The 182,453-nt window shown below is 47.4% G+C and carries 149 protein-coding genes, 1 tRNA gene and 2 rRNA genes; 56 read left to right on the forward strand and 96 right to left on the reverse strand.

The window, feature by feature from the left end; all coding sequences use genetic code 11:
- Window positions 1-59: 59 nt before the first annotated feature.
- Entirely contained in the window at window positions 60-1,433 is a 1,374-nt protein-coding gene (gene ffh, locus CBX96_RS01700) for a signal recognition particle protein (RefSeq protein ID WP_109285495.1), read from the reverse strand.
- A 333-nt stretch (window positions 1,434-1,766) separates the two neighbouring features.
- Between ffh and CBX96_RS01705 the strand changes: the two genes are divergently transcribed.
- The gene (locus tag CBX96_RS01705; protein WP_011623590.1) at window positions 1,767-2,555 is read left to right on the forward strand and encodes an inner membrane protein YpjD; all 789 of its coding nucleotides are present in this window, start codon (window positions 1,767-1,769) and stop codon (window positions 2,553-2,555) included.
- 101 nt (window positions 2,556-2,656) lie between these two features.
- Complete coding sequence (locus CBX96_RS01710; protein ID WP_109285496.1) at window positions 2,657-3,928, forward strand: HlyC/CorC family transporter; 1,272 nt, start codon at window positions 2,657-2,659, stop codon at window positions 3,926-3,928.
- Between the two features lie 65 nt (window positions 3,929-3,993).
- On the opposite strand, the gene CBX96_RS01715 is transcribed toward CBX96_RS01710, so the two are convergent.
- The 12 genes from CBX96_RS01715 to rpoE form a co-directional block, all read right to left on the reverse strand.
- Window positions 3,994-4,530, reverse strand: coding sequence for a DUF962 domain-containing protein (locus tag CBX96_RS01715; RefSeq protein ID WP_109285497.1), 537 nt, complete (start codon window positions 4,528-4,530; stop codon window positions 3,994-3,996).
- Between the two features lie 169 nt (window positions 4,531-4,699).
- On the reverse strand, window positions 4,700-5,083 hold the full coding sequence (gene acpS / locus CBX96_RS01720) for a holo-ACP synthase (protein ID WP_109285498.1): 384 nt from the start codon (window positions 5,081-5,083) through the stop codon (window positions 4,700-4,702).
- Window positions 5,083-5,820, reverse strand: a complete 738-nt coding sequence (pdxJ, locus tag CBX96_RS01725; RefSeq protein WP_109285499.1) for a pyridoxine 5'-phosphate synthase — start codon at window positions 5,818-5,820, stop codon at window positions 5,083-5,085. Before pdxJ ends, acpS begins: the two co-directional genes overlap by 1 nt.
- An 89-nt stretch (window positions 5,821-5,909) precedes the next feature.
- Window positions 5,910-6,611 (reverse strand): DNA repair protein RecO, encoded by a 702-nt coding sequence (gene recO, locus CBX96_RS01730; RefSeq protein WP_037427573.1) that lies wholly within the window; start codon window positions 6,609-6,611, stop codon window positions 5,910-5,912.
- A 49-nt stretch (window positions 6,612-6,660) separates the two neighbouring features.
- The gene (gene era, locus CBX96_RS01735; RefSeq protein WP_011623597.1) at window positions 6,661-7,680 is read right to left on the reverse strand and encodes a GTPase Era; all 1,020 of its coding nucleotides are present in this window, start codon (window positions 7,678-7,680) and stop codon (window positions 6,661-6,663) included.
- A complete protein-coding gene (gene rnc / locus CBX96_RS01740; RefSeq protein WP_011623598.1) occupies window positions 7,677-8,357 on the reverse strand; it encodes a ribonuclease III in 681 nt (226 codons plus the stop codon). Before rnc ends, era begins: the two co-directional genes overlap by 4 nt.
- Before the next feature lies 1 nt (window position 8,358).
- Window positions 8,359-9,276, reverse strand: coding sequence for a signal peptidase I (gene lepB / locus CBX96_RS01745; RefSeq protein ID WP_109285500.1), 918 nt, complete (start codon window positions 9,274-9,276; stop codon window positions 8,359-8,361).
- Window positions 9,277-9,455: 179 nt separating this feature from the next.
- Window positions 9,456-11,246, reverse strand: a complete 1,791-nt coding sequence (lepA, locus tag CBX96_RS01750) for a translation elongation factor 4 (protein ID WP_088210501.1) — start codon at window positions 11,244-11,246, stop codon at window positions 9,456-9,458.
- Between the two features lie 167 nt (window positions 11,247-11,413).
- The gene (locus tag CBX96_RS01755; protein WP_109285501.1) at window positions 11,414-11,887 is read right to left on the reverse strand and encodes a SoxR reducing system RseC family protein; all 474 of its coding nucleotides are present in this window, start codon (window positions 11,885-11,887) and stop codon (window positions 11,414-11,416) included.
- Window positions 11,888-11,898: 11 nt separating this feature from the next.
- Complete coding sequence (locus CBX96_RS01760; protein WP_011626884.1) at window positions 11,899-12,831, reverse strand: MucB/RseB C-terminal domain-containing protein; 933 nt, start codon at window positions 12,829-12,831, stop codon at window positions 11,899-11,901.
- Window positions 12,832-12,843: 12 nt separating this feature from the next.
- On the reverse strand, window positions 12,844-13,467 hold the full coding sequence (locus CBX96_RS01765; RefSeq protein WP_011626885.1) for a sigma-E factor negative regulatory protein: 624 nt from the start codon (window positions 13,465-13,467) through the stop codon (window positions 12,844-12,846).
- 26 nt (window positions 13,468-13,493) lie between these two features.
- Window positions 13,494-14,072 (reverse strand): RNA polymerase sigma factor RpoE, encoded by a 579-nt coding sequence (gene rpoE / locus CBX96_RS01770; RefSeq protein ID WP_011626886.1) that lies wholly within the window; start codon window positions 14,070-14,072, stop codon window positions 13,494-13,496.
- Between the two features lie 189 nt (window positions 14,073-14,261).
- On the opposite strand from rpoE, the gene nadB reads away from it, so the two are divergent.
- Complete coding sequence (gene nadB / locus CBX96_RS01775; RefSeq protein ID WP_086903302.1) at window positions 14,262-15,875, forward strand: L-aspartate oxidase; 1,614 nt, start codon at window positions 14,262-14,264, stop codon at window positions 15,873-15,875.
- A gap of 89 nt (window positions 15,876-15,964) precedes the next feature.
- Here the strand turns inward: nadB and CBX96_RS21625 are convergent, their stop codons facing one another.
- The 10 genes from CBX96_RS21625 to rppH all read right to left on the reverse strand — a co-directional run bounded on the left by CBX96_RS21625 (window position 15,965) and on the right by rppH (window position 24,684).
- On the reverse strand, window positions 15,965-16,405 hold the full coding sequence (locus tag CBX96_RS21625) for a protein YgfX (protein WP_109285502.1): 441 nt from the start codon (window positions 16,403-16,405) through the stop codon (window positions 15,965-15,967).
- Window positions 16,386-16,634, reverse strand: a complete 249-nt coding sequence (locus CBX96_RS01785) for a succinate dehydrogenase assembly factor 2 (protein ID WP_109285503.1) — start codon at window positions 16,632-16,634, stop codon at window positions 16,386-16,388. The genes CBX96_RS21625 and CBX96_RS01785 overlap by 20 nt, the downstream gene beginning before the upstream one ends.
- A gap of 82 nt (window positions 16,635-16,716) precedes the next feature.
- Complete coding sequence (gene nhaR / locus CBX96_RS01790) at window positions 16,717-17,625, reverse strand: transcriptional activator NhaR (RefSeq protein WP_086903346.1); 909 nt, start codon at window positions 17,623-17,625, stop codon at window positions 16,717-16,719.
- Between the two features lie 95 nt (window positions 17,626-17,720).
- The gene (locus tag CBX96_RS01795; protein WP_011717882.1) at window positions 17,721-18,107 is read right to left on the reverse strand and encodes a hypothetical protein; all 387 of its coding nucleotides are present in this window, start codon (window positions 18,105-18,107) and stop codon (window positions 17,721-17,723) included.
- A 2-nt stretch (window positions 18,108-18,109) separates the two neighbouring features.
- Window positions 18,110-19,279 carry a Na+/H+ antiporter NhaA gene (gene nhaA, locus CBX96_RS01800; protein ID WP_089067264.1) on the reverse strand — a complete coding sequence of 390 codons (1,170 nt, stop codon included), beginning with the start codon at window positions 19,277-19,279 and terminating at the stop codon, window positions 18,110-18,112.
- Between the two features lie 117 nt (window positions 19,280-19,396).
- Window positions 19,397-20,191 (reverse strand): thymidylate synthase, encoded by a 795-nt coding sequence (gene thyA / locus CBX96_RS01805; protein ID WP_109285504.1) that lies wholly within the window; start codon window positions 20,189-20,191, stop codon window positions 19,397-19,399.
- The gene (gene lgt / locus CBX96_RS01810; protein ID WP_089067262.1) at window positions 20,191-20,997 is read right to left on the reverse strand and encodes a prolipoprotein diacylglyceryl transferase; all 807 of its coding nucleotides are present in this window, start codon (window positions 20,995-20,997) and stop codon (window positions 20,191-20,193) included. The genes thyA and lgt overlap by 1 nt, the downstream gene beginning before the upstream one ends.
- Window positions 20,998-21,042: 45 nt before the next feature.
- On the reverse strand, window positions 21,043-21,843 hold the full coding sequence (locus CBX96_RS01815) for a sulfite exporter TauE/SafE family protein (RefSeq protein WP_086903298.1): 801 nt from the start codon (window positions 21,841-21,843) through the stop codon (window positions 21,043-21,045).
- A 58-nt stretch (window positions 21,844-21,901) separates the two neighbouring features.
- Window positions 21,902-24,136, reverse strand: a complete 2,235-nt coding sequence (gene ptsP, locus CBX96_RS01820; RefSeq protein WP_109285505.1) for a phosphoenolpyruvate--protein phosphotransferase — start codon at window positions 24,134-24,136, stop codon at window positions 21,902-21,904.
- 23 nt (window positions 24,137-24,159) lie between these two features.
- Window positions 24,160-24,684 (reverse strand): RNA pyrophosphohydrolase, encoded by a 525-nt coding sequence (gene rppH, locus CBX96_RS01825; protein WP_011623615.1) that lies wholly within the window; start codon window positions 24,682-24,684, stop codon window positions 24,160-24,162.
- 691 nt (window positions 24,685-25,375) lie between these two features.
- Here rppH and mutH point away from each other — a divergent pair.
- Together mutH and CBX96_RS01835 are read left to right on the forward strand one after the other, a co-directional pair.
- On the forward strand, window positions 25,376-26,047 hold the full coding sequence (gene mutH, locus CBX96_RS01830; RefSeq protein WP_109285506.1) for a DNA mismatch repair endonuclease MutH: 672 nt from the start codon (window positions 25,376-25,378) through the stop codon (window positions 26,045-26,047).
- 123 nt (window positions 26,048-26,170) lie between these two features.
- Window positions 26,171-27,238 carry an adenylate/guanylate cyclase domain-containing protein gene (locus CBX96_RS01835; protein WP_041412723.1) on the forward strand — a complete coding sequence of 356 codons (1,068 nt, stop codon included), beginning with the start codon at window positions 26,171-26,173 and terminating at the stop codon, window positions 27,236-27,238.
- A 29-nt stretch (window positions 27,239-27,267) separates the two neighbouring features.
- Here the strand turns inward: CBX96_RS01835 and oxyR are convergent, their stop codons facing one another.
- The 3 genes from oxyR to CBX96_RS01850 all read right to left on the reverse strand — a co-directional run bounded on the left by oxyR (window position 27,268) and on the right by CBX96_RS01850 (window position 29,877).
- Window positions 27,268-28,179 (reverse strand): hydrogen peroxide-inducible genes transcriptional activator OxyR, encoded by a 912-nt coding sequence (gene oxyR / locus CBX96_RS01840; RefSeq protein WP_086903133.1) that lies wholly within the window; start codon window positions 28,177-28,179, stop codon window positions 27,268-27,270.
- Window positions 28,180-28,396: 217 nt separating this feature from the next.
- Complete coding sequence (locus CBX96_RS01845; protein ID WP_086903132.1) at window positions 28,397-28,762, reverse strand: Hpt domain-containing protein; 366 nt, start codon at window positions 28,760-28,762, stop codon at window positions 28,397-28,399.
- Window positions 28,763-28,947: 185 nt separating this feature from the next.
- Entirely contained in the window at window positions 28,948-29,877 is a 930-nt protein-coding gene (locus CBX96_RS01850) for a TIGR01212 family radical SAM protein (protein WP_086903131.1), read from the reverse strand.
- 586 nt (window positions 29,878-30,463) lie between these two features.
- Here CBX96_RS01850 and gltB point away from each other — a divergent pair.
- The 8 genes from gltB (at window position 30,464) to CBX96_RS01900 (ending at window position 40,404) form a co-directional block, all read left to right on the forward strand.
- Window positions 30,464-34,912, forward strand: coding sequence for a glutamate synthase large subunit (gene gltB, locus CBX96_RS01860; RefSeq protein ID WP_109285507.1), 4,449 nt, complete (start codon window positions 30,464-30,466; stop codon window positions 34,910-34,912).
- Window positions 34,913-34,918: 6 nt separating this feature from the next.
- Complete coding sequence (locus CBX96_RS01865) at window positions 34,919-36,325, forward strand: FAD-dependent oxidoreductase (RefSeq protein ID WP_109285508.1); 1,407 nt, start codon at window positions 34,919-34,921, stop codon at window positions 36,323-36,325.
- A gap of 247 nt (window positions 36,326-36,572) precedes the next feature.
- Window positions 36,573-37,283, forward strand: coding sequence for a 5'-methylthioadenosine/adenosylhomocysteine nucleosidase (locus tag CBX96_RS01875; protein WP_023266772.1), 711 nt, complete (start codon window positions 36,573-36,575; stop codon window positions 37,281-37,283).
- A 31-nt stretch (window positions 37,284-37,314) separates the two neighbouring features.
- A complete protein-coding gene (locus tag CBX96_RS01880; RefSeq protein ID WP_109285509.1) occupies window positions 37,315-38,304 on the forward strand; it encodes a cobalamin biosynthesis protein in 990 nt (329 codons plus the stop codon).
- Window positions 38,305-38,359: 55 nt separating this feature from the next.
- Window positions 38,360-38,737 (forward strand): DUF2721 domain-containing protein, encoded by a 378-nt coding sequence (locus CBX96_RS01885; protein ID WP_011623626.1) that lies wholly within the window; start codon window positions 38,360-38,362, stop codon window positions 38,735-38,737.
- Window positions 38,734-39,360: a trimeric intracellular cation channel family protein gene (locus CBX96_RS01890; RefSeq protein WP_109285510.1), complete on the forward strand. Its 627-nt coding sequence runs from the start codon at window positions 38,734-38,736 to the stop codon at window positions 39,358-39,360. Before CBX96_RS01885 ends, CBX96_RS01890 begins: the two co-directional genes overlap by 4 nt.
- A gap of 1 nt (window position 39,361) precedes the next feature.
- Window positions 39,362-39,853, forward strand: a complete 492-nt coding sequence (locus CBX96_RS01895; protein WP_086903126.1) for a nuclear transport factor 2 family protein — start codon at window positions 39,362-39,364, stop codon at window positions 39,851-39,853.
- A 122-nt stretch (window positions 39,854-39,975) separates the two neighbouring features.
- Window positions 39,976-40,404, forward strand: coding sequence for a hypothetical protein (locus tag CBX96_RS01900; RefSeq protein ID WP_109285511.1), 429 nt, complete (start codon window positions 39,976-39,978; stop codon window positions 40,402-40,404).
- Between the two features lie 152 nt (window positions 40,405-40,556).
- On the opposite strand, the gene tyrS is transcribed toward CBX96_RS01900, so the two are convergent.
- Window positions 40,557-41,753, reverse strand: a complete 1,197-nt coding sequence (gene tyrS / locus CBX96_RS01905) for a tyrosine--tRNA ligase (RefSeq protein ID WP_011626902.1) — start codon at window positions 41,751-41,753, stop codon at window positions 40,557-40,559.
- Window positions 41,754-41,880: 127 nt separating this feature from the next.
- Between tyrS and CBX96_RS01910 the strand changes: the two genes are divergently transcribed.
- Complete coding sequence (locus tag CBX96_RS01910; RefSeq protein ID WP_109285589.1) at window positions 41,881-43,281, forward strand: peptidoglycan DD-metalloendopeptidase family protein; 1,401 nt, start codon at window positions 41,881-41,883, stop codon at window positions 43,279-43,281.
- A gap of 19 nt (window positions 43,282-43,300) precedes the next feature.
- On the forward strand, window positions 43,301-44,410 hold the full coding sequence (locus tag CBX96_RS01915; RefSeq protein ID WP_109285512.1) for an anhydro-N-acetylmuramic acid kinase: 1,110 nt from the start codon (window positions 43,301-43,303) through the stop codon (window positions 44,408-44,410).
- A gap of 9 nt (window positions 44,411-44,419) precedes the next feature.
- Here the strand turns inward: CBX96_RS01915 and CBX96_RS01920 are convergent, their stop codons facing one another.
- A complete protein-coding gene (locus CBX96_RS01920; RefSeq protein WP_109285513.1) occupies window positions 44,420-46,570 on the reverse strand; it encodes a winged helix-turn-helix domain-containing protein in 2,151 nt (716 codons plus the stop codon).
- Between the two features lie 308 nt (window positions 46,571-46,878).
- On the opposite strand from CBX96_RS01920, the gene CBX96_RS01925 reads away from it, so the two are divergent.
- Window positions 46,879-49,287: a prolyl oligopeptidase family serine peptidase gene (locus CBX96_RS01925; RefSeq protein WP_109285514.1), complete on the forward strand. Its 2,409-nt coding sequence runs from the start codon at window positions 46,879-46,881 to the stop codon at window positions 49,285-49,287.
- A gap of 616 nt (window positions 49,288-49,903) precedes the next feature.
- On the opposite strand, the gene CBX96_RS01930 is transcribed toward CBX96_RS01925, so the two are convergent.
- Window positions 49,904-52,927 carry a TonB-dependent receptor domain-containing protein gene (locus CBX96_RS01930; protein WP_109285515.1) on the reverse strand — a complete coding sequence of 1,008 codons (3,024 nt, stop codon included), beginning with the start codon at window positions 52,925-52,927 and terminating at the stop codon, window positions 49,904-49,906.
- A 690-nt stretch (window positions 52,928-53,617) separates the two neighbouring features.
- Here CBX96_RS01930 and aqpZ point away from each other — a divergent pair.
- The 3 genes from aqpZ (at window position 53,618) to CBX96_RS01945 (ending at window position 55,325) form a co-directional block, all read left to right on the forward strand.
- Entirely contained in the window at window positions 53,618-54,313 is a 696-nt protein-coding gene (aqpZ, locus tag CBX96_RS01935) for an aquaporin Z (protein WP_089067249.1), read from the forward strand.
- A gap of 156 nt (window positions 54,314-54,469) precedes the next feature.
- A complete protein-coding gene (locus CBX96_RS01940) occupies window positions 54,470-54,850 on the forward strand; it encodes a DUF2750 domain-containing protein (RefSeq protein ID WP_011626909.1) in 381 nt (126 codons plus the stop codon).
- A gap of 19 nt (window positions 54,851-54,869) precedes the next feature.
- Window positions 54,870-55,325 (forward strand): hypothetical protein, encoded by a 456-nt coding sequence (locus CBX96_RS01945; protein WP_109285516.1) that lies wholly within the window; start codon window positions 54,870-54,872, stop codon window positions 55,323-55,325.
- A gap of 126 nt (window positions 55,326-55,451) precedes the next feature.
- On the opposite strand, the gene erpA is transcribed toward CBX96_RS01945, so the two are convergent.
- Together erpA and CBX96_RS01955 are read right to left on the reverse strand one after the other, a co-directional pair.
- Window positions 55,452-55,802, reverse strand: coding sequence for an iron-sulfur cluster insertion protein ErpA (erpA, locus tag CBX96_RS01950; protein ID WP_011623639.1), 351 nt, complete (start codon window positions 55,800-55,802; stop codon window positions 55,452-55,454).
- The gene (locus tag CBX96_RS01955) at window positions 55,795-56,601 is read right to left on the reverse strand and encodes a DUF6776 family protein (protein WP_109285517.1); all 807 of its coding nucleotides are present in this window, start codon (window positions 56,599-56,601) and stop codon (window positions 55,795-55,797) included. Before CBX96_RS01955 ends, erpA begins: the two co-directional genes overlap by 8 nt.
- 74 nt (window positions 56,602-56,675) lie before the next feature.
- On the opposite strand from CBX96_RS01955, the gene CBX96_RS01960 reads away from it, so the two are divergent.
- The 3 genes from CBX96_RS01960 (at window position 56,676) to hemL (ending at window position 60,930) form a co-directional block, all read left to right on the forward strand.
- Window positions 56,676-58,400 carry a chloride channel protein gene (locus CBX96_RS01960; RefSeq protein WP_109285590.1) on the forward strand — a complete coding sequence of 575 codons (1,725 nt, stop codon included), beginning with the start codon at window positions 56,676-56,678 and terminating at the stop codon, window positions 58,398-58,400.
- Window positions 58,401-58,591: 191 nt separating this feature from the next.
- Window positions 58,592-59,611: an aspartate carbamoyltransferase gene (locus CBX96_RS01965; RefSeq protein WP_088210475.1), complete on the forward strand. Its 1,020-nt coding sequence runs from the start codon at window positions 58,592-58,594 to the stop codon at window positions 59,609-59,611.
- 26 nt (window positions 59,612-59,637) lie between these two features.
- Entirely contained in the window at window positions 59,638-60,930 is a 1,293-nt protein-coding gene (hemL, locus tag CBX96_RS01970) for a glutamate-1-semialdehyde 2,1-aminomutase (RefSeq protein WP_109285518.1), read from the forward strand.
- Window positions 60,931-61,017: 87 nt separating this feature from the next.
- Here hemL and CBX96_RS01975 read toward each other — a convergent pair whose 3' ends face one another.
- Complete coding sequence (locus CBX96_RS01975; protein ID WP_011717913.1) at window positions 61,018-61,215, reverse strand: hypothetical protein; 198 nt, start codon at window positions 61,213-61,215, stop codon at window positions 61,018-61,020.
- A 533-nt stretch (window positions 61,216-61,748) separates the two neighbouring features.
- Here CBX96_RS01975 and nhaD point away from each other — a divergent pair.
- A complete protein-coding gene (nhaD, locus tag CBX96_RS01980; protein WP_041408837.1) occupies window positions 61,749-62,996 on the forward strand; it encodes a sodium:proton antiporter NhaD in 1,248 nt (415 codons plus the stop codon).
- Window positions 62,997-63,069: 73 nt separating this feature from the next.
- On the opposite strand, the gene CBX96_RS01985 is transcribed toward nhaD, so the two are convergent.
- The gene (locus tag CBX96_RS01985; protein WP_109285519.1) at window positions 63,070-64,170 is read right to left on the reverse strand and encodes a general secretion pathway protein GspB; all 1,101 of its coding nucleotides are present in this window, start codon (window positions 64,168-64,170) and stop codon (window positions 63,070-63,072) included.
- A complete protein-coding gene (locus tag CBX96_RS01990) occupies window positions 64,170-65,858 on the reverse strand; it encodes an ExeA family protein (RefSeq protein WP_109285520.1) in 1,689 nt (562 codons plus the stop codon). Before CBX96_RS01990 ends, CBX96_RS01985 begins: the two co-directional genes overlap by 1 nt.
- Before the next feature lie 174 nt (window positions 65,859-66,032).
- On the opposite strand from CBX96_RS01990, the gene CBX96_RS01995 reads away from it, so the two are divergent.
- Together CBX96_RS01995 and CBX96_RS02000 are read left to right on the forward strand one after the other, a co-directional pair.
- Window positions 66,033-67,283 carry a multifunctional CCA addition/repair protein gene (locus tag CBX96_RS01995; RefSeq protein ID WP_109285521.1) on the forward strand — a complete coding sequence of 417 codons (1,251 nt, stop codon included), beginning with the start codon at window positions 66,033-66,035 and terminating at the stop codon, window positions 67,281-67,283.
- A 234-nt stretch (window positions 67,284-67,517) separates the two neighbouring features.
- Window positions 67,518-67,784, forward strand: coding sequence for an Lpp/OprI family alanine-zipper lipoprotein (locus tag CBX96_RS02000; RefSeq protein ID WP_011623648.1), 267 nt, complete (start codon window positions 67,518-67,520; stop codon window positions 67,782-67,784).
- 623 nt (window positions 67,785-68,407) lie between these two features.
- Here CBX96_RS02000 and CBX96_RS02005 read toward each other — a convergent pair.
- The 4 genes from CBX96_RS02005 to folB all read right to left on the reverse strand — a co-directional run bounded on the left by CBX96_RS02005 (window position 68,408) and on the right by folB (window position 71,060).
- A complete protein-coding gene (locus CBX96_RS02005) occupies window positions 68,408-69,247 on the reverse strand; it encodes a putative RNA methyltransferase (protein ID WP_109285522.1) in 840 nt (279 codons plus the stop codon).
- 84 nt (window positions 69,248-69,331) lie between these two features.
- Entirely contained in the window at window positions 69,332-70,132 is an 801-nt protein-coding gene (locus CBX96_RS02010) for an undecaprenyl-diphosphate phosphatase (protein WP_011626919.1), read from the reverse strand.
- A gap of 18 nt (window positions 70,133-70,150) precedes the next feature.
- Window positions 70,151-70,654 (reverse strand): 2-amino-4-hydroxy-6-hydroxymethyldihydropteridine diphosphokinase, encoded by a 504-nt coding sequence (gene folK / locus CBX96_RS02015; RefSeq protein WP_109285523.1) that lies wholly within the window; start codon window positions 70,652-70,654, stop codon window positions 70,151-70,153.
- Between the two features lie 55 nt (window positions 70,655-70,709).
- Window positions 70,710-71,060: a dihydroneopterin aldolase gene (gene folB, locus CBX96_RS02020; protein WP_109285524.1), complete on the reverse strand. Its 351-nt coding sequence runs from the start codon at window positions 71,058-71,060 to the stop codon at window positions 70,710-70,712.
- Window positions 71,061-71,321: 261 nt separating this feature from the next.
- Here folB and plsY point away from each other — a divergent pair, with 261 nt between their 5' ends.
- Window positions 71,322-71,933, forward strand: a complete 612-nt coding sequence (plsY, locus tag CBX96_RS02025) for a glycerol-3-phosphate 1-O-acyltransferase PlsY (RefSeq protein ID WP_086903110.1) — start codon at window positions 71,322-71,324, stop codon at window positions 71,931-71,933.
- Between the two features lie 172 nt (window positions 71,934-72,105).
- On the opposite strand, the gene tsaD is transcribed toward plsY, so the two are convergent.
- Window positions 72,106-73,122: a tRNA (adenosine(37)-N6)-threonylcarbamoyltransferase complex transferase subunit TsaD gene (gene tsaD, locus CBX96_RS02030; protein ID WP_011623654.1), complete on the reverse strand. Its 1,017-nt coding sequence runs from the start codon at window positions 73,120-73,122 to the stop codon at window positions 72,106-72,108.
- A 214-nt stretch (window positions 73,123-73,336) separates the two neighbouring features.
- Between tsaD and rpsU the strand changes: the two genes are divergently transcribed.
- The 6 genes from rpsU to CBX96_RS02065 all read left to right on the forward strand — a co-directional run bounded on the left by rpsU (window position 73,337) and on the right by CBX96_RS02065 (window position 80,918).
- Window positions 73,337-73,552 (forward strand): 30S ribosomal protein S21, encoded by a 216-nt coding sequence (gene rpsU / locus CBX96_RS02035; RefSeq protein ID WP_006080725.1) that lies wholly within the window; start codon window positions 73,337-73,339, stop codon window positions 73,550-73,552.
- Window positions 73,553-73,558: 6 nt separating this feature from the next.
- Window positions 73,559-74,002, forward strand: coding sequence for a GatB/YqeY domain-containing protein (locus CBX96_RS02040; protein WP_109285525.1), 444 nt, complete (start codon window positions 73,559-73,561; stop codon window positions 74,000-74,002).
- A gap of 83 nt (window positions 74,003-74,085) precedes the next feature.
- Window positions 74,086-75,810 (forward strand): DNA primase, encoded by a 1,725-nt coding sequence (gene dnaG / locus CBX96_RS02045; protein WP_109285526.1) that lies wholly within the window; start codon window positions 74,086-74,088, stop codon window positions 75,808-75,810.
- Window positions 75,811-75,945: 135 nt separating this feature from the next.
- The gene (gene rpoD / locus CBX96_RS02050; protein WP_089067238.1) at window positions 75,946-77,796 is read left to right on the forward strand and encodes an RNA polymerase sigma factor RpoD; all 1,851 of its coding nucleotides are present in this window, start codon (window positions 75,946-75,948) and stop codon (window positions 77,794-77,796) included.
- 290 nt (window positions 77,797-78,086) lie between these two features.
- Window positions 78,087-78,163, forward strand: a tRNA-Ile gene (locus CBX96_RS02055).
- Between the two features lie 769 nt (window positions 78,164-78,932).
- On the forward strand, window positions 78,933-80,918 hold the full coding sequence (locus tag CBX96_RS02065; RefSeq protein WP_109285527.1) for an acyltransferase family protein: 1,986 nt from the start codon (window positions 78,933-78,935) through the stop codon (window positions 80,916-80,918).
- 491 nt (window positions 80,919-81,409) lie between these two features.
- Here the strand turns inward: CBX96_RS02065 and CBX96_RS02070 are convergent, their stop codons facing one another.
- Entirely contained in the window at window positions 81,410-83,530 is a 2,121-nt protein-coding gene (locus CBX96_RS02070; protein ID WP_109285528.1) for a methyl-accepting chemotaxis protein, read from the reverse strand.
- 418 nt (window positions 83,531-83,948) lie between these two features.
- Here CBX96_RS02070 and CBX96_RS02075 point away from each other — a divergent pair, with 418 nt between their 5' ends.
- A complete protein-coding gene (locus CBX96_RS02075) occupies window positions 83,949-85,499 on the forward strand; it encodes a peptide MFS transporter (RefSeq protein ID WP_011717927.1) in 1,551 nt (516 codons plus the stop codon).
- Window positions 85,500-85,868: 369 nt separating this feature from the next.
- Window positions 85,869-86,927 (forward strand): LLM class flavin-dependent oxidoreductase, encoded by a 1,059-nt coding sequence (locus CBX96_RS02080; RefSeq protein WP_258293916.1) that lies wholly within the window; start codon window positions 85,869-85,871, stop codon window positions 86,925-86,927.
- 51 nt (window positions 86,928-86,978) lie between these two features.
- Here CBX96_RS02080 and gabT read toward each other — a convergent pair whose 3' ends face one another.
- The 10 genes from gabT to CBX96_RS02130 all read right to left on the reverse strand — a co-directional run bounded on the left by gabT (window position 86,979) and on the right by CBX96_RS02130 (window position 99,218).
- Complete coding sequence (gabT, locus tag CBX96_RS02085) at window positions 86,979-88,256, reverse strand: 4-aminobutyrate--2-oxoglutarate transaminase (RefSeq protein ID WP_011623661.1); 1,278 nt, start codon at window positions 88,254-88,256, stop codon at window positions 86,979-86,981.
- Window positions 88,257-88,358: 102 nt separating this feature from the next.
- Window positions 88,359-89,807 carry an NADP-dependent succinate-semialdehyde dehydrogenase gene (gene gabD / locus CBX96_RS02090; protein WP_109285529.1) on the reverse strand — a complete coding sequence of 483 codons (1,449 nt, stop codon included), beginning with the start codon at window positions 89,805-89,807 and terminating at the stop codon, window positions 88,359-88,361.
- A 56-nt stretch (window positions 89,808-89,863) separates the two neighbouring features.
- Window positions 89,864-91,150: an FAD-binding oxidoreductase gene (locus tag CBX96_RS02095; RefSeq protein ID WP_109285530.1), complete on the reverse strand. Its 1,287-nt coding sequence runs from the start codon at window positions 91,148-91,150 to the stop codon at window positions 89,864-89,866.
- A gap of 294 nt (window positions 91,151-91,444) precedes the next feature.
- The gene (locus CBX96_RS02100; protein ID WP_011623664.1) at window positions 91,445-92,260 is read right to left on the reverse strand and encodes an ABC transporter permease subunit; all 816 of its coding nucleotides are present in this window, start codon (window positions 92,258-92,260) and stop codon (window positions 91,445-91,447) included.
- Window positions 92,257-93,162: an ABC transporter permease subunit gene (locus CBX96_RS02105; RefSeq protein ID WP_109285531.1), complete on the reverse strand. Its 906-nt coding sequence runs from the start codon at window positions 93,160-93,162 to the stop codon at window positions 92,257-92,259. The genes CBX96_RS02100 and CBX96_RS02105 overlap by 4 nt, the downstream gene beginning before the upstream one ends.
- Window positions 93,159-94,295, reverse strand: a complete 1,137-nt coding sequence (gene potA / locus CBX96_RS02110; protein WP_011623666.1) for a polyamine ABC transporter ATP-binding protein — start codon at window positions 94,293-94,295, stop codon at window positions 93,159-93,161. The genes CBX96_RS02105 and potA overlap by 4 nt, the downstream gene beginning before the upstream one ends.
- 159 nt (window positions 94,296-94,454) lie before the next feature.
- Complete coding sequence (locus CBX96_RS02115; protein ID WP_041408839.1) at window positions 94,455-95,555, reverse strand: polyamine ABC transporter substrate-binding protein; 1,101 nt, start codon at window positions 95,553-95,555, stop codon at window positions 94,455-94,457.
- Window positions 95,556-96,171: 616 nt separating this feature from the next.
- On the reverse strand, window positions 96,172-97,527 hold the full coding sequence (locus CBX96_RS02120; RefSeq protein WP_011623668.1) for a glutamine synthetase family protein: 1,356 nt from the start codon (window positions 97,525-97,527) through the stop codon (window positions 96,172-96,174).
- Window position 97,528: 1 nt separating this feature from the next.
- A complete protein-coding gene (locus CBX96_RS02125) occupies window positions 97,529-98,290 on the reverse strand; it encodes a gamma-glutamyl-gamma-aminobutyrate hydrolase family protein (RefSeq protein WP_011623669.1) in 762 nt (253 codons plus the stop codon).
- Window positions 98,291-98,669: 379 nt separating this feature from the next.
- Window positions 98,670-99,218, reverse strand: a complete 549-nt coding sequence (locus CBX96_RS02130; protein ID WP_039977919.1) for a cupin domain-containing protein — start codon at window positions 99,216-99,218, stop codon at window positions 98,670-98,672.
- A 233-nt stretch (window positions 99,219-99,451) separates the two neighbouring features.
- On the opposite strand from CBX96_RS02130, the gene CBX96_RS02135 reads away from it, so the two are divergent.
- Window positions 99,452-100,759: an FAD-binding oxidoreductase gene (locus tag CBX96_RS02135; protein WP_109285532.1), complete on the forward strand. Its 1,308-nt coding sequence runs from the start codon at window positions 99,452-99,454 to the stop codon at window positions 100,757-100,759.
- 44 nt (window positions 100,760-100,803) lie between these two features.
- Here CBX96_RS02135 and CBX96_RS02140 read toward each other — a convergent pair whose 3' ends face one another.
- The 4 genes from CBX96_RS02140 to CBX96_RS02155 all read right to left on the reverse strand — a co-directional run bounded on the left by CBX96_RS02140 (window position 100,804) and on the right by CBX96_RS02155 (window position 104,457).
- The gene (locus CBX96_RS02140) at window positions 100,804-101,316 is read right to left on the reverse strand and encodes a DUF2937 family protein (RefSeq protein WP_109285533.1); all 513 of its coding nucleotides are present in this window, start codon (window positions 101,314-101,316) and stop codon (window positions 100,804-100,806) included.
- An 84-nt stretch (window positions 101,317-101,400) separates the two neighbouring features.
- Window positions 101,401-102,258 (reverse strand): sulfurtransferase, encoded by an 858-nt coding sequence (locus CBX96_RS02145; protein ID WP_109285534.1) that lies wholly within the window; start codon window positions 102,256-102,258, stop codon window positions 101,401-101,403.
- Window positions 102,259-102,402: 144 nt separating this feature from the next.
- Entirely contained in the window at window positions 102,403-102,768 is a 366-nt protein-coding gene (locus tag CBX96_RS02150) for a septal ring lytic transglycosylase RlpA family protein (protein ID WP_374916760.1), read from the reverse strand.
- Between the two features lie 192 nt (window positions 102,769-102,960).
- Window positions 102,961-104,457, reverse strand: coding sequence for an aldehyde dehydrogenase (locus CBX96_RS02155; RefSeq protein WP_109285535.1), 1,497 nt, complete (start codon window positions 104,455-104,457; stop codon window positions 102,961-102,963).
- Window positions 104,458-104,737: 280 nt separating this feature from the next.
- Here CBX96_RS02155 and CBX96_RS02160 point away from each other — a divergent pair, with 280 nt between their 5' ends.
- From CBX96_RS02160 to CBX96_RS02175, 4 genes are all read left to right on the forward strand, one after another.
- Complete coding sequence (locus CBX96_RS02160) at window positions 104,738-106,078, forward strand: aspartate aminotransferase family protein (protein WP_089067227.1); 1,341 nt, start codon at window positions 104,738-104,740, stop codon at window positions 106,076-106,078.
- A gap of 51 nt (window positions 106,079-106,129) precedes the next feature.
- Entirely contained in the window at window positions 106,130-107,620 is a 1,491-nt protein-coding gene (locus CBX96_RS02165; protein ID WP_109285536.1) for a CoA-acylating methylmalonate-semialdehyde dehydrogenase, read from the forward strand.
- 17 nt (window positions 107,621-107,637) lie between these two features.
- Window positions 107,638-108,003, forward strand: a complete 366-nt coding sequence (locus CBX96_RS02170; RefSeq protein WP_109285537.1) for a cupin domain-containing protein — start codon at window positions 107,638-107,640, stop codon at window positions 108,001-108,003.
- A gap of 185 nt (window positions 108,004-108,188) precedes the next feature.
- The gene (locus CBX96_RS02175) at window positions 108,189-108,911 is read left to right on the forward strand and encodes a TorF family putative porin (protein WP_109285538.1); all 723 of its coding nucleotides are present in this window, start codon (window positions 108,189-108,191) and stop codon (window positions 108,909-108,911) included.
- A gap of 64 nt (window positions 108,912-108,975) precedes the next feature.
- Here the strand turns inward: CBX96_RS02175 and nagP are convergent, their stop codons facing one another.
- The 8 genes from nagP to CBX96_RS02215 form a co-directional block, all read right to left on the reverse strand.
- Window positions 108,976-110,274, reverse strand: coding sequence for an N-acetylglucosamine MFS transporter NagP (gene nagP / locus CBX96_RS02180; protein WP_109285592.1), 1,299 nt, complete (start codon window positions 110,272-110,274; stop codon window positions 108,976-108,978).
- Window positions 110,275-110,613: 339 nt separating this feature from the next.
- Complete coding sequence (nagX, locus tag CBX96_RS02185) at window positions 110,614-111,801, reverse strand: transmembrane glucosamine N-acetyltransferase NagX (protein ID WP_109285539.1); 1,188 nt, start codon at window positions 111,799-111,801, stop codon at window positions 110,614-110,616.
- Window positions 111,802-111,939: 138 nt separating this feature from the next.
- Entirely contained in the window at window positions 111,940-113,076 is a 1,137-nt protein-coding gene (gene nagA, locus CBX96_RS02190; protein ID WP_099457652.1) for an N-acetylglucosamine-6-phosphate deacetylase, read from the reverse strand.
- 43 nt (window positions 113,077-113,119) lie between these two features.
- Window positions 113,120-114,118 (reverse strand): glucosamine-6-phosphate deaminase NagB-II, encoded by a 999-nt coding sequence (nagB-II, locus tag CBX96_RS02195; protein WP_109285540.1) that lies wholly within the window; start codon window positions 114,116-114,118, stop codon window positions 113,120-113,122.
- 57 nt (window positions 114,119-114,175) lie between these two features.
- Window positions 114,176-115,084, reverse strand: coding sequence for an N-acetylglucosamine kinase (nagK, locus tag CBX96_RS02200; protein WP_109285541.1), 909 nt, complete (start codon window positions 115,082-115,084; stop codon window positions 114,176-114,178).
- A 222-nt stretch (window positions 115,085-115,306) separates the two neighbouring features.
- Window positions 115,307-118,114 (reverse strand): family 20 glycosylhydrolase, encoded by a 2,808-nt coding sequence (locus CBX96_RS02205; RefSeq protein ID WP_109285542.1) that lies wholly within the window; start codon window positions 118,112-118,114, stop codon window positions 115,307-115,309.
- A gap of 28 nt (window positions 118,115-118,142) precedes the next feature.
- The gene (locus tag CBX96_RS02210; protein WP_109285543.1) at window positions 118,143-119,630 is read right to left on the reverse strand and encodes a methyl-accepting chemotaxis protein; all 1,488 of its coding nucleotides are present in this window, start codon (window positions 119,628-119,630) and stop codon (window positions 118,143-118,145) included.
- The gene (locus tag CBX96_RS02215; protein ID WP_109285544.1) at window positions 119,630-120,616 is read right to left on the reverse strand and encodes an ABC transporter substrate-binding protein; all 987 of its coding nucleotides are present in this window, start codon (window positions 120,614-120,616) and stop codon (window positions 119,630-119,632) included. Before CBX96_RS02215 ends, CBX96_RS02210 begins: the two co-directional genes overlap by 1 nt.
- A 490-nt stretch (window positions 120,617-121,106) precedes the next feature.
- Between CBX96_RS02215 and CBX96_RS02225 the strand changes: the two genes are divergently transcribed.
- Window positions 121,107-122,009, forward strand: a complete 903-nt coding sequence (locus CBX96_RS02225; protein ID WP_109285545.1) for a sulfite exporter TauE/SafE family protein — start codon at window positions 121,107-121,109, stop codon at window positions 122,007-122,009.
- A gap of 37 nt (window positions 122,010-122,046) precedes the next feature.
- Here CBX96_RS02225 and CBX96_RS02230 read toward each other — a convergent pair whose 3' ends face one another.
- The 3 genes from CBX96_RS02230 to CBX96_RS02240 all read right to left on the reverse strand — a co-directional run bounded on the left by CBX96_RS02230 (window position 122,047) and on the right by CBX96_RS02240 (window position 126,979).
- Window positions 122,047-122,700 carry a putative 2OG-Fe(II) oxygenase gene (locus CBX96_RS02230; protein WP_258293925.1) on the reverse strand — a complete coding sequence of 218 codons (654 nt, stop codon included), beginning with the start codon at window positions 122,698-122,700 and terminating at the stop codon, window positions 122,047-122,049.
- Between the two features lie 17 nt (window positions 122,701-122,717).
- Complete coding sequence (locus CBX96_RS02235; RefSeq protein WP_109285547.1) at window positions 122,718-124,253, reverse strand: tryptophan halogenase family protein; 1,536 nt, start codon at window positions 124,251-124,253, stop codon at window positions 122,718-122,720.
- Between the two features lie 62 nt (window positions 124,254-124,315).
- A complete protein-coding gene (locus CBX96_RS02240; protein WP_089067214.1) occupies window positions 124,316-126,979 on the reverse strand; it encodes a TonB-dependent receptor in 2,664 nt (887 codons plus the stop codon).
- Window positions 126,980-127,405: 426 nt separating this feature from the next.
- Here CBX96_RS02240 and CBX96_RS02245 point away from each other — a divergent pair, with 426 nt between their 5' ends.
- A complete protein-coding gene (locus tag CBX96_RS02245) occupies window positions 127,406-128,422 on the forward strand; it encodes a LacI family DNA-binding transcriptional regulator (RefSeq protein ID WP_011623692.1) in 1,017 nt (338 codons plus the stop codon).
- A 60-nt stretch (window positions 128,423-128,482) separates the two neighbouring features.
- Here the strand turns inward: CBX96_RS02245 and CBX96_RS02250 are convergent, their stop codons facing one another.
- Both CBX96_RS02250 and glnB read right to left on the reverse strand, forming a co-directional pair.
- Window positions 128,483-129,772 carry an NAD(P)/FAD-dependent oxidoreductase gene (locus CBX96_RS02250; RefSeq protein WP_011717954.1) on the reverse strand — a complete coding sequence of 430 codons (1,290 nt, stop codon included), beginning with the start codon at window positions 129,770-129,772 and terminating at the stop codon, window positions 128,483-128,485.
- Window positions 129,773-129,964: 192 nt separating this feature from the next.
- Window positions 129,965-130,303, reverse strand: a complete 339-nt coding sequence (glnB, locus tag CBX96_RS02255; RefSeq protein WP_011073353.1) for a nitrogen regulatory protein P-II — start codon at window positions 130,301-130,303, stop codon at window positions 129,965-129,967.
- Between the two features lie 238 nt (window positions 130,304-130,541).
- On the opposite strand from glnB, the gene CBX96_RS02260 reads away from it, so the two are divergent.
- Window positions 130,542-131,054, forward strand: a complete 513-nt coding sequence (locus tag CBX96_RS02260) for a GspH/FimT family pseudopilin (protein ID WP_109285548.1) — start codon at window positions 130,542-130,544, stop codon at window positions 131,052-131,054.
- A 153-nt stretch (window positions 131,055-131,207) separates the two neighbouring features.
- Complete coding sequence (locus tag CBX96_RS02265; RefSeq protein ID WP_109285549.1) at window positions 131,208-131,690, forward strand: GspH/FimT family pseudopilin; 483 nt, start codon at window positions 131,208-131,210, stop codon at window positions 131,688-131,690.
- Window positions 131,691-131,718: 28 nt separating this feature from the next.
- Here CBX96_RS02265 and CBX96_RS02270 read toward each other — a convergent pair whose 3' ends face one another.
- From CBX96_RS02270 to murJ, 12 genes are all read right to left on the reverse strand, one after another.
- Window positions 131,719-132,018 carry a TapY2 family type IVa secretion system protein gene (locus tag CBX96_RS02270; protein WP_109285550.1) on the reverse strand — a complete coding sequence of 100 codons (300 nt, stop codon included), beginning with the start codon at window positions 132,016-132,018 and terminating at the stop codon, window positions 131,719-131,721.
- On the reverse strand, window positions 132,015-132,413 hold the full coding sequence (locus CBX96_RS02275; protein ID WP_011717958.1) for a type IV pilin protein: 399 nt from the start codon (window positions 132,411-132,413) through the stop codon (window positions 132,015-132,017). Before CBX96_RS02275 ends, CBX96_RS02270 begins: the two co-directional genes overlap by 4 nt.
- Window positions 132,414-132,421: 8 nt before the next feature.
- Window positions 132,422-135,997 carry a pilus assembly protein gene (locus CBX96_RS02280; protein WP_109285551.1) on the reverse strand — a complete coding sequence of 1,192 codons (3,576 nt, stop codon included), beginning with the start codon at window positions 135,995-135,997 and terminating at the stop codon, window positions 132,422-132,424.
- Window positions 135,998-136,001: 4 nt separating this feature from the next.
- Window positions 136,002-136,436 (reverse strand): PilX N-terminal domain-containing pilus assembly protein, encoded by a 435-nt coding sequence (locus tag CBX96_RS02285; RefSeq protein ID WP_089067208.1) that lies wholly within the window; start codon window positions 136,434-136,436, stop codon window positions 136,002-136,004.
- Window positions 136,437-136,451: 15 nt separating this feature from the next.
- Window positions 136,452-137,429, reverse strand: coding sequence for a PilW family protein (locus CBX96_RS02290; protein WP_181382128.1), 978 nt, complete (start codon window positions 137,427-137,429; stop codon window positions 136,452-136,454).
- An 18-nt stretch (window positions 137,430-137,447) separates the two neighbouring features.
- A complete protein-coding gene (pilV, locus tag CBX96_RS02295) occupies window positions 137,448-138,032 on the reverse strand; it encodes a type IV pilus modification protein PilV (RefSeq protein WP_167373569.1) in 585 nt (194 codons plus the stop codon).
- A gap of 191 nt (window positions 138,033-138,223) precedes the next feature.
- On the reverse strand, window positions 138,224-139,180 hold the full coding sequence (ispH, locus tag CBX96_RS02300) for a 4-hydroxy-3-methylbut-2-enyl diphosphate reductase (protein WP_011623702.1): 957 nt from the start codon (window positions 139,178-139,180) through the stop codon (window positions 138,224-138,226).
- A 1-nt stretch (window position 139,181) separates the two neighbouring features.
- The gene (gene fkpB / locus CBX96_RS02305; RefSeq protein ID WP_011626961.1) at window positions 139,182-139,604 is read right to left on the reverse strand and encodes an FKBP-type peptidyl-prolyl cis-trans isomerase; all 423 of its coding nucleotides are present in this window, start codon (window positions 139,602-139,604) and stop codon (window positions 139,182-139,184) included.
- Window positions 139,604-140,116, reverse strand: a complete 513-nt coding sequence (lspA, locus tag CBX96_RS02310) for a signal peptidase II (protein ID WP_011623704.1) — start codon at window positions 140,114-140,116, stop codon at window positions 139,604-139,606. Before lspA ends, fkpB begins: the two co-directional genes overlap by 1 nt.
- Window positions 140,117-140,125: 9 nt before the next feature.
- Window positions 140,126-142,948: an isoleucine--tRNA ligase gene (ileS, locus tag CBX96_RS02315; RefSeq protein WP_109285553.1), complete on the reverse strand. Its 2,823-nt coding sequence runs from the start codon at window positions 142,946-142,948 to the stop codon at window positions 140,126-140,128.
- Window positions 142,949-142,980: 32 nt separating this feature from the next.
- The gene (gene ribF, locus CBX96_RS02320) at window positions 142,981-143,916 is read right to left on the reverse strand and encodes a bifunctional riboflavin kinase/FAD synthetase (protein ID WP_109285554.1); all 936 of its coding nucleotides are present in this window, start codon (window positions 143,914-143,916) and stop codon (window positions 142,981-142,983) included.
- A gap of 65 nt (window positions 143,917-143,981) precedes the next feature.
- A complete protein-coding gene (gene murJ / locus CBX96_RS02325; RefSeq protein WP_109285555.1) occupies window positions 143,982-145,541 on the reverse strand; it encodes a murein biosynthesis integral membrane protein MurJ in 1,560 nt (519 codons plus the stop codon).
- A 252-nt stretch (window positions 145,542-145,793) separates the two neighbouring features.
- On the opposite strand from murJ, the gene rpsT reads away from it, so the two are divergent.
- On the forward strand, window positions 145,794-146,060 hold the full coding sequence (rpsT, locus tag CBX96_RS02330) for a 30S ribosomal protein S20 (RefSeq protein WP_011623708.1): 267 nt from the start codon (window positions 145,794-145,796) through the stop codon (window positions 146,058-146,060).
- A 60-nt stretch (window positions 146,061-146,120) separates the two neighbouring features.
- Here rpsT and CBX96_RS02335 read toward each other — a convergent pair whose 3' ends face one another.
- The gene (locus CBX96_RS02335; RefSeq protein WP_006084975.1) at window positions 146,121-146,417 is read right to left on the reverse strand and encodes a metalloregulator ArsR/SmtB family transcription factor; all 297 of its coding nucleotides are present in this window, start codon (window positions 146,415-146,417) and stop codon (window positions 146,121-146,123) included.
- Window positions 146,418-146,552: 135 nt separating this feature from the next.
- Here CBX96_RS02335 and CBX96_RS02340 point away from each other — a divergent pair, with 135 nt between their 5' ends.
- On the forward strand, window positions 146,553-147,959 hold the full coding sequence (locus CBX96_RS02340; protein WP_109285556.1) for a M28 family metallopeptidase: 1,407 nt from the start codon (window positions 146,553-146,555) through the stop codon (window positions 147,957-147,959).
- Window positions 147,960-148,030: 71 nt separating this feature from the next.
- Here the strand turns inward: CBX96_RS02340 and yaaA are convergent, their stop codons facing one another.
- Both yaaA and CBX96_RS02350 read right to left on the reverse strand, forming a co-directional pair.
- Window positions 148,031-148,804 (reverse strand): peroxide stress protein YaaA, encoded by a 774-nt coding sequence (gene yaaA / locus CBX96_RS02345; RefSeq protein ID WP_109285557.1) that lies wholly within the window; start codon window positions 148,802-148,804, stop codon window positions 148,031-148,033.
- Window positions 148,805-148,912: 108 nt separating this feature from the next.
- On the reverse strand, window positions 148,913-150,379 hold the full coding sequence (locus CBX96_RS02350) for a sodium:alanine symporter family protein (RefSeq protein ID WP_109285558.1): 1,467 nt from the start codon (window positions 150,377-150,379) through the stop codon (window positions 148,913-148,915).
- Between the two features lie 433 nt (window positions 150,380-150,812).
- Here CBX96_RS02350 and CBX96_RS02355 point away from each other — a divergent pair, with 433 nt between their 5' ends.
- The 5 genes from CBX96_RS02355 to CBX96_RS02375 all read left to right on the forward strand — a co-directional run bounded on the left by CBX96_RS02355 (window position 150,813) and on the right by CBX96_RS02375 (window position 157,799).
- A complete protein-coding gene (locus CBX96_RS02355; protein ID WP_109285559.1) occupies window positions 150,813-153,182 on the forward strand; it encodes a phosphoketolase family protein in 2,370 nt (789 codons plus the stop codon).
- 239 nt (window positions 153,183-153,421) lie between these two features.
- Window positions 153,422-154,534 carry an OmpA family protein gene (locus tag CBX96_RS02360; protein WP_181382122.1) on the forward strand — a complete coding sequence of 371 codons (1,113 nt, stop codon included), beginning with the start codon at window positions 153,422-153,424 and terminating at the stop codon, window positions 154,532-154,534.
- Between the two features lie 248 nt (window positions 154,535-154,782).
- Complete coding sequence (gene tal / locus CBX96_RS02365; protein WP_109285560.1) at window positions 154,783-155,739, forward strand: transaldolase; 957 nt, start codon at window positions 154,783-154,785, stop codon at window positions 155,737-155,739.
- Window positions 155,740-155,759: 20 nt separating this feature from the next.
- Window positions 155,760-157,397, forward strand: a complete 1,638-nt coding sequence (pgi, locus tag CBX96_RS02370) for a glucose-6-phosphate isomerase (RefSeq protein WP_109285561.1) — start codon at window positions 155,760-155,762, stop codon at window positions 157,395-157,397.
- A 216-nt stretch (window positions 157,398-157,613) separates the two neighbouring features.
- Entirely contained in the window at window positions 157,614-157,799 is a 186-nt protein-coding gene (locus CBX96_RS02375; RefSeq protein ID WP_007650190.1) for a DUF3545 family protein, read from the forward strand.
- Between the two features lie 67 nt (window positions 157,800-157,866).
- Here the strand turns inward: CBX96_RS02375 and CBX96_RS02380 are convergent, their stop codons facing one another.
- From CBX96_RS02380 to CBX96_RS02395, 4 genes are all read right to left on the reverse strand, one after another.
- Window positions 157,867-158,403: a hemerythrin domain-containing protein gene (locus CBX96_RS02380; protein WP_109285562.1), complete on the reverse strand. Its 537-nt coding sequence runs from the start codon at window positions 158,401-158,403 to the stop codon at window positions 157,867-157,869.
- 220 nt (window positions 158,404-158,623) lie between these two features.
- Window positions 158,624-159,346 carry a hypothetical protein gene (locus CBX96_RS02385; protein ID WP_109285563.1) on the reverse strand — a complete coding sequence of 241 codons (723 nt, stop codon included), beginning with the start codon at window positions 159,344-159,346 and terminating at the stop codon, window positions 158,624-158,626.
- Window positions 159,339-159,941 (reverse strand): sigma-70 family RNA polymerase sigma factor, encoded by a 603-nt coding sequence (locus CBX96_RS02390; RefSeq protein WP_109285564.1) that lies wholly within the window; start codon window positions 159,939-159,941, stop codon window positions 159,339-159,341. The genes CBX96_RS02385 and CBX96_RS02390 overlap by 8 nt, the downstream gene beginning before the upstream one ends.
- Before the next feature lie 44 nt (window positions 159,942-159,985).
- Complete coding sequence (locus CBX96_RS02395; RefSeq protein ID WP_109285565.1) at window positions 159,986-161,860, reverse strand: VWA domain-containing protein; 1,875 nt, start codon at window positions 161,858-161,860, stop codon at window positions 159,986-159,988.
- A gap of 225 nt (window positions 161,861-162,085) precedes the next feature.
- Between CBX96_RS02395 and dauA the strand changes: the two genes are divergently transcribed.
- From dauA to CBX96_RS02415, 4 genes are all read left to right on the forward strand, one after another.
- The gene (dauA, locus tag CBX96_RS02400) at window positions 162,086-163,858 is read left to right on the forward strand and encodes a C4-dicarboxylic acid transporter DauA (RefSeq protein WP_181382123.1); all 1,773 of its coding nucleotides are present in this window, start codon (window positions 162,086-162,088) and stop codon (window positions 163,856-163,858) included.
- Between the two features lie 243 nt (window positions 163,859-164,101).
- Window positions 164,102-164,593, forward strand: coding sequence for a 5-(carboxyamino)imidazole ribonucleotide mutase (purE, locus tag CBX96_RS02405; RefSeq protein WP_109285567.1), 492 nt, complete (start codon window positions 164,102-164,104; stop codon window positions 164,591-164,593).
- A complete protein-coding gene (gene purK / locus CBX96_RS02410) occupies window positions 164,593-165,690 on the forward strand; it encodes a 5-(carboxyamino)imidazole ribonucleotide synthase (RefSeq protein ID WP_109285568.1) in 1,098 nt (365 codons plus the stop codon). Before purE ends, purK begins: the two co-directional genes overlap by 1 nt.
- A 154-nt stretch (window positions 165,691-165,844) precedes the next feature.
- On the forward strand, window positions 165,845-167,107 hold the full coding sequence (locus CBX96_RS02415; protein WP_109285569.1) for a diguanylate cyclase: 1,263 nt from the start codon (window positions 165,845-165,847) through the stop codon (window positions 167,105-167,107).
- A gap of 47 nt (window positions 167,108-167,154) precedes the next feature.
- Here the strand turns inward: CBX96_RS02415 and CBX96_RS02420 are convergent, their stop codons facing one another.
- The 5 genes from CBX96_RS02420 to CBX96_RS02440 form a co-directional block, all read right to left on the reverse strand.
- The gene (locus CBX96_RS02420; protein ID WP_109285570.1) at window positions 167,155-167,772 is read right to left on the reverse strand and encodes a hypothetical protein; all 618 of its coding nucleotides are present in this window, start codon (window positions 167,770-167,772) and stop codon (window positions 167,155-167,157) included.
- Window positions 167,773-167,928: 156 nt separating this feature from the next.
- Window positions 167,929-168,390, reverse strand: a complete 462-nt coding sequence (locus CBX96_RS02425) for a hypothetical protein (RefSeq protein ID WP_109285571.1) — start codon at window positions 168,388-168,390, stop codon at window positions 167,929-167,931.
- Complete coding sequence (gene gshA / locus CBX96_RS02430; protein ID WP_109285572.1) at window positions 168,390-170,039, reverse strand: glutamate--cysteine ligase; 1,650 nt, start codon at window positions 170,037-170,039, stop codon at window positions 168,390-168,392. Before gshA ends, CBX96_RS02425 begins: the two co-directional genes overlap by 1 nt.
- A 183-nt stretch (window positions 170,040-170,222) precedes the next feature.
- Window positions 170,223-173,072, reverse strand: a complete 2,850-nt coding sequence (locus CBX96_RS02435; protein WP_109285573.1) for a pitrilysin family protein — start codon at window positions 173,070-173,072, stop codon at window positions 170,223-170,225.
- A gap of 141 nt (window positions 173,073-173,213) precedes the next feature.
- The gene (locus CBX96_RS02440) at window positions 173,214-173,639 is read right to left on the reverse strand and encodes a YqaA family protein (protein WP_109285574.1); all 426 of its coding nucleotides are present in this window, start codon (window positions 173,637-173,639) and stop codon (window positions 173,214-173,216) included.
- A gap of 287 nt (window positions 173,640-173,926) precedes the next feature.
- On the opposite strand from CBX96_RS02440, the gene CBX96_RS02445 reads away from it, so the two are divergent.
- Together CBX96_RS02445 and CBX96_RS21520 are read left to right on the forward strand one after the other, a co-directional pair.
- Entirely contained in the window at window positions 173,927-175,180 is a 1,254-nt protein-coding gene (locus CBX96_RS02445; RefSeq protein ID WP_109285575.1) for a dicarboxylate/amino acid:cation symporter, read from the forward strand.
- A gap of 158 nt (window positions 175,181-175,338) precedes the next feature.
- Complete coding sequence (locus tag CBX96_RS21520) at window positions 175,339-175,506, forward strand: hypothetical protein (RefSeq protein WP_011623730.1); 168 nt, start codon at window positions 175,339-175,341, stop codon at window positions 175,504-175,506.
- 50 nt (window positions 175,507-175,556) lie between these two features.
- Here CBX96_RS21520 and CBX96_RS02450 read toward each other — a convergent pair whose 3' ends face one another.
- The 5 genes from CBX96_RS02450 to CBX96_RS02470 form a co-directional block, all read right to left on the reverse strand.
- A complete protein-coding gene (locus CBX96_RS02450) occupies window positions 175,557-176,687 on the reverse strand; it encodes a sodium ion-translocating decarboxylase subunit beta (RefSeq protein WP_109285576.1) in 1,131 nt (376 codons plus the stop codon).
- An 8-nt stretch (window positions 176,688-176,695) separates the two neighbouring features.
- The gene (gene oadA / locus CBX96_RS02455; RefSeq protein ID WP_109285577.1) at window positions 176,696-178,531 is read right to left on the reverse strand and encodes a sodium-extruding oxaloacetate decarboxylase subunit alpha; all 1,836 of its coding nucleotides are present in this window, start codon (window positions 178,529-178,531) and stop codon (window positions 176,696-176,698) included.
- An 11-nt stretch (window positions 178,532-178,542) separates the two neighbouring features.
- Window positions 178,543-178,755, reverse strand: a complete 213-nt coding sequence (locus CBX96_RS02460) for an OadG family protein (RefSeq protein ID WP_258293951.1) — start codon at window positions 178,753-178,755, stop codon at window positions 178,543-178,545.
- Window positions 178,756-179,394: 639 nt separating this feature from the next.
- Window positions 179,395-179,510 (reverse strand): 5S ribosomal RNA (gene rrf, locus CBX96_RS02465).
- A gap of 221 nt (window positions 179,511-179,731) precedes the next feature.
- Window positions 179,732-182,453, reverse strand: a 23S ribosomal RNA gene (locus CBX96_RS02470); the annotation flags it as partial.

Raw genomic sequence — 182,453 nt, forward strand, 5'->3', positions numbered from 1 at the left:
TCATTCCAAATAGAATCAACCAACTGATAAAACATCAACTTTGATAAAAATCGCTGGAATTAACGGCCAGGAAATTTCATCCCGCCAGGCATCATGCCACGCATTCCGCGCATCATTTTCTGGATGCCGCCCTTGGCCGACATCTTCTTCATCATCTTTTGCATTTGGGTAAACTGTTTCAATAAACGGTTTACGTCTTGAATTTGTGTACCAGAACCCGCAGCGATACGGCGCTTACGTGAGCCCTTGATTAAATCGGGGTTTTTACGCTCTTTCGCCGTCATTGAGTTAATGATGGCTTCCATTTGACGGGTCATTTTTCCGTCTTGGATTTGCGCTAAGGCATCCGGTGGCAATTGACCCACACCGGGCAGCTTTTCAATCATGCTCATCATGCCGCCCATGTTTTTCATCTGCTGTAACTGTTCACGGAAATCTTCGAGATCAAAACTGCCGCCCTGCTTCACTTTAGAAGCCAGCTTAATCGCCTTGTCTTTATCTACACCGCGCTCAACTTCTTCGATAAGCGATAATACGTCGCCCATGCCGAGAATACGTGAGGCGATACGGTCTGGATGGAAAGGCTCTAGAGCATCGGTCTTTTCACCGACACCGAGGAATTTAATCGGCTTGCCAGTTATGTGGCGAATCGATAATGCCGCACCGCCGCGCGCATCACCGTCGACCTTAGTTAAAATCACACCGGTGAGGGGCAGCGCTTCGTTAAAGGCTTTGGCCGTGTTTGCAGCGTCTTGACCCGTCATGGCATCGACTACGAACAGTGTCTCAATAGGCTTAACCGCCGCGTGCAGCGCCTTGATCTCATCCATCATGGCTTCATCGACGTGCAGACGACCCGCGGTATCGAGGATCACCACATCGATAAATTTGAGTTTGGCGTGGGCAATGGCCGCCTTGGCGATATCGATTGGCTTTTGGCTCACATCCGATGGGAAGAACTCCACATCGACTTCGGTCGCTAAAGTTTCAAGCTGTTTAATCGCCGCAGGACGATAAACGTCAGCACTGACAACTAATACCGATTTTTTATGGCGCGTACGCAGCAGCTTACCCAGTTTGGCAACACTGGTCGTTTTACCCGCACCTTGAAGACCCGCCATCATCACCACGGCTGGCGGCTGAGTCGCTAAATCCAGCGCTTGGTTTGCCTCGCCCATGGATTTTTCAAGTTCACTTTGAACAATTTTAATAAAGGCTTGACCAGGACTTAAGCTCTTCGCCACTTCCTGACCAACGGCACGCTCTTTTACATTGTTAACGAATTCGCGCACCACAGGCAGGGCAACATCGGCCTCCAGCAGCGCCATACGCACTTCGCGCAGGGTTTCCTTAACGTTTTCTTCGGTTAAGCGACCACGGCCACTGATATTTTTCAGCGTGCGTGACAGTCTGTCGGTTAGATTCTCAAACATCGTCCTGCTCTATACCTTTAGGATCTCGATTAATGGGCTGTATTATAACGATGCGGGCGCATTATGCTACTGCTATGCCCTACTTGCGTTAACTTCGGCATTTAACCTGCGTTGGGTCATATTTTGCGATTCGCCTACGACTATTTACGTCTAACAATAAGAATCTGCTAAATTTTGCAACTTATGTCACTGCCCATTTGCCGACGGCTCATGTTATTCTAGGCAAAATATTGATCTGTATGCCAAGTTAAAACCCAAACCAAATGAAGATCTACGCTTTAGCGAGCTTGGGAATAAAAGGCACCATTAACAACACGAATAGGTTAATTACCCATGGTCATTTTTTCTGCCTCAGCCATGTTTTTTTATTGCATTGCATTGGTATTAGTGACAAGTCGACTGTTCCACCCTGAAGGTCCTAATCGTAAGGCCGTTGCCGGTGTCGCCGCCATCGCCGTGATTTTGCACGCTGCCGCCCTTTCTCAAGCGATGTTTACAACCGATGGACAAAACTTCAGCCTCACTAATGTGATCTCGTTAGTAAACTGGATCATCGCCTTCACCTTTACCGTGATGATGTTCAGGCTAAAAGTGATTGTGGTTGTGCCCGTGGTTTACGCCTGCTCTGTGCTCTCTGTAGCCCTACTCTGGTTATTGCCGCCTAAGTTTATTACTCACTTTGAGCTGTACCCTGAGGTTTTGGCCCACGTTGTGCTCTCTCTCATGGCATACAGCGCCCTGATGATCGCCGCTCTGTACGCGATTCAGCTGGCGATGATCCAAAATAAACTCAAAAAGAAACAATTAATGTTAAGTCCAGGCATTCCGCCGCTGATGACGGTTGAAAAGCAGCTTTACCATCTTGTGATTATTGGGGTCATTTTACTGAGTTTATCCCTCGCCACTGGCTTTATCTTCCTCGATGATATGTTTGCCGATGGCAAAGGCCATAAGGCGATTCTGTCTATCATCGCGTGGTTTGTGTATATCGCCATGCTATGGCAGCAGTATTGGGTCGGTTGTAAAATTCGCACCGCGGTCATTTACACCTTAACCGGCGCGACCTTGTTATCCTTAGCTTATTTCGGCGCTCGCATTGTCAAAGAGTTAATTCTTAGTTAATAATTTCAAGTCAGCTTAGGCGCTTATTCCCTAAGCTGACTTGACACTCCGTGTATTTCTCGGTATCAACTTAAACTTATCGGCCTGATTGGAGCCTATTTTTGGACGCTATATCGACAAGCGCACTCCTCATTTTCTTACTAGTGCTTATTCTTTGTTCTGCCTACTTTTCAGGTTCTGAAACCGCCATGATGACCCTTAACCGCTATCGGTTAAGACATCTCGCCTCAAACGGCCATAAAGGTGCCATTCGTGCCCTCAAGTTGCTCGAACGTCCAGACCGCTTAATTGGCTTAATTCTGATTGGCAATAACCTGGTTAATATTCTCGCCTCAGCCATTGCGACCATTATTGGTATGCGCCTTTGGGGCGATTTAGGCGTCGCGATAGCCACAGGTGTGCTGACCTTGGTCGTATTGGTCTTTGCCGAAGTCACACCCAAAACCATCGCCGCCTTGAACCCTGAGCGAATTGCCTTCCCATCGAGTATTTTACTCATTGGTTTATCAACAATTTTTGCCTATGTGGTTACCAGCGTTAACTGGATAACCACAGGTATGCTGCGTCTCTTTGGCATCAAAACCATCAGCAGCAGTGATGCACTCAGCCAAGAAGAATTAAGGACGGTAGTCCATGAGGCTGGCGCCTTGATCCCCCAACGCCACCAAGAGATGTTGTTATCAATCTTGGATTTAGAGAAAGTCACCGTAGAGGACATCATGGTGCCGCGCTCGGATATTTACGCCATTAACGTCAACGATGATTTTAAGTATATCAATCGTCAAGTGATCCAAAGTCCACATACTCGTGTACTGGTTTACCGCGATACTATTGACGATGCCGTCGGCTTTATTCATCTGCGTGACGCGCTGCGCCTGCAATCGAAAGAGCAGTTCAGTAAGTCCTCATTGCTACGCGCGGTCAAAGAGCTCTACTTTATTCCCGAAGGCACGCCGCTCAATGTGCAATTAGCCAACTTTCAGCACAATAAAGAGCGTATCGGCCTAGTGGTCGATGAATACGGTGATATTCAAGGATTGGTGACACTCGAAGATATTCTCGAAGAAATTGTCGGCGACTTCACCACCTCTATGCTGGCCACACCGAGTGAAGACATTACCGCCCAACAGGATGGAAGCTACTTAGTCGATGCCAGTATCACCATCCGTGATTTGAATAAAGAAATGAAATGGGACTTCCCAACCGATGGCCCCAAAACCCTCAATGGCTTGATCTTAGAATACTTGGAGGATATCCCAGCCGAAAACACTAGCCTTCGCCTAGCCGGTTATCCATTGGAAGTCATTGAAGTTGCTGACAATATGGTCAAAACCGTACGTATCATTCCACAGCATTATCAGTCTCCACGCTAACGTCCCCATATAAAAAATCGGCTGAATCCAAATGGAATCAGCCGATTTCCTTCTCCCCCAAGAAATTATTTAACGCTTCGCGTCTTGAGACGTGCTTCGAGCGCCCGGCGCTTCTCTATAGCGATAGGTGTAATCTCGGCATCTAACGCCTTTTCTAACCCCAAGATAAAATACACTTCGGCCATTAAGAAGAACGGACCTATTAACAGTTGGTTTAAATCGTCCACAAAAGCGGGTTTGGCCTTCTCGTATTGATGGCCAATTAACTGGAAAATCCATCCCACGATAAATACCGATATAGCCAACCAGAAGGCGTTGGGAGAGCCTGCCATTAGTTCAGTGGTATATACGACGGGGGCGATAAATAAAGCCAGGCCAATCGCTAACTTTGCATGTAAGCGAAAGTAATAAACCAGCACACCAGCCCCTAAAACCACACCTAAACTCACATCGCCCGCACTACCAAGTGGAATACGGATAGTCGCCAGCAATAGGAAAGCAGACCATATAATCAATGGAATACCTACGAAATGGGTAAGTATGTTGCGCTGATTTAAATGCACACTCTTATAGGTTGATAGCTGCTCTACGGCGGATTTCATCTGGGGCTCCTTTTGCTGTGTCCCTGCACATTAGTGTCTAGATACCACTTTTGACCTAACCTAGCCCAAAAATGCGAAACTGAACAGAAAAAAGTAACAAAAATGTTGCCACGCATTTTACGCAATAAAAAAGAGAGCTAAGGCTCCCTTTGTGCTAATGGGTTAGAAACTAGCGAGATTCGAGGATAACCGTCGCAATGGCGTAGGATTTTTCATCGGCGATTGAAATGTGTCCAACCACGCCGTTGAGCAAAGCTAAACGCTGCTGTGCCCCTTGTGTAAAATCAATCGTCGGCGCACCATCGGGCGTATTCCCAATATGGATATGCTGAAAAGATACCCCTCGACCAATCCCCGTCCCTAGGGCTTTTGCTGCAGCCTCTTTGGCGGCAAAGCGCTTAGCCAAATAACGGTTCGGTTGGCTATGCTGTTGATAGATATCGAACTCAGCTTCCGTGAGTACACGTTTAGCCAGCTTATCGCCGGAACGCGTCACATGAGCCGTGATGCGCTCGATTTCAACTATATCAGTGCCAAGCCCAACGATTGCCATTATTCGCCTCGACGACCTTCTAACATCAGCGCTTTCATGTCTTTAACCGCTGTCGCTAAGCCATCAATGGCCGCACGCGCGACAATGGCATGGCCAATATTGAGTTCATACAGCTCAGGGATCGCCGCAATCGGCTTAACATTGTGATAATGCAGCCCATGGCCCGCATTCACGACTAGGCCTTTGCCGTGGGCGTATTTCGCCATTTCGCTGATACGCGCAAGTTCTTTGGCCTCTTCCTCAGCTGTTTTAGCGTCGGCATAACAACCGGTATGGATTTCGATAAGTGGCGCGCCAGAGGCGACTGCGGCATCGATTTGCGTCTTATCGGCATCAATAAACAGTGACACTTGAATACCGTTGGCGGCTAAACAGCTTACCGCGGCAGTGATTTTATCTAATTGGCCAGCCACATCTAAACCGCCTTCAGTCGTCACTTCTTGGCGTTTTTCAGGGACTAGGCAAACGTAGGTTGGTTTGACTTCGCAGGCGATGTTGAGCATTTCTTCAGTCACTGCACACTCAAAGTTCATCCGCGTCTTTAAGGTTTTTGCCAGCAGATACACATCGCGGTCGATAATATGACGTCTGTCTTCCCGTAAATGAATCGTGATACCGTCGGCACCCGCATGCTCGGCAACCGCCGCCGCATGGACAGGATCGGGATAACTGGTGCCACGAGCCTGGCGCAGGGTCGCAATATGGTCGATATTAACACCCAATAAGATACGGCTCATCGGGAACTCCTTTATGTTTGTAAGGCTAGAATTAACGCTGATTTGCGCCCTATTGTACTGGGACAGCCAGTAAAAAACAGGAGCTAGGGCTAATTATTCCCATCTCTGTTAGAGGCTGTCGCTTGAATAAACAACTGCCTGCTCACCAGCGGCTTGTTTCCGAGCAGGGGTTGCAGCATAGAGCGCATCAACCGTTTAGCCTCTAAAAACTGCTCCTGCAACAATTGATTATCGTTAAGCGCGGTTAACATCGCGCCTTGATAGGTATGCTTTGCCCTGCTGTTCAACACAAATTGAAAACCCAGTTCTGGCACAAGCTGATAGTAATGTTCAGGGATCAGCGGTTCGCCTTGGGTATCGCGAATAAGGGATGGCATGGCCCCAAGCTCCCGCAAGAGCGCCAGCTCAAGGTACCGCAGCTTCGACTCACAAAACTGCGCCGCAAGCCCTACTAAGGCTTGGTGGTAGATGAGAAATAACGCCTCGGCATTATGGTGAACCGACAGAGTGCGCATCAGCAATTCATTGATATACATGCCGGCATACAGGCTATAACCCGATAAAGGCACGGCTGGCGCGGCCGCTTCAATTTGGCTGATATTCTTGAGTTCAGACTTACCGCTAAATTCAAAAATCAGCGGCTGAAAGGGCTGGAGGATACTTTTGATGGAGCGTTTACCGCTCCCGACTCGCGCGACGGCATCGACACGACCAATACCGTCAACCAAGAGATTGACCAGCGCGCTAGACTCCCGGTAAGGGCGATGATGCAAAACATAACCCCGTTTCATCGGTCTGCGCGCTCGTTCATGATCAGGCTCGGCCTATTATCAGTAACGATTAATCGTCACCGTAACCTAAGCTTCGCAGGGCGCGCTCATCATCGGCCCAACCGGATTTGACCTTCACCCACACCTCGAGGAACACTTTGTTATCAAACAAGGTTTCCATATCGAGGCGCGCTTGCGTGGCGATGGTACGAATGCGCTCACCTTTGCTACCAATCACCATCCGCTTTTGGCCTTCGCGCTCGACCAAGATCAGGGCGTTGATTTGATAAACGCCGTTTTCCATCATCTTAAACTGCTCTATTTCAACCGTCGCATCATAGGGCAATTCATCCCCTAAAAAGCGCATCAGTTTTTCGCGGACAATTTCAGAAGCCATAAAACGTTGCGAACGGTCGGTCACATAATCTTCTGGGAAGAAGAAGGGATTCTCGGGCAGAGACTCTGCCGCCATCTCTAAAATGCGCTTAACGTTGGTGCCCTTACTGGCCGAAATCGGCAAGATCTCATCGAAGGGATACTTCTTGGCCACTTCTTCCAAATAAGGGAAAAGGGCTTCTTTATCTTTGATATTATCGACTTTATTGATGGCTAAAACGGTTTTACGCTCTTCACCACCACGGCGAAGTTTGCTTAATACCATCTCATCATCGGCGGTCCATGTCATACCATCGACCACAAAAATCACCATAGACACATCGGCAAGTGAGCTCGCCGCCGCGCGGTTCATCAGACGGTTAATTGCGCGCTGCTCTTCAATATGCAGACCAGGCGTGTCGATAAACACGATTTGGCGTGGACCATCGGTATGGATACCCATGATGCGATGACGCGTCGTTTGCGGCTTTTTCGAGGTAATACTGATCTTTTGCCCAAGCAAACGGTTCAGCAGGGTCGATTTCCCCACGTTAGGGCGCCCAATAATGGCCACCATGCCACAGTAGGTCACATCATAGTGAACAGACGGCGCCGCCGCGCTCGCTGCATTCATCCTTGCCAGTAATTCATCTAAGCTCGGCTCATTGCTCGCGTTAGCGGCATCGACAGCTGGCAAGTCTGTTTTTTTGGTCATTTCTTCAGTAACTCCAATACTTGAGCCGCGGCAATCTGCTCGGCTTTGCGGCGCGAACTCGCTACGCCAATCACGCTTTCGCTCAAGTCATCTATACGACATTCAACGGTGAATGTTTGATCGTGGGCATCGCCTTCTATATTGATTACTTGGTAATCGGGTAGCGGCTTCTTTAACCCTTGTAAATATTCTTGCAGTAAGGTTTTAGCGTCTTTTTGATTCACGCCGGGTTGGATCTCGGCCAAACGCTCGGCGTACCAATGCAGTAATAGCTTACGGCACACTTCGAGATCGGAATCTAAGTAGATTGCGCCGATAATCGCCTCGACCGCATCGGCCAAGATAGACTCACGTCTAAAACCACCGCTTTTTAACTCACCAGGGCCTAAGAATAAATAATCCCCAAGCTTAAAGGCCTTAGCAATCAAGGTGAGCGTATCACCACGCACTAAGGTGGCGCGCATCCGGCTCAAATCACCCTCAGTCGCCTTAGGAAACTGATGGTATAAGGCGTCTGAAATCACAATAGATAAAATCGAATCGCCTAAAAACTCTAAACGCTCGTTGTGCTTATTTGCCGCACTTCGATGGGTCAATGCTTGGGTAAGAAGCTCAATATTCTTGAACTCATAACCCAAAGTACGACACAAACGTGGCAAATTTTTAATCGGTTCCATACTAGTGAATTCCACCTACTCGTTCAAAACGTACTCCACTGGGCACCCAAGTTGGCAGGAAGTCGGCTTTAGAACGGTCAAACTCAAAACTAATCCAGATAGCGACCGCTTTACCGACAAGATTCTCTTCAGGGACAAAGCCCCAGAAACGGCTGTCGGTACTGTTATCGCGGTTGTCACCCATCGCAAAATAATGTCCTTCGGGTACAAGGAACTCACCCGCAGGTAAGTTAGCTTCACGCTTGAAGTATCCCAGCATATCGGGGCGGCTTGGATTGATTAAAATATCGTGGGCCACTTCACCGAGTTGCTCTTTAAAACGAATTAATGGCACACCATCTTGGCTGAAATCACCACGGCTAATTTCGGTACGCGCCACCAGTTCTGCCTCTGGGCAATGGGTTTGCTCTGCGCCACAGGCTTTTTGGATCATTAACTGCTTGTTGCGGTAAATAATCCGATCGCCCGGTAAACCCACCACGCGCTTGATGTAGTCAATCTGAGGATTCTCAGGATATTTAAACACAATCACATCGCCACGTTTCGGCTCGCCCGTTTCAATCAGTTTAGTGCGCCATACGGGATCTTTTAGGCCATAGCTAAACTTTTCCACCAGAATAAAGTCACCCACTAACAGGGTTGGCATCATAGAGCCTGAGGGAATTTGGAATGGTTCATAAATAAACGAACGCAGGATCAACACGAAGGCAATCACAGGGAAGATGGAATGCGCGGTTTCAACCACTGTGGGTTCGCGGATGATGTTATATTCAGCTTCCTCGGTTAAATTAGCCTGCGAAGCCTTGGCTAAGGCTAAGCTTTCGCGGCGTTTAGGCGCAAATACCAGCACATCGATTAACCAGATCAGCCCTGAAATCAGGGTGACTAGCACTAAAATAATGGAAAAATAGGCTGCCATTGCTTATTGAACTCCTGCCTTGAAATGTAAAGATCCAAACTCAGCGACTATTGTATTTCGACTCGCGAACTTTAGTTAACTTACCGTATTTCTAAAAAAACACCACAAAACATACGATAAGCTAAGTAAAGCGCCGCAAACTGCGGCGCAATAATAGCTAAATTGTGTTATCTCGAGTGTTACTCGTTTAGCTTAAGTACCGCTAAGAACGCCTCTTGCGGCACCTCAACGTTACCCACTTGTTTCATCCGTTTCTTACCCTCTTTTTGTTTATTCAAGAGTTTCTTCTTACGGGAAACGTCACCACCGTAACACTTCGCCGTTACGTCTTTACGTAGGGCTTTTACGGTAGAACGGGCAATAATTTGGCTGCCAACAGCGGCTTGAATCGCGATATCAAACATCTGACGTGGGATCAGCTCCTTCATCTTCTCAACCAGCGCTAAACCACGGTGACGAATGTTTGAACGGTGAATAATCATCGCCAATGCGTCTACGCGGTCGCCGTTGATCAGAATATCTAAACGCACCATGTCCGCAGGATCGAAGCGGATGAAGTTGTATTCTAACGATGCATAACCACGGCTGGTCGATTTTAAGCGGTCGAAGAAGTCCATTACCACTTCTGCCATTGGCAGGTGGTAAGTCACGGCCACTTGATTACCGTGGTAAACCATGTTCACTTGGGTACCACGTTTTTCGATACACAGGGTAATCACGTTACCTAAGTATTCTTTTGGCACCAGAATATTAGCTTCAACGATAGGCTCACGCATCTCTTCAATGTTGTTAATCGCCGGCAAGTCTGCTGGGTTATCAACATAGATGGTTTCACCACTGGTCAACAGCACCTCATACACTACGGTTGGTGCCGTCGTGATAAGGTCAAGATCGTATTCACGCTCTAAACGTTCTTGAATGATTTCCATGTGGAGCAGGCCTAAATAGCCAATACGGAAACCAAAACCCAGGGCCGATGAACTTTCAGGTTCGAAGAACAATGACGCATCGTTTAGGCTGAGTTTGTTCAGCGCATCGCGGAAGTTTTCATATTCATCGGTCGAAATTGGGAACACACCAGCGTAAACCTGAGGCTTCACTTTCTTAAAGCCGGGTAATGGCTTTTCAGCGCCATGCTTAGCCAGCGTCAAGGTATCACCCACTGGTGCACCGTGAATTTCTTTAATACCCGCGATAACGAAACCTACTTCACCGGTTTTCAGCTCGGTTTTATCGGTTTGTTTAGGCGTGAAAATACCCACGCGGTCTGCGGTGTGGTTTTGTCCAGTAGACATTACCTTAAACTTGTCGCCTTTCTTCAGCACACCGTTTTTAATACGTACGAGAGAAACAACGCCTAAGTAGCTATCAAACCAAGAGTCGATGATCAGCGCTTGTAGCGGCGCCTCTGGGTCGCCTTCTGGCGGCGGAATTTGCTCAACGATGACTTCTAACACTTCGTCAATACCCACGCCGGTTTTGGCCGAGCAACGCACAGCGTTCATCGCATCGATACCCACGATGTCTTCAATCTCAGCGGCTACGCGCTCAGGATCGGCTTGGGGTAAGTCGATTTTGTTCAGGATAGGTACTACGTCCAGATTCATATCCAGCGCGGTGTAACAGTTTGCAAGCGTCTGAGCTTCAACGCCTTGACCCGCATCCACCACGAGCAGCGCGCCCTCACAGGCGGCTAATGAACGAGATACTTCATAGGAAAAGTCAACGTGGCCAGGGGTATCAATAAAGTTAAGTTGGTAAGTTTCGCCATTTTTGGCTTTGTATTCCAACGTGACGCTCTGCGCCTTAATCGTGATACCGCGCTCACGTTCTAGATCCATAGAATCAAGAACTTGCGCATCCATTTCACGGTCGCTTAACCCGCCACAAACCTGAATAAGACGATCTGATAGCGTCGATTTACCATGGTCGATATGGGCAATAATTGAGAAGTTTCTAATGTGTTTCATTATGCTGCTATGACTAATACTGAAAAATGGATACGGTTCAAAGGTGCGAAATTGTACCTGATTGCGGTTTCAATACCAATCAGATTCACTCATCCTTCTCTTTAAGTCGAAAAATGCGGCTCTCAGCGGAAGTTTATTGCCAGATTAAAATCAATAACAATATGAAATTAAAAGGGTAATTTTTCTAAACTGATCCCTGAGCCTAAATAAGCCAAAATGACAGGTTGCGAATCGACTTCGAGTTGTTTTGCCTTGTGCTTTCCAAAGAACCAAGCGGCTATCGCCCCTAAGGCGGCAAAGGCTATCGCACTGAGATCCGAATTGATTTCCAACAAACCTGCGAAAAACTGGCCAAATACCGCGCCAGCAAATAAACCAAGCAGCGGCATCAAATAAACTAAGGCCGCCGCTTTCAGGATCACGCTCTCTGGCAGACCGAGCTTTAGCAGTTCGCCAACCTCGCAGTTTCGTTCACTTTGAATGGAGAATTGTTGAGTCTTTGCCGAAAAAGCCTGAGCCACCGCCGACGTACCACAAGACTCGCTACTGCTGCAGCTCTTGCAAGTACTTTTAAGCTCTACCTCGACGGTCAGCCAACCTTGATTATCGCAGGCGACAACCCGCGCAACTTCTTCCATCATAATAAGAGGCCTTATTCTAACATCAGACTTTTCGCGATACGGGCTAGGGTTTCGGTCGGTACTTTACCTACGGCAACTACTTCGGCATTACCCACTTTTTCAGATACCAAAGACAAACCATTACGAGTGATTAACTCTTCGGGTAATGGCGTCGAGCCAGCACGCGCGACATAGACAGAAATACTGGCTAAGCCATCGGTTAACGCAATATATTCAACCGCCTCGTGACTGCCAATCAAACGGTGATGATCACGCACCACAACGCTAAATCCTGCTGGCAACCAAGAAAACTGCCAATTTTGTCCATCTTGGCGTTCAGCCTGGTCGATAACCGCTGGCCATTCTTGCTTATAGGCTTCCTGCAGAATCGATGGCGGCTCATTTAACTCAATAAGCTCAATCACCATCAACTGTTCAAGTAATTGTTTATCTTGAGTCAGCATGTCGTATCTGAGGGGCAGGTAGGTGTCCATATCCAGCCAAATTTGGAAACCGTAACGGTACTCATCATTTGGCAATAAACGGATCATTTGACCGGGACGTCCCGCAATACGCGTACGACCACCGAGTACAAACTGATAACCCACTTCTAAATCACTCATCTTTGACGAGAAAGCCGCAGGCCATACGCCCTGAATATGATTAGAAAGGATGCTATAGGCGGGTTGATCGTGTTCGATAAAGGTGACTCGATTGCCCACTCTGACCGCATTTTTTGGCGGGCCATTGAGGTACTCAAGAAACGCAACTTCCTGATTATTCACCTTACCGTGAAGATAAACCAAAGGCCGAATATGGTCGGCCTGAAGTTGTATAATCGATGCTTTAAATTCTTTCTCTTGTAAAGCCTGGCTCATTTTTTCAAGCCAGACTTTAGCAGGCATATCTTCCTGCGCCACTGCAGGGAATACCAAGGCTACTAAAGCCAATAGGATTAGACGCAAGCTAACTCCTTACTACTGATTGACAGGAACGGGAATAACCTCGCTATTGTCTTCTACAACGGCACCTGTATTCAATCGTTGTTGCAACATATGGTCCTGAATATAAGTATTAATTCGGCGACGTTGCTCATTCAGTTGGTCATTCGTGTAGCTCTGATTTTGCTGCACTGGACCTGTCTGTAAGCTCACTGGCGACGCACTACCAATCAACGGACGGGTAATGAGCACAGGTGATGGCGAAGCTGCATCATCGGCAGTTTGGTTAAAGTTCTGTACGCCTACGATAGCGAACATGGCCACAGTTGCGGCAATAGCATACTGACCAAACTGCTTGAATAAGGGCACAACACGGCTTTGGCCAGCATTGACGGCGACTTGCTGTGGAGCCGCTGTAACTTCAGGTGCGCTTACTTGAGGCGAGACAATGGCAGGCTCAAGCTCGATTGCAGCCGCAATACTGGCGGAAAGGTCTAACGCCATAGTCTGGGGCAATTCACCCCGCATAGCATCACCTATCACATGATAGTTACGCCATTTATTATGTGAATGCGTATCGGCAGCGAGTTCTGCCATAGTCTGCAGATCTGTCTCTCCATCGACAGCGGCAGATACCCATTCTTGACCTAATTTATCCATTGTTCACCTGTCTAAATTTAAGGGTGTTACTCTTCCAGCAATGGCTGGAGTTTTTTGTCGATTGCTTCACGGGCACGAAAGATACGAGATCTTACAGTACCCACAGGGCAATCCATGATGATGGCAATATCTTCGTAACTCATCCCATCGAGTTCACGCAGCGAGATCGCCATTCGTAATTCTTCCGGCAAGGACTCTAATGTCTCGAAAACCACTTTTTTGATTTCGTCCGATAACATTAGTCGCTCTGGGGAGGCAAACTCCTTTAGCGCGTCACTGCCTTCATAGTATTCGGCATCCTCGGCATCCACATCATTTGCAGGCGCTCTGCGCCCCTGTGACACGAGGTAATTCTTAGCCGTGTTTACGGCTATGCGGTACAACCAGGTATAAAACGCACTTTCTCCGCGAAAGTTTGGCAAAGCTCGATAAGCTTTGATAAACGCTTCCTGTGCCACATCGGTAACGTCGGCTTGGTTACGCACATAGCGTGAAATCAAGCTCACTACTTTACTCTGATATTTAAGCACCAACAGGTTAAAAGCGTTTTTATCTCCCCGTTGTACGCGCTCAACTAATTGTTGATCACTAATTTGTCCACTCATCCGAGCCGACTTCTCCCAAATCTAAAATGCTGATTTCTCAGTCGCTCGAATCATATTCACTTATGTAGACTAGCGTGCTTTGAAAAAGTTCTAAGAATTATACAAAAAAAGTAAGGTTAAAAGGAAAGTACCCATAATCGGTGAGTTGGTTTACCATAGATGGCACTCTCAGTCATAGCATGATACCCGATGAAACAAGTAGTTGAACACCAATCTGACATATTAGTCATAGGTAGCGGTGCCGCAGGTCTGACACTAGCTTTGCATCTTGCTGAAAAAGCAAACGTAATTCTGCTCTCAAAAGGCCCACTCTCGGAAGGGTCGACATACTACGCCCAAGGCGGTATCGCCTCTGTGTTCGATGAAAGTGACACCATCGAATCCCATGTGGCCGATACGTTAGTGGCCGGTGCCGGCTTGTGCGATAAAGAAGTGGTAACTTTTACTGCTGAAAACGCCAAGAGCGCCATGCAATGGTTAATTGAATGTGGCGTGGCATTCGATAAAGAAGAAACCGCTGGCGATAATGCCAAAGACGCACCTTATCATTTGACCCGCGAAGGCGGCCACAGCCATAGACGTATTCTGCATGCCGCAGATGCAACGGGCAAAGAAGTGCAAACCACGCTGCAAGAACGCGCCCTCGCCCACCCCAATATTCAAGTTTTAGAACGTTACAACGCCATCGACCTCATCACCACCCGTAAATTAAATCGCCCTGGCAATCGCGTGTTAGGCGCTTATGTGTGGAACCGTAATGCCGAGCAGGTCGAAACCATTAAGGCAAAATTTGTCGCATTAGCCACGGGCGGTAGCTCTAAGGTCTACCAATACACCTCAAACCCCGATGTGGCGAGTGGTGATGGTATTGCCATGGCGTGGCGTGCAGGTTGCCGTGTGGCCAATATGGAATTTAATCAATTCCATCCGACCTGCCTTTACCATGCTGATGCGCGTAACTTCCTACTGACCGAAGCCCTGCGCGGTGAAGGAGCTTATTTACGTCGCCCCGATGGCAGCCGCTTTATGCCTGACTTTGACGAGCGCGCCGAACTCGCGCCCCGCGATATCGTGGCCCGCGCCATCGACTACGAGATGAAGCGTTTAGGTGCCGATTGCGTCTATTTAGACATCAGCCATAAAGACAGCGACTTTATCATCAAGCACTTCCCAACAATTTACAGTCGCTGTTTGGAACTGGGCATTGATATCACTAAGGATGCCATTCCTGTGGTGCCTGCCGCCCACTATACCTGTGGTGGTGTAATGACTGACTTACACGGCCAAACCGACCTAAACGGCCTCTATGCCATCGGCGAAGTAGCCTATACCGGCTTACATGGTGCGAACCGCTTGGCGAGTAACTCGTTGCTCGAGTGCTTGGTATTTGCCCGCGCTGCATCGCAGGATATTGAGAGCCAAATGCACAAAATTCCATTACCGGGGCAAATTCCGGCGTGGGACGAGAGTAAAGTATCCAACTCCGATGAAGAAGTGGTGATTGCCCACAACTGGCACGAACTGCGCCTCTTTATGTGGGACTATGTGGGGATTGTCCGCTCGGATAAACGCTTGGAGCGTGCATTGCGCCGCTGCCTGATGTTGCAACAGGAAATCCAAGAGTATTACAGCAACTTCAGGGTCAGTAATAACCTGCTGGAACTGCGTAACTTAGTGCAAGTGGCGGAGCTGATTATCCGCTGCGCCATGGATCGTAAAGAGAGCCGTGGTCTGCACTACAATATCGACCATCCAGAGAAGGTAGACTCACCGCAACCAACGATTCTGCAACCTGAAAAATAACCGCGTTGCTTAAGTGACACGTTTAACGGGCTAAATCTACTCAGATTTAGCCCGTTTTATTTAGGCTAAGGAAACATGTTAGATATGGATTAAAGGGACTCGCGCTGGCTCGTCGCCTGAGTTTTAACCTTAAGTAAGAGTCGGCATAAGTGGCGGTAATTCTTATAGCTAAACATATCGGCCCAAAGGGGCAAAAGATACAACTTATCGGCGGACTGATAATAAACCAAGCAAACAAAGGGCGTTACCCAAGTTCTGGGGAGCACATGAAACGCCTCCCCCGTCGAGAGCCAACCTTCCCCTTTTCCATTAAGCTCAAAACGGCAATGCCAAGTTCTCAGTCGCCATAACTGATAGCCCAAGAATCCGAGGATTAAAACGGCGAAGACCAACTTAAGCACAAGCCAAAATACGACGTCCGTTTCAGGCCAGATAAGTAACGAAGTACTGCAGACACAAACAAAAACGACCAACGAGAGTCGTTGGTCGCGAGAGGCTTTTACGCTAAAACTATGGCGCCGCTCTGCCACGGACTTGCACTACCATGCGGGCAAGCTCTGCATCGGGACAGGCTTCATGACCCATAAACCAGGCAAATAATTCAGGGTCTTCACACTCGAGTAAACGAATGAATAGGGCCTTGTCTTCATCCGACAAATCCTGATAAACATTTTCGACGAAAGGCTGGAACAAGACGTCCAATTCGAGCATTCCGCGGCGACATGCCCAGCGGACCCGTGCAATGTTCATTAACTCCAAGTTAATTCTCCCAAAACTAATTTCGCCTTAGTTTACCAGTTCACGCCGTAGAGTGTCGATGCAAGCCGTATTGAAACTTGGTTTAACACCGCTGAACTTGGCTGTCTAATCCGGCAAATAAATCACTGAAATCCGTCTCTAATAAACGTTTCACCGCGGGATGTTGGATCATCCGCTCGGCAAACATCACATGGTATTCTTCCTTCACATCTAAGGTTTCACCTAGGAGATGCATGCCATGGGAAATCACCTCTTGAGGGTAAACCGACGGCGTAACGAAGATCCCGCGTTTCAGGTAGCCAAAGGCCTTCATCATCGCCGCATCGTCAAACTCGCCTAGGATGCTCACCTTAAGATTTTGTTCATCGAACCAACGGTATAATTGTTGCCCAAGCGATGTTCTACGACCGGGGATCAGCAATTGTGCTTGTTCTAAACAAGCCGGGAAATCGGCGCTGTAGGTTTCGGCGGAGAAAAAGCTCACGCCACACTCACCCAGTTTTTTCGATAAAATCTCAGGATATTTCAATGACTCACCCGCACAGTCCGAGAGGATCATATCCAGTTTATGCTCGCGTAAACGAGTCATTAAACTTTCGTGGGTCGCTTCATAACAAGCAAGGTGCATAGAGCCGTCATTCGGCACCACTGAAAGTAATACGCGACTCGCCAAGGCTTTAGACAAGGCATCGGCAATACCCACTTCAAATAAAATGGCATCATCTTTTTGATAGTTGAGTAAATCGAGCATCTCATAACTGAGGGAAAACATCTTATCGGCGTAGCGAAATACCAACTCACCGAGCTCTGTCGCCTCTAAATTGCGTCCGACACGTTTGAATAGGCTGCCGTTAAGGCGATCTTCAAGGGCGCGAATTTGCCCCGTGATGGTTTGAGGTGTCAGACAAAGGGCTTCGGCCGCCTTGGCCACAGAGCCCTTCTTCTTGATCATCCAGAAATAATAAAGATGGTTGTAATTAAGATGCAGCATCGCCAATGAGCTTCCTCTGATGGATACCGCAGCCTCAAGGGCTGCGTCATGTCGGATCGCAGTGACTCAGCTTAACAAATGATGAGTCGATAGCGCTATTTTAAACGCTGACAATCCAATAAGTTAACCACTATTCCCTGCAGCTGTTCTAAATCGGCTGCGGTACCCGTACTAACCGCTTCCGTTACACCCGAGACTAAGCTGTCTCTATCCGGAATACGGTTGGCGCAATAAGTGCGGTTCGCCTCTTGGAAACGTTTACCGCCACGGTACTTGAGCGCCCTAGACTCATAGCCATTGGTTTCAAGCCGTGCGCCTAATGCCTCAGATTTAAACATTAACGCGCCATCGACTATGCCCTCAAGGTAGCTTTGACAGGTTTGTGATGCGACATCCTTGTTACAGGCATCAATCTGCGAAGCCATTGCGCTTGAAGAAAGTGTTAACAGTGCTGCCATTCCTACTAATTTCATATTTATCATAGTTATACTCCTTTTTTAGGTAACACTTTTGATAACCAGAAATACCCGATCAAGGCCGCCAGAATTGAGCCTATCAAGGTGCCAAGGCGCGCTAAGTCGCCGTACATAGGGTCTGCTTGCTCAAATGCCAGCGAAGCAATAAACATCGACATCGTAAAACCAATACCACACATTGCCGCCACAGGCGCAATCTGCTTCCAACCAATCCCATCGGGTAATTGCGCCAACTTCAGTTTGACGGCCACATAACTAAACAGCATCACACCAATCGGCTTACCTAACATGAGTCCCAATGCAATCCCGACAGGTACAGGTGAAATAAGGGTGTCCAAACTCATGTTACCTATGGCCACACCCGCATTCGCAAAGGCAAAGACTGGCAAGATAAGGAAAGTGCTCCAAGGGTGCAGGCTATGCTCTAAATGCTCAGAGGGTGAACTGCCATCTTTTGCCCGCAGTGGGATACAGAAGGCAATAATCACCCCGGCTAAAGTCGCGTGGACGCCAGACTTTAATACCGCCACCCACAGAACGAGTCCTAATACCCCATAGGGGGCTAATGCGGTCACACCTTTACGGTTTAAGGCGACTAAACCGACAATCGCAATGCTGGCAATCACTAAGCTAATGGTTGAGAGATCGCTGCTGTAGAAGAGCGCAATAATCACAATCACACCTAAGTCATCAATAATGGCGAGTGCCAACAGGAAGACCTTCAATGCCACTGGCACGCGGCTACCTAGCAGCGCCATGATACCTAATGCAAACGCAATATCGGTAGCCGCAGGAATCGCCCAGCCCGCTTGGGTCACAGGATCGCCATAGTTAAATAACAGATAAATGCCTGCTGGCACTAACATACCACCAATCGCCGCAAAGGTTGGCAGTGAAGCCTGGGCCACACTGGATAAGGCGCCTTCTAACAGTTCACGCTTTACCTCTAAGCCAATCAGTAAGAAAAACAATGCCATCAGGCCATCGTTAATCCACAGCAACAGCGGCTTATGCAGATCGAGCGCGCCGACACGCACTTGTACTTCAGTTCCGAGAAAACCTTGATAGAGTCCCGCTAGAGGAGAGTTGGCCATGAGCATGGCTAAGACAACAGCAACCAATAACAGGATGCCGCCAGCCGATTCCTGGCTCAGAAAATTTCTAATTGCTTTTTCCATCTTGCACTCCAAAAAATCATAATGAAATGAGTGTAGACGAAGAAAATTGACAAGTATAATCGATAGTTTCGACAAAATACCTCGGCAATTCCGAGGTATTAGTCGATTATTTCGCCGTTACACGGCGACAGGTGCTTTGATATGCGGGTGTGGATCGTAGTGAGTTAGCTCGAAATCTTCGAATTGATAATCGAAAATAGAAGCGGGTTTACGCAGGATCGTCATGGTGGGTAACGGTCTTGGCTCGCGGCTTAACTGCAACGCCGTTTGTTCCATATGGTTGGAGTACAAGTGGGTATCGCCGCCTGTCCACACAAAGTCACCCAAAGCTAAATCACATTGCTGTGCCACCATCATGGTCAGCAGCGCATAACTAGCGATATTGAAAGGTAAGCCTAAGAACACATCACAGCTACGCTGGTACAGCTGACAGGATAATTTGCCATCGGCAACATAGAATTGGAAAAAGGCATGGCAAGGTGCCAACGCCATTTTATCCAGTTCACCCACGTTCCACGCCGAAACAATCAAACGACGAGAATCGGGTTGAGATTTGATTTGTGCGATCAGCTGAGCGATTTGGTCGATAGCATCGCCACTTTTGGTCGGCCAGCTGCGCCACTGCGCGCCATAAACTGGGCCTAAATCACCGTTTTCATCGGCCCATTCATCCCAAATACTGACTTTATTCTCACGCAGATAAGCAATATTGGTATCGCCCTTCAGAAACCACAATAGCTCATGAATAATCGAGCGCATATGGCACTTCTTTGTGGTCACTAAGGGGAAGCCCTTACTTAAATCGAAACGCATTTGATAGCCAAACACTGAGCGAGTGCCGGTACCGGTACGGTCTGATTTATCCACACCTTCGGCTAAGATGTGCTTCATCAAGTCTAAATACTGTTGCATTACTGCTTACCCTCTGGACGAAGAATGAGATATAAACCGAAGAGGACCATCGGCACAGACAAGATTTGTCCCATCGTCATAAAGCCCCAGTAGAGACCTAACTGCGCATCGGGTTGTCTTACGGTTTCAACAATCATACGGAAAATCCCGTATCCGAGTAAGAACATGCCCGACACGGCGCCGACTTTCTTCGTTCGTTTACTGAACCAATAGAGGAGCAGGAATAAGGCTACCCCTTCAAGGGCGAATTGATAGAGTTGTGATGGATGACGAGGTTCTGGTCCACCACTTGGGAACACCATGGCCCAAGGGACATCGGTGACTCGGCCCCATAACTCACCATTAATAAAGTTACCGATACGGCCCGCACCTAAGCCAATAGGTACAACCGGTGCCACCATATCTGCGACCGCAAAGAAGGTACGCTTTTGCTTCCAAGCGATATAAATCATGGCGGTAATTACCCCCATCAGACCGCCGTGGAAGGACATGCCGCCTTCTGAGATCTTAAACAAATACATTGGGCTAGCGAGGAAATAATCGAAATGATAGAAGAGCACGTAGCCGATGCGGCCACCTAAAATCACCCCTAAAAAGCCATAAAACAGTAAATCGGAAACCTGTTCCCGCGACCATAAACCATTGGAGCGGTCGGCCTGGCGATTGAGTAACCACATGGCGGCGACAAAGCCAACTAAATAAGTAAATCCATACCAACGCAGGGCGGGTTCAAAGGTTTGTCCAAAAATATCAAAGGGACCAAACTTCACGATCACAGGATCGATATTGGGAAAATTCAATGCCATAACTTATCCATCAACAGCCTCAAATCGAGGGCTAAACACTAAAAATCAGCTCAGAATTAATTTGAGACCGACACACAGGAGTAAAAGTGCAAATATTTTTTTAAGGACCGAGGTAGGCCAAGTGCTTGCCGCCTTAACGCCTACTGGAGCCATTAAAATTGAGGTTATTATTAAGCCAAATAACGCAGGTAAATAGATATACCCTAAGGTTCCCTCGGGGAGATCCGGCGCGTTAAAGCCCGCGATTATATACCCTAAGCTGCCCGACAAGGAGATTAATAATCCGGTCGCGGCGGAAAATCCCACCGCTAGGCGCATCTGCAAACCAAAATAGGTTAAAAACGGCACTAACAAGACGCCGCCGCCAATCCCCATTAATCCTGCAATCGCGGCAACAATCACGGCCACCACAAACAAAATCATCGAGTTTGGTAGCTCTCGGTTCGATTCGGTTTTAAAGGGATAAGCCATTTGAATCGCCATTAACATCACAAATACCGCAAACCCTTGTCTGAGGGTCGCCGCAGGAATTTGTTCGGCAATAAAGCCGGACATGAGGGCGCCGAGAATAATCCCCGGGAACATGGTTCGAAACAATCCCCAAGGCACGTTGCCGCGTTTATGGTGCGCTCTGGCAGAAGATATCGAGGTTAAAATGATCGCCGCAAGAGATGTGGCAATCGCAATATGGGGTAACTGAGCCGAAGTGATACCGACAGAAGGTAAAATATAAAGCAGTGCGGGCACGACAATTAAGCCACCACCGATGCCCAATAACCCCGCCATAAAACCGACAAACGCGCCTAAAGCCAAGCAAATAAAGAACACCGACAGCAAACTATCCACACGGGTACCTACAGCGTGATTAAGTGAAGCCTTAGCTTAAAGCAAAAGGCGCGATTAGTTAATTAAGAATTGTGGCCAATCCCTGCTGTGTTAAATATTCTTTAACCAACTCACGCACTTGAAAACCGTTTGATAGGCTCAAGGCCTGCGACAAGAGTTGGGTCAAATCGGCACGGGACACTCGGCGCAGCAGGTAATTTATCCGCGCTAAACTGCCTTGGTTCATACTCAAATGCTGGTATCCCATCGCCACCAACAGAATCGCCCCCATGGGTTCTCCCGCCAGCTCACCACAGATACTAATATCGAGTTGATGGTAGTCACAATCGAGCCGAGCCTGGTGCAGCGCCCGAAGAATGCCTGGATGATAACTATCAAACAGAGAACTCACCCTTGGATTGTTACGGTCCACCGCGAGTAAATATTGGGTCAAATCGTTACTACCGACCGACACAAAATCGACGCGTTTTGCGACTTCATCCAACTGATATAACAGCGCAGGGACTTCGAGCATAATGCCAATGCGCGGCATTTCAATCTGGCTGTTCACATCGTTCTTGAGTTCAACGTAAGCCTGTTCTAAATAGGCCAATGATTGATCAATTTCATCTAAATTACTGACCATGGGAAGTAAAATACTGAGCTGCTTGCCCTCTCCGCCCGCTTGCAACATCGCTCTTAACTGTACGAGGAACAGCTCGGGATGATCCAATGATAAGCGGATACCGCGCCAACCGAGGAAGGGGTTATCTTCTTTGATCGGGAAATAAGGCAGCGGCTTATCGCCCCCCACGTCTAAGGTACGCATCACCACAGGGCGACCCGATGCCGCCGATAACACCTGTTGATAAACTTTTACCTGCTCGGACTCACTCGGAAAACGCTGCTGTAGCATAAAGGGAATTTCGGTGCGATATAGCCCGATACCATCGGCGCCTTCGGCGATTTCAGAGGCGACACCACTGAGTAACCCAGCGTTAAGGTATAAACGAATACGCGTACCATCGAGCATGACCGACGGCAGGGCTAACTCCTGCGCGTATTGGCGTTGCAACGCCTTTTGCGCCGAAATCAAACTGCGATATTCGCTCACAATGGCGGGCGATGGCGACACCATCAATTGCCCACGGCTGGCATTGACCACTAATAACTTTTGATCGATATCGGCCGACAACAACTGCTCAACGCCAGTAATGGCGGGTACGCCCAGTGCGCGCGCTAAAATGGCCGCATGGGAGTTAACGCCTCCCAGTTCAGTGACAATACCAGCTAATTTTTGTCGAGGGAATTCCGCCAGCAATGTGGCATCCGCTTCACGGGTAACGAGAATCACCGGCTTATCGGGTTCAAGTTCTAAACGCTCGGGTTCGATTAACTGCCTTAATACCTTCTGCCCAAGGTCACGAATATCGCTCGCCCGCTCCTTCAGGTAGGGATCTTCCATCGCTAAAAACTGTTGAATATAACGCAGCGAAACTCGGCTGACCGCCGATTCAGCTTCCCAGCCCTGCTGCACTTCACGGGCATATTCCCCCCCTAGGCTGGCATCATCGAGCAGCAGCTGCAAGGCATTGAATATCGAGGCAACTTCTTCATCCTGCTCACGGTCAAAACGCTGAGATAAGGCGCCGATTGCCTCTTTACAACGCCCCATCGCCGCCACTAATCGGCTGGATTCGAGAGCGATATCCTCGCAGCGCACATCGGGCTGCTCAAGGGAGATTTCGCCACCGAGCACTAAGGCATGGGCAATGGCGATACCGCTAGATGCTGAGGTGCCCTGGAATAAAATCTGTTGATGCAGCGAACTGACCTGCGCCTTTTGCTTTAATCCTCTAATCGCCATCGCGAGCTGCGCGGCCAAGGTCATTAAGAAGGCTTCTTCCCCTTCGCTAAATTGCCGCGCGCTGGCCTGCTGCACCACAATTACGCCGACTACGGCTTTTTGATAAATAATGGGGACGGCTAAAAAGGCACGGTATTCTTCTTCAGCGACTTCGGGGAAGAGTTTAAAGCGTGGATGCAAACGCGCATCGGCAAGGTTTACGGCTTCTTCGCGTTCAGCAGCCAAGCCAACCAAACCTTGGGTTAACGGCATGCGCACGCGCCCAACGGCACTCTTTTCGAGGCCATCGGTGGCAGATAATACGAGTTCTTGCTGATCTAGGATGTAGACCGAGCAACATTGGGTTTCCATCGCCGCTTTGGTCGATGAAACTAGGACTTCTAATGCGGTTTCTAAGCTGTGGGCGGACGCCACAGCTTGAGTAATATCCCTGAGCGTATTTAACACTGTTTTCAATCCTCTTTTGAAAATCAGCCCGTTGTTCTTTGTCTTACCCGCTTCCTCGGAATTTCCTGGGTTTGGAATGACAATGCCGTTACCGCAAATTCTTTCATAACCTTACGATAAACATCACGCTTAAATGAGACAACTTGCCGCACAGGATACCAATAACTTACCCAACGCCAATCGTCAAACTCAGGGTGGCCTGAAGAACTTAAATTAATCGCACTATCTTGGCTTTTGAGTTGTAACAGAAACCATTTTTGTTTTTGACCGATACACACAGGCTTGCTGTCCTGCCTCACTAAACGTTTAGGTAAACGATATCTCAACCAAGAACGGGTCGAGGTTAATATAGTGACATGCTCAGGTCTTAAGCCTACTTCCTCATACAATTCACGGTACATCGCCTCTTCTGCCGTCTCACCATCATCGACGCCGCCCTGAGGAAATTGCCATGAATGTTGTCCGAATCGTCTGGCCCACATGACTTGGCCGTATCTATTACAAATTATTATGCCCACATTTGCGCGAAAGCCGTCGCTATCAATCACATGGACTCCAAATAAGGATAACTTTTAATAAACCGATTGTTTCACAAAGCCAGTCTCTCAGCAAACCTCTATTTACAGCTATTTTTTGGATAAATACCCTCAACTTACTACTTTATCAACAATCCAAGGGTTTCAACCTTGGGGATATCCACATTTTCTGTGGATATCTCTGTTTGAAACTAGGGTAAACTAGGTATATCGTTCAAAAAACATCAAATATCGTTCATGGCAGTCTGCTTATTTAAATAAAATAAAAAAATTAAAATCATAAAGTTACATATAATCAGTGTAAGAATATGTGACTTAAAAACTAAAAAGCTCACTTTTTGACCTAATGCAAATTATGCGATTTCATCCGAGTAACACCTAAATGTTATACACAGAGCTATCCCAAAATTACCCACACTCCCGTGGAAAAATGCCCCTTTTAGCCATTGACTCACGATTTTTATTCGGTTAAAGCCCACTGCATTGTGAGTTATCCATAATATCTGTGGATAAATATGTGAGAAACGCAAGGGAAAACCGAGAGTAACTTTGAACACTTTCGCAGGCATTGGATTGCAAACTGACAACTAATATTAAAATCATGCACTTACAGATTTCTCTATGAGTACAATCTTATCCTTTTTTGAGTGCTCAATTTTTAACCTCTGTTGCTAAGCACCTATTTTCCAGTAAAATTCGCCCTATGAAACCGATAATCCCCCCTCAAAATCTGAGCGAACTGCTCGAACGTGCCAATATGATGGCCGGCATCTCTTTGGCCCAAATTGCAGCCCACCGCGGGATTATTGTGCCTAAGGATCTGAAACGAGATAAGGGCTGGGTCGGACAACTCATTGAAATGGAGTTAGGTGCAACTGCCGGCTCAAAACCCGAGCAGGATTTTCTCCACCTCGGCGTTGAGCTAAAAACCATTCCCATCGATAGCAAAGGCAAACCACTGGAAACCACCTATGTGTGTGTGGCGCCGCTAACCAATATCGAAGGCTTAACTTGGCAAGACAGCTTAGTGTGTCACAAGTTACAGCGTGTGCTCTGGGTACCCGTTGAGGGCGAGCGGCATATTCCTGTGGGAGATCGTAGAGTCGGCACCCCCATATTGTGGGAGCCCGATCTCCAAGAGCAAAGGTTACTGCAACAGGATTGGGAGGAGATAATGGAACTTATCGCCTTAGGTAAAGTGGAAAAACTCACCGCAAGGCATGGCGAAGTGTTGCAACTGCGCCCTAAAGCCGCCAACAGTAAGGCGCTGACCCAAAGCATTGCCGAGGACGGTAGCCTTAAAATGACCAATCCACGGGGTTTCTATTTAAAGACCGCTTTTACCGCCATGCTATTAAATAAGGTATTTGGTTAAATTTTCGTAGCTATATAGCGTTGGATTGATCCAGATCACAAATATCACTGGCACTCTAGTGATGATTTTCTATAAACTACGGCATCCTGAAATATATGGTCGTATTCGGATACAAAACCCGTTGTGAGAGCACGTAGACAAGCGAAAAAACTTCTTTTTGCGATATTAGCTTGGGCGATAGCCATGGCTGCGTTCGTGTTTTTCCGATATGCACAGTCGCCAGAGTTACCACAATGGGCTGTCGGTTCGGCCGATCTCGCGACGCTTGCCGTTTACATGGGCATCATTTTTGGCAGCCTACATTGGATGTCGAACCTGATCGCCGACTTCAGCGCGATCAATCGTCTTCCCTATGTATTCTCAGTGATTTTTAAAGGTTTGTTCCTGCTACTTGGGGCGACGACCTTAGCCTATATGACCCAGTTCTTGAATATGTGGGCCATAGAAAATCACATGTCGACCCTAAGACAAATGCTCACGGCGCATATTCTCTATAGTCCGTCCTTCCAAGCGCTCATCGTCTATTTAGTGGTTGTTCGGGTCAGCTTAGCCTTTGTCGAACAAATGGCACTCTTAGTTGGGCCGCGTATTCTGCTCAATATTGGTTTAGGTAAATACCATAAACCTAGGTACGAACAGCGTTTATTCCTTTATTTAGATATGGTTGCTTCGACAACCCACGCAGAATCCCTTGGGGATTACCGTTTTAGCCGTCTCATTCAAGACAGCTTTAGCCTGCTATCCGATACTGTGACCAATAACGAAGCCGAAATTTACCGTTATATGGGTGATGCCGTATTGATCCACTGGCCGTTAGAGGAAGGCGTGGTACACGACCGCTGCATGAATATCTATTTTGAATTTAGCCAGCAGTTAAATTGGCAGCGACGTTACTTTGAAGAACACTATGGTTTTGTGCCCAAATTTAAGGCGGCGGCCCACTGTGGACAAGTGGTTGCTGCAGTGGTTGGTGTGCAAAAACAAGAAATTAGCTTCTTTAGTGATGTGCTAAATACCTTAGCCAGACTTCAAGATCAGTGTAATCCACTGGGGCAACGCATGTTGATCTCAGGTGCGCTCGCGGGCCGACTCGACAATCCCAATAGCGAATACCGCTTAACTAATTTGGGTCCAGTCAAATTAAAGGGGAAACAACACTCGATTGAAGTGTTTGGTGTTTCCCCTCTCTAATATCCTAGCTTTAACTTAACTTACAGCGTTTATTCCATTTCTTTGGTTAACAGCTTTTGAATAAGCAAACCTAAGGTACGGAAGGTCAAAATCCGGCTGGTTGTTTGTCGCCAAACTAAGCCGATATCGCGGTAAGGCGCTTCACCTGGCGGTGTCATCACCACCAGATCGGTATCATTTAAGATGCCAGCATCAATCGCCATTTGCGGTAAGAAGGTTGTGCCCAGCTTGCTATCCACCATTTGCACTAAAGTGTGCAGACTGGTTGCGGCAAAGGGATTCACCTTAGCGCTGTCACCTAACTGACAAGCGGTAATCGCATGCCCTGTAATACAGTGTTCACTCTGCAGCAGGAAGATACTCTCATCGGGCAAAGTCTGATAGTCGATAGGTTGATGAATGCCACCCACTAAGTCTTTATGGATCACCATCTTAAAGGGGTCTATCCCAACTTTCATGCTGTGGTAACCACTGGTATCCACAGGCAAAGCGAGGATCAGTAAATCCAACTCCCCTTTGCCTAAGGCATCGAGCAAACGCTCAGTAGTATCCTCTTTGAGTAATAAACTCATCGCCGGATAAGCTTGCTGACATTGCTTAACCACGCGGCTTAATAAAAATGGCGCAATCGTTGGAATACAACCTAAGCGGATATCCCCTGTCATAGGTTCGCCCTGGTTTTTAACCAGTTCGACTAAATCATCCACATCCGTGAGGATTTTGCGGGAACGCTGCACCACTTCTTCGCCGATAGCGGTGAACATAAAGGATTTATGATCACGTTCAATTAATTGATGGCCAAGCTGTTCTTCAAGATTCTGGATCCCGCTCGACAGCGTTGATTGACTGACAAAACACACCTTAGCGGCGCGGTTAAAATTCTGCTCTTGGTGAAGATTCACCAAATAGAATAAATTCTTGAGGCTAGGTAAATTTTTCATTTAATCGATTGCCACTAAGGTTATGAATTAATAAATTTAATCAACTCTAGCATAAGTTATCAACTAAAACGCGGCTGAATTGCTCAATAGTGTGAGCAAAATCGATTTTCAATCAAAGGAAAAGGTAAGAGAGCACTTACAGCGTACAAACGGATGGAATAAACACAGGAGATAAGACTTGGAGGTGCAACATCGCGCTGCACCTCTAGGCGACAAACTAGGCTTTAGCCTGTAGGAATTGCTTTAGCTGCTGGAGATCGGCACTTGCAAATTCAACAATTTGCGCGACCCACGTTCCATGCTCAGCTTCCCAACGCGCTTCTTCACCATGTTGGAGTAACTGGGCAATTTGCTGAATACGTTTTAAACCGACTGAGCCCGCCGCACCTTTAAATTTATGGGCCTCGGAGCATAAAGTGTCCTTATCGGCAGCTTCGTTAGCCTTGACTAGATTCCCTACATACTCAGGCATTAATTGCTCAAACAAGACCACACTCTTTAGCAGAGTTCCGGCACCAATCGCACTGCAATACTGTTCTAACGTATTGAGATCTAGGATTGTTTCTAATTCAACTGTGGCCATCTAGGCCTCCCTTAAGTAGTCCAATGCTTAAAACACGTTTATGACATGATACCCACTAAAATTGTCAGTGCAACTTATAGCAGCATTTGTGGTCAAATCACGGTTTATTTAACAAAATTTCAACTATTTCAAACACTCTCAGCGATAAATTGAGATCAACTGAATCCCTTCAAGCGATATGGTCATTATGGTCGCGCTAATGCCGCGCCTTGTCCACCCTTACGCGCAAGATCCTCAACAATTGCCACTAACCCATTCCAACGATAGCCGCACCAATCAGGCGCGAGTAGTATCGGTTTTTTCGCATAGGCGGTCACCCGATGAAAAATCACCTCTTTCGGTGTATGCCGAACCAGTTCGCCGACACAAGCCGCATACTCCTCAATACTGAGCAAGGGTAAACGTCCTGCACGCCAAGCTTTCGCCATCGTACTGCCCTCGACGACATGTAATGGATGTAGCTTTAAGCCATCGACGCCCTGCGCCAGCACCGCTTGCAGTGTCGTCATATAATCGAGGTGAGTTTCACCGGGTAAGCCTAAGATAAGATGTGTACAAACTTTTAGGCCTCGGCTTCTGGCCCGTGCAACTGTATCGCAATAACAGGCAAAATCGTGCCCACGGTTAATCTTATGCAAAGTGCGATTATTGGCGGTTTGCAATCCAAGCTCCAACCAGACATCGACGCCCTTTTGCTGATAACTCGCTAATAAATCTAATACATTATCTGGCACACAGTCGGGACGAGTGCCGACACACAGGCCCACAATCTCACTGTCCTTGACCGCTTCATCGTATTTAGCCATCAACACTTGATACTCATCATAGGTACTCGTATAGGCTTGAAAGTACGCGATAAATTTATCTGCGTTCAGCTTAGGTTTCGCCTCTTTATAACGGGCTTTCCCCTGCTGTAATTGCTCACTAATGCTGAGCGTTTCCGCCTGCTGATAACTAAAGGAGGCCACATTACAAAAGGTACAACCGCCACGTCCCAGAGTGCCATCACGGTTAGGGCAAGTGAATTTGGCATCGATAGTCAGCTTGCGTAAGCGCTCGCCGTATTTAGCCTTACACACGGCACCGAATGTGTTTACGTATGCATCGAGCCCCATTAGCTCGCCCGCCAAATTTCATGTCGTTTCATTAAAATTAACCAAGATAAAATCACAAAAAAGAAGGAGTAAAGACGTGTGTTTAGATGAAAAAACTCATGATAAACAAAGCGAGCATGGTTTTCTTGGTGGTAAATCAAACTCCCGTTAGATTCACAGCGTCAAAGCTCAAAACCTGAGTCATTGCTCACAGTGTCTTTACACTCCGTGATTCCACTCACAGGCAAACAGAATAACAATTCACTTATTTTATATTTTTATACAACCACTGTATTTGCAATAAAAATCACTATTTCTAAATCAAAAACAATCGATTTCAATGTTACATTTTAGTAACCATATCGTTTTTCATTTTTTAAAATTCTTTTTATTCATAATGTTATACAGCACTTTAATCAGTTAACGTTAACGTCAATCAATTGTGTTTTGTGTATGAAACATGAATTAATACCCACATTTTATGCAAATTTTTGGTTTGACCTTTAGTTAATCTCAGGATAATTTGGGTGGTTCGGGTGCATATCTATAGAAAGTCTTTACATTTCTCCCGAGTAGTAATTTCGTTGAGGTCAAGGGAGGTTTTTGTATGAGCTTATATCATCCCAGTTTTGAGCGGGACAATTGTGGTTTTGGCTTGATTGCACAAATGGATGGCGAAGCCAGCCATCGTATCGTGCGCACCGCCATCCATGGCCTCGATCGCATGAAACACCGTGGCGGTATCGCCTCTGACGGTCGAACTGGGGACGGCTGTGGTTTATTAATGCAGCTACCATTGCAATTCTTTGAAGCCATTGCCGCGGAAAATGACTGGCACCTGAGCCGTAAATTCGCCGTGGGCATGTTGTTTTTAAGTCAAGATGAAGAACTGGCCGACCAAGCCAAGTTTATTCTCGAACGCGAACTCGAGCGTGAAACCTTAAGCATTGCTGGCTGGCGTAAAGTCCCCGTCAATCCTGAGGTATTGGGTGAGATTGGTAAATCGAGCCTGCCGCAAATCTATCAAGTACTGATCAACGCCCCGATTGGCTGGCGTGAGAAAGATCTTGAGCGTCGCCTCTACATGGCTCGCCGCCGTTTAGAGCAACAAATTACTGACGATAAAGACTTTTATGTTGCGAGTCTTTCAGGCCAAGTCATAGTCTACAAAGGCTTGATGATGCCTGCCGACTTGCCCGCATTCTATCCTGACCTTGCCGACATCCGTTTGAAGAGCTCTATTTGTTTATTCCATCAACGCTTTTCAACCAATACTTCACCTAAATGGCCACTCGCTCAGCCCTTTAGATATCTTGCCCATAACGGCGAGATCAACACTATTACCGGTAACCGCCAATGGGCCCGTGCCCGTGCCTACAAGTTTAATTCACCGCTGCTGCCCGACTTACAACAGGCGGCACCTTTTGTGAATGAAACGGGCTCCGATTCATCCTCCCTCGACAATATGCTCGAGATGCTGCTCTCAGGCGGTATGGACCTATACCGCGCCATGCGTTTGCTTATTCCGCCAGCATGGCAGAGTAACCCAGAGATGGATGATGAGCTAAAAGCCTTCTATGACTTTAACTCCATGCATATGGAACCTTGGGATGGCCCAGCGGGTATCGTAATGACCAACGGTCGCCACGCCGCTTGCGCAGTGGATCGTAACGGTTTGCGTCCATCACGTTATGTGATCACCAAAGATCGTATCCTCACCCTCGCCTCCGAAGTGGGCATTTGGGACTACGCCGCCGATGAAGTGATTGAAAAAGGCCGCGTCGGCCCAGGTGAGCTGTTAGTGTTAGATACACTCAATGGTCGTCTGTACCAGTCATTCGAAATCGATAACGACCTTAAGCGTCGCCACCCCTATAAAGAGTGGATGGCGAAAAACAGCCGTACTCTGGTACCAGCCGAGCAGTTAGCAACGGAGCAACATGGCGCCAGCGAATTAAGCCCTGAGCAACTGCTGCAATACCAAAAGCAATTTGGTTACACCCGCGAAGAGCTTGAACAAGTGATTTGGGTGCTGGCAAAACAAGGCGAAGAAGCGACAGGTTCCATGGGCGACGATACGCCAATGGCCGTATTGTCGAAAAAGTCACGCTCGCTCTATGACTATTTCCGACAGAAATTCGCTCAAGTCACTAACCCGCCTATCGATCCGCTGCGTGAAAAGCACGTGATGTCTCTGGCGACCTGTATCGGCCGCGAGCAAAACCTCTTCAACGAAACCACTGGCCATGCCTATCGAGTGATGTTCAACTCCCCGATATTATTATTCAGTGATTTCAATCAATTACTCGGATTAGATAGCACTTACTATCGCGCCAATATCGTCGATTTAAACTACGATCCGAAGGAAGGCTTAGAACACGCTATCCGCCGCATCACCTCGGAAGCCGAGCGTTTAGCCCGCAGTGGCACTACGCTGCTGATTTTATCCGACCGTGCGATTGATAAATCGGCGCAGGTGATCCCAGCGGCCATGGCAGTCGGCGCAGTACAACAAATGCTGGTCAGCAAGAGCCTGCGCTGCGATACCAACATCATTGTTGAGACCGCATCGGCGCGGGATCCGCACCACTTTGCGGTGCTGCTCGGCTTTGGTGCCACGGCGATTTATCCGTATCTAGTGTATGAATCAATCTCAGATCTAGCGAAACGCCATCAACTGACCGATACCACGGCGTTGATGCTGAACTTCCGCTACGGCATCGAGAAGGGCCTGCGTAAAATCATGTCGAAAATGGGGATCAGCACCGTCGGCTCCTACCGTTGTAGCCAACAGTTTGAGGCCATTGGTATTGCCAGCGATGTAATTGAACTCTGCTTTAAAGGGGTGGTGAGCCGCATCGAAGGCGCCAGCTTTGAGGATATCGCTCAAGATCAAGCGCTGCTGCATAAGGCCGCTTACCGCGCCCATGTGCCGCTACCACAAGGCGGTTTACTCAAATACGTAGATGGCGGTGAGTACCACTGCTTCAACCCTGATGTGGTCAACACGCTGCAGGCGTCATTAATCGACAAGAATTTTGCGACCTACAAGAAGTTCGCCGAATTAGTCGATAACCGCCCGGTTGCCACCCTAAGGGATTTGATTGGCATTAAAGCTGACCAAGCCGCAATTGAACTGGATAAAGTTGAAGCTGCCAGCCACTTATTCCCGCGCTTTGACAGTGCGGCCATGAGTATCGGCGCCCTAAGCCCCGAGGCCCATGAGGCATTAGCCATCGCCATGAACCGTTTAGGTGGTCGCTCCAACTCGGGCGAAGGTGGTGAGGATGCTCGCCGCTTTAATACCGAACGTAACTCGGCGATTAAACAAATTGCGTCGGCACGTTTTGGGGTAACCGCCCATTATCTAGTCAATGCCGATGTGTTGCAGATTAAAGTCGCACAGGGCGCAAAACCCGGTGAAGGCGGACAACTGCCAGGCCATAAGGTGAGTGTGGAAATTGCAGGGCTGCGCCACGCGCGCCCAGGTGTAACCTTGATTTCACCACCACCGCACCATGATATTTACTCTATCGAAGACTTAGCCCAGCTGATTTTCGATTTAAAACAAATCAATACCAAGGCACTGATCTCCGTGAAGTTAGTGTCTGAGCCAGGTGTCGGCACTATCGCCACCGGTGTAGCAAAAGCCTACGCCGATATGATCACTATTTCTGGCTACGATGGCGGCACGGGCGCGAGCCCTATCACCTCGGTGAAATACGCTGGCAGCCCATGGGAACTCGGCCTTGCCGAAGTGCATCAATCTCTGGTGGAAAATGGCCTGCGCCATAAGATCCGCTTGCAGGTCGATGGCGGCCTAAAAACCGGAACCGATGTTATCAAGGCGGCCTTACTCGGCGCCGAGAGCTTCGGTTTCGGGACTGTGCCTATGATTGCCTTAGGTTGTAAGTACCTGCGTATTTGCCACCTGAACAACTGCGCTACTGGTGTCGCAACTCAGGACAAGAAACTGCGCGATAACCACTACCACGGCTTACCAGAGCGAGTGATGACTTACTTTGAGTTTGTCGCCGAGGAAGTGCGCGAGTGGATGGCAACGCTAGGGGTCAGCAAGTTCGAAGACTTAGTGGGCCGCAGTGAGTGGCTACATACCTTGGAAGGCCAGACCGATAAGCAACGTGGACTCGATTTAGCGCCGATCCTGTATCAGCCTAAGGTCAGAGCCAGCACCTCGCGCACCTGGCAGGAAACCAATCCACCAGCGGATTTAGGCTTGCTCAACCAACATCTGCTCAACGAGTGTCAGAATGCGGTCGATAAGGGCGAGTGTTTCGATGCTGCTTACAGTATCAACAACACTGACCGCTCAGTAGGCGCACGCCTGTCGGGCTATATCGCTACCACCCTTGGCGTTAAAGGCACTAAGGCACCGATTAAACTCAGCTTTAATGGCAGTGCCGGCCAAAGCTTTGGGGTATGGAACAGCCCAGGTCTTGAACTCAAGCTCTGCGGTGATGCCAACGACTATGTCGGTAAAGGCATGTCGGGCGGCAAGATTGTGATTTATCCACCGCTAGGCAGTCCATTCCAGAGCGAGCGCAGCGCGATTGTCGGTAACACTTGTCTGTATGGCGCGACTGGCGGACGCTTCTTCGCAGCGGGTCAAGCGGGTGAACGCTTCGCGGTACGTAACTCGGGCGCCATTGCCGTAGTTGAAGGCTTAGGCGATAACGGCTGCGAATACATGACCAGCGGTATCGTTGTCGTGCTCGGTAAAACTGGGGTCAACTTCGGCGCAGGGATGACGGGCGGCTTTGCTTATGTCTTCGACCAATTTGGCCGCTTTAACCGCCGCGTGAATAACGAGCTTGTCGATACCCAAAAACTCGAGTCACCTATTCATCAACAGCATTTGAAAGGCTTGATTGAAGAACATGTGGCCGAAACCGGCAGTGAGCACGCGAAGATGATCTTAAGCGACTTCGCCAACTGGTTAGATTGCTTTGTTTTAGTGAAACCGAAAAATATCGCCGTTGCAGATCTGCTCAAATTAGAGCAATCGAGCCCGGAACTAGCAGTTAAAGCGGGGTAATAGCAGATGAGTAACGATTTTCAATTTATTGAAGTGGGTCGTAAAGACCCAACTAAACACCCTGCAGCAAAGCGTTCGACTCAGTTTATTGAGATTTATCAGCCCTTTGCTCAAGCTCAGGTGACTGAACAGGCGGACCGTTGCCTCGATTGCGGCAACCCTTATTGTGAGTGGAAATGCCCGCTGCACAACTATATTCCCAACTGGCTGAAACTGGCGCAACAGGGCCGGATCATGGAGGCGGCGGACTTAGTCCATGAAACCAATACCCTGCCCGAGATCTGCGGCCGCGTCTGTCCACAGGACAGACTCTGTGAGGGCGCTTGTACCCTAAACGCCGACTTTGGCGCCGTGACTATCGGTAATGTGGAGAAATATATTACTGATACCGCCATTGCCCAAGGCTGGCGTCCAGATATGAGTAAGGTCACGCCACGCAAGGAAAAGGTCGCGATTGTGGGCGCTGGCCCTGCTGGTTTAGGCTGCGCCGATATTCTTGCCCGTAATGGGGTTAAGGCTGTGGTGTTTGATAAGTATCCCCAGATTGGTGGCCTGCTGACCTACGGTATTCCCGCCTTTAAGCTGGATAAAGCCGTGATGGCAACTCGCCGCATAGTGTTAGAAGGCATGGGCATCGAGTTCAAACTGGGCGTCACTGTGGGTAAGGATGTTGCCTTTAACCAACTGCTTGAGGAATACGATGCCGTCTTCCTCGGTATGGGAACCTACACCGCCATGAAAGCGGGCCTTGAGGGCGAAGATGCCCAAGGCGTGTACCAAGCCCTGCCCTACTTGATTGGCAATACCCATCACCTGATGGGCAGCACAAGCCCAGACACCCCTTACCTCAATCTTGCCGGTAAGCGCGTGGTGGTCCTCGGTGGTGGTGATACCGCCATGGACTGTGTTCGCACCGCCGTGCGCCAAGGGGCCAGCAGTGTGATTTGTGCCTATCGCCGTGATGAAGCCAACATGCCGGGTTCACGCCGCGAAGTGCAAAACGCCCGTGAAGAGGGAGTGAACTTCCTGTTTAACCGTCAACCCGTGGCGATTAAAACCCAGGACGGTAAAGTGGTGGGTGTGGAATGCGTTGAAACCCAAATGGGTAAAGCCGATGCGAGTGGCCGTCAACGTGCCGAAGCAATTGAAGGCAGCGAGCAGTTACTCGATGCCGATGCGGTAATTATCGCCTTCGGTTTCCAACCTAGCCCTGCGCCTTGGTTTGCCGATTACGGCATTGAACTCGACCAATGGGGCCGAGTAAAAGCCAGTAAACAGGCCGATAACCCATTCCAAACCACCAATCCAAAAGTATTTGCTGGCGGCGATATGGTCCGTGGCTCGGATCTGGTTGTGACCGCAATTGCCGAAGGACGTGATGCCGCGCAAGGTATTCTTAACTACTTAGATTAATTGTTTTTTGTTGTACCGCTGTACCTGTGAGTCTCGGACTCGTACCCACGAGTCCACCATTTGCTTGTGAATTTTGGCGCACCTTAGGGTGCGCATTTTTTTACCTTCCGCGCGTTTTATCCCACCCCAATCAAGCAATCGCAATCCCACAATAACGTCAAAGCATAACTGTGGTATATTAGCCGCCATTCTGTTATCCCACTCTTTTAGTGGCATCACACATTCAGTTGAATCAAAAGGGTCTCCCATGAAAATTGGTATTATTGGCGCAATGGAGCCAGAAGTTGCCCATCTTATTGCGGCTATGACAAACGCCTCTTCGCAAACGATTGCAGGTATTGAATTTATCGCTGGCACCTTAGCGGGCAAAGACGTTGTAGTGACGCGCTCTGGTATTGGCAAAGTCGCCGCTAGTATTGCCACCACGCTGCTGATTGAGAAATACGCCCCCGATGCGGTAATCAACACAGGTTCTGCGGGTGGTTTTGTCGATTCACTGTCGATTGGCGATATCGTGATTTCATCCGAAGTGCGCCACCACGATGTGGATGTCACCGCATTTGGTTACGAAATTGGCCAAATGGCGCAGCAACCCGCAGCGTTTATTCCGGCGCCATACTTAGTCGAAGCGGCCAATAAGGCCATCGCACAATTAGGCGAAGTGAAAGCGATTGAAGGCTTAATCTGTACTGGCGATAGCTTTATTTGCGACCCAGTACGTACCAAAATCATGTTAGAGCACTTCCCAACCATGGCGGCCTGTGAGATGGAAGGCGCGGCAATTGCCCAAGTTTGCCATCAGTTCGGCGTGCCATTCGTGGTGATCCGCTCGCTCTCTGACAACGCCAACAACGACTCACCGGTCGATTTTGATTCTTACATTGTGAAGGCAGGTTACCATTCGGCACTAATGGTAATGTTGCTGCTTGAGCAATTAGATCCAAACTCAGTAAAGTAATTGACTAAAGCATGATTGCGGAAAGTACCTGATGCACAGTTCTTTTTATCAACAACTTGTCGAAATTGATGGCGCTTTGTTTGAGGGCTTCTTGGTACTTTTCTTTGCTTTATTGCTGGCGCGTTTAGCGCCATTGCCAAGGGAAATGCAACCACTGATTTGGTTTAGTCACTTAGCCAGACAGCTCGCCGCCAAAGTCAATCGCCCCGGGCGCGCCCCTAGCCAACAGGCAACCGCTGGCTTTTTAGCCATGTTGCTGCTGGTATTTCCTTTTTGGGCGATTATCACTTTTTTACTCGAACTCGCCGCCTTCCCTTGGTTCTTTGAGTTTTTAGTTCTGTATCTGTGTTTGACGGATGCAGGCTTTAGCCAAGTCGCCGACGAAATCGCTAAAGCATTGAAGCGCGAGGATAATGCCAGCGCAAAAAAGCTATTACAGCCGTGGATTGTCCGTGATACCGATAGTCTGTCGGAAGTTGGTTTAACCAAGGCCACCATAGAAAAGCTCGCTACCGCGCCGATTTACGGCACAGCATCGACCATCTTCTTCTTTGCGATCGCAGGCGCCCCTATGGTGCTGGCGGTCAGAATGATTAAACAACTCGAACTCAGTTGGCCGCCCATTCAACCTAAGTACCAACACTTTTGCAGTTCGGTGCACGTTATTTCTACGGCGCTGCTGGCGATCCCTGCTTGGTTATGGAGTCTGTCGATTGCGATTCAGGGCGGCCCCAAGGCCTTAGCAATGCTGTTTCGCACCTCTAAAAATCATCCTGCCCTGCGGGGTTATGTGATGAGCGTGTCCTTAGTGGCAAACATTTTACGCATTGAATTGGGTGGACCACAGAAGTTTTCGGGACAGCGTATTGATGTGGCTAAGATTGCCCATGGGCCACAGCCACACCAAGAAATGATTGCCCCCGCGGTAAAACTGACATCGCGGGCCTGTGCTATCTGGTTTAGCTTTATTACCTTACTTCCTATCATTTGGGCGGGTTTACGCTGGCTACAAACCCTGTGATATGATGCCTTTAATCTTAACATTGGGTTAAAGGCTGACTATCTTGTTCGAAAACATGCATGTTTCATTAACAACTCCCGCCTTGCTATTTCCGGCAATCTCACTGCTATTACTGGCCTATACCAACCGTTTCTTTGCACTGGCAGCACTGATACGTCAGCTCAGTAACGGCGATAAACCCGTGCATAAGGATCAGATTAAAAACTTAAGCCAACGGATCCGGATTATTCGCCGCATGCAGGAGGCTGGCGTATCCAGCTTTGCCCTGTGCGTGCTCTGTATGATTTTCATTTATATCGGTTTTAATAAGACGGGCTCAGTGATCTTCGGTGCCAGCTTATTACTGCTACTCTATTCACTGATTTTATCTGTGATAGAAATTCGTATCTCTGTGGACGCGCTAAACATCCACATCAAAGAGATGAGTAAATGAGTCACTGGATTTACTTCTTCGATTTATGTGGCACAGCGGTATTTGCCCTTTCCGGCGCCTTAGCCGCAGGTCGTCACCGTATGGATCCCTTTGGCGTTATCGTACTGGCCTCGGTGACTGCGGTCGGCGGTGGCAGTATTCGCGATGCGCTGATAGGCGCCACGCCCATGTTTTGGATCCGCGACCCAAACTACATCATTGTCATACTCGCCACAGTCCTAGCTTGTTTGCTGTTGGTGCGCCGTCCCCGCAAGATGCCTCAATATACGCTGCCGGTCGCCGATGCCTTAGGTTTGGCCCTATTCACTGTGATTGGTGCCGAAAAAGCCCTCAATATGGGACTCAGTGGCATGATTGCCGTCGTGATGGGCTTGATCACGGGCGTTGGAGGAGGCATTATTCGAGACTTACTGTGCAGACAAATCCCTATGGTGTTACGCACAGAAATCTATGCCACTGCGTCGATTATTGGCGGCATAGGTTATACCGTAAGCCTTGCCTACGGGATGGGCGAAAAAACGGCACTATTTTTAGCCATGACCAGTGCCTTAATTATTCGCCTATGCGCCATCAAATGGCATTTGTCGTTACCCGCCTTTGATCTCAAAACCAAGAGGGAATAGTTTGCGAATATTGTGTCTTTTAGTCTGTCTTATTTGGGTTCCGGCCTTGTTTCCTGCGTCTGTACACGCTAACTCAGGGGAAATGCCAGCAGAACAGCAGTTAGCCGTAAAATACATGAACGCGCTAACCGAGCACGACTATCAAACACTCGGCAAATTCTATAACCGTGATACCGTCTTCTTCGATAAAACCGCCAATCGTAAATACACGGGTGGGCGGTTTATTATCGACTTCTTTGAGCGCGCCCACGAAGGTGTACTCGAATATGATTTCAATATCGAGCATATGTATAACGCAGGCTCCCTCGTGGTGATGATTGGTAACTATCACTTTAAAGGGCCCGGCGAGCAGTTTGGTAAACCCGGAAAAATTATTGATGTCGCCATTCCTGGGGTCACTAGCCTTAAGCTTGATATGCGTAATCACAGGGTCACAGAGCATGTGGATCTGATTGATTACCAGACCATGTCAGACCAATTAGCGATGCAGTAGTCACAAAATTTAGCTTTTATTGAAACTTGAGCCCTCAAAACGAGTCGAAACCTGCAATGAGTCAATACGACTGAGGTGCGGCATCCTATGCCCACGGGTCGTTTCGTTTCAATGAGGTTTGTATGAAGTTGTTTGGACTGATTGCCCTACTCGCCCTGAATGGCCTAATGCTCGCGCCCCACGCACAGGCGCAGCAGCCGATTATTGTGTCCTACGCGGTGCAACCCGTAAGCCATTTCAACCAGCAACTGCGGGCCGCACAAGAGCAACATCAAGCTTGGAGCGAAGATCCCACCGCCATCAGCAGCCAATATGCGGGTAAAAAATTTACCCTTGTTCGTACTCAACCAACGAAGAATGGCGTGTTCACCTATCAAGTGAGCGAGTTGTCGCAGCAGCACCCACAAATGCTGTTAATTTTGTCGCTTAAGAAGAGTGCCCAACGCTGGCAAGTGGATTCCGCCCAACTGGCGTGGAAGTGTCGCGATGGTCAGCATTTCGGTACCGACAGATGTAATATCGGCGAGCATAAGGCCAGCACAGCACCTTAAGCACTGCACCTTAAGCACAGTCTCTTAAGCTATCGAGATAAAATGCAGATATAAAAAGAGCGCCCTTAGGCGCTCTTTTTACTGCTTGGTAAGTACTTATTAACCGTTTAAACACTCACTGGCTGTAGTCACATGGTGACATCCGATTCAGCTTAAACCAGAGTCACTTTCGCGAACTTACGCTTACCGACTTGGAATACGGCAACCGTGCCAGCGCTTAAGGTCATACGGCTATCGTCAACCTTCTCACCGTCCATCTTCACCGCGCCTTGCTTGATCATACGCATCGCATCGGAAGTCGAACCCACTAAGTCGGCATCTTTAAGTAAGTTAGCAATCGCTAAGCCTTCACCCGCCGCTAATTCAACCTCAGGGATATCATCTGGGATAGCGCCCTTTTGGAAACGGTCGATAAAGGCTTGATGGGCACTCTCGGCCGCCGCTTGGTCGTGGAAGCGCGCGATGATTTCCTTCGCGAGCGCAATCTTGGTATCACGCGGGTTAGCACCGTTGGCGATATCTTGTTTGAACTGTTCAATCTCGGCCAAAGGACGGAATGACAGCAGCTCAAAGTAACGCCACATTAATTCGTCAGAAATCGACATGATCTTGCCAAACATTTCATTGGCGGGCTCACTCACACCAATGTAGTTGTGCGCCGATTTAGACATTTTCTTCACGCCGTCTAAACCTTCAAGCAGTGGCATCATGATCACGGCTTGTGGTTTTTGGCCTTCGGCTTTTTGTAACTCACGGCCCATCAACAGGTTGAACTTCTGGTCGGTTCCACCTAATTCAACGTCGGCCTTCAGGGCAACTGAGTCATAACCCTGTAAAAGTGGGTACATAAATTCGTGGATAGCGATCGACTGACCCGAAGCATAACGCTTCTTAAAGTCGTCACGTTCCATCATACGAGCAACGGTTTGCTGCGAGGCTAAACGGATCATCCCCGCTGCGCCTAATGGCTCTAACCAGCTCGAGTTGAACTCGATACGGGTTTTTGCAGGATCCAGAATTTTATAGACCTGCTCTTTATAGGTCTCAGCGTTGGCTAATACTTGCTCACGGGTGAGGGGTGGACGCGTGCTGTTTTTACCACTTGGATCACCCACCATACCGGTAAAGTCACCAATTAAGAAAATGACTTCATGACCTAACTCTTGGAATAATCTTAATTTATTTAAAATTACTGTGTGTCCAAGATGGATATCCGGTGCGGTAGGATCAGCGCCTAACTTGATACGAAGTGGACGTCCTTCTTTGAGTTTTTCCAGCAGATCCGATTCGAGTAGGATCTCATCGGTACCACGTCTAATTTCTGCTAATACTTGGTCTAAATCAGCCATCTCGGCGGGGACTCCTAAGGCCATGATCATAAAATGAGGAGACTTATGTTACTTGTTAGCCACCACAATTGAAAGTGTGTACACTAACGGGATTATTCAAGCCTTAGGTAATCGGTATCGGCGTCACATGGGAAAGGTTATAACGTTATTTAAATTGCTGCCTAAAAAGCATCAAATTCTCCTCAGCATTCTTTCGGTTATCACTACGATAACCCTGCTCTTTCCCTCTGAAGAAGCGCAAGCTTCAAGACAAACTCAAGGTGTCGCAGACCAAGCTCAAGTCAATACCCGTTACGATGTTCCCTTAGCCTTTCGCTCACCAGAGCGTCCAGAAGGTGTTGAGGGCCAATCGCAAGATGCATCTACCAACGCCACGCCGTTATCTTCGGCCGACGCCTTAGCCGCAGGCAATGTGCCCGCCAGCGAAACCTTAGAGAGCGCCCACCATAGGGACGTTGAACATTTTAATGTGAAAAATGGCGATACCTTAGCCGCCGTATTTGAGCGCGCAGGACTCACCAGCAAAGATGTGTATGAAATTACCCAGTTGCCACTCGCCAAACAGAATCTGTTAAAAATCATCCCCGGCGAAGAAATCGTGATTTCAAAGGATGCTAAGGGCGATTTAACCGAAGTCCGCTACCGTGTCGATGCGGTATCGACTTTAGTGATCACTAAGGATCAAGATAAGTATTCCGAGAAAATCTCCGAAAAGGACATTGAAATCCGCACCCAATTCACCAGTGCGAAAATCAAGAGTAACTTCTGGAATGCCGCCGTCGATGCGGGTTTAAACGCAAACCAAATTATGCAGCTCTCGACCGTGTTTGGTTGGGATATCGACTTTGCCTTGGATTTACGTGAAGGCGACAGCTTCGCCATTATCTACGAGCAGGAATATGCCGAAGGCGAGTTTTTACGTAACGGCAATATCCTCGCCGCCGAGTTTATCAACCAAGATGAGCGCTACACTGCGATTCGCTATACCGACGGCAACTATTACTCCGAAAACGGCACTAGCATGCGTAAGGCCTTCCTGCGCTCACCGGTCGACTTTAAATACGTCAGCTCTAACTTCAACCCGAAACGCCTACACCCTGTGACGGGGCAAGTTAAGGCTCACCGCGGCGTTGACTATGTTGCCGCCATTGGTACCCCCATTAAGGCGGCGGGTAATGGCCGAGTTATCGAATCCGGCTACAATCAATTTAACGGTAACTATGTGTTCATTAAGCACAACGATACCTACACGACTAAGTATTTGCATTTGACCAAACGCAACGTCAGTAAAGGGGCTAGCGTTAAGCAGGGGCAAATTATCGGCACCTTAGGTAAGACAGGACGCGTCACCGGCGCTCACCTACACTATGAATTTATCGTTAATGGCGTACACCGTAATCCAAGAACGGTTGATTTACCTAAGGCCGAATCGATTGCCCGTAAAGAAAAGCCACAATTCGATGCGCTCAGCAAACAGTTGATGGCTAGCATTTCACAGAACAAGCAAACCCAATTGGCGATGCAATAACGACGGACGGATCCCCTACATGAACAAGGCTTATTATATTGGACTGATGTCTGGCACCAGCATGGACGGCGTCGATGCGGTGTTAGTCGACTTTGCGGGCGAGCAGCCACAGCTTATCGCAACGCATACCGAGGCGATTCCAAGCCATTTACTTAAGGGATTGCAGCGCTTATGCCTGCCTGGCAATGATGAAATCAACCGCCTTGGTCGCCTTGACCGCAGTGTGGGTAAATTATTTGCCCTCGCCGTCAATAACTTGCTTACCAAAGCCCAGATAGCCAAAGAAGACATCATTGCCATTGGTAGCCATGGCCAAACCGTGCGCCACATGCCAAATCTTGAGGTAGGTTTTACCCTGCAAATTGGTGACCCAAATACCATTGCAACCGAGACTGGCATCGATGTGATTGCCGATTTTCGCCGTAAAGACATTGCCTTAGGTGGCCAAGGCGCGCCCTTAGTGCCCGCCTTCCACCAGCAAACCTTTGCCCAAGTGGGTAAAAAGCGCGTGATCCTCAATATTGGCGGCATTGCCAATATCACCTATCTGACCGGGAATCGTGAAGAGGTCCTAGGCTTCGACACAGGGCCTGGCAATACGCTGATTGATGCCTGGATCCAGCAAGTGAAAAATGAGCCCTATGACAAAGACGGCGAATGGGCCGCTTCGGGCAACACCGACCAACAGCTATTGGCGCAATTGCTGTCGCACCCTTATTTCTCCCTCGCCTATCCCAAGAGCACGGGGCGTGAATTGTTTAATCAGGCTTGGTTAGAACAGCAATTATCAGAGTTTAATCAATTGGATGAAGAAGATATCCAATCGACATTACTCGATTTAACCTGCCACAGTATCGCCCGCGACATCCTTAAACTCGCCCCAGTGGGAGAGTTATTTGTCTGCGGTGGCGGCGCCTTTAATACCGAGTTAATGCAGCGCTTAGCGGCGCTACTGCCGGATTATCACATAGATACCACCTCAGCACTCGGTGTCGACCCTAAATGGGCCGAAGGCATCGCCTTTGCGTGGCTCGCAATGCGTCACAATTTAGGCTTACCCGCTAACCTACCTGCGGTGACAGGCGCTTCGCGCGAAGCGGTATTGGGCGGACGCTTTAGCGCTAAGTAAAACTCAAACCTACTTAAGTAGCTTGTGTTTAAGCAGTATGATGTCCCGCTGCGGAAAGCCATCGAGCGTCATCACTAAGCGGTTTGACTCCGGAATATAGGTCATGGAGCCAAAGCCGCTTAGGCTAGAGCGGGGAACCCTTAGGAGTGATGTCAGCTGATGACTACTCGCCTCCCAAAAATTAAGCCGCTGCTCGTTACCATTGCTCGACTTAAAATACACACCGTGTGACGTAAGCACCCAGTTATTGCCCGCGCGAAACACCTTCCCCGGGATAATCTCTTGCACCTGTTCGGGCTGCGTGAGGTCTATCTGCCAGAGTCCATTCATTCCGTAGCGACTAAATACAAATTCGTTGGCCGATTTTGCAAAGCCCACCGCCATACTCAGCGGACTAATCACCTTAGGCGCACTATTGTCCAAATGGAATTCAGTGATGCCATCGCTGGTTGATGCCAACACCGCCGTCCCCTGCCAATTCCAGCTGGGGCGGCCATGATTGTGATAACTCGAGGCTAAGGCGGTAATGTTCTTATTGGTTAAATCTAAAATAAAAATACGATTACCTTCGTTGCGATCGTCGGGGGCGATAAAAGCGATTTTGCTACCATCGGGGGACCAACGCGGATAAGCGACACGCGACTTAAGCTGGGTGTGTTGCTCCAGCTTTTGCCCTTTGGCATCCGAAGTCCAAATCTCGTTATAGCCCGTATCGCTGGAGACAAATACTATCCGTTTCGCCTCAGGGGAATAATCGGGATTGCGGTGGCTAATGCCGGAATACAGCAGCGGAAACAAGCTGCCGGGCACGGATTCACCGAGGGAAAAATACGCCATCTGGAATTGACGACGATACTGGTGATAAACCAGCTCGCCCTCATCGGATACGCTACTGGGATAGCTCATGCCCTCCACATCGAGTGGGCGAATATGGGCCGTTTCAATATCGATAGTAAAACCGTTGCGACTGCCAGAATCTTCGGTGGCAAAAACCAGCGACTGGCTATCAGGCGTCCAACTCAAGCCGCGAATATCTTCTAACCCATGGGTTAAACGTGTTTCATTGGCACTGGCTAAGTCGCGAATAAAAATATCCTCAGAGATATTACTAAAGCGCCTCGCTATCGCGAGCCAGCGACCATCAGGGCTAAAGGCTAAATCTCTATCCTCATAATTACACTGGCTTTCGCAGGATAATCTTTCAGCCTTAGCGTCCGCATTTGCCAAAGCTAAACGGTAAATCCCCCCCACTTTATCCGCCTCATGGGAGGAGATATAAGCAAGATATTGACCGTCGGGAGAAATATCTATGGCCGCCATATCGCTACTACAGGGCGCTAAGGCAAGGGTCTCGTTGGTCGCAAGAGTCAACTGAGTGATATGGCATTTCCCCGTGCCATGGATGCGGGAGGCAAAAAACAACTTAGTGTCATCTAAGCTCCACACTGCGCGAAGCTCTGCCGATGTGGAAGGCGTTAACTGGCGGGCGGGGACATCTTCACGTTTAAAATCTTTAAGATACAGACTGGATGTCACTCCGGGGCGACTCGCACCATACACAAGCCAACGCCTATCGTGGGACAACCTAGGGTAACGCTCAGAGCCCGGATCCCGCGTAAGCACTGTGATTTGAGTTTCTGTCATCCGCTGTTTATCTTGATACAGATGCACCCCCATAAAGAGACCGGCCACTAGCATGACCGCCCCCATCAGACTCGCCATCCAATACAGGCGTCGTGTGGTGTGCTGTAACTTCGCCTCTGTGGTCTGCAGTTTATCGTCATCAGTCTCATCGGCAATGTCATACACCGGCGGTAATAACAAGCGGTAACCGGCTTTACGCACGGTTTCAATCACGCCGCCTTCAAGCTCCAGTGGCGATAATTGCTGACGTAAATGCCAAATGGCATTCGTGAGTGCCTTAGTGCCAACGTAAGCATTGCCCTCCCAGACTTTATCGATCAGCTCGTCACGGGTCACAACATGAGGATGACGCAGGGCGAGATAGCTAAGCACTTCAATAAACTTAGGTTGAAGTGACACCTTAGCCGATTCCTGTTGAGCACTTTCCTGCCCCTGCGTTTGAAATGAAATTGAGTTATCGGAAGGGTCAATGCGACAACTTCCTAAGCAAAAACTCAACTTACTCTTATCCTTCATTTTTCTCACACCTTCGCTATTCGTCTTTTTATGGTTACGGGAATGAGTACATCATCAGGCTAGATACTACCTAAGACTGAGCCTAGTTAGCAAACGAATGAGTTCAACTAACTATTTAAAATTCAAAAGATTAGTAAGTAACAAATCTAAAATAGAGATTTAAACAATATAGAAACGAGCCAAAGCCGATTGCGACCAAGCAACAGATTGATTACAACTGCATGACCAATAACAACATAAACCTCAACGTCTTACACCTGTTTACGAATGCGTAGTGCGGGCGTGAGTCACATCTTAGGGACCTAGATATGCTTCGCTTTGCCTTGATTTGCATCGGCATGATGTTGTGCCCGCTGTTTGCCCCCAAAATCTTAGCGCAGGACTACCAGAAACCGTCTCCCGCATTACAGCAAACCATCAGCCACAGTAGCAATCTCACGACTCGACTCTCAAACGATCATCAATGGCTGGCATTACTCAGCCCGATTTCGGCGCCGAGCATTGCCACGCTGGCCCAGCCAGAGCAAAAGTTGGCAGGATTACGTATCGCCGCCGAGCAATATTTACCGAGTCGCATCACCCAGCGCTACCACCAACTCAGGCTGATTAATATTCAAGACAAGCGGCAGCGGTTGATAAGCTTGCCCGGTGGCCACGATATCACCGAGCTGCAATTTTCCCCCGACAGTCGCTATCTCTCCTATGTGAGCATAACGCCAGAGGGCGGTTACTTATATGTTTACAACCTCGCTCAAGATAGCCACAAGCGCCTGTCAGACAACCGATTGAATGGCACGATTAGCCTTGATTATCAGTGGGCTAACAATAACAGTCTACTCGCTCGCTTTGTGGTAGCCTCCAATGCCAACACAAGCATGGCTCAGGCCGTTTACGCACCGAAAACCAAGGAAACCTCAGGCAAACAAAGCCCGCAGCGCACCTATCAGGACTTATTGAAAACCAGCGCTGACAAACAACGCTTTAGCCAACTGACGACCAGTCAATTGGCCCGAATGGATTTAGATGGCAAGCTGACAACTATCGCTGCGCCGGGTATTTTTGAGGATTTTTCGGTGTCACCCGATGGGCGCTATATTTTAACCCATCAGCTGACCACACCCTTCTCAACCCAAGTAAAGTATTATGATTTTCCAACCTTAACAGAGATTTATAATCTTGATGGCCAACGCATAACGCAACTGCACCACAGCCAGAGTGGAGAATCAAAGCCCCAAGGAGGAGACTCAGTGCTCCCAGGCCCACGCCAGTTCCATTGGGTTCAAGGGCGAAGCGCAACCTTAGCCTTTACCGAAGCTCTAGATCAGGGCGATAGCCAGCAGGAGGCGCCGCTACGGGATAGTCTATGGCAACTCGATGCCCCCTTTACCCAAAAGGCCAAACTCATCGCCAAAACCCCTTGGCGGATCATCGATATCGACTGGGCGGAAAACAACATCGCCTTAGTGACCCAGCGCAATAGCAAAGCACAGTTACTGCGACTGAGTAGCCTAGACACCCACCTTGGAGAAAGTCGCCTACAAACGTTGAACGAGCGTAATCTGCGCGATAAATATCAAGAACTTGGAACATTCTCCAGAGAATACATCCAAGGCAAAGGGCATGTGATCCGCCTGCAGCAGGCGCAAACCGCAGGGCTTATTCACTACGGCCAAGGGGCATCGCCACAGGGGGATAAGCCTTTCTTAAAGCGCACCTCATTACTGACGGGTGAGTCGTCACTGCTTTGGCAATCGCCAGCCCAGCAATTAGAGTCGGTGCGCTACGTGCTCAATCTTGAGCCATTACAGCTGATTATTAACCGTGAAAGCCCGACTGAAGCCCCAAGCCTTGTCTTAATCGATGGTGTCAAAGAAAGTGTGCTCTACCAACAGGCCGATGAACTGAGTGCGTATCGGGGAATGCAGAAGCAGCTTATCACCTACAAAAGAGCCGATGGCGTGCCCCTGTCTGGCACTCTCTACTTACCCGCCAATTACACCAAGGAGCAAGGCACCCTACCTGTGTTAATGTGGGCCTATCCGCGGGAGTTTAACGATCCCGATGTCGCGGGCCAAATTAGCTTTAGCGCCAATCAATATCCCAGCATCAGCCCTAGGGGCCCAATCCCATTAGTCGCCGAAGGCTTTGCGGTGTTTGATAAAGTCTCTATGCCCATCATCGCTCAAGGGGGTAAAGAGCCCAATGACAGCTTTCGCGAGCAACTCATTGCCAACGCACAGGCGGCTGTCGATACCTTGGTGGATTTAGGCATTGCCGATCGCAAACAAATCGCGGTGGGTGGACACTCCTACGGAGCCTTTATGGTGGCAAACTTGCTCGCCCATACGGATTTGTTTTATGCAGGCATTGCCCGTAGTGGTGCCTATAATCGCAGTCTCACTCCTTTTGGGTTTCAAAATGAGGAGCGTTACTACTGGCAAGCCAATGATATTTATCAGCAAATGTCACCGTTTAATTACGCCGATAACATCAAATCACCTTTGCTATTAGTTCACGGTGAGATGGATCAAAACTCAGGCACTTTCCCGCTGCAATCTGAGCGTTTGTTCGATGCTATTCAAGGCCTTGGCGGTAAAGCAAGATTAGTTATCCTGCCATTTGAAGGACACAGTTATGCGGCTAAGGAATCCCTAGAACACTTGCTCTGGGAACAAAGCCAGTTCTTAAAGGCAAATCTGCCGTCCACGAACCTGTGAGCCAATCAGCTTAATAACGCTTAGCATTCCACAAGTACATCCCATCAAAGGATTGGCGGCATAATAAGCCGCCAATCGCTTAACAAGTTACTGCTATCACTTATCCCTAAATACTGTGTTAATTCAGTATTCAAGAGAGTATCTCCCCTCACTGATGCATTTAATCTCTGAATCTTTAGCCTTTGTCTCTTAGAGCTTTTGACTCTTAGAGCTTTTGACTATTTCCCGTTAGTCGATTGACTTTATGTTCTGTTTTTCTCACTCAAAGCACCCGTAGAGCATTCGCCTATGTGAGGAGCTTATATGTAGCGCGCGAGCAAGGTTCTTGTGTTAAACGCCTTTGTTAAGTGATTGTTTTAAAATCTTAATCTAAACACCAGAGTTAAGAGTTTAAGTTAATTACCGTAGTCTAAAACCAGTAAAAGCTGAGTTTTAGCCTCTCCAGTTTATGGCTTGCTACATGCACCAAACCTATTGCGACGAACTTATTGCGATGAACTGATTACGATGAACTGATTGATATGCGCGTCTAACGGTGATTGGCAATAAAAAAACCGCATGCAGGGAGCCACATGCGGTTGAGCAAACTTAAGTGGTTAGTATCAGTTCAACGATATTAGAACTTAAGCTCTGCACCTAGGTAAGCATAACGTCCCACACCACCGCCATAGGCGCTGCTGTAGTTACCATTACCCGTTTCGACTAAATCACCAGTGTCGGCAACCCAAGGACCCTGATTGTCGAAAATATTACGCACACCGCCGTATAAACGTAATTCAGCCTGACTCACGTCCATAGTGTAAGACACCGACAAATCGTGGGTGATATACGAGCTGTAGAATAGGAATGCTGGCGTTTCGGGATTAGCCACCGCACTGGCATCACCCGCATCGAGTTTGGCTTGGTTTTCGGCCTTCAGCACATTCCACTCTTCAACTCTATCGTGGCTATCGACCATGGCGCTCTTATACTTAGCGCTCCAACGAACACGCCAATCATCATTGCTCCAGGTTAATGAAATTGCGCCTCTGTCCTCAAAAATCCCGCTGGCAAGCTCACCCACATAGTCATCTTCAACTAAACCATCGGCGCCGTAATAGCTAGTGCTAAATTCCAACACATGGGTCCAGTTAGTTTTTAAGCTAAGTTCACCGTATCCGTCTAACTGCCACTCGTAGGCCATGGCGATATCAACACCACGGGTGACAATGTCATTCAAGTTCTGTTCCTGTTGGATAACCTGAGTGATTTGCCCTTCAGTATCACGGCTGATGACCTGACAGTACTCGTTATCGGCGCCATAGGGATTACTCGAGTTATAACATTCAGCCAGAATATCCTCGTTGCTTAATGAACCAATGGCATCGGTGACTTTAATATCGTAATAATCGACCGCCAAATTAAAGCCTTCGAGGAAGGCTGGCGCCATGGTAAAGCCTAAGGTATAGGTATCCGCGGTTTCCTCGGTGAGGTTTTCGTTACCAGCATTCGGCGAATATTTAGAACCACCCTCATCCTCAAAGACACCGTTAGTCGCAATTGCGGCTGCAATACCAGGATCTTGGCGACAACTATCATGCCCAGCCCCAGTTGAGGTTGCTGTTACCCCATCACAAATATCGCGAATACTGTCGTAATCTCCACGGGGTGGCGAGATAAGTTCTGTAATATTCGGCGCACGTTGCGAGCGAGAGTAGTTAGCACGTAGGGCATAGTTGGCAATAGGCTCCCACAGGATCCCCGCGCGATAGCTCGACATTAAGTCGATGTTTTTCTGGCTGTAATCCGCAAGACGCAATGACACGTCTAGGTCAAGCTTATTGGCAAAAGCCTCATCCCTTAACAAAGGAAGATTCGCTTCACCAAAGGCTTCCCATACGGTCACATCCCCTTCAAAGGGCGGCACGTCGTTAAAGGTAATCGCATCGCCACGCATCGCTTTATCGGTATCGACGGCTTGAGTATCACGGCGATATTCGACCCCGAATGCCGATTGCACACCACCCGCGGGCAATTCAAACAATTCACCTGAGATAAATCCTAGGGCATTAAATTGCGTGATATCCGTATTGATATAAGGATTGGCGCGAATATAGTCCGCCCCTTCCTTGCTGATTGAGCCTTCACCAAAGATATTGACGGGAACACAGCCCTCGGCTCTAGCCTCTTCACTGGCACATTGGATAGTCACACCATCGGCGGCGTATTCAGCATCCAGAGCATATTGCAGACGACGAATACTGATTTCATTGCTGCGGCGCTGACGCTGTTCAAACTTCCCGTAACCCAGTGAGGCATCCCAGGTCCAAGTTTCAAATAGGTTGCCCTGCAATCCCGCCCAAGTACGCAAAGTGGTGCGCTCGTTATCGCTCTCAACGGGGCCTACTTCTTGGAAGCGGCGATCCCAAGTGATGCTCTTGCCAGCTGTCGCGGCAATTTCGGCTGGCACATAAGGATTGTTTGGTGAAATACTGCCCGCAGCGATAGTGCCAGGGAGACCCGTCACAGGGTCGATATAGAGTTCAGCGTCGTTATAGTCTTGGCCTTCGGCATCGGTACGACGAAAGGCATTATTGCGGCTAAACTGCACTTGCACATTCGCGCGCACATCGTCGCTGAGGTCATAATTCATTTTGACCGCCGCGGCTAAGGTATCCTCAGGGACCTTTAATAAACCAGTGGTGTAACCGTTATAGCCATCACGTTCTTCTTTAAAGTCGGTTTTAAGCTCGGTGCCATCGTACCACCAAGAGTTTGATTTAAAGCGGCCACCGACGATGTCATTACTGCGCTCGCGCCAATCGTCTCGGGTAATATCGCGCATACACAGGTCGCCATCGACCGTGTTCATGGCATTACACATTTGCTTTTCATCGTAGGCAAAACTTGACTCATACAGAGCTCTTTCCCTGTCGGTCGCAAATAAGCCATGTTGCTTATCGTAAGTCGCACTGGCGAAGATATAGCCTTTATTGCCATTAAAATCAGTGCCATAACCCACATCGACAGTGGTTTCACGACCACCACCTTCAGTGGTTTCACCTCCACGTGCGTTAATCTCAAAGCCCGTCTTGTTCTGCTGGGTAATAATATTCACCACCCCAGCAATCGCATCGGAACCATAGACAGCCGACGCCCCGCCGGTAATGATTTCGACCTTATCGACCATAGCGGCTGGAATGGTGCTTAAGCTGACATAGTTACCGCTGTAACTGTTTGATACTACGCGGCGACCATCGATCAAGGTCAGGGTGCGATCTGTGCCTAAGTCACGTAAATCAATGGTTGAAAGACCCGTATTTTGCACGCTCGATTGGCTATTTGTACTGCTAACGCCTTCCGACAACGCTGGAATTTGATCAACTAAAATATCCGCCAATGAGCCAATACCGCTATCGGCGATATCTTTCGCATCTAAGCCCTGCAATGGAGTGCTCAGGGAAAAGCTGTCGCGTTTAATCCGCGAGCCCGTGACTGTGACTTTTTCGATGCTTTCTTGCTTATCCGCTACCTCGACTTCAACCCGATTAGCGCTCTCATTCACCGCATTCACTTCAATTGGATCGGCAGCCCAAGCTACCGAAGGAACAATACCAAACATCGAAGCTTGGATTGCCAAGGTTAATAATTTCTTCTTCATCCTTCCCACCTTCACTTTTACAGCGCAAGCCATTCTTGTTGTTATTTGGAGCTGTTACTTGTTCTCGCCAAAAGTGCATTTATCGCTGCGATGTATTGTCAAACCCGTAGGCTTGCCAACCAGCAACAGCAAGAAAACACAATTAACATTTCAGCAACCAAAACGTTGTACTTTGCCGAGTGAAGGGCGGCAACGATATGCCACTCGTTTCTTTGCCCGTTTTATATCTATTAAATATCTATTCTTTTATTTTCAGAATATTAGCTGCATAAAAAGAGAATAAACCGACTATTGAATCCTCAAAAAACATCGCAAAAAAATCCCCCATACCAACTGATTTTCATCAATACGGCCTTGGTAAATAACCAACTCAAATGGCAAATATGTCCAAAATAAGCCGCTCATTGGCGCATTAAGCCACGTATCAAAAATGCACAATGTAAAAATCCATCTATGCTTGATCACAGTTGTGTCATCTAAACTCGCTAAAGTGATTGTTAACTAAGCAGTAAATACACAACAGACTCACTGTAAGGGCCGTACAAAGCCTGCACACTCTGGGCGCGCAAACATATCAATTAAGGGAATGGTTATTTATCTAGCTCGACTTAACCAGCAAGATAAACAAGGATTTATTCAAAGAACGCGAAGCGTATATCGGCATAAATCGACTGAATAGGAAATCAATCAATGAATATGTCACAAAAAATGGCGGCAGAATTTTTGGGCACTCTGTGGCTCGTTCTCGGCGGCTGCGGCAGCGCCGTTCTGGCGGCGGCCTTTCCAGAAGTTGGGATAGGCTTACTTGGGGTGTCGTTAGCCTTTGGTTTAACAGTTCTGACGATGGCGTTTGCCATTGGTCATATTTCAGGTTGCCACTTAAACCCCGCCGTATCCTTTGGACTCTGGGCTGGCGGACGTTTTCCGGCATCGGAACTGCTGCCTTATATCATTGCCCAAGTGGCGGGCGGTATTGTCGGTGCAGGCGTATTGTACGCCATAGCTTCAGGGCAAGAAGGTTTTAGTCTCGCGGCGGGCTTTGCTTCTAACGGCTTTGGCGAACATTCGCCCGGCGGTTACAGCATGATGTCGGTGTTGATCTGCGAAATCGTGATGACCTTGTTCTTTTTATTGGTGATTTTAGGGGCGACCGATGAGCGAGCACCTAAAGGCTTTGCGCCTATTGCGATTGGTCTGTGTTTAACTCTTATCCACTTGATCAGCATTCCCGTGTCAAACACCTCGGTCAATCCGGCCCGCAGTACAGGCCCTGCGCTGTTTGTCGGCGATTGGGCCGTATCGCAACTGTGGATTTTTTGGGTCGCTCCTATCCTTGGTGCCATTCTCGCCGGCGTGATTTACCGTTATTTCAACGCAGCTAAGTAATTCCTCCGCTAGCAACAGCGCCCTCGCGGCGCTGTTGTGCTTTTTCAAACCCCGCTCTAATGTTACCATCTTGCCAACTGGTGAGTTTTGCTGTGCTGACGCTATACATGAGTCGCACGACAGGCTTCGCCCTATTCACGCATAAGAGATATTTTCATGAGCAAGACTGTTAAAACCTTTGCAGAAGCCGCTGGCATGACTCCAGAAGGTCGTTACGATTACCTCGTTGAACAAGTTAAACAACACAAAGTGTTATGGACGCTACAGGACCAAGATGGTTGCGTCATGCTGACCACTGAAGATGAAGATTGCATCCCAATGTGGCCAACCGAAGAAGCGGCCGAGTCTTGGGCAGTCGATGACTGGAGCGAATGCCAAACCTTAGCGATTCCCTATGATGAATGGCATGAAAGATGGGTTCCTGGCATGGAAGACGACGATCTGTTTGTTGCCGTATTCCCAGTACAGGATGACTTAGGTGTGGTCATTCCACCCTATGAATTAGATCAACGTTTAGTCACTAAACAAAGCCACTAATTAATAAGGGCAAACCTCAATGTCGCTGAGCGAGCAAGAATCCTCTTTGGCAACTCAGGCTACGCCGCCCTTGGCAAAAACCCGTTTACCTAAACGCTTAATTGCCTTGCTACTACTTTATGTCGCAGCATCGGTAAGCGGCTTAATCGCCAAACAAGGGGTACTTTTCTGCCTGTTAACCCTATTGATGGTGCTCGGGATTATCGGTCGCCAAAAGGCTGGGCTGATTATGTTAAGGGGTTACACCTTAGTGCAGTTGGCGCTAGTCAGCATGTTACCTGTGATCCTTTATGATCCTGACAATCTCGTGGCTGGGCCTACCACTGTGCACCTTGGCGAGTGGCAAGAAAAGCTGCCCGATTACGTGATTTTTATCGTGTTGATTGTTTTATCTTTATTGCAGGTGTGGGTGGCATTCGATAAGAAAGTGAAGGCTTGGTTTAAACCCAAGCTTAATCTGAATATTATGAATTAACTCCAAGGCAAGACGATTACGCCTTACTTTGCCAGTACTTTCAACACTGGAAAGACCAACAAAAAAGCCGTCATCTCGACGGCTTTTTTATCTTCTATATCAGTTCACTACATGCGTAGAACAAACTTAAACAGAGAAACTTGCACCACAACCACAAGTCGTTGTCGCATTCGGGTTCTTCACAAAGAAACGCGAACCTTCGAGGCCAGAAGTGTAATCCACTTCACCGCCAACGAGGTATTGTAAGCTCATGGGATCGACGACCAATTGGACGCCTTGCTTCTCAACGGTGAAGTCGCCTTCGTTGACCTTTTCATCAAAGGTAAAGCCGTACTGAAATCCAGAACAACCACCACCCGTCACGTACACACGTAGCTTAAGTGCAGGATTTTGCTCTTCTTCCAACAAGCCCTTTACCTTAGCGGCTGCCGCATCGGTAAATTTGATAGGCATTGCTGCGTCAGCTTGATCAGTCATTACTACCTCTTACATCAGTTTTCTGGGGCAAATTATCCGTTACCTGACTATTTTGTTCAAGTATTACCCGCGGTTCTTTTTCACCCTGTAAAAGCTCAGGGACACTATAGACATGTTCTGTCTGTGAATTTTTGGTCCAGCGGCTCGAAGGCACCACAACTTTGACTTTAACCTGCACTAGGTTAAATCCCGCAGGCACACTCACTTTGGTATCTATGACCTGAAAATAGCGAAAATCAAACTCGAGCTTAGAACCCGTGAGTTTGTTCACACTTAACTCAACGGATTTTCCATCTTGCACACCAATGAGGGTGATTTCGGTACGACCTTGAATCGCCTGCTTACGTTTTTGCAGTTGAGTCAAAATCAGTTTTAAATTGTATTCATCCGCTAAGGCGCCCGGCGTCATTTCTAAACCGTGAATAGCCACCCCTTCGGCATTGTCATCCGGCGACATGATACTGCGATAAAAGGCTAATTCGCGCTCTAACTCTTTTTGTTTTTTCATCTGCTGCGCAAACATATCCTGCATTTGCGCATTGGCTTCACGCTCGACAGATAATTCTAAATTACGTGTCGCAAGTTCCTGGGTTTGCGCCTCAAGTTCCGCGGTGACACGTTGCAGTTTACCGCCGCCAATATGCTTTACGACGGGCTCGTCACTGTTGAGCACAATAAAGCTTACCCAAGCGCCTAACAGAAAGGCCACTAAGACTAAGGACAATAAATACTTGGTCGATGGACGATACTTTAGATCCATGACTTGCAGCCGATCTAGCCAACGATGATAATTTGGCATTAGGTAACAGCCCCTTATATAAAATACAATCAACTCAAGAACGAGTTCGATACAATACAACTCAGGCCAATGCAGTGCAATTAACGATAAATAAAGCCGCGATTCAAGACGCCATCAGCACAGCTAAAAAGTACTTAACTAACGAGCTGCGTGATCATTTATCCCAAGCCAAGATCAGTGCGCAATTGTGCTTACTGGCCTTGCTATTCGCCATCTTCGCCTCCTGCGTGATCCTGTTGTTTCGACTCTTGCTCCTGTGGGCGAACCATTACACCCAAATCGAGACGCTGGATTTTACGGGTAACATCGCCGACTGGCGAGCACTGTTGCCACTTTTTGGCGCCTTGTTGATCTGGATTGTCGCCAAACTCGGCTCCAAACGTTACAAGCGCATGGGGATTGCCTATGTATTACATAGGGTTAAATTGCACTATGGCAAAATTCCACTGCAATCTGCCGCAGGGCAATTTTTTCAGGCGCTGTTTGCCTTAGGAACTAATTTCTCGGTGGGCCGTGAAGGCCCTGCCATTCACCTCGGCGCCGTGAGTGCCAGTGTTTTAGCCGAAAAATTTAATCTTCCCGATAATAGCGTGCGGATTATGTGCGCCAGTGGGATTGCCGCAGGGATAGCCGCCACCTTTAACGCCCCGCTAGCGGCAGTAATATTTGTACTCGAAGTGATAGTGCGCGAGTACAAGGTGCATTACTTCTTCCCTATTATGCTGTCCGCCATTTGTGGTGCGGTTTCCAGCCAGCTGGTTTTTGGTAATGTGCACGAGTTTGACCGTATTCAGGTGATCCATATTCCATTAGATCACTATCCCATTTTAGCCTTGGGCGGTATTGCACTGGGCTGCGCAGCCGCCTTCTTCAATTTCGCCCTCCTTAAAGTCACCGCCACCGGACAAAACTGGCCACTGATTTATCGACTCTTACTGGCGGGCAGTATCACTACACTGATTGGCTTAATCTTGCCCCAAGCCCTCGGCACAGGGGATTTAGCCATCAGTGAAGCCATCAGCGAGCACCCCAGTTTATTGCTACTCATCGCCCTGCTTGCAGCCAAGATTATCGCCACCATAGCGGCAATCGGACTTGGGATCCCAGGTGGTTTGATTGGTCCACTCTATGGTATCGGCGCCTTAATTGGTGCCATCTTAGCCTTAGTTAGCGCCATTCTATTCCCTTCGATTGCGCCTTACGTTGGCCTCTATACGGTTATCGGCATGACGGCGATGATGGGCGTTTGCCTCAGTGCGCCGCTCGCCGCCCTAGTGGCGCTGCTTGAGATGACTAATGATGCCAGTATCATTCTGCCAGCAATGTTTGTGACGATTCCCGCCTTCTTGATTGCCTATCAAGGATTTAAAACCAACTCTATCTTCTTCAAGCAGCTAGAGATTATGGGTTTAGGTTATAAAGTCGCCCCTGTGAATTTGGCGCTACAGAAAAAAGGCGTGCGCGCCCTGATGGATAAGCGTTTTGTTATCGTCAACAACAACGACGAGCTGCTGCTCGAAGTGTTAAAGCGCGCCGAAGGTCGCCCAGTGTTAGTACGTAACGCCGATGGGGTGATTGAAATGCTCAGCCTTGAGATGCAATCCTACGATGACAACATCACCCTCTCGCGCCATCCAATGAAGGGGCTGAGTGACACTAAAACCCTCGATGAGGTGTATAACTTGTTGTCGCCCAAACGCAGCGGTGAGGTGTTTATCTATCAAGATACCCCAGACAATGTGGTGGGGGTGGTCAGTTGGTCTAACCTACAGCAAGAAATTCGCTCCGGCCAAGTCTAAGCCCTGCGAAGATGGGCTTTGATTCACAAAATCCTGTATTAGCTGCCTAAAAAATCTATACGAGGGGGCGGCGACTATTTCGCTGCCCCAGTGCATCTGTTACAATCGCGCCTCAGCCACCCTACATATACACCAGGGCACAAAGCGCAACCTTGCACTTTAACGCCCCCTAGCAATTGGAAAACAGGCTGATGAACCAGTTCGAAGGATCTCATATCCTCTCCGTAAACCAGTTAGATCTTGATTCAATCCAAACTATTTTTAATGTTGCCAATCGTATGATGCCCTATGCACTTCGTGAGAAGCGCACTAAGGTGCTCGAAGGCGCCATTTTAGGTAACCTGTTTTTCGAGCCTAGTACCCGTACCCGCGTGAGTTTTGGCTGTGCCTTTAACTTACTCGGCGGCCATGTGCGTGAAACCACAGGTATGGCCTCTTCGTCCTTATCTAAGGGCGAGTCACTGTACGATACCGCACGTGTACTCTCGACCTATTCCGATGTGATTGCGATGCGCCACCCAGACTCCTATTCGGTAAAAGAGTTTGCCGAAGGTAGCCGCGTGCCGGTGATCAACGGTGGTGATGGTTCGAACGAGCACCCGACTCAAGCCCTGCTCGATTTGTTCACCATTCAAAAAGAGTTAGGCCATGCAGGCCGCGGTATCGATGGCATGCACATCGCTATGGTCGGTGACTTAAAATTTGGTCGTACTGTTCATTCCCTGTCGCGCTTACTGTGCATGTACAAGAACATCAGCTTCACACTGATTTCGCCTGCTGAATTAGCAATGCCTGACTATGTGATCTCCGACATTGAAAATGCTGGCCATAGCATCAAAATAACAGACCAGCTTGAAGGCCACTTAGATAAAGCCGACATTCTTTATCTGACCCGCATTCAAGAAGAACGCTTCCCATCCCAGGAAGAAGCGAACAAATACCGCGGTAAATTCCGTTTGAATCGCAGTATTTATACCCAACATTGCAAATCTAACACTGTGATCATGCACCCGCTGCCACGGGATTCGCGTGCGCAAGCTAATGAGTTAGATAATGATTTGAACAGCCATCCTAATCTCGCTATCTTCAGACAGGCGGACAATGGACTGCTAATTCGTATGGCACTGTTTGCATTGACACTCGGGGTTGACTCGCAACTCGAAAAATATGAGTGTCCCGTTAATTGGTATTCACGTAAAGCCGATCGCTAATCGGCTACTTACTTTAAGGACTTAACATGACCCGTTCCGAAGCGCTATTTGAACAGGCTAAAAAAACCATCCCCGGCGGTGTTAACTCTCCGGTTCGTGCATTTAACGGTGTAGGTGGTTCGCCGCTGTTTATTGAAAAAGCCGATGGCGCTTATATTTACGATGCCGATGGTAAAGCTTATATCGACTATGTTGGCTCTTGGGGCCCGATGATCCTCGGCCACAACCATCCAAAAATCCGTGAAGCCGTATTAGCTGCGGTGCACAATGGTCTGTCTTTTGGCGCGCCAACCGAACTTGAAGTGCAAATGGCCGAGAAAGTCATCGCCATGGTGCCTTCTATCGAGCAAGTGCGTATGGTGAGCTCAGGCACTGAAGCCACCATGAGTGCGATTCGTTTAGCGCGCGGTTTTACCAATCGTGACAAGATCTTAAAGTTTGAAGGCTGCTACCACGGTCACGCTGACTGCCTATTGGTTAAAGCTGGTTCTGGTGCTTTGACCTTAGGCCAACCAAGCTCTCCAGGTATTCCTGAAGATTTCGCTAAGCACACCTTAACTGCGGTGTATAACGATCTCGATTCTGTTCGTACGCTGTTCGAGCAATATCCAACTGAGATTGCATGTATCATCATCGAGCCTGTGGCTGGCAACATGAACTGTATCCCACCTATCCCAGGCTTCCTCGAAGGTCTGCGCACTATGTGTGATGAGTTCGGTGCGTTGCTTATCATCGACGAAGTGATGACAGGTTTCCGTGTATCTCGAAGCGGTGCACAAGGCCACTATGGCGTTACTCCAGACTTAACCACACTGGGTAAAGTGATTGGCGGAGGCATGCCAGTAGGTGCATTTGGTGGCCGTAAAGAAGTGATGCAGTTTATCGCTCCGACAGGTCCTGTGTATCAAGCGGGTACCCTGTCAGGTAACCCAATTGCGATGTCAGCAGGTCTAGCGCAAATGGAAGCCCTGTGTGAAGAAGGTTTATACGAAGCGCTGAGCGCGAAAACCAAACGTATCGCCGAAGGCTTTAAAGCGGCTGCCGACAAACACGGCATCCCAATGGCCATCAACTATGTCGGTGGCATGTTCGGCTTCTTCTTTACTGAACAAGAGCAGATCACGCGCTTCGACCAAGTGACTAAGTGCAATATCGAACACTTCCGCACTTTCTATCACGGCATGTTAGATGAAGGTGTTTACTTAGCACCGAGTGCCTATGAAGCAGGCTTCCTGTCGATGGCCCATGGCGAAGAAGAACTGCGCCTCACGCTAGAAGCAGCGGATCGCGTATTAGGTCGTATGAAAGCGGCAATGTAAGCGATAGCTTAAAACACTAAGGGACGCATTTGCGTCCCTTTTTATTGCTTGGCGTTTACGTTGGCTATTGCATGAGCCTTGGATCCATCAATAGCTATCTGAACGTTTAGAACCTAAAGCTGATTTAAATACCACCGCCGCGACGAGGACCTGTAAGGTCAAAGTGATATGGTCAACCATCAGGCTAGGATTATGTAATATTCCCAATGCGATCAGCTGCTTGCCACTATATGTTAACCATACTAAAGAGCCTAATAACATCAGACTGCGGAGCACAAATGTCATTTTGCGTTATCCTTAAGATACAACATCCAGTGTCTTAATTACTAAAGAGGCACAAGATACAGCTCACTTTCTGTTCAGTCAATATTTTGACCTGGTCATTTTTGTGACACAACTAAAGAATTCCGCACTCAGCACCGTAAACAGCACAAAATACGATTCTTCACCCCTGTGACTGCATTTTCACGCAATATTTCCTTCATAAAGAAAAATTAATTGCGGGATCGGCAAAATAACTGCTTAGACTTTAATCGTAGATCTTACTTTACAGTCCTCCGGCAATCTCGACCAAACAAGATAATTAACTAAGCATTAAAAACAAAACAGTGTTTAACGCTAAAAACCTATCGCTTTCACTGAGACCAATATCACAAAATGACGCAAATCCGAGTTGCAGCTAACAGTTGCGTTATTCACCCCATTATGTTCTGATCCGCACGCATTAACACGGCAAGCTTAATTTAGCCTTGATAATGCCACTCAATAGCTCGCCTTTGGCTTGCCACGACATTAAAACAGCAGTTGGAATTGCAGTTATGTTATATACCTTTCTGATCATACTGGCGGTGCTCGCATTGCTCAGTATTATTTTCGAAGAAGTCACCCACCTTAATAAAGCAAAAACCACCTTATTCTTTGGCTGTATTTCCTGGGTAGCACTGTTTATGGCTGCCGGAGACGCCAACCATGAGAAACTGGTTGCTCATCAACTCAATGAAAACTTGCTCGAAATTGCCACGTTGTGGCTGTTTTTGATGTCGACAATGACCTTTGTAGCCTATCTAAACGCCAAAGGTATGATCCAAATTATGGTGCAGAAGCTGTTCCCGCAGAAGGTTTCTGTGCGTTTGTTAATGATCCAAGTAGCCTTATTCGCGCTTATCCTGTCGGCTTTCTGTGATAACGTCACCGCGACCTTAGTGTCTTTAGGCTTGTTAACGACCTTTAAGCTCGAAAAGCAAATGCGCCGCAGAATGGCAGTGTTGATTATTTTCGCCGTGAACTCAGGCGGTGTCGCCCTGATCACCGGTGACGTCACCACCTTGATGATCTTCTTAGGCGGCCACGTTCACATCTCCGAACTGTTGATGCTGTTTATCCCATCTGCCGTGAGTGTGATTTTACTGGCGACGTTGTTCTCATTGAAGGCTGAAGGCGTGGTGTCCACCACCCCAATTAAACACAGCTATCAAACCGTGGATCTGCTCATTGCCTTAGTGTTCTTCTGCACGATTCTGATGACCATGCTACTGAACATTCTGTTTGGTATTCCACCGGTACTGACCTTCTTAACCGGTCTGTCGATTATGTTCCTTATCGGCCACACGACCCGCAGTGATAAAGAAGAAATCAAGATCCTCGAATATATTCGCCAAGTCGAATACGACACCCTGTTGTTCTTCTTAGGGATTTTACTACTGGTTGGTATGCTTAAAGAAATCGGCACCTTAGATATGCTGACCGAAGCTTACAGCCTGTTTAATCCAAACATCTCTAACTTCGTTACTGGTATGGGTTCAGCCCTGATCGATAACGTGCCATTGACGGCTGCGCTGCTTAAAGCAGAGCCAGTACTCAACACCCCAGAATGGTTAGGGTTAACCTACAGTGTGGGCGTGGGAGGTTCATTGTTAGTGATTGGTTCGGCTGCGGGTATCGTCGCCATGAGCAAAGTGAAAGAACTGACTTTCGTAAGCTATCTGAAATATGTGCCAGCCCTGTTCCTGTGCTACAGCATTGGTTACGCCCTGACCTTATTCCTAGCTTACAACTTTTTCGCTTAATCCTTAGCGATAGATATTACTTTACACATAAGAAAGGCGCCATTCGGCGCCTTTTTTGTTTGCTATAGCACAGTTAAATAGCAGGCACCCTAAACTGCGTACCTTGAATTTCGAGCACCACATCCCGTGGGCGAATCGCAATAATCTTTAACTTGCCTCCAATCTGGTCGCCTTCCTGTAACTCGGCGCCATCGACATTCAACCAACGCTGACTCGCATCCGTCGAATAAACGTGGGCAACAATATTAAATTCAGGTACTTGGAGTTGTAACCCTGCAGGCAGTTGCCCATATTTAGGAATATCGTCGTTTTCGACCTTAGGAATAGGATCAAGCTTGGGCTCAGTTACCGGCGTCTTAGCCGCCTTTACATATTCCACATCCTTGAGCGCATCCTGAAAATTCGCGACTAACTCATCCTCTTTGCGGCTCTGCGCCGTCTCTAAGCCCACATCGGCCGCCGCGGCATTGACTTGCTCACGCAGTGCCTCGAGTGTCACTAAGCCCTGACGATTCGCATTAGCGCCCAACATAATAGGCTCTGACTCGCTCGTATCCTGTGGCGCAACGTCTTCAACTGAGGGTTGCTGCGTTCGAGTCGTTTCAGCTAAGGCGGTAGACGTCGCCAGATAGTCATCGTAGCTCGGATCCGCACTCGCAGAAGCGGATGCTGTGGTAGATAGAGCCGAACTCATGTTGGGGTTCTGATAAGGCTGTACGTTTGCAGGCGCCTCATTTAATACCTGCTCCCTCGGCAGTGCCACTTTGCCCGCTAATCGAAACCCTGACGATTCTGCAGAGGTTTGCTCTGATACACCTGTTTGCGACGCAGCGCGAGTAACGGCACCTGATGAGGCGCGAACACCTTCGGCAGATGGCTGCACAGTAGAGGCTGCCTGCGGCGTGTATTCAGCCTTTCTATCAGCCGTGCTTGAATTGATACTGCTAGGCGCCGCATTCACTATCGACATCGCATTTTGCTGTTGCCAATTCGCCACGCCCCACGCCACACCCACACCAAGCGCCACCGCGACGGCGAGTAGGGATAATTTTGCCACGGGGAATGCAGATTTACGCGCCGTAGGATAACTTGCCCTCGGCGTTAATACCGCATCGGGTAAGGGTGAAGTTTGTTGCTGCTTATTACGGGTTACCGCATCGAGTAAAATGGACATTAACTCTGCGCTCCCTTATCGGTGAGGCGCGGTCCCTGATCACTTAAATACAAATTTAGTCTCACTAAGGTTTGATTACCTGCAATCCCGTCGGCCTTTAAACCATGTTGGCTTTGGAAAGCTTTCAGATCGTTCTCTAATTTCAGATCGAATTGAGACACCCGGCGCGAAGGTCGGTTAGCTACATGGGCAAGGGCGTTTTCAAGCCATTGTAATTGCCCAGGACTCGACTTCTGACTGATTTCCAACATAGGTAAATTAGGCGCCTGCCAGAGAATTTCAAAGGTGCCGCTAAAGTGTTGATTGAACCAGGCTCTATCGACCCAAAGCTGCTGCTCGCCCAACTGCATCAATAGCTGATCAGCATCGACAGCAATCACAGCGCCATAAAAATCTTGTTGGTTATCATCCACTAAATACACAACTGCGGGATAATTGAGCCGTGTGAGCGACATCCAATTGCCCTGCTGTTGATAGCAGGAAAGCCCCTGCTCCAGCGCCGACTGGCACGCGGTTAAGCCTTTAAAGGGGACTTTACCCCACACATTAAAGAGGCCTGCAAAGGCGGTATCGATACTGCGGCTTTGTTTGATGGCCTCCTGCAACACCCGCACACTCGGATCCGGCGCTGCAAGCGTTTGCGGCTCGCTAGCCACTGGTGCACTAGGCATCGAAGCCTGTGTTTGCTCCGGCTGAATACTATTAGCTTGAGTCGATGCTTGAGTTGCAGCTGGTGTCGTTTGGCTCACTTGTGTCACAGGCGAGTTGGCCACATTGGCAACCGCTGGACTTTCGGTAAATAACCAATAAGACACGCCGAAAGCCACAACCAATGCCGCCGCAATAGCACTTGGCCACAAGAATTTATTTTGTTGTGGTTCTTCTTCGCCTAATACTTCAGCCGCCGCTTGTCTCACCATATGGTGATCGATTGGCACCTTAGATTGTGCGTAACCCGCCATCAAGGCACGTTCGCACAGCAAGTTAATTAACCGCGGAATGCCACCACTGTATTTGTGCAGCACTTTAATGGCTTTGCGAGTAAAAAGCGGTTCGAAACGACCTGCCACCTGTAAACGGTGCAACACATAGAGCGCGATTTCATCTTCATTAAGAGGCAATAGATGATAACGGGCAGTAATACGCTGGGCTAACTGTCTAAGCTCTTGACGTTTAAGCAGCAATTGCAGCTCTGGCTGACCAATTAAGATCACCTGCAGCAGTTTTTTGGTGTCGGTCTCGAGATTGGTGAGCAGCCTTAATTGCTCTAATACTTCGGCACGCAGATGCTGCGCCTCATCGATGATGAGTACGGTATTGCGGCCTTTCTCATGATTAGCCAGTAAAAAACGACTCAGATGGTCAGTGAGTTGTTTCAGGGTTGGGTTTTCACCATAGCTAATCTTCAATTCATCACAGAGCGTGGCGAGTAACTCCAGCTCAGTCAGCGAAGGATTTAAAATAAATGCAGTGTCGGTATTATCAGGCAATTGCCCAAGTAAACAACGAGATACTGTCGTCTTCCCCGTGCCGACCTCCCCCGTCAACAACACAAAGCCCCCAGTTTCACCCAGTCCATAGGTCAAATGGACTAAGGCCTCTCTGTGCCTGTCACTCAAAAATAAATAATGGGGATTGGGTGCAATCGAAAAAGGGTTATCACTGAGTCCATAAAAGGCCTTGTACATACCACCAATCATCCTAAGCTAAAAATAACGCCCCACGTTAAAACGTCCCAATGATATTGTCAAAACATCCGCAACATGGATGTGACATCCTAATAAATATCTGCATCCAAATTCGCCTCGCCATCACCTCATCATGTTAAGCTAGCTTTATGACACACTAGCTAAAATATTCCTGTGAAAATTTATTTAGTGGGCGGAGCTGTACGAGACAGCCTGCTCAATCTCCCTATAAAAGATAAAGATTTTATGGTTGTCGGCGCGACTCCGGAGCAAATGCAGCAGTTAGGTTATCGCCAGGTAGGTAAAGACTTCCCAGTCTTTTTGCACCCTAAAACCCAACAAGAATATGCATTAGCACGCACAGAGCGCAAAGTCGGCCTCGGCTATGGCGGTTTCAGCTGTTACGCCAGTCCGGATGTCACCCTAGAGCAAGACCTGCTGAGACGCGATTTAACCATTAATGCCATCGCCCAAGATGAGGCGGGTAACTTGTACGATCCTTACCATGGCATCGCCGATATCAACGCGCGTAAGCTGCGACATGTGTCGGCCGCCTTTGCCGAAGATCCGCTGCGAGTATTAAGGGTTGCCCGCTTTGCCGCACGTTTTCATGACTTAGGTTTCGAGATTGCCGCTGAAACCATGGCGTTAATGCAGCACATGAGCCAAGCCGAGGAGTTAACCGCCCTTACCCCGGAGCGCGTCTGGCAAGAAGTCGATAAGAGTCTTGGCGGCCCTCACCCAGAAGTCTTTTTCGAGGTGCTACGCCAATGTGGCGCCTTGAATATTCTTTTCCCTGAGATTGAGGCGCTTTTTGGTGTGCCACAACCGGAAAAATGGCACCCAGAGATAGACACAGGTTTGCACACTATGTTGGTGTTAGCTCAAGCGACCGCTCTGACAGAGGAAAAAGCCGTGCGCTTTGCCGCCCTAGTGCATGACTTGGGTAAAGCATTAAGTCCTAAAGAGCATTGGCCTAAACACCATGGTCATGGACAAAAGGGCTTACCCGTCATTAAAAGTCTGTGTGAACGCTTGCGGATCCCCAACGAGTATCGCGATCTAGCGCTCTTGGTGAGCGATCAACATCAGAATGTGCACCAAGCTTTTGAGTTAAGAAGCGAAACCATCATCAAACTCTTCGATAAAGCCGATTTTTGGCGTAAACCAGAACGGCTGAAGCAACTTCTATTAGCCTGTCTCGCCGATATGCGTGGCCGAACCGGATTCGAGCATCACGCCTATCCACAAGGCGATTATCTTTCTGCTTGTTTTTTAGCCGCCAACACGGTCGATGTAAAGGCTATTATTGCGGCAGGTTTTCAAGGTGCACAGATAAAACAGGCGCTCAATTCGAAGCGGATAGAGGTTGTTGAGCAAGTGAAACTCAACTGGCAGCAATCCCAAGCCAAACAAAGGCCATAAAATTGTAATATTTTTGTAAATGCGCCCACACTTTCTGGTAAATACAGTGCCATTTTTCGATGAAAAAGGCCGATATAACCGCGAAAAAACGCTTTTAAAAAAAATTTATATGTCTATAGTGGTTAAACGCATTAATATTCGTAGCAAATTAAAATAGCTATGTCATAATTAGGCAGTTTCGATTCCAAAGTGACGAAACATTCAAATCCAACCTATTTTAAGGGATTTTTTACAATGAACAAAAAAGTACTGATGATTGCTGGTTTAGCAATGACTGCCCTACTAGGTGGTTGTGCAAACACTACTGCTCTGGAAGAAAGCGTTGCAACTCTGGGCAACAAAGTTGATCAATTATCAGCTGATGTTAGCTCTCTGAAATCAGAGCAAAGCAAACTGTCTGCAGACGTTAAAGATGCTAAAGCAGCAGCTATGGACGCACAAGCAGAAGCTAAGCGCGCTAACGACCGTCTAGACAACGTTGCTTCTCGTTACAAGAAGTAATGATAAGTAATTAACCTGCAATTCAGCGGGTTAGGATAAAAGGCTTGTGAGAGATGAAAGCGAATAGCACATCCATCCAAGCCTTTTTTTATGGCCTCAGTTAATCCAAGCACCCATCTTATCTTTAAAAATCATCTCCAATTTAAACCTACACTTTCTCGGCTCTCTAGCCCTTTACACTCACCATCTCTTTAAAACTCATTCGGCTTAACGGCGATGCCAGTTCAAAACCGAAGTTCATCGCTCATTTGTTTTAAGTGGATTTGATTTTTAATCTCATCCATAAACTGAGGTTTTAAGTTTTCTTAATCTCCACGAATCTTTTTGCTTAAAACTTTATTTTTGCCCCAGTATTATCGTCGGCATTTTAAAGAAACTGCAACGCGACAAACTGAGGCTATTAGGGAAACAAAGGCAATAAACTGGTAATAATTGTGAGAGACAAAAGTGTAATAAAGATAAAGTTTAAGGGACGCCGTTTCACATTTACATTAAAACAACATAAAAAGCTCGATTAGTATCATAGACTTGCGCAATCCACCCTATTCAAGCCCCCAGAAATGCATTCCCTAAGCCAATGAATAGATTAAAAAACATCCTATTCAATTAGGTATTTTGGCCTATTAGGACTCAATTAAAGACTTTTGTGCTAAGACCAAAACAAAATCAATTTCCAGCGTATCGAAGGCTTTCGTCCGAATAAGGTGTTTAACTTGTTCAGAGGCTCGCCACGCATAGGGTGTCATATCCAGCAAGACCAGCGCTTGTTCACCCGTAACGGACAAACTAAATTGCAATTGCTGCTGTTCTTTGACAATTAAACCCGAAGGTAAGTTAATTTGGGGCGTTTTTTCAGTCAGTTCCGGATAAATACACTCCCTGATTTGCCACAAATGCCGCGCACCCGGGATCACCTGTAACATCAAGCCCTGATCTTTAAGGACTCGAACGCATTCCTTCCCCTTCAACGGCTTATCGACCACAGTGATAATATCAATGCAATTGTCGGCAAAAGGCAGCACTTTTGAGGAGCTTAAGCACAGCGCGGCAGGGGTTTGCGCTTTGGCCGCAGCAAAAATAGTATTTTCTGCGTCCGCTACGCCACTGTACTGGACGTTTAGCTCGTTTGTGAGTTTAGGTAGTACAGAAGCTAAAGCTCGCAAATAGAAGCCGTCAGCGCACTCATAGTCCAATAGGCAATCATCCGCTTTCAGATGAGGGGCGATGATCGCCGCCATTTTTTCAACTAAAGGTGAAAAAATCCCCGACTCAAGCAAGAAGCGCTTTGCCCGCACTTGCTGACGAGAGTCGCCAGTTGGCTTTTGCCGTGCCGGTTTAGTAAAAATCCAATAACCCGCTTCGCTTTTATCAAAATGGTGCTTGTTCGCACAGTAAAAACCTTGGGATGCCTGATGCTGCATCAGTGCCGAACCACAGGTAGGACATTGAAATTGAAGGCCCATAACTTACTCCGTTAACGAAAATCCGCGCCTAAAAACACAAAAATCGGGTACTAGACCCGATTTTTTAGCCATGGCGCCTCTGTATTATAGGAAGATAAATCCACATAACACAGCACCGAGGATGAGGCGGTAAATCACAAATGGCGTCATACCCATACGGCTGATGATTTTTAAGAAATAGTGAATACACAGATAAGCGGCTACAAATGAAATCACAGTGCCGAGTGTCAGTGCTTGATAATCAATGGGAAGCGGGCTTTCAGCCAAATCTTTACCCACTAGAATAGCCGCGCCCAGACTGACAGGCACAGACATCAAGAACGAGAAACGCGCTGCGGCATCGCGGCTAAGGCCTAACATCAGCGCGGCCGTCATCGTCGCACCCGAGCGTGAAGTACCAGGGATTAATGCCAGCGCCTGCGCAAAACCGATTAACAACGCCTTGCGCCACCCAGTTTGATACACAGTTAAATCACGGCGCGACATCTTATCTGCCCACCAGAGCAATAAACCAAAGACGATAGTGGTCACGGCAATCACGCCTGCACTGCGCAAATGGGTTTCGATAAAGTCTTTGGCGATAAAACCAAAAAACACTGCGGGTAAAGTGGCAAGAATGATCCACCACGCCAACTTACTGTCATCGGAATGTTGACCTTTCACCATGCTGGCAATCCAGGCCTTGAACATGGCCCAGAGTTCATTGCGAAAATAAATCACTACGGCGAATAATGACCCAGTGTTCACGGCGACGTCGAAGGACAAGCCTTGGTCTTCCCAGCCTAGAAGCTGTGCGGGTAGGATAAGGTGCGCCGAACTAGAAATGGGGAGGAACTCTGTTAACCCTTGAATTAAAGCTAAAATAATTACCTGAAACGTATCCATGACAATCCTATCAATCAATTAAAAAGTGAGCCCATGAGGCCATTCAAAGGCTACAGGCCACAGCTTTTGCGATGCTTTATCATATTCATCCCACATTGCGGCATAGGTTTTCTGCTGCAATGGGTGAACCAAATCAGGGGCAATTTCCGCTAAAGGCCAAAGCACAAAAGCATTAGTGACGATTTCGGCGCGGGGCAAGACCACAGGGGTATGACAAACGACATCATCGTAAAGCAATAGGTCAATATCTAGGGTTCTTGGACTAAACTTTTTGGCCCCCACCAACCGGCCGTGATTTTGCTCGATTTGCTTAAACTGCGCAACTACCTCAGCAATATTCAGGCTCGTTTGTGCACAGGCCACCATATTTAAAAAGTTAGTGCCATCAAACCCTACGGCTTCACTCTCATACATAGAGGAAAGCTGCAGTGGACCAAAGTGCTCTCGTAATGACTGCAAGCCCGCCTTCAGATAGCGAGAAGGTTCTATATTACTGCCTAAACTAATGTATATACGTGCCATACCAATGTCCGAACCGTCCGCCTAACTAAGCTAAAACCCGAATCTAGAGTAACGACTAGCGTGAGCGTTCAATCTCAACCCCAACGGCAGAAGCTGAAGGCACTGCGCCGGGTTTCATCACCACGACTTTCACCCAATTGACCTTAAACTCGTTGAGCACACATTCGGCCACTCGTTCAGCCACGGTTTCGATTAACTCGATAGGCTTTTCGGTGACGAGCTGATTCAGGCGGTTCGACACCGTTTCATAGCAGAGCGCATATTGATAGTCGTCGGTTGCCGCGGCGGCCTTATTGTCCCAAGCCATGTCGAGATCCAAAAACAGGCTCTGCTGGATTTTCTTTTCCCATTCATAGACGCCAATCACAGTATCAATACGTAATTGTCGAATAAGCACTTTATCCATACTAATTCCTACTAACTCATGCCAATGAGGTCTGATAAGCTAAACGCGATAGAGTCTGTATAATCCGCCGTTCGATGGAACGACTAATTTACTTTCTACTCGGACCAATCCGAAGTAGGATAACGCCCAAATGGATTTGTTCGTTCAGAAACTATCGCAACTTGATAAGTCGCGTTATCGCTATCGCTTATGACTGAATGCTTGCCAAGAGGCTGTTTAATTGTGGCGCGATAATACCTTAAGACGTGTAAGGAAACCAATGTGAGTCAATTAACACTGACACTTTTGATGATTGTGGCCGCCTATTTAGCCGGTTCTGTCTCAAGTGCTGTGCTAGTGTGTAGGATGAGAGGCCTACCCGACCCAAGATTGCAAGGCTCAGGTAACCCCGGAGCCACCAACGTGCTGCGCATTGGCGGCGCAAGCTCGGCTGCCATGGTGTTATTTTTCGATATGCTTAAGGGCGCCTTACCCACTTATCTTGCCTATTTAATGGGAATTGACGCCATATCCCTCGGCCTGATCGCCATCGCCGCCTGTCTTGGGCACATTTATCCGATATTTTTTGGTTTTAAAGGTGGCAAAGGTGTGGCGACGGCTTTTGGTGCCATGGCGCCGATTGGCGATGACTTGGCCATCTGCTTAATGGCTTCTTGGGTCGTCTTAGTCCTGATCAGCCGCTACTCTTCCCTCGCCGCAATTATCACAGCCCTACTGGCGCCACTTTATACTTGGTGGCTAGATGACAGATTTACGATTCCCGTCGCTATGCTCTCAACGCTGATTATCATCCGCCATAAAGAAAATATTCAGCGGCTGCTGAAAGGTGAAGAGTCTAAAGTGTCACGTAAAAAGCGTCCTAAAACACCTTAGGCAAGCAACACCTTAGTCACGTAATACCATAGCTACGCAAAACCATACTCACGCCGATAAATGGCTTGATAACGCATTCGAGAGAACCATATTCGAGTGACCAATTCAAGAGAACAAAAAAACAGCGCATCATGCGCTGTTTTTTTATTGTTCTTATTTGGCTCGCGATAACTTATGCAACTGGCGGTAAGGTATCGAGCGGCCATCTCGGTTGACCTTTGACCGCTAAGTCTTCCTGTTGCCCCGCCTTCAAACGCTGCAGTCCAGCGAAAGCAATCATAGCGCCGTTGTCAGTACAAAACTCACCACGCGGATAATAAACTCGGCCACCGATAGAGGTCATCATCTCGGCCAAGGTTTCCCGTAGGCGCGTGTTGGCACTCACGCCACCCGCGATCACTAAACGGTTATAGCCAGTTTGTTTTAACGCGCGGCGACATTTAATCGCGAGCGTATCAACGACCGCTTCTTCAAAGGCGCGGGCGATGTTCGCGCGAGTTTGCTCATCATCGGGCTCGGCGGCAATGGTATTGGCGGTGAAGGTTTTCAGGCCTGAGAAACTAAAATCAAGTCCGGGTCTGTCGGTCATTGGCCGCGGAAATTGATAACCTGCTGGCTCACCTTTGGCAGCCAGTTTTGCAAGCCGTGGACCGCCGGGATAATCCAGCCCCATCAACTTAGCCGTTTTATCGAAGGCTTCACCGGCGGCGTCATCCACCGACTCACCTAACACTTCATAAAGGCCGATACCATCAACCTTTACTAACATAGAGTGTCCACCAGACACTAACAGTGCCACAAAGGGAAACTCAGGCGCATCATCTTCCAGCATTGGCGCCAACAAATGCCCTTCCATATGATGCACACCGATGGCGGGTTTGTTCCAAGCAAAGGCAAGTGAGCGGCCAACACAAGCGCCCACTAATAAAGCACCGATAAGGCCTGGGCCTTTGGTGTAGGCAATACCATCTAAATCGGCAATTTCGGTATTGGCGTTTTTCAACGCTTGGCGGATCAGCGGGACAATTTTGCGCACATGGTCGCGGGAAGCCAGTTCAGGCACAACCCCACCATAATCCGCATGCAACTTAACCTGACTATATAAAGCATGGGAGAGCAATCCCAGCTTATCGTCATAGACGGCAATACCTGTCTCGTCACAAGATGTCTCAATACCTAGAACCCGCATGGTGCCTCATATCCAAATTACCAAAGGGCGCTAATTCTACCTGTATGATGACAATTACTCCAGTCGCCGATCATCATATTCCCCTAGCCAAACCCGCCACAAAGGATTAGGGCTTTACAAGCCTAGTTGTCTCGGTATAAAATTCCGCACCATTTTAAATACACTTGGTTCAAGCAATTGAACCACACAACCTACACCTAAGGGGTGATGGCGTATGCCAATTATTAAAGTACGTGAAAACGAACCATTCGACGTAGCTCTGCGTCGTTTCAAGCGCTCTTGTGAAAAAGCTGGTATTTTAGCTGACGTGCGTGCTCGTGAATTCTACGAGAAGCCAACTACTGCACGTAAGCGCGCTAAAGCAGCTGCAGTTAAACGTTTAGCTAAAAAGCTTTCTCGCGAAAACGCACGTCGCGTACGTTTATACTAATCTCTTATGAGCCTAATTGATCAGCTAAAAGACCATATGAAGCAGGCCATGATCGCCAAAGAGAAGGCGAGATTGAGCACTATTCGTATGGCACTTGCAGCCATCAAACAGATTGAAGTGGATACCCGCGAAACTCTGAATGATGAGCAGGTTATAGCTGTCTTAACCAAAATGGTGAAACAACGTCGCGATTCGATTGCTCAATATGAAGCAGCGGGTCGTAGCGACTTGGCCGCAGCAGAAGCAGAAGAGATTCAAGTTATTGAAACTTTCCTGCCGACTCCCCTCTCTGAGGCGGAAATTGCCGCGTTCATCGATGCCGCTATTGCTGAAATAGGCGCATCCTCCATGGCGGATATGGGCAAAGTAATGGGAGCATTAAAACCTAAGGTTCAAGGACGTGCAGACATGGGCGCTATCGGCGCTATGATCCGTGCAAAATTGCAATAATTAGCGTTTCAATGTATGAACAAGCCGTGCCTATGCGCGGCTTGTTTGTTTAAATTCGCGCAAGGCGAGATTTTAAGCACTCAATGGCAATACCTCGTGATTTTATCAATGAGCTAATCGCTCGCACCGACATTGTCGAACTTATCGACCGCAAGGTGCCCTTGAAAAAGGCGGGTAAAAACTACTCGGCCTGTTGTCCTTTTCATAGCGAAAAATCACCTTCGTTTACCGTTAGCCGCGATAAACAGTTTTATCATTGTTTTGGCTGCGGAGCCCACGGCAACGCCATCGATTTTGTGATGGAGTACGACAGACTCGACTTTGTCGATGCCATCGAAGATCTTGCCGGACAACTGGGCTTAGAAGTCCCAAGGGAACAAGGCTCGGGTAAACGCCAAGACGATGGCCTAAGCCGTGATCTATACCAATTAATGGAAGAAGCGAGTCGCTTTTTTCAAACTCAGTTAAGACAACACCAAGATAAACAAAAAGTCATCGACTACCTCGCCTATCGCGGATTATCCGATGATATTGTTGAGCATTTTGGGATTGGTTTTGCGCCCGACGGTTGGGATGGCTTATTAAGCCGCTACCGACACAGTCAAGATGCACAGGATAAACTCCTGACCGCAGGCATGCTGATCAGCAATGACAGCGGTAAAAGATACGACAGATTCCGTGACCGCCTGATGTTTCCTATTCGCGACCGCCGTGGTCGTGTGATTGGATTTGGTGGCAGAGTATTGGGAGATGGCACCCCCAAGTACTTGAATTCGCCAGAAACGCCCATATTTCATAAGGGCAATGAACTCTACGGCCTATACGAGCTAAAACAACGTCATCGCGATCCCGATAAGGTACTGATTGTCGAAGGCTATATGGACGTGGTCGCCCTCGCCCAATATGGCGTGGATTACGCGGTCGCCTCCCTAGGCACCTCGACGACAGCTGAACAATTCCAATTGTTGCTACGTAGTGCCAAGGAAGTGATTTGTTGTTATGACGGCGATAGAGCCGGTAATGAGGCCGCCTGGCGCGCCTTAGAAACCGCTTTACCCCTACTCAAACCTGGGGACAAAGTGCGTTTTATGTTTTTACCTCAATCAGAAGATCCAGATTCAATGGTTCGCAAGATTGGTAAAGACGCATTCGAGCAAATGATGGAAAGTGCCATCACGCTGCCCGAATTTTTGTTTGATACATTAGCGACGAAATTTGGTACCGATAAAGGTAACTTAGCCAAACAAGCCTTTGGCCTAATTGAAAAAATTCAAGATACTGTGCTGCAAAACCTGCTACTTGAGAACTTAGCTCACAAGTTAGGCATGAACAGCTCAGACGATATGAAGAAAAAACTGGGTTTTAGTGTCAAACAAACTAAGCCCGCAGCATCAACAGGACTTAAAGGACGCGGTACACCATTGCGACTTGCCATCGCCTTGTTAGTGCAGCATCCCGAGCTGGGAGTGGGATTATCCCCACAACCGGCATTAAACCATCTGCAAATGCCAGGCATCGACTTGCTGCCATTGCTGTTGGAATTAACACGAGAGCATAGGTTAAACAGCGCACAACTACTTGAGCAATTCAGAGACAGCCCCCACAGCGGGACGCTGCATAAATTAGCCCAATGGGACCATCAAGTGGCGGATGAAAACCTGCTCGAAAAGTTTAAACAGACCCTGGTTTGGTTGAACAATCAATATATTGAACAACGATATCAGGAATTGAGTCTAAAACAGACCCATACTAAGGAAGAGAAGATCCAGCTGCAGAAGCTGATCTCAGTCATGAAAGGACTAAACTGAGGCAAAAATGTCCTCAATCAGTATCCCAGTGACTAGCACAGGTAAGTGCACATGGCTATAATTGACGATTTGCGCGGCACTTAGCACAAGCTAACTGTCCGTCGTTGTAACAGTTTCCCAACTTGGATGATATCTATGGATCATACTCCGCAGTCGCAACTCAAGCTGTTGCTTGCCAAAGGTAAAGAGCAAGGTTACTTAACCTATGCAGAAGTGAACGATCACTTACCTGCAGACATGGTCGATTCTGACCAGATCGAAGATATTATCCAGATGATAAATGACATGGGTATTCGGGTGTTCGAAGAAGCACCAGATGCCGATGACATGATGATGTCGGAAGACAACACAGACGAAGATGCAGCGGAAGAAGCCGCAGCCGCCCTTGCCACAGTAGAAAGTGAGCTAGGCCGCACCACAGACCCAGTGCGTATGTACATGCGCGAAATGGGTACCGTTGAACTGCTGACCCGTGAAGGCGAAATCGTTATCGCCAAACGCATCGAAGAAGGCATCAACACAGTTCAAAGCTCTGTCGCCGAATACCCACAAGCGATCGCCATGATCCTTGAGCAGTACGACCAGTACGAAGCCGACGAACTGCGCCTGTCTGATATTATCTCTGGATTTGTTAACCCGGACGAAGAAGACCTAGGCCCAACAGCGACTCATATCGGTTCTGAATTATCGGAAGAAGATCTCGATGATGAAGATGACGATGAAGACGACGAAGACGAAGACGGTGATGGCGACGGTGATGACGATGGCAACAAGGGTCCCGATCCTGAAGAAGCGCGTGAACGCTTTAGCCAATTAAGAACCGCCTACGAAAACGCGCTTAAGATCATCGATGCCAAGGGTCGTGAACACCCAGAATCGATTCAAGCACTGTTTGAAATCGGCGAGATTTTCAAAGAGTTCCGCCTCGTACCTAAGCAATTCGACCGCTTAGTGAAAAGCATGCGCTCTATGATGGACCGCGTGCGCGTTCAAGAGCGTCTACTGATGAAGCTCTGTGTCGAACAAGCCAAAATGCCGAAGAAGAACTTCGTTAAATTCTTCACCGGTAACGAAACCAATCTTGATTGGTTCGATGCAGAAAAGAACTCAACCAAGCCTTATGCCGAAGGCTTAAGAATGGTTGAAGAAGACGTTCAGCGTTGCCGTAGCAAGCTGGCCGCCATCGAAGAAGAAACCGGCTTAGTGATTGCCGCCATTAAAGACATCAACCGTCGTATGTCAATCGGTGAAGCCAAGGCTCGCCGTGCGAAGAAAGAAATGGTTGAGGCAAACTTACGTCTGGTAATTTCTATCGCTAAGAAATACACCAACCGTGGTCTGCAATTCTTGGATCTTATCCAAGAAGGTAACATCGGTCTGATGAAGGCTGTAGATAAGTTCGAATACCGTCGTGGTTACAAGTTCTCGACCTATGCGACTTGGTGGATCCGTCAGGCAATCACCCGCTCAATCGCGGACCAAGCCCGTACGATCCGTATTCCAGTACATATGATCGAAACGATCAACAAGCTGAACCGTATCTCTCGCCAAATGCTGCAGGAAATGGGTCGTGAACCGTCTCCCGAAGAACTGGCAGAGCGTATGATGATGCCGGAAGATAAGATCCGTAAGGTACTGAAAATCGCTAAAGAACCTATCTCCATGGAAACCCCAATCGGTGACGATGAAGATTCGCATTTAGGTGATTTTATCGAGGATACCACCCTCGAATTACCACTGGACAGCGCCACCAGCGAAAGCCTGAAGAGCGCCACCCATGAGGTATTAGCAGGCTTAACGGCCCGTGAAGCGAAAGTACTGCGTATGCGTTTTGGTATCGACATGAATACCGACCACACGTTGGAAGAAGTGGGTAAACAATTTGACGTAACCCGTGAGCGTATCCGTCAAATCGAGGCGAAAGCCCTGCGTAAACTGCGCCACCCTTCACGTTCGGAAATCTTAAAGTCGTTCTTAGACGAATAGTCAACCGAAGCTTCGATTCTAAGCCCCGCCTAGCGGGGCTTTTTATTGCCCCCATTAACATCCCCTAAAATCCCTGCTGGATATCTATCGTAAAGCTCTCTTTCAAAATCAAATGGTTAAAAATCACTTCCCCACTCGGACGATATGAAATCCCTAAGCAAAAACCACAGTTGATTAACAGATAACCACTTGAATCAATTCGGTGAATTTCATCAAAAAACACGGGTGACAAGCGCAAACAAGCTTAGTATACTGCCACTCGCTTTAGGTAATGACGATTGCCTTTAGTCGGCCCCTTAGCTCAGTTGGTTAGAGCACACGACTCATAATCGTTAGGTCCACGGTTCAAGTCCGTGAGGGGCCACCAATTCTGATAAGGCGTAGCAGGTTAGTACTTGCTACGCCTTTTTCATATCCATGCCTTATAATTTATGTAATGAGCGACTTAGTGTTTAAACCCACAATATAAAATATCAATACGTAAACTCTTCAAGTAACAACTAACTTGTAAAAATATAAAAATGAAAAAATACCCTTAATAATGCTATCTATTGGTGCATTATTTATGTCTGGTTTCGGGTTGTACTGTACGAGTGGAAGATTTAACAATAGGAAGTACTAAAAACTTTGACTTAAATTCAAGCCAGTTAGTAAAAGATGAAAGAGTTACCATAGAACACTCATATCCTGAATTCATTCACTGGCTGACACTCAAAATATTGAGACTGCAATGGACAAAGTTATTGAAACCAACAAGTGTGCAATTAGACGCCTATCTGATCTAGTTTCCACACAGCTTAACCATTCATTTTTAATCGGTTCTATTGGCTTTAGAGTTGAAGGTGGCCTAATTATTGATAAGACCCGCCAAGGTTGTCTAATGAACTAATAGCAATTAATTGAATAACTCCTTCAATAAATTCATATACAACTAAAGTACTCATCAAATAGCAAAAACTTCAATTCATTTATTAGTTACCAATCTTCTATAGTATGATGCTGTAACTATAGTGAGTTTACAGTTCTACTTTGGTAACGAAAAGTCTCGTATAGCCACATTTCAAGCAATTATATGTACAATAGTGTTTCAAAGTATCATTCGTAATACCTTTTTTGCTCATTGGAACATCCCTTATATGTCCACAAGTAGTAACCCAGACAAGCTCTCAACCACTCCTAGAAAACAATTTCGTCACGACATTAATGGCTTACGTGCTTGGGCTGTAGTCGCTGTAGTACTTTATCATTTTGGTGTACCAGGTTTTTCAGGTGGTTTTGTTGGGGTAGATATATTTTTTGTAATATCCGGTTTTTTGATGACCTCAATCATAATCAAAGGATTGGAACAAGGTAATTTTTCGTTATGGGAGTTTTATTTAGCAAGAGCCCGACGAATTATTCCAGCATTGCTAGTGCTATGTGTTAGTTTATTAATTCTAGGCTGGTTCTGGTTACCATCGCTTGATTACAAAACACTAGGCACTCATGCGGTGACAGCACTAGTTTTCGTATCTAATATAAAGTACTGGCGTGAAGCGGGGTATTTTGATGCTGCATCACATGAAAAATGGCTATTACATACTTGGTCTTTATCAGTTGAATGGCAGTTTTATATCTTACTACCGCTAGCTTTATTATCGTTGTGGAACTGGTTTGGACGACGTTGTATCAAAATAACTTTGGTCATATCGGCCATTGTGTCATTGGTGCTGTCAATTTATATCAGCATCCGATGGCCTGAAGCTGCTTTTTATTTATTGCCAACTCGAGCATGGGAAATGTTAGCTGGAGGTTTGATATGGTGGATAACACGAACCAAATCAATACCTCTTCGATGGGCAAAATTAACCGAAAAACTCGGTTTTGTCCTGATAGTAACGGCTATTGGATTGTTTGATCCTACTATGCAATGGCCAGGTTATCTTGCACTAATACCTGTCACAGGAGCTATGCTCGTTCTAGCAGCCAATAACTCAAACTCTTGGCTGACTATAAATCCTATAGCACAATACTTAGGGAACAGCTCTTATTCAACTTATCTATGGCACTGGCCAATAGTTGTCATATTGAGCTATGCAGGTAATTCCACTAACCCTATTTGGATAATAATCGGAGTTTGCTTTAGTGTGTTATTAGGTGAACTATCACTTAGACTAGTGGAAAATCCAACTAGGAAAAGCTTAACAAAACTACTATTACCAAAGCAGAGCCAAGTTATTGGTTTTACAGTAGTAATTGCTATATTGATGGCATTAAGTGTTCGTTATCAACAAATCGAGTGGAGACTTAATTCAGCTATCGAATTAGCTATTAATGAATCATACAATTTTAATCCTTCAAGGGATAAATGCCTCCTTAGTTTAGGCAAGGGAATTGACTCGCCCCTTTGCCAATTTGGCAATGGTACAACAAAAGTAATTGTAATGGGGGATAGCCATGCTAACGCAGTGGTAAGTGCGGTTCAATATGCTACCGGTTCTGCAGTAGAGCTGACTTACTCTGGTTGCCAAACTGTATTAGGAATGTTCAAGAAGAATGCGCCAACAATAAACATGAGTGACTGTAACAATTTTAACTTAAAAGCAATATCGCAAGTTAATACCGAGTTCTCTTCCTCCCCCATTGTTATTGTTAACAGATTCACAATGCCAATACTTGGGCAAAACGAAAAAAATGAGAGTTTCTCGGGAAAGCCCAGTGTATTCTTTGATATCAATTATGACAAACCAAACGATAGGCTTAATAAGCAATATGCAGACTCTTTGATAAAAACGGTGTGCTCAATTGAAAATCCTAAACGGATTTATCTAGTTAGACCAATCCCTGAAATGGGAGTTAATGTCCCTAAAGTAATGGCACGAACTATGATGTTTGGTAAGGCTGAACCAAATGTCTCAATATCTCTAGAGGAATATCATCTACGCCATGCGGTGGTGTGGGCAGCCCAAGATGAAGCCGCTCGTCAGTGTGGAATTCAGATTCTAAATCCACTCCCCTATTTGTGCCATGATGGATATTGCAGAGGAAGTAAAGATGGCCGACCTATCTACTATGATGATGACCATTTGAGTGAGTTTGGTAACAAACTGCTAATACCAATGTTCAGCCAAATATTAAAATAATTGCCACCTGGAAGTTATACCCAAGCAAGAATAACTAATAATTTGTAAAATGGATGATTTAGACATAATTAGATGGATAGATTTGTTATTTCGAAGGGACGAGGCATCTTGCTCTTGTTGAATTAAAAAATGGGGTCATTACCCTAAATCAACCATAAATTGAATAAACATATGGGCGGAAATTGTCTTTGAAGTTACTCTCAAAAACTATTTTTCCGATAATGCATCAGGGTTTATTCGGAGTCCAGCTTGGCAAGATTTTATGATATATTCAAGATTAAGAATATTCATTATCACTTGCAGTTAAAACCGTCTAGCATGAAGTATACCGACATCATTACTACAGAATACTATGAGCTTGGTGATTTAGCGTATTGAGTGAGTAGCTAATTAAATAATCTCTATTAACTGCTTCTCAAAACAAAATTAAATATAAAATAAGCGCCTAACTCAAATCTAAGCGCTCGTTTTATTTATCCCTAGTCTAGATGCTAAGTCTTCAGCTTGCCTAACTGCTGATGCTGCTGTTTCACCAGTTCGGCGAGGACTACACTGCTTTGCTGCGCTTCACCCGCAAGGCGCGCCAGTTCCGAGGCCGAATCGGAAATGCCGGTGATATTACGGTTAACTTCTTCAGTGACCGCGCTTTGTTCCTCCGCTGCGGCGGCAATATGCGTCACCTGAGAAGAGATTTCTTCTATCTGACTGACCATAGAGTTAAGCGAGGTGAGCGCTTGCTCGGTTTGCGACACGGCCATTTGCGCACGCTCAGCACCTTTATCAATAATGCCAGAGGCACTATTCACTTCTTGCTGCAGGGCATCAATTAGCACACTGATATCATCGGTCGAACTTTGGGTTTTAGAGGCAAGCGCCCTCACCTCATCGGCCACCACGGCAAATCCCCGCCCTTGTTCGCCGGCCCGCGCCGCCTCAATCGCGGCGTTTAACGCCAGCAAGTTGGTTTGCGCGGCAATAGAGCTAATCACCTCGAGAATACGGCTGATATTGGTGCTACTTTCAGCCACTTTGCTCACGGCCACTTTCGCCTGTATCGACTCCTGCGACATTGTGGTTACGTATTCCATGGCCTTAGTCAGGCTCTCTTCGCTGAGACGTACATTACGGGACATGGCTTCGGTTTCCGCAGCCGTTTGCTCAGAGGCTTTCGCCACTTCAAGCGCCGTGGCACTCATCTCATTGACCGCGGTTACCACGCTCTCGATTTCGCCATACTGACGATGGACACTATCGCGGGTCAATTCCGCAATTTGCGCCGAGGAGAGACTTTCCTCCTGAGTGCGTCCCGCGAGCGTTTTTAACTCGGAGATTAAGTCTTTTAACTTATGGATAAAGGAGTTAAAGCCTTTACCCAGTGCAATCAGTTCCGCATGGGCATCGACCACAATGGATTGGGTTAAATCACCATCGGCACTGGCCAAGTGTTCCACACGGCCTTGGATCATCCTCAGCGGCGCAATAATGCTGCGGATCACTATGCTGATGGTAACCACGGCAAGAATAGACACGGCTAAACCGACCATCAACAAGATGCTGCCAAGGGATGTGGCCATTTCATCCATTTTGTCGTTCAACTCAATGGAGCTCTTAAAGGCTTGAGCTTTAGGGACTTGGATGGCCAATGACCATTCCGCTTTCGCCAGTGGGATTTTTATCGGATAGGCCACGATAATCTCATCATCGCTCGCCATGTAACCGCCATTTTTATGTAACGCGACTATCTGTGACGCAAGTTTAGGGTCGATAGATTCGCTCAGAGGACGCGCTTTTTTGCTGTAATGGCTCGCGGCAACCACTAAACCACGGGTACTGAGTAGGGTCACTTTAGCTTGGCCGCCATAGAGGCTCTTGGAGAGCTTATCAATCAGCGCTTGAAACACGGGCAAGTTCACGTCGACGCCCACCACCCCGATGAACTGTTTATGTTTCACCACTGGGACGGTTAAGGATGTCATCAAGGCCGTATTACCAGGGCTAATTTCATATAGATAAGGCTCCATTAAACAAGGCTTTAAGGTTTCCTTAGCACAGAGGTACCATTCGGCTTCACGGATCCCAAACTCGTTTAAGGTCGTCACATATTTTTCAGCTGAGTCATCTACTTGATTATGCTCGACCGTACCATCATCGTTGCGAGTGTAATACACCTCCAATGCCCCCGATGATGCGACGCTGTGGCTAACCTCAACATTTAAAAATTCACTGTCGAGCCCGTCGTAACCATTAGGCTCAAACTGCGCATACATGGAGGATATCTGGTTGTTTTTCTTTAATACCGCCGCCACGGCAAGCTCTAAGCGGTCACGCTTTAATGGCAGTTCTTCCGCCGTGCTCTCTAACATGCCGGAAAAGGAAAACGGGATCCGATAGGCTTCATTGATAAAGCCCGCCACCATCTCGCCATATTCGCCCGCACGGGCTTCGAGTTTGTCACGGGTTTCCGTTTGTAGTGTCTCTTGAACCTGATTAGACAGCTCTGTGTTTTGGTCTGAAAGGGTCCACCAGAGGCTGATGGAAAGAATGGCAACAATTGAGAGGAATAAGGCGGAAGTGATCCACAACAACTTAGTACTGATGGACAAATGCTTCATCGAGTAAACTCCAAAAGATAGAAGGTCAAGAGCCTAATTATTTTGATCTAGTTAATTTTTATTTTTGCTTCTCAGTTTAAAAAATAGCACTCAGTCACGAGATTACCAGCCTTTAAGATAGTGAATTGTTAAGCGTAAGTAAAACTTTTAACTGACTCCTTTTCGGCAAATCGTGGAATTATTTCGGTTATCTGAGAGTTTGATATTTATCGTGAAACGACATGCTCTGACATGACTCAACTCACAATAAGCGCCGCGAGTTGAGCACTATTTTTTTACAAAAATTAATTCCAGATTAAAAATGCCCATTTCATTTGTAACAAAGTCTATTCTGTAGCGTTGTGGCATTGGTTTGCACAGACTATCGCCTTATACTCTTGGCCTCTAACACAAAACAACAATAACGGAAGCAAGCTTTATGACTCTTGGTACCAATCAGGTAAGCAAGACACATTCGTTTATGACTGTGTCACTTATCGAATTATGGGAACGTTTTGGTTATTACGGCATGCAGGCGCTGATCGTGTACTTTATGGTGCAGCGTCTTGGCTTTGATGACTCCCGTGCAAACTTAGTTTGGAGTGCCTGTGCGGCGCTGATTTACGTGTCGCCGGCCATCGGTGGTTGGGTTGGGGATAAAATTCTCGGCACCAAACGCACTATGCTGCTCGGTGCGGGGATTTTGTCGGTAGGTTATGCATTGATGACAGTGCCGACCGAAAACACTTGGTTTATGTTTTCCGCACTTGGGGTGATTGTGGTTGGTAACGGCCTATTTAAACCCAATGCGGGTAACTTAGTCCGTAAGATTTACGAAGGTGACGATTCTAAAATCGATAGCGCCTTTACCATCTACTACATGGCGGTAAACGTAGGTTCGACCTTCTCTATGCTGTTAACACCTTGGATTAAGGATTATGTTAACGCGCAATACGGTAACGAATTTGGCTGGCATGCCGCCTTTGCCGTGTGCTGTGTGGGCTTAATCGTCGGCTTAGGTAACTATGCCCTGATGCACAAGAGCCTCGCTAACTATGGTTCAGAGCCAGATACTCGCCCAGTCAATAAGAAGAACTTGGCTATTGTTTTAGTATTAGCGGCGCTTTCCGTCGTGGCTTCAGCCATTATTCTTGAATATGAAGATGTTGCCCGAGTATTCGTGTATGCCGCGGGTGTGGCGGTATTAGGGATTTTCTTCCACTTAATTCGTACCAGTGAGCCAAGTGAGCGTGCCGGCCTTATCGCGGCGCTAATCCTCACAGTGCAGACGGTATTCTTCTTTATCTTCTATCAACAAATGTCGACCTCACTGGCCCTATTTGCGCTGCGTAACGTCGATTGGGATTTCCAAGTTTTTGGTACCCATTTATGGACTTGGTCTCCTGCACAGTTCCAAGCATTGAACCCAATCTGGATCATGGTGTTAAGCCCTGTGTTGGCTTGGAGTTATTCATGGGCAGGTCGCAACAATAAAGACTTTTCGATTGCCGCTAAGTTCGCCTTAGGTTTTGCGGTTGTCGCGATTGGCTTCTTTATCTACGGTTTTGCAGGCCAATTTGCCGTTGAGGGTAAAACCTCTTCTTGGGTGATGATTTGGGGTTATGCCTCTTACTCACTCGGTGAACTGCTGGTGAGTGGTCTTGGTTTAGCCATGATCGCCCGCTACGTACCGGCTCGCATGGGCGGCTTTATGATGGGTGCCTATTTCGTGGCATCGGGTATTTCCCAGTACTTGGGCGGCGTTGTAGCTAACTTTGCCAGCGTGCCACAGGACTTAGTCGATCCACTGCAAACTCTCCCAGTCTATACCAATCTATTCAATAAATTAGGTATTGCGGCCGTGGTATGTACTTTTATCGCCTTAGCCGTATTACCGCTGATGCGCCGCTTGACCGAAAGTCATCATGCCCATAACAGTATTGAAGATAACGCGGCGGCCTCACTGCGTGATGTGAAAGCCGAGCAATAATCCTTCACTCACATAAGCCATATGTGAGCGATAAAAACTGCCGACAAGAATCGCTTGCGGCAGTTTTTTTATACCTTTAGGTTACTGCTCATCACCAAACAATCTGAACTTTCAGTGCCGACTTTTCATACATCGGCTTGGGATAAGGCTTTCACCCCTGTTTGCAAAACTAAGATGTTCGGTTCCAATTTTAACTCAGTGTTAAGCTCAAGCCTTGAGCTTGTTTATCATTGATACGTCACCATATCCTAGGGTAAGACTCCATCAGCACTGACAGAACAATCGCTTTAGCACCCACCACATTCATCCGTGGGAGGCCAAATAAAGCCGCTGCCACAGAGCTGACTCACGCAAAGAGGCGCTTAATTTATGGCTACATCATCCACATCAACCTCATCCGCCGCCCCATCGCAGGCAGTGCCCGCGGCTAAATCTCCCCTGGCGGATATACCCTTTTCACTGTTAGAGCTTGCCCCGGTTCGCCATGGCGCCAGCATCGGAGACACGCTACGCGCCAGCCTGCAATACGCTAAGGTTGCCGATGACTTAGGCTTTAATCGTTTCTGGTTTGCCGAGCACCACAATATGCCCGGTATCGCCAGCGCCGCAACATCGGTATTAATTGGCTATATTGCCGAGAATACTAAACGCATTCGCGTCGGCGCGGGCGGGATTATGCTGCCCAACCATGCGCCCCTAGTGGTTGCAGAGCAGTTTGGTACACTCGAAAGTCTTTATCCTGGACGTATCGATTTAGGGCTTGGCCGCGCGCCAGGGAGCGATCAAATCACCAGCCGCGCCCTTAACCGCGATATGAGCCGCGCGGAGCAATTTCCCGCCGAGGTGAACGAGTTACAAACCTTACTCGGCGACTACAATGGCCATCATCCTGTTAGAGCGATTCCCGGCGAAGGCACCCATGTGCCGATTTGGCTACTTGGTTCGAGCCTGTTTAGCGCCCAGCTTGCGGCGCAGCGTGGCTTACCCTATGTCTTTGCAGGGCATTTTGCGCCAAGATTCCTCTACGATGCGATTGAGATTTACCGCCGCGACTTTAAGCCATCTGAGGTGTTGGATAAGCCCTATGTTATGCTTGGCCTGCCGCTAATCGCTGCCGAGACGGACGCCGAAGCCGAATACCTGAGTACCACCTCCAAGCAACGGGTACTTGCGCTGATCCGTGGCGAAGCGCTGTGGTTAAAACCGCCCGTAGAGAGCATGGACAGGCTGTGGAGCGAGCAGGAAAAAAACTATGTCGATAACTTCTTAGGCTTATCCGTCACAGGTGGCCCCACCAGCATCAAGCACCGCTTAGAGATGATAGTGAAAGAGCTGGGTGTCGATGAGTTTATCTTTACCAACGATTTGTATGATCAGGACAAACGTGAGCGTGCACTGCAAATCCTGATGGAGATAAAAGGCTCTTAAGCGTTAAACCACGCATAAAAAATCCCGCCTAAGCGGGATTTTTTATGGCTATTAACCTTTTAACACGGCATCGAAGCAGGCTTTAAGAATCCCCAGCCCCGCACCGAGCTGCTCGTCTGGCACTGTCAATGGCACCAAAATACGCAGCACGTTTCCGTAGGTACCGCAGGAAAGGAGGATCAATCCTCGGTTTCTGGCCTCGGCTAAGATTTGGGCACAGTACTGAGGCGCGGGTTTACCATCCTCCATCAACTCAATGGCGATCATCGCCCCTAGACCACGCACATCGGCGATTTGAGGATGTTCAACCTGCATAGTATTTAGCGCCGACTTAATGCGCTCGCCAATTGCATTGGCACGTTCAAGCAGCTTTTCCTCTTCAAACACCTCGAGTACGGCGAGCGCCGCCGCACAGGCCAGCGGATTACCGCCGTAGGTGCCACCAAGGCCACCGGGACCGATGGCATCCATGACTTCAGCTTTACCCGTAATACCTGAAAGAGGGAAACCACCGGCAATGGATTTAGCAAAGGTGGTGATATCGGCGCTCACACCCATTTGCTCCATGGCGAAGAAGGTCCCGGTACGACCCGCACCCGTTTGCACTTCATCGGCGATCAACATAATACCTTCACGGTCGCAAAGCGCGCGTAAACGCTGCATAAAGGCTGGCGATGCCGCATAGAATCCACCTTCACCCTGCACAGGCTCGAGGATGATGGCCGCAATATCGCTCGGCTCGGCATCATTTTTAAAGATACGTTCGATAGAGGCCATCGCATCATCATCTGACACGCCGTGCAGCGCACAGGGGAACTCGGCGCGGAACACATTAGCCGACATTAATCCCATACCTTTACTGTAAGGCGCGACCTTTCCCGTTAATGCCAGCGCCGCCATAGTGCGACCATGGTAACCCGAGGTAAAGGCAATCACGCCCGCCCGCTTAGTGTATGCCCGAGCCACTTTAACCGCGTTTTCAACCGCCTCTGAGCCGCTGGTGAATAAGGCCGTCTTCTTGGCAAAATCCCCCGGCACTAACTGATTCAGTTTTTCACAGACTTGAATATAACTTTCATAGCCAAGCACCATAAAACAGGTGTGGGAGAAGTCCTCAAGCTGCGCCGCAACGGCCGCCTTCACCTTAGGATGTAAATGCCCTGTGTTGAGCACAGCAATACCCCCCGCAAAATCGATAAACTCTCGACCTTCAACATCCCACACGGTCGCGTTTTCGGCGCGAGCAGTAAAAACAGGATGAATTTGACCAACACCGCCTGCGACTGCGGCTTGGCGACGTGCCATCAATGAATCATTGGTTGTGCTCATTTAGTATTCCTTGCTCGCGTGCCTAACTTGGCTATACACAAATGTCGATAACAATGCCTATGCCCAAAGGGCTACCACTGGCGGTCTATTCCAAACTGATGCTTAAACAGACATACAGATATATTTGATTTCTAAATATTCTTCGATGCCGTACTTAGAGCCTTCTCGGCCAAGTCCTGAGGATTTCATTCCGCCAAACGGCGCGACCTCGGTGGAAATCAACCCAGTGTTGACGCCCACCATGCCGTATTCCAATGCTTCGGCCACTTTCCACACGAGTGAAATATCACGGCCATAAAAATAAGCCGCCAAGCCAAACTCGGTATCATTGGCTTGCTTAATCACATCGTCCACATCGGTAAACTTAAACAGCGGCGCCAGTGGGCCAAAGGTTTCTTCACGGGCGACACGCATACTGCTATCGACATGTGTCAGTACAGTTGGCTCGAAGAAGTTGCCGCCTAAGCTATGGGGCTTGCCGCCCGCAACCACAGACGCCCCTTTACTCAGCGCATCCTCAAGATGGCTCTGGACTTTTTCGACCGCCGCGCGATTAATGAGTGGTCCTGTAGTGACGCCTTCAGTAATCCCCTCACCTACCTTTAATTTGGCCACGGCAATGCTGAGTTTGCGGGCAAATTCGTCATACACGCCCGCCTGAACATAAATACGGTTAGCGCAGACACAGGTTTGCCCCGCATTGCGATACTTAGCGATCATGGCGCCTTCAACCGCCGCATCGATATTGGCATCGTCGAATACGATAAATGGTGCGTTACCGCCTAATTCTAAAGATAATTTTTTCAGAGTCGGCGCGCATTGCTCCATCAACTTAATGCCCACTTGGGTCGAGCCAGTAAAAGACAACTTACGCACAGTTGGGTTACTACACATCTCATTACCAATGCCGATAGCATCACCAGTGATCACACTGAACACACCTGCAGGGATCCCTGCGCGCTCGGCAAGCACGGCTAAGGCTAATGCGGTAAAAGGCGTTTGCGGCGCAGGTTTCACCACCATAGTACAACCGGCTGCCAGTGCTGGCGCGGCTTTGCGGGTGATCATCGCCGCAGGGAAGTTCCAAGGAGTAATAGCCGCAGTCACGCCCACGGGCTGCTTGATCACCATGATGCGTTTATCGCCCTGATGCCCAGGAATCGTATCGCCATAGACGCGCTTTGCCTCTTCGGCGAACCATTCGATAAAGGAGGCGGCGTAGGTGACTTCCCCCTTAGCTTCGGCGAGGGGTTTGCCCTGCTCAGTGGTCATCATCAACGCTAAGTCATCACTGTTTTCATTGAGTAATTCAAACCAGCGACGCAGCTTGGCACCACGCTCTTTTGCGGTAAGCGCCCGCCATGCGGGCAAGGCCGCTTCGGCTGCCGTAATTGCCGCTTGAGTTTCGACTTGCCCCATCACAGGGACACTGGCGATCACCGCGCCCGTAGCGGGATTGGCGATAGCGACAGTTTCTTTTGACTGTGCATCGCACCACTGACCATTGATATAACATTGCTGACGCAGCAGACTCGGGTCTTTTAACAACACAGGAAATTCCTCTCGCGGCGAGGTAATGCCTTACCTCGTATAAAAATTCAAATAAATTAGATACCTAATTTGTCTCTTAGACTGTAATACCATGCCCCCAGCGCACTAAAAGGCACACGTAAGGCGTGACCGCCGGGGAAGGGATAATGGGGCAGCGCCGCAAAAGCATCGAAACGCGTGGCTTGACCATTGAGCATTTCGGCAATTAACTTGCCTGCCAAGTGGGTATAAGTGACGCCATGGCCGCTACAACCCTGTGAATAATAGATATTTTTACCAATACGGCCGACCTGTGGTAAACGCGATAAGGTCAATAAAAAGTTACCCGTCCAAGCGTAATCAACCTTAACCCCTTTTAACTGTGGGAAAGTTTTGAGCATATTCGGGATAATCAGGGATTCGATATCCGCAGGGTCGCGGGCACCATAAACAACACCACCACCGTAGATCAGACGCTTATCGCCAGACAGCCTGAAATAATCAAGCAGATAGTTACAATCTTCGACGCAGTAGTCTTGGGGCAACAGACTTGCAGCCAACTCTTCGTCCAAGGGCTCTGTGGTGATCACTTGAGTGCCACAGGGCATAGACTTGGCTTGCAATTCAGGCATGAGTTTACCGAGATAAGCGTTACCCGCCACCACCACAAACTTGGCTTTTACGCTGCCCTTAGCGGTGTGCACCACAGGACTATCGCCTTCATCGACCCGCAGTACAGCTGAGTCTTCAAATATCTTTCCGCCGAGGGATTCTACCGCGCGGGCTTCACCCAAGGCTAAATTCAGCGGATGAATATGGCCGCCGCTCTTATCTAGCATACCGCCGACATAGCGCTCAGTATTTACCACAGAGCGAATGCTGTTTGCATCGAGCAGCTCCAGCTTGCCCACGTGGCCATGGCTTTCCCATAACTGCTTTTGATGGCGTAAATGGCCCATTTGCTTTTCGTTCATCGCCGCAAATACGCCGCCATCCTTTAGATCGCAGTCAATGTTGTAGTTAGCGATACGTTCACGGATGATGCGTCCGCCCTCGAAGGCCATTTGTCCAAAGAGCTTGGCTTGTTCTTTGCCAACGGTTTTTTCAATGGTATCAATGTCACGGCTATAGCTGTTGACGATTTGTCCGCCATTACGCCCCGAGGCTCCCCAACCAATTCGCGCCGCTTCGAGCACCACCACACTAAATCCCGATTCGAGTAAATGCAGAGCGGCAGACAGGCCTGTGTACCCCGCGCCAATCACACAAACATCGGCTTCAATCGATTCCTGTAAACGCGCGCGCTCAACCTTATCGTTGGCCGATGCCGCATAATATGATCCAGTGTGAGGTATGGCTGACATGATGTTCCCTTGATTTTTATGTTCATTATTTTAAACAACTATCACATCCTACACCTTCAAATCGGGAAACACTAGCCATAAAAGCACAATAATTTACACAATGTTTGATATTTCAAACAAAGTATCCTTGATGCCTTAAACGGATTTGAAAATTACTGTGGAGGCACAGATAAGAATACTTGGAGGGCAGAGAGAAGGATGGCCTTGGCAATCAAGGCCATCCTTTTAGCGAGAGAAGACAACTCAGTGTTTGTTCGCTCTGTGTTTGTTCACTCTGTGTTATAGCACCACTTATTAGTTCAGTGGCATACGCTCACGTTTTTCGGCGCGTCTTGCCATATACCATGACAAGAAGGCGATTAACGACACACATAGAATGATAAGAGTTGCCAAGGCGTTGATCTTAGGCGATACCCCCAAACGCACCGAGGAGAACACTACCATAGGTAAGGTGGTCGCGCCTGGGCCTGAGGCAAAGCTTGCGATCACTAAGTCATCCAGTGACAGACTAAAGGATAACAACCAGCCCGCCACTAATGCCGGTGAAATCATGGGCACAGTGATCAGGAAGAAGGTCTTAAGCGGCGTCGCGCCTAAATCCATTGCCGCCTCTTCGATTGACATGTCTAACTCACGCAATCTTGACGACACCACCACAGCCACGTAGGCGGCGCAGAAGGTCGAATGGGCAATCCAAACGGTCACCATGCCGCGCTCTTTCGGCCAACCTAAGAGATCCGCCATATGCACAAACAGCAACAGCAATGACAGACCCGTGATCACCTCTGGCATAACCAAAGGCGCAGTGATCATATTCGACAACGTGAGCTTGGCCCAAGAGCGCTTAAATCGCGTCATCACAAAGGCGGCCATAGTACCGATAATCACCGCCATGGTTGAGCTGTAAAACGCAATCCGAAGGCTGGTCCACACCGCATCGAGAATTTGCTGATCGGCAAATAACTCACCGTACCATTTAGGTGAAAACCCGCCCCACACTGTCACTAACTTAGATTCGTTAAACGAATAAATCACTAGGATCAACATAGGTGCGTACAAGAAGAACAAGCCGAACCACAGCATCACCGAAGAAAAACTCAGCTTTTTCATAGGTCTTTCTCCAAACTACGCGCCTGATAGCGATGGAATAAGGTAATAGGAATAATCAAGAGTGCCAGCATCACAATCGCCAGTGATGAGGCCACAGGCCAGTCACGGTTATTGAAGAATTCCTGCCACAGCACTTTACCTATCATCAGAGAATCTGGGCCGCCGAGCAGCTCAGGGATCACAAACTCCCCTACCGCAGGAATAAACACCAGCATAGAACCTGCAATCACACCGCTCTTCGATAGCGGGAAAGTGATTTTCCAGAAGGTATTTAAACGGCTCGACCCTAAGTCAGATGCAGCCTCAATCAGGCTCATATCTAACTTCACTAAGGTCGCGTACAGCGGCAAAATCATAAAGGGCAAATAGGCGTAGATAATCCCGATATAAACGGCGATGTTAGTGTTTAAGATTTGCAATGGCTCAGAAATAACTCCTAACCATATCAATGTGTTATTGATAATCCCCGTGTTACTTAAGATCCCCATCCAGGCATAAACGCGGATTAAAAACGAGGTCCAAGAAGGTAACATCACCAATAACAACAGCACGGTTTGCAACCTTGCTGGCGCCCGGGCAATGGCATAGGCCATGGGATAACCAATGATCAAACAGCCAATGGTCGAAATGAGCGCCATTTTTAATGAACTGAGATACGCGGTGTAATACAGCGAATCATCAAGTAACATCAAATAGTTACCTAAATGCAGAAAGATGTTTAATACATCATCCGCATATTGGAAGGTCGCCTCGTAGGGCGGAATCGAAATCGCCGCCGTCGAAAAACTGATCTTAAGAACAATGGCAAAGGGCAAGGCGAAGAACAACAACAGCCAAGCGTAGGGGAAGCTAATCGTCCAGAAACGTCCCTTAAGCCATTTTAGTTTTGACTTCATCTTCATGATCTTAACACCACGCCACTGGTGTCCTCCCAGCTGATGAACACTTCATCATCCCATGTCGCATGGTCGGCACGGCGTTCACGGTTGGTCATACTGCATTGCACTATTTGGCCGTTCTCGAGGCGAATGTAGTACACCGAAATGCCACCTAAGTAGGCGATGTCATGCACTATGCCCTTGGCCCAGTTGTACTCGCCCTCGGGTTGCTCACGGCTGATAATGGTTTTTTCGGGGCGTACCGCTAACCACACATGCTTTTCTTCGGCGCTGGTCGTTACCCCGTAACCCACATAGAAGGGCTGAGCTAAGTCATTGGGTTTAATGATGAGGTGGTCGACTTCGTCCACTTCAATCTCGCCGCCAAAGAGGTTCACTGAACCGATAAATTCGGCAATCATGCGGCTATTTGGACTCTCGTAAATGTCCATAGGTGAGCCAGTTTGGGCAATCCAACCGTCGCTCATAATCGAAATGCGTCCCGCCATGGTCATGGCTTCTTCCTGATCATGGGTCACCATTACGCAAGTCACGCCAACACGCTCAAGAATCTCAACCACTTCTAACTGCATCTGAGTGCGCAGCTTTTTATCCAGTGCGCCCATAGGCTCATCGAGCAGCAATAACTTAGGACGTTTCGCGAGGGAGCGGGCTAACGCCACCCGTTGACGTTGACCACCAGAAAGCTGATGCGGCTTACGTTTGCCATATTGCTCCATATGCACCAACTTGAGCATTTCTTGCACCCTTTGCTCAATTTCCGCTTTGGGTAACTTATCTTGCTTTAAACCGAAGGCGATATTTTGCGCGACCGTCATATGGGGAAAGAGCGCATAAGACTGGAACATCATGTTGATGGGACGTTCGTAGGGTGGCAAATCGGTAATATCTTCACCATCGAGAAAAATCCGTCCAGAGGTCGGTCTCTCAAACCCCGCGAGCATACGCAATAAGGTCGACTTCCCTGAGCCAGAGCCCCCAAGTAAAGCAAAAATCTCACCTTTATTAATCGTCAATGATACGTCGTCAACCGCGCGTACATCGTCGAACAATTTACTGACCCGCTCAATCTTAAGCAGGACTTTTTCTTGCGTCTTTGTAGTGGGTTTGTTGGTGACGCCCGAGGTGCTTGCCATAGTACTTCTCCACCCGAGTATTGATGCGACAAGGCGTTCAATACTTGAGATTTACACAATGAATTAATGAATAGAGATAAAATCTGTAGGCCGAATGCTCAAGGAGCAAGGCAATGTCTGTGCTATTAAAAGGGGCAAGCAATGCTTGCCCCATCTCGATTATTGGCCAGACTTCACTTTGGTCCAGACGCGGGTTAATACGCGTTGGATTTTTAATGGACGGATTTCGCCAATATACAATTTATCCAACACTTCTTTTGGCGGATAAATCGCAGGGTCATTGCGAATCGCTTCATCAACTAAAGGCTGTGCTGGGTCGTTAGGGTTCGCATAAGCCACATAGTTAGAGATAGGCGCAATCACTTCAGGGCGGAGTAAGTAGTTGATAAGTTTGTGAGCATTTTCAACGTTAGCCGCATCCGCAGGGATAGCTAACATATCGAACCACAGGTTCGCGCCTTCTTTTGGAATCGAGTAACCAATCTTGTTGCCGTTACCCGCTTCATCGGCACGGGCAGCAGCTTGGAATACGTCACCAGAGAAGCCGAATGCCACACAGATGTCCCCGTTCGCGAGATCAGAGATATAGCGTGATGAGTGGAAATAAGTCACGTAAGGGCGAATTTTTTCGAGTAATTCACCTGCTTTTTCATAGTCTTCGGCTTTCGTGCTGTTAGGGTCAAGACCTAAATAGATCATCGCTTGTGGCACCATATCATCGGCCGAATCCAGCATAGCAAAGCCACACTTAGAGATTTTTTCAGCATATTTTGGGTTAAAGATCAGCTCCATTGAATCAAATGGCGCATCTTCACCTACCGCGGCTTTCACTTTATCGATGTTGTAACCGATACCATTGGTACCCCAAAGGTAAGGCACAGCATATTGGTTGCCAGGATCAGCCTTCTCTAACTGTTTCATCAGATCGGCATTGAGGTTTTTAAAGTTGCTGAGTTTAGAGCGGTCTAGCGGCTTGAATGCGCCAGCCTTAATTTGTTTAGCGAGGAAATGGTTAGATGGAACCACGATGTCGTAACCACTGCGGCCAGACAGTAACTTGGCTTCCAGCACTTCGTTACTATCAAACACATCGTAAATCACCCGAATGCCCGTTTCTTTCTTGAAGTTTTCTAAGGTATCTTCGGCGATATAATCAGACCAGTTATATACGCGCACTACTTCTTCAGCTTGAGCAGCAACGCTTGCGAGGGCGCCCGCGGTTACTAAAGCCAAAGTCGTCATCTTATTAAATAGCTTCATGCTTTCTCCTTTCTCGGGTAGCAGAATTGCCTTTAACAATTCTGAAATTGTGTCACCGACCATCTGCTCGGTTATTGTTGTTATTCTCGACCAATGCTACACCTTAAAAACCGCATCGGCAGTCTCTACAGCACCATAATGCCTTCATCTCTAGGTGGCTGCAATGAATGGGAGTATCAGATTTCATGCCAAATTTGTCGATTTACTCACTTGCATTAACAAGCACAAAAAAAGACTAGATATTTGTACGCCCTACATCTTGCAACATTCAGGCAAATGCCTCAAGCCCCTAGAAAAACCGCTGAAACCATCTCAGGAAAACTCTTTTAAACCTTAACTAACAGCGAGTTACAAATCGCCTCATTCAAATAAATTTATGTATTGGCAACCAAGGTACAAAATCATCATCGCTTTGAGTTCATTGAATGAGATTTCACAGCGCGACTCAGTTACCGTAAAGCATACGTAAGCATTTCAATTTAAAAGCACTCTGCACCAAAGTTAAGCAAACTCACCGAATTGGTGCAGAGTATTTTTACTGATTGTTCAAATATTCCCGCTATCTTGACCCTAAATCCGTTAAGGCCGTGACAGTTTTGAACAAAAACAGTGCAAATTACACACTGAGTAACAGGAACTCACGCTCCCACGAACTCACGACGCGGCGGAAGTTTTCGAGCTCGGCCTGTTTTACCGCCACAAAGCCGGTGGTAAAGGCTTCACCTAAATATTCCTTACAGGCATCGCTCTCTTCCATCGCCGCTAACGCTTCTTCTAAGGTTAACGGCAGGCAATGTGGATTGTTGCTACGGCTTTCGTTCGATTTACCCTGCACAGGTGTTGAAGGTTTTAACCCTTCCACCATACCGATGTAACCGCAGAGTAAGCTCGCCGCGATGGCTAAATAGCAGTTTGCATCCGCCCCAGGAATACGGTTTTCAATGCGGCGATTTTGCGGTGATGACTCAGGAATACGCAGGCCGCAGGTTCTGTTCTCAACGCCCCATTCCAAGTTTACTGGCGCAGAGGTGCCCGGTAAGAAACGGCGGAACGAGTTGGCATTAGGTGCCATCAACGGCAAGAGTTCAGGAATAAACTTTTGTAAACCAGCGATATAGCTTAGGAATAATGGGCTTTGAGTACCGTCTTCGTTGGTGAAGATGTTTTTACCCGTTTCCTTATTAATCACGCTTTGATGAATGTGCATGGCACTGCCTGGCTCATCGGTCACAGGTTTAGCCATAAAGGTGGCGCACACATTGTGCTTTAATGCCGCCTCACGCAGGGTGCGCTTAAACACAAACACCTGATCCGCAAGAGATAATGGATTACCGTGGCTGAAGTTAATCTCCATTTGCGCTGGGCCGTCTTCGTGGATCAGCGTATCGATATCTAGACCTTGCAGCTCACACCAGTCATACATATCTTCGAAAAGCGGATCGTATTCGTTAGCCGCATCAATCGAGAAAGACTGACGTCCCGCTTCGGGTCTGCCCGAGCGACCAATTGGTGGCTTAAGGGGTAAATCGTGGTCATCGCTACGACTGGTAAGATAAAACTCCATTTCAGGTGCAATGACTGGCTCCCAGCCTTTTTGCTCGTATAGCGAAAGCACTTTCTTCAATACGTTACGTGGCGATAATTCGATGGGATTGCCCATTCTGTCGTAGCAATCGTGGATCACTTGAGCAGTGGCTTCAATGGTCCAAGGCAGCATAAATACGGCATTTTCATCAGGGACACAGACAAAATCGATGTCGGCGTCGTCGAGCAAACTGTAATAAATATCATCGTCGACAAAGTCACCGGTCACGGTTTGCAGCAACACGCTTTCGGGTAAGCGCATGCCTTTTTCGTCGAGGAATTTATCCACTGGGGCAATTTTTCCGCGGGCGATACCTGTCATATCGCTGATAACACATTCGACTTCTGTGATTTTTCGTTCTTTTAAAAAAGCGATTAGCTTATTCATTTTATTTCACTCGAGTTGTAGCCCTACGACGGCACGCATCACCAAAAGCATTGAATATAGAAAGGAAAAATGGGTTTTCACTCACCTTCCATTCAGGATGCCATTGCACACCGAGGGCAAATTCATTTGCGTCTATAACGGAGAAGGCCTCCACTAGACCATCTGGAGCATAAGCTTCTGGCCGCAACCCAATCCCAAGACGCTCCACGCCCTGAGTATGTACAGAGTTTACCTCTGCCGAGTTACGGCCCCAGGCCTCGTAAATGACCCCCCCAGGCTCCACAGTAATACTGTGGGATGGCCCATATTGCACCTCTAATGAGGCCTCTTTATCTTCTCTGTGTTCAATAAAACCGCCCACTTCGTGCAACTTCTGATGCAGACTGCCACCAAACGCGACGTTCATCTCTTGAAAGCCACGACAAATCCCAAGCACAGGCACACCCGCCGCAATGGCCGCACGGATAAGCGGTAAGGTGGTGGCATCGCGTTTTGGATCGTGGTGAGTACCGACTTCACTCGGTTCACCCGCATAGAGATGGGGTTCAACATTCGAAGGCGACCCGGTAAAGAGAATGCCATCGAGACTTGCCAGAATCGCCTCTATAGGTTGTTCAGCACCTAATGAGGGGATCACTAAGGGCCAGCCCTTAGCACCATTCACTACACCTAAGAGGTATTTTTCACCAACAATATTAAAGGGATGTGATCCCAATTGTTGATTACACGCAATAACACCAATAAGGGGCAACTCGACAGACATAACTCACCTTCAGTATTTTTGTTACTAGCACAATGAACACTTTAACTTTTAATGTTCATTTTTTCACACAGTACACCGAATTTTAACCTCAGGCAAGAGGTTAAACACTTGTTAATGAGCCTTTAGGCTTAAGAAGTAATTTTGAGAGTTAATACAGGATATTAGGAGGGATAGTGCAGTTTTAACGGGATAGGCCCACGATAAACCCAATCGATTGAACAAAAATAAGACAAGACTTAAGTCAGATAACCCAACCCAATTTGAATAAAATTATTTACACTTTGGGCAATATATTGCAATCCAAAGCAGGCTTTGAATGAGATTAATGTTGAGTAAATTCAGAGATAGCGCCCCCTAATCCAGGGCAGCGCTGTACTGATTAGAAGTTTGCAGGAGTTGTTGCACTGACCAGTCGACAGGGTTCATCGAAAGGATTACGAAATCTATGGGGTAACTCACTGTTAAAGTAGTAACTATCACCCGCTTCTAAGATATATACCTCGTCGCCAACGGTCAGTTCGAATTTACCTTCGATCACCATAGCCGCCTCTTCACCTTCGTGTTTCAGCATTTCCTCGCCCGTATCTGAACCCGGTGGATAGGTTTCACTCATCACCGACATGGCACGATTGGGAAAGTCGCGGCCAATCAATTTAAATTCTAACGGCCCAGTACCTATATCGAGGAGTTCATCGGAGCGATAAACCACTTTTTGCTCGCTCTCAATCGAGGCTTCAATTGAGAAAAAGTCTACTAAAGACATAGGGATACCCGACAATACTTTTTTCAAAGAACTGACGGATGGGCTAACACTGTTTTTTTCGATCATTGAAATTGTACTGTTAGTCACACCAGCACGCTTAGCCAGCTCACGCTGGGATAAGCCTTTCATTTTTCGAACAGTTCTGAGACTGGCTCCAATATCCAAATTTCACATCTCCCCAAAGGATCGGTCATCCCGATAGATGAAGAACAGGTTGTTCAGGATAAACACCATCCTAAACACATTTTAGCCCCAAAGCGTGAGTTTACACGCTTCCGTTGTATTCTAGCTAAAAAATGTGTTAAATAAAACGAACACTTTTTAGCAGTATCATAAAAGTGTGATGAGTATACTGAGACAAGCCCAATTTACAATAAAAACAATTTTTTGGAGCCCTAATGGCCACGAAATCCCCTGTTCATAGTGAACAATATCCCCAGTCTTATTATCTTGATACTGCTAAAGAAATTTTTGCTCACCCTCAACTGCAAGGAAAGATAAGTGCCGATGTCTGTATTGTGGGCGGCGGCTTTAGCGGTATCAACACGGCGATTGAGCTAAGACAGCGAGGCTTAAGTGTGGTGTTGCTTGAGGCAAGACGCATTGGCTGGGGCGCTTCAGGGCGCAATGGCGGCGAGCTCATCCGCGGTATAGGCCATGACCCCGCGCAATTTATCAACGAAATAGGACAAGAAGGCGTCAGCGCAATCCAGCAAATGGGCTTTGAAGCCGTGGAGATAGTTAGAAATCGGATACAGACCCATCATATCGATTGCGACTTACAGATGGGCTATTGCGATCTTGCGGTAAAGCCTCGGCATATGCTTGAACTTCAAGAAGAATTCGACAGTCTTAAACGTCTTGGATATCAGCATGAAATAAAACTGCTTACCCAATCCCAACTCAGTGAAGTTATCGGCTCTGAATTTTATCAAGGCGCCCTAGTGGATATGGGCAGTGGCCATTTACATCCACTTAACTTAGCCTTGGGCGAGGCCCGTGTGGCCCGTGACTTGGGCGCTCAATTATTTGAATACAGCGCAGCAGAGAAGATTATTCCTGGCGATAAACCACGAGTATTAACGGCAAAAGGCGAAGTGACTTGCCAATATGTGGTGCTCGCGGGCAACGCTTATATTGGCCATAAACTGAATAGCTACATAGGCGGAAAAGTCCTGCCCGCGGGGAGTTACTTGCTTGCAACCGAGCCGCTGACAGAAGCGCAATGCCAAAGCATTATCCCGCAAAATATGGCCTTTGCAGACATGCGAATCGCCTTAGATTACTTCCACTTATCGGCGGATAGACGCTTACTCTTCGGCGGACTTTGTACTTATTCAGGCAAAGATCCCAGGGACATTGAAGCAGCGCTCAGGCCAAACCTTGAGAAGGTATTCCCACAGTTAAAAGGCGTACGCATCGATTACGAATGGGGGGGCATGATAGGCATTGGCGCCAACCGTATGCCCCAAATCGGTCGCCTCCCCGATGCGAGTAATATTTTTTACGCCCAAGCCTACGCAGGCCACGGCGTCAATGCCACTCATATGGCCGCCAAACTGCTCGCCGAAGCCATATGTCAGCAGGCGGGATATTTTGATGTGTTTGCCAAAATCAAGCATATGACCTTCCCCGGCGGCCCCACATTCCGCTCGCCCATGCTAGCTGCGGGTATGCTGTACCACAGGTTTAAAGACTTATTCTGAGGTTTGCCCTGTCGTTGGATATGCGAGCAAGCTATCCAACGACACTAAATGGCGCGGACAGCGTTAAGGCGTTTGCGGCGCCTTAACCACAGAATAAAAGGCACCGAGCCAAAATAATGCACGACTAATGCCACCAGCACGCCAAAGCCTATCCCACTGGTGGTTAACGGGATGCCAGGCTTAAAATTAACTATGGTTTGCTGTAAATATTCAAAACGAGCTGGATTGAACATATAGGCGGTTTTCTCGAAAAGATTCCCCTGCGCAAAGGTCTGCATTCCCTGCTGCAGCGCTTGATACAGGGCTAGCGTCTGGCGCTTTTGCTCAGCATCCGCCCTGACGCTAGGCTCCTCGTTTTGCAAATGGCGGGCAATCATGGTTTCGACATCGCCGTAGTGATATTCTTTCGCCGTGGCCTTATAGCCCTCAACTTGCCATTGAGTCGAGGTATAGAGCCCCGCTAAAAATTGCTGATAATGATCGGCTAATTGGGGAAGTTGCAGCGCCATCACTAAGATAAAGCCGAAGATCAGCTTATCGAACAATCGAGTTATCATGACAAACTCCTTGATAAATCAAAGGATATATCACTGCCAATGGAGTGCTGCAGGGTGTCCTGCTCAGCACTCCAGCATCAACGCTTATTGCGCTATAGGTAAATCGCTGCGACTGCCCCAGTCGGCCCATGAGCCATCGTAGAGCACTGCATCGGCATGGCCAGAAGCGAGTGACGCTAAGATTAAGATACAGGCGGTAATGCCCGAGCCACAGCTGAAAATCCTTAACGGTTTATCGCAAGCAAGCCCTTGAAACAGGGTTTGTAATTCGGCCGAGCTTTTGATTTTGAAGCCATCGAGCACCTCTGCAAAAGGTAAATTAACCGAATGGGGAATATGCCCACTACGCACACCAGGGCGTGGCTCACTCACTTGGCCTAAAAAGCGCGCGCCGCCGCGGGCATCGATAATCGCGCTGCCGCTATCATCAAGCTTGGCAAACACGGCCTCGGCATCCATCACCTTGGCAGGCTGATATTCCAAAACGGCAGTGAGTTCCTCACTATCGCTTGCACCATAATCTATCCCTTCTTCCTGATAGCGGGATGAGGTGACTCTGTCTTCAGCCATCCATTGGGGTAAACCACCGTCGAGCACGTACACACGCTGATATCCCATCACCTTGAATATCCACCAAGCGCGCGGAGATGAATAAATCCCTTGATTATCATAGATAACTACCACGCTTTGCGGGTCTATTCCGAGCTTGGCAATGCCTTCGACAAACTGTTCAAACCTTGGTAAGGCGTGGATTTGAGTAGAAGTTTTATCGCAAAAATCCGTTTCGACATCAAAGCGCCTCGAGCGCGGAATGCACACAGGTTCGGAATAGAGGATAGGCTCTTTGCCCAACACCACGGCCATGCTGGCATCGAGTAACACGAGATCGGGCGAGGTGAGGTGCTCTTCGAGCCATTGAGTGCTCACGAGAGGATATTCCATTGGCTGTCCTTATTCTGATTTCCAACTGGGATAATGACTTATCAGCCTGCGTTTTGCTGCACATGCAAAACCCAAGCGCTATTCAAACCATTCGAACCGATACTGTTTTGGTAAAGCACACATGACAAGCTCATTGAGAGTCGATTACTGACTCGCCGCTTGAATCACTTCAATTTTGACATCTAATAAACCCGCCGAAGTATTGCCTATGCTGCTAAATGCAGATTTGGACAAATCTATAATTCGGCCCCGCACGAAAGGCCCTCTGTCGTTGACCTTAACCACAACCGTTTTACCATTCTTAAGATTTGTCACTTTAACCACTGAGCCAAAAGGAATTTCCTTATGTGCGGCCGTTTTTAATTTATGGTTATAACGCTCACCGCTGGCGGTTTTCTTATTTTGATGTTTATCGCCGTAGAAAGAGGCTTGGCCAGACTCAGTAAACCCCTGCCAGTTTCCCGAATGGGTAGAAGAACACCCTGACAAGGCCAAGGTGACTAGCAGCATTAAGGTCAAAGATACGTATTTGAGACTCACAGAACATCCCTTAGCAAATGAGTTCATCATCCGAGCAATGTACAGCAAAAATCCCTAAGAGGCACCCTTGCGCCACTTTATCCATTTAATTAGAGGGTTAACCAGAAAAAATAAAGCCCCTTTCGCATCGGCGTAAAGAGGCTTGAGAGGGAGTAAAACGACTTAGAGGACTATCCAAGTCGCCTTGATTTCGGTGTATTTGTCGAAGGAGTGCATGGATTTATCGCGGCCATTGCCCGATTGTTTGTAACCACCAAAAGGCGCCGTCATATCGCCACCATCATAATGGTTAATCCACACCATACCCGAACGCAGTGCCTTGGCGGTTTTGTGCGCCTTGCTGATATCCGCCGTCCACACGCCAGCAGCTAAGCCGTAAATGGTGTCATTGGCTATCGCAATCGCCTCGTCCATGCCATTGAATTCAATGACAGATAACACTGGGCCAAAGATTTCCTCGCTGGCGATTTTCATCTTGTTGTGTACTTGGCTAAAGATAGTGGGCTGCACATACACGCCGCCCGTTTCGGCCAGCACTTGCTGTCCACCATGGACTAAACTGGCGCCTTCATCTTGACCCGCCTTGATATAGCTTAAGATGGTATCTAGTTGTTGCTTATCGACCACAGCGCCGCTAACGGTAGCGGGATCCAGCGGATGCCCGGGCTGCCACGAGGCGAGTTCTTCAGCAATCAGCGCAATCAATTGCTCTTTAACCCCAGATTCCACCAGCAAACGCGAGCCTGCGGTACAGACTTCACCTTGGTTAAAGGCAATGGCTTCGGCCGCCGCCACCGCCGCCGCTTTGAGATCGGGCGCATCGTTAAATACAATGTTCGGGCTCTTACCACCAGCCTCGAGCCACACCCGCTTCATATTCGATTCGCCCGCATAAATCATTAATTGCTTAGCGATTTTTGTTGAGCCAGTAAAGACCAAGGTATCCACATCCATATGCAGTGCCAGCGCCTTACCGACCGTATGCCCATAACCCGGCAGTACGTTTAGCACGCCCTTAGGGATCCCTGCCTGTACCGCAATTTCAGCAATCCGAATCGCGGTTAAGGGAGATTTCTCAGAGGGTTTAAGAATAACGCTGTTGCCCGTTGCTAGTGCTGGTCCGAGCTTCCAACAGGCCATCAATAACGGGAAGTTCCAAGGCACAATCGCCGCCACCACGCCTACGGGTTCGCGGGTGATCATGCCGATTTCATTATGTGCCGTAGGCGCCAGCTCATCGTAGAGTTTATCTACGGCCTCACCCGACCAACGGATAGCACGGGCGGCGCCGGCAATATCTACCGCCTTTGAAAAACGGATTGGCTTACCCATGTCTAAGGTTTCTAGCAGAGCGAGTTCATTGGCATTTTCTTCCAATAACTCGGCAAAACGGATCATCACTTGCTTACGTTTAACGGGAGCTGTCTTTGACCATACGCCAGATTCAAACACCTCACGGGCATTAGCGACGGCAATATTGGCGTCCATCAGATCGCAACTGGCGACCTTGGCTAATACGCGTCCGTCGATTGGGCTGACACAATCAAAGGTGCTGCCCGCTGCCGCATCGCGGTATTCGCCATTGATATAAGCCTTGCCATTGATTGCTAGGCTAGCAGCGAGGCTTTCCCAATCACTCCGTTTTTTAGGTGTACTCATGATGACCTCTTAATCGTTTGTATTTGTTTATTTTAGCTTTATTGGGATGAGGGCTATCTCGACGGCCAAATGCCAAAGATGACCTAAGTCGTTAACTGCTGCTTAGATTACGCTGTTCAATCATTAATATTCAATATTTTTTACAAAAATAGCATTTTTGCCACAAATAACTGCACACACCTCTTCCATGTTCATTATTTCTAACATAGCATAGCAAATATTAGCCACCATTAACGAAGACCTGACCTCATTTAACAAGGAAAAGGACAAGGTAAACACTATGGCCGATTCACCCTACAACACAACGCATGAGCATCCTTCTCTCGAACATTATTGGATGCCCTTTACCGCCAACCGCCAGTTTAAAGCTAGCCCTCGCCTGCTCGCCCAAGCAGAAGGCATGTATTACACGGATATCAATGGCAACAAGGTATTAGACTCAACGGCTGGCTTGTGGTGTTGTAACGCCGGCCATGGACGCCGTGAGATCAGCGAAGCCGTTAGCAAGCAAATTCGCGAGATGGATTACGCGCCTTCCTTCCAAATGGGTCATCCCCTCGCCTTCGAACTCGCCGAGCGGTTAACTGAACTCAGCCCTGAAGGACTCAATAAGGTCTTCTTTACCAACTCTGGATCAGAGTCCGTCGATACCGCGCTTAAAATGGCACTCTGTTACCACAGAGCCAATGGCCAAGCATCGCGCACCCGTTTTATTGGCCGTGAGCTGGGCTACCATGGCGTAGGATTTGGTGGCATTTCAGTAGGGGGCTTGAGCAATAACCGTAAAGCCTTTAGTGGCCAACTGCTGCAAGGCGTGGATCACCTGCCGCACACCTTAGATATTCAAAATTCAGCCTTTAGCCGTGGCTTACCTAGCCTAGGTGCCGAAAAAGCCGAAGTATTAGAACAACTCGTCACACTCCACGGCGCTGAGAATATTGCCGCCGTTATCGTTGAACCTATGTCGGGTTCGGCGGGAGTGATTTTACCGCCACAGGGTTACTTAAAGCGCCTACGGGAAATCACCCAAAAATACGGCATCCTGTTGATTTTTGACGAGGTGATCACTGCCTTTGGTCGCGTCGGCGCCGCCTTTGCCAGCCAGCGCTGGGGCGTTATCCCCGACATAATCACTACGGCCAAGGCCATCAATAATGGTGCGATCCCAATGGGCGCCGTGTTTGTGCAGGATTTTATTCACGATACTTGTATGCAAGGCCCCACCGAACTCATCGAGTTTTTCCACGGCTATACCTATTCAGGGCATCCAGTAGCGGCGGCCGCGGCGCTCGCCACGCTGTCTATCTATGAAAACGAACAACTATTTGAACGCAGCTTCGAACTTGAGCGTTATTTCGAGGATGCCGTTCACAGTCTCAAAGGTTTGCCGAATGTGATTGATATTCGCAACACCGGATTGGTCGCAGGCTTCCAACTCGCGCCGAATAGCCAAGGCGTCGGCAAACGCGGTTACAGCGTGTTCGAGCATTGTTTCCATCAAGGCACGCTCGTGCGGGCGACGGGCGATATTATCGCCATCTCCCCACCGTTAATCGTAGAGAAACACCAAATAGACCAAATAGTTAACAGCCTAAGCGATGCAATTCGCGCCGTAGGATGATGCACAATTTTTTATCTAACGCCCAAATTGGGGGCAATTGAAAGGTTACCTATGCTGACAATGACTCATTATGTGAATGGCGAGCACACCGCCGCCAGTACAAGAAGCCAAGAGATTTTCGAACCCGCTACGGGAGAATGCCGAGGTCAGGTCTCCCTCGCGAGTCGCGACGAAGTCTCCGCCGCCATTGCTATCGCCAAATCGGCCTTCGACACTTGGTCACAGGTAACGCCCCTCAATCGTGCTCGTGTGTTATTTAAGTTTAAAGCGCTGGTCGAGCAACATATGGATGAGCTGGCGCGACTGATTACCTTAGAGCACGGCAAAGTGCTCGATGATGCGCGGGGAGAACTCATCCGCGGCCTCGAAGTCGTCGAATTTGCCTGTGGTATCCCACACTTACTCAAAGGTGAGCATACGGAGCAGGTCGGCGGTGGTGTCGACGCTTGGTCAGTCAATCAAGCTTTAGGTGTTGTCGCAGGCATAGCGCCCTTTAACTTCCCCGTGATGGTTCCCATGTGGATGTTCCCAATCGCGATTGCCTGCGGTAACACCTTTATTATGAAACCCTCGGAGAAAGACCCAAGCGCGGTAATGCGTATTGCGGAATTACTCACCGAAGCAGGCCTCCCTGCAGGGGTATTTAACGTAGTCAACGGTGATAAAGAGGCCGTCGATACCCTGCTCAGCCATGAAGATATTCAAGCCGTCAGCTTTGTAGGCTCCACCCCGATTGCCGAATACATTTACAGCACCGCATCTAAACACGGTAAACGGGTGCAGGCCCTCGGCGGCGCGAAAAACCATATGCTACTGATGCCGGATGCGGATTTAGATCAAGCGGTTAGTGCCCTCATGGGCGCCGCCTATGGCAGTGCGGGCGAGCGTTGCATGGCTATTTCGGTGGTATTGGCCGTAGGAGATGTGGGCGACAAGCTGGTCGATAAATTATTACCGCAAATTCAACAGTTAAAAGTGGGCAATGGCCTCACCCCAGAGATGGAAATGGGGCCGTTGATCTCCCGCCAACACCTCGCCAAAGTCACGGAATTTGTCGACGCTGGCGTCCAAGAAGGCGCGACCTTAGTGGTAGATGGTCGTCAGTTAAGCGTGGCCGACCATCAGCAAGGTTACTTCTTAGGAGCCTGTTTATTCGATAACGTCACTCCAGAGATGCGTATTTACCGCGAAGAAATCTTCGGCCCAGTGCTGTCGATTGTGCGAGTTAAAGACTATGCCAGCGCACTGGCGCTTATCAACCAACATGAATTTGGCAATGGCACCGCCATCTTTACCCAAAGCGGTGAAGCTGCCAGACATTTTTGCCACCATGTGCAAGTCGGTATGGTCGGGGTTAACGTGCCCATCCCAGTGCCTATGGCCTTCCACTCCTTTGGTGGTTGGAAACGTTCGCTCTTTGGTCCCCTGCATATGCATGGTCCTGATGGGGTACGTTTTTATACCAAACGTAAAGCCATCACGGCACGCTGGCCCGTAGGCAAACAGACTCAGGCCGAGTTTGTTATGCCCACCATGAAATAACCTCGGTGGGAGCCAATATGACCATGAGCGTAACCTCGATCATTCGCTTTGCCAGCGCACAGTCGCCGGTGGAAAGTTATCAAGTCGCCCCAGAAAAGCGCATCTCTGGTAGCCCCACCCAGCAATTACAGAATCATTACTCTAGCCCCTGTAATCAATTCCATAGTGGAATTTGGCAAAGCGAATCAGGCGCTTGGAAAATCAACTACACTGAATACGAGTATTGCGAGATCCTCGAAGGGACCAGCGTCATCACCGATCTTGAGGGACAGTCACAAACCTTCAGTGTCGGCGACCGATTTATTATTCCTGCGGGGTTTCAAGGGGTGTGGCAAGTCGTTGAGCCCTGCCGCAAGGTTTATGTCATCTTCGAACAAAAGTGAGTTTCATAGGGGGTGCTTTTTACCTCGTTTAACCAAGCTAAAGCAATTTAGCTTAACTCGCCATGAGGTCACAGCTACGGGGTTTCCTGAGTTGTTGTTTGGCAAAGCAACGAATGTACTAGCCTGTTTTAAAAGCTAAAAGAACTTAGTACATCCGTGTCAACCAAGAAAATGGGAGAAATACTGTGAATAACAACCTAAATAAAAAGCGGCTGGCACAAGTTGTTGGGCTCGCGCTAACGACCAGTTTATTCTCCGGCATTGCCGCCGCAGAAGTGTCGGGGGAAATTGGCGTAACCAACGATTATCGCTTCCGTGGCATCTCGCAAACTGCGGGCGATCCTGCGGTTCAAGGCGGAGTCGATTGGAGTTTTGAGTCGGGATTTTCGGTCGGCGCTTGGGCCAGTAATGTCGACTTTGACGAGCCAGGTTACAACGGTCCAGATATCGAGTACGACTTCTATGTTGCCTACGGCGGTGACATCAATGATAACGTCAGCTACGACGTGACCCTCAACCGCTATAACTATTCGGGCGAGAGTGATCTCGGCTATTTCGAAGTAACGGCTGGCGTCGAGTTTAGCGGCTTTCACGTGGCCTATTGGTACACCAATGATTACGGTGGCAGCGATTTAGATTATCACTACGGCGAAATCAATTACTCCTATGAGTTTGTTGAAAACTGGAACCTCGATCTGCATTACGGCTACAACGTAGGTGATGCTTTAGACGATGGTGAAGGCTTTGATAGCTACTCGGATTATTCCGTTGGCGTATCTACCGAATTTATGGGATTTGGCCTGTCACTCGCTTGGCTTGGCACAGACTTGAGCGGCGATCAGAAAGTCTCCGACGGTGTGTGGAAAAACGACGATACCGTATTAGCAAGCGTCAGTTACGCCTTCTAATTCACACCCTGCAAATACTAAAAAGCCCTCTGTTGAGGGCTTTTTTATATCGCGTGATAACCGATTACCAGTGACGCATCTTATGGCCTTTAACGGCATAAAAGAGAATAAACAGGTAGCAAGGTAACATCACCATATAACCGCCCTGCTGCCCCATATCGGTGGCCGAACTCGTGAGTCCCCAAAACAGTGGACCGAAAGCACCACCCGCAATCCCCATGATGAGTAATGCCGAACCAGTGCTGGTGAGCTTACCTAAACCCGACAGCGCCAGAGGCCATACCGCAGGCCAAACAATCGCATTGGCTAATCCTAAGAAAGCAATGAAAAGTAAGGTATCTGGCAAGGCCACACCGCCGAAAGGCACTAACAGAGCATTGGCAATCGCGTAGGAATGGTTATCCCCAAACAGTATGGCTAGGGTCAGTAATAGGCCAAGAATCGCCGAAATCATCAGTGCCGTTGGCTGAGAGATGAAGCGAGGAATAAGGATAATCCCTAAGGTATAGCCCAGCACCATACACACCATAGTGTATGAGGTCATCACACCGTAATGTTCAACGCCCAGTGATAAGGCAAAAGTACCGATAGTGTCGCCAGCAATCACCTCAACCGCCACGTACACAAATAGCGCGATAACCCCAAATGCGAGGTTAGGATGAGACAAGGCAGCCTTGATTTGGCCTTTATCTGTGTGCTCGGCCACTTCATCTTCATTAGAGAGTTCTGGCAGTGGAGATTTTTTAACAGCAAGCGCCAACACCCCAATAAAAATCGCCATGCCGAGGTAAGGGAAAACCAAGCTGTTTGCCATTTCATCAATTTGCACTTGGGTTAACGTAGTGCCAATGCGGTCTTTAAAGCTATCTAAAATCAATGCAGAGAAAACTAAGGGTGCAATCACTCCCGCACCTTTATTCAAAATGCCCATCACACTCACACGGGCCGCGGCAGACTCTTCCGGCCCAAGGCGAACCACGTAGGGATTGACCGCCGTTTGTAACAGGGTTTGGCCTGTGCCCATCACTAATTGCGCACATAAAAACAGGCCGAATATTTGGGTCTTAGCCGCAGGAATAAACAGTAAGCCGGCGAGCATCATGATGCCCATCCCCAGTGCCATACCATTCTTATAACCCACTTTACGGATCACCCACGCCGAAGGCAGCGCGGTAAAAGTCACTGCAATGTAGAAAGAGAACAGGATTAATGAGGCTTGGAAGGGATTGAGTTGCAAAATTTGTTTTAAATAGGGCATCAAAGATCCATTCAACCACGTTGCGAATCCGAGGATGAAAAAGAGTGCTGCCACTATCGCCATGGGGAGAAAACTGCTTTTCTGCTGGCTTTTATCGAGTGTCATTTCCATAAACCTGCTTCTTATAGTAATTAATTTTTTAAGGTGATGGCGGGACTAAAAACCGCTGAGTATTCCGCACATCCGTATCGCAACTCATCTGCAATGGCTAATGTTATCATCCGAACGCACCATTGTTTCAGTGATGTTAAAACAAACAACGCAAAAAGACAACGCTGTCATTTGCGATTTAGCCCGCAAAATGGCCTTGTTTGCCCAGAATTAGCCATAAACACTCAATTAACCGCTGATTTACAACCAAAGTTGTTCTGAGCTCTTTGTTTGCTAGAAATAAAAAAGCCACAGAGGTGAGTCTGTGGCTTTGAGAAAAATCTGCTATCGACGTTAGATCCGCACAAAAATGTTGCGACGATACATCCAATACAGCACTAACCATTGGACGGTGAGTAAACCAATCACGGCCGCTAAGGGCTGAGCATTTTCCGGCAATGCCCCGATAACACCACCGAACACACTCTGGGCAATATACTTCCAATCCACCAGACTAGAGGCCAAATAAATAATGATGGCGTTAGTGCCTATCACCACAAAAATAAAGGTGAGCTTTTGCCATTTGAGCACATCCACTAGGGCATAAAACAGCGCTAACAGCAGCATGCTCCAACCGCTAGTGACCAATACAAATGAGCTTGTCCACAGCTCTTTATTGACGGGAATAACCCCATCCAGCAACCAGCCTAGGGTCAAACAAACACCACCAGCAACGCTCAATAAGCCAACCTTAGCCCACTCCCCTTTTGGATGGGATTTCACAATAAAGTGACCGACAAACACACCCGCTAAGGCGTTGACTACGGCGGGCAGTGTCGATAACACGCCTTCAGGATCGGGCGTTCGTCCTTGATAACTCACACCTGGCAATAAAAGGCTATCCACATAAGCATTGATTGACTCAGTGGGTGATAACACTCCAGCCTGTCCACCAGGAAACGGCAACCAGAGTTGCACCGCGCCATAGGCCACTAATATGCCCAAGGCCACCAGCACTTGGGTCCTCAAACTGGTATGCCAGACCAGCAAGGCGGCAAAAAACCACGCAAAGGCAATTCGGCCTAAGACGCTGGCATAACGGACTTTTTCAGGATCGGCAGGCGCCCCCATTCCCCAACCATGGTTATAAAGAATGCCGAGCAATAATAGAAGAAACAGCCGCTTAATCCCGTGGCGATACACAGGCATCCGCTCATGCATTGGTAGTTTATCTAAGCGTTTTGGCGATAATCCAAGGGCAACACCTGAGAGGAAAATAAACAGCGGGAAAATCAAATCATAGAAGCGAAATCCATTCCACTCACTATGGTGCATTTGGGTATCACCCCATTGCCAGCCAGCCCAGCCCGTCAAGATAAGCAAGGCGCCAAATAGGGCTTCGCCACCTAAAATCCAAAACATATCGAAGCCGCGCAAGGCATCGAGGGACATCAACCGCGGTTTTGACTGACTCTTTTTCGTGACAGCCTCCTGAGCATTCACGCCCGTATTGGCAACAGATTCCGGTGCAGTCGTACTCATACCATTATCCTTTATTATTGTTATTTCACTTATTTTATAACTTTTGAGCAAAATGCAGACTGTACAATAAAAAAACTTAGCCCCTGTCATCAAAATAAGACAAGGGCCAAGGTTAACGCTTTACTGACTCAACCCACACTAAGGGCGAACATAAACCGCATTTCCAGCAATATAGTTGGCCAGCACTTTATATTGATTATCCAGCAGCACTAAATCGGCACGCTGCCCTACTGCTAACCGACCAACGTTTTCGGCAATGCCAAGGAACTCGGCAGGATACAAAGATGCCATCCGCAAGGCCTCACCGAGCGATAAACCGAGCATCTTCACACTGTTCTCAACCGCTGTCGCCATGTCTAACACACAGCCTGCCAGCTCACCTGTCACTGCATTTAATCTATCGCCGACACGCAGTACCTGAGTACCAAACAGTTCAAAACTGGTTTCATCATCCATGCCCACTGGCGGCATAGCATCGGTCACCAACATCACTTTGCCACGAGGTTTAGCGCGCAGGGCGACCCTTGCTGCAGCGGGGTGCACATGGTGGCCATCGACAATCAAACCACACCAAGCGGTTTCGCTCTCAATCGCCGCGCCCACCACGCCAGGCTCTCGGGAACCTAAGGGTGACATAGCATTGTAGAGGTGAGTAAAGCCTGTTGCCCCCGCCGCTAAGGCTGCGACAACGGTATCATAGTCCGCATTGGAGTGGCCTAAACACACTTTAACGCCAGACTCCACCAACAGGCAGATCACCTCAGGCGAGACATTTTCGGGCGCTAAGGTCACCACTCGAATACCTAAATCCTGACGGCAAAAAATCGCCAGTTCAGCCTCAGTGATCTCACGGATAAAACCTTGTGGATGCACGCCTTTTTTAGGTACCGAAAGATGCGGGCCTTCAAAATGAACGCCTAATACGCCTGCACTCTTTTGCGCGACCGCACTGGCAACCGCATCGGCAGCCTTGGCCATCACCTGCACATCATCGGTGATAAGCGTGGGTAAAAAGCCTGTGGTTCCAAAGCGAGCATGCGCCTTACCTATGGTTTCAATGCAAGCGACCGTTGGGCTGCTATTAAATAACGCGCCGCCACCGCCGTTAACTTGCACATCGATAAAACCTGGCACTAGGGTGCCTGGGTAGCGAATTTCCTTAGCACCCGATGCGGTGTCTAAGCTGGCTATCAGCCCATCTTCAATGGTGACAGGCACATCCCGATGGAAGGCTTCACCATCAAACAGTTGCTCGGCAATTAAGGTGAATTTCATCCCAAACCTCTTTTCAAATTAACGCGGCGACAACGGCCATCCATTACAGCGTTTGAGTGACTTTTTTCAGCCCTGCGGGTTGGTCTGGGTCAATACCACGGGCAATCGCGACTGCGGCCACGTCGATATAAAAACGTTGTAGCAAGGCTAACGGCGCAACACGTGGATGAATATCCGTCGACGTTTGATTCAAATGCACTAAATCGGCGCCACGTTGGCTCACATTTTCAATCTGTTCGATATGGCTAGCGTACGACTCATCGCCAATGCAGACATCCACAATCGTAAGTTTTTTCTCCACTAAGGTCACAGGACCATGGAGGAACTCAGCGCTACTAAAGGCTTCGGCATGGATAGAACACACTTCTTTTAACTTAAGTGCGATTTCCTTAGACACGGCATAACCTAAACCACGGCCTAACACGACTAAGTTTTTCACGTTTTCAACCGATGCTGGAGTCAACTGTGGCTCGGCATCGACCGCAGTTTGCAGTGCTTGCGGTAATGAGTTAACAGCTGCTGCGAGGGATTCGTTCTGCGTCCATGCCGAGGCTAATTGTAGAATCGCCGACAGAGTTGCAAGGTAGCTCTTTGTTGCGGCAACGGCTTTCTCTTCGCCAGCACGTAATGGCACTACCACATCGACGATATCCTTGATTGGTGCGGTTTCATCATTCACTAACGCCACACAAAACGCGCCTGCGTTTTTTGCCATACGTGCTTGGGCTAAAATATCAGGGCTGCGGCCAGATTGCGAAATCACAATCACTAATCCGCCTTCTAACTTCAAGGTTTTACCGTAAACGCTGGCCACAGATGGCGCGGCAGCAAAGGTGGGGACACCCGCTTCAATTTCAAAAAGATATTTAGCAAATACACCTGCATGGTCCGATGAACCACGGCCCACAATCATCACAAAACGGGGATCGAAAGTACGCAGTTTTTCACCTAACTGCTGCATTAAATCGGCGTTAGCGGCTAACTGACCCGCTATCTTCTGCGGTGCGGTGCGAGCTTCTTGCTCCATAATAGTGTTTGTCATGTTTTTACCTTACAAATCAATACGGGTATTGCTTTAGCACTGATGCGCTAAAACGGCTTATTCATTAATGTTGATTGAGTTAAATTGCTGCTGAGCGAAGTACATGGCACCCAATTCTGGCGGCGCTAAGGTTTCAGAAATCTTGGCCACCACATCGCTGCCAAGCCATGCCTGTAGCGGTTCGGCAAGACCACCGATCATAGAGAATCGCACTGGATTGAGGCTAAACAGCTTGCGTGCCATTTCACTGATGTAATCGGCGCCTTCCTGCACAATCCCGCGAGCGACTTCATCTCCCGCGTTGGCGCAATCGAGTACGCTTCTGGCCAATTCGGCATAGCAACTCGAAGACTTTCCGGCGAGATGCTCGACTATGCCCAAGGCATCACTTACCCCAAAATGGTTTAACAGCATCTTGGTTAAAGCTGTCGGCGCGGCAAAGCCATCGAGGGCGAGTAACACATGCTCGGCGGCTTTTAAACCTAACCAAGCCCCACTGCCCTTATCGCCCAGCGCAAAACCGTGTCCGCCAATGCTTAAGCTGTCATCACCTACATGGGCATAACCGCAGGAGCCTGTGCCCGTAATGATCACCGCACCATCCGCGCCGCGGTGTGCACCGATACAAGCGGTATGAAGATCCGTAGTGACATACATGGCAGCAAACGGATGCTCCCAGCTGATCACATCCTGATACAGGCGCGGCACATTGACTCCTGCCAGCCCTAAGCCCGCAACCAGTAAATGGCTATCGGTTTCCTTCATGCCCGCATCCAGCAGAGCTTGACGAGTCGATGCTTCAATAGATTCAAATGTTTGTGCAAGACCATGCAGCGGATTAGCGCGCCCAGCAACACCTGTCCCTAAAACGGTACCGTCCGCAGTATAGATAGTGGCTCGGCACTTACTGCCGCCCCCATCAACACCGATAAACAGTTGTTGATCTTTTGTCTGGACTAACCCCATGACACCCCTCTTCATCTCTTAATGCAGCGCTACCGTTGCTTATACTTATGCCGTTAATACGACACTCAACTTTAGTTAACTCAATGTTACAGCAAAAATGACAGCGTTGTCATTTACTTTTTGAAGCAATTTCTAATCAAATGTCAGGCGAAATAATTGACTGAAAGTGAAAAAGAAAAAGGCTGTATTTTTATTTTAAAATACAGCCAGATATAACCTTTATTAATTAACGACTAAGCTGCGGCCTTTACGTTTCCCATCGGCCGCGATGGCGCGGATCTCAACGGGGCCCGTTACCGTCTGCCCAGCTTGATAGGATTGCCATTGCCCACTCGCTTGTCGCCATTCAATCTTGAGTCCTGGGTAGGCCACGTTGGCAAACAGTTTACCGTCACGGATCTCGGCGCCGACGGTCGGCACTCGGTAATCGATACCCGCTTTATCGAGCTTGATAAACTCCTTATGTCCTAAGGTGTTAGCCATTTGCTGCCAAGATTGCGCCTGAGCCTCACGCATCGCAGCGGTGAAATGTCCCGTAGTTTGATTATACAAAGCGCCTTGATATTGATATGGCACTTCCCACGCGGCTTGATGCCAAGCACGCTCCGCCAGCATCAGTAAACGCGGGAAAATCATATATTCCACGGTGTTATCGCTGCGGATGGTTTCACTCCAGAGCTGGCCCTGTAATCCGGCAAAGGCTTTACCTTGTTCCCTTGGGCCGGATTGTTTGCCCTTCTCATCGGTTCTGGCCCTATCGTCGGCCTCAAAAGGCAGATTTTGAATGTCGGTCCACTGCTCCGCGTTTGCCACTAAGTTGTCCGGCATAAAGCTAAACACTTTGTGTGCGTTGGTTGCGCGGCTTGCCCAGTAGTAGCCATGCTCCTTAGGATCTGCTTCATAGGGGAAATCAAAGTACAGCACCTCAGGATTTGAGAGCACCACATCCCAGCCGTTGTTGACTTGTTGATTGGCATGCTCGTAACCCTTATAGGCAATCACATCCCAAATGTTGGATTGGACTTTTGCAGGCATGTTGCTTGGGCGCACATGGCTCATACCATCGCTCCAACCCGCCGCTTCTATCCCTTTACTCGCGAGCTGATTCGAAATGCGCTCGATAAAGTACGCCCCTAAATCGTCGATGGATTTCACGCCTTTATCGTTATTGGCCACAAAGTCCAAACAGGCTGGCGATTGCTTCCACGCCCCTGCCGTTTCGTCGGCACCGATATGGTAGCGGGTTAATGGCTGACCCGCTGCTTGGTGTAACTTGGCAATTTCATCAATGACCTTATTGACAAATTGATAGGTCGACTCCATACAAACGTTCAGGGTGTTATCGTTGTAATACTGCACCGAAGAATAAACCGTTTTGTCGTTTGCATCGGATAACAAATATTGCTCGGCTGCCGTGGTTTTCCCTTCAGCTTGCAATTGACGAGCGCCCGCATCTAAAGCTTTTACCGCTGTGTTAACTTGGTTTGCCGCTTCCTGCACAGGGACAACCTGTACTTTGCCCGTGTTTTGAAGCTCTACGTTTTCCGCCAGTAATCGACGGTAACGCGCCTCCATGGCTTTAATCGCTGCGCGGCTATGGCCTGGCATATCCATCGAAGGGATCACTTGAATCTGGCGCGCATCGGCATATTTGACTATGTCGATATAGTCTTGTTTGCTATAGAAACCGTTAACGGGCACATCCGCAAAAGGCCCGCTGCCAAGCTGGGGTAACAGACAGGTATTTTCCTCAAGATCGTGGCAACGCTTACTGCCGATGTCAGTCAGTTCAGGCAGGCCATCGATCTCTAAGCGCCAACCTTCATCGTCGGCCATATGTAAATGCAATTTGTTGAGCTTGTACGCCGCCATTTGATCCAGCAGCTCAAAGATCGACGCCTTGCTATGGAAGTTACGGGCTACATCGATGTGCATGCCACGGAAGGGATACCTTGGGCTGTCCTCAATCGTCATGGTATTTACGCGCAGATCCTGCACCTCAATCAAACTAGCAAGTGACGATAACGCATAGGAAAACCCTGCAGCATCGGCAGCGGCAATCTCAATCGCATCCGCCTTGATATCCAGCAGATAACTGCCCTCGGCGCCTTGGCGCCAGTTCAGCTTTACCGCCAAACCTTGTTCAGACTCGTTAACACCTAAGCGTACTAAACGGGAAAGTGCCGCCGCCAATTGTTCAGGATCCAAAGCCTGTTGCGCGGCAGATGCGTTGGCGACCGAGCCGAAATCCAGTTTAATACCAGAAGTCAGTGACACGGCTTTATCTTGGCTGTGGATAGCGACTTTTTGCGGTGTAGGGATAATGGTGTTGACCGCTAAGCTGGCATCTTCACTAACCTGTTGATTCTTGCTGAATAGCTGCGCAGGAGTGGCAGGCGCTAATTTATCCGCATCGGTACGGCGATACTGCTTCACCATATCGGTGTACGCCTCAACATAGGGGCGCACTTCCATCCCCGTTTCAGGATCTTGCTTTACTTTCGTACTGGCGATCACTACTGGCGATAAATCTCCAGCAACAATGTAATAGTTTGGCATGGCATCGGTTTCTGATAGCTGCCATAGCTCACCGCGGAACCTTAGGGTCTTTTTCTCGCCCTTGCTAAAACCGCTAAATACCTCGGTGGGCTCGATGCGATAGAGATCGCCCTTGATATGCGTAATACTAAACTCTTTGCTTTCAACAGATTGAACCGGGCGCATCTGGCTAAAATAAATTGCCCAATCTCGGCTCTTAAGCTCAACCTCTGGGACAAAATCGATTTCAGCAACAAAACAACGACCTTCGGCGGCGGCTTTGTCACAGTTATCGTCGGGCCTGTTGGTGAGCACGCGATAACTCACGCCAAAGGTATCCCCAAACTGCTGCAATTGCGCTTGGGTTAATTGACTGGGCTTAGCTTGCTCAACGGAGCTTGAGCTAGGCACAACCTCAGTTTTAGGCGCGTCGCTACAGGCCGTTAAACCCAGAGCCAATAAAATCGCGGTGGCGGCAATCGTTTTATTCATGATATTCCTTTTCTAGCTTCAGAAATGGCTACAATCTGAAGGAAGTTACTAACGTCCGCAGTCTTTCCCCTTGGTGAAACAGTCGCTCACTCGATTGTGCTAAGTGCTCACTATCGAGGGAGGCTGAACCTGAGACATTGGCAAGATCATTTAATGTACGAGAAATCGCTTCGGTGACGCAGGTTTGCTCCTGCGCCGCATGGGAAACTTCGATATTCATATTACTGATATTGGAAACTAAATCAGTTACTTTAGACAGCACTAGCTTAATTTCTTCCGAACGGTTGACCCCTTGATTGGAGAGGGTCTGGCTCGATTGCATCACATTCACTGTTTCGGCAACTCGGCTCTGCACCTGTTGGATCATTTTTTGGATTTCTCCCGTAGCCTGTTGGGTGCGGCTCGCTAAAGAGCGCACTTCATCGGCAACAACGGCAAAACCACGCCCTTGCTCACCCGCTCTAGCGGCTTCAATGGCGGCATTTAGGGCAAGTAAATTAGTCTGTTCGGCAATGCTGCTGATCACCACCACAACTTCATCGATGCGTTGGGTTTCCTGTTGTAGCTGCGATACCGATTGGGCAGAACGCGCTAATTCACGCGCCAATTGACGGGTAATGGCTAAACCCGAGTCAAACTGACGCTGACCATCGTCGACCGCTCTATCGGCTTGGGTTGCCGCATCGGCGGTACGTTTAGCATTGATGGCCACTTCGTTGGCACTGGCACTCAACTGAGTCACGGCCGTGACCGCGGCTTCGGTTTCTTTAAGCTGAGCCTGCACCCTTTGATTGTTACTTTGCGACAGCGTACCCAGCGCCTTAGCATCGCCCAATAGCAGGCCCGAGGTTTCATGCACTCTGGTAATAGTGCCATGAATTTGCTCGACGAAACCGTTGAAAGCATTGGCAAGTTTGCCTATTTCATCTTCGCTCTCCACGGGTAATCTGTGGCTTAAATCGCCATCACCATTGGCGATTTCTTCTAACGCGGCGACAACCTTATCCAAAGGACTAATCACTAAGCGTTTGAGAATGATGAAAATCACTAACAGACTACCCGCTAAAATCAGCAGCGCCTGTAAAAAGTATCCCAGCAGTAAGTCGGATAATTGCGCCTTAACCGGCAAAGTAGAGAAGGCAATGGTTAAACGCCCTGTCGGATTACCTTGATCGCTGAACTGCAACTCTCTTGTTTGTAGGTCGCTTGTGGCAACGGCCTCGGCTTGTTTGTCTTCGGCGAGCAACTTACCCCGATGGTCCACAACGGTGATTTGATAGATTTGCTCAGACTTTAACATGACAGACAACACCGCACGGATCTGCTCGTAGTCGTAGGTAAAAATCGGCTGCGCCATGGTGACCTGAAGATTAGCAACGGTATTGTCTTCAAAGGCCATTTCGTTGCTGGTCAAGCTATCGCTCGCCAACCAATAGGACACCCCAAACAGTACGCTGACTATCATAAATATCGCAGCTGCTAACCCAATTTGTACTTTTAAGGCTAATGTTTTCATTATTTTGCACCTTGCATACTAAATAGATCTAACCACAACTCTTGGCGTTCAATGGGGGTTAAGGGACTTAAATCGGGCGTATCGAGACGAATAATGACGCGCTGCTCAAACTGGGCATCACGGTAGAGCTTGTCTATCTTAAGCTCACGATTAAACATCTCATCGAAGCTGCCGTCGCTTATCATATTTTCGAGTCCGGCTAAGATTGCTGCCGCTAACTCGGGACGTTTGGGGGAGACAAAAAAATATGCCGGCGAGCGATATTGCAGCAGGATATGAGTATCGATTTTCAGCGCAGGATCGGGGTGGCTTGCGAGTTCATCGCCAATTTCCTGTGCGCCGAGGGCAAGGTAATCGAATCGCCCCCCCTCTAACATCGGATACAGATTGGTGTATTGATAGCTAGTCACGACAGGCAAACCATTGGCTTCTAGGATGCTGGCATCGGGCCAATAGCGGTTTTGCCCTGCTTTTAATCGCTTAAAATCCGCCAGCGTTTTTACATTGGCAAATCTAGCCTCATCCGTTTTGCGGATAATTAACAGGCGGTTACCGAGTAATCCCTTAAACAAAGGGATACGAACCGGGAGCACGGTTTCCTCAAGCTCCTTCGAAGTCATGCTCCAAAAAACATCGACAGTACCAGCCAACGCTTCTTCGACCTTACGTTTTTGGTTCATCTGCGTCGACATTTGTTCGACCTGATAGGACTGACCTGAGCGGCGCAGCGCCTCTTTGAGGAGATTAAACTGCCACTGCTGTTGGATTGTGGTCACTATCTTGATGGGAGCAGTATTGTTTGCCGTAGAAGTGCCTGCTGTAGCGGCATTTGTAAGCGTAAACGACGCCGACTCCACGGCGGCTATCGCGGTGAAACTAAAAGCACAAACCATAGCGCTCGCCCAGAGTCCAAGGATGGGCATCAACAAACGCTTAGCAAAAGTAGTTACTACGCTGCCAAGCAGTGTAGCAATATGAATAACCATGAATCGCAGCCTCGTTTTTATGACTGGAATATCCAGCGAGTTTTATTTTTTAATGCCGCTAACTTGTCTGCTTATCCTAAGCAAGGTCGCTCTACCTAAAAAAATGGCTGGGCACTGCTTACAGTACCCAGCCAACGCTAGTTTCTGGGGAGAGACTATCAAAATATTAAAGACAAACGTATCGCCGCCCGACCAGCAATACTTCTGCCAAGTACATGAATAAGGAGACCTCATCCTCTTCATGCAGACCTTACAAAACAACGAATCACACAAGCAGATGACAGCGTTGTCATTGGTTAAATTACACAAGAAAGAACAGGTTTTCTACATTTTTTTGACATTTATCGGTATTTTTTTAGTCAAAACACTTTTAATCATTAAATATCAATAGATTATGTTTTAACTTTTTATTTCCACACCAGTGTGACAACGTTGTCTTTGACTGATAACATGCATGCAACAACTCACCCACTCCACTCAATAACTCAAAATGCTGCCATATGGTCTTATCTTCAAACGTAGACATATTAACCTCGGTCAATATTATCGAACGTTGGCAATCGTCCTTGTGCTATTGAGTGCATGGCTATGTTGGTTAGTCCAATTTCATCAACCCATTGAGTTAATAAAACAATACGGTCAATTTGTGTTTTTGGGGATAACGGGAGCCATCTTTGCAAACGCCACGGGAGCGGGAGGTGGAGTGATCTTTATTCCGGTGTTCTCTAGCTTAAATTTCAGTGAAGTTCAGAGTGTCTCCACGTCATTTATGATCCAATGTTTTGGTATGACGGCAGGGGCGATTTCATGGTCAAGCTACTATCGACGACACCATCACCATGACAAAACCTGGTCAGGCTTTATTCCAAGCATTTTATTAGCGGCGACCTGCTCAGTGCTTGGTCTTTGGAGCAGTAAGTTATGGCAACTGAACTCACCTTCCTCACTGCATACCAGCTTTAGTCTTTTTTCCATCCTATTAGGGATAGCGATCATTATCAGCAGCCAGAGGCGTACTCTTCAAAGCCATCGTCTCAACGCCCTAGACTATTGCTGGCTAGCAGTAATTGGTTATTTGGGCGGGATCATCACCGCCTGGTTATCGGTTGGCGTGGGCGAGCTGCTAGTGATCTATCTGATGTTACGGGGAGTGTGTGCCAAGATGGCCGTTGCCATCGGAGTGGTTGTCTCGGCAATTACCGTCTGGTCGGCAAGTCCGATACATGTGTTTACAAGTAGCAGTCATGCCCTATTCGAACTGGTACTGTTTGCAGGTCCAGGTGCAATTATCGGTGGTTTATTAGCGCGAAAACTGGCGCTAATTCTCCCAGTCAAAACCTTAAAGCTGTTTTTCTCAAGTTGGATTATTTTGACTGGGTTTGTAATGATTTGACCTTCTGACAAACAGAAATTAGAGCTGAAAATGTTATTCAATCCAGCGGAGGAAAACCGACCTCTATCACTAAACAAGTCCGAGGTAAGGTGTTTTTATGGACAGTTGTGCCATGTAAAAAACGAGCATCATGGCAAATTAACCTTCCCGCCTGGGAACTGACTCTATATTGCTGCGCCAAAGGATACTCACTGCATGACTTACCACGCATAAGCTGCCGATTATCATCCTGAATAAAGACTAAATCAGCACTATTTTCAGGCACATCTGTATAATAAATTGCAACTAAATGCGGTATAGACCAATCATCATTCGCATGCCTGTGAGCCACGGCATCACAACCATACTCCATACGATTGGCCCAGGTACGGTGATACTTTAACTTTCTAATATTTCTCGTTTTATCAAATCCAAGCTGTATCGCTGAATCAAAAATGCACATCAATATCCAGCGCCCTAAAGGATTGGACTTAAAATTTAACAAATGAGGAATTGGATGGGTCTGATGCAAGTGAACCGTAGATAAGGCTCGTCCCCCATTAGCATCAGGTACGTTTGCCTCATTTAGCACTTCTGGTAGCGCAAACAAGGCATCAATTGTTTGATAAGTATCGTCTTTACCTTCAAAACTATCATACTGTTCAAAATCATAGACACAGATTGCGTTATCAAATATTGGCACTAACATCATAGCCATCCAGATTAAAATTAAACCTTTGTAGACCGAGCCTGCTCAAAGGCCTGCTTTAAGCCTTCAAGCCAATCTCGATGTTTTAATAGCATTGAAGCCGCTTTAACGACTAGCTGATCATTTCCTTTCATTAATGCATCACAATGCTGAACTTCTTGTGCTGATAAGACTGTAGCAGCCGTGTTGAATTTCATTCCATACAACACATAAAGGAAATTTTTATGATCGAACAACTCAAAACGCCCAAAAAAATCAGATGCATGAGGAGGTCTTAAGGCAAAACGCGCAAGTCGCTGATGTAGCTCCTCTGATATAGTCTCGCTCTTTTTATTATCGAGCCAGAAATCCGAGTCTGTTCTATCTGAAATGCAGTAATGCAATTTAATAAAGTCCACGACTCTTTCCCACACATAGGTCGTGACCTGATTATAGTGAGGCGTGAGCACATCGATATCTTCTAGATGTCGAGGAAAATTACGTGCAAGTAATTCAGCAGAAAAGTCCGATACCAATATCGACGTTGCTTCTAGCGGTTCCACAAAGCCTTGCGCTAACCCTAATGCAACACAATTCTGATGCCAAAATGTTTCTCTGTAGCCAACCTTCATTGGAATTTTACGTGGATTAAATTGAGCTTTATCGATGCTTAGATAGTCGGCGTATAAGCCTAACGCCTCTTCATCACTCATATGGCGACTAGAATACACAAAACCTGTACCGCGCCGAGTCGTGAGCGGAATATCCCAAATCCAGCCCGCTTTATGGGCAGTTGCAGTGGTATAGGGGTTAATCTCCTCATCGGCCCCCAGAGCAACTTGCTGAACAAGTACGGTATCAGTTAGTAACTCATTGGCTTTACTTACAAAAGGCACTTTGAGGGTTTTATCAATTAAGATTGAAGCAAATCCACTACAATCCACATAAAAATCAAATGCGAGTGAAGTATCATCTGCGGTCACTAAATGGGTAATTCGGCCGGATAGACAAACTTCGGCACCTTTGATCGTGGCAAACTGATGCTTTACGTTAAATCTCGACTTGGCGTTGTTAGCGAGAAGACCTGCAAATTTCAAGGCGTTAAAGTGATAGGCATAGGATAGTGCGCCTTCATAATCGCCAGAACCTTTACGTTTAGGCGATAAGCCTAACTCACAAATCCGAGCTTGGATCCCTACATCATCAAACGGCCGGTCAGCAGCATTTGCCAACCAATAATTCGATACATCGACTCCCGCGGGATAGGGGGTATCAAAACTATGATAGTAATGATTTTCTCCATGTTGTTCTGGGTCTAACCAATTAACAAATTTAATCCCTTGCTTAAAAGTTGCATCGCAAGTCAGTAGCATCTCAGCCTCTGAAATACCAAAACGTTTCAACCCTTTGGCAAGATAAGGCACACTCCCCTCCCCCACGCCAATGGTTGGTACGTCTAAAGATTCTATCAGGGTGATCTCAATTTCTGGGTCGTGACATAACTCTGCGCCCAAATGGTTTGCGGCTAACCAACCCGCTGTTCCGCCACCAATAATTGCAATGCGTTTGATTTTCATCGGCTTTGACTCATCTATAAAAAAGCCCAGTCGAGACTGGGCTTTTAGACTAAAACAACATATTAGAATACAAAACTTGCGCCTAACTTGTAGGTAGTTTCGCCTTTAAACGACCATGTTGGGAAATCGTCTTGGAGTGCAGGTTTAACTTCTGTACCTACGCCAGCTGCACCATATTGCACATCGTCTTCAGCTGTTAAGTTAACAATTTCAAGACGTAAAGCAATGGCTTCTGTAACGTTCCAACCTAAAGTCACATCCAGAGTACCAAAGGCATCGTGCATGCGGTTACCGTAGTATTTACCGTATTCACGAACCATATACTCAGAACGCCAGTTATAAGCTGCACGAGCTGAGAAATCATCATTTTCCCAGTAACCCACTAAGTTCGCACTGTGCTTAGAGGACTCAGTGAACATACCGATGTTATCAGTATACACTTCGGCCGGAGCGGTACCATCTGCGTAGGTATAGTTAGCGTTAACACCGAAACCATTGTCGAAAGCGTGGTTTAACTGTAACTCGATACCATCGATCTCACCACCACCCGCGTTTTCATAATTGTTTACAGTCCAATTATCGGCAGGGGTTTCTAAGTCATTGTTCACTACGCCAATCTGTTGATTGTATTGGGTAGTAGCAACAATAAAGTTACTGATATCTTTGATAAAGTATGTAGCAGAAACTAAGTTGCCATCACCATAGTAGTATTCAAGGCTTAAGTCAGCTTGTGAAGACTTCATTGGCTTTAAGCCAGGATTACCATAGGTGATCTCTTCGTTACCACGTCTATCATCTGGATAACCAGTTGATGTTGATAAGAATAAGTTATCGTAGTTAGGACGAGTAATTGCTTGTCCTGCAGACATACGTAAGATCAAGTCTGGTGCAAGGTCGAAAGAGATGTTAAAGCTTGGCAATACATCGCTGTAGCTGTCGCTGATGCTATGGATTTCTTCGCTCCAACCTTGGTTCACACCTAAGATGTCTGCAGGCGAGTTATCGATGATATGACCGCTAGAAGTCACGTCAGTTTGGATATAGCGTAAACCGAAGTTACCACGGAAGCCTTCACCGTCGAATGAGAACATACCGTACATCGAGAAGTTATCTTCTTCGATGAGGCCGTAAGCTGAACGGCTATAAGCAAATTGGTCAACCAAAGATTCTGTCGCGTTAATCATCGCATCAAGATCGGCTTTAGGAATAGTCCAACCGTCATAACCTAACTTCATGGTGCCGCTGTAAAGATCTGAAGTCTTGAACTCATTCTTCTTAGCTGGATCGTATATAGCACGGTATTCACTCTTTTCAAATTCATGTTGAGTGTAACGCACGCCAGTTTCAAACTTATTGATAACGCCAAAATCTAAGTCAAAATCAACATCTAACTGCAGATAAGTTTCTTCGTCAGAGTTAGGTCCTTTGATACCAGTCCAAGTTGAAGTACCAACAGTAGTGTCTAGCTGATCTTGGGTGAATCCCATGTCACGGCCATTGATGTCAATTTGCTTGCCAGTCGCATCAACGGTACCCGCCCATTTCACCTGACCAAACTTGTCACCCCACCAACCATAACCAAAGTTAGCACTCATCTGAGTACCGCCTTCAGCCTTAGTTTTACCTGCTACACCAGAGATAGCAAAACCGTCACCTTTATAATCCGCGTTTAACTCAAAGGTATCAGATGTCATTTCACCTTTACGTGCCCAGTTTTGGAAGAACACGTTAGATGGGTCACTTTCTGGAGTTACGCTCAGAGTACACACACCCGCAGCGTTAAACTGTTTACAGTGAGAGGCTCCTTCACCCCAGTTAGTGTCGGTTTCGATATACATGTTGGCACCAATACTATCAGCACCAAGCTTGAGTGATAGTACGTGAGCACCAAATTCTAAATTGTCTGTTGGACGGAATTGCACTGTTGCATCGAGCGCAGTCCGCTCTTGTTCTTGCAGGAAGCTAGAGGGTTGAACCGAAGAACGGCCGCCCCAATCGAGGTCCGCTTCAGTACCAGTACGCAGATATTCACGGTCAATGTATGACCCAGCAACTAAAACACCGAAGGTTTCATCGTCATTTTTCCAGCTATATAAACCAGATAGCTCAGGTGCAACATCTTCGTTCACTGAACCGTATTCACCTTTAACAGAGGCAAATACAGAGTTCGCATCCATATCTAACGGTTTACGAGTCTTAACAATCACAGTACCACCGATACCACCCTCAACGAGGTTAGCTTGGGTAGACTTATACACTTCCATACCACCAATCAGTTCTGATGGCAGCATAGAGTAGTTGAATGAACGGTCTACGTTCATTTGATCATACCAACCTGTTGACGCAACGTTTTGACCATTCAACGTAGTCAACGTCATTAACGGATCGGTACCACGAATAGAGACAGAGCTACCTTGACCAAATGTGCGGCCAACAGTCACACCAGGAACACGTCCTAAAGCTTGACCTACGTCAGAATCAGGAAATTTACCGATATCTTCAGCCGTTACCGCATCAACAACTGCATTTGAAAATCGTTTTTCGTTGATATTGGCTTTGTTTGAAGCACGAATACCGCGCACTTCAATCTTTTCAATATTTTCAGGTACCGCTGCCGCAGCGGCTGCTTCAGCCTCTGCAGCAACAGCACTGATTGAAACAGCGCTGCCGAGTAGGATAGCAATGTTTGTAGCTAGTACACTTTTCTTAAAGGATGATGGTCGCATCTCGTTTCCCTTCCATAACTTTATTATCGTTTTAGTATTCATAACCATTCCGATGGAATGACAACGCTGTCATGTCTAGTGCAAACATTACACAATAATTAACAGCCTTGCCACAACAAAATAACTCTGGACGAAAAAAAATGTCATAAAGCGAAGTATTGAGAAGAGAAAAACCAATATATTCAAGTAAAAATAATTACTTAGATATTTTGATGTAAAATTACAACTTATAACCGAGTGTTAACAGTTGAAAAATGCCTCAGTTTGTAACAATTCAGCATTGCTATACGCGGTAAATGCTCGCACTATAAGAAGCATAATAAAAAGTAAGCTGACAACGCTGTCGGCTTGTAAATTGCGCCTAAAGGATTTAGGTTCATCAATTAGCTAGCCCTTCGCACATTTGAATAAAGAGTTTGTAGATCAATGAAAGTCACTATCAACGACGTCGCTAAATATGCTGGAGTGTCAATCAAGACAGTTTCCCGCGTAACCAATAACGAACCTTCGGTAAAACAAGCCACGGTTGATAAAGTGAACGAGGCCATCAAAGCATTAAACTACCAGCCCAATCTCGCGGCCAGAAACCTTGCTGGCACAAAATCCTATGCCATTGGTTTTATTTATGATAATCCCAACGCTTATTACATTATTGATATGCAAAACGGGATTTTGTCGGCCTGTAAAGATAAAGGCTATGAACTGGTTATTCATCCTTGTAATGCCAAATCTGACACCATTTGTGATGAACTGACTCAACTCGTGAAACATTCGCGACTGGCAGGTTTAGTGTTAACACCGCCTCTTTCTGAAGATCCTAAAGTACTTAAAGCCTTAAGTGATATTGAGGCCAACTATGTGCGAATTATTGCCGGCGAAGGTAATAAAGAGCAGGATGGACTGACGATTTTAGTCAATGACAAATTTGGTGCGGTTGAGATTACTCAGCATTTGATCGACTTAGGCCATAAAGAAATTGCCTTTTTAAGTGGCGATCTACACCACGAGTCTACCAAAGAGCGGTTACTTGGTTATAAACAAGCATTAACAAAAAATCGCCTACTTCTGAATGAAGATTACATAATTGAAGGAAAATACTCATTTGAGTCGGGCGTTGAAGGAGCTAATACGCTGATCAAACAGAAAAACCGTCCAACAGCGATTGTTGCCTGTAACGACGAAATTGCAGCAGGGGCACTTTTTGCAGCTCGTTTAGCAGGGCTAGATATCCCTGGCGATCTATCCATTGTCGGCTTCGAAGACAGCCCATTCTCACGCCAAACTTGGCCAAAACTAACAACAGTGCATCAACCTAACGCTGAAATTGCCCAAGTGGCAACAGAGCTGTTAATCGCGAAACGCCGTGAACAAGATGCCAAGTTTGCAAAAACATTTACGCCAGAGCCTGTGATCCGAGACTCTTCAGCCTCTCCCAAACATTAATTTTTAGCTCAGCAAGGCTAAAACAAAACAGAGAGCCAAGGCTCTCTGTTTTGTTTTCAGTTAATGCAATTTCAGCTTTGGCCTTTGCCATTTCAGCAGCTTTTGCGCAATGCGATAAATAATTGCGGAGAACCAGCCATATAGGCTCGCTAAGTGTCTTTGGTATAACGAAATATACATGATCCTTGCGATATGACCTTCCACGAAGAAAGTCCCTGAACGCAAATTCCCCATTAGATTACCGACCGCAGAAAAACGACTTAAAGACACCAGAGAACCATAGTCTTTATACACAAAAGGTTTTTCCGCCTTCCCTTGTAAACGATTCACAATATTCTCATACAAGGTATCCGCCATTTGCGCTGCCGCTTGAGCGCGCGGTGGCACAGGTTGGCCGGACTCCAAAATTAATAGAGCGCAATCCCCAAGCGCATAAATATCTTGATGGCCTTTCACTCGCATACAAGCATCAACTTCCACTTGATTGCGAGGCGTAATGGGTAATTTAGAGAAGTTTTGAAACGCTTTTGGACCTTTCACACCAGCCGCCCACACTTTAAGTCCCGCTTCGATAACGTCACCATCCTGTGTAATAAAGCCATCGCGGGTGACTTCTTTAACCTGCACCCCGATATGCAAACGGATGCCAATTTTATCCAATACCGCTTGAGCTCTTGCACTCACACGTTCGGGTAACTGTGGGAGAATTTTTGGTGATGCTTCAATAAGATGCACATCAAGATGATGCTTAGAGATATTGAGGTAACCATACTCTTTCACCGATTCAATGACATGGTGAAGCTCCGCAGCTAATTCGACACCTGTGGCGCCAGCGCCAACAATACCTATACTGACTTTCTCTTGTGTTTCATTGAGTTGCAGTAATGCATCCAATAATTTTTGATGGAATAAGTTAGCGTTATCTAAACTATCAAGGAAAATACAATGTTTCTCAGCCCCTAGGGTATTAAAGCTATTAGAGACCCCGCCTAAGGCTAGCACTAAGTAATCGTATTCAATTTGACGGGGTTCAAGCAGCAATTCACCCGAGTCACTATAAACCGCAGCAAGTTGGATGGTTTTGGCATCGGGTTCACATTGCTCAATTTCGCCACGAATGTATCGATAACCATTCTTAAGACCATGATCTCTATATAACAATCCCTCTATAGACTGGTCAATAACCCCAACAGCTACTTCGTGTAATTTTGGCTTCCAAATATGGATTGGGCTTTTATCAATTAAGCAAACATCGACGACATCACTACCGCCCATCTTGCGGCCTAATTTAGAGGCTAGCGCTAAACCTGCCGCCCCACCACCTACTATCACGATTCGTTTCGTAGCCAAAATAACAACCTCAACAAGCCTATTTAAGTGGCTAAGTTATACCATGGAACAGATAAGAGATAACTACTTTAGTCTAACTAAAGAGGCTATTTTGCATTAAAGATATTTCAGGAACAGAAAGACTTAGTCCCATCAATCATAAATTTTAAGCAACAAAAAAGGGCCAAATGGCCCTCTCTTTAAACGGATAAATCACACCGCTTCTTCGTTTTCTTCACCGGTACGAATGCGGATAACGCGCTCTACATCGGTTACGAAAATCTTACCATCGCCAATTTTACCGGTACGAGCTGTTTCCACAATAACATCAATCGCTTGGTCGACTAAGTCATCTTGAATCACGAGTTCTATTTTAACTTTAGGTAAAAAGTCGACCATATACTCCGCACCGCGGTAAAGCTCGGTGTGCCCTTTTTGACGGCCAAAACCTTTAACCTCCAGCACTGTCATCCCGGTGATACCTATCTCAGCAAGTGACTCGCGTACATCATCCAATTTAAAAGGCTTAATAATCGCTTCAACTTTTTTCATCAAACATTCCTCGGTACTTGCTGACAGATAATCGAAATAGAATGCCATTAGCTTACACGGGGTTAGGCGATTATTGAAGTATAGGCAGCGCTTTCCTCATAAAACACAGTTTCTATAAAACAATTCTTAGTCCGTAAAAATCTAAAAGGCTCATTGGTACGCTTCTATACTTTAACAGCAGCAGTTTTGCTCCAAAGGCTCGTAGGACGCGAGCGACATTTATAACAAAGGAACTGTTATGAAAACTCTACCACATGGCTTTAGCTTGATTGAACTCATCACTACTGTATCCATTTCTACCATTCTGTTATCGATTGGTGCTCCCTCGTTAAGCGATTTCAACACGAGATTCAGGGCTGATAGTAATATCAAAGTCATCCAGCAAACACTGATGCTCGCACGAAATCATGCCATTTCCTTCAATCGAAAAGTGACTGTCTGCGCCTTAAGCAACAATCAGTGCACATCTAACTGGCAGCTTGGTTTAACAGTATTTATTGATGTTAACAGCAATAGTCAACTCGATGGCAATGAAACGACTATTTTTACCACTAACGCTTTCAATGCCAGTGATACTGTCATCTACAATCGAACCTCAATTCGTTTTCAACCAGATGGTCTTACCTCTGGTACTAATGGAACATTGAAGTATTGTCCATCAAGTCCCACGAGCCCTCATTCGCGAGGGATTGTGGTAAATCAAGCTGGCAGGGCAAGACTATCGACTGATGCCAATATCCGCTGCGGATAAATGGCGAGAATTGATTGAAGGCAATATCAACTAACAACATAAAGGATTAAGACTATCTTTCAGAAACTAAACAGCACAAAGGATACAACTTAGATACTGAAATCCCGCCTATTCTCGCTTATACTTTAGTTTGTATAAGTGAGGGTTGAGTGCATGCTAAATAAATTGCTTGGTTTCACACTAATTGAACTGATGGTTACGATTGCAGTGGCTGCAATATTATTAACTATCGGAGTACCATCTTTAATATCCGTCTATGAAGGTGTGCGTGTTAATAATAATATCGCCAAAATTCATGACATTATGGTTTTTGCCAGAAATCAAGCCGTCAGTTATGGCGCAACAATTAAAGTTTGCGCATCAAATGGAAGTGCATGTGGTACAAATTGGGGAAATGGGATTAAAGTGATCAGCCCTGATAATAAAGATATTCGTGTTATTGACGCATTCAATACAAATGACAGTGTAAAAAGCAATTCGGCGAGTTTTACCTTTAGCTCTGAAGGCATGTTATCAGCAAACAGCGCTGTAGAAATCATCTACTGCCCTGGAGGCTCCGCGACAAACTCCAAGAGTGTAAACATAAGCTCTAGCGGACTAATCTCCTACGGAGCAGATGGTAAAAGCTGCTCATAAACCAGAAGATATGTCCGCACACATAAGCTTATCTCAAGGTTAGCTCATCAATTTTCTTAGTGTTTTCATTAGTGAACTCTTGGCTAAGCTCAACACACTCTACAACCTCTTTAATAAAGAATTTCTTTTTATCTCCACCTACTTTTTGCTTACTAGGAAGACTAGCCATATTCAAATTGGCATCTTTAATCCTCCATCGATAGAACAGTACTTTATCACCATTTGTCGTTGTGACATGGCATTTGTAATCCTGCATAACAACTGTAGGTTCCGCAGCAAACACAAATGTAGGCAAAGCTAATACTAAAGCAATACAATATCTTATCATTTCCAACACTCCGCAGAAGGCCCCTTTACACCAGCAGATGTCATCGTAATAGTCGCACACGTTGAGTCTCGACTAGCCTGCGAACCTTGTGCAGTCGCAGTGATAGTGAATGAACTGGTACCACTTGACGCTAAGCTATAACGCCCATGCTCTGTAACAAAAGGACTAGCGGCTAACCCCAGCTTGGTCATATCAGTCGCATAGGCTCGGTTATCCAAATAATACTGCTCTTGAAGATTCGCAACCTTCATCACCGCTGCAACTCCTTCAGACCGTCCACTCTTAACCACGTAATCAATGTATGATGGATACGCTATCGAAGCCAAAATCCCCACAATAACAACAGCTATCATGACTTCAATTAAAGTGAACCCTTGCAGTCTATTCTTTTTCATTAGTGTTCTTACTCATCAATATGATAATAAATTTTGTTAGTCTTTAAGCCACTACCCAATTCGATCGTTCCCTTGCATTCACCGTTCTCACACTCGCCTTTACCAACACCGATAACATACGCTTTCGGCTCTTCACCCGGTTGTGGCTCAGGGATAACAATTTGGGGGGTATCAGGAATACGTTCACCAACCTCATAGTAAAGTGTACTTGATGTTCGAGTACCTTTATGTAGGTCAAATACGTAGAGTCGTCCCTGTCCTGAAAAACCACATACCCCCGCATCCAAATCAACGGCTTGGTTCGTCGGCGGAACAAATGAAGTGAAATAAACTTTACCATCAAAAATTAGCGAAGAAGATAGGCTTTTCTCTCCCGTGGCAGGGAAATCATAATACCAACCTCTCTTTTGCCCAAAAGCAATATTATCACTCTGCGAACTAGGTGCTGCAGAGGTCACATCATATAGATTAGAAATTGTTAGAGGGGCCGGTATATCGGTGCCAGTGAATTGTTTAGTGACAACATTTCTATCCTGAAATACATAAAACATGTCATTAGTGGCGATGTCCAATGGATGCGTTCGATTACCCGTACCCACTGTGACAGCGTCATAAGGGATACTCTGATAGGATAAGACCCCATTTTCAGAATGAATATTATTAAACTGAGTTTGGGCCACTGTAGGTTCAGCAAAAAACATGCGGTTGTTAGGAGAGCTCGTTGTAGAGATTTTAGCAAATTGGAATACAGACCAATTAGTTTTATTCGTCGAAGGTAAATCCATTCGCCAAATACTTCCCTCGATGTCACTTGCATATATCCGGTCAGATATACCGTCATTATTACTGTCTAACACAGCCACTTTATTTGGGATACTGCTCATTCCCGTAGCGGTAAACTTAGTCACAAATTCACCCGTAAATGCTTTGACAATATAAACAGCAGCCCCAGAACCCTCTGCTGATTCCATCCCGCCACCAAAAATCAACACAGGTTCAGAGATGGATGGGATAAAAGTCACGACAGGTTCTGACCAACTTTGACCTAAGTCTTCAAACTTTTCCGTACCAGAATTGATCATCCACTTATACTGTGGTGAATCTGGATTTGTGATATCTAACGCATAGTAAGATGTACCGCCGCGCCTCATTCCAAGGAAAACCCAAGCCTTATTGACCTTACCAACCGAATCCGTTTCAGTATAAGCAACGGGGGATAAGTCCATCCCATAAACACTGTGAGTACCTGTCGAATCATCCTGTCTTAGTGTTGGAATGTTATGTACTAATTCAGATGGCATAAATGCCCAGGACTCAGTAACAGAACCAACAGCATAGTCACCACTACCTGTGTCTGAATCTTTAAACATATGTACCAATCCCTGATTGGTACCAACTAAGATTCGAACATCAAGATTTTCAGATGTCACATTACCATCAGCATCTGTTGTAGGTTTATTACCGAAGTTAATAGCGAGAGGTTTCGAGTGGAGAGGATCCCCCATAATATCATCTCGAGGGTCGGTATAGGTTTCATCATTATCTTCGTCATCAACATCGACACCATAAATCCAATCTCTATTCTTGGAGACAGTATCAGAAACGGAGCTAGTTGCAGGACTTCCTAGAAGAGAATAAAAACTCGAGTCGCTTATTGTGGTAAGCAAACTCAAACCACTTCCATCATTTATGTATATTTTTCTATTTTTCAATTGGGACTTTAAGGTCGGTAACACCCCACCCGATTTAACCTTATTACCATCTATGTTACCCGCTGGACAGGTATTCCAATAGGTACAAGTATCACTTGAAATATTACCATTAGTATCAATTGCTCCCGTTGTTCCACCTGGACCGACAATCTCACCAGAGGAATTGACCTTCAGCTTTTTCAAATTGCCACTCCAGCGAGGTCCACCACCGGGCAAAAACATAGCAAAGTAAGCTGAGTTGTAGGTCTGAGTTTTATCAAAGTTGTTACTGGCAATGCTCGGAGAGGTGAAAGATGAATCAATGGTCAGAATAGACTTTAATGCGTCGTTCATCGCTTCGACTAAATCAAGGCCCGTTTTAGCAACGTAATAACCTTTAGATACACCATTCACTCTAGGACTTCCGCCCCTAAAAGCCGCTTCTTCCAAGAGCGCTGCTGCTTTGTCCGCACCGTCAGAAAAGCCAATGGTAAACAATCTCACGTTTTGTTTGTTATCAACACCATTCGAATCTTTCGGCCCAACAACAATATCATTGTTGTACATATAAGCCGCTAAAGCTGGCAAATAGCTAAACTCATCTTGATTACGATCATCTTTGAAACTCATCGCGCTGTAGTCACCAGCGACTTTAGCGGTTGAAGTTAATTGCTTAATCGAATCATCCGCGGCATGGTCGAGTGTGGGCGCTCCATCGGTAATATAAATCACATATGCGGTGTCTGGGCATGCTTTAAACTTCGTTGCATAATTCCCTGTCTTTAAAATACTTGGTGGATCATCTGGAACATAATCATCAATTTTATAATATCCTGTGGCATTTTTATCATCATTACCAAAGGTGACTGGGCCGCCACTAAAAAACTGATAAGCCTCATATAATGTTTCACACAGAGGTGTATTGGTTTGAGCAGGCATATCTCTGATTAAAGATATTAAAGACGACTTATTTGCTTCCGTCATTTCGGCCATATCATAAATAATACGTCCGCCGTCAGCATAATTTTCAGTTGGATAGTTCAAGTTATAAACGGCAAGAGCTGCATCAATAGGAATAGCCAATGACTCTAATGCTGACTTAAGTGCATTTTTCGCGACATCTAAACGAGTACCAGTACCACCACTATTCTGCCCTTCTGTTGTCGTTGTAGCCCACTTGTACCATACAAGGTAATGTGCAGAGTAAAGTGTCACCGGCGTTTCGGTTCCAAACTTTGTATTATTTAAGCTATATAAACGATCTGTCTCAGAGCTTCCCGATGTATACATTTTATTAGTATCAACAGGATAACCATTTGCAAACGTTGGGTTTTTATTAGTTGAACCTGGATTTTTAGGGTCTTTATTGAGAATATCTTCGTAGCAGTCAACAATATCATTTTGATTGAACCCGTTATTATTTGCTAAAGACTCCCACTTATTTTTGTTAAACTCTCGCAAGTATCCAGTGTAACGTCCCTTATCCACTAACGCTTTGGCAGCAGTATTACAGTTATTATTTCCCAAATAAAAACGACGACCGTCATTTGGATCATCTGGTGTCGGCATATTGCTGGTATTATCGATACCGCCAGCATTCCAATAGGTACCTTTCTGATTGATATATCCAGAATAACTGTTCATGTATGTCTCAAATCCTGCAGGATAGGTACAAGTACCTGCTGCATGACCAGCTTGGGAACAATATGAGCTGACAGCATTCTGATCTTCCGTTGACATACTCCCTGAGTTATCAAAGATAAATAACACCTGTGGGCGCTTGCCAGTCCTTACCGTTGAGTCAACAAGATAAAGCTCTGTATCATCTGCATGTATTTGCCCTGCAATAATGACTGTTGCAGCCATAAGAGCACAAAAGAGTTTTTTCAACATAACTTTAGTTTCCTGTTAGCACTTGTTGCTCTACACCTGAAACAACGGTTAATGAGCCAAGATTGTCCCGACCAAAGGTCACTGAACTGCTAATCTCAACCCTTCTACAGCTAACCAAATTTGCCCCTGTCGCATTTGTGGTTCTTTGGCATCCCACATCACGCACGCCCGTTTCAGGCAAGGGCTTCAATGTCTGGCTGCTATTAAATACTGTTGTATCCGCCTCTGCGTTAAGGTTTGCCAATTGTTCGCCCGAATAATCTGAAATTACCTGCTCTAAACCACCATCAGCAATCGCTTTAGCTTCTATTCTTTCTGCACCAGCCCCAGACATTCGTAGCGATTGTGTGGAGTTAACCGCCAACGCAACACCGATAACTGTCATGAGGACCAAGACAATTAATGCAAAAAACAACACTATCCCTTTCTGCTTTCTCATCACTCATGGCCTCAATTAACTGCGTATAAGCACTGGATTTTCCAATACTATGGTTGTCGACAATACCTTACGACGATAATGGTCGTTAGCAGGAATAGTGATGGTTTTGTCTCCCAAAAGGTACTCCGTCTCGTTGGTATAGCTCTTGTCTTCGTTAATCGATCTCACCAGTACAAACGCTTTTATCGCGACCAATCGCTGAAAGCCTTCGTTATCCCACATCAATGATGTGACATCTTCAGCAGGCATAAAGCTATCAGGAGTGCTATCCCCATCATTATCAAAACCATATAAGAATCGAATATTCTCAATGCCTTCAACTAACTGCTCATCGTTACTCATGCCTGTACTGGTTAAGGTTTTACGCCTTAGGATAGGTATTTGATTAGCGTCGTTTGCAATAAAATAGACATGGTGTTGATATTCCCATATTCTCGGATTTTCAAGTGCAGTGGTAGGAGTTGCACCAACAAAAAATACCGCCTGAGAGGAGTTCGCAGCCACATACACAGAGCTTGAGTTCCCAGTTGCGACATTAGGCCCAATAAAGCGTTTTAGCTGTAAAACATCTGTATCCGCATTAACGTCACTGTTCCCCAAACAACTAAGATGTGTACTTGTTGCAGTATTCTCATACCCCCACAATCGCCTAAAATGAGCCGGCTGATTATTAGGCAGCGTCGCGTTATTCAGCCCATCGCCGACACAATCAGCGGTTATGGTCGTGACCTCGATATTGGTATTTGTCCCGACGATAAAATCAGTCCCCGTTAAATCCCCCATAAAACCTAACTGGCTAATATCTCTTTCCATAATGGCCAAGGCTATACGACCATTCTCTTGTAACTGATTAAACTGACTTGTCGTCGTCACGTTTGATGACGACATACTAAACATGGTAAATACACCGGCAGTCAAAAAAAGCCCTATGACCATAGCGACCATCAACTCAACGAGTGACATTCCCAGTTCCGCGGATTTACTTAACTTCATACGAAATGATTTTTTCATCTAAATAATCACTGTCTTAAGTGAAAAAATGCGCCTATTTTCAGTGTCAGCACCACAAGTGTCTGCTGCATCCGCAACGGCTGAAGTATCAATATTGGTCTCACGTATGCCTCGCCAAGTAATCACAACGAGCACATCACGATTATTCACTTCAATACAAGCCGTAGGAGAATCCAATCCCCCAACGTTTTGAGTGCCAACAGTCTCAGACTCTCCGGTTAACGAAGATTGCCATTCAAAAATATCCCACAACTTCAATTCTGTTGGATTGCAAAGTGTTGTGTTTTCACACACCTTTGCGACAGAACTTGGGGCGCCAGTGTATTCTCCGGCATAGCTAGCAAGCTGCGTTCGATTTAGCTTCATGCGGTTGATAATATCATTGGCGTAATAGGAGGCTTGTGTTTGCTGAAAGGATTCAAAGCTGCCGCGCTTAGCCACAATGTGTAAATTAAAAATACCGATCAAGCCAATCACTAGAATCACCAATGCGACAAGTACTTCAATTAAAGAGAAGCCCCGTTGAATTCTGTTATGCGTCAATCGTTCGAATTTAGTCATATTTTTGACAAGCTTTTCAGCCATTTACCCTTTTAAATCTTAATCTTACGATAAAAACATTACTAGCAGTTAATAATAGATGAGTAAAATGTAAGTAGCCAGTAACAATAGCATATAAGCGTTAATTCCATTATGCCTTGTTTGTATTTGGTGAATTTTGATAATAAAAAAGAGGCCATTGGCCTCTTTCAATTTACTACAATTTTCTACATCAATTAACGTAGTTCAGCGGGTACGGCAAAGACGGTATCTTCTTTACGCCCTTCAACTTCGGTGACGACACTCGGTGCTAATTTCGCAATCGCTTGAACCACTTGCTGAACCAGTACTTCTGGTGCAGATGCGCCAGCGGTCACCGCAACTTTAGTCACATTTTCAAACCAAGATGAATCGATATCATCCGCGGTATCAACCAGATAAGATTGAGTCCCCGTCTTTAATGCCAATTCACGCAAGCGGTTAGAGTTAGAGCTGTTTTTCGAACCAACCACAATTAACAGATCCACATCGGCCGATAAGTTACGCACTGCATCCTGACGGTTTTGCGTCGCGTAACAAATATCATCCTTACGCGGACCTTCAATCGAAGGAAAACGCTTTTGCAATGCCGTGATAATATCGAGGGTATCGTCTACCGAGAGGGTCGTTTGAGTCACGAAGCAGAGGTTATTTGGATCGCGAACTTCTAAAGTTTCGACATCCGCAGGAGATTCAATCAGATAAACACCACCATTAGGGTTATCGTATTGTCCCATGGTACCTTCCACCTCTGGATGTCCCTCATGACCAATCAAAATACATTCAATTCCCTTGCGGCTCGCACGGGTGACCTGTAAATGCACTTTGGTAACTAACGGACAAGTCGCATCGAAAACTCTCAATCCACGCGCCTTAGCTTCGGCACGAACCGCCTGAGAAACTCCATGAGCACTGAAGATAACAATATTGTTATCCGGTACTTGGTCTAACTCTTCAACAAAAACGGCACCGCGGTCCTTCAGATTTTGCACTACATAGCGGTTATGCACCACTTCATGGCGAACATAAATCGGCGGCGAAAATAACTCGAGTGCGCGCTCGACAATACTAATGGCGCGATCCACACCAGCACAAAAGCCGCGAGGATTGGCCAGCATAATATTTAAACTTGGGCTGGTAGGATCTAATTTCATCTTACAGTACCTTCACCACGTCGAGTTCAAATGTCACTTTGCGTCCCGCCAGAGGGTGATTGAGATCGACCGTAATCGAATCGCCCGCAACCTCACGCACAATTCCGGGGATCTCACTGCCACCAGGGCCTGCAAAACTGACGATAACGCCAACTTCAAGCTCCATATCGGCTGGGAAGCGGGTTCTATCCATATAATGAATCGCATCGGGATTTGACTCACCAAAGGCATCGACCGCTTCAAGCGTAAAGCTGTGTTTATCGCCTTCATTCAAGGAAACAAGTTGCGCTTCAAATGCAGGGCTTAAAGTACCATCACCGATGTTAAGGCGTGCTGGCTTACCCGAGGCTTTAGTGCTATCGGCGGTCGAACCATCTTCAAGCACAATATTCATATGGCACAATAACGAACGTGTCACAGTCACTACTTCACCTCTTCGGTTTTATCTTGTTCGGATTTGCTGTTAAAAAACGAATCCCAAATGATCAGCACTGCGCCGATAAAAATCGCGGAATCGGCGATATTAAAGGCGGGATAATGGCTCTTACCCCAATAAAAATCGATAAAATCCACCACAAAACCGTGCATCAATCGATCGATTAAGTTACCTAGGGCGCCACCGATCACTAAGGTGTAAGCCAAGTTTAACTTCCAGAGGGATGCCGATTGCTTGCGCAGCCACACAGTCAACAAGGTACTGAAACCAACAGCCACTAAGGTAAATAACCAACGTTGCCAACCGCCCGCTTCACTTAAAAAGCTAAATGCGGCGCCATAGTTACGTACATAGGTGAAATTAAAAAAAGGTAATAACTTCACCGATTCGAACAAATCAAAATTGGCTAAGACCCATTGTTTGGATAGTTGATCGGCTAAAAACACCAACACAACTACCCAATACCAACGTAAGCCACTGTCTTTCCAAGTTAATGGCATACAGATCCTTTACGCAAACAGACGAACTTCGCCGTCACCTTCAATATTGGTTACGCAGCGATGGCACAGCGTTGGGTGAGCCTCAATCGTGCCCACTTCTTCTCTATGGTGCCAACAACGTTCGCATTTCTCAGCTGTTGTTGCATTTACCATTAACTTCAATGACGCCAGCTCAGTTTCAACGGCATCGCCTGTCGCATCTGCCAATGGCAATACTTTGGCTTCTGAAGTTAACAGGACGAAACGCAGCTCATCACCAATGTGCGTTAACTGCTCAGTTAAAGCAGCATCGGCAAACAGCGTGACTTCGGCTTCTAAGGAGCCACCAATGCGTTTATCGCGGCGCGCTTGCTCGATGACCTTGTTGACTTCGTTACGCACAGTCAGCAGATTTTCCCAGTACGCATCACTTAAATCAGTATCTAAAGTGATAGATTGCAGATCTTGGTACCATTCTTGGGTAAACACATAAGCATCACGTTGACCAGGCAGTAATTGCCACACTTCATCGGCAGTAAAGCTCAGGATTGGCGCAATCCAACGCACCATAGCCTCAGCAATGTGGAACAGTGCAGATTGGCAGCTACGGCGGGCATGGCCCTCTTGCTTAGCTGTATATTGACGGTCTTTGATGATGTCTAAGTAGAAGCTACCTAGCTCAACCGAGCAGAACTGCATCAGCTTTTGCGTCACAATATGGAAGTTATATTGCTCGTAAGCTTCAATGATTTCTTGCTGCAGTGCTGCCGCGCGTCGCACCGCCCAGCGATCTAACGCCACCATATCTTCTACAGCCACTAAGTCCTTAGCAGGGTCGAAGCCATTAAGGTTCGCCAGTAAGAAACGAGCGGTGTTACGAATACGGCGATAAGCATCGGCGCTACGGTTTAAGATTTCATCCGATACTGTCATTTCACCGCTGTAGTCGGTTGCAGCAACCCAAAGACGCAGAATATCCGCACCTAGCTTGTTGGTGACTTGCTGCGGCGCAATAACGTTACCGATAGATTTCGACATCTTGCGACCTTTACCATCAACGGTAAAGCCGTGGGTCAGCACTTGCTTGTAAGGTGCTTTGCCAGTCATAGCGGTAGAAATCATCAGTGACGACATAAACCAACCACGGTGTTGGTCGCTACCTTCAAGGTATAAATCGACACCATGACCATGAAACTCTGGGCGCGCACCTACCACAGAAGCAAAGGTTGAGCCTGAGTCGTACCATACGTCTAGGGTATCGGTCACTTTACGGTATTGTTCGGCTTCTTCGCCCAGTAATTCGGCGGCATCGAGATCCCACCAAGCTTGAATGCCTTCTTGCTCAATGCGGTTGGCCACACGTGCCATTAACGACACGCTGTCAGGGTGCAGCTCTTCAGTTTCGCGGTGAACGAATAATGTAATTGGCACGCCCCAAGTACGTTGACGGGAGATACACCAATCAGGGCGATTCTCAACCATCTTCTCGATACGGCTTTGGCCCCAGTCAGGGATCCACTGAGTCTGCTCAATTTCGCTTAATGCTTGCTTGCGCAGATTTTGGTTATCCATTGAGATAAACCATTGCGGCGTAGCACGGAAGATAATGGGCGTTTTATGGCGCCAGCAGTGTGGATAGCTGTGACGGTACGCAACATGGTGTAATAGCGCGCCTTTTTCTTTCAGGAGTGCAACCACATTGTCGTTTGCTTTAAATACGTGTTGACCAGCAAAAAACTCAGTGTCTGGTTTGTAAACGCCGTTATCGCCAACTGGGTTGGCCACTTCTAAACCGTATTTTTGACCTACCACGAAGTCGTCTTGACCATGGCCAGGTGCCGTGTGAACCACACCCGTACCCGCGTCAGTCGTCACGTGGTCGCCTAAAATCGCAGGTACGTCAAAGGCTAAGAATGGATGCTTAAAGCGAACCAGTTCAAGTGCTGCGCCTTTAACTTTACCTAACACCTTGTGACTCTCGGCGCCGTAACGCGTCATACAAGCTTCAACTAACACATCGGCCAGAATAACTGCGTGAGTCGCACCCTCTTTCGTAAATTCAACCAAGCTGTAATCCAGCTCTGGGCTGATAGATAACGCGCGGTTAGCAGGCAGCGTCCAAGGTGTGGTAGTCCAAATCACCATAGCGACAGGATGTGAGTAATCGCTTACACCAAACTGAGCGGCTAAAGCTTTGCTATCAGTCGCAGTAAAGGCCACATCGATAGCGGGAGAGGTTTTATCCTCGTATTCCACTTCGGCTTCTGCCAATGCAGAACCACAGTCTGTACACCAATGAACAGGTTTAACACCTTTATGTAAGTGACCGTTTTCAATCACTTTAGATAAAGAGCGTACGATATTGGCTTCGGTAGCAAAGTCCATCGTTAAATAAGGCTTTTGCCAATCACCCAGCACGCCTAAACGAATAAAGTCAGCACGTTGGCCATCGACTTGCTCGGCAGCATATTTACGGCATTCCTCACGGAATTCGGCCGCAGAAATTTTTTGACCAGGCTTACCGACTTTTTGCTCAACTTTCAGTTCAATTGGCAGACCGTGGCAATCCCAACCAGGCACATAAGGCGCGTCAAAACCTGACATGGTTTTTGACTTAACAATAATGTCCTTAAGAATTTTGTTGACTGAGTGACCAATATGAATACTGCCGTTCGCATACGGTGGGCCGTCATGCAAAATAAAAGGTGTGCGGCCAATTCGGCTATCACGGATCTGCTGATACAGACCGTCTTTCGTCCAGCGCTCTAACATCTCTGGCTCGCGATTTGCCAAATTACCACGCATCGGAAACTCAGTTTCCGGCAAATTCAAAGTAAATTTATAGTCGCTCATTGATCCTATACCGTTAATTTAACTGATAAATATCAGCCTGCATCGTTACCAAATAAAGCTCTGGCCTCATTTGCATCATTCAAAATCTGTTGTTTTAGCGCATCCAATGAATCAAAGGGTTGTTCATCGCGAAGTTTTGCCACTAACTCAACCTCAACATGCTTGCCATAAATGTCACCTTCAAAATCAAAAAGATGCACCTCAAGCTGACAAACTTGACCATTTACGGTCGGGCGGAAACCAATGTTGGCAACCCCTTCATAAATATCGCTCTCATCCCAATAGAGTTTCACCGCAAACACCCCGCGCACGGGCACCACATTGCGTTTGAGGGCAATATTGGCGGTGGGAAAACCTATGGTTCGGCCAATTTTTTGGCCATGGGCCACGCGGCCGCTTAAGATAAAAGGATGACCAAGTAGGCGTCTCGCCTGCTCCAGGTTTCCTTTAGCCAATTGTTCTCTTACCGCGGTCGAACTCACGCGTTGCGAGCCCACCATAAAACTCTGGGTGCTGACCACGGTAAAGCCATAACGGACTCCCGCCTGCATCAGCATTTCAAAATTGCCTTTTCGGCCTTGACCGAAGCAAAAGTCATCGCCAACGACGAGGTATTTCACCCCGAGCTTGCGCACCAGCAGTTCTTCGATGAAATGCTCTGCTGGTTGGTCTGCAAAGGCACGATTGAAGTTAACACACACTAATCGTTCAACGCCTAACTCATCTAACAGGATGATTTTGTCCCGCAATAAACTCAAACGTGCGGGCGCATTCTCACCACGGAACAACTCCTGTGGTTGAGGCTCAAACGTCATCACTGTCGGAGGTAATGAAAGCTGCTTGGCCTTTTGCACCAGATTGGCAATCACCTGTGCATGGCCGCGATGCACGCCATCAAAATTACCTATCGTCAGCACACAGCCATGGTGAGATGACAAAATGTTATGTATACCGCGGATTAATTCCATAACTTTAGACAACTGCCAAGCGCAAATCGGCTGATTATATAACAGCTAACGATAAGAATCAGCAATCAAACTCCCCGTTTCATTGACCAAGGACGAATTCCTAACGCCAATAAGCCAAGTAAATACGTCATAGCGCCAACAGCAATCAAACCAATCAAAGCCTTAGCACGCCCAGCCAGCTGCCATTCCAACCATTGGGATTGTGAAGGTAAGAAGTAGTACAAGACTACCACCATCAAGGCCGTTGAAACCACGGCTTTAAGGAAAAACACCATTGTTGGCTTAGAAATTCGGTAAACACCCGCCTTATGTAGGCCGCGATATAACAGAGTGGCATTCAATAAAGCCGACATCGATGTCGCAATCGCTAAGCCGACATAACCAAAGGGAATCGCAAAGATCAAGTTAAAGCCCATGTTAGTGATCATGGCGATAATGCCATAACGCACAGGGGTCTTAGTGTCTTGGCGCGAGTAATATCCAGGCGCTAACACTTTAATAAGCATAAAGCTGAGTAAACCACTGCCATAAGCCATCAAGCTGTAGGATGCCATCTCAACGTCTTGGATAGAGAAGGCGCCGCGCATAAACAGCACCATCAACATAGGTTGGGCGAGCACAATCAGCCCCATCATGGCGGGTAATCCTAATAAAAGAATCGCCTTGATGCCCCAATCCATGGTTTTACCAAAGCCATCACCTTCTGCATTTACATGATTTCGAGATAGAGCAGGTAGAATCACAGTGCCAATGGCAATACCAAACAAACCGAGTGGAAATTCCAATAAACGGTCCGAATAGTACAACCAGCTAATAGAGCCCGTCATCAGGAAGCTGGCGATAAAAGTATCGAATAACAGATTAATTTGTGAGACTGACACACCAAAAAGCGCAGGGATCATCAGGGTTCTAATCTTCACGACCCCAGGGTGTTTCCAGCCCCATGACGGTTTAACGAGAGCCTTTTCTCTAAGTAGAAAGGGGATCTGGAATAAAAACTGAATTAAACCGCCACAGAACACCCCCCACGCCAAGGTAATTTCAGGCTGGGAATACGTCGGCGCAAAAAACATCGCCGCCGCAATAATGGCCACATTTAAGAATACTGGGGTAAAGGCTGATACCGCAAAACGCCCGCGGGTATTTAGAATAGACCCAGCTAACGCGGTAAAGGTGATAAACCATAAATACGGGAAGGTGATTTTAAGCACAACGGTTGCCAGCTCAAACTTGGCACCATCGGGCTCATTGTTAAGCCAGGCCACAAACCAGCCGCCACCAAATAAGGCCGACAATACGGGGGATGCGATAACACCGATAAGAGTCACTATGGTCACCAAGAGCCCTAAGGTCCCCGCCACTTTACTGAGTAACTCTCGAGTCTCGTCCGAAGTGTGTTTTTCCTGATATTCGGTCAATACGGGAACAAATGCCTGAGCAAAAGCGCCCTCTGCAAATAATCGACGTAAAAAGTTAGGAATTTTATTGGCGAAGAAAAAAACGTCGGCGCTTGTCCCTGCCCCCATTAAATTGGCAACAACTACATCTCGAACCAAACCTAAAACACGAGAAATCAACGTCATAGCACTAACAATCATGCCAGATTTCAATAATTTTTTACTCAAACGTCCCCCAGACCTACATCGAATGGATTAGGTGATTCATCTCAAAAAATCGACTCAGGCTCTGTCACACTGCGGCAATAGCTGTTAGAATTGCGCCACATATTACACGAGTTGGGTTGAAGATAGCCAAGGCGGGTTGAATTAATTTATCTTTATGATGATTATTCAATCATAGTCATTGACAAAGTGACTAAATGCAGGCATATTCCTCGGCCTTTAAAAGTATCAAATCCAGTTTTTAGGAGTTGCACCTTGGCTAATAGCAAGTCTGCAAAGAAGCGCGCGCTTCAATCTGAAAAGCGTCGTCAGCATAACGCCAGCCGTCGCTCAATGTTACGTACATACGTTAAAAAAGTAATCGCTGCTATCAAAGCTGGCGATCACAAAACAGCAACTGAAGCTTTCGCTGCTGCACAACCAATCGTTGACCGTATGGCGACTAAAGGCCTTATTCACAAGAATAAAGCTGCCCGTCATAAGGCTCGTTTGAACGCTAAGATCAAAGCACTAGCTGCTTAATTTTCTTAGTAAATAAAAAAAACCGGCAATTGCCGGTTTTTTTATATCTGATGATTACCATTAATGACAATAAATATTGTTCAGTAAATGGATCATCTCACGCACTTCATCACTCTTAAGCGAATAAAATACGGTTTGCGCTTCTTTGCGTGTGGTTACTAAATTATCTTTGCGCAACCAAGCAAGGTGTTGTGATAGTGCCGATTGACTTAAGCCTAATTTTTTATTCATTTCGCCAACGCACATTTCACCTTCGTTCAATAAATAACAAAGGATAAATAAACGGCGTTCGTTTGCGAGTGCTTTTAATAGCACTACGGCATGATCGGCTCGCTCCTGCATCAATTCAATATTCATTACGCACTTTTTCTCCTAAAACTAACCCCTGCGCTAATATAGCGTTGCCTTACAGATATAGTCGGGACATAAAGCACACTTTTTGCTAGATTGTTTTCAAAAATGGGACATGCTTAATAAAAATAAAGGAAACCTATGAAATCCTACCAAACAACACTAATAACTGGGCTATTTATTGGCGGTTTGAGCGCCTGCCAAACTCACGTAGAAACACCCGTAAAAAATGATATTCCAGCTCAATTGCAGCAAACCGCATTAGCGTCATCCTTGGGATATGACATAGTCGAATCCCTCACTGTAGAAGTCGGTCCACGCTTAGCTGGCAGCCCAAAAGACATTATTGCCGTAAACTGGGCAATGAATAAGTTAACAAGTCTTGGGTTTGATAAGGTTTATAAAGAGCCAGTACAAGTTCCAATTTGGGAACGCGGAGAAGCCAAAGCCAAGATGATCTCGCCGGTAGAACAACCTTTAGTGATAACTGCCTTAGGGGGCAGTGTTGCAACGCCAATTGAAGGGATTAAGGCCAAAATTGCTCGTTTTGATAGCCTTGCGGCACTAGAAACGGCAAATCCAGAAGATGTAAAAGGCAAGATTGCCTTTATCGACCAAAAGACCGAACGTCACATCACAGGTGAAGGTTATGGCAAAAGTGTCGGCGGCCGCTCAAAAGGCGCTGTCGCAGCAGCACAAAAGGGAGCCGTAGCAATCGTCATTCGCTCAATTGGCACCGACCATGACCGCATGGCGCACACTGGTGTGATGCGCTATCAAGATGGCGTGCCTAAAATCCCAGCCGCAGCGATGTCTAATCCCGATGCCGACTTAGTAGATGCGATGTTAAAACGCAATCCAAACGCGGTGCTCGAACTACATATGTCACCAAAGGATTTAGGCTCCAACACATCCTACAATGTGATTGCAGAAGTCACTGGCAGTAGTAAACCTGACGAAATCGTACTGATTGGCGCCCATTTAGATTCTTGGGACGAAGGTACAGGCGCGATTGATGATGGCGCTGGAGTTGCCATTGTGACGGCAGCAGCGAAACATATTCAAGATCTTCCGCAAAAGCCCGCTCGTACGGTACGAGTGGTTCTATATGCTGCCGAAGAAATTGGTTTAGTGGGAGGCAAGGCTTATGCTGAAGCGCACAAAGCCGAGCTACCTCTGCATTATATCGCTGCCGAATCGGACTTTGGCGCTGGCCCGATTTATCAAATCGACACTAAGGTAAGTGACAGTGTTTTAGCCCAAGTTCAAGAGAGCATAAAACCAATGACATACAACGGTGTTGCCCTCGGCAATAACCAAGCCTCTGGTGGGCCTGATGTCTCTATGCTGCCCGCATTAGGCGTACCAGTTGCTTCATTAAGACAGGATGGCCACGATTACTTCGATTATCATCACACCCCTAACGATACCTTAGATAAAATAGACCCTAAGGCGCTGGCACAAAATGTGGCTGCGTACGCTCAATTTGCTTATATCATGGCAAACTCGAATTTAGTGTTAACCCCCATTAGCACTGAATCGAAATAAGCCTCATAAGTAAATCATTCACTCATAAAAAGAGCAGCCTAAGCTGCTCTTTTTATTTAAACCGTAATAGGTTACTGCGCTTCACGCAAGAATGTTGGCTCATTCGGTTTACTCAATTCTTCACTGTAGTAATAACCTGCCACATCAAACGCTTTTAATTCATCAATCGAACTGACTTGCTGATCAATGATATATCTTGCCATCATTCCCCGCGCTTTTTTCGCAAAGAAACTGATGATTTTATATTGGCCATTTTTAAAGTCTTTAAATACTGGAGTGATTAATTGCCCAGTTAATTGCTTTGGTTTAACCGCTTTAAAATATTCATTCGATGCAAGGTTAATTATCAGTTCATCCCCCTGCTCTGCAACGGCACGATTGACCGCTTCGGTGAGAGTATTACCCCAGAAATCGTAGAGATTCTTACCTTTAGGATTGGCAAGCGTAGTCCCCATTTCTAAACGGTAAGGTAAAATCAAATCCAAGGGTCGCAGTAAACCATAGAGCCCAGATAAAATACGCAATTGTGACTGGGTACGTTCGAGCTGTTCAGGCGTCAACGTATCGGCATCAAACCCCGTATACACATCACCCCGAAAAGCAAAAATCGCCTGTTTGGCGTTGGCAATATTGTAGTCGGGCGTCCACTCACCAAAACGCGCGGCATTTAAGCCCGCGATATTATCGCTCACCTTCATTAATGTTGCTATGTCACTCGGGGTTAACCGTTGGCAGACCTGAATGAGTTCTTGGCTATAAGCTAAAAAATCGGGCCGAGTATGGGTTTGAGTCAAAGGAGGTTGCTCAAAATCTAGGGTTTTCGCCGGTGAAACCAAAATCAACATTAACACGCTCCAACAAATAAAATACGCCACTATGATACTGAACAGGTATAAAAAAACCACGTACGGATGACGTGGTTTTTCCGATAGCGTTAATCAGTGAACTTGAGTTTAGCGACTCAGCGCAGATTCTGTACGCGTTTTCGCCTGCTCGTTGGCACTATTATCCTGCCAAATACCATCATCGAGTTGTTCCATTAACTCAGGGAACTTACTGCGATCGAACTCAGGCATTTTGCCACTCTTCAATTGTTCACAGTAATCATTAATAACCCGAATCGCGAGGCCCGATAACAGCAGCAATGCAATGATATTGACCGTGGCCATCAGCCCCATAGACACGTCCGCTAAGTTCCACACTAAGCTGATTTTAGCCACAGCGCCAAACATCACCATGCCCAATACGCACAGACGGAATAGCGGTAACGCCTTAGTGCTGTTGCCCGTCAAGAACATCACATTGGTTTCCGCATAGGAATAGTTAGCAATGATAGAGGTAAAGCAGAATAGGAAAATGGCTATCGCGATAAAGGCGCCGCCCCAGTCTCCAACGTGGTTTGACATCGCATTAATGGTGAGACGAATGCCGTCTTCACTAGAACCGATATCGCCTGAAAGTAAAATAATTGCCGCAGTTGCAGTACAGATAACTATGGTATCGACAAACACTCCCATCATCTGCACAAAACCTTGGGATGCTGGATGGTTAGGATTCGGTGACGCACTGGCCGCGACGTTTGCTGCGCTCCCCATCCCCGCCTCGTTTGAGAACAGACCACGGGCAATCCCCGCTTGCATGGCTTGTGCGACAGTATAAGCAACACCGCCCGCAGCAGCCTCTTGCCAACCGAAAGCACTCTTTACGATCAGGCTTATTACAGCAGGTAATTGTTCTAAGTTGAAAAGCACAATAATGAAAGCGATCAGAATATAAGCCAGCGCCATGATAGGCACGATAAACTCAGAAACTCGTGCAACTTTACGTAATCCACCGACAATCACAAAGCCACTGGCAATCACTAACCCAATACCCACATAGGTTGGATTGAAGCCAAACACCCGCTCCATTGCCCCCGTAATGGTATTCGCTTGCACCGCGTTAAACACCAGACCAAAGGCAATGATCAAGAAGAAAGCAAACAACACTCCCATCCATCTCTGACCAAGCCCTTTCTCCATATAATAGGAAGGGCCGCCGCGGAATTGACCGTTGGTGTCACGCACCTTATATACTTGCGCAAGAGTCGACTCCACCATAGCCGTCGCCATACCTAGCATGGCAATAAGCCACATCCAGAATACAGCGCCAGGTCCAGCTGCGCCGATAGCCACAGCCACCCCAGCCATGTTTCCAGCCCCCACACGGGCCGCCATACTGGTACAAAAGACTTGGAATGAAGACAGACCACTCTCGCAACCTTGGCGGCTCATGGTCATCACTTTAAGAGAATGTTTGAAATGCGTAATTTGAATAAAAACAAGTCGTAAGGTGAAATAAAGGCCCGCACCCACCAGTCCGTATACGAGCAATTTGCCCCAGAGCAGTGCGTTCAAAAAGTTTACAATGGTTTCTAGCATATTATTTTACTTCTTCCCGTAGCAAATGCCCTCCTCTACCTATAATTAAGGGAGAGGTGCAACATTTGTGGTGAATGAATCCTTCCAAATAAAGGTAAGAATATCGGTAGATTTATTCTTTCAAATTATCCTTCCGTGAATTTACAACATCACGGCTACCGAATTCAACGCAGCAAAATAGCACAGTATTCGAAATTACTCATGTGATCAAGCCTACGTTTGCCCACTAAAACAGCAGTGAACTCACACAGACAAAGCTCAGATAAGTCACTGTTAATATTAAATTAACAAAAATACAAACTTAAGCCACATGCGTTAACCACAGACACAAGTTTTAAAATTTGGATGTAGAACACATTTTTGTAAGAAAATTACAAATATAGTAACTACAAGAAAACACAATTCACTTCCGTCTGCTCCAATGAGGCTTAATATGACGACTACTACACATGAGATTAATGCTCTTAAAAAGTATGTAAGAGCCACAAACTTCCTCGCTACGTCTCAGATTTATTTAAAACAAAACGTATTACACAAACGACCCCTTGCGCATTCAGACATTAAGCCTCGTTTGCTCGGTCACTGGGGAACCTGTCCAGGTATCAACTTTGTTTATGCCAACGTCAACCGACTCATTGTAAAACATAATCGTCCTTTCATTTACCTCGTCGGCCCAGGCCATGGTTTCCCCGCAGTACAAGCTAACTTATTCATTGAAGGCTCACTCAGCCACTTCTATCCAGAAACCATTCCTTATAATGAAACCGGTATCGAAGATATCTGTAAGAAGTTTTCTGCAGCCTATGGTTATCCATCACACGCAAACCCTGAAGCACCCGGTCAAATCCTTGAAGGGGGCGAATTAGGTTACTCGTTAGCTGTCGGTTGGGGCGCCGTATTAGACAATCCTGATCTTATCGCAACAGTATTAGTCGGTGACGGTGAATCTGAAACCGGCCCTCTGGCAGCCTCTTGGTATGCGAACCGTTTAGTCTCCCCCGCAACCAACGGTGCAGTGTTACCAATCGTGCATATCAACGGCTATAAAATTTCGGGCCCAACCCGTATGGGACGTATGAGCCATGAAGAGCTAGATCTTGAATTCCGTGGTCTGGGTTACCACCCTATTATTGTCGACAGTGAAGCGGAAGAAGATATCTACGTTCAAATGACAGCCGCGATGGATACAGCTTACAGCATGATCAACGATATCCAAACCCGTGCTCGTAAAGGTGAAGATGTTGTCAAACCTCGCTGGCCAGTGATTTTAATGCGCACCGCTAAAGGTTGGACAGGTGTAAGCGAATATAATGGTACAAAATTAGAAGGTAACTGCGAATCGCACCAAGTTATCGTCAATAAATGCGCGACGGATAAAGGTCACCTTAGCGCACTGGATAACTGGCTTGCCAGCTATCAGTTCCAGGAGCTTTACCAAATCAATACCCAGGGTGAACTGATTTTTGATGCGGATATTAGCTCTCTGATCCCACCAAAACATTTAGCCTGTGGTCGTCAACATCTTACTTATGGTGGTGAAGTCGTCAGAGCCCTATCAAATCCAGATCTAGAAAAGCTCAGCTACGGCCCAGAAGTTCCACGTGGACACCGCGGTTACTCCATGTTGAAAATGGGACAATGGATGCGTGACGCATTCAAACTAAACCGTGATCAACGTAACTTACGCATCTTTAGCCCAGACGAAACCTATTCAAACCAACTGCAAGCGGTATTTGAAGAAACCGACCGCGCATGGCAATGGCCAATTGAAAGTTGGGACGAGGATATGACTCGTGATGGCCGCGTACTCGAGTTACTCTCTGAGAACTTACTGTTTGGTATGCTACATGGCTACACTGTGACAGGTCGTCACGGCATGTTCCCAACTTATGAGTCTTTCTCACAGGTTGTGTCTTCCATGGCCGACCAATACTGTAAGTACGTTTACGCCAGCCAAGGGGTGCATTTCCGTAAACCCTTACCCGCGTGCAACGTCGTACTCTCTTCATTATTAGAGCGTCAAGATCACAACGGTTACTCGCATCAAAATCCATCATTCTTGGGTGCGATGCTAGAAAAACATCCAAAGATCATTTCGGCTTATTTACCTGCGGATGCAAACAGCACCTTAGTTTATACCGAACGCGCTTTTGCAGATCGTGACAAACTGAACATCCTAGTGGCAGGTAAAAAAGAACTGCCACAATGGTTGAGTTTGGAAGAAGCACGTAAGCAAGCCAAAGACGGTGTGATGGTGTGGGATTTTGCTTCCGATGAAAATCCAGATATCGTTCTTGCCGGCTGTGGTGATTATGTTACTCAAGAATGTATGGCTTCACTTGTGATTATTCGTGAACTCTTGCCTAGAGTCAGAATTCGTTTTGTCAGCGTGACCGAATTAAGCAGTGATGGTTTAGGTAGCCGTAAGTTTAAAGAAAAACCTTGGATGATGGATGAAATATTTACCCAAGATAAAGGGGTTGTATTTAACTATCACGGTTATCCAAATACTATCAAAAAGTTAATTTTTGACTACAAAGGAAGCCGCCGTTTCAGAATTAAAGGTTATGAAGAAGAAGGTTCGACTACAACACCATTTGATATGGGTGTTCGTAATGGCACTTCTCGCTATCACCTTGTTATTGATATGGCTTACAAACTATTCCAACAAGGCGTCATCGATGAAACCAAGCACGTTTCAATCACAACCGATATGCTGCAACGACTCGTTGATCATCGCAACTATATTAAGGCAAACGGTGTAGACCCTATCGAAATTGAAAATTGGGTTTGGACCCGTTAATCTCAAATTTTAATTAACAAATTAAATACAATTAAAAGGCATCCTTCGGGATGCCTTTTTAACATGAAAATAAATTTACAGCACACTAACCCTAAAAAAACTTCAGACTAAGCACTGGAAAAATTTAACAAATGAAGTGATAATTAATCGCTGGCTACAATACCAAAGGATCCCCACACTAAGTGCTAGCAATGTTTTGCATAAAACCTGCAAAGCATATTGGTGGAGAATCATAAACAATGGACTTAGAGAAAATGATGAAGAATACATTAAAAGTAGTTTTGCTTACATCAATGCTTCCACTTGCTGCCAGTGCATCTCAAGAGCTAACCCCTTGGTATATTGGTGCAGGTTTAGGCGTTAATAACTACGAACACATTGCAACTGATAACGGCGATGATAACCCATACGCATGGGACATCTTCGCAGGCTATATGTTTAATGACTACTTTGGTGCAGAAATCGGCTATCGTGATCTAGGTAGTGCAGACTGGACTGCTGCAAACATTCACAACGATGCTGACGTTAGAGGTGCAACACTTGGCTTAGTTGGTGTATGGCCACTAGGTAACCGTTGGAGCCTATCTGCTGAAGCTGGCGCAATGTACTATACTCTGGAAAATGACCAACGTTCTAGTACAGCTCATGGTTCGTACAGCTCTAGCGATTTTGCCCCTTATTTCGGCGCAGGAGTAGGTTATAACTTCACAGATAACCTGAAGTTACAAGCTAAATACCGTCGCTATGAAAACTTAGATGAAACAGACTTCAACACTATTGAAGCTGACAGCAACTACTGGGGCTTAGAATTAAGCTACCGTTTTGGTAGTGCTGCTGCGGCAGCGCCAGTAGCTGCAGCCGTTGTTGCTGCAACACCAGTTGACTCTGACAACGATGGCGTTTACGACGATAAAGATCAGTGCCCAGCAACTCCAGCAACTCACAAAGTTGACTCTGTTGGCTGTACTATCTATGAAAACGTTAAGAAGCAAGAAGATGTAGGTTCTATCCAGTTTGCTAACGATTCTGCTGTAGTGAAGAAAGAGTACTACAAAGACATCGAAAGACTGGCTAACTACATGAACAAAAACCCAGAGTTCACAGTTGAAATTGCTGGCCACGCTTCTAACGTAGGTAAGCCAGAATACAACATGGTTCTGTCTGACAAGCGTGCTGACGCTGTTGCTAAGATCCTTGTTGAAAAATATGGCATCAGCCAAAGCCGTGTAACTTCTAACGGTTACGGTATCACTAAGCCATTAGTCGCTGGTGACACTAAAGAAGCTCATGCAGCTAACCGTCGCATCGAAGCTATCGTGACAACTACTGAAAAACAACCTGTTCTGAAGTAATTGCACTCTTAAGAATAAAAAAGTCGCTGCTTGCAGCGACTTTTTGTTTTTATAACATCTACACTATGCAATCTGATGACGCTTAGCTCACTGTTGTAATGCAATCACAGCTTTTCGCCTAAATTCGATATAGTTTTACCATTTTTGTAATTTTTTTACATTGATGGTTGGAAAAGTTGGCAAAATCGCTTCTAATAGTCATCAGTTCATTTCTGAGTTTAGACCGCTATCTGAGAAGGATGTTTTTCATGGCAAATACATTAGAGCAACTCAAGTCATACACTACGATTGTGGCCGATACTGGCGATATTGAAGCGATCAAACGCTATCAGCCAGAAGACGCAACGACCAACCCATCACTCATTCTAAAAGCGGCTCAAATTCCCGAGTATAGCGCTCTAATCGACAATGCTATCGCATGGGCTAAATTACAAAGTGCTGATATTGAGCAACAGATTGATGATGCCAGCGATAAACTTGCAGTGAACATTGGTGTCGAGATTCTAAAACTGGTCCCAGGCCGTATTTCAACCGAAGTGGATGCCCGCTTATCCTTCGATAAAGAAAAATCCATTGCCAAAGCGCATAAGCTAGTACGTCTCTACAAAGAAGCGGGCGTGGATAAATCTCGCATTCTGATCAAATTAGCCTCAACTTGGGAAGGCATTTGTGCCGCCAAAGAGTTAGAGCAAGAAGGCATTAACTGTAACTTAACCCTACTATTTAGCTTTGCTCAAGCACGTGCCTGTGCAGAAGCGGGCGTGTACTTAATTTCTCCATTCGTTGGTCGCATCCTCGACTGGTACAAAAAAGACACAGGTAAAGACTATGACGCAGTAAATGACCCAGGTGTTGTTTCTGTGACTGAAATTTACAACTACTACAAACAGCATGGCTATAACACGGTAGTCATGGGTGCAAGTTTCCGTAATATCGGTGAAATCATCGAATTAGCGGGTTGTGACCGCCTGACTATTGGCCCTTCATTACTCGAAGAGCTGGCAAACTCTCAAGTCGCTATTCAACCTAAACTCATTCCTGCCAGCACCACAGTTGCAGCCGACGAACCTTTAACCGAAGCGCAATTCCGCTGGGACTTCAACCAAGATCCTATGGCTGTCGACAAGTTAGCAGAAGGTATCCGTAACTTCGCCATCGACCAAGGCAAACTCGAAGTCATGCTCAAGGCAAAACTGGCAAACTAAGTATCTTCGGAGACGATTCGATGACTATCTTGACCCAAAGCACAACTTGGCAAGCGTTAGCAGCGCATAGCCATCAGATCCCGCATATGCGGGAACTCTTTGCAGGCGATCCGGCACGCTTTAGTAACATGTCGCTTTCTACCTGTGGCTTATTTTTAGATTATTCAAAAAATAGAGCGACACCTGAAACACTCAACTTGCTGCTGACGCTGGCGCAAGAGGCAAAGCTTGACGCTAAAATCAAGGCGATGTTTGCCGGTGATATTATTAACACCACCGAAAAACGTGCCGTATTACATACCGCACTGCGCAGCACCGCCGAGCAATCCATTGTTGCCGAAGGTCAAGATATCGTCCCTGAAGTACAGCAAACGCTGCACAAAATGCAGCAGTTTGTTACTTCAGTCACCTCAGGACAATGGAAAGGTTTCACTGGCAAAGCCATTACCGATATCGTCAGTATCGGTATCGGTGGTTCGTTCCTTGGCCCTAAAATTGTTTCCCAAGCATTACGCCCTTACTGGATTACAGGTCTCAACTGCCATTTCGTTGCCAACGTCGATGGCACCTCGATCAGTGAAAAACTTAAGCTGCTCGATCCAGAAACCACTCTGTTTATCATGTCCTCTAAGTCTTTTGGTACACAAGAGACGCTGACCAATACCCTAACGGCGAAGGCGTGGTTCTTAGCCAAAGGTGGTTCACAGTCAGATGTGGCGAAACACTTTGTTGCCGTGACCTCTAACGTGGCAAAAGCGACCGATTTTGGTATCGATGCTGGCAATATTTTCCCAATGTGGGGCTGGGTTGGTGGTCGTTATTCACTTTGGTCAGCCATTGGTTTACCCATCGCTTTACTCATCGGCATGGATAACTTCCGCTCCCTATTAAAGGGCGCGCACCAAATGGATACCCATTTTGCCAATGCGCCTCTAGCGGAAAACATGCCAGTGATCATGGGATTACTATCTCTGTGGTATGGCAATTTCTTTAATGCTCAAAGTCATGTGGTATTGACCTACGATCATTACCTACGTGGACTTCCCGCTTATTTCCAACAACTGGATATGGAAAGTAACGGTAAGTCAGTTACCCTTAATGGTACCCATGTGGATTACAGCACGGGTCCGGTGATTTGGGGCGGCGAAGGTACAAATGGCCAACATGCTTACCACCAGCTGCTGCATCAAGGTACCGCATTAATTCCGGCCGATTTTATTATGCCGCTGCAAAGCCATAATCCTATTGGTGAACACCATGATCAGTTAGCTTCTAACTGCTTCGGACAGACTCAGGCGCTCATGCAAGGCCGCACCTTAGATGAAGCGCTGGCCGAATTGAGCAAGAGCAACTTAAGTGATGAAGAGAAGTTACTTATCGCCAAACATAAAGTCATGCCTGGCAATAAGCCAAGCAATACTCTGTTAATGGATAAGCTGACTCCTGAAACCTTAGGTGCACTGATTGCGCTCTATGAGCACAGAACCTTTGTCCAAGGCGCTATTTGGGACATCAACTCCTTCGACCAATGGGGTGTTGAACTCGGTAAAAGCTTAGGTAATGACGTCCTCGCCCGTATCGGCGCAGAGCAAGATGCCACCGCCTTAGATGCCTCGAGCAATGGGTTAATTAACCTGTATCGACACGGTAAAATCTGATCGAACAAAAAGCCAGCAATCGCTGGCTTTTTTATTGTATCTTTTTAATAATCTTAAGATATTCGTCAACAAGCTCATCTACTTCATTCGTCAAAATCAATGACATATCATTCAAACTTCATTTCAATTTAACACAAATGAAACATAATTCTTGCACCCTGTTTTGAAAATATGTTATTTAATCGCTGACAAAACATACAACAACAGGAGGTTACCATGGATCGTTTAGATTATGGTTGTGCGCTAGATGAAGTCGTAGAAAGACCCGATCGCTCGCGAGGCTCCAATAAAAAGCGTAAGTGGCGAGAAATTGAAGCGTTAAAGGACAAACATCGTTTACTCAAGGAACTTCAAGAGATTGATAACAACTTTGATTACGATATAGACGCTATCCAGTTGTAACCCATTGTTTGATAAACAGCATATAAAGAAAAAGCGCCAATGGCGCTTTTTCTGTTTTTATATTCCGCTATTCGGCAGTTCTAAGGTAAGAGCGCAGCTCATCAAAGGCCTGTTGCTCGCGGTCGAGGAATAACGGATCATCGATTAAAGACGCTTGGCACTGTTGCTCAATCACCTGCCAATCCTTATCGGTTAAGGTTTTAGCTAGTAATGGGAAGATTTCTCGCTCCTCCATTTGCATATGCTTTTCTTGCAGCTCCACATATTCTGCAAAATCAGCGACTAACTTATCCCTCGCGACCACAATATCACTCAAAATGAGATTTAAGGTATTCATTAACGCCGAGGATGCCGCCGTCACCACTTGGTGCTCGTCACTCAGCTTATCAATTTCATCGTTCGCCTTATGCGCCAAATAGTAAGCATAGATAATGTCTTCCACAGGATGATGACTGCGCTCAGCATATCCTTGCATATACTCAACTATGTCCCGAACCACGATAAAATTAATGGCTTCACCTTCAGCTAATTTCATCTGTTTGTTTTTCAAGACATTCAACAACACTGCTATATGTTTATGATCATGCATGAGTCTTTTAAGCATATCGCCTCCTGAACTGGGACTCTGACTATTGATACTAGTCAAGTCGTTTATCGATCTCCAATATAACAGGCGAATTCGTGTTCACTTTATGACCACGATCAAGTAATTAACATGAGAGTCTGTAAAAATGCGTGAATTGATCGGCAGATTAACCCTAAATGCCTAATAAAGAGTGGACAGTGAGTTAACTAAAGCAAAGCTAACTCACTGTTTATTTATGTCATTTTGTTAGTTGATTCAACTGGTGTTGCAATGCCTTAAACTTCGCAATCGCTTGCGTATCATCTGCGGTTGCTTCTCCCTCGGCTTTTGCCAATTCAGGGTATTGCTTCAGCAGCGTTTGCGCTAAGGCAGATGCCTCCTGCGTTTGTTTGGCTTCTATTAAGGCTTGTAAGCGTGTTAAAGACTCCATCAGAACTTCTTCCCGAGCCATTACAGGTGCATCTTGCTGCGGTAGTGCCCGTGCAATTTGTGGTGCAGCTCGAGACTCTAGTTGCTGATTTTCCTGCGCAGACATCTTAGCCTGTGCCCTCATCGCTTCCCTTTGCCTATTTTGTGTGGCGGCTTCTTCTCTAGCTTGATGCGCCATCTCTGCTTGTTGTGCAGCATTATCTAGCTCAGCCTGAGCGGGCATAGGCGCACTCATAGTCAAAGCGGCTGGCGCGACTAACTCTTCCTCAAAATGGCCTCGGTTGAGGATCACTAAACCGACGACGAGCACTAAGGAGGCAGCGCTCGATAACGCCCATGGAAAACGGCGCCACACAGGCGTGACAGAGGGCTTGAGCTGGTTAACGTTGATGTCAGCCAAATGGGCCTGTGATAGGCGCAATATATCTTGGTCGAGCCTCTCTGGCGGCATTTCCAGTGCTTGTTTGTGATACCAAGCCGAGACTTCCTGACGTAGTGCCTCTTCTTCCGATGACAGAGTGGAATTACTCATGGCCAACCTCCTGCCATTTAGCATTGACACAATCTTTTAAGCTTTGATATGCATAGCGAATGCGGCTCTTGGTCGCCTCGAGTGTCACCCCAGCAATATCGCTTATCACAGCGGCTGTAAAGCCCATTTCGATATTGAGAATAAAGGCTTCTTTCTGCACTTGGGGTAACAGGGCAATACAGGTTTTCAGCAACAGGCTCTTTTGCGTTTCCTGCCAATGCACATCGGGCTGCTCATGCTCCGCCCCCACAAAAGTATCTAGCCCTTCCTCGTTATCATGGCTGACTAAGTCGACGGGCTTAACCGCCCTGACATGGTCAATCAACAGATTATGGGCAATCCGATAGAGCCAAGTATTAAACTTAGCGCTCGGCTCATAGTTTGCGGCGGCACGGATCACCCGTCCCCAGGTTTCTTGATATAAATCTTCGGCTAACTGTTTGTCACCGAGTTGGCGTACAAAGTAACGGTACAAAGCGCCTTTGTGTTTAAGATAAAGCTGCTCAAACGCTTTGCCATCGCCCTTGGCATAGCGCAGCATTAACTGTTCATCGGTATGCTCATGGGCATGCATTTGCGGTATCGCCAGGGCCATGGCAGCTCCCTAATGGTTAACTAACTGAAACATAATAATTTAACTCATTGCTGATGCGGTTTATCCTCGGGCGGGAAAGGTTTATCTCCGGCATCAAAGGATTTTTTGATTGGCGCTCGCTGTGTTTGTGCGAGTGCAGCAGCTGTATCGACAAGTTGCATAAATTCATGTCGATAGCCGCTGGTATCTTCCCCCAGCGCAGAACGTGTGAGCGCACTAAGCTTATTATAATCAAATTGATGCAAATAGTGGCTTTGATTCAGCAACTGTCCTAATCCTGCCACCGCAGCGGCAAAACGAAAATCATCACTCGCCTGCGCTAATGATTTTACCCTTTGGTCTGCTCGAATCGGATAACTCAGTAACTGGCTTTGAGCCTCATCCGGTAGCTGATAACGTAATTTAAGATAGGCGATTTCGTCGCGGCTATATTTTTCATTACCCGTTTTGGGATTATAGCCATAGCGAAGTTTATCATTGGCCAAATTGCCCGCATCCACATAACGTAACTCGTAAAGCGCCGTGACTGTATGCCCAGCGCCAATTTCGCCCGCATCCACCTTATCGTTATTAAAATCCTCCCGCGCGAGGGCGCGGTTCTCATAGCCAATCAAACGATACTCGGCCACAAGAGCAGGATTAAACTCAACCTGCACTTTCACCTCTTTAGCTATAGTGAGTAAGGTTGCACTTAACTGTTCCACCAGCACTTTTCTCGCCTCATTGATAGAATCAATATAGGCATATTGCCCATTGCCCTTATCGGCTAATTGCTCCATCAGCTGGTCATTGTAGTCGCCCATGCCAAAACCGAGTGTTGTTAGCCCTATGCCCTGTTGTTTCTGCGAGCTAACTAAATCGATTAACTCATCAAGGTTGGTCGTGCCGACATTAAAATCACCATCGGTCGCGAGAATGACTCGATTGATGCCGCCTTCAACAAAGTGTTTCTGCGCTAATTGATAGGCAAGCTGAATCCCCTGCGCCCCATTGGTTGAACCACCCGCACTGAGCTGCTCTAACGCATAGTTAAGGGTTTGGGTATCGTTACCTGCTGCGCCATCTAACACCACGCCAGCGGCACCAGCATAGACGACAATCGAAACCTTATCCTGAGCATCCAGTTGCTGAGTCAGCATTTTCAAGGCAGTTTGCAGCAGAGGTAACTTATCGGGCGATGCCATCGACCCAGACACATCCAGCAGAAACACTAAGTTACTGGCGCCCAGTTCAGCTTTACTCTGCTCATATCCCTTCAAACCGATGCGAAGTAACATCATGTCATCGCTATAGGGCGATGGCGCAAGCTCGGTCGTAACACTAAAAGGCGCCTCATTTTTCCCAGGCAGTGGATAGTCATAGGAAAAATAATTGAGCATTTCCTCAACCCGCAGCGTGTCCTTCTGTGGTAATCGCCCTTCCTTTAACATTCGTCTTAAGGTCGTGTAACTACCAGTATCGACATCGATAGCAAAAGTGGAGACCGGAATTTCCCCCGCAACCATGATGCCGTTTTGCACTTGCTTCTCGAAGCGATTACGAACGGGTGAAACAGCCCCCGGCCAATCGCGGTTTAACGCTGGTGCCGCACTGATACTGGCCGCAGGTTGAGCGATATAGGCTCGATGTTCAGCACTCATTGTCCGCAGTTTTGCTGACGAGACTTGCTCATGCATGGCGATAGCGGCATCCCGCTGCATATTGGCCTGACGCTCGGCTCTTTCCTCAAGCTCAGCCTTTTCATCAAGCTCTGCCTGTTGCTCGGCGGCGAGTTTTGCTTGAGCGGCTAATTCAGCACGCTTTTGTTCAGAGGCTTTATCACTGCAACCACTCAAACCAAGTAATACGGCGAGTGTTAATCCCGAAACAACAAAGCTTAAATGCGTTTTGTAGCGAAAGACTGAAGATGGATATCTCATGATAGTGGCCTAATCAAAGTGTTCTCAATGGTTGATATCCCTATAAACGCAGGCCCGGCACAAAAGGGTTATTTAGCGAGCAAAATTGTCACATTCACTTTACCAAGCACAGTATTTATTAAAAACAAAGACATTTAACCGCCTTTTGCAACTATGATCACACAAGGACATTTTTCTGGACTCTAAAATAGAGCCTTGTAACAAGCCGCGTTTATGGACCCACACGTGTCACACTCTGCTCATTTGTTTTCATTAAGAATTGCCCACGCCCTTAGTGAGGCGTGCGTAAAAGATAAGTATTCGGTTAAGCGTTTTGGACAAGATCTGCTGGCGGGACTGACCGTCGGGATTATTGCCATTCCGCTCGCAATGGCACTGGCGATTGCCAGCGGCGTCGCACCACAATATGGCCTATACACCGCCATTGTCGGAGGTTTTATCATTGCGATGACGGGCGGCTCCCGTTATAGCGTGTCAGGGCCAACGGCCGCCTTCGTGGTGTTACTCTATCCGATCGCCCAGCAATTTGGTTTGGCGGGGCTGCTCATTGCCACAGTCATGTCAGGCATGATGTTAGTTGCCATGGCAATCTTAAGGCTCGGCAGATTGATCCTCTACATTCCAGAATCCGTCACCTTAGGCTTTACCGCGGGGATCGGGGTGGTGATTGCAACCTTGCAGCTAAAAGACTTTTTTGGCCTGCATATAGAACACATGCCAGAGCAGTATTTTGCCAAACTCATGGCCTTAGGTCAGGCATTACCCAGCCTTCACTTGCCAAGCTTATTCGTCGCCAGTGCCACCTTAGCCACTATGCTACTCTGGCCTAAATTGAAGATCCCTGTACCAGCCCATCTGCCCGCAATCGCCCTAGGTAGTATTCTCGCTCTAGTGTTAAATGCCATGGGCGCAGAGATTGAAACCATAGGGACACGCTTTCATTATCAATTAAGCGACGGCAGTATCGGCACGGGTATTCCTGCTGTCCTCCCCCACTTTGAATGGCCTTGGTTGCAGGCTGGCGCCAACGGTCAAGTCTTTGAATTTAATCTGGCCACCTTTCAAGCATTACTCCCCGCCGCCTTCGCGATAGCCATGTTAGGTGCGATTGAATCGCTGCTGTGTGCAGTAGTGCTTGATGGCATGACAGGCAAACGCCACAGCGCAAACAGCGAGCTTCTCGGCCAAGGCATAGGTAATATTATTACCCCATTTTTTGGCGGTATCCCAGCAACGGCGGCCATCGCCCGCAGCGCGGCAAACGTTAAGGCGGGTGCCCAGAGTCCGATAGCATCGATGACCCACGCCATAGTGGTCTTGGTTGGGTTAGTCGCGCTCGCGGGAGTATTAGCCTATTTACCCATGTCGGCCATGGCAGCATTACTACTGGTAGTGGCTTGGAATATGAGTGAAGCCCCCAAAGCGGTGCATTTACTGAAAACGGCGCCCACCAGCGATATTTTGGTGTTTTTAACCTGTTTTTCACTCACAGTCATTTTCGACATGGTGATCGCCATCAGCGTGGGGATTATCTTAGCCGCCCTGCTATTTATGAAAGAAATAGCAGAGATGACCAAACTCTATGATATCAGCAGTAATAAGCGCTATGTGGATCACCCCCTACCCGCTGACTGGGCGGTGATAAAAATTAACGGCCCATTGTTTTTTGCCGCCGCAGATCGAATTTTTGCCGAGATAGCGAGCCTCACCCAAGACAAACAAGTCATCGTCCTTTACTTAGATGGGGTATCCATCCTCGATGCGGGCGGTTTGTCGGCGCTCAATAAACTTATCGATAAATGTAAACTTAACCACACTAAGCTGATCATTGCCGATTTGCAGTTCCAGCCTATTCGCACCCTAGCGAGAGCTAAAGTGCAACCGATTGAAGGCGTACTGAAGTTTTATCCAACCCTGCGTGAAGCCTTGGCTGAAGCGCCTGTGCATGAACAGATTGTCGAATCAAGTACGACTGCCACTTATAAAGCCTCAAGTTAACCCTTCTTATACCTGTCCCCTGAAACCTTTAACGGTCTCAGGGGATTTAAGCCCATTCGGCGAACACTTTATCCACGCTAAAAGCGCTATTTTTACGCGCAAAAAACGTCAGAAATCAGGCTTTACATGCTATTATTCTGCGCCATGATGCTCCCGGCTCTGATAGGGGTTGCGGACATCGACTGTACCCAGACCTGATACAAGGTCAAAATATAATTAAAATTAGTGAGTTAAGGAGTTATCATGCAAGCCCTTGTTGCTGTTGTTATGGGTTCTAAGAGTGATTGGCCCACAATGGAAGCCGCCGCTGAGATCATGGATAAACTGCAAGTGCCTTACCATGTTGAAGTCGTATCTGCCCATAGAACGCCAGATAAACTGATGGAGTTTGCAGCCGAAGCCGCTGACCGTGGTTTTAAAATTATTATCGGTGGTGCGGGCGGAGCTGCTCACTTACCCGGTATGATTGCCTCAAAAACTCGCTTACCCGTATTAGGTGTACCAGTACAAAGCAAAGCGCTGTCGGGTATGGATAGCTTACTGTCTATCGTACAGATGCCAAAAGGCATTGCCGTAGGCACTCTGGCCATCGGAACCGCAGGTGCCTTTAACGCCGGTCTACTCGCCTGCCAAATCTTAGCCAATAACGATGCCGAACTTGCCGCACGTTTAGAAGCCTTTAGGGAAGAACAAACCCGCGCAGTGCTGGACAATCCCGATCCGAGGAAAGCCTAATGACTCAAGCAAGCGCAAAACCTAAGGTTTGGGTATTAGGTAATGGCCAACTTGGCGCCATGCTGACTCACGCGGGCGAACCTCTGGCGATTGATGTTCGCGCCGTTGATATCATGATGCCAACCGATGAAATCCTGCCGCTAGCGCCTCAGGATATCATCACCGCCGAACGCGAGCAGTGGCCCGAATCCGCCTTAAGCTTACAACTCAGCACCCATCCGCATTTTGTTAACGGTCCGGTATTTAGCCGCTTGGCCGATCGTTACAGCCAAAAAAGCTTACTCGACCAGATCCAAGTCCCAACGGCGCCTTGGACACTTGTCGATGATAAAACCGACGTCGAAAATCTGTACCAAGATTTTGGCCCTCGAGTGCTAATGAAGCGCCGCACAGGTGGTTACGACGGTAAGGGTCAACATTGGCTAAAACAAGCCGAAGCGGGAGAGATACCCCAAGATTGGCGTAACTTGGCCATTGCCGAACAAGCAATCAACTTCGATGAAGAAGTCTCCTTAGTCGGCGTACGTACCCGTGAAGGTCAATGCGTGTTTTATCCATTAACACTCAACCTGCACCAAGATGGTATTTTGATGGCCTCAATTTCGCCACTGACTCGTCTGAACCACCTGCAAGCGCAAGCGGAAGGCATGCTGAGCGCCATTATGCATGAGCTGGAATATGTCGGCGTGATGGCGATGGAATGTTTCCGAGTGGGCGATAAGCTGCTGGTTAACGAGTTAGCGCCGCGGGTGCACAACTCAGGCCATTGGACCCAGGCGGGTACCCATATGGATCAATTCCAACTGCATTTAAGAGCCCTGTGCGGTATTACGATTCCGCAGCCACAGGTGAACTTTCAATGTGTGATGGTCAACCTGATTGGTATCGAAAACGATCCCCGCTGGTTAAGCCTGCCCAATGCCGAACTTTACTGGTACAACAAAGAGGTTCGTCCTGGCCGTAAAGTCGGGCATTTAAACCTTTCTGTGCCGAATACAGCCGTGTTAAAAGACAGCATTGGCGCACTGCAAACTTGGATGCCAAGCCAATATCAAGCGCCCCTCGCGTGGATTTTAGCTGAGTTTGCTAAAGCCTAATTGAGCGCACAGATCACTGATAAGAGTACATATTTGTGCTCTTATCAGTTGATTTCTCCATCTTCGTTATATACTTATCCAAACTCAGCGTGAATGAGTTAGTGACCGAGTGATTAAAACTGACTAACCGGAGCACGAATAAGGGAACTGCCGAGTGAAATTAAGGGATAATTTTAAACGTAAAACCATAGACCGCTTGGACTATCGTTATCATCTATTGCTCTTGATAGTGCCGATAGTGCTATTCGTCTTATTATTTGTGTTTAATGCCCCCACCGAAGGCTGGACTATCCTCCCCCTGCTGTTTGTCTGCCTTATCTATGTGATTGCCTACAGCCTTATTTATTATCTTCACCAGGGCCGCTTAATGCGACTATGGCAACACTTAGAGCAGGTCGTCAGTATTAACGATGCCATTTATGAACTTGCCCACCTGTCGAGCCAATATAAAAATGAGCATGCGTTTCTCGACGCGCTGCTCAATAAAGCCGTCTGTATCATTAACGGTGCAGAAATGGGCAGCATCATCAAAGTCAACGAAGAAACCCATAGACTGCATTTCGAATCCGTTGTTGGGCTCGACCTTAACATGCTCAAGCAATTGAATTTTTCCCTCGAGCAATCCTTCGAATATCGACTCACTAAGGGGAAATGCGATCGCGTGGTGGTAGTCGATGATATGAAGAACATCAATGCCGCCAGCACGCTCACAACCGAAGAACAACACATCTTACTCACGGCTGCCAAACATCCGATCCGCTCGACGCTGTCCAGCCCGATACGCATCGACGGCAAACTCTACGGCATGCTTAATCTCGATAGCAGTAGCGTAGGCGCATTTAGCGACTACGACCGCAATCTGGTCTCCATTCTCACCCACGAGGCCAGCAATGCGATTGCCTTGTATCAAAAGTCACTGCAAATCACCAAATTGGCGAATTTCGACAATCTTACCGGACTCTATAACCGCAAAAATTTTGAAGATGCCCTACTGCATTGGCAACCCAAGCCGCATTTGGGCAGCTATCTAGTGATTATCGATATGGATAATCTCAAGAGCATTAATGACCAACAGGGGCACCAAGTCGGCGATTTAGCGATAAAGCAAGTGGCTAAGACTATCCTCGGCTTTTGGAAGCATAAAGGCATCATCTCACGCTTTGGGGGGGATGAGTTTGTTGCCCTATGCCATGGCCCACTAGAGCAGCTCGAAAATGACCTCGATGCCATGCGCCTCAAGCTGCACCAAGAGTCATCCCTCAATCTTAACTTCAGCGTGGGCATGTCGGCCTATGACAATGATTGGGCCATGTCTTTCAAACAGGCGGATAATGCAATGTATGAGCAAAAACGCGGTAAGAAAAAAGCGATAAAAGCACTCGAAGCGATTGCGGCCAATAACCAACTGATGCAATGAGTTTAGCAAGGAGCCTATCCGCGATAAGCTCCGCAAATGGATTTAGGCTACCCGAAGAATAAGCGCCATAGCCAAGAAGAATCTAAATCCTCCTGACAGGTTTTATACTGGGCCGCATAGCGCTTAGCCCTGTCATCCACCTTAGCCGCCACTTTGACCAGCCACGCCTTAGATTTATAAGTCCCACGGCGATAGCCACCCCACCCTTCGTGGTAGTTGAGGTATTGCGCCCTCGCATCCCACTTGGAAACCCCATTGAGTTTATTGGTCTTGTAAATAAACCAGCCCATAAAATCCATGGCATCATCAAAATTACTCCGCGAAGACCAGCTGTTTCCCGTCTCGCGGACATAATCATCCCAGGTCATGGTTTTTGCTTGCGCGTAGCCATAGGCATCACTGGCTCGCCCGATGGGAATAAATCCTAAAAAATATTCCATTGGCGGCGCGGCATTATGCTTGAAGGAGCTTTCTTGATACATCATCGCCAGCGGCACATGCACAGGCACGCCCCATTTATCACGGGTGTCCTTAGCCGCTTCGTACCATGAACGATGCTCTTGGAAAATATCGCAAAGGTTATCGGGAGATTTAGGCGGAGAAGTGGCGCAACCAGAGAGGAAACCTATGGATGCACATAACAGAGTTGTCGAAAGCCATTTCATTAATCGCTTGTTCTCCCAAGAAATAAAACTGGCCCATCATCGCACAGTCATAGGGTGAGGCAAAGCGACAATCCTGTTTTTGGCGCTAAGATCACCTTAGCGCCTATTATCAGGTCAAACTTGTTAACAGAAATGACAATCCATTGTTAAATCTGATTATTTTGTTTCAGGGCTGAGATCAAACTGACATTCATGGTTTTCTTGCTGCCACACACCGGGTTCCCAATAGTTGGTATCTTTCCCCATATAGCGCTTATCCGTGTGGAATAACGCGCCAATATGATAACGCTGGTGTCCTTCAACCTTTAACTTAAAGGTTTTAGGTGTGCGTGCACTGAGGGACACGCCTAAAGAAGGCGCATCAATCAGCTCGGCGACAGTGAACTCATATTCCCCCGGCGCCAGTTGATAATTAGGTTTAGATACCACAGGCTTACCATTGAGATGGGTCACCACCACGCGATACCAATGAGTGCTGGCATCGGGCTGTAAATACCCAGACACAGTCCCGCAACTTAAGTCATCTTCAGGCGAGGAGGCGCAACCAGACAACAATGCAGTGAGCCCGAGTAGACTGGCAGCCAGTGTAAGTTTGCGCCCGGTTAAATAGTGACTCATTAGGATGAAGTCCCGAAATAATCCGTCAGATAATCATCAAAGGATACCGCACTTTGCGCCGCTTCGATGTCTGCTTGCTTATTAAGCGATGCTTGCGCCTCGGCTTGATAATCGCTGACAACCTCGGCTGATAAGGGGTAATCCATAAAATATTGGTGATATTGCTGCGCCAGTGACATCACCCATTGTCCATGGTCTTGGCCTTTGGTGATTAATTGCTGGATAACTTGCCCAGACAAGGTCTTTTGTGGGTCATTCACGGCTTCACGCCAATGGGCTAAGGCCGCTTGGTAATCCTGTTTATCGCCATCGAGTAACTTAGCCAATGAATCCAAATGCTCAAACAGATCCAAAAGCCACGTTTGCAGTGAGCGTGTACCTGTCTCGGTTAATAACTCAAGCCCTGGCTTACGGCCTTCAAGCACGACAGATTTTAAGTTAGCACTTAAACGGGCTTCTTCTGCCGCATCGGACTTAGGCGACTCGGTTAATAAGCAATAGAGTAAGAACAAGTCGAGGAAACGCACTTGGTTCTCTTCAATCCCAATCGGGCTGAAGGGGTTTACATCTAATGCACGCACCTCAATATATTCAACCCCCGCACGGGCAAGGGCTTCAGAGGGCTTCTCACCGCTTTTAGTGACGCGCTTCGCACGGATAGGCGAGTAAAATTCGTTTTCAATTTGCAGCACATTGGCATTGAGCTGGCGATATTCACCATCCACCTTCACGCCGATATTGGCAAAGTTGGCCGAAGGCATCTTAATCGCGGCTCTCACCCCAGCCAGATACTCAGGCAGGGAGTTATAGCTGATATTGAGATCTTCCTGCTCTTTATTGGTGTAACCCAGATCGCTCATCCGCAGTGAAGTCGCATAGGGTAAATACAAGGTGCCGCGACCCGATTTTTCAAAACGTAAATCGGTCTTCTGTCCCTTGATAAACGAGCTACACAGCGCAGGTGATGCCCCAAACAGATAAGGTAATACCCAGACTAAACGGCGGTAATTGCGGATGAGGCCAAAGTAAGATTCGGAGATAAAATCTTCAAAGCTCACGCTTTTATCACTCAACTCATAGAGGCTTTGCCACAGCTCCTGCGATACCGAGAAGTTAAAATGCACCCCAGAGATGATCTGCATCAGCGCGCCATAACGGTAGGTTAAGCCCTTGCGATACAAGGTTTTCAACTTGCCCGTGTTAGAGCTGCCATAACGGGCGACCGGAATATTCTGCTCATCTTTCACGTAACATGGCATGCTCACGGGCCACAGACGCTGACCATGCAAATGACGCACGCTAAAGGCATGGGTCTCGGTGAGTCCTTGCAATAGGGGACCAACTTGATTGTTTACCGGCGTGATAAATTCAAGCAGTGCTTCACTGTAATCTGTCGTAATGCGCGAATGCGTTAATGCCGAGCCGAGCTCTAATGGATGACCATCTAACGCAAGGTAGCCTGACTCGTCGATACGCAGCGCTTCACGCTCAATTCCACGTAACATGCCAAGGAGTGCGGCACGCCCTTGAGCGTCCGAGAAATGTTGTACTAATTCATTGAATGGCTTCAATTTGCGCTTCTCTGATTGGTGATTCGCTATCGCGACAAGGTTAACAGTCAGACCTTTATTTTGAGGCTTATCTTTCAAAATACGCCTCAAAATAAATCTAAACCTGTCCGTGGAGCAAGCCTAATTACATTCTTCTGCGATAAAACGCAGACGGTGACAGCTAATGCTGTCACCGTCTTACTCGTTAATACTTTAGACTGGCAGCGAGGTTGTGCCGCACAATTAGCTTGTCTGCAATTTATATTGGGTCGAAAAGCTAATTTACAATACTAAAGTTTCAATTGGATAGCCTAAAGTTGCTAAATCCGCTTCAATTTTCGCCTTATCTCCCACCACTAAGATGATCATTTTCGAGATATCTAGCTCGGAAGCCGCGAGGGCATTGAGTTCATCTTTTGTTACAGTATTTATAATTTTGTCCTGCTCGGTAGTAAAATCTTGGCTCAGCTGGTAACGCTGGATCATCCGCATAAAACCCGCCTTCTGATAAGGCGTCTCATAATCCAATGCTTGCCCTTGGGAAACCGAGTTACGCATAAAGCCGAGCTCAGTGTCCGTCATCCCATTTTGCTGATAGGCTTTGATCTCTTTGATAAACTCATTTACCGCCTTGGCGGTCACATCGGTACGCACATCACTCGAGGCCACAAAATCACCGACTTCGACTCCACCGGTAAATGAGCTGCGCGCCCCATAGGTATACCCCTTGTTCTCACGTAAATTGAGGTTAATACGGCTATTGAAGGCGCCACCTAGCGGATAGTTCATCAGGTAAGATTTGAAATAATTACCTGTTGCATCATAGGGTAAGGCACGTTTCGCAATGTTAATTACCGACTGAGCCGCGCCCGGTTTATCGATAAGATAGATAGTCCCGCCCTTCAGCGCAGGGAATGACTTGAGTGGCGGCAATGTACTCGCCTCCCCTTGCCATTGACTCAATCCTGCGAGTTTGGGTAGCAATGCACTTTCAGGCAGATTCGCCACAGTAATGATTTTAGCGTTCGCACCACGGTACTGCTCGGCGTAAAACGCCCTCACATCCGCAAGTGTCAGCGCGGCAACGGAATCTAAGGTCCCAGCATCACTCACACCTTGAGCGTTATTCTTACCATAGAGCAAGCTATACAGCGCAGAGTTAGCGACATAGCCTGGGTCTGACTGCATATGCTGAATTTGCTGCAACTGTTGTTGCTTCACCCGAGCGAAGTCGGCCTCGTTAAAGGCAGGCTGGAACAGCTTTTCTTCCAATATGGCTAAGGTTTCATCCAAGTGCTCGGTGAGCGCCGACACCTTAATCGTGCTTTGGGATTCGGAGGCACTAAAGTCCACCGTACTGCCGAGCATCTCAAGTGCCTGCGACAATTGCTCTGTTGAGCGCTTTTGCGTCGACTCATTCAGCATCTCAGCGGTTAGGCTTGCTAGGCCCGCCTTTTCAACGGGCACTAATCTGTGCCCACCGTTAAGATAAATCACCAACTCCACGGTTGGGGTTTCGCTGCTTTGAGTGCCCATTACTTCGATGCCATTAGCTAACTTAGTCGTCCAAATTGTCGGGACTTTAAGCACGGGCGCTGCGCCCGAGGCTGGCATTGTTGAGCGGTCGAAACTTGACACCAACTTAGCGACGGGTAAATCCCCCTCTACAGCCGTATCCGCCACGGGCAAGGTTTGAGGGGTGAAGTTATCCGGATGAGCGACTAAAGCCGTCATTCCCTGCGGTACCACACTCATCACCACCATGGGCTTGTCTTTGATGTACTTTTTAAATACCCGCATCACATCGTCTTTGGTCACATTGGCGTAGCGCGCAAGGTCTACTCCAATCTTATTCGGCTCACCAAACATGGTTTGATTCAAGGCAAGCATAGACACTTTGCCTTTTACGCTCTGCAGGCCAAAAATGGTATCGGCCTCAAACTGCACTTTCACTTTTTGCAGGTCATCGTCGGTGACGCCCCGCTGCTCAAACTCATTAATCGAGTCGAGAATACGCTGTTCAAGTTCGGCTAAGGTCGCACCCTTTTGCGGATTGGCTAGGGCATAAATCGACATCTGACAGGCTAACTCTTGGCAGGGTTGGCTCACGCTTGCCTGTACGGCATAACCATCCTTCACAAGGTTTTTGTAAACGAGTGAGGTTTTACCGCCACCGAGGATATTGGCTAATAAGTCCAGCGCGGCTTCATCGGGATGGCTGGCATACACAGTCGGAAAGCCGATACGGATCAGCGGTAAATGCACGTTATCTTCCATCGAGATATAGCGCGTCTTATCGAGCGTAACTAAGGTCTTAGGCTCAGGTTGAACCTCGGGGCCACGGGGGATTTCGCCAAAGTATTTGTTTACCCAGGCTAAGGCTTGTAGTTCATCAAAATCGCCGCCAATAGTCAGCGTGGCATTATTCGGGCCGTACCAACGTTGGAAAAAGTGTTTCACATCATCCACTGTGGCGCGGTTAAGATCCTCTGGCCAGCCGATCACAGGCCAAGAATAGGGATGGCCGACTGGGAACATCGCCCGATTAAAGCGCTCGCTCATTCGGCCATAGGGTTGATTATCAATGCGTTGAGCGCGCTCGTTTTTCACCGTCTCGCGCTGTACTTCAAACTTTTCGCTAGTTAGCGCCGGCAACAAAAAGCCCATGCGGTCAGACTCGAGCCACAACATTTTTTCGAGCTGGTTGCTAGGGACAGTCTCAAAGTAGTTCGTTCTGTCGGTATTGGTCGAGCCGTTCAGTGTGCCTCCCGCCTCGGTTACAACCTCAAAATGTTGCTCATCGGCGACGTGCTCAGAGCCCTGGAACATCATATGTTCGAATAAATGGGCGAATCCTGAACGGCCTGCTAGTTCTCTGGCCGAGCCGACGTGATAAGTCACATCGACATGCACTAAGGGATCGGAATGATCTTGATGCAAAATAACCGTTAGGCCATTAGCAAGCTGATATTTTTTAAAGGGAATACCGACTTCAGAGTCCTTCAGTTGCACATTTTTAATTAACTTTACGCCCGCGGGTAATTGCGTTGAGGTTTGGCTGGCACAACCTGCGAGTGCGGCGGAAATCGCGACCGCTAATATCCATTTTTTCAAGGTATTCCCCTTATACATCAATAGGCTAAAAAATTAGCCCCTGTAGAATGCTCGGTATCAATAATGAGTTCAGACTCATTAATCCCTACAAAGTTCCAAGTAATACAAGGACTTCCTTTGCAGCGCTATTATCCTTTAACCGAACAACGAGTGTAAAAACTAACTAAACCAATGCAATGTAGCGGCCGCCACGATAAGGTAACGCAGGGTTTTGCCGATCAAAATCATCACTAATGCGGGGAACGCCCTAAGCTTTAACCATCCCGCCAATAAACATAATAGATCGCCAATCACTGGCGCCCACGACAACAATAGCGACCAAACACCGTAACGCTCAATAAGGGCTAAGGCTTTGGCATGCTTTCCCCCACTTAGAGCCTCGGGGGACTTTGCAAACCGGCCGATACGCCCTAGATAAAAACTCGTCATCGCCCCTAAGGTATTGCCAACACTGGCCACCACCACTAATTCGACCCAAGCTTGCGGCGCTTTATTCAGCAACGCAATCAGTAAAACTTCTGATCCTCCCGGTAACAAGGTCGCGGCTAAAAAAGCCCCAGAAAACATCATGCTTAATTCAGACATAAAAGCTTACTCTATGAAATTACAGCTCTTTCACGCTCTCGAGCAGAGAACTACCACAGCGTTAAAAGGATGTAGCGACTAACCATTTCACAACAAACTCATTTATCACAATAAGTTATAAGAAAATCGGTTTGTTATAACCCTATCACAGCCGATACAATGCCTTTAATGGCAAAAAATGTCCTGTACCTGACTCGTCGCTTGGTATAAGTTCACTCACTTCAAGTGGATACTCATACTAGCATCTCAGGTCCATGGGCTTGTAATGATATATTTTTGGAAAACGCATGATTCTTCAAACCATTAGCCGCATTCCTTTTTGGCAAAAAGTCCTCGCAGGCTTTATTTTAGGTGCGCTCGTTGGCGTACTTTTAGGTGAAACCGCCACTGTACTTAAACCGCTTGGCGATTTGTTTATCAGCGCCATTAAGATGCTGGTTGCGCCACTGGTCTTCTGTGCGATTGTGGTCAGTATTACCTCGCTCGGCTCTCAAACGAATCTCAAACGCTTAAGTCTTAAGACCTTAGGCATGTTCATGCTGACAGGCACTATCGCCTCACTGATAGGTTTAGCTGTTGGCTCGCTTATCGATATGGGCGGCACAATGCAACTGGCAACCACGGAAGTGCGTGAGCGCAATATTCCAGGCTTTGCGCAGGTGCTGCTCGATATGATCCCAGTGAATCCCTTTGCCTCACTGGCGGATGGAAAAGTACTGCAGATCATTGTATTTGCCGCATTAGTCGGGATCGCCATCAACAAGGTTGGCGAGAAAGCCGAGCCACTAAAACGCACCATCGAAGCGGGTGCCGAAGTTATGTTCCAACTGACACGCATGGTGCTAAAACTCACCCCAATCGGCGTGTTTGGTTTAATGGCTTGGGTAGTGGGTGAATATGGTTTATCGACCCTATTACCTCTAGGTAAATTTATCGCCGCTATCTATATTGCCGCCCTTATCCATATGATTTTTGTCTACGGCGGACTAGTGAAATTTGCCGCGGGTTTAAGCCCTGTGCAATTTTTCCGTAAGGCCATGCCGGCGCAATTAGTGGCTTTTAGTACCTCTTCAAGCTTCGGCACTCTGCCTGCGAGTACCAGAGCGGTTGAGACCATGGGTGTTTCAAAGCGTTATAGCGCCTTCGTTATGCCGCTCGGCGCTACCATGAACATGGATGGCTGTGGTGGTATCTACCCTGCGATTGCCGCAATTTTTATCGCTCAAATTTACGGTATTCCACTCGATACCTTAGATTATGTGATGATTGCCGTTACAGCCACGGTGGCCTCAGTCGGTACCGCTGGCGTGCCAGGCAGCGCCATGGTGATGTTAACCGTCACTTTAGGCGTGATTGGTTTACCCCTAGAAGGTATCGCCTTTATTGCCGCCATCGACCGTATTATCGATATGATCCGCACCGCGACCAACGTCACAGGCGATATGATGACCGCCGTGGTGATAGGCAAATCTGAAAATGAGCTTGATGTTGATCAGTTCTACAGCAATGAGACTCAAACGACTGCGATTGCCGATAATTAATCACTCAGGGTAAATCTTTCATGATTTACCCAATAAAAAGACCGCAAATGCGGTCTTTTTTATTATCCGTATTTCACTTATTGCGAATAAAACGTCCATGACTTTCGACCAAACAAGCTGTTAAACTCTTCACTTATTTACCAAAAGTAGAATGAAGCATGACTAAACTGTTTTTATTCCCGCTTATCCTTTGCTTGCTGTGGATACTGTTTTTAAAAGCCAATGGTTTACCACTGGCTCAAGGAAAACGTGGCTTTATCTACATAATAGCCATCAGCGGCACGGTGATTTTGCTTCTTATGCTGCTCCTGTGGTTAACAGCTTAAAAGCCTAATTGGTTCACAATAGGCTTTGCTCTAGCCTCCAAATTTGCAGCTTAGCCAAGCACAGCCAGTAAAATCCCCGCAGCAACCGCAGAGCCTAATACCCCTGCAACGTTTGGCCCCATGGCGTGCATCAGCAAAAAGTTATGGTGATTAGCCTCTAACCCCACTTTATTCACCACCCTTGCCGCCATAGGCACAGCAGATACGCCCGCCGCGCCAATTAGTGGATTGACCTTACCGCCAGTTAATTTGCACATCAGTTTTGCCATCAGCACCCCTGCAGCAGTACCAATACTGAACGCCAACGCGCCTAGAACCAAGATCCCTAAGGTTTCGACGCGTAAGAACTGATCCGCAGAAAGTTTAGAACCGACGGCCAAGCCTAAGAAAATGGTGACGATATTAATCAGCTCGTTTTGCGCCGTTTTCGATAATCTATCTACCACACCCGACTCACGCATTAGGTTGCCAAGGCAAAACATACCAACCAAAGGAGTCGCTGCGGGTAAGAATAAAATCGTTAAGCCTAAGACCATCAGCGGGAAAATGATCTTCTCCTTCTTACTCACCTCCCTGAGCTGCTCCATCTTTATCTCACGCTCGGCTTGGGTCGTGAGTAAACGCATGATCGGCGGCTGAATAATCGGCACCAGCGCCATATAGGAATAGGCCGCCACAGCAATCGCCCCCAACAACTCAGGCGCAAGCTTAGAGGCAAGGAAAATCGCCGTTGGTCCATCCGCGCCACCGATAATGGCAATGGCTGCGGCATCCTGCATGGTAAATTCAAAGCCTGGCACCAGATTCAGCGCTATCGCCCCAATTAAGGTTGCGAAAATCCCAAACTGCGCCGCCGCGCCGAGTAGCAAGGTCTTTGGATTGGCAATCAGCGCACTAAAATCTGTCAGTGCCCCGACCCCCATAAAGATCAGCAACGGAAACACCCCGGTTTCAATCCCAACATGGTAGGCGTAATACAGCATACCGCCCTCTTCGGTAAAGCCCGCATTGGGAATATTCGCCAGCACGGCGCCAAAACCAATAGGTAACAACAGTAGTGGCTCAAAGCCACGCACTATCGCAAGGTATAACAGCAAGGCGCCCACAGCCATCATCAAGGCTTGCCCAGCAGTAAAATGGGCTATGCCCGTTTCGGCCCAGAAAGCCAGTAAACCATCCATAACGACTCCTAGGCTAAGGCCAGTAATTGAGAACCCACGGCAACCGAATCCCCTTCTTTCACAAAGAGATGGGTAATAATGCCATCCCCCTGTGCGCGGATTTCGGTCTCCATTTTCATGGCCTCTAGGATGATAACGACATCGCCGGCGCACACCTTGTCACCAATGCCGACATGCACTTTGAAGATATTGCCCGACAGGGGCGCGCTCATCTTAAGTTTCACCTCACTGGTTTGAGGCACTGGCGCAGCGCTCAACTGAGAAGGATTAGCTTGGCCAAGCGGCAGTGCGGCTTGTCCCTGAGTTTGGATCTGGCTAATTTCGCCGCCCTCGGCAACCTCAACCACATAAGTTTGCCCTTCAACCGTAACGGTATAAGTCTCGGCCTCACGCGGCGTAGCAGATAACACTGGCGCAAGTTCAGGTTTTGGCTCAAAAGCGGTTGGGTCGTCTCGGTGTTTTAAAAACTGTAAGCCAATTTGCGGGAAGAGCGCATAGATGAGTAAATCATCGTCTAGAGACTTTTCTTTACTCTCTGAGACGAGACGAATCCCTTGCTCCTGTGCCTTTGATAATAACTCCGTACGCAGTTTGTCCAACTCGGGTGCGAGTAAATCCGCAGGACGGCAGGTGATCGCCGCAGCACCGTTAAGCACTCGAGCCTGCAACTCGGGATTAACAGGGGCTGGAGTAGCACCATATTCGCCCCTTAACACACCTTCAGTTTCTTTGGTCAACGATTGATATCTTTGCCCCATCAGTACGTTGATAACGGCCTGCGAGCCAACAATTTGCGAAGTTGGTGTAACCAAAGGCAGAAAGCCTAAATCCTGACGCACCCGAGGGATCTCCTCGAGCACTGCGTCCAGCTTATCGGCCGCGCCTTGTTCTTTGAGCTGACTCTCCATATTCGTCAACATGCCACCGGGGACTTGAGCGCGAAGGATCCGCGAATCGATACCTTTTAACGCTCCTTCGAACTTGGCGTACTTTTTCCGCACCTCTCGGAAATAAGCGGCAATCTCTTCAAGTAAGACAAGGTCATAGTGAGTTTCACGCTCGGTCTCCGCCACCATAGCAACCACGGTTTCAGTTGCCGTATGGCCATAGGTTTGGCTCATCGAGGAAATAGCAGTATCGAGTACATCGATTCCCGCCTCTATCGCCTTTTGATAGGTTGCGGTACTCAGCCCCGTCGTGGCGTGGCAGTGCAATGAGAGCATGAGTTGAGTTTGTGATTTTAAGCGACTGATCAGCTCAAAGGCTTCCATCGGCTTGAGTAAGCCCGCCATGTCTTTAATGCACAGCGAATGGCAGCCCATGTCCTCAAGGCGCTTTGCCATATCGACCCAAGTATCAACCGTATGAACAGGGCTGGTCGTATAAGAAATTGTGCCTTGCGCGTGCCCACCGACGTCACGCACCGCTTTTACCGCCATCTCAAGGTTACGCACATCATTCATCGCATCAAAGATACGGAATACATCCACACCATTGGCATGGGCACGCTCGACAAAACGTGTCACTAAATCATCGGCGTAATGGCGATAACCCAATAGGTTTTGACCGCGCAGTAACATTTGTTGAGGTGTATTTGGCATTAACTTTTTCAGCTCACGGATCCTGTCCCAAGGATCCTCACCTAAATAACGGATACAGGCATCGAAAGTCGCTCCGCCCCAAGACTCGAGCGACCAAAATCCCACTTTATCGAGCAGAGGTGCAATCGGAAGCATGTCATCGAGGCGTAAACGCGTCGCTAAAATAGACTGATGTGCATCCCTCAAAACGACATCGGTTAACTGTAATGGCTTAGACGCCACAATCGAATTTACTCGGTTCATATGGCGCTCCATTATTTAGCCTGAGAACGATACTGCTGGACGGCTAAGCTGATCGCAGCCACCAATTTAGGATCTAAGGTGTTTGCAGCTCCGATTGAGCTCGCATCATTCACCTTTAACTGATCTGCTGCTTTAGGCTCTTCACGGCACCACTTAGCAACCAGATTCACTCCTAATATCAATACACTTAAAAATAAATACACCAGCCCCATGCCCAATAACATGATGCCAACAGCATCTAATAGCTGCTGCGTTAGCTCCCCTTTCACGTTAGTACCTCCTCCAGCTTTGAACCCACATCAAGTGTTAGATTTACAACTTCACAACATCTGCATTGATAACAAACTCAATCTATAGATGTAAATTGGTAAGACCAATTTACATAAGATCGGCAATAAGTGTCTGAGGGATCCTTAGTGAACGAGCGATAAAATGAATATTCGTTAATGAAACAGCAAAGCAGATATTTTTATTGGGGAAAGAAGGGTTACTGACTCTCAAGATTAAGGCCTGAGTAAACAGCAGCAGAAAGTGCAATCCAGCGACAATGAGGTCTAAATCGCTTCTTATACGTGCATAAGTTTAAATAGAATGATTAGCCTAATAAGGACAAATCCAAGGCGCATAAAAATACTGCACTAAAACATTAAGCTGCGAAGAGAATGTTTAGGGGAAATGAGTACACAGGATTGAAAGTCTAGAAAACAAGATAATCAGCCGTTCTCCATTAACGCTGCATCTTAGACAGTAGAGTAATAACGTTAGTAATTAAAGAAGGCTTATGAAGAATACAGAAACTGAAATGGTAAACACGAAAAACAAAAAAGCCAGCTTATTCAGCTGGCTTCTTCGTTTAATTAGGCGCTTGGCGATGACCTACTCTCACATGGGGAGACCCCACACTACCATCGGCGCGATTGCGTTTCACTTCTGAGTTCGGGATGGGATCAGGTGGGACCACAATGCTATTGTCACCAAGCAAATTCTTACTGGTTAATTCTATGTCTGACGGCATTGTTTCCTCACTCCAGTGCTCATGTACTATCGTACACTCCGCCCTTCGCTCGTCACGGCTTTGTCTGCCGCACAATTACCTGCGTAATTAACCTTTATTTGTTAATTTAGAAAGCTGTATTGAGTTGCACTTCTTAAGTGTTTGTATTCGTCTAAGTACTACTGAGTAAAACCCATCTGGGTTGTATGGTTAAGCCTCTCGAGTCATTAGTATCAGTTAGCTCAACGCCTCACAACGCTTACACACCTGACCTATCAACGTCCTAGTCTCGAACGGCTCTTTAGTGGACTTATAGTCCAAGGGATGACTCATCTTGGGGCTCGCTTCCCGCTTAGATGCTTTCAGCGGTTATCGATTCCGAACATAGCTACCGGGCAATGCCATTGGCATGACAACCCGAACACCAGCGGTTCGTTCACTCCGGTCCTCTCGTACTAGGAGCAACTCCCCTCAATCATCCAACGCCCACGGCAGATAGGGACCGAACTGTCTCACGACGTTCTGAACCCAGCTCGCGTACCACTTTAAATGGCGAACAGCCATACCCTTGGGACCGACTTCAGCCCCAGGATGTGATGAGCCGACATCGAGGTGCCAAACACCGCCGTCGATATGAACTCTTGGGCGGTATCAGCCTGTTATCCCCGGAGTACCTTTTATCCGTTGAGCGATGGCCCTTCCATTCAGAACCACCGGATCACTATGACCTACTTTCGTACCTGCTCGACGTGTCTGTCTCGCAGTTAAGCTGGCTTATGCCATTGCACTAACCGTACGATGTCCGACCGTACTTAGCCAACCTTCGTGCTCCTCCGTTACTCTTTGGGAGGAGACCGCCCCAGTCAAACTACCCACCAGGCACTGTCCTTAACCCCGATTAGGGGCCCAAGTTAGAACATCAACACTACAAGGGTGGTATTTCAAGGACGACTCCACGTGAACTAGCGTTCCCGCTTCAAAGTCTCCCACCTATCCTACACATGTAGGGTCAATGTTCAGTGCCAAGCTATAGTAAAGGTTCACGGGGTCTTTCCGTCTAGCCGCGGGTATACGGCATCTTCACCGCAATTTCAACTTCACTGAGTCTCGGCTGGAGACAGCGTGGCCATCATTACGCCATTCGTGCAGGTCGGAACTTACCCGACAAGGAATTTCGCTACCTTAGGACCGTTATAGTTACGGCCGCCGTTTACCGGGGCTTCGATCATGAGCTTCTCTTGCGATAACCCAATCAATTAACCTTCCGGCACCGGGCAGGCGTCACACCGTATACGTCATCTTGCGATTTTGCACAGTGCTGTGTTTTTGATAAACAGTTGCAGCCACCTGGTATCTGCGACTGCCGTCAGCTTAGGGAGCAAGTCCCATCACCAACAGCAGCGTACCTTCTCCCGAAGTTACGGTACCATTTTGCCTAGTTCCTTCAGCCGAGTTCTCTCAAGCGCCTTGGTATTCTCTACCCGACCACCTGTGTCGGTTTGGGGTACGATTCCCGCTAACCTGAAGCTTAGAAGATTTTCCTGGAAGCATGGCATCAACTACTTCATCCCCTTGGGGACTCGTCATCAGCTCTCAGTGTATAGTGACCCGGATTTGCCTAAGTCACCCACCTACCACCTTAAACGCGGACTACCAACGCCGCGCTAGCCTAGCCTTCTCCGTCTCTCCATCGCAGTTAGCGGAAGTACAGAAATATTAATCTGTTTCCCATCGACTACGCCTTTCGGCCTCGCCTTAGGGGTCGACTCACCCTGCCCCGATTAACGTTGGACAGGAACCCTTGGTCTTTCGGCGAGGGGGTTTTTCACCCCCTTTATCGTTACTCATGTCAGCATTCGCACTTCTGATACCTCCAGCGTGGGTTACCCCTTCACCTTCAACGGCTTACAGAACGCTCCTCTACCGCGCAACCCTAATGGATTGCACCCGTAGCTTCGGTGGTATGTTTAGCCCCGTTACATCTTCCGCGCAGGCCGACTCGACTAGTGAGCTATTACGCTTTCTTTAAATGATGGCTGCTTCTAAGCCAACATCCTAGCTGTCTAAGCCTTCCCACATCGTTTCCCACTTAACATACACTTTGGGACCTTAGCTGACGGTCTGGGTTGTTTCCCTTTTGACGACGGACGTTAGCACCCGCCGTCTGTCTCCCGGATAGCACTCTTTGGTATTCGGAGTTTGCAAAGGGTTGGTAAGTCGGGATGACCCCCTAGCCTTAACAGTGCTCTACCCCCAAAGGTGTTCGTCCGAGGCGCTACCTAAATAGCTTTCGAGGAGAACCAGATATCTCCCGGTTTGATTGGCCTTTCACCCCCAGCCACAAGTCATCCGCTAATTTTTCAACATTAGTCGGTTCGGTCCTCCAGTTGATGTTACTCAACCTTCAACCTGCCCATGGCTAGATCACCGGGTTTCGGGTCTACGCCTTGCAACTAAACGCGCAGTTAACACTCGGTTTCCCTACGGCTCCGCTATTCGCTTAACCTCGCTACAAAACGTAAGTCGCTGACCCATTATACAAAAGGTACGCAGTCACGGTCTCAAGTACCGCTCCCACTGCTTGTACGTATACGGTTTCAGGTTCTATTTCACTCCCCTCACAGGGGTTCTTTTCGCCTTTCCCTCACGGTACTGGTTCACTATCGGTCAGTCAGGAGTATTTAGCCTTGGAGGATGGTCCCCCCATATTCAAACAGGATATCACGTGTCCCGCCTTACTCGTTTTCATCAAAGGTTAGTTTTCGTGTACGGGGCTATCACCCTGTGCCGCTGGACTTTCCAGACCATTCCACTAACACCCCTCTGACTTAAGGGCTAATCCCCGTTCGCTCGCCGCTACTAGGGGAATCTCGGTTGATTTCTTTTCCTAAGGGTACTTAGATGTTTCAGTTCCCCTCGTTTGCCTCA

It is taken from the genome of Shewanella sp. BC20 (assembly GCF_003129585.1).
GTDB lineage: Bacteria > Pseudomonadota > Gammaproteobacteria > Enterobacterales > Shewanellaceae > Shewanella > Shewanella seohaensis.

Excerpts from the sequence above, each read along its gene's own strand:
- ffh (WP_109285495.1), bottom strand. The coding sequence starts at position 1,433 with ATGTTTGAGAATCTAACCGACAGACTGTCACGCACGCTGAAAAATATC.
- CBX96_RS01705 (WP_011623590.1), top strand. The coding sequence starts at position 1,767 with ATGGTCATTTTTTCTGCCTCAGCCATGTTTTTTTATTGCATTGCATTG.
- CBX96_RS01715 (WP_109285497.1), bottom strand. The coding sequence starts at position 4,530 with ATGAAATCCGCCGTAGAGCAGCTATCAACCTATAAGAGTGTGCATTTA.
- acpS (WP_109285498.1), bottom strand. The coding sequence starts at position 5,083 with ATGGCAATCGTTGGGCTTGGCACTGATATAGTTGAAATCGAGCGCATC.
- pdxJ (WP_109285499.1), bottom strand. The coding sequence starts at position 5,820 with ATGAGCCGTATCTTATTGGGTGTTAATATCGACCATATTGCGACCCTG.
- recO (WP_037427573.1), bottom strand. The coding sequence starts at position 6,611 with ATGAAACGGGGTTATGTTTTGCATCATCGCCCTTACCGGGAGTCTAGC.
- era (WP_011623597.1), bottom strand. The coding sequence starts at position 7,680 with ATGACCAAAAAAACAGACTTGCCAGCTGTCGATGCCGCTAACGCGAGC.
- rnc (WP_011623598.1), bottom strand. The coding sequence starts at position 8,357 with ATGGAACCGATTAAAAATTTGCCACGTTTGTGTCGTACTTTGGGTTAT.
- lepB (WP_109285500.1), bottom strand. The coding sequence starts at position 9,276 with ATGGCAGCCTATTTTTCCATTATTTTAGTGCTAGTCACCCTGATTTCA.
- lepA (WP_088210501.1), bottom strand. The coding sequence starts at position 11,246 with ATGAAACACATTAGAAACTTCTCAATTATTGCCCATATCGACCATGGT.
- CBX96_RS01755 (WP_109285501.1), bottom strand. The coding sequence starts at position 11,887 with ATGATGGAAGAAGTTGCGCGGGTTGTCGCCTGCGATAATCAAGGTTGG.
- CBX96_RS01765 (WP_011626885.1), bottom strand. The coding sequence starts at position 13,467 with ATGGATAAATTAGGTCAAGAATGGGTATCTGCCGCTGTCGATGGAGAG.
- rpoE (WP_011626886.1), bottom strand. The coding sequence starts at position 14,072 with ATGAGTGGACAAATTAGTGATCAACAATTAGTTGAGCGCGTACAACGG.
- nadB (WP_086903302.1), top strand. The coding sequence starts at position 14,262 with ATGAAACAAGTAGTTGAACACCAATCTGACATATTAGTCATAGGTAGC.
- nhaR (WP_086903346.1), bottom strand. The coding sequence starts at position 17,625 with ATGCTGCATCTTAATTACAACCATCTTTATTATTTCTGGATGATCAAG.
- CBX96_RS01795 (WP_011717882.1), bottom strand. The coding sequence starts at position 18,107 with ATGATAAATATGAAATTAGTAGGAATGGCAGCACTGTTAACACTTTCT.
- nhaA (WP_089067264.1), bottom strand. The coding sequence starts at position 19,279 with ATGGAAAAAGCAATTAGAAATTTTCTGAGCCAGGAATCGGCTGGCGGC.
- thyA (WP_109285504.1), bottom strand. The coding sequence starts at position 20,191 with ATGCAACAGTATTTAGACTTGATGAAGCACATCTTAGCCGAAGGTGTG.
- lgt (WP_089067262.1), bottom strand. The coding sequence starts at position 20,997 with ATGGCATTGAATTTTCCCAATATCGATCCTGTGATCGTGAAGTTTGGT.
- mutH (WP_109285506.1), top strand. The coding sequence starts at position 25,376 with ATGAAACCGATAATCCCCCCTCAAAATCTGAGCGAACTGCTCGAACGT.
- oxyR (WP_086903133.1), bottom strand. The coding sequence starts at position 28,179 with ATGAAAAATTTACCTAGCCTCAAGAATTTATTCTATTTGGTGAATCTT.
- CBX96_RS01845 (WP_086903132.1), bottom strand. The coding sequence starts at position 28,762 with ATGGCCACAGTTGAATTAGAAACAATCCTAGATCTCAATACGTTAGAA.
- CBX96_RS01850 (WP_086903131.1), bottom strand. The coding sequence starts at position 29,877 with ATGGGGCTCGATGCATACGTAAACACATTCGGTGCCGTGTGTAAGGCT.
- gltB (WP_109285507.1), top strand. The coding sequence starts at position 30,464 with ATGAGCTTATATCATCCCAGTTTTGAGCGGGACAATTGTGGTTTTGGC.
- CBX96_RS01865 (WP_109285508.1), top strand. The coding sequence starts at position 34,919 with ATGAGTAACGATTTTCAATTTATTGAAGTGGGTCGTAAAGACCCAACT.
- CBX96_RS01875 (WP_023266772.1), top strand. The coding sequence starts at position 36,573 with ATGAAAATTGGTATTATTGGCGCAATGGAGCCAGAAGTTGCCCATCTT.
- CBX96_RS01880 (WP_109285509.1), top strand. The coding sequence starts at position 37,315 with ATGCACAGTTCTTTTTATCAACAACTTGTCGAAATTGATGGCGCTTTG.
- CBX96_RS01885 (WP_011623626.1), top strand. The coding sequence starts at position 38,360 with ATGCATGTTTCATTAACAACTCCCGCCTTGCTATTTCCGGCAATCTCA.
- CBX96_RS01890 (WP_109285510.1), top strand. The coding sequence starts at position 38,734 with ATGAGTCACTGGATTTACTTCTTCGATTTATGTGGCACAGCGGTATTT.
- CBX96_RS01900 (WP_109285511.1), top strand. The coding sequence starts at position 39,976 with ATGAAGTTGTTTGGACTGATTGCCCTACTCGCCCTGAATGGCCTAATG.
- tyrS (WP_011626902.1), bottom strand. The coding sequence starts at position 41,753 with ATGGCTGATTTAGACCAAGTATTAGCAGAAATTAGACGTGGTACCGAT.
- CBX96_RS01910 (WP_109285589.1), top strand. The coding sequence starts at position 41,881 with ATGGGAAAGGTTATAACGTTATTTAAATTGCTGCCTAAAAAGCATCAA.
- CBX96_RS01915 (WP_109285512.1), top strand. The coding sequence starts at position 43,301 with ATGAACAAGGCTTATTATATTGGACTGATGTCTGGCACCAGCATGGAC.
- CBX96_RS01920 (WP_109285513.1), bottom strand. The coding sequence starts at position 46,570 with ATGAAGGATAAGAGTAAGTTGAGTTTTTGCTTAGGAAGTTGTCGCATT.
- CBX96_RS01925 (WP_109285514.1), top strand. The coding sequence starts at position 46,879 with ATGCTTCGCTTTGCCTTGATTTGCATCGGCATGATGTTGTGCCCGCTG.
- CBX96_RS01930 (WP_109285515.1), bottom strand. The coding sequence starts at position 52,927 with ATGAAGAAGAAATTATTAACCTTGGCAATCCAAGCTTCGATGTTTGGT.
- aqpZ (WP_089067249.1), top strand. The coding sequence starts at position 53,618 with ATGAATATGTCACAAAAAATGGCGGCAGAATTTTTGGGCACTCTGTGG.
- CBX96_RS01940 (WP_011626909.1), top strand. The coding sequence starts at position 54,470 with ATGAGCAAGACTGTTAAAACCTTTGCAGAAGCCGCTGGCATGACTCCA.
- CBX96_RS01945 (WP_109285516.1), top strand. The coding sequence starts at position 54,870 with ATGTCGCTGAGCGAGCAAGAATCCTCTTTGGCAACTCAGGCTACGCCG.
- erpA (WP_011623639.1), bottom strand. The coding sequence starts at position 55,802 with ATGACTGATCAAGCTGACGCAGCAATGCCTATCAAATTTACCGATGCG.
- CBX96_RS01955 (WP_109285517.1), bottom strand. The coding sequence starts at position 56,601 with ATGCCAAATTATCATCGTTGGCTAGATCGGCTGCAAGTCATGGATCTA.
- CBX96_RS01965 (WP_088210475.1), top strand. The coding sequence starts at position 58,592 with ATGAACCAGTTCGAAGGATCTCATATCCTCTCCGTAAACCAGTTAGAT.
- hemL (WP_109285518.1), top strand. The coding sequence starts at position 59,638 with ATGACCCGTTCCGAAGCGCTATTTGAACAGGCTAAAAAAACCATCCCC.
- CBX96_RS01975 (WP_011717913.1), bottom strand. The coding sequence starts at position 61,215 with ATGACATTTGTGCTCCGCAGTCTGATGTTATTAGGCTCTTTAGTATGG.
- nhaD (WP_041408837.1), top strand. The coding sequence starts at position 61,749 with ATGTTATATACCTTTCTGATCATACTGGCGGTGCTCGCATTGCTCAGT.
- CBX96_RS01985 (WP_109285519.1), bottom strand. The coding sequence starts at position 64,170 with ATGTCCATTTTACTCGATGCGGTAACCCGTAATAAGCAGCAACAAACT.
- CBX96_RS01990 (WP_109285520.1), bottom strand. The coding sequence starts at position 65,858 with ATGTACAAGGCCTTTTATGGACTCAGTGATAACCCTTTTTCGATTGCA.
- CBX96_RS02000 (WP_011623648.1), top strand. The coding sequence starts at position 67,518 with ATGAACAAAAAAGTACTGATGATTGCTGGTTTAGCAATGACTGCCCTA.
- CBX96_RS02005 (WP_109285522.1), bottom strand. The coding sequence starts at position 69,247 with ATGGGCCTTCAATTTCAATGTCCTACCTGTGGTTCGGCACTGATGCAG.
- CBX96_RS02010 (WP_011626919.1), bottom strand. The coding sequence starts at position 70,132 with ATGGATACGTTTCAGGTAATTATTTTAGCTTTAATTCAAGGGTTAACA.
- folK (WP_109285523.1), bottom strand. The coding sequence starts at position 70,654 with ATGGCACGTATATACATTAGTTTAGGCAGTAATATAGAACCTTCTCGC.
- folB (WP_109285524.1), bottom strand. The coding sequence starts at position 71,060 with ATGGATAAAGTGCTTATTCGACAATTACGTATTGATACTGTGATTGGC.
- tsaD (WP_011623654.1), bottom strand. The coding sequence starts at position 73,122 with ATGCGGGTTCTAGGTATTGAGACATCTTGTGACGAGACAGGTATTGCC.
- rpsU (WP_006080725.1), top strand. The coding sequence starts at position 73,337 with ATGCCAATTATTAAAGTACGTGAAAACGAACCATTCGACGTAGCTCTG.
- CBX96_RS02040 (WP_109285525.1), top strand. The coding sequence starts at position 73,559 with ATGAGCCTAATTGATCAGCTAAAAGACCATATGAAGCAGGCCATGATC.
- dnaG (WP_109285526.1), top strand. The coding sequence starts at position 74,086 with ATGGCAATACCTCGTGATTTTATCAATGAGCTAATCGCTCGCACCGAC.
- rpoD (WP_089067238.1), top strand. The coding sequence starts at position 75,946 with ATGGATCATACTCCGCAGTCGCAACTCAAGCTGTTGCTTGCCAAAGGT.
- CBX96_RS02065 (WP_109285527.1), top strand. The coding sequence starts at position 78,933 with ATGTCCACAAGTAGTAACCCAGACAAGCTCTCAACCACTCCTAGAAAA.
- CBX96_RS02070 (WP_109285528.1), bottom strand. The coding sequence starts at position 83,530 with ATGAAGCATTTGTCCATCAGTACTAAGTTGTTGTGGATCACTTCCGCC.
- CBX96_RS02075 (WP_011717927.1), top strand. The coding sequence starts at position 83,949 with ATGACTCTTGGTACCAATCAGGTAAGCAAGACACATTCGTTTATGACT.
- CBX96_RS02080 (WP_258293916.1), top strand. The coding sequence starts at position 85,869 with ATGGCTACATCATCCACATCAACCTCATCCGCCGCCCCATCGCAGGCA.
- gabT (WP_011623661.1), bottom strand. The coding sequence starts at position 88,256 with ATGAGCACAACCAATGATTCATTGATGGCACGTCGCCAAGCCGCAGTC.
- CBX96_RS02095 (WP_109285530.1), bottom strand. The coding sequence starts at position 91,150 with ATGTCAGCCATACCTCACACTGGATCATATTATGCGGCATCGGCCAAC.
- CBX96_RS02100 (WP_011623664.1), bottom strand. The coding sequence starts at position 92,260 with ATGAAAAAGCTGAGTTTTTCTTCGGTGATGCTGTGGTTCGGCTTGTTC.
- CBX96_RS02105 (WP_109285531.1), bottom strand. The coding sequence starts at position 93,162 with ATGAAGATGAAGTCAAAACTAAAATGGCTTAAGGGACGTTTCTGGACG.
- potA (WP_011623666.1), bottom strand. The coding sequence starts at position 94,295 with ATGGCAAGCACCTCGGGCGTCACCAACAAACCCACTACAAAGACGCAA.
- CBX96_RS02115 (WP_041408839.1), bottom strand. The coding sequence starts at position 95,555 with ATGAAGCTATTTAATAAGATGACGACTTTGGCTTTAGTAACCGCGGGC.
- CBX96_RS02120 (WP_011623668.1), bottom strand. The coding sequence starts at position 97,527 with ATGAATAAGCTAATCGCTTTTTTAAAAGAACGAAAAATCACAGAAGTC.
- CBX96_RS02125 (WP_011623669.1), bottom strand. The coding sequence starts at position 98,290 with ATGTCTGTCGAGTTGCCCCTTATTGGTGTTATTGCGTGTAATCAACAA.
- CBX96_RS02135 (WP_109285532.1), top strand. The coding sequence starts at position 99,452 with ATGGCCACGAAATCCCCTGTTCATAGTGAACAATATCCCCAGTCTTAT.
- CBX96_RS02140 (WP_109285533.1), bottom strand. The coding sequence starts at position 101,316 with ATGATAACTCGATTGTTCGATAAGCTGATCTTCGGCTTTATCTTAGTG.
- CBX96_RS02145 (WP_109285534.1), bottom strand. The coding sequence starts at position 102,258 with ATGGAATATCCTCTCGTGAGCACTCAATGGCTCGAAGAGCACCTCACC.
- CBX96_RS02150 (WP_374916760.1), bottom strand. The coding sequence starts at position 102,768 with ATGCTGCTAGTCACCTTGGCCTTGTCAGGGTGTTCTTCTACCCATTCG.
- CBX96_RS02155 (WP_109285535.1), bottom strand. The coding sequence starts at position 104,457 with ATGAGTACACCTAAAAAACGGAGTGATTGGGAAAGCCTCGCTGCTAGC.
- CBX96_RS02160 (WP_089067227.1), top strand. The coding sequence starts at position 104,738 with ATGGCCGATTCACCCTACAACACAACGCATGAGCATCCTTCTCTCGAA.
- CBX96_RS02165 (WP_109285536.1), top strand. The coding sequence starts at position 106,130 with ATGCTGACAATGACTCATTATGTGAATGGCGAGCACACCGCCGCCAGT.
- CBX96_RS02170 (WP_109285537.1), top strand. The coding sequence starts at position 107,638 with ATGACCATGAGCGTAACCTCGATCATTCGCTTTGCCAGCGCACAGTCG.
- nagP (WP_109285592.1), bottom strand. The coding sequence starts at position 110,274 with ATGACACTCGATAAAAGCCAGCAGAAAAGCAGTTTTCTCCCCATGGCG.
- nagX (WP_109285539.1), bottom strand. The coding sequence starts at position 111,801 with ATGAGTACGACTGCACCGGAATCTGTTGCCAATACGGGCGTGAATGCT.
- nagA (WP_099457652.1), bottom strand. The coding sequence starts at position 113,076 with ATGAAATTCACCTTAATTGCCGAGCAACTGTTTGATGGTGAAGCCTTC.
- nagB-II (WP_109285540.1), bottom strand. The coding sequence starts at position 114,118 with ATGACAAACACTATTATGGAGCAAGAAGCTCGCACCGCACCGCAGAAG.
- nagK (WP_109285541.1), bottom strand. The coding sequence starts at position 115,084 with ATGGGGTTAGTCCAGACAAAAGATCAACAACTGTTTATCGGTGTTGAT.
- CBX96_RS02205 (WP_109285542.1), bottom strand. The coding sequence starts at position 118,114 with ATGAATAAAACGATTGCCGCCACCGCGATTTTATTGGCTCTGGGTTTA.
- CBX96_RS02210 (WP_109285543.1), bottom strand. The coding sequence starts at position 119,630 with ATGAAAACATTAGCCTTAAAAGTACAAATTGGGTTAGCAGCTGCGATA.
- CBX96_RS02215 (WP_109285544.1), bottom strand. The coding sequence starts at position 120,616 with ATGGTTATTCATATTGCTACACTGCTTGGCAGCGTAGTAACTACTTTT.
- CBX96_RS02225 (WP_109285545.1), top strand. The coding sequence starts at position 121,107 with ATGCTGCCATATGGTCTTATCTTCAAACGTAGACATATTAACCTCGGT.
- CBX96_RS02230 (WP_258293925.1), bottom strand. The coding sequence starts at position 122,700 with ATGATGTTAGTGCCAATATTTGATAACGCAATCTGTGTCTATGATTTT.
- CBX96_RS02235 (WP_109285547.1), bottom strand. The coding sequence starts at position 124,253 with ATGAAAATCAAACGCATTGCAATTATTGGTGGCGGAACAGCGGGTTGG.
- CBX96_RS02240 (WP_089067214.1), bottom strand. The coding sequence starts at position 126,979 with ATGCGACCATCATCCTTTAAGAAAAGTGTACTAGCTACAAACATTGCT.
- CBX96_RS02245 (WP_011623692.1), top strand. The coding sequence starts at position 127,406 with ATGAAAGTCACTATCAACGACGTCGCTAAATATGCTGGAGTGTCAATC.
- glnB (WP_011073353.1), bottom strand. The coding sequence starts at position 130,303 with ATGAAAAAAGTTGAAGCGATTATTAAGCCTTTTAAATTGGATGATGTA.
- CBX96_RS02260 (WP_109285548.1), top strand. The coding sequence starts at position 130,542 with ATGAAAACTCTACCACATGGCTTTAGCTTGATTGAACTCATCACTACT.
- CBX96_RS02265 (WP_109285549.1), top strand. The coding sequence starts at position 131,208 with ATGCTAAATAAATTGCTTGGTTTCACACTAATTGAACTGATGGTTACG.
- CBX96_RS02270 (WP_109285550.1), bottom strand. The coding sequence starts at position 132,018 with ATGATAAGATATTGTATTGCTTTAGTATTAGCTTTGCCTACATTTGTG.
- CBX96_RS02275 (WP_011717958.1), bottom strand. The coding sequence starts at position 132,413 with ATGAAAAAGAATAGACTGCAAGGGTTCACTTTAATTGAAGTCATGATA.
- CBX96_RS02280 (WP_109285551.1), bottom strand. The coding sequence starts at position 135,997 with ATGTTGAAAAAACTCTTTTGTGCTCTTATGGCTGCAACAGTCATTATT.
- CBX96_RS02285 (WP_089067208.1), bottom strand. The coding sequence starts at position 136,436 with ATGAGAAAGCAGAAAGGGATAGTGTTGTTTTTTGCATTAATTGTCTTG.
- CBX96_RS02290 (WP_181382128.1), bottom strand. The coding sequence starts at position 137,429 with ATGAAGTTAAGTAAATCCGCGGAACTGGGAATGTCACTCGTTGAGTTG.
- pilV (WP_167373569.1), bottom strand. The coding sequence starts at position 138,032 with ATGGCTGAAAAGCTTGTCAAAAATATGACTAAATTCGAACGATTGACG.
- ispH (WP_011623702.1), bottom strand. The coding sequence starts at position 139,180 with ATGAAATTAGATCCTACCAGCCCAAGTTTAAATATTATGCTGGCCAAT.
- lspA (WP_011623704.1), bottom strand. The coding sequence starts at position 140,116 with ATGCCATTAACTTGGAAAGACAGTGGCTTACGTTGGTATTGGGTAGTT.
- ileS (WP_109285553.1), bottom strand. The coding sequence starts at position 142,948 with ATGAGCGACTATAAATTTACTTTGAATTTGCCGGAAACTGAGTTTCCG.
- ribF (WP_109285554.1), bottom strand. The coding sequence starts at position 143,916 with ATGGAATTAATCCGCGGTATACATAACATTTTGTCATCTCACCATGGC.
- CBX96_RS02335 (WP_006084975.1), bottom strand. The coding sequence starts at position 146,417 with ATGAATATTGAATTGATGCAGGAGCGAGCCGATCATGCCGTAGTGCTA.
- CBX96_RS02340 (WP_109285556.1), top strand. The coding sequence starts at position 146,553 with ATGAAATCCTACCAAACAACACTAATAACTGGGCTATTTATTGGCGGT.
- yaaA (WP_109285557.1), bottom strand. The coding sequence starts at position 148,804 with ATGTTGATTTTGGTTTCACCGGCGAAAACCCTAGATTTTGAGCAACCT.
- CBX96_RS02350 (WP_109285558.1), bottom strand. The coding sequence starts at position 150,379 with ATGCTAGAAACCATTGTAAACTTTTTGAACGCACTGCTCTGGGGCAAA.
- CBX96_RS02355 (WP_109285559.1), top strand. The coding sequence starts at position 150,813 with ATGACGACTACTACACATGAGATTAATGCTCTTAAAAAGTATGTAAGA.
- CBX96_RS02360 (WP_181382122.1), top strand. The coding sequence starts at position 153,422 with ATGGACTTAGAGAAAATGATGAAGAATACATTAAAAGTAGTTTTGCTT.
- tal (WP_109285560.1), top strand. The coding sequence starts at position 154,783 with ATGGCAAATACATTAGAGCAACTCAAGTCATACACTACGATTGTGGCC.
- pgi (WP_109285561.1), top strand. The coding sequence starts at position 155,760 with ATGACTATCTTGACCCAAAGCACAACTTGGCAAGCGTTAGCAGCGCAT.
- CBX96_RS02375 (WP_007650190.1), top strand. The coding sequence starts at position 157,614 with ATGGATCGTTTAGATTATGGTTGTGCGCTAGATGAAGTCGTAGAAAGA.
- CBX96_RS02380 (WP_109285562.1), bottom strand. The coding sequence starts at position 158,403 with ATGCTTAAAAGACTCATGCATGATCATAAACATATAGCAGTGTTGTTG.
- CBX96_RS02385 (WP_109285563.1), bottom strand. The coding sequence starts at position 159,346 with ATGAGTAATTCCACTCTGTCATCGGAAGAAGAGGCACTACGTCAGGAA.
- CBX96_RS02390 (WP_109285564.1), bottom strand. The coding sequence starts at position 159,941 with ATGGCCCTGGCGATACCGCAAATGCATGCCCATGAGCATACCGATGAA.
- CBX96_RS02395 (WP_109285565.1), bottom strand. The coding sequence starts at position 161,860 with ATGAGATATCCATCTTCAGTCTTTCGCTACAAAACGCATTTAAGCTTT.
- purE (WP_109285567.1), top strand. The coding sequence starts at position 164,102 with ATGCAAGCCCTTGTTGCTGTTGTTATGGGTTCTAAGAGTGATTGGCCC.
- purK (WP_109285568.1), top strand. The coding sequence starts at position 164,593 with ATGACTCAAGCAAGCGCAAAACCTAAGGTTTGGGTATTAGGTAATGGC.
- CBX96_RS02420 (WP_109285570.1), bottom strand. The coding sequence starts at position 167,772 with ATGAAATGGCTTTCGACAACTCTGTTATGTGCATCCATAGGTTTCCTC.
- CBX96_RS02425 (WP_109285571.1), bottom strand. The coding sequence starts at position 168,390 with ATGAGTCACTATTTAACCGGGCGCAAACTTACACTGGCTGCCAGTCTA.
- CBX96_RS02435 (WP_109285573.1), bottom strand. The coding sequence starts at position 173,072 with ATGTATAAGGGGAATACCTTGAAAAAATGGATATTAGCGGTCGCGATT.
- CBX96_RS02440 (WP_109285574.1), bottom strand. The coding sequence starts at position 173,639 with ATGTCTGAATTAAGCATGATGTTTTCTGGGGCTTTTTTAGCCGCGACC.
- CBX96_RS02445 (WP_109285575.1), top strand. The coding sequence starts at position 173,927 with ATGATTCTTCAAACCATTAGCCGCATTCCTTTTTGGCAAAAAGTCCTC.
- CBX96_RS21520 (WP_011623730.1), top strand. The coding sequence starts at position 175,339 with ATGACTAAACTGTTTTTATTCCCGCTTATCCTTTGCTTGCTGTGGATA.
- CBX96_RS02450 (WP_109285576.1), bottom strand. The coding sequence starts at position 176,687 with ATGGATGGTTTACTGGCTTTCTGGGCCGAAACGGGCATAGCCCATTTT.
- oadA (WP_109285577.1), bottom strand. The coding sequence starts at position 178,531 with ATGAACCGAGTAAATTCGATTGTGGCGTCTAAGCCATTACAGTTAACC.
- CBX96_RS02460 (WP_258293951.1), bottom strand. The coding sequence starts at position 178,755 with ATGTTATTGGGCATGGGGCTGGTGTATTTATTTTTAAGTGTATTGATA.